At 69.3% G+C, this 172,313-nt stretch carries 136 protein-coding genes, 1 tRNA gene and 2 pseudogenes; 72 read left to right on the forward strand and 67 right to left on the reverse strand.

Annotation, left to right across the window (positions count from 1 at the left end; genetic code table 11):
* Positions 1-22: 22 nt before the first annotated feature.
* From CEK66_RS04790 to rph, 6 genes are all read right to left on the reverse strand, one after another.
* Entirely contained in the window at positions 23-364 is a 342-nt protein-coding gene (locus tag CEK66_RS04790; RefSeq protein WP_026143711.1) for a PilZ domain-containing protein, read from the reverse strand.
* Complete coding sequence (locus CEK66_RS04795) at positions 361-2,724, reverse strand: DUF1631 domain-containing protein (protein ID WP_226978494.1); 2,364 nt, start codon at positions 2,722-2,724, stop codon at positions 361-363. The genes CEK66_RS04790 and CEK66_RS04795 overlap by 4 nt, the downstream gene beginning before the upstream one ends.
* 93 nt (positions 2,725-2,817) lie before the next feature.
* Positions 2,818-4,047: a radical SAM family heme chaperone HemW gene (gene hemW / locus CEK66_RS04800; RefSeq protein ID WP_152236116.1), complete on the reverse strand. Its 1,230-nt coding sequence runs from the start codon at positions 4,045-4,047 to the stop codon at positions 2,818-2,820.
* 132 nt (positions 4,048-4,179) lie between these two features.
* Complete coding sequence (rdgB, locus tag CEK66_RS04805) at positions 4,180-4,791, reverse strand: RdgB/HAM1 family non-canonical purine NTP pyrophosphatase (protein WP_152236117.1); 612 nt, start codon at positions 4,789-4,791, stop codon at positions 4,180-4,182.
* Positions 4,788-5,177 (reverse strand): VOC family protein, encoded by a 390-nt coding sequence (locus CEK66_RS04810; protein WP_152236118.1) that lies wholly within the window; start codon positions 5,175-5,177, stop codon positions 4,788-4,790. The genes rdgB and CEK66_RS04810 overlap by 4 nt, the downstream gene beginning before the upstream one ends.
* The gene (gene rph / locus CEK66_RS04815) at positions 5,174-5,899 is read right to left on the reverse strand and encodes a ribonuclease PH (RefSeq protein WP_152236119.1); all 726 of its coding nucleotides are present in this window, start codon (positions 5,897-5,899) and stop codon (positions 5,174-5,176) included. Before rph ends, CEK66_RS04810 begins: the two co-directional genes overlap by 4 nt.
* A 107-nt stretch (positions 5,900-6,006) precedes the next feature.
* Here rph and CEK66_RS04820 point away from each other — a divergent pair, with 107 nt between their 5' ends.
* The 9 genes from CEK66_RS04820 to CEK66_RS04860 all read left to right on the forward strand — a co-directional run bounded on the left by CEK66_RS04820 (position 6,007) and on the right by CEK66_RS04860 (position 16,290).
* The gene (locus tag CEK66_RS04820) at positions 6,007-6,867 is read left to right on the forward strand and encodes a YicC/YloC family endoribonuclease (RefSeq protein WP_152236120.1); all 861 of its coding nucleotides are present in this window, start codon (positions 6,007-6,009) and stop codon (positions 6,865-6,867) included.
* A gap of 153 nt (positions 6,868-7,020) precedes the next feature.
* Positions 7,021-7,647 (forward strand): guanylate kinase, encoded by a 627-nt coding sequence (gene gmk, locus CEK66_RS04825; protein ID WP_017909850.1) that lies wholly within the window; start codon positions 7,021-7,023, stop codon positions 7,645-7,647.
* Positions 7,648-7,759: 112 nt separating this feature from the next.
* Positions 7,760-8,059, forward strand: coding sequence for a DNA-directed RNA polymerase subunit omega (gene rpoZ, locus CEK66_RS04830; protein WP_010343101.1), 300 nt, complete (start codon positions 7,760-7,762; stop codon positions 8,057-8,059).
* Positions 8,060-8,159: 100 nt separating this feature from the next.
* Entirely contained in the window at positions 8,160-10,331 is a 2,172-nt protein-coding gene (locus tag CEK66_RS04835) for a bifunctional (p)ppGpp synthetase/guanosine-3',5'-bis(diphosphate) 3'-pyrophosphohydrolase (protein ID WP_017909851.1), read from the forward strand.
* A 308-nt stretch (positions 10,332-10,639) separates the two neighbouring features.
* Entirely contained in the window at positions 10,640-11,023 is a 384-nt protein-coding gene (locus CEK66_RS04840) for a RidA family protein (protein ID WP_010341827.1), read from the forward strand.
* 9 nt (positions 11,024-11,032) lie between these two features.
* On the forward strand, positions 11,033-13,183 hold the full coding sequence (gene recG, locus CEK66_RS04845) for an ATP-dependent DNA helicase RecG (RefSeq protein ID WP_152236121.1): 2,151 nt from the start codon (positions 11,033-11,035) through the stop codon (positions 13,181-13,183).
* 200 nt (positions 13,184-13,383) lie between these two features.
* Complete coding sequence (locus CEK66_RS04850) at positions 13,384-14,322, forward strand: nucleoside hydrolase (RefSeq protein WP_152236122.1); 939 nt, start codon at positions 13,384-13,386, stop codon at positions 14,320-14,322.
* Positions 14,323-14,467: 145 nt separating this feature from the next.
* The gene (locus CEK66_RS04855; RefSeq protein ID WP_010341537.1) at positions 14,468-14,710 is read left to right on the forward strand and encodes a type B 50S ribosomal protein L31; all 243 of its coding nucleotides are present in this window, start codon (positions 14,468-14,470) and stop codon (positions 14,708-14,710) included.
* 290 nt (positions 14,711-15,000) lie between these two features.
* Positions 15,001-16,290 (forward strand): citrate synthase, encoded by a 1,290-nt coding sequence (locus CEK66_RS04860; RefSeq protein ID WP_152236123.1) that lies wholly within the window; start codon positions 15,001-15,003, stop codon positions 16,288-16,290.
* 156 nt (positions 16,291-16,446) lie between these two features.
* Here CEK66_RS04860 and CEK66_RS04865 read toward each other — a convergent pair whose 3' ends face one another.
* Complete coding sequence (locus CEK66_RS04865) at positions 16,447-17,091, reverse strand: hypothetical protein (RefSeq protein WP_152236124.1); 645 nt, start codon at positions 17,089-17,091, stop codon at positions 16,447-16,449.
* 153 nt (positions 17,092-17,244) lie between these two features.
* Positions 17,245-19,671 (reverse strand): penicillin-binding protein 1A, encoded by a 2,427-nt coding sequence (locus CEK66_RS04870; RefSeq protein ID WP_152236125.1) that lies wholly within the window; start codon positions 19,669-19,671, stop codon positions 17,245-17,247.
* Between the two features lie 218 nt (positions 19,672-19,889).
* On the opposite strand from CEK66_RS04870, the gene CEK66_RS04875 reads away from it, so the two are divergent.
* The 13 genes from CEK66_RS04875 (at position 19,890) to tkt (ending at position 35,879) form a co-directional block, all read left to right on the forward strand.
* A complete protein-coding gene (locus CEK66_RS04875; RefSeq protein ID WP_017908825.1) occupies positions 19,890-20,948 on the forward strand; it encodes a pilus assembly protein PilM in 1,059 nt (352 codons plus the stop codon).
* Positions 20,948-21,739 (forward strand): PilN domain-containing protein, encoded by a 792-nt coding sequence (locus CEK66_RS04880; RefSeq protein WP_148830005.1) that lies wholly within the window; start codon positions 20,948-20,950, stop codon positions 21,737-21,739. Before CEK66_RS04875 ends, CEK66_RS04880 begins: the two co-directional genes overlap by 1 nt.
* Positions 21,736-22,410: a type 4a pilus biogenesis protein PilO gene (locus tag CEK66_RS04885; protein ID WP_017914107.1), complete on the forward strand. Its 675-nt coding sequence runs from the start codon at positions 21,736-21,738 to the stop codon at positions 22,408-22,410. The genes CEK66_RS04880 and CEK66_RS04885 overlap by 4 nt, the downstream gene beginning before the upstream one ends.
* Complete coding sequence (locus CEK66_RS04890) at positions 22,407-22,946, forward strand: pilus assembly protein PilP (protein ID WP_152181019.1); 540 nt, start codon at positions 22,407-22,409, stop codon at positions 22,944-22,946. The genes CEK66_RS04885 and CEK66_RS04890 overlap by 4 nt, the downstream gene beginning before the upstream one ends.
* A 20-nt stretch (positions 22,947-22,966) precedes the next feature.
* A complete protein-coding gene (locus CEK66_RS04895; RefSeq protein ID WP_152236126.1) occupies positions 22,967-24,880 on the forward strand; it encodes a type IV pilus secretin PilQ family protein in 1,914 nt (637 codons plus the stop codon).
* Between the two features lie 153 nt (positions 24,881-25,033).
* Positions 25,034-26,053, forward strand: a complete 1,020-nt coding sequence (locus CEK66_RS04900) for a MoxR family ATPase (RefSeq protein ID WP_017914104.1) — start codon at positions 25,034-25,036, stop codon at positions 26,051-26,053.
* Positions 26,054-26,111: 58 nt separating this feature from the next.
* The gene (locus tag CEK66_RS04905) at positions 26,112-27,050 is read left to right on the forward strand and encodes a DUF58 domain-containing protein (RefSeq protein ID WP_152236127.1); all 939 of its coding nucleotides are present in this window, start codon (positions 26,112-26,114) and stop codon (positions 27,048-27,050) included.
* Positions 27,047-27,514, forward strand: a complete 468-nt coding sequence (locus tag CEK66_RS04910; protein WP_152236128.1) for a DUF4381 family protein — start codon at positions 27,047-27,049, stop codon at positions 27,512-27,514. Before CEK66_RS04905 ends, CEK66_RS04910 begins: the two co-directional genes overlap by 4 nt.
* On the forward strand, positions 27,511-28,533 hold the full coding sequence (locus CEK66_RS04915) for a VWA domain-containing protein (protein WP_148829531.1): 1,023 nt from the start codon (positions 27,511-27,513) through the stop codon (positions 28,531-28,533). Before CEK66_RS04910 ends, CEK66_RS04915 begins: the two co-directional genes overlap by 4 nt.
* Positions 28,530-30,407 (forward strand): tetratricopeptide repeat protein, encoded by a 1,878-nt coding sequence (locus CEK66_RS04920; RefSeq protein ID WP_152236129.1) that lies wholly within the window; start codon positions 28,530-28,532, stop codon positions 30,405-30,407. Before CEK66_RS04915 ends, CEK66_RS04920 begins: the two co-directional genes overlap by 4 nt.
* 47 nt (positions 30,408-30,454) lie before the next feature.
* Entirely contained in the window at positions 30,455-32,164 is a 1,710-nt protein-coding gene (locus CEK66_RS04925; protein ID WP_193312579.1) for a BatD family protein, read from the forward strand.
* Between the two features lie 192 nt (positions 32,165-32,356).
* Complete coding sequence (locus CEK66_RS04930) at positions 32,357-33,667, forward strand: dicarboxylate/amino acid:cation symporter (RefSeq protein ID WP_152236131.1); 1,311 nt, start codon at positions 32,357-32,359, stop codon at positions 33,665-33,667.
* Between the two features lie 211 nt (positions 33,668-33,878).
* Positions 33,879-35,879 (forward strand): transketolase, encoded by a 2,001-nt coding sequence (gene tkt, locus CEK66_RS04935; protein WP_152236132.1) that lies wholly within the window; start codon positions 33,879-33,881, stop codon positions 35,877-35,879.
* A 131-nt stretch (positions 35,880-36,010) separates the two neighbouring features.
* On the opposite strand, the gene CEK66_RS04940 is transcribed toward tkt, so the two are convergent.
* From CEK66_RS04940 to CEK66_RS04975, 8 genes are all read right to left on the reverse strand, one after another.
* Positions 36,011-36,757, reverse strand: coding sequence for a DUF2894 domain-containing protein (locus CEK66_RS04940; protein WP_152236133.1), 747 nt, complete (start codon positions 36,755-36,757; stop codon positions 36,011-36,013).
* Positions 36,747-37,397, reverse strand: a complete 651-nt coding sequence (locus CEK66_RS04945; RefSeq protein WP_152236134.1) for an OmpA family protein — start codon at positions 37,395-37,397, stop codon at positions 36,747-36,749. Before CEK66_RS04945 ends, CEK66_RS04940 begins: the two co-directional genes overlap by 11 nt.
* Positions 37,394-39,850, reverse strand: a complete 2,457-nt coding sequence (locus CEK66_RS04950) for a DUF802 domain-containing protein (RefSeq protein WP_152236135.1) — start codon at positions 39,848-39,850, stop codon at positions 37,394-37,396. The genes CEK66_RS04945 and CEK66_RS04950 overlap by 4 nt, the downstream gene beginning before the upstream one ends.
* A gap of 10 nt (positions 39,851-39,860) precedes the next feature.
* Positions 39,861-40,592, reverse strand: a complete 732-nt coding sequence (locus CEK66_RS04955; RefSeq protein ID WP_152236136.1) for a DUF3348 domain-containing protein — start codon at positions 40,590-40,592, stop codon at positions 39,861-39,863.
* 126 nt (positions 40,593-40,718) lie between these two features.
* Positions 40,719-41,087, reverse strand: a complete 369-nt coding sequence (locus CEK66_RS04960) for a hypothetical protein (RefSeq protein ID WP_226978495.1) — start codon at positions 41,085-41,087, stop codon at positions 40,719-40,721.
* Between the two features lie 362 nt (positions 41,088-41,449).
* Entirely contained in the window at positions 41,450-44,179 is a 2,730-nt protein-coding gene (locus CEK66_RS04965; protein WP_152236137.1) for a TonB-dependent receptor, read from the reverse strand.
* Between the two features lie 133 nt (positions 44,180-44,312).
* Positions 44,313-45,434: a phosphatidylinositol-specific phospholipase C1-like protein gene (locus CEK66_RS04970; RefSeq protein WP_152236138.1), complete on the reverse strand. Its 1,122-nt coding sequence runs from the start codon at positions 45,432-45,434 to the stop codon at positions 44,313-44,315.
* Between the two features lie 364 nt (positions 45,435-45,798).
* Complete coding sequence (locus CEK66_RS04975; RefSeq protein ID WP_152236139.1) at positions 45,799-47,754, reverse strand: acetyl-CoA hydrolase/transferase C-terminal domain-containing protein; 1,956 nt, start codon at positions 47,752-47,754, stop codon at positions 45,799-45,801.
* 198 nt (positions 47,755-47,952) lie between these two features.
* On the opposite strand from CEK66_RS04975, the gene CEK66_RS04980 reads away from it, so the two are divergent.
* The 3 genes from CEK66_RS04980 to CEK66_RS04990 are packed head-to-tail and all read left to right on the forward strand — an operon-like array spanning position 47,953 to position 50,343.
* On the forward strand, positions 47,953-48,321 hold the full coding sequence (locus CEK66_RS04980) for a BlaI/MecI/CopY family transcriptional regulator (protein ID WP_010340889.1): 369 nt from the start codon (positions 47,953-47,955) through the stop codon (positions 48,319-48,321).
* The gene (locus tag CEK66_RS04985) at positions 48,311-49,750 is read left to right on the forward strand and encodes a TonB family protein (RefSeq protein WP_152236140.1); all 1,440 of its coding nucleotides are present in this window, start codon (positions 48,311-48,313) and stop codon (positions 49,748-49,750) included. The genes CEK66_RS04980 and CEK66_RS04985 overlap by 11 nt, the downstream gene beginning before the upstream one ends.
* Complete coding sequence (locus CEK66_RS04990; RefSeq protein ID WP_152236141.1) at positions 49,747-50,343, forward strand: hypothetical protein; 597 nt, start codon at positions 49,747-49,749, stop codon at positions 50,341-50,343. The genes CEK66_RS04985 and CEK66_RS04990 overlap by 4 nt, the downstream gene beginning before the upstream one ends.
* Positions 50,344-50,388: 45 nt before the next feature.
* Here the strand turns inward: CEK66_RS04990 and CEK66_RS04995 are convergent, their stop codons facing one another.
* The 7 genes from CEK66_RS04995 to CEK66_RS05025 all read right to left on the reverse strand — a co-directional run bounded on the left by CEK66_RS04995 (position 50,389) and on the right by CEK66_RS05025 (position 54,804).
* Positions 50,389-50,946, reverse strand: a complete 558-nt coding sequence (locus CEK66_RS04995; RefSeq protein WP_152236142.1) for a flavin reductase family protein — start codon at positions 50,944-50,946, stop codon at positions 50,389-50,391.
* 60 nt (positions 50,947-51,006) lie between these two features.
* Complete coding sequence (locus CEK66_RS05000) at positions 51,007-51,624, reverse strand: ATP-binding cassette domain-containing protein (RefSeq protein ID WP_152236143.1); 618 nt, start codon at positions 51,622-51,624, stop codon at positions 51,007-51,009.
* A 28-nt stretch (positions 51,625-51,652) separates the two neighbouring features.
* Entirely contained in the window at positions 51,653-52,348 is a 696-nt protein-coding gene (modB, locus tag CEK66_RS05005) for a molybdate ABC transporter permease subunit (RefSeq protein WP_152236144.1), read from the reverse strand.
* A 9-nt stretch (positions 52,349-52,357) separates the two neighbouring features.
* Entirely contained in the window at positions 52,358-53,137 is a 780-nt protein-coding gene (modA, locus tag CEK66_RS05010; protein ID WP_152236145.1) for a molybdate ABC transporter substrate-binding protein, read from the reverse strand.
* Between the two features lie 116 nt (positions 53,138-53,253).
* Positions 53,254-54,084: an MBL fold metallo-hydrolase gene (locus CEK66_RS05015; RefSeq protein WP_152236146.1), complete on the reverse strand. Its 831-nt coding sequence runs from the start codon at positions 54,082-54,084 to the stop codon at positions 53,254-53,256.
* Positions 54,081-54,431, reverse strand: coding sequence for a metalloregulator ArsR/SmtB family transcription factor (locus tag CEK66_RS05020; protein WP_017917369.1), 351 nt, complete (start codon positions 54,429-54,431; stop codon positions 54,081-54,083). The genes CEK66_RS05015 and CEK66_RS05020 overlap by 4 nt, the downstream gene beginning before the upstream one ends.
* Positions 54,432-54,435: 4 nt before the next feature.
* The gene (locus CEK66_RS05025) at positions 54,436-54,804 is read right to left on the reverse strand and encodes a rhodanese-like domain-containing protein (RefSeq protein ID WP_152236147.1); all 369 of its coding nucleotides are present in this window, start codon (positions 54,802-54,804) and stop codon (positions 54,436-54,438) included.
* A gap of 268 nt (positions 54,805-55,072) precedes the next feature.
* On the opposite strand from CEK66_RS05025, the gene CEK66_RS05030 reads away from it, so the two are divergent.
* The 4 genes from CEK66_RS05030 (at position 55,073) to trxC (ending at position 60,358) form a co-directional block, all read left to right on the forward strand.
* Complete coding sequence (locus CEK66_RS05030) at positions 55,073-56,143, forward strand: efflux RND transporter periplasmic adaptor subunit (protein ID WP_193312575.1); 1,071 nt, start codon at positions 55,073-55,075, stop codon at positions 56,141-56,143.
* A 1-nt stretch (position 56,144) separates the two neighbouring features.
* Positions 56,145-59,360 carry an efflux RND transporter permease subunit gene (locus CEK66_RS05035; RefSeq protein ID WP_152236149.1) on the forward strand — a complete coding sequence of 1,072 codons (3,216 nt, stop codon included), beginning with the start codon at positions 56,145-56,147 and terminating at the stop codon, positions 59,358-59,360.
* 78 nt (positions 59,361-59,438) lie between these two features.
* Positions 59,439-59,918, forward strand: a complete 480-nt coding sequence (locus tag CEK66_RS05040) for an OsmC family protein (RefSeq protein ID WP_152236150.1) — start codon at positions 59,439-59,441, stop codon at positions 59,916-59,918.
* Positions 59,915-60,358: a thioredoxin TrxC gene (gene trxC, locus CEK66_RS05045; RefSeq protein WP_152236151.1), complete on the forward strand. Its 444-nt coding sequence runs from the start codon at positions 59,915-59,917 to the stop codon at positions 60,356-60,358. The genes CEK66_RS05040 and trxC overlap by 4 nt, the downstream gene beginning before the upstream one ends.
* An 87-nt stretch (positions 60,359-60,445) precedes the next feature.
* Here the strand turns inward: trxC and CEK66_RS05050 are convergent, their stop codons facing one another.
* From CEK66_RS05050 to CEK66_RS05060, 3 genes are all read right to left on the reverse strand, one after another.
* The gene (locus CEK66_RS05050) at positions 60,446-61,258 is read right to left on the reverse strand and encodes a S1/P1 nuclease (protein ID WP_152236152.1); all 813 of its coding nucleotides are present in this window, start codon (positions 61,256-61,258) and stop codon (positions 60,446-60,448) included.
* A gap of 143 nt (positions 61,259-61,401) precedes the next feature.
* Entirely contained in the window at positions 61,402-62,022 is a 621-nt protein-coding gene (locus tag CEK66_RS05055) for an OmpW family outer membrane protein (RefSeq protein ID WP_150409931.1), read from the reverse strand.
* Positions 62,023-62,270: 248 nt separating this feature from the next.
* Positions 62,271-62,900, reverse strand: a complete 630-nt coding sequence (locus CEK66_RS05060) for an OmpW family outer membrane protein (RefSeq protein ID WP_152236153.1) — start codon at positions 62,898-62,900, stop codon at positions 62,271-62,273.
* A 160-nt stretch (positions 62,901-63,060) separates the two neighbouring features.
* Here CEK66_RS05060 and gap point away from each other — a divergent pair, with 160 nt between their 5' ends.
* Positions 63,061-64,062: a type I glyceraldehyde-3-phosphate dehydrogenase gene (gene gap, locus CEK66_RS05065; protein WP_152236154.1), complete on the forward strand. Its 1,002-nt coding sequence runs from the start codon at positions 63,061-63,063 to the stop codon at positions 64,060-64,062.
* 266 nt (positions 64,063-64,328) lie between these two features.
* Here gap and CEK66_RS05070 read toward each other — a convergent pair whose 3' ends face one another.
* The 3 genes from CEK66_RS05070 to CEK66_RS05080 form a co-directional block, all read right to left on the reverse strand.
* Positions 64,329-65,519 carry a hypothetical protein gene (locus CEK66_RS05070; RefSeq protein WP_193312576.1) on the reverse strand — a complete coding sequence of 397 codons (1,191 nt, stop codon included), beginning with the start codon at positions 65,517-65,519 and terminating at the stop codon, positions 64,329-64,331.
* Between the two features lie 514 nt (positions 65,520-66,033).
* Complete coding sequence (locus CEK66_RS05075) at positions 66,034-66,495, reverse strand: hypothetical protein (protein WP_017909467.1); 462 nt, start codon at positions 66,493-66,495, stop codon at positions 66,034-66,036.
* Positions 66,496-66,778: 283 nt separating this feature from the next.
* Positions 66,779-67,855 (reverse strand): cache domain-containing protein, encoded by a 1,077-nt coding sequence (locus tag CEK66_RS05080; protein WP_152236156.1) that lies wholly within the window; start codon positions 67,853-67,855, stop codon positions 66,779-66,781.
* Between the two features lie 257 nt (positions 67,856-68,112).
* On the opposite strand from CEK66_RS05080, the gene CEK66_RS05085 reads away from it, so the two are divergent.
* The 7 genes from CEK66_RS05085 to CEK66_RS05115 all read left to right on the forward strand — a co-directional run bounded on the left by CEK66_RS05085 (position 68,113) and on the right by CEK66_RS05115 (position 78,610).
* Positions 68,113-70,860, forward strand: a complete 2,748-nt coding sequence (locus tag CEK66_RS05085; protein WP_152236157.1) for a DUF2339 domain-containing protein — start codon at positions 68,113-68,115, stop codon at positions 70,858-70,860.
* Positions 70,857-72,221, forward strand: a complete 1,365-nt coding sequence (locus tag CEK66_RS05090) for a DUF3999 domain-containing protein (protein ID WP_152236158.1) — start codon at positions 70,857-70,859, stop codon at positions 72,219-72,221. Before CEK66_RS05085 ends, CEK66_RS05090 begins: the two co-directional genes overlap by 4 nt.
* 216 nt (positions 72,222-72,437) lie before the next feature.
* Positions 72,438-73,613 carry a phosphoglycerate kinase gene (locus CEK66_RS05095; RefSeq protein ID WP_026144302.1) on the forward strand — a complete coding sequence of 392 codons (1,176 nt, stop codon included), beginning with the start codon at positions 72,438-72,440 and terminating at the stop codon, positions 73,611-73,613.
* A complete protein-coding gene (locus CEK66_RS05100) occupies positions 73,610-74,260 on the forward strand; it encodes an HAD-IA family hydrolase (protein ID WP_152236159.1) in 651 nt (216 codons plus the stop codon). The genes CEK66_RS05095 and CEK66_RS05100 overlap by 4 nt, the downstream gene beginning before the upstream one ends.
* 245 nt (positions 74,261-74,505) lie before the next feature.
* Positions 74,506-75,972: a pyruvate kinase gene (gene pyk, locus CEK66_RS05105; protein ID WP_010341498.1), complete on the forward strand. Its 1,467-nt coding sequence runs from the start codon at positions 74,506-74,508 to the stop codon at positions 75,970-75,972.
* Positions 75,973-76,077: 105 nt separating this feature from the next.
* Positions 76,078-77,487, forward strand: coding sequence for an HD domain-containing phosphohydrolase (locus CEK66_RS05110; RefSeq protein ID WP_152236160.1), 1,410 nt, complete (start codon positions 76,078-76,080; stop codon positions 77,485-77,487).
* 118 nt (positions 77,488-77,605) lie between these two features.
* The gene (locus CEK66_RS05115) at positions 77,606-78,610 is read left to right on the forward strand and encodes a class I fructose-bisphosphate aldolase (protein ID WP_010341500.1); all 1,005 of its coding nucleotides are present in this window, start codon (positions 77,606-77,608) and stop codon (positions 78,608-78,610) included.
* A gap of 147 nt (positions 78,611-78,757) precedes the next feature.
* Here CEK66_RS05115 and CEK66_RS05120 read toward each other — a convergent pair whose 3' ends face one another.
* The gene (locus CEK66_RS05120) at positions 78,758-79,441 is read right to left on the reverse strand and encodes a response regulator transcription factor (protein ID WP_152236161.1); all 684 of its coding nucleotides are present in this window, start codon (positions 79,439-79,441) and stop codon (positions 78,758-78,760) included.
* Positions 79,442-79,535: 94 nt separating this feature from the next.
* On the opposite strand from CEK66_RS05120, the gene CEK66_RS05125 reads away from it, so the two are divergent.
* Positions 79,536-81,575: a sensor histidine kinase gene (locus CEK66_RS05125; RefSeq protein WP_226978496.1), complete on the forward strand. Its 2,040-nt coding sequence runs from the start codon at positions 79,536-79,538 to the stop codon at positions 81,573-81,575.
* Positions 81,576-81,765: 190 nt separating this feature from the next.
* Here the strand turns inward: CEK66_RS05125 and CEK66_RS05130 are convergent, their stop codons facing one another.
* The 3 genes from CEK66_RS05130 to CEK66_RS05140 form a co-directional block, all read right to left on the reverse strand.
* Positions 81,766-87,687: an MBG domain-containing protein gene (locus CEK66_RS05130; protein WP_152236163.1), complete on the reverse strand. Its 5,922-nt coding sequence runs from the start codon at positions 87,685-87,687 to the stop codon at positions 81,766-81,768.
* 13 nt (positions 87,688-87,700) lie between these two features.
* A complete protein-coding gene (locus CEK66_RS05135; protein WP_152236164.1) occupies positions 87,701-89,401 on the reverse strand; it encodes a ShlB/FhaC/HecB family hemolysin secretion/activation protein in 1,701 nt (566 codons plus the stop codon).
* Positions 89,402-89,671: 270 nt separating this feature from the next.
* Positions 89,672-90,214 carry an O-acetyl-ADP-ribose deacetylase gene (locus CEK66_RS05140; RefSeq protein ID WP_152236165.1) on the reverse strand — a complete coding sequence of 181 codons (543 nt, stop codon included), beginning with the start codon at positions 90,212-90,214 and terminating at the stop codon, positions 89,672-89,674.
* A 126-nt stretch (positions 90,215-90,340) separates the two neighbouring features.
* Between CEK66_RS05140 and CEK66_RS05145 the strand changes: the two genes are divergently transcribed.
* Positions 90,341-90,838: a hypothetical protein gene (locus CEK66_RS05145; RefSeq protein ID WP_043094959.1), complete on the forward strand. Its 498-nt coding sequence runs from the start codon at positions 90,341-90,343 to the stop codon at positions 90,836-90,838.
* Between the two features lie 22 nt (positions 90,839-90,860).
* On the opposite strand, the gene CEK66_RS05150 is transcribed toward CEK66_RS05145, so the two are convergent.
* Complete coding sequence (locus CEK66_RS05150; protein WP_152236166.1) at positions 90,861-91,376, reverse strand: isoprenylcysteine carboxylmethyltransferase family protein; 516 nt, start codon at positions 91,374-91,376, stop codon at positions 90,861-90,863.
* A 254-nt stretch (positions 91,377-91,630) separates the two neighbouring features.
* Here CEK66_RS05150 and CEK66_RS05155 point away from each other — a divergent pair, with 254 nt between their 5' ends.
* A complete protein-coding gene (locus CEK66_RS05155; protein WP_152236167.1) occupies positions 91,631-92,731 on the forward strand; it encodes a nucleoside hydrolase in 1,101 nt (366 codons plus the stop codon).
* Between the two features lie 95 nt (positions 92,732-92,826).
* Positions 92,827-93,213, forward strand: coding sequence for a tetratricopeptide repeat protein (locus CEK66_RS05160; RefSeq protein ID WP_017908607.1), 387 nt, complete (start codon positions 92,827-92,829; stop codon positions 93,211-93,213).
* A gap of 51 nt (positions 93,214-93,264) precedes the next feature.
* Here CEK66_RS05160 and cysK read toward each other — a convergent pair whose 3' ends face one another.
* Both cysK and cobA read right to left on the reverse strand, forming a co-directional pair.
* Positions 93,265-94,224 carry a cysteine synthase A gene (gene cysK / locus CEK66_RS05165; protein WP_017908608.1) on the reverse strand — a complete coding sequence of 320 codons (960 nt, stop codon included), beginning with the start codon at positions 94,222-94,224 and terminating at the stop codon, positions 93,265-93,267.
* Positions 94,225-94,254: 30 nt separating this feature from the next.
* The gene (gene cobA, locus CEK66_RS05170) at positions 94,255-95,445 is read right to left on the reverse strand and encodes a uroporphyrinogen-III C-methyltransferase (RefSeq protein ID WP_152236168.1); all 1,191 of its coding nucleotides are present in this window, start codon (positions 95,443-95,445) and stop codon (positions 94,255-94,257) included.
* A gap of 167 nt (positions 95,446-95,612) precedes the next feature.
* On the opposite strand from cobA, the gene CEK66_RS05175 reads away from it, so the two are divergent.
* Together CEK66_RS05175 and CEK66_RS05180 are read left to right on the forward strand one after the other, a co-directional pair.
* A complete protein-coding gene (locus CEK66_RS05175; protein WP_017916788.1) occupies positions 95,613-96,596 on the forward strand; it encodes a LysR family transcriptional regulator in 984 nt (327 codons plus the stop codon).
* Positions 96,597-96,912: 316 nt separating this feature from the next.
* A complete protein-coding gene (locus CEK66_RS05180; RefSeq protein WP_017908488.1) occupies positions 96,913-97,500 on the forward strand; it encodes a phospholipid scramblase-related protein in 588 nt (195 codons plus the stop codon).
* A 524-nt stretch (positions 97,501-98,024) separates the two neighbouring features.
* On the opposite strand, the gene CEK66_RS05185 is transcribed toward CEK66_RS05180, so the two are convergent.
* Positions 98,025-99,227, reverse strand: coding sequence for a GAF domain-containing sensor histidine kinase (locus tag CEK66_RS05185; protein ID WP_152236169.1), 1,203 nt, complete (start codon positions 99,225-99,227; stop codon positions 98,025-98,027).
* Between the two features lie 133 nt (positions 99,228-99,360).
* Entirely contained in the window at positions 99,361-99,786 is a 426-nt protein-coding gene (arsC, locus tag CEK66_RS05190) for an arsenate reductase (glutaredoxin) (protein ID WP_152236170.1), read from the reverse strand.
* Between the two features lie 398 nt (positions 99,787-100,184).
* Here arsC and CEK66_RS05195 point away from each other — a divergent pair, with 398 nt between their 5' ends.
* The 3 genes from CEK66_RS05195 to CEK66_RS05205 all read left to right on the forward strand — a co-directional run bounded on the left by CEK66_RS05195 (position 100,185) and on the right by CEK66_RS05205 (position 104,154).
* Positions 100,185-100,589, forward strand: a complete 405-nt coding sequence (locus CEK66_RS05195) for a DUF2946 family protein (protein ID WP_152236171.1) — start codon at positions 100,185-100,187, stop codon at positions 100,587-100,589.
* 68 nt (positions 100,590-100,657) lie between these two features.
* Complete coding sequence (locus CEK66_RS05200) at positions 100,658-102,712, forward strand: TonB-dependent receptor (protein ID WP_152236172.1); 2,055 nt, start codon at positions 100,658-100,660, stop codon at positions 102,710-102,712.
* Positions 102,712-104,154, forward strand: coding sequence for a PepSY domain-containing protein (locus CEK66_RS05205; protein WP_152236173.1), 1,443 nt, complete (start codon positions 102,712-102,714; stop codon positions 104,152-104,154). The genes CEK66_RS05200 and CEK66_RS05205 overlap by 1 nt, the downstream gene beginning before the upstream one ends.
* Positions 104,155-104,446: 292 nt before the next feature.
* On the opposite strand, the gene CEK66_RS05210 is transcribed toward CEK66_RS05205, so the two are convergent.
* From CEK66_RS05210 to CEK66_RS05220, 3 genes are all read right to left on the reverse strand, one after another.
* Positions 104,447-105,187: a phosphoadenylyl-sulfate reductase gene (locus tag CEK66_RS05210; RefSeq protein ID WP_152236174.1), complete on the reverse strand. Its 741-nt coding sequence runs from the start codon at positions 105,185-105,187 to the stop codon at positions 104,447-104,449.
* A complete protein-coding gene (cysI, locus tag CEK66_RS05215; RefSeq protein WP_152236175.1) occupies positions 105,184-106,908 on the reverse strand; it encodes an assimilatory sulfite reductase (NADPH) hemoprotein subunit in 1,725 nt (574 codons plus the stop codon). Before cysI ends, CEK66_RS05210 begins: the two co-directional genes overlap by 4 nt.
* Before the next feature lie 118 nt (positions 106,909-107,026).
* Entirely contained in the window at positions 107,027-108,904 is a 1,878-nt protein-coding gene (locus CEK66_RS05220) for an assimilatory sulfite reductase (NADPH) flavoprotein subunit (protein ID WP_152236176.1), read from the reverse strand.
* A gap of 195 nt (positions 108,905-109,099) precedes the next feature.
* On the opposite strand from CEK66_RS05220, the gene cysD reads away from it, so the two are divergent.
* The 6 genes from cysD to CEK66_RS05250 all read left to right on the forward strand — a co-directional run bounded on the left by cysD (position 109,100) and on the right by CEK66_RS05250 (position 120,317).
* Entirely contained in the window at positions 109,100-110,008 is a 909-nt protein-coding gene (gene cysD, locus CEK66_RS05225) for a sulfate adenylyltransferase subunit CysD (protein WP_152236177.1), read from the forward strand.
* On the forward strand, positions 110,008-112,002 hold the full coding sequence (cysN, locus tag CEK66_RS05230) for a sulfate adenylyltransferase subunit CysN (RefSeq protein WP_152236178.1): 1,995 nt from the start codon (positions 110,008-110,010) through the stop codon (positions 112,000-112,002). Before cysD ends, cysN begins: the two co-directional genes overlap by 1 nt.
* A gap of 722 nt (positions 112,003-112,724) precedes the next feature.
* The gene (locus CEK66_RS05235) at positions 112,725-115,403 is read left to right on the forward strand and encodes a M1 family metallopeptidase (protein ID WP_152236179.1); all 2,679 of its coding nucleotides are present in this window, start codon (positions 112,725-112,727) and stop codon (positions 115,401-115,403) included.
* Positions 115,404-115,523: 120 nt separating this feature from the next.
* Positions 115,524-115,949 (forward strand): hypothetical protein, encoded by a 426-nt coding sequence (locus CEK66_RS05240; RefSeq protein ID WP_152236180.1) that lies wholly within the window; start codon positions 115,524-115,526, stop codon positions 115,947-115,949.
* A 148-nt stretch (positions 115,950-116,097) separates the two neighbouring features.
* Entirely contained in the window at positions 116,098-117,195 is a 1,098-nt protein-coding gene (locus CEK66_RS05245) for an efflux RND transporter periplasmic adaptor subunit (protein WP_152236181.1), read from the forward strand.
* A complete protein-coding gene (locus CEK66_RS05250) occupies positions 117,192-120,317 on the forward strand; it encodes an efflux RND transporter permease subunit (protein ID WP_152236182.1) in 3,126 nt (1,041 codons plus the stop codon). Before CEK66_RS05245 ends, CEK66_RS05250 begins: the two co-directional genes overlap by 4 nt.
* Positions 120,318-120,341: 24 nt before the next feature.
* On the opposite strand, the gene CEK66_RS05255 is transcribed toward CEK66_RS05250, so the two are convergent.
* Positions 120,342-121,463, reverse strand: coding sequence for a glycosyltransferase family 4 protein (locus CEK66_RS05255; RefSeq protein WP_148828493.1), 1,122 nt, complete (start codon positions 121,461-121,463; stop codon positions 120,342-120,344).
* Positions 121,460-122,203, reverse strand: a complete 744-nt coding sequence (locus tag CEK66_RS05260; RefSeq protein WP_010341794.1) for a polysaccharide deacetylase family protein — start codon at positions 122,201-122,203, stop codon at positions 121,460-121,462. Before CEK66_RS05260 ends, CEK66_RS05255 begins: the two co-directional genes overlap by 4 nt.
* A 164-nt stretch (positions 122,204-122,367) precedes the next feature.
* On the opposite strand from CEK66_RS05260, the gene CEK66_RS05265 reads away from it, so the two are divergent.
* On the forward strand, positions 122,368-122,925 hold the full coding sequence (locus tag CEK66_RS05265; RefSeq protein ID WP_193312577.1) for a GNAT family protein: 558 nt from the start codon (positions 122,368-122,370) through the stop codon (positions 122,923-122,925).
* A gap of 42 nt (positions 122,926-122,967) precedes the next feature.
* Here CEK66_RS05265 and CEK66_RS05270 read toward each other — a convergent pair whose 3' ends face one another.
* Positions 122,968-124,029 (reverse strand): hypothetical protein, encoded by a 1,062-nt coding sequence (locus CEK66_RS05270; RefSeq protein ID WP_043094990.1) that lies wholly within the window; start codon positions 124,027-124,029, stop codon positions 122,968-122,970.
* 486 nt (positions 124,030-124,515) lie between these two features.
* On the opposite strand from CEK66_RS05270, the gene CEK66_RS05275 reads away from it, so the two are divergent.
* The 3 genes from CEK66_RS05275 to CEK66_RS20770 all read left to right on the forward strand — a co-directional run bounded on the left by CEK66_RS05275 (position 124,516) and on the right by CEK66_RS20770 (position 126,807).
* Positions 124,516-125,358: a TrmH family RNA methyltransferase gene (locus CEK66_RS05275; RefSeq protein ID WP_152236184.1), complete on the forward strand. Its 843-nt coding sequence runs from the start codon at positions 124,516-124,518 to the stop codon at positions 125,356-125,358.
* Between the two features lie 197 nt (positions 125,359-125,555).
* Entirely contained in the window at positions 125,556-125,645 is a 90-nt protein-coding gene (locus CEK66_RS20560; protein ID WP_017911958.1) for a tryptorubin family RiPP precursor, read from the forward strand.
* Between the two features lie 88 nt (positions 125,646-125,733).
* The gene (locus tag CEK66_RS20770; protein WP_152236185.1) at positions 125,734-126,807 is read left to right on the forward strand and encodes a cytochrome P450; all 1,074 of its coding nucleotides are present in this window, start codon (positions 125,734-125,736) and stop codon (positions 126,805-126,807) included.
* A gap of 6 nt (positions 126,808-126,813) precedes the next feature.
* On the opposite strand, the gene CEK66_RS05285 is transcribed toward CEK66_RS20770, so the two are convergent.
* From CEK66_RS05285 to CEK66_RS05310, 6 genes are all read right to left on the reverse strand, one after another.
* Positions 126,814-127,866: a LacI family DNA-binding transcriptional regulator gene (locus tag CEK66_RS05285; protein ID WP_152236186.1), complete on the reverse strand. Its 1,053-nt coding sequence runs from the start codon at positions 127,864-127,866 to the stop codon at positions 126,814-126,816.
* A gap of 62 nt (positions 127,867-127,928) precedes the next feature.
* Positions 127,929-129,338, reverse strand: coding sequence for a M28 family peptidase (locus CEK66_RS05290; RefSeq protein ID WP_152236187.1), 1,410 nt, complete (start codon positions 129,336-129,338; stop codon positions 127,929-127,931).
* 85 nt (positions 129,339-129,423) lie between these two features.
* A complete protein-coding gene (locus CEK66_RS05295) occupies positions 129,424-129,642 on the reverse strand; it encodes a hypothetical protein (protein WP_152236188.1) in 219 nt (72 codons plus the stop codon).
* 12 nt (positions 129,643-129,654) lie between these two features.
* Positions 129,655-130,074 (reverse strand): large-conductance mechanosensitive channel protein MscL, encoded by a 420-nt coding sequence (mscL, locus tag CEK66_RS05300; RefSeq protein ID WP_152236189.1) that lies wholly within the window; start codon positions 130,072-130,074, stop codon positions 129,655-129,657.
* A gap of 108 nt (positions 130,075-130,182) precedes the next feature.
* On the reverse strand, positions 130,183-130,890 hold the full coding sequence (locus CEK66_RS05305) for a fumarylacetoacetate hydrolase family protein (protein WP_152236190.1): 708 nt from the start codon (positions 130,888-130,890) through the stop codon (positions 130,183-130,185).
* Between the two features lie 118 nt (positions 130,891-131,008).
* Positions 131,009-131,281 (reverse strand): hypothetical protein, encoded by a 273-nt coding sequence (locus CEK66_RS05310; RefSeq protein WP_017910413.1) that lies wholly within the window; start codon positions 131,279-131,281, stop codon positions 131,009-131,011.
* Between the two features lie 202 nt (positions 131,282-131,483).
* On the opposite strand from CEK66_RS05310, the gene CEK66_RS05315 reads away from it, so the two are divergent.
* Positions 131,484-131,822, forward strand: coding sequence for a Rieske (2Fe-2S) protein (locus tag CEK66_RS05315; RefSeq protein WP_152236191.1), 339 nt, complete (start codon positions 131,484-131,486; stop codon positions 131,820-131,822).
* Between the two features lie 31 nt (positions 131,823-131,853).
* Here CEK66_RS05315 and CEK66_RS05320 read toward each other — a convergent pair whose 3' ends face one another.
* The 4 genes from CEK66_RS05320 to thiS form a co-directional block, all read right to left on the reverse strand.
* On the reverse strand, positions 131,854-133,722 hold the full coding sequence (locus CEK66_RS05320; protein ID WP_010341810.1) for an SLC13 family permease: 1,869 nt from the start codon (positions 133,720-133,722) through the stop codon (positions 131,854-131,856).
* Positions 133,723-133,788: 66 nt separating this feature from the next.
* Positions 133,789-134,574: a tRNA (guanosine(46)-N7)-methyltransferase TrmB gene (gene trmB / locus CEK66_RS05325; RefSeq protein ID WP_152236192.1), complete on the reverse strand. Its 786-nt coding sequence runs from the start codon at positions 134,572-134,574 to the stop codon at positions 133,789-133,791.
* Between the two features lie 10 nt (positions 134,575-134,584).
* On the reverse strand, positions 134,585-135,379 hold the full coding sequence (locus CEK66_RS05330; protein WP_152236193.1) for a thiazole synthase: 795 nt from the start codon (positions 135,377-135,379) through the stop codon (positions 134,585-134,587).
* Between the two features lie 56 nt (positions 135,380-135,435).
* Positions 135,436-135,636, reverse strand: coding sequence for a sulfur carrier protein ThiS (gene thiS / locus CEK66_RS05335; RefSeq protein ID WP_017914741.1), 201 nt, complete (start codon positions 135,634-135,636; stop codon positions 135,436-135,438).
* A gap of 173 nt (positions 135,637-135,809) precedes the next feature.
* Between thiS and CEK66_RS05340 the strand changes: the two genes are divergently transcribed.
* The 3 genes from CEK66_RS05340 (at position 135,810) to CEK66_RS05350 (ending at position 139,203) form a co-directional block, all read left to right on the forward strand.
* Positions 135,810-137,630 (forward strand): autotransporter domain-containing protein, encoded by a 1,821-nt coding sequence (locus CEK66_RS05340; protein ID WP_152236194.1) that lies wholly within the window; start codon positions 135,810-135,812, stop codon positions 137,628-137,630.
* 262 nt (positions 137,631-137,892) lie between these two features.
* A tRNA-Gly gene (locus tag CEK66_RS05345) sits at positions 137,893-137,966 on the forward strand.
* Positions 137,967-138,342: 376 nt separating this feature from the next.
* Positions 138,343-139,203, forward strand: coding sequence for a hypothetical protein (locus CEK66_RS05350; protein WP_152236195.1), 861 nt, complete (start codon positions 138,343-138,345; stop codon positions 139,201-139,203).
* Positions 139,204-139,320: 117 nt separating this feature from the next.
* Here the strand turns inward: CEK66_RS05350 and CEK66_RS05355 are convergent, their stop codons facing one another.
* Positions 139,321-139,941, reverse strand: coding sequence for a histidine phosphatase family protein (locus tag CEK66_RS05355; RefSeq protein ID WP_152236196.1), 621 nt, complete (start codon positions 139,939-139,941; stop codon positions 139,321-139,323).
* 205 nt (positions 139,942-140,146) lie between these two features.
* Here CEK66_RS05355 and CEK66_RS05360 point away from each other — a divergent pair, with 205 nt between their 5' ends.
* Positions 140,147-142,195, forward strand: a complete 2,049-nt coding sequence (locus CEK66_RS05360) for a phospholipase C, phosphocholine-specific (protein ID WP_193312578.1) — start codon at positions 140,147-140,149, stop codon at positions 142,193-142,195.
* Between the two features lie 406 nt (positions 142,196-142,601).
* Here CEK66_RS05360 and CEK66_RS05365 read toward each other — a convergent pair whose 3' ends face one another.
* The gene (locus CEK66_RS05365) at positions 142,602-144,911 is read right to left on the reverse strand and encodes a TonB-dependent receptor (RefSeq protein WP_026143299.1); all 2,310 of its coding nucleotides are present in this window, start codon (positions 144,909-144,911) and stop codon (positions 142,602-142,604) included.
* A 275-nt stretch (positions 144,912-145,186) separates the two neighbouring features.
* On the opposite strand from CEK66_RS05365, the gene rimK reads away from it, so the two are divergent.
* The 4 genes from rimK (at position 145,187) to CEK66_RS05385 (ending at position 148,750) form a co-directional block, all read left to right on the forward strand.
* Positions 145,187-146,080: a 30S ribosomal protein S6--L-glutamate ligase gene (gene rimK, locus CEK66_RS05370; RefSeq protein WP_026143298.1), complete on the forward strand. Its 894-nt coding sequence runs from the start codon at positions 145,187-145,189 to the stop codon at positions 146,078-146,080.
* 299 nt (positions 146,081-146,379) lie between these two features.
* The gene (locus CEK66_RS05375) at positions 146,380-146,562 is read left to right on the forward strand and encodes a hypothetical protein (protein WP_152236198.1); all 183 of its coding nucleotides are present in this window, start codon (positions 146,380-146,382) and stop codon (positions 146,560-146,562) included.
* A gap of 183 nt (positions 146,563-146,745) precedes the next feature.
* Positions 146,746-147,423: a response regulator transcription factor gene (locus tag CEK66_RS05380; protein ID WP_010340533.1), complete on the forward strand. Its 678-nt coding sequence runs from the start codon at positions 146,746-146,748 to the stop codon at positions 147,421-147,423.
* Complete coding sequence (locus CEK66_RS05385; protein WP_152236199.1) at positions 147,416-148,750, forward strand: HAMP domain-containing sensor histidine kinase; 1,335 nt, start codon at positions 147,416-147,418, stop codon at positions 148,748-148,750. Before CEK66_RS05380 ends, CEK66_RS05385 begins: the two co-directional genes overlap by 8 nt.
* 109 nt (positions 148,751-148,859) lie before the next feature.
* Here CEK66_RS05385 and coaE read toward each other — a convergent pair whose 3' ends face one another.
* Genes coaE through CEK66_RS05400 form a run of 3 tightly spaced genes read right to left on the reverse strand, consistent with a single transcriptional unit; the run spans position 148,860 to position 151,632 of the window.
* Complete coding sequence (gene coaE, locus CEK66_RS05390) at positions 148,860-149,489, reverse strand: dephospho-CoA kinase (protein WP_152236200.1); 630 nt, start codon at positions 149,487-149,489, stop codon at positions 148,860-148,862.
* A gap of 13 nt (positions 149,490-149,502) precedes the next feature.
* Positions 149,503-150,366: an A24 family peptidase gene (locus CEK66_RS05395; RefSeq protein WP_017910397.1), complete on the reverse strand. Its 864-nt coding sequence runs from the start codon at positions 150,364-150,366 to the stop codon at positions 149,503-149,505.
* A gap of 6 nt (positions 150,367-150,372) precedes the next feature.
* Positions 150,373-151,632 (reverse strand): type II secretion system F family protein, encoded by a 1,260-nt coding sequence (locus tag CEK66_RS05400; protein WP_152236201.1) that lies wholly within the window; start codon positions 151,630-151,632, stop codon positions 150,373-150,375.
* A 366-nt stretch (positions 151,633-151,998) separates the two neighbouring features.
* Between CEK66_RS05400 and CEK66_RS05405 the strand changes: the two genes are divergently transcribed.
* Positions 151,999-152,406 carry a pilin gene (locus CEK66_RS05405; RefSeq protein WP_152236202.1) on the forward strand — a complete coding sequence of 136 codons (408 nt, stop codon included), beginning with the start codon at positions 151,999-152,001 and terminating at the stop codon, positions 152,404-152,406.
* 147 nt (positions 152,407-152,553) lie between these two features.
* Positions 152,554-154,287, forward strand: coding sequence for a type IV-A pilus assembly ATPase PilB (gene pilB, locus CEK66_RS05410; RefSeq protein ID WP_152236203.1), 1,734 nt, complete (start codon positions 152,554-152,556; stop codon positions 154,285-154,287).
* A 230-nt stretch (positions 154,288-154,517) separates the two neighbouring features.
* Here the strand turns inward: pilB and CEK66_RS05415 are convergent, their stop codons facing one another.
* Entirely contained in the window at positions 154,518-155,906 is a 1,389-nt protein-coding gene (locus CEK66_RS05415; protein WP_043095008.1) for a sigma-54 dependent transcriptional regulator, read from the reverse strand.
* 82 nt (positions 155,907-155,988) lie between these two features.
* On the reverse strand, positions 155,989-157,602 hold the full coding sequence (locus tag CEK66_RS05420) for an ATP-binding protein (RefSeq protein ID WP_152236204.1): 1,614 nt from the start codon (positions 157,600-157,602) through the stop codon (positions 155,989-155,991).
* A gap of 391 nt (positions 157,603-157,993) precedes the next feature.
* Between CEK66_RS05420 and sucC the strand changes: the two genes are divergently transcribed.
* The 4 genes from sucC (at position 157,994) to CEK66_RS05440 (ending at position 164,597) form a co-directional block, all read left to right on the forward strand.
* Entirely contained in the window at positions 157,994-159,163 is a 1,170-nt protein-coding gene (gene sucC / locus CEK66_RS05425) for an ADP-forming succinate--CoA ligase subunit beta (RefSeq protein ID WP_010342227.1), read from the forward strand.
* Positions 159,164-159,185: 22 nt separating this feature from the next.
* The gene (sucD, locus tag CEK66_RS05430) at positions 159,186-160,061 is read left to right on the forward strand and encodes a succinate--CoA ligase subunit alpha (protein ID WP_010342226.1); all 876 of its coding nucleotides are present in this window, start codon (positions 159,186-159,188) and stop codon (positions 160,059-160,061) included.
* Positions 160,062-160,440: 379 nt separating this feature from the next.
* Positions 160,441-162,498 (forward strand): pyrroloquinoline quinone-dependent dehydrogenase, encoded by a 2,058-nt coding sequence (locus CEK66_RS05435; RefSeq protein WP_152236205.1) that lies wholly within the window; start codon positions 160,441-160,443, stop codon positions 162,496-162,498.
* A gap of 461 nt (positions 162,499-162,959) precedes the next feature.
* Entirely contained in the window at positions 162,960-164,597 is a 1,638-nt protein-coding gene (locus CEK66_RS05440; protein WP_026143268.1) for an NAD+ synthase, read from the forward strand.
* Between the two features lie 200 nt (positions 164,598-164,797).
* Here CEK66_RS05440 and egtD read toward each other — a convergent pair whose 3' ends face one another.
* Positions 164,798-165,817, reverse strand: a complete 1,020-nt coding sequence (gene egtD / locus CEK66_RS05445; protein ID WP_152236206.1) for an L-histidine N(alpha)-methyltransferase — start codon at positions 165,815-165,817, stop codon at positions 164,798-164,800.
* The gene (egtB, locus tag CEK66_RS05450; protein WP_152236207.1) at positions 165,814-167,103 is read right to left on the reverse strand and encodes an ergothioneine biosynthesis protein EgtB; all 1,290 of its coding nucleotides are present in this window, start codon (positions 167,101-167,103) and stop codon (positions 165,814-165,816) included. Before egtB ends, egtD begins: the two co-directional genes overlap by 4 nt.
* A 70-nt stretch (positions 167,104-167,173) precedes the next feature.
* On the opposite strand from egtB, the gene CEK66_RS05455 reads away from it, so the two are divergent.
* The gene (locus tag CEK66_RS05455; RefSeq protein ID WP_226978497.1) at positions 167,174-168,382 is read left to right on the forward strand and encodes an aminotransferase class V-fold PLP-dependent enzyme; all 1,209 of its coding nucleotides are present in this window, start codon (positions 167,174-167,176) and stop codon (positions 168,380-168,382) included.
* Between the two features lie 186 nt (positions 168,383-168,568).
* Here CEK66_RS05455 and CEK66_RS05460 read toward each other — a convergent pair whose 3' ends face one another.
* From CEK66_RS05460 to CEK66_RS05475, 4 genes and pseudogenes are all read right to left on the reverse strand, one after another.
* Positions 168,569-170,035, reverse strand: coding sequence for a glycine betaine ABC transporter substrate-binding protein (locus CEK66_RS05460; RefSeq protein WP_152236209.1), 1,467 nt, complete (start codon positions 170,033-170,035; stop codon positions 168,569-168,571).
* Positions 170,036-170,067: 32 nt separating this feature from the next.
* Positions 170,068-170,805, reverse strand: coding sequence for an ATP-binding cassette domain-containing protein (locus tag CEK66_RS05465; RefSeq protein WP_026144649.1), 738 nt, complete (start codon positions 170,803-170,805; stop codon positions 170,068-170,070).
* Between the two features lie 36 nt (positions 170,806-170,841).
* Positions 170,842-171,809: pseudogene (locus CEK66_RS05470) on the reverse strand (hypothetical protein); the annotation flags it as partial.
* A gap of 335 nt (positions 171,810-172,144) precedes the next feature.
* A pseudogene (locus CEK66_RS05475) lies at positions 172,145-172,313 on the reverse strand (outer membrane protein assembly factor BamD); the annotation flags it as partial.

The raw sequence follows: 172,313 nt of genomic DNA on the forward strand, positions 1-172,313 counted from the left end.
ACAACCTACTGAGAGATCACAGCTAGCCGCCGGTCGCAGCGTTGATCCACTGCCGCAGCAGGTCGCGGTGCGCAGGGGAAATGGTCAGGAAGCGGAAGCCGGCCCAGGCCTGGCCCGGTGCGTGCGAGGGTTCGCTCCACAACAGGTGCGCGCCGATATCGATCTGCACGTCGCGGTCGGCGTGCGGTATCGCGAAGCGCAACTGGTACAGCGCGTCCTCGTGCAGCGGTGCCGAGGCGAGCAGCAGCATGCCGTGTTCGGAGACATTGCCGAGGCGGCCGACCACGGCGTCTTCCATCAGGTCCAGCACCGGCACCATGTCCGGAACCTGGAGGCGCGGCGATCGGCGAGCGTCTGCGCTCATGCGCCCTCCATGGCGTCGTCGTCGGCGGGAACGCCGGCCAGGGTGCGCAGCGCGCGCACCGCGGCCTGCCAGGCGCGGTCGATCAGGCGGGCGCGGTCCTCGCTGACGATGCGCGCCTGTCCCTGCGCCAGCAGCCGCGCCAATCCGTCGAGCGTGTGTTCGGCGGCCTTCTGCCCGCGCTGGTTGACGAACAACGCACGCTCGGTGATCGGGCTGTACCAGGACAGGCGTTGCCGCTTCAGGTCGCCTTGCTGGTTGACGACGAATTCGAACCAGGTGCCGAACGGCAGCGTGCGCAACCGCGCATACGCGGCCTGTTCGGCCTCGTTGCGCGGCGGCAGCGAGGGGCGCTCGCCGTCCTCGCCCTGCTCGCCGAGGCGGGTGCGCGCCTTCAGCCGCACGCTGAGTTCGGTGCGCGAGGTGGTGGCGTCGGTGCCGCCGGGCGTGGACAGGCGACGAGCGATGGCCTCGGCTTCCTGCTGGTGGTAGCCCACCTGCAGCAGCGCCTGGCCCACGCGCTCGGCCAGGGCGGCATCGGAGGCGCCCTCGCTGCGGCAGGTGACCTCGGCGATGCGCTCGGCCAGGCCGATGCGCTCGCGCCAGGTCTCCGAGTCCTCGCCCTGACGCAGCAGGGTCAGCACCAGCACGTCGGACCAGGCCTGCTGCAGCAGGGTCTGCACGAAACCCGGCGGTTGCCGGGCGCTGCACAGCGCCTCCAGGGTGGCGGTCGCGGTCTGCTTGGCCAGCTCCAGCCGTTCCTTGCCGCGCGCGGCCTCGACGTGCCGGCGCTCGGCGATCTCGGCCTTGTGCGCCAGGCTGCGCTGCTGCGCCTGGATCTCCTGGTGGGCCTGCTCGAAGACGGTCTCGTCGCCTTCGTACTCCTCGATCACGCGGTCCACGGCCTGGTTGAGCTTGAGCAGCAGCGTCGGATCGCTGTCCTCTTCGCCCAGCCAGGTGGCGCCGGATTCGGCGACGGCATTGAGCAGTTCCCGCGCCGGGTGCCGGCTGCGCGCGAAGAACGCCGGATCCTGCAGCGCGGCGCGCACCAGCGGCACCTGCAGGCGTTCCAGCAGCGCCGCGGCCGGCGCGTCGGGGCGTACCTCGCGCTCGATCTCGCCGTACAGCAGGCCGAGCAGGTCGAAGGTGTCGGCCTGCTGTGCTGCCAGGGTCGCCTGCGCGCCGTGGGTGGCGCGCAGCGCCTGCAACAAGGCGGTCTGCACGTCGCGCAGGTGGCGGCGTCCGCGCAGCCCGCCCAGGGTGCTGTGGGCCGGCGGCTGCGCCTGCAGTTCGCCCAAGGCCTCCAGCAGGCTGGCGGTCGGCACCGGGGCCGCACCGGCGGCGCTCGCCGGCCGCGCCGGGAGCGCGGCGGCACCGGCAGTCTCAGTCGTGGGCACCGCCGTGGCGGGCACGGCCTTGGCGCGCGCCGCGGTCAGCAACTGGCGCAGGGTGGCCAGGTCCGGGCCGCTGGCGGCCGGTTCCGCGGCGCCGGCTGCCGCGCCCGCTGGCGGCAGCGGTGCCGTCGCGGCAGGCCCCGGCGGCACGCCCATGGCGGGAGCGGCTTGACCAGGAGCGCTGGCGTTCCCGCGGGGGGCGCTGCCCGCAGCGTGCGGCACCGCGACGCCGGGCATGCGCGCCGCGCGCCGCGTGCCCGGGTCGACATTGGTGCTGCGCGCCACGTAGGGCAGATAGATCAGGCCGGGCAGCACCCCGGCGTGGGTCAGCAGGACATTGGCCCGTTCCACCATCTCGCCGTAGCGCGCCAGCACCTGCCGTTCGAAGGCGCGATACAGCGCCAATTGCGTGTCCAGGCCAAGGCCCAACGCTTCGCCGGCGGTGCGCAGCAGCCGGCACAGCGCGTGCGGTCCCAGCGGCAGTTGCTCGATCTCGAAGGCGGGCCGCGCCGCCAGCACGCCGAAGCGCTGGCCGAGCAACTGCAGCGGGATATTGCAGCGGATCGCCTCGCGGCGGGCGATCTCGTGCAGCACGATGTCGCGGTCGATATCCACGTCGGCGACCAGGGTCAGCATCTGCGTGGCACCTGCCTTGGCTACTCGCGGCGCAGCGGCCGTCGCCAAGGGGCTGCGGATCCTGGCAAGCCCGGCTTCCAGCTGCGCCTGGTAGAACGGCGCCAGGCGCCCGCGCTGCGTGCGCACGCGTTGCGCCTCCTGGAACAGGTCCTGTTGCACCTGGCCATTGCGGGCGCGCCCGGCCTGCTCGAGCAAGTCCTGCTCCAGCTCGTCCAGGGTCGCCTGCAGCGGCAGCTCCAGGGCCTGCCACAGCAGGCTGTTCAAGGCCTGCAGGATGTCGCGCACGCGCGCCGGCAGGGCGGCGCTGGCAAGCGTCGCTGGCGGGGCCGACATGGTCGCAGACAGGGGCATCCTGTGATCGCCGTTATACTTTTCTGCGCGGTATGTAGCACGATCCGCCGCCGCAACCAAGGCGGGCGGCGCGGCTCAGGGCAGGAACAGGGCGATCACGTCGTTGGTGAACCGCCGTCCCAGCTCGGTCGGGACCGCGTGGCCGGCGTCCACCCGCAGCCAGTCGCGGGCCTGCGCGGTGGCCAGGGCCGGGGCGATCGCCTGCAGCGGCAGGCCGGTGCGCGCGCTGAAGTCGCGCAGCGCGAAGCCGCCGTTGAGGCGCAGGGCGTTGAGCATGTACTCGAACGGGCGCCGCTCCGGCGCGATCCACTCGTCGCCGCCGATCGCCGCCGGCATCCCCGCCGCGTCCAGGAACGCCTGTGGATGCTTGTGCTTCCAGCGGCGCAGGATGTTCTGTTCGGCGCCGGAGCTGATCTTGCCGTGCGCGCCGGCACCGATGCCGAGATAGTCGCCGAAGGTCCAGTAGTTGAGGTTGTGCGCGCAGCGATAACCGGCGCGGGCGTAGGCGCTGACTTCGTACTGTGCGAAGCCGGCCTCGGCCAGCAGCGCCTGGCAGCGCTCCTGCATGTCCCAGGCGTCGTCGTCCTCGGGCATGCCCTGCGGCGGTCGCGCGGCGAACACGGTGTTCGGTTCCAGGGTGAGCTGGTAGTGGCTCAGGTGGGTCGGCTGCAGCGCCAGCGCCTGCGCGATGTCGCGCTCGGCCTCGGCCAGGGTCTGCTGCGGCAGCGCGTACATCAGGTCCAGGTTGACATTGGCATAGCCGGCGTCCTGCGCCAGCTTCACCGCACGCTCGGCCTCGGCGCCGTCGTGGATGCGGCCCAGCCGCTGCAGGGCCGCGTCGTCGAAGCTCTGGATGCCGAAGCTCAGGCGATTCACCCCGGCCGCCAGGTAGCGGTCGAAGCGGCCATGCTCGGCGGTGCCGGGGTTGGTCTCCAGGGTGATCTCCAGGCCCGGCGCGAAGCGCAGCCGGGCGCTGGCCGCCTGCAGGAAGCGATCGATCGCCTCGGGCGGAAACAGGCTGGGCGTACCGCCGCCGAAGAACACGCTGTTGACTACGCGGCCCCAGACCAGCGGCAGGTCCTGGTCCAGGTCGCGGATCAGCGCATCCACATAGGCGTCGAACGGCAGCGCGCCCTTGGCCGCATGCGAATTGAAATCGCAGTACGGGCATTTGCGCACGCACCAGGGCAGGTGCACGTAGAGCGACAGCGGTGGCGGCACCAGCGTCGGGGTGTCGGCGTGCGCGGACGGATCCGGGCAGGCGGTGCCGGGCGGATGCTGGCAATGGTCGTGGGCGTGCGGCATGGCGGGCGGGAATCTGGAAACGGAGATGCGGGCGGTGCGGGCGCCGGAGGGTTCAGGGCTTGGCGCAGCGGCGCAGGGCAGTCTGCGCGCGCCGCGGTGTCCTGACTGGCCCGGTGCCTGCGCGCGGTGCGGTCACTCGGCGGGATGCGCCGCAAGATGGTCCGCCAGGCGCTGCTTGAGCTGTTGCAGGGCGAGGGCGCGGTGGCTGATGCGGTTCTTCAGCGCCAGCGGCATCTCGGCGGCGGTCTGGCCGTGGTCCGGATCCAGGAACACCGGGTCGTAGCCATGCCCGCCGGTGCCGGCACGCGCATGCGCGATGCGGCCGCGCCAGCGCCCTTCCACCAGCAGCGGTTGCGGATCCTCGGCATGCCGCAGCAGCACCAGCACGCAGTAGAAATGCGCGCCGCGCTGCGCGTCGGGGACATCGCGCAGCGCGTCCAGCAGCTTGTCGATGTTGGCCTGCGCATTGCCGTGCTCGCCGGCGTAGCGCGCCGAATACAGGCCCGGCGCGCCGTGCAGCGCGTCCACGCAGATGCCGGAGTCGTCGGCCAGCGCCGGCAACCCAGTGATGTGGGCGGCGTGGCGCGCCTTGAGCAGCGCGTTCTCGACGAAGGTCAGGCCGGTCTCATCGGCATCGCTGACGCCGAGCGTGGATTGCGCGATCAACTCGACCCCCACGTCGTCGAGCAGGGCATGCAGTTCTTCGAGCTTGCCGGCGTTGCTGCTGGCCAGGACCAGTTTCATGCGGTGGGCTCCAGCAGATCCCAGGTGTTGCCGTACAGATCGCGGAACACCGCGACCGTGGCGTAGGGTTCGTGGCGAGGGGCTTCCAGGAATTCCACACCGGCGGCCAGCATCGCCGCATGGTCGCGCTGGAAGTCGTCGGTGTGCAGGAAGAAGCCGACGCGGCCCCCGGTCTGGTCGCCGATGCGGCTGCGCTGCGCGTCGTCGCTGGCGCGCGCCAGCAGCAGCGCCGCGCCGCGCGCATCGCCGGGCCCGACCACGACCCAGCGCTTGTGGCCCTGGTCCACGTCCTCCAGCACCTGGAAGCCCAGCTTGCCGGTGTACCAGGCGATGGCCTCGTCGTAGTCGGCCACCACCAGGGTGACCAGGGCCAGGCGCCGGTTCATTGCGCCAGGGCGGCGCGCTGTGCCGCCAGCAGTTCGCCGATGCCGCGCTCGGCCAGGCCGAGCAGCGCGTCCAGTTCGTCGCGGCGGAAGGCGTGGCCCTCGGCGGTGCCCTGCAGCTCGATGAAGCCGCCGCCATCGTTCATCACCACGTTCATGTCGGTGTCGCAGTCGCTGTCCTCGGCGTAGTCCAGGTCCAGCAACGGCACGCCGCGGTACACGCCGACCGAGACCGCGGCGACCGCGCCCAGCACTACCGGCTTCTTCAGGTCGCCGCGCTTCTGCAGCCAGTTCACCGCATCCACCAGCGCCACGTAGGCGCCGGTGATGGCGGCGGTGCGGGTACCGCCGTCGGCCTGCAGCACGTCGCAGTCCAGGGTGATGGTGCGCTCGCCCAGCGCCGTGCGGTCGACGCAGGCGCGCAGCGCGCGGCCGATCAGACGCTGGATCTCCAGCGTGCGTCCGCCCTGCTTGCCGCGCGCGGCTTCGCGATCGGAACGCGAGTGGGTGGCGCGCGGCAGCATGCCGTATTCGGCGGTGACCCAGCCTTCGCCCTTGCCGCGCAAGAAGCCCGGCACGCGGTTCTCGACGCTGGCGTTGCACAGCACGCGGGTGTCGCCGAAGCTGACCAGGACCGAGCCTTCGGCGTGGCGGGTGAAGGCGCGTTCGATGCGGACCGGGCGCAACTGATCGGCCGTGCGGCCGCTGGGACGGGAGAAGGACATGCAGGGGTTCCGGGAAGGGCGGGGCCGTGCGCGGCCTGTGACCGCGTCGGTGAGGCAGGAAAGGGCGCTAGGTTAACATTCGCCCCCTGTCCGCACCGGAACACCGCATGATCCGCAGCATGACCGCCTATGCCGGCGCCGAGCGCATCACTCCCTGGGGCACGCTGGGATGCGAGCTGCGCTCGGTCAACCACCGTTTCCTGGAAGTCGGCGTCCGCCTGCCGGAAGAACTGCGCGCGTTGGAGCCGCAACTGCGCGAACGCGTCGCCGCGCGGATCAGCCGCGGCAAGCTCGACCTGATGCTGCGCCTGCGCGCGCCGGAGGCAGCGCAGACCCTGGCGGTGAACGAGGCCCTGGTCGAGCAGCTGGGTGTGCTTGCGCAACGGCTGGGAATGCGTTTCCCGCAGATGCAGGTGCAGTTCGTCGACCTGCTGCAGCTGCCCGGCGTGCTGCAGGGGCAGACGGCCGATCCGGCGGCGCTGCAGGCGCAGGCGCTGGAACTGCTGGACGAGGTGTTGGCCGAGTTCGTCGCCGCGCGCGAGCGCGAGGGCGGCAAGCTGGCCGCGGCCATCGTCGAGCGCGTCGATGCGGTGGAACGCATCGCCGGCGAGGTGCGCACGCTGATCCCCGCCATCCGCGACGGCCAGCGCGCCAAGCTGGCGGCGCGCCTGGCCGATCTGCCGCATCCGGTCGATCCCGGCCGCGCCGAGCAGGAGCTGGTGCTGTGGCTGCAGAAGCTCGATGTGGACGAGGAACTGGACCGGCTCGGCAGCCACATCAAGGAACTGCGCCGCGTCCTGCGCCAGCCGGAACCGGCCGGCCGGCGCCTGGACTTCCTGCTGCAGGAGTTCAACCGCGAGGCCAACACCCTGGGCTCGAAGTCGGTGGACAGCCGCACCTCCAACGCCGCGGTGGAACTGAAGGTGCTGATCGACCAGATCCGCGAGCAGGTGCAGAACCTGGAATAGCCGGGATGGCGGGAGTCGAGATTGGGGATTGGGAAGGCGGATTCCGAGTGCCGGGCGGGTCACGTCCATACCGGGTAGCATATCGACCCCGTGGGTATCGGCCCGCGGCCCCGTTCGCGAATCCCGACTCCCCAATCCCGAATCCCTGACCCTATGCGCGGCACTCTCTACATCGTGGCGGCCCCCTCCGGCGCCGGCAAGAGCAGCATCGTCAACGCCACTCTGGCGCGCGACCCGCAGATCGCGCTGTCGATCTCGTTCACCTCGCGCGCGCCGCGGCCGGGCGAACGCCACGCGGAGCACTACCATTTCGTCTCCGCCGACGAGTTCCAGCGGATGATCGATGCCGGCGACTTCTTCGAGTACGCCCGCGTGCACGGCGACTGGAAGGGCACGGCGCGGCAGTCGGTGGAGCCGCAGCTGGCCGCCGGCCACGACGTGCTGCTGGAGATCGACTGGCAGGGCGCGCGCCAGGTGCGGGCCAAGGTGCCGGACGCGGTCAGCGTGTTCATCCTGCCGCCGTCGCGCGAGGCCCTGGAGCAGCGCATGCGCAAGCGCGGCCAGGACAGCGAGGCGGTGATCGCGCAGCGGCTGGCCGCCGCGCGCGAGGAGATGTCGCACTACGCCGACTTCGACTACGTGATCGTCAACGAGCATTTCGACACCGCGGTGGACGAGATGTGCGCGATCTTCGTCGCCAGCCGCCTGCGCCGGCCGCAGCAGCAGCAGCGCCATGCCGCGCTGATCGATACCCTCCTGCAGGAACAGCCAACTGGCTGATTCCAAAGGGAACTGAATGGGGTGGGGTTGATCTCGGGCGGTTGTCGCCCTACAATCCCCGCCCTTTCCCTCATTCGAACGCGTGGCCGCCGCCGGCCCGCCGGGAGCCCGCATGGCCCGCATCACCGTAGAAGATTGCCTGGAAGTCGTTAACAACCGTTTCGAACTGGTCATGATGGCGTCCAAGCGCGCCCGCCAGCTCGCCAACGGCGTGCAGGCCACCCTCGACAACACCGAGTCGGCCGACAAGCCGACCGTGCTGGCGCTGCGCGAGATCGCCGCGCGCAAGATCGACAACGCGCTGATCGACGAGGTCGAGAAGGCCGAGCGCGAGCGCGCCGAGCGTGAAGCCCTGGAATGGGCCGCGGCCGAAGTGGTGGCCGACGAGGACATGTCCAAGAACGACGACTGATCGCGTCCCGCGTCGCGATCGTCCTGCGAACAGCCCGCATCCGCGGGCTGTTTCGTTTTGCGGGTTTGCCGTCCACGCGCCGCTGGCATAGTCTTTCCGCATGAACCCAGGCCCTTCTGCCCAGGTCGCCCACGCCGCGCCATCGTCGGCCGACGAGGCGGTCCCCGACTACGTCCTGCAGCTCGAACGCAGCGCCAGCTATCTGCCGCCCGAGCAGATCCCGCTGCTGCGCCGCGCCTGGGAGGTCGGTGCGGCCGCGCACGCGGGGCAGACCCGCAAGTCCGGCGAGCCCTACATCACCCACCCGGTGGCGGTAGCCGGTGTACTGGCCGAGCTGGGCCTGGACGTGGAAGCGCTGATCGCCGCGATCCTGCACGACACCATCGAAGACACGCCGCTGACCCGCGCCGAGCTGGCCGCCGAGTTCGGCGAGGCGGTGGCGGAACTGGTCGACGGTGTCACCAAGCTGGACAAGCTCAAGTTCCGCGACCGCCAGGAAGCGGCCGCCGAGAGCTTCCGCAAGATGCTGCTGGCGATGTCGCGCGACCTGCGCGTGATCATGATCAAGCTCGCCGATCGCCTGCACAACATGCGCACGCTGGGCGCGCAGAGCGCCGAGGCGCGCAGCCGCATCGCCCGCGAGACCCTGGAGATCTACGCGCCGATCGCTCAGCGCCTGGGCATGAGCCTGATGAAGTCCGAGCTGCAGAACCTCGGCTTCCGCGCGCTGCATCCGTGGCGCCACGCGATCATCGAAAAACACATCCGCAGCCAGCCGGTGGTGCGCCGCGAATCGATGGCGCAGGTGGAAGTGCAGTTGTCGCAGCGCCTGGCCAAGGAAGGGCTGGAGCACCGGCTGGTGAGCCGGATCAAGACGCCGTGGAGCATCTACAACAAGATGCGCGACGAGAACAAATCCTTCGACCAGGTGATGGACGTGTTCGGCTTCCGGTTGGTGGTGCGCGGCGTGCCCGACTGCTACCACGCCCTCGGCGCGGTGCACGCCACCTTCAAGCCGCTGGATGCGCGCTTCCGCGACTTCATCGCCATACCCAAGGCCAACGGCTACCAGTCGCTGCATACGGTGCTGTTCGGGCCCTACGGCTCGCCGATCGAGGTGCAGATCCGCACCGAGGAAATGGACCTGATCGCCGAACGCGGCGTCGCCGCGCACTGGACCTACAAGTTCGGTGGCGACTCGCCCAACAGCGCGCAGAGCCGCGCGCATGCGTGGATCGTTGAGCTGATCGAATCGCAGCGCGCCGCCGGCTCGTCGCTGGAGTTCCTGGACAACGTCAAGGTCGACCTGTTCCCGGACGAGGTCTACCTGTTCACGCCCAAGGGCAAGATCCTGGCGCTGCCGCGCAATTCCACCGCGCTGGACTTCGCCTATGCGGTGCACACCGACGTCGGCAACCGCGCGGTCGCCTCGCGCGTGGACAAGAAGCTGGTGCCGCTGCGCACCAAGCTGGTCAGCGGACAGACGGTGGAAGTGATCACCGCGCGCTCGGCCACGCCCAAGCCGCAGTGGCTGGAGTTCGTGGTCAGCAGCAAGGCGCGCACCGCGATCCGCCACCAGCTCAAGCAGCTCGAACACGAGGACGCGGTGCAGCTCGGCCATCGCATGCTCGATCGCGCGCTGGAGGCGATGGACAGCTCGCTGGAGCGACTGCCCAAGGGGCGCCTGGATTCGTTCCTCAGCGAGCATCGCTATCCGCGCCTGGAAGCGCTGCTGGCCGACGTGGCGTTGGGCAACTGGATGCCCAACCAGGCCGCGCAGGCGCTGATGGCGTATGCCGAACTGCGCGGCGGCGGGCATTCCAAGCACTCGCAGGAAAAGATCCTGATCAACGGCACCGAGCGCGGCGTGGTCAGCTTCGCCAATTGCTGCCAGCCGATTCCTGGCGACGAGATCATGGGCTACCACACCGCCGGCAAGGGCATCGTGGTGCATCGCCTGGACTGTCCGAACCTGGCCGAACTGCGCAAGTCGCCCGAGCGCTGGGTGCCGATCGGCTGGGATACCAGCGTCATCGGCGACTACGACACCGCGCTGGTGGTGGACGTGGAGAACCGCACCGGCGTGCTGGCGCAGCTGGCCGCGGCGATCGCGCAGAGCCAGTCCAACATCGAGCGCGTCGACTACCTGGACCGCGACTTCAACGCCGCGGTGCTGCGCTTCAACATCCAGGTGCGCGACCGTAACCACCTGGCCGAAGTGATGCGCCGGCTGCGGCGCTTGAATGCGGTGCAGAGCGTGCGCCGCCAGTAGGCGGTGCCGGGCGGAATGGGTCGGGAGTTCTTGTGGGAGGGACTTCAGTCCCGACGCGTGATGGTGTCGGGCGGCTTTCTGCTTCACTCGTCGCGGCTGAAGCCGCTCCCACAAGGAATGGACTGGGGCTTCGTGCCAGTGCACGTGATCGGGCATCGTCCGCGCCGCCTGCCAACGCGGCTGCATGACGGTCGACGCCTGCGAAAGAACGCTTGGTCGCGATCCTGTCTCGGTCATGCTCCCCAATCCCCAATCCCCAGCCGCGCACGCCAGCTAAACTAGGCGGACATTCTTCCAACGGAGTCGCCATGTCCCGCCAGATCATCCATACCGACCGTGCACCGGCCGCGATCGGCCCGTATTCGCAGGCCGTGCGCGCCGGCAACACCGTGTACTTCTCCGGGCAGATCCCGCTGGATCCGGCCACCGGCGAGATCGTCGCCGGCGACATCGCCGCTCAGGCGCGCCGCGCGTTCGACAACCTGCAGGCGGTGGCCGAGGCGGCCGGCGGCTCGCTGGATCGCATCGTGCGCCTGGGGCTGTACCTCACCGACCTGGCGCAGTTCGCGCAGGTCAATGCGGTGATGCAGGACTACTTCCAGGCGCCGTTCCCCGCGCGTTCCACCATCGAAGTCTCGGCGCTGCCCAAGGGCGCGGGCTTCGAAGTGGACGCGGTGATGGTGCTGGACTGATCTCCCGCCGTGCCGCGCGTGCAGGTTCCGGCGCCGGCGCTGTCGGCGGCAGGCGAGGTGCCGCTGACCACGCTGCCCGGCGTCGGTCCCAAGCTGGCGGAGAAATTCGCCGCGCGCGGTCTGTCCACCCTGCAGGACCTGTGGCTGCACCTGCCGCTGCGCTATGAGGACCGCACCCGCCTGACCACGGTGGCGGCGCTGCAGCCGGGCGTGCCGGCGCAGGTCGAGGGGCGGGTGCAGGCGGTGGACCGCGGCTTCCGCTACCGGCCGATGCTGCGCGTGGCAGTGGCCGATGAGTCGCGCGGCACCCTGGTGCTGCGCTTCTTCCAGTTCCGTGCCGCGCAGGCGGCGCAGTTCGCGGTCGGCGCGCGCTTGCGCGCCTTCGGCACGCCCAAGCCGGGCCAGCACGGGCTGGAGTTCGTGCATCCCAGCTACCAGATCCTCGGTGAGGGCGACGATGCGGCGCTGGGCGATCGCCTGGATCCGGTGTACCCGGCGGTGGAGGGCGTCGGTCCGGCGACCGTGCGCCGGCTGATCGGCCAGGCGCTGGACCGGCTGCCGGAGGAGGCGGCACTGGAACTGCTGCCGGCGTCGCTGCTGAGCGAACTTGGCCTGCCGTCGCTGCGCAGTGCGTTGCTGGTCGCGCACCGGCCGCCGCCGCAGGCCGACCTGGCCGCGCTCGCCGCCGGCCTGCATCCGGCGCAGCAGCGCCTGGCGCTGGAGGAACTGCTCGCGCATCACCTGAGCCTGCGCCGCCAGCGCATCGCCATGCAGTGCCAGTCGGCGCCGTCGCTGCGCGGCCGCGGGCTGCTGGCCAAGCGCCTGCAGCAGTCGCTGCCGTTCCAACTGACCGGCGCACAGCAACGCGTGTTCGCGCAGATCCGCACCGACCTGGAGCGGCCGGCGCCGATGCTGCGGCTGGTGCAGGGCGACGTCGGCAGCGGCAAGACCGTGGTCGCCGCGCTGGCGGCGATGCTGGCGGTGGACAAGCGCAAGCAGGCGGCGCTGGCCGCGCCCACGGAACTGCTCGCCGAACAGCATCTGGCCAACCTGCGCGGTTGGCTGGAGCCGCTGGGCGTGCGCGTGGCCTGGCTGGCCGGCAAGGTCACCGGCAAGGCGCGCAGCGCGACCCTGGCGCAGATCGCCTCGGGCGAGGCGCAGGTGGTGGTCGGCACGCACGCGCTGATGCAGGAGGCGGTGCGCTTTTACGACCTGGCCCTGGCCATCGTCGACGAGCAGCACCGCTTCGGCGTGCACCAGCGCCTGGCGTTGCGCGACAAGGGCGCTTCCGGCGCGGGCGTGCCGCATCAACTGGTGATGACCGCCACGCCGATCCCGCGCACCCTGGCGATGGCCGCCTATGCCGATCTGGACGTCTCCTCGATCGACGAACTGCCGCCGGGGCGCACCCCGGTGCAGACCATCGTGCTCAACGCCGAGCGCCGTCCCGAGCTGGTGCAGCGCATCCGCGTGGCCTGCGCCGAAGGCCGCCAGGCCTACTGGGTCTGCACCCTGATCGAAGAGGCCGAGGACAACGAGAAGTCCGCGCAGGGCGGCGGTGCCGGCAACCGGCTCGAGGCCAGCGCCGCGCAGGCCACCTTCGAAGCGTTGTCGGCGCAGTTGCCGGAACTGCGCGTGGGCCTGGTCCACGGACGCATGAAGCCGGCGGAGAAGCAGGCGGCGATGCGCGCGTTCAAGCAGGGCGAGATCGACCTGCTGGTGGCCACCACCGTCATCGAGGTCGGCGTGGACGTGCCCAATGCCTCGCTGATGATCATCGAGAACGCCGAACGCCTGGGCCTGGCGCAGCTGCACCAGTTGCGCGGGCGGGTCGGGCGCGGCGCGGCGGCGTCGAGCTGCGTGCTCATGTACCAGGCGCCGCTGTCGGCGATGGCGCGGCAGCGTCTGGAAACCATGCGCCAGACCAACGACGGCTTCGTCATCGCCGAGAAGGATCTGGAACTGCGCGGTCCCGGCGAACTGCTCGGCACCCGCCAGACCGGCCTGGCCGCGTTCCGCGTAGCCGACCTGGCCCGCGACGCCGGCCTGCTGCCGCGCGTGCACGCGCTGGCCGACCGGTTGCTGGAGGAAGCGCCGGTCCTGGCCGACCGCATCGTCGCGCGCTGGGTCGGTGGGGCGGTGCGGTTCGCTGGGGCGTGATGGGGCCGGGATTCGGCATTGGGGATGACCAGCCATTCGGCTGTTGAAAGCGGGGATTCGTAAAAAGCGGCCGCCCCTACGACAAACAGCGGTGGCGTTGCTTTTGCGAATCCCTAATCCCCAATCCCCAATCCCGGCTTCTTCCCATGCCTGCCCCGCGGTGCCAGACTCGGCGGCCGTATGCACGAGCGAACCGACGCATGAGCGACAAGATTCCCCTGTTGATCGATACCGACCCCGGCGTGGACGACGCGCTGGCGCTGCTGATGGCCTTCGCCGATCCGCGCCACGAGGTGGTCGGGCTGACCATCGCCGCCGGTAACGTCGGCCTGCGCCACACCGTGCGCAACGCGCTGAAACTGTGCGAAGTGGCCGGGCGCGAGGATGTGCCGGTGTTCGCCGGCTGCGCCGATCCGCTGCTGCACCCGTCGGTGGACGCCGGGCACGTGCACGGTCAGGACGGTTTCGGCGACGTCGACCTGCCGCCGGCCGCGCGCGGCGCCGAGGCCGAGCATGCCGCGCTGGCGATCCTGCGCCTGTCGCACCAGTACGCCGGGCGCCTGCTGCTGGTCGCGCTGGGGCCGCTGACCAACATCGCGCTGGCGCTGAAGCTGGACCCGACCCTTCCGCAGCGCGTCGGCCGCTTCCTGGTGATGGGCGGGGCGATCACCTGCCACGGCAACATCACCCCGGCCGCCGAGTTCAACATCGCCTTCGATCCGGAGGCGGCGCACATCGTGTTCAAGGCGTTCCCGCACATCGAAGTGGCGGATTGGGAAGCGACCGTGGCGCACGGCCTGCCGCACCGCGAGGTCGAGCAGTGGCTGGCGGTGGATGCGCCCAAGGCGCGCTTCTACGAGCTGATCTCGCGCAAGACCCGGCTGTGGTCGGAAGACGCACGCGGCGAGCACTGGTACGCCGCCGATGCGCTGGCGATGGCTTGGGCGCTGCAGCCCGACGGCGCCCAGGAGGTGCAGTCGCGGCCGATGCAGATCGAGCTGTCCGGGGTGCACACCCGCGGCGCCACCCTGGTCGACTGGAACCGCCAGCTGGGCCTGCCGGACAACGCGACCATGCTCATCCGCTACGACCATGCCCGCTTTCTGGGCCTGGCCCGCGCGGCGGTCGGCGCCGGCTGAGCCTGGCGGTCCCTGCCTGCACATGCTTCAGAGCCCAGGGCGGCGGCTGGCGACTACACGTAACGTGTGAATTACACGTTGCGTGTAGGGCAGGAGGGCTGTTATAGTTTCCCTCTTGTCCAGCAGCCACCTACGGTGCGAGCCCATGAAGGCCGACATCCATCCCCAGTACCGCGACGTCGTGTTCCACGATGTCACCTCCGATTTCAAGATCCTGACCCGTTCGACCATGTCCTCGAAAGAGACGGTCAAGTGGGAGGACGGCGAAGAGTATCCGCTGATCAAGGTCGAAATCTCCTCGGCTTCGCACCCGTTCTACACGGGCAAGCACAAGGTCATCGACACCAGCGGCCGCATCGACAAGTTCCAGAAGCGCTACGCGCGCTGATCGGAACCGTCGAACGGATGTAAAGCGACGGCCGCTTGCGCGGCCGTTTTGCTATTCGCCACATCCTGTCTTCCCGGCGTTGACGCGCCGGTGTCATCCTTCCGTGAAAGTGCGGCGAGGATGCAACGCTGTGTCGCTTTCCTGCCGCCATCGTGCAACGCGGGTGGTGAGCGACGACGCAAATGCTGCTGTGCGATAATGGCGCGATCCGTGGCGATTGCCGTGGACTTCCTTCACGCGTCTGTTCGCAACGTAATCGGACAGGCGCCTTCCATCGAGGAGCGCACACTGTGTCCGATCTTGATCAGGTCACGTTGAACGCCGGCGACAAGTCGGTCGTTCTTCCGGTACTCAAGCCCACCCTGGGCAACGATTGCGTCGACATCTCCAAGTTGACCAAGGAGACCGGTCTCTTCACCTACGACTCGGGCTTCACCGCGACCGCCAGCTGCAAGTCGGCGATCACCTACATCGACGGCGACAACGGCGTGCTGCTGTATCGCGGCTACCCGATCGAGCAGTTGGCCGAGAAGTCCAACTTCCTCGAAGTGGCCTACCTGCTGATGAACGGCGAGCTGCCCACCGCCGACGAATTCAAGAAGTTCGACCACGAAGTGACGCATCACACGATGATGCACGAGTCGCTGAAGAACTTCCTCGGCGGCTTCCGCCACGACGCGCACCCGATGGCGATGCTCGCCGGTAGCGTGGCCTCGCTGTCGGCGTTCTACCACGACACCCTCGACCTCAACGATCCGGAGCAGCGCCGCCTGGCCGCGATCCGTCTGATCGCCAAGGTGCCGACCATCGCCGCCGCCGCCTACCGCTACTCCATCGGTTGGCCGATCCGTTACCCGCGCAACAACCTCGGCTACGTCGAGCGCTTCCTGCACATGATGTTCGAGGTGCCGAGCGAGCAACTGCAGATGAATCCGGTCGTGGCCAAGGCCCTGGACCTGCTGTTCATCCTGCACGCCGACCACGAGCAGAACGCCTCGACCTCGACCGTGCGTCTGGTCGGTTCCACCGGCGCCAACCCGTACGCCTCGGTCGCCGCCGGCATCACCGCGCTGTGGGGCCCGGCGCATGGCGGCGCCAACGAAGCCGTGCTGAAGATGCTGGAAGAGATCGGCACCGCCGACAATGTCGAGAGCGCCGTGGCCAAGGCCAAGGACAAGAACTCGAGCTTCCGCCTGATGGGCTTCGGCCACCGCGTGTACAAGAACTTCGACCCGCGCGCGAAGATCATCCGCGAGATGACCCACAAGGTGCTGGGCGAGCTGGGCGTCAACGACCCGCTGCTGGAAGTGGCGCTGAAGCTGGAAGAGGCCGCGCTGAAGGACGACTACTTCGTGCAGCGCAAGCTGTACCCGAACGTCGACTTCTACTCGGGCATCATCTACAAGGCGCTGAACATTCCGGTGGAGATGTTCACCGTGATGTTCGCCATTGCCCGTACCGCCGGCTGGGTCTCGCATTGGCTGGAGCAGCAGGTCGACCCGGAAATGAAGATCGGCCGTCCGCGCCAGATCTACACCGGCTACGACAAGCGCGACTACACCAGCGCCGACAAGCGCTGATCGATCGCCTCATGGCATCAGGAACGCCCCGCTTCGCGGGGCGTTTTTGTTTGCGCGGTCGAAGCGGGGAATGGCTGACATCCGCCTCCTCGCGCGCGCCACGCGCATGCGAGGTGCCACGGCGCCCGCCGCAGCCGACGCGCTGTGCGTTGCCGCTCAGCCGTACCGGTAGTCGGCGATGTCCTGCTCGGTCAGCAGTTGCCGCAGTTGCGGCATCGAGGCGCGGCGCATCGGCTTCTCGTCCACCTGCGACAGCGGTGCCTGGCGCAGCGCGTCGTAGGGCAGCACGGTCAGGTCGAAGGTCAGCTCCTCGGCGGTGAACAGCCACACCGGGAAGTCCTCGCTACGCTCGCGGTCCAGGCGCAGGCGGCGGCTGCGCAGTTCGGCCGGGATCCGGTGTTCTTCGAGAAAACGTGCCACCGCCTCGGTGTCGTCGCTGTGCAGGTGCAGTTGCACCGGACTGTTGGCGTCGGCGGTACCGTCGTGCACCGGTCCGGCCAGGCGTGGCGCGAAGGCGTGCAGGAAGTCCATCGCGCGCAGCGCCGCCTCGCGGCGCCGGCGCAGTTCGCCGGCATGGTCGGGGCCGGCGAACAGCCGCTGGTATTCGCGCAGGGCGTCCTCGATCTCGCTGTTGCGCGGCAGCGAGGCGTCGTCGTGGATGCCGAGCCGGTCGGCGGCCTTGAGTTTGGCCTGGTGGAAATCGCGGATGCCGCCTTCGGCCATCAGCCGGGCGGCTTCATGCGCCAGCCGGCGGCGGCGTTCGTGCGTGCGGGTCCGGGCGTGTTGCCGAGCGTGGTGCATGGTGCGCCTCCCCTCAAAGCCTGCCCCGACTGTACCGCAGCCTTGCGAAATTCGGGTGTAGCCGGCGCCGCTGCCTGAGGCGGCGTCCGCCGGGCGAGGCGCGCCCGGCGGGAACTGCCCCGGCGAGCGCCGGGGCGGGGGAACGCGACGCGATCAGAAGATGTCGAATGCCGCGTCGTCGGTCTTCTGGTCCTGCAGGCTTTCGTCGAACTGCTGGATGCGGTCCATGTCCTCGGTCTTGACCCATTCCGTGGCGCCGTTGAGGCTGACCTGGACCATGCCGCCCGGCGGATCGTTGCGGGCGATCGGCTGATCCTTCAGCGCGACCCGCATGTAGTCGATCCAGATCGGCAGCGCCGCCTTGCCGCCGTATTCGCGGTAGCCGAGCGAGCGGTAGTCGTCGCGACCGACCCACACGGTGGTCACGTACGGGCCGCCGAAGCCGGAGAACCAGGCGTCGCGATGGTCGTTGGTCGAGCCGGTCTTGCCGCCCACGTCCTCGCGGCCTAGCACCTTGGCGGCGGTGCCGGTGCCGCGCTGGACCACGTCGCGCATCATCGACACCAATTGATAGGCGGTGCGCTCGTCGATCGCGCGCGGCGCCACCTTGGCCTCGGGGTCGGCGGGCTTCTCGGCGGCAGCCGCCGTGGCCGCGGGCTCTGCCGGCTTGGCCGCCGGCGGCGGCGTGGCCGCGCCGAAGTTGAAGCCGTCCACGACCTGGCTGACCGGTGCGGCGTTGCCGCCGACGCTGCCGCAACTGCGGCAGGCGGTCAGCGGATGTTCCTGGAACAGGACATTGCCGTCGCGGTCGGTGACCTTGTCGATGATCCAGGTGTTGACCAGCGAGCCGCCGTTGGCGAACACGGTGTACCCGCGCGCCACCGACAGCGGAGTCAGCGAGGCGGTGCCCAGCGACATCGACAGGTTCGGCGGCAACTCGGCTTCCTGGAAGCCGAACTGGCTGATGTACTTGCGCGCGAAGTCCACGCCGATGGCGTCCAGCAGGCGCACCGAGACCAGGTTGCGCGACTGCACCAGCGCCTCGCGCAGGCGCATCGGGCCGCGGAAGCCGCCGCCGTCGTTCTGCGGCGACCAGGTCTTGCCGCGGCGGTCGCGGAACACCACCGGTGCGTCAAGCACGATCGAGGCCGGGTTGAAGCCCTTCTCGAACGAGGCCGCGTACAGGAACGGCTTGAAGCTGGAGCCTGGCTGGCGGCGCGCCTGGGTGGCGCGGTTGAACTTGTTGCCGGCGTAGCTGAAGCCGCCGACCATGGCGCGCAGCGCGCCGTTGTTGGCGTCCAGCGACACCAGCGCGGCCTGGCCGCGCGGGATCTGGGTGATCTCCCATTCGCCCGGCTTGTCGCCTTCCTGGATGCGCACCAGGTCGCCGCGCTTGAGCAGGGTGGCGGGGCTGCGCCCGGTCCAGCGGCTGGCGGCCACCGGCAGCACCAGCTCGGTCTTGTTGGCGAGCACCACGGTGGCGCTGCCGTCGCTGCCGGTGCCGGCGACGATGCTGGGCAGCATCCCGCCTTGCGCGTAGATGCCGCTCAGATGGCTGGCCAGCGCCGCCGCATCGGCAGTGGCGGGGACGTCGAAGTGCTTCTCGACGCCATGCCAGCCATGGCGACGATCGTAGACGACCAGGCCCTGGCGCACCGCATGGTTGGCGGCAGCCTGCAGGGTCGCATCGATACTGGTGTAGACGTGGTAGCCCTTGTCCAGCACGTCGCCGCCGAAGCGCGCGATCATTTCCTGGCGCACCAGCTCGGCCACGTACGGGGCCTCGACCTCGACCGGGCGCTCGTGCGGCGCGGCGTGCATCGGCACCGCCTTGGCCGCCTCGGCCTCGGCCGGGGTGATGAAGCCCAGCGCGGCCATGCGGCTGAGCACATAGTTGTCGCGGCGCTGCTTGGCGCGCTCGGGGTTGCTGATCGGGTTGCCGCTGGAGGGGAACTTGGGGATGCCGGCCAGCGAGGCCATCTCGTCCAGGCTCAGCTCGTTGAGCTTCTTGCCGTAGTAGTACTCGGCGGCGGCGGCGACGCCGTAGGCGCGGTTGCCGAAGAAGCTCTTGTTGAGATACAGCTCGAAGATCTCGTCCTTGGTCAGCTCGGCCTCGATCTTGCGCGCCAGCAGGATCTCCGCCAGCTTGCGGGTATAGCTGTATTCCGAGCTCAGGAAGAACTGGCGGGCCACCTGCTGGGTGATGGTGGAGCCGCCCGGCACGCGCTTGTCGTTGGTGGTGGCCAGTAGCCACACCGCGCGCGCGATGCCCTTGTAGTCGACCCCGCCATGCTCATAGAACCGGGCATCCTCGGTGGCAAGGAAGGCCTGCTTCAGCCGCTCCGGCACGTCCTTCATGGTGATGGGGTAGCGCCGGGTCTCGCCGAACAGCGCCATCAGCTTGCCGTCGCTGGAGTAGACGTACATCGGCTCCTGCAGTTCGACCTTGCGCAGGGTCTGCACGTCCGGGAGCTTGGAGGAGACGACGTAGTACAGCCCGCCTGCCACGGCGGCGCCGACCAGGCCAAGGAGGACGAACAAGACCAGCGCCCAGCGCAGCCAACGACGAAAACGGGGCATCGCGAGAGATTCCGATTGCAGATTTCTTGGGCGCAGAGTATAGAGTACGCCGGGGAACGGCTGGGGCCGGTTCCGGGGATGCGACGGGTTTGCTGCCGCAGGTCATGCCGTGACACGGATCGCGACATGCAACCGGGCGGTTGCCAATTGCAAAAAATTTGTTATTAATGCGCTGGCGCAACATTGGCGTCCAAGTGCCCGCCGGCAGGGGAAAATCCGTGGGGCTTATCCCAAAGAGTCAGCAGCCGCTGATCGGCATCGACATCAGCTCGACCGCGGTCAAGCTGCTGCAGCTTTCGCGTAACGGCAACCGGTTCCGGGTCGAGCATTACGCCGTCGAACCCTTGCCGCCCAATGCCGTGGTCGAGAAGAACATCGTCGAGGTCGAGGCGGTGGGCGAGGCGATCCGCCGCGCCGTGACCCGGTCCGGTACCCGCGCCAAGCATGCCGCGGCCGCCGTGGCCGGTTCGGCGGTGATCACCAAGGTGATCCCGATGCCGGCCGAGCTGGACGAGAGCGAGCTGGAAGCCCAGGTGGAGTTGGAGGCGGTGAACTACATCCCGTACCCGATCGACGAAGTGAACCTGGATTTCGAGGTCCTGGGCGTCATCCCCAACAACCCCGAGATGGTGCAGGTGCTGCTGGCCGCCTCGCGCTCGGAGAACGTGGAGCTGCGCCAGTCGGCCCTGGAGCTGGGCGGGCTGGTGGCCAAGGTGATGGACGTGGAGGCCTTCGCGGTCGAGAACGCCTTCGCGCTGGTGGCCAGCGAGCTGCCGGTGGCCGCCGACGGCATCGTCGCCCTGGTCGACATCGGCGCCACCATGACCACCCTCAATGTCCTGCGTGGCGGGCGCAGCCTGTACAGCCGCGAGCAGGTGTTCGGCGGCAAGCAGCTGACCGACGAAGTGATGCGCCGCTACGGCCTGACCTACGAGGAAGCCGGCATGGCCAAGCGCCAAGGCGGGCTGCCGGAAAGCTACGAGGTCGAGGTGCTGGAGCCGTTCAAGGAAGCCACGGTGCAGCAGATCAGCCGCCTGCTGCAGTTCTTCTATGCCGGCAGCGAATTCAACCGCGTCGACCATATCGTCCTGGCCGGCGGCTGCGCCGCCCTGGCCGGATTGCCGGAGATGGTGGAGGAGCAACTGGGCGTGGCCACGGTGGTCGCCAACCCGTTGGCGCAGATGACCCTGGGGCCGAAGGTGCAGGCGCATGCGCTGGCCCAGGACGCGCCGGCGCTGATGATCGCCACCGGCCTGGCGCTGAGGAGCTTCGACTGATGGCGAAGATCAATCTGCTGCCCTGGCGGGCGGAACGGCGCAAGCAGCGCGAACGCGAGTTCTATTCGATGCTTGGCCTGGCCGCGTTCGCCGGGGTGCTGCTGGCGGGGCTGATCTGGTTCTACTACGACCTGCAGATCAGCGGCCAGAACGAGCGCAACGCGTATCTGCAGGCCGAGATCGAGAAGGTCCAGGCGCAGAACAAGGAAATCGACACCCTCGACGAGAAGAAGCGCCGCCTGCTGGCGCGCAAGCAGGTGATCGAGGAACTGCAGGCCAAGCGTTCGCAGATGGTGCACCTGTTCGACTCGCTGGTGCGGACCATTCCCGACGGCGTGGTGCTGACCTCGGTGAAGCAGGAAGGCGACATGCTGACCCTGGAGGGCCGCTCGCAGTCCAACGCGCGGGTCAGTACCTACATGCGCAACCTCGAGGGCTCGGGCTGGATGACCAATCCGGAGCTGACGGTGATCGAGGCCAAGGCCCAGGAGAAGGAAGCCAAGGGTCCGATCGTCGATACCAAGGCGCTGCCGTACGTGTTCACGCTGCGGGTCAAGCTGCCGGTGCCGGGCGAGAGCACCGATCCGGCCGCCGCCGGGACGGCACCTGCGGGTTCCGCTGCGCCCGGAACACCTGGCGCAGCGCCCGCGGGCGGCGCGCCTGGCACGCCGCCTGCGCAGGCTCCGGGCGCTCCTGCGCCTGCACCTGCCGCGGGCAGCCCTGCCGCACCGGCGCCGGCCACCGCGCCGGCACCCGCCGCCACGCCAGCGAAACAGGGACCGGCGTCATGAGCAAGAAATTCAACATCAAAGAGCTGGATTTCAACAACATCGGCAATTGGCCGCAGCAGGCCAAGATCGTGTTCTGCGTGCTGGTGACCCTGTTCATCCTGACCCTGTCCTGGTTCCTGCTGATCAGCAGCAAGAGCGACGAGTTGCAGGCGCTGGAGCAGAAGGAAACCGAACTGCGCGCCTCCTTCGAGAAGGAGCAGAGCCGTGCGGTGAACCTGCAGCCGCTGAAGCAGCAACTGGTGCAGATGGAGCAGGTGCTGCAGCAGATGCTGCGGCAGCTGCCGAGCAAGACCGAGATGCCCGACCTGATCATCGACATCTCGCAGACCGCGCTGTCCAGCGGCCTGACCAACGAGTTGTTCCAGCCGGGCCCGGAGTCGCCGAAGGAGTTCTACGCGGAGAAGCCGATCGCCCTGCGCATGGTCGGCAGCTACCACCAGTTCGGCGCCTTCGTCAGTGGCGTGGCCTCGCTGCCGCGGGTGGTGATCCTGACCATGCACGACATCAACTTGAAGCCGCGCGACAAGAGCAACGGCATCACCGCGCGCGGCGAGCTGGAGCTGTCCGGTACGGTCAAGACCTATCGCTACCTGGACGACAAGGAAATGGCCGACCAGGAACAGGCCGCGGCGGCCGCGAAGAAGGCAGGCAAGCAAGGCGGTGGCGCATGAGCCGACGGCATCGGGTGGTCAGGATTCTCGTTGCGGGCGCGCTGGCGCTGGTGCTTGGCGCTTGCGGCCGCACCATCACCAGCACGCCGGGCGATGCGCCGAATCTGGAGAACTGGGTGAAGGAAGTGCGCGCGCGACCGGCGCAGCCGCTGGAGCCGTTGCCGGTGATGCAGCAGTTCGAAACCTTCGAGTATGCGGCGCAGGGCCTGCGCGATCCGTTCAGCGATGCCTGGGCCAGTCCCGACGGCAGCAGCGGCCTGCGCCCGGACCCGAACCGCCGCAAGGAACCGCTGGAACAGTTCCCGCTGGACAGCCTCAACATGGTCGGCACGCTGGGCAGCGGCGCGGGCCAGGTGGCGCTGGTGATGGCGCCGGACAAGGTGACCTACCGCGTGCGTCCGGGCGTGTACATGGGGCAGAGCGATGGCCGCGTGACCGGGGTGCACGAGGATCGCATCGATTTGATTGAACTGGTGCCGGATGGCGCCGGCGGCTGGCTGGAACGTCCCGCCTCCGTCGCGCTGGACGATCAATGATTGATTATGGGGATAGCACGATGACTTTTTCCAAAGCCCTGAGCCTGCGCCCCATCCGGCGCCACGCGACGATGCGGCTATGCGCGTTGGGGTTGGCGGCGATGCTCGGGAATGCGGTCGTCGCCAGCGCGGCGCCGCCCGCCGCGCCTGTTGCCGCGTCTCCCGCACCTGCGGCGGCGCCGGCCAAGCTCACGGTTTCGAAGATCGACTTCAAGCGCGGCGACGGCGGTGCGGGGCGGCTGATCCTGTCCTTCAACGGCACCGGCGCCAGCCCGGACCTGCGCACCCAGGGCAACAGCGTGGTGGTCGATGTCGGCAACGCCACGCTGCCGCCGGAGTTGCAGCGCCCGCTCAACGTCACCGACTTCGCCACGCCGGTGCAGCGCATCGATGCCAAGCCCTATGCGGGCGGCGCCGAGCTGGTGCTGAACACCAATGGCGCGTTCGAATCGCTGGCCTACCAGTCCGGCAACGAGTACGTGGTCGAGATCACCCCGCGCGCAGCCGCGCCGGCGGTGGGCGCGGTCACCGCGACCACGGTCAGCCAGGCCGCCGCGCAGGTGGCGGCCCGCGGCTACAGCGGCAAGCCGGTGACCTTCAACTTCCAGGACGTGCCGGTGCGCACGGTGCTGCAGTTGATCGCCGAGGAGTCCAATCTCAATATCGTCGCCTCCGACACTGTGCAGGGCAGCGTCACCCTGCGCCTGGTCAATGTGCCCTGGGACCAGGCGCTGGACATTGTGCTGCGCGCCAAGGGCCTGGACAAGCGCCGCGACGGCAAGGTGATCTGGGTCGCGCCGCAGCAGGAGCTGGCCAAGTTCGAGCAGGACAAGGAAGACGCGCGCATCGCGATCGAGAACCGCGAGGACCTGATCACCGACTACGTGCAGATCAACTATCACAGCGCCACGGCGATCTTCAAGGCGCTGACCGAGGCCAAGGGGATCGGCGGCGGTAGCGGTGGTGGCAGTGGCGGCGCGGGTGGCAGCGGCAACAGCCAGAACGACAATGGCTTCCTGTCGCCGCGCGGGCGCCTCGTCGCCGACGAGCGCACCAACACGCTGATGATCAGCGACATCCCGAAGAAGGTCGCGCAGATGCGCGAGCTGATCAACGTGATCGACCGCCCGGTCGACCAGGTGCTGATCGAGGGCCGCATCGTCATCGCCACCGATACCTTCGCACGCGATCTGGGCGCGCGCTTCGGCATTGCCGGCCGCAGGCAGTACGGCGGCAATACCGGCGTGGTGAGTGGCAACCTGGCCAACAACACGTCGATCATCAACAACAGCGTGCACAACATCCCGAGCGGGCTGAACTTCAACATGCCCGCCGGCACCTTCACCAATGGCACGCCCGGCGCCATCGCGTACACCTTGCTGGGCGCCAATTTCTCGCTGGACATGGAGTTGTCGGCGCTGCAGGAAGAAGGCCGTGGCGAGGTGATCTCCAACCCGCGCATCGTGACCTCCAACCAGCGCGAGGCCGTGATCAAGCAGGGTAAGGAAATCGGCTACGTCACCATCACCGGCGGTACCGGCGGCACCGCCGCCACCCCGAACGTGCAGTTCAAGGACGTGCTGCTGGAGCTGAAGGTGACGCCGACGATCACCGACGACAATCGCATCTTCTTGAACATGAACGTCAAGAAGGATGAAGTGGAGCGCTTCGTCACCCTGCAGAACTACGGCACCGTGCCGGAAATCAATCGCCGCGAGATCAATACCGCGGTGCTGGTCGACGACGGACAGACCGTGGTGATCGGCGGCGTCTACGAATTCACGGATCGCAGCAGTATCTCCAAGGTGCCGTTCCTGGGCGACGTCCCGTTCTTGGGCAATCTGTTCAAGCAGCGCGGCCGCAGCAAGAGCAAGGCAGAGCTGCTGATCTTCGTGACCCCGAAGGTGATGCGCGTGGCCAAGCGCGCGGGCTGATCGGCGCGGGCAAGGCGGGAAATCTTCGACGGGAGAGGCGCAAGCCTCTCCCGTCGGCGTTTGCGCCCATCGATGAGGAAATCCTGAATTCGCAGCACGCGGCGTCCGCCGTGCGCGGAACCATTTTCACCGGCGATCGGTCAGACTGCACAAATGAACACTCCATCCCCGACCCTCGATTCCCCGCCGGCCGCGCCCGAGCAGCAGCGCCTGCACGCCGCGTTCGTCGCCCTGCGCGACGGCCTGTCCCAGACCATCGTCGGCCAGTCGGCGCTGGTGGAGCGCCTGCTGATCGCGCTGCTCGCCGATGGCCATCTGCTGGTCGAAGGCGCGCCCGGCCTGGCCAAGACCACCGCGATCCGCGCCCTGGCCTCGCGCCTGGAAGCGGATTTCGCCCGCGTCCAGTTCACCCCCGACCTGCTCCCGGCCGACCTTACCGGCACCGAGGTGTGGCGCCCGCAGGAGAGCCGCTTCGAGTTCCTGCCCGGGCCGATCTTCCACCCGATCCTGCTCGCCGACGAAATCAATCGTGCGCCGGCCAAGGTGCAATCGGCCCTGCTCGAGGCGATGGGCGAGCGCCAGGTCACCGTCGGCCGGCACACCTATGCGCTGCCGAAGCTGTTCCTGGTGATGGCGACACAGAACCCGATCGAGCAGGAGGGCACCTTCCCGCTGCCGGAGGCGCAGCTGGACCGCTTCCTCATGCATGTGCGGATCGGCTACCCGGAAGCGGCCGCGGAGGCGGAGATCCTGCGGCTGGCGCGCGAGCGCGCCCGCGAGACGCTGGAGGCCGGCGAGGCGCCGCCGCCGCGCATGCCGCTGGAAGACGTATTCGCGGCACGCCGTGCGGTGCTGGCGCTGCACATGGCACCGCCGCTGGAGCGCTATCTGATCGAACTGGTGCTGGCCTCGCGCGATGCCAGCGGCTACGACGCCGCGTTGGCGCGGCGCATCGCCTGGGGCGCGAGTCCGCGCGGTTCGATCGCATTGGAGCGGTGCGCCCGCGCCCGCGCCTGGCTGGCCGGACGCGACTTCGTCACGCCCGACGACGTGCGCGCGGTCGCCGCCGATGTGCTGCGCCACCGCGTGCTGCCCAGCTACGAAGCCACGGCCGAAGGCTGGGACGGCGATCGTCTGGTCGCCGCCCTGCTGGACAAGGTGCCGCCGCCGTGACCGGACGCCGCCAGGTACGGCTGTTGCCCGCCGCCCGCCTCCGCGCGGAGTAATGACGATGGCACCGCAGCCGACTGCGCCGGGCATGCCGCACGCTGCCGCGCCGGCCGAGGCGGGGATCCGTCCCAGCCTGGCCGAGCTGGTGGCCCTGCGCGCCGCGGTCGCACGCATGCCGCCGCCGCGCCGAGGCCGCCATGGCCTCAGTGGCGCCGCCCCGTCGCCGATGCGCGGGCGCGGCATGGAGTACGCCGAGTCGCGCGAGTACGTGGCCGGCGACGACGTGCGGCACATCGACTGGCGGCTCACTGCGCGCAGCGGTCGCACCCACACCAAGTTGTTCCAGGCCGAGCGCGAACGGCTCAGTCTGATCGTCGCCGACACCGCGCCGTCGCTGTACTTCGGCACGCGCGTGCGCTTCAAGTCGGTGCAGGCGGCGCGTGCCGGGGCGGTGGCGGCGTGGGCGGCGCAGCGCCAGGGCGATCGCCTGGCCGCCTTGCGCGGTAGCCGCAGCGAAGCGCCGGTGCCGCCCGCCGCCGGGCCGCGCGGCGTGCTGCGCGTGCTCTATGCGCTGGCGCGCTGGTATGCGCAGCCGCCGCAGGACGATGCCGGCCTGAGCATGGCGCTGGATCACGCGGCCAAGCTGCTGCGCCCGGGATCGCGCCTGACCGTGCTGGCCGATCCGGCCAGTGCGCAGGCCGTGCCCGCCGCGCGCTGGGCCGGGCTGGCGCTGCACAACGAAGTGGAGTTGCTGCTGCTCGCCGATCCGCTGGAAGTGCATCCGCCACGCGCCGCCCTGCCGTTCTGGGCAAGCGGCCGCCGCGTGGAGGTGGATCTGCTGGCGAGCACCGCGCAACAGCGCTGGCGCGCGCAATTCGTGCAGCCGTTGGAAACCCTGGCGGCGGAACTGCCGGGCCGCGGCGTGCAGGTGCGGGTGTTGCTGAGCGACGCATCCAGCGAGTCGTGGTTGCTGCCGGTGCAACGGGGGGCGTCGGCATGAGCCCGCAGCAATTGCCCCTGCGCGATGTGCATCTGCCGCCGGCACCGGCCTGGTGGCCGCCCGCACCGGGCTGGTGGATGCTGGCGGCGGTGCTGCTGCTGACGCTCGGCGTGGCGCTGTTGGTATGGATGCGCCGGCGCCGGCGCGAGCAGCGCTGGCAGCGTCAGTTCGATGCGGCGACGCGTACGGGCGAACCGCCGGCGCAGGTGGCCGCGGTCTCGGAGCTGCTGCGGCGCGCGGCGCAACGCAGCGATCCGGCCGCCGCGGCGCTGCAGGGTGAAGACTGGTTGCGGTTCCTTGATGGCGGCGACAAACACCAGGCGTTCTCCGCCGGCCCCGGCCGCGTGTTGCTCGACGGTGGCTACCGCCCCAGCCTCGACCCGGCGCAGGTGCAGACATTGCTGCCGCTGGCGCGGCGCCGCTTCCTGGCGTTGATGGCGGCGCGGCGTGGAGGACGGCGATGAGCCTGGTGTCTTCGTCGTGGCAGAGCCTCAGCGACCTGCTGGCCGGCTTCGCCTGGCCGTGGATGTGGCTGGCGATGCCGCTGCCCCTGCTGGCCAATCTGTTGCTGCCGGCACGGCGCGGCAATGCGCCGGCCTTGCGCGTGCCCTATGGCGAGCGCCTGCAGGCCGTGGCCGCCGCGCCGGCACGCGGCGGGCTGTGGCGCGCCAGCGTGTGGCTGGCGTGGCTGGCCTGGTTCTGCCTGTGCGCAGCGGCGGCGCGGCCGCTGCAACTGGGCGAACCCATCGCGCCACCGCAGCAGGCGCGGCAGCTGATGCTGGCGGTGGATCTGTCCGGCAGCATGAGCGAGCCCGACATGACCCTGGGCGGGCGCGTGGTCGATCGTCTGACCGCGGCCAAGGCGGTGCTGGCCGACTTTCTCGATCGCCGCGATGGCGACCGCATCGGCCTGCTGGTGTTCGGCCAGCAGGCGTATGCGCTGACTCCGTTGACTGCGGATCTGGCCACGGTGCGCGACCAGTTGCGCGACAGCGTGGTCGGCCTGGCCGGGCGCGAGACCGCGCTGGGCGACGCGATCGCGCTGGCGGTCAAGCGCCTGCGCGAGCAGAAGCAGGGCGAGCGGGTGCTGATCGTGCTCACCGATGGCGTCAACACCGCCGGCGTGCTCGACCCGCTGAAGGCCGCCGAACTGGCCAAGGCCGAACACGTGCGTGTGTACACCATCGCCTTCGGTGGCGATGGCGGCATGTCCCTGTTCGGCCTGCCGATCCCCGGCAGCGGCGGCGACGACCAGGTCGACGAGGACACGCTGCGCAAGATCGCGCAGGACACCGGTGGGCGCTTCTTCCGCGCCCGTGATACCGCCGAGCTGGCGTCGATCTACGCCGAACTGGACCGGCTCGAGCCGGTGCGTTCGGCCGGTCCTGCGGTGCGGCCGCGGATCGAGCGCTACGCCTGGCCGCTGGCGGCGGCGCTGGCGCTGGCGTTGCTGTCCTTCATCTGGCCCTGGAGGCGGCAATGACCCGCGCGATGGAGTTCCTCCAGGCATTGCACCTGTTGCGCCCCGAATGGCTGTGGGCACTGCTGTTGCTGCCGTTGCTCGGCTGGAGCTGGTGGCGCCGGCGGCGGCGCCGCGACATCTGGCGGCGCACGGTGGACCCGCACCTGTTGCCGCATCTGCTCGCGCGTGGCGATGCCAAGGGCAGCGCTGGCCTGTTGCTGGGCGCGCTGGGCTATGCGCTGGCGGTGCTGGCGCTGGCCGGACCGAGCTGGAGTCAGGAACAGCAGCCGCTGTGGCAGGCGCGCACGCCGTTGGTGATCGCGCTGGACCTGTCCGCACAGATCGACGCGCGCGATCTGCCGCCGTCGCGGCTGCTGCAGGCGCGGGCCAAGCTGGCGCGGCTGCTGCACGAGCGCGCCGGCGGCGAAGTGGCCTTGCTCGCGTATGCCGGCGAGCCTTACACGGTGGCGCCGCTGACCGACGATGCGGCGAACGTGGGCCTGTTCCTCGACGCGCTGTCACCGCAGGTGATGCCGGTGGCGGGGCAGCGCACCGACCTGGCGATCGATTGGGCGGCGCAGTTGCTGCGCCAGGCCGGCTTCTCCCGCGGCGACATCCTGGTGCTCAGCGACCAGGCCGACGCGCAGGCGCAGCAGGCCGCGGCGCGCGCGGCCAGGCAGGGCTATCACGTGTCCGCGCTGGGGCTGGGCACGGCGCAGGGCGCCGCCTACCGCGATGACCAGGGCCGGCTGTCGCACACGCAATTGGATGCGGGTGCGCTGCGCGCGCTGGCGGAAGCGGGCGCGGGCCGCTATGCGGCGTTGACGCCAGACGATACGGATCTGCGCGCGCTGGGCGTGCTGCGGCCGCAGGAAGCGGACGCCACGGCGGCCGACGAAAGCCATGGCCGCGTGTGGCTCGATCAAGGCTATTGGTTGCTGCCGCCGCTGATGCTGCTGGCCTTGCTCGCGTTCCGCCGTCGCGGTGGCGCCGCGGTGCTGCTGCTGGTGTTGGCGCCGCTGGCGATGCCGCTACCGGTGCATGCGCAGGCTCAGGCGCCAGCGCCAGCACAGACGCCGACACTCGGTCCTGTCGCAGGCGGGTGGTGGGAACGTGCCGACCAGGTCCGCCAGCAACGGCTCGATGCAGGCGTGCAGGCCTACCGCAAGGGCGATTTCGCCGCCGCGCAACAGCAGTTCGAAGGCATCGACAGCGACGCCGGCTGGTACAACCTCGGCAATGCGCTGGCACGGCAGGGCCGTTACGACGAGGCGATCGACGCCTACGACAAGGCGCTGAAACTGCATCCGCAGATGGACGATGCGATCGCCAACCGCGCCGCGGTGGAGGCCGCGCGCAAGCGCCAGTCGTCGCAGGACTCCAAGTCCGGCCAGCAGGGCAAGGACGGCAAGCAGCAGAAGAGCGGGCAGTCGCAGAACGGCCAGCAACAGAACGGTCAACAGCAAAACGGTCAACAGCAGGCGGGTCAACAGCAGGCGGGTCAGCAGCAGGCGGGTCAGCAGCAGAACGGCGCCCAGCAGAACCCGCAGCAGAAGAACCAGCAGCAAAACGGCCAGCAGCGCGACGGCCAGCAGGGACGCGATGGCGCCAAGGACGCGCGGCAGGCGCCGCCGAAGCCGGGCGATGCACAGGCGCAACAGCAGGCCGATGCGGCGCAGCGCCAGCAGATGCAGCAGGCGATGGCACAGCAGGGTGGCGCCGACAAACAGGCCGCCGAGCGCGCCGCTGCCGCCGCGAACGAGACGCCGCAGCAACGCGAGCAGCGTCAGGCGGTCGAGGCGTGGCTGCGGCGGGTGCCGGACGATCCGGGCAATCTGCTGCGCGCCAAATTCAGGCTGGAACACGAACGCAGGCAGCGGGAACAAGAACCATGATCCACTTCAAGCGACTCGGCCAGGGGGCACGCGTCTGCGCGGTGCTGATGGTGTTGGCCGCGCTGCTGCTGGCGCTGCCGGCGGCTGCCGCCACGCGCGCGTGGCTGGATCGCGACAACGTCGGCGCTGGCGAGGGCGTGACCCTTAACATCGAGACCGACCAGGCGGCGGCCACGCCGGACTACGCGCCGCTGCGCGCGGATTTCGCGCTCAGCAACGAGGTCAAGAGCCGGCAGATGCAGATCGTCAACGGCGCGGTCTCGTCGAAGTCCTTGTTCGGGGTGATGCTGACGCCGCGCAGTACCGGCACGCTGGAGATTCCGTCGCTGCAGGTCGGCAACGAACGCACCGCGCCCTTGCGGCTGGAGGTGGCCGCGGCCAGCGCCGCGGTGCCGGCCACCGCCAATGCCGACGTGCCCGCGCAGGTGGGCAACGCCGACGTCTTCGTGCAGACCGTCGTCGACGACGCGCGGCCCTACGTGCAGCAGAGCGTGGGCGTGGTGGTGCGGCTTTATCTCGGTGTGCCGCTGAGCTCGGGCGAACTGGACCTGGACGCGCCGGCCGGCGCGTCGCTGCAGCGCGTCGGCGACGACATCCAGAACCGCCGTCAGATCGACGGGCGCATGTACACGGTGGTCGAGCGGCACTACCTGCTGGTGCCAGAGCGCAGCGGCTCGCTGCTGTTGCCGGGCGCGCGTTTCAGCGGCCGCGGCCCCACCGGCTTCTTCGACGACTACTTCGGCCGCGGCGGCGAACTCAATGCGCGCGGTACCGCGCAGACCCTGCAGGTGCGCGCGCAGCCGGCCAATGCGCCGCAGCCGTGGCTGCCGCTGCACGAACTGCGCCTGCGCTACACCGCCACGCCGCAGCGTGCCAAGGCCGGCGAGGCTGCCGACATCGTGGTCGAGGCCACGGCACGCGGCGCGACCCAGGCGCAGTTCCCCGAACTGCCCACGCCCAGTGTCGATGGCGCGCAGGTGTTCGCCGAGCCGCCGCAGGTGCAGGAACGCTTCGTCGACGGCGGGCCGCAGGTGACCGTCACCCGTCGCTACTCGATCGTGCCGCAGGCGGCGGGCCCATTGCTGGTGCGCGGCCTGCGCATGCCGTGGTGGGACGTGGGCGCTGGCGCTGCGCGCGAGGCCAGCCTGCCGGATCTGACCCTGCAGGTGCAGCCCGGACAAGGCGTGCCTGCGCCGGCCCCCGCCCCGGTCACCCCCGCGGCGCCGACGCTGAGCGCGGTTCCCGCCGACAATGCGGTGGCGCCGACGCATACCCTGCGGGGATGGCTCGCCTCGTCGCCGCTGTGGATGGCGCTGGCCGCGGGCTTTGCGGTGCTGTGGCTGGCGACCCTGGTCTGGGCCTGGCGCCGCTTGCGCCGTGCACGCGGCGTTGCAGTGCTGCCGGGCTCGGCAGCCAACGCTGCGCCGGGTGCGACATCGGCGCCCGCGACGGCGCGCGCCGCATTGCCGGAATTGCGCAAGGCCCTGGACAGCGGTGGTCTGGACGAGGTCGCGGCGATCCTGTGCGCGCAGGCCGGCGTCGCCGACCTGGATACGGTGGTGCAGCGTCTGGACGATCCGGCGCAGCGCGATGCGGTGCTGCGCATGCAGCATGCACGCTGGGGCGGTGGCGGCGATGTGACCGGGGCGCGCGCCGTGTTGCGCGCGGCGTTCGCGTCGGGACCGCGCTGGCGCGTCGCCACGCGTGGCGCGGCGGAAGACGATCTGCCGCCGTTGTACCCGACGCGCAAGGCTTGAGCGGGGGGCGTGCAGCCAGGCTCGATCTTGGATCGCGGGATCGTGACTCGCCAGTCTTGAGTAGCGCCATCCGACGTTGCAGGTGAGACGCGGCAAGCCGATGCGCGCATCGCGCAACCTGTGCCATCGGGTGATGGTCGATGTCTGCTCATGGTTTGTTAAGCTGAGCGCTCCTTTTCGCAAGGCGTACTCATGACCGACACCCCCGTGAAGGCCGAAACCGGCATGCCGTTGCACTGGAAAATGGCGATCGGCTTCGTCCTGGGGCTGGTGCTGGGGCTGGTGGTGCACATGAGCGTGGGCGGCGATGCGGCCTGGGTGCAGGCGCTGACCAAGTACCTGACCACGCCGTTCTCCAAGCTGTTCCTCAACCTGATCTTCATGCTGATCGTGCCGCTGCTGTTCTCGGCGCTGGTGATGGGCATTTCGGAGATGGGTGACATCCGCGCGCTCGGGCGCATCGGCTGGAAGACGCTGGGCTACACCGTGGTGCTGTCGGGTGTGGCGGTGCTGCTGGGTCTGGTGCTGGTGAACGTGCTCAAGCCGGGCATCGGCGTGGATCGCGAGCTGGCGCAGCAACTGCTGCAGCAGAACGTGGAGCGCACCGCGCAGATCGTCGACCAGAGCAAGCACCAGCCGCACGGCATGGACATGCTGCTGTCGATCGTGCCCGACAACGTGGTCGCTGCCGCGTCCAGCAATGGCGCGATCCTGTCGCTGATGTTCTTCGCGGTGATGTTCGGCGTGGGCATGGTGCTCAGCGAAGACGCCAAGGTGGCGACGCTGCGCCGCGGCATCGAGGGTGTATTCGAGATCTCGATGACCCTGATCGGGTTGGTGATCCGCCTGGCGCCGTATGCGGTGGCCTGCTTCATGTTCAACCTGGCGGCGCTGTTCGGCTTCGAGCTGTTGGTGCGGCTGGGCGCCTATGTGGGCGTGGTGGTGCTGGCGCTGGGCCTGCACATGGTGGTGAGCTACGGCGTGGCGGTGCGCCTGGCCGGGCGCTCGCCGTTGTGGTTCTTCCGCGCCACCCGCGAGGCGACGGTGATGGCGTTTTCCACTGCGTCCAGCAACGCCACCCTGCCGACCGCGCTGCGCGTGGCAGACCAGATGGGGCTGCCGCACAAGGTCTCGCGTTTCGTGCTGACCGTCGGCGCCACCGCCAACCAGAACGGCACCGCGCTGTTCGAGGGCGTGACGGTGATCTTCCTGGCGCAGTTCTTCGGCGTGGAGCTGAGCATCGCGCAGCAGTGCATGGTGATGCTGGTCTGTATTCTCGGCGGCATCGGCACCGCCGGCGTCCCGTCCGGCTCGCTGCCGGTGGTGGCGCTGATCTGCGCGATGGTCGGGGTGGACCCGGTCGGCATCGGCATGATCCTGGGCGTCAACCATTTCCTGGACATGTGCCGCACCGCACTGAACGTGACCGGCGACCTGGCCCTGACCACGATGGTAGCCAAGGGGGAGGATGGCGGGGATTCGGGAGTCGGGATTCGGGATTGATGAAGGCGGCAGCGTCGCGGCCTGACGGGCCAGGCGTTGGACCGGCTTCAGCCGCGATGGGTGTTTGCTGGCAATGGCCCGTCGCGGCTGAAGCCGCTCCTAAGTCATCTCGGGTGTCCAGCCGGTGACGCTACCAAGCCCCAATCCCCAATCCCCGCCTGTGGGACAATAGTGGGCCCGACGCCACGCGCCCGCTTCCGACAGATCCCTCATGACGACGCCTACCCGCCGCGAACTCGCCAACGCGATCCGTTTCCTTGCCGCCGATGCGGTCGAGGCCGCCAATTCCGGCCATCCCGGCATGCCGATGGGCATGGCGGACATCGCCGAAGTGCTGTGGAACGACTTCCTCAGCCACAACCCGAACAATCCGCACTGGTTCAACCGCGACCGCTTCGTGCTGTCCAATGGCCACGGTTCGATGCTGCAGTACGCGTTGCTGCACCTGTCCGGCTACGACCTGCCGATCGAGGAGCTCAAGCGCTTCCGCCAACTGCACAGCAAGACCGCCGGCCACCCGGAGCGCAGCGAGACCCCCGGGGTGGAGACCACCACCGGTCCGCTCGGCCAGGGCTTCGCCAACGCGGTCGGTTTCGCGCTGGCCGAAAAGCTGCTGGCGCAGCGCTACAACCGCCCCGAGCACCAGATCGTCGACCACCGTACCTGGGTGTTCATGGGCGACGGCTGCATGATGGAAGGCGTGTCCCACGAAGCCGCCTCGCTGGCCGGCACCTGGGGCCTGGGCAAGCTGGTGGCGTTCTGGGACAACAACCATATCTCCATCGACGGCAACACCGCCGGCTGGTTCAGCGACAACACCCCCGCCCGGTTCGAGGCCTACGGCTGGCATGTGATCCGCGATGTCGACGGCCAGGATGCCGATGCGGTCAAGGCCGCGATCGAGGCGGCGATCGCCGAGAGCGAGAAGCCGACCCTGATCTGCTGCCGCACCACCATCGGCTTCGGTGCGCCGACCAAGGCCGGCAAGGAATCCTCGCACGGCGCCGCGCTGGGCAAGGAAGAGTTGGAGGGCGCGCGCAAGGCGCTGAACTGGCCGTATGCGCCGTTCGAGATCCCGCAGGCGATCTACGACGGCTGGCGCGCCGGCGGTGCCGGTACGTTGCGCCAGGCCGAGTGGGAGCAGGCCTTCGACAAGTACGCCAAGCAGTACCCGGCCGAAGCCGCGGAACTGACCCGCCGCTCGCATGGCGAGCTGCCGGAAGACTTCCTCTCCCAGGCCGACGCCTACATCGCCAAGCAGGCCGCCGAAGGCCAGACCATCGCCTCGCGCAAGGCCTCGCAGATGGCGATCGAGGCGTTCGCGCCGCTGCTGCCGGAGCTGGTCGGCGGGTCGGCCGACCTGGCGCATTCCAACCTGACCCTGTGGAAGGCCAGCAAGTCGGTCGCCACGGATGATCCGAACGCCAACTACGTGTACTACGGCGTGCGCGAGTTCGGCATGACCGCCATCGCCAACGGCCTGGCGCTGCACGGCGGCTTCATTCCGTTCGACGCCACCTTCCTGGTGTTCAGCGACTACGCGCGCAACGGCGTGCGCATGAGCGCGCTGATCCCGGCGCATGCGATCCACGTCTACACCCACGACTCGATCGGCCTGGGTGAGGACGGCCCGACCCACCAGCCGGTGGAGCATCTGGCGTCGCTGCGCTACATTCCCAACAACGACGTGTGGCGCCCCTGCGACACGGTGGAGTCGGCGGTGAGCTGGAAGGCCGCGATCACCCGCAAGGACGGCCCGAGCTGCCTGGTGTTCAGCCGCCAGAATCTGCCGTTCCAGGCTCGCACTGAGGCGCAGATCAAGCTGATCGAGCGCGGCGGTTACGTGCTGGCCGATGCCGAGGGCGGCACGCCCGACGTGATCCTGATCGGCACCGGTTCGGAGGTGGGCCTGGCGGTGGAAGCCAAGCAGGCGCTGGATGCCGCGGGCCTGAAGACCCGCGTGGTGTCGATGCCGTGCACCGACGTGTTCGATCGCCAGGACGCCGCCTACCGCGAGTCGGTGCTGCCGTCGGCGGTGCGCAAGCGCGTGGCGGTGGAAGCCGGGGTCACCGCGTTCTGGCGCGCCTACGTGGGCCTGGACGGCGCCGTGGTCGGCATCGACAGCTTCGGCGCCTCGGCGCCGGCGAACGTGCTGTACAAACACTTCCAGATCACCGCCGAACACGTGGTGGCGGCGGCGAAGGCGCTGTAAGCCGAGAGCCGCGATGGTGACGAAAAAGGCCGGCGCATGCCGGCCTTTTTCTTGCCTGTGCGGGTGTGTCGGATGAGGAAAGGGACGCTTCTACGACCACGCAATCGGCGCGATGCGTGTCGGCGATGCGGTCAACCGCGCTTGCGCGGCTTGCTGCGCGGCGTCGCAGGCTTGCCGGCGGCGCTGCCGGATTTCTGCGGCGTCGCCAGTGCGCCCGCCTCCTGCAGTTGCTGCAACCAGGACAGCGCGTCGACGTAGGACAGGAAGTGCTGCAGGTAGCCGGGCGAGAGCGTGCGCATCAGCGCCAATGCGCGATGCACCAGCACGCCGGAGTTGAGCGGGCCGGCGTCGGCGGGGGCCGGTTGCAGCGACTGCCGCAATTGGCTGCGGCTGCGCAGTTCTGTCCACAGCCGGCGCGCGTCTTCGACCGCGGGCAGTTGCGGTGCGGTAAGTCGCGCCGCTGCGGTCGCTGCGGTGGGCAAGGGCGATGGTGCGGGGAGTTCTGTGTCGATGGCATCGGTCGCCGTGGGGGCTTCGTCGTTGGCCTCCAGGTTGGCGCCGTGGTCGTTGCCGGCGCGGATCGCAACCGCCGCGGCGCGGAACTGCGCCAGCAAGGCGCCGAGCGGGCCGGGTTGCATCGCTCGCACTGCGGCCTCGGCATCGCCAGCGCTTTGCGGCGCCGCGTCCAGTGCCGCGGCGTACGCGTCGAGCAACGCGGACAGTTTCTGCTCCAGCAGTTCCCGCGCCTTGCCCTGCTGCGCCTCGGTGCGGCGCGCCAGCGCTTCGAGGAAGCGGAAGCGCAGCGGGTCCAGCCGCTCGGCATGCTCAGCACGCCAGGCGGCGAGGCGATCGGCGGCGGCGATCCGATCAGGGCGCATGCGGTGTCGCTGTGCTCTTGCGCATGCGCGGCAGCGGCGCCATCTCCACGCGGCGGTTGCTGGCGCGTCCGGCCTCGTCCACGTTCGGCGCCACCGGCTGCTGCGCGCCGAAGGCGGCGGCGAAGACTGCATCGGCCGGTACGCCGGCCTCGATCAGCGCGCGGGTCACGGTCAACGCGCGCTCGGCCGACAGTTCCCAGTTGTCGGCGAACTGGCGATTGCTCTCGCGCACCTGGCGATCGTCGGTGAAGCCGCTGACCATCAGGATCTCGTCGCGCGCCTTGAGGTAGCCGGCCAGCGGCGCGGCCAGGCTCTTCAGCAGGTCGCGGCCCTCCGGCTGCAACTGGTCGGAGTTCAGTGCGAACAGCACGTTGCCGCGGATGCCGATGCGGCCGTCGACCAGGGTCACCCGGCCGGCCGCCAGCGGCGCGGCCAGCGCCTGTTCCAGGGTCTTGCGCTGCTGCGCTTCACGCTGGCGCTGGCGCATTTCCGCATCCAGCTTGTTCGACAGCTGCAACTGCACGCCGATCACCCCGATCAGGATCAGCACGAAGGCGCCGAGCAGCACCGACATCAGGTCGCCGAACACCGCCCAGACCGGTGCGCCGTTGTCGGCCTCGAGTTCCAGCTCGTCGCTCATGCCGCGTCGGCCTGGTCGGGCGCCTGGCGCGCGGCGAGCTGACGCAATTCCTCGGTGATCTGCTGCTGCGAGAGCATGCTCAGGTCGATCACCTCACGCGCCTGCGCCACGTAGTAGGCCAGTTGCTCGTCGCTGCGCGCCAGCGACTTGTCCAGCGCCTGCTCGATGCCCTGCAGGCGTTCCAGCAGGGCCATGTTGGATTCGCCGAAGGCCTGCACCGCGCCGGAGAACGCGTCGCCCAGGCTGACCACCTCGGTGACGCCGGCGACGACCTGCGCGGCAGCGTCGTCGAGCTTGCCGGTCTGGGCGTCGATCTGCTCGGTGAAGCGGCTGCCGACGCGCTCCAGCAGGTCGGCCGACGTCGCGACCAGGGCGTCCACCGCGCTGCGCTGTTCGGTGGACGCGTGGTTGACCGCTTCCAGCAAGGTCTGCAGCGTGGCCAGCAGGCGGTTGCGCTCGTCGAGCATGGCGGTGTCGCGGACCATGCTGTCGGAGAGTTTCTGGCGCAGTTCCGCGACCACGTCGGCCGCGGCCTTCGGCGCTTCCGAGGCGACCTGCACCAGCCGCTCGATCTCGGCGATGGTGTCGCGCGCCTGTGCCTGGCCCTGCTCGGACATCGCCGCCGCGGTTTCCTGCAGGGTGCTGCAGATCTCCTGCTGGCGCTGTGCGATGCGCTCGCCATGGTGCTCCCACTGTCCGCCGAGGGTCGCGGCCATGCTGGCGAAGCTGTCGGTCCAGGCACGCAGGCGCGCCTGGTCGCGCGCTTCCAGTGCCTCCTGCAGGTCGGCATGGGCCTGCTGCAGCGTCTCGGCGAGGGCGGCGGCGCGCTGTTCCAGGCTGGCCGCGGCGGTGTCCAACGCCTGCGCGTTGCGCGTGGCCAGGGCCTCGTTGACCTCGCGTTGCTGCGCCAGCGCCGCGCTCCACGCCTGTTGCACGGCCTCGACGGTGGCGTCCAGGCGGGTCGCCACGGTCTCCAGCGCCTGCGTCGTGTGCGTGGCGAGGGTGTCGTTGATCGCGCGCTGCTGTGCCAGCGCAGCGTCCCAGCCCTGCTGTGCGGCTTCGGCGGTGGCGTCCAGCCGCGTCGCCACGGTGTCCAGTGCCTGCGCGTTGCGTGCGACCAGGGCCGCGTTGGCCTCGCGCTGCTGTTCCAGTGCCGTGCTCCAGGCTTGCTGGGCAGCTTCGGCGGTGGCATCCAGGCGGCTGGCCACTGCGTCCAGTGCCTGTGCCTGGCGCGCGGCGAGGCCGTCGTTCGCTTCGCGTTGCTGCGCCATCGCCTCGGTCCAAGCCTGCCTGGCGTCGTCGCTGGCGGCTTGCAGGCGTGCCGCTGTCGCTTCGACCAGCGTGGTGGCACGTTGCTCCAGACCGTCGCCGGCGCGTTGCAGCGCGCCGCCCAGTTCCTGCAGCAGCGCGCCATTGACGCGTTGCTGCTCGGCCAGCGCGCTGTCCCAGCGCTGCGTGGCCTGTTCGGCGGCCTGGGCGAAGCCATTGGCCAGGCCGTCCAGCTGCTGCTGCACCGCCTGGCCGACGCTGTCCTGCAGCGCGGCGGTCTCGCGTGCCACGCCGTCGAGCGTGCGTTGCACCACCGGTTCCAGCGCGTCGCCGAACGCCCGCGCGTGCGCGGCCACGCCGGCCTGCAGGGCGTGTTCGACCGCGCCGGCCAGGCGCGTGTAGGCGGCCTCGGTGCGGCTGTGGAAGGCGTCCTGGCTGCTGGCCAGGCGTTCGCCGCTGACCGCGCTGTGCTGTTCCAGCGCCGCCATCATCGTCTGCATGCGCTCGATCAGGCCGGGCATCAGCGTGGCCTGGGTCTGCAGCAGCTTGAAGGCCTCGTTGCGCTGGTAGGCCAGCGAATGCGTGCGCAGCGCGGTCGCGGCGTGCAGGTCCAGGTGCTGCACCGCCTGCAGGCGCTCGCGCCGGCACAGCGCGGCGAGCAGGCCGAGCATCGCCGAGGCGGCGACGCCGGCGATGGAGGTGCCGAAGGCGAAGCCCAGGCCCTTCAGCGGCGCCGCCAGCGAGGCGCGGATGGCATTCAGATCGGTGGCGCTGTCCAGTGCCAGGCCGGTGCCGCGCAGGGTGGCCATCATGCCCAGGAAGGTGCCGAGCATGCCCAGCAGCACCAGCAGGCCGACCAGGTACGGGGTCAGCGCCGGCACCGGCAGGGCCGCGCGCTCGCCTTCGATGCGCAGGCGCACCGCGTTGCGCAGGCTCAGGTGCAGCCGTTGTAGCCAGCCGCCCAGGTCGTCGCGCGCGGACTCGGCCTCGCTCAACGCGGTCTGCAACGTCGCCGTGGCCTGACGGTAGCGGTACAACTCGGCGATGCCGGCCAGATAGCAGAGGCCGATCAGCGCGGCGAAGCTGGCGCCCAGCGGGTTGGAGCCGAGATAGCCGACGCCGATCCAGCAGACCACGGCGAGGCCGGCAAGGAACAGGACGGAATGGAGCAGGGTCTTGGGCATGAGGGTCGAATCAACGGCTGCGAAGCGCGGCGAGCAGCGCTTCGATGGGATGGAAACGGACGTCCAGCTCGGCGCGCAACACGCTGTGCAGGTCCTGGCGGAACAGGTCCAGCCAGGCCGTGTCGGCAGGCGCCGGCGGAACGTCGGTGAGGGATGGATCGGGGGCGGGCGCGGCGGCCGCGCGCAGGCGCTGGAAATGCGCTTCCAGCAGGTTGGGCACCGTCGCCAGCAGGGTCTGCTCGCGCGGGCTCAGGGTCAGTTCCATCACCGCATCGACCTCGGCCAGCCGCGCCATCTCCGGCGAGAGCGGGACCAGGGCATCGCGCAGCAGGCCGCGCAGGCGCCCGGTCGCGGTCAGCATCGCGCGCTGCAGCGCCTGGTAGCGCTGGCGGAACGGCGCGTAGTCGATCGGTGCGTCGGGGTCGTGCTGGCGCTTGCCCACGGGCTTGCCGGTTTCCTTGGCGATGTCCAGGGCGATGCTCTCTTCCAGTGCAGCGCGCACGCGGCCGCATTCGGCCTCCAGGGCCGACGGTTCCGGCGCCCCGGGGGCATCTTCGGCAGGCTCGGGCAGTTTGCCGTCCAGCGCCCGTGACACTGCCACCGCGCGGTTCCAGTCGATCCATTGGCCGAGCCGGTCGGCCAGCGCGGGGCTGGACGCGGGCATCGGCGCATCGCTCAGGCGCGCCAGCAGGCGAATGAAGGCCGGGCCCGGGACGGGCGCCCGTGGAGGGGCTTTCGCCATGTGAGTGGTCAAAAACCCGCAATTTTACACGCGAATGACATCGGCTGCCCGGAGGCGGCCGATGCCGCACCGCAAGGGGACGCCAGCGACCTCAGCGCGCCTGGCGTTCGGTGCGAATGCGTTGCCTCATTTGCACTGCGGCTTGTTCATCTTGATGTCTTTCAGATCGGCAGCGGTATACAGCGCCGCGGGGCGGCTCGGGTCGTTCTGCATGTTCTGGTAGAGATTGGCCAGTGCCTGCAGATGGCCGTTTTCGCCGCTGCCGAAGCTCTGCTGCGCCGATGCCCCGGCGCCATACAGCCCATTGCACAACAGGGCTTTCCTGAAGATCTTCAGCACTTCCACGCGCGCATAGTAGGTCTGCAGGCGCTGTGCGGCGTCTTGCGGCTGGTGATTGATCTTCGCGTAGTTGCTGTTGCAACGCGGGCCGAGGTCCGTCGGATAGGCAGCGGCGATGCCTGCGCAACTGGCAACGGTGGCGGGCGGAGCGGCCACGCTGCAAAGGGCAGGAGGGTCGACAGCACGAGCAGAAGAACGCGGGGCGATGGGCGCATGTTCATCGAAGGATCCTTGGGCGCAATGGGATGGGTGATCGGCTTGCGCCCCATGCAGGCATGATCGGCGCGCAGTCACTGTCGCTGCGCGCCGGCGTGTGCGGGATCGGGAAATGTCCGTAGATGCCCAGGCCTTCAGCCCGAGGAAGCGCGATGCAGCTGCGGAGGATTGCCGCATCTCTCGATGCTTCGGCGCCAGGAGTGGTCTCTGAGGGCGGGGCGCGGCGCTGGTGCGTCCTGCCCAATGCCTTGCGTGCGGTCTGCACGCAAGGCACCCGCCGCAGCGGCGGAGGCAGGGCAGCGTCAGTAGGTGTAGCTCAGCGTGAGCATGTACACGCGCCCGGTTTCCACGTAGGCACCATCGGCACCGGGGTCGTAGGCCATGTAGCGGGTGGACTTGCCCTGGGTCTCGTAGAACGTGGCCGAATTCAGCAGGTTCTTGGCGGCGACGCCGACGTCGATGCCGTGCGGCAGGTGGTAGGTGGCGGTGAAGTCCAGCGACTTGACCGGCTGCAGGTAGTAGTTGAGCCGGTCGCTGGTCAGGCCGAGCAGTTGCAGGCCGGTGTAGTTGTAGCTCAGGTCGGCGCGCAGGCGGCTGTCGTCGTAGAACAGGTCCAGGTTGTAGATGCGCTCGGGCGCACGCGGCAGCCAGGTCTTTTCGGGCTGGTCGGTGCGCTTGCTGTCGGCGGAACTGTGCTGCAGGGTCAGGTTGGCGGCAACGCCGAAGTTGCTCCAGAACCCCGGCAGGCCCTGCAGGCGCTTGCTGCCGGCCAGTTCCACGCCGTACAGCGTCGCGGTGCCGCCGTTCTGCGGCATGGTCACCGGCACGCCGTCCTCGAAGGTGGTACCGGTCGGGACCAGGCCGCCCAGCGTGTTGTCGTTGCTGGTCGCCGACTGCGAGGTGTAGATGAAGCCGGTGATGCGCTTGTAGTAGGTCGAGGCGCTGAGCACGCCGCCATTGCGGTCGTAGAACTCCGCGGACAGGTCGGCATTGTCGGCCTTGCTGGGCTGCAGGTCGGGGTTGGGTTTGGAGATGCCGATGACCTTCTGGGTGGGGTCGACCGTGTACACGGTCTCGCCGGAGATCAGCCCGAACGCCGGGCGGCTGAAGCTGCGCCGCAGCGAGGCGCGGTAGACGGTCAGCTCGTCCGGGCGGTAGTTGAGGCTGATGCCCGGCAACACTTCGCCATAGCTGCGGCCGCTGCCGACGAAACGGCCGTTGATGCCGTCGCCGTTCGATTGCCACGCGTCGGCGGAATAACGGGTCAGTTCGTAGCGCACGCCGGGCAGGAGGGTCACCGCGCCGACATGCAGCGTGGCCATCGCGTAGCCGGCGTAGATCGCCTCGGTGCTGGAGGTGGTGTTGGCGTTGTAGTCGTTGGCGGTGTAGATGCCTGCGCCATTGGGATCGTTGACGTACTTGTACGGCACCGCATGCGTGCGCACCCAGTCGCGGTCGAGGATCTTGAACGGGCCGGCGTAGTGGCCGTCGAAGGCGGCGTAGGTGAGGCGGCCGGGCAGGGCGCTCAGCGGCGGGCCGCCGGCGTTGGGGAACACGTAGTTGGTGCCGCCGAAGTAGGGGCCGTTGTAGACGAAATTGCCGTCCTTGTGGAAGAACGGATGATCGTAGGAGCCGCGGTCGGCGTGGTCGAGCGACAGGCCGGTCTTGACCTCGTCGAGCACGTCGCCGTCCACGCGGTAGCTGATGTCGGCATGCGCGCTGGCGCGGTTGTCGTGGCTGCCGGCATCGTGGCCCTGGGTCTTCCAGAACAGCGCCGAATCCAGGCTGTAGAAGAAATTCTTCAGGGCCGGCGAGCTCGGGCCGATGCTCGGATAGGTCGGGTCGCTCAGGTCGAACGCGAAGCTGCCCGGGGTGAAACCGTACAGGCTTGCGGCGACGTAGTCCGGGCGGCTGCGCGTGCCGCGTCCGAAGGAACTGCCGTAATCGAAGCGCAGGCGGTCCAGCGTGGTCTGCCCGCCCAACTGCAGCGTGGCCAGGGTTTCCTTGATGTCGTGGGTGTTGAAGTAGCCGCCGCGCACCGCGGTCGGCTGGTTGTTGACGGTTTCCAGGCGTGCGCTGGATTGGTCCTGCTGGCCGATGACGTTGTAGCTGCCGTAGATGGCGCGCGCGAAGAGGGTGGTGTGCTCGCCCTGCCAGTCGAAGGCGAGGTTGCCGCCGTAGCGCTCGATCTGGCTGGTGTAGACGCTGTACTTGTAGCGGGCGCTGAGCAGCGGGCCGACATCGCGCAGATCCACTGCCTTGGCCTGCGCCGGATCCGCCGGGAAGTACGCGCTGTTGGGCGCCGGCGCCTGCGCCATGTTGTTGTTCTTGCCGTAGTAGGCCGAGGCATAGACGCCGAATGCGTGGTCGTCGCCGAACTTCCAGGCCAGCTCCTGTTGCAGCGTGCCGCCGGTGTGCTTGCCGCCAAGGTCGGAAGCGAGCGCGTTGAACTGGCCTTGCGTGGTGGTCTTGCCGTAGAAGTCGCCGTCGAAGTCGAACGCGCTGGGCGTGCGCATGTCGATCGCGCCGCCGATCGCGTCGCCCGGCAGGTCCGGGGTCGGCGACTTGGAGACCTTGACCGACTGGATACCGAACGGCGCGAGCATGTTCAGCGAGATCGCACGCGTGGACGAATCGGTCTCGGGCATGCCGAAGCCGTTGAGGCGGTAGCTGTTGTAGCTGGCATCCAGGCCGCGGATGCTGACGTAGGCGTTCTCGCCGGTGGTGGCCTGGCCCAGATGCATGTCGCTGTAGGCGGACAGCCCGGGCAGGTGCGCGACCACGTCGGCGATGCCGGCCGAGGGAATCGCGTCGATCTGCTGCTTGCTCATCACGCTGTTGACGCCGTTGGACAGGCGCTGTTCGTCCAATGAGCCCGGCACGGTGGCCTGCGTGGCCTGCACGTTGACCGAGTCCAGGGTGGTGGTGCGTGCGCTGGCGTCATCGGCGTCGCTGGCGCGGGCGGTTGGCGAGAGCGCAAGCGCGAGGGCGATGGCACAGCACAGGGGGCAGGGGCGATGGAACGGGAGCATGGGGGTGGCTCGTTGGGGGGAAACAGCGGTTGCGATCCGAAGTCCGGACACGCCGATGCCGGCGCGCGGATCGCCCAGGCCTTCCATTGCGTACGTGTGGGGCGTGGCCGCGACGTCGCGCGGCCAATGGCGTTCAGTGGCGCAGGTCGACGCCGTGGCAGTCGGCCTGCGGACGCTGCGGATTGCAGCGGGCGACGGCGTCGCCGGGGAAGCGCACCACGTAGCCGGAGGCGGCAGGCTCGTGATCGGGAAAGTCGGTGCTGAGCAGTTGCGCGCCGCTGGCGAGCATGGCGTCGCGTCGCGCAGTGTCGTTGCGCAGGGCTTCCTTGAGGTCCGCGTCGGTGCGGGTGCGCACCAGGTAGCCGGCCTTCACCAGCGTCGCGATCTCGTCGGCGCTGCCGTCGTTGCGTTCGACGAAGGCGGCGTCGTCTGTGCCGGGATCGGCATTGGTGAAGCACACGCGGCCGCGCAAGGACGGATGGCCGGCCAGGTAGGCCGGGCCGATCGAACGCTGGTCGAGCAGGAACACCACCTTGCCGCGCGCCGCGGAGAGCGCAGGCCAGCCCTGCGCGAGCACGGCGGCGTTGAGCGTGGCCGCGCTGCCGCGTACCTGGTCGGGGCTGATGTAGTCGTTCGCGGCGAACACCGAGCGCAGTTCGGCGTCCAGCGCGTCCAGCGCCTTGCCGTCGAACGGCTCCGGCTGCACCGTGGGAAAGGCCGCCGGCACGGTGGATTGCTTGGTTTCCAGCAGGATGAAGATCGGCAGATGCCCGGGGTGCCGTTGCGACCACGCCCGGACCTCTCGCAGGCAGGCCAGCAGCGGCTGGCAGGTGCTGCGCTGGTCGAGGTCCTGGATGTGCATGACCTTGAAGCCCGGCCGCTGCATCACGCCCGGCGCGGCGGTCGGCGGAGCCGACGGCAGCCCGGCCTTGGCGAGCTGGTCGATCATCGCTGGGTGCGCGTAGCGTCCGCCCTTGGCGTCGGCGTAGATGTCCAGTTCGATCTGGCGCACGCCGTCGTCCAGTTGCTGCGTCAATGGCGGATGCCGGTAGTCCAGCACCGCGAACGTCGCTGGATCCAGGCGTTTCCACAGCGCCGCTTCGCTGGGCGCGAAGCCGGCGTGGTAGCTGTTGTGGCTGCCGATGTACTGCAGGTCGCTAAGCCTGGGTGCGGCGCACAGCGCAGATGGCAACAGCGCCAACACCGCCAGCAGGGCGCGCAGCGCAGCTGGCGCGTTGCGGAGTTTCGACGACATCGGGACAGAACGTTGGGGGAGCATCGTGGCCACGCTTGGTAACGATATCTCGACAGCATCCCGAGTGGAGTTGACGCGGGTGTTGCCAAATCGTGTCATGGTCCGCGCTGTGCCACGATCGTGTGCGGTGTCCTATGCACGCATGACCGTCGTCACGTTGTCGCGGCTGGTTTGGACAAGCACCGCCGGCGATGCGCTTTTGCCGCAACTCAGTGCGAAGTGTTGTCGTTATTGCGAGAGCGGCTCAGCCGCGACGGGTGTTTCCGATCGCGCGCGTTGCGGCTGTTGGCCCAGGGCACGTCGAGCCGCTTCTACACGTAAACCCTGCGTCGCCGGGTGGCTCCCTGCCATTGCTGTGCGTGCGTCATTGCGGCGTGCGCGTGCGCTGCAGGGCGAATGCCAGCAACGTCGCGTCCAGCCGTTCGCCGAGGCTGCGCGGCGCGTCCAGCCCCATGCGCTGCATGCAGGCGGCATCCGCCGCGGGACGCGCCAGCACCGCGCTGGCCACCGTCTTCAGCTTGGCGCCGGTGCTGGCAGTGTGCTGCTGCAGCCAGGACAGGGCGCGCAGCAGGCGCTGCTCGACCTCGGTGAAATCGCTGCCCAGCGGATAGTCCGGCAGGGTGCCGTCGCGGCGGAACGGCGCCAGCGCGTCGCGCACGCGCGCAGCCTGATTGCGTTGCCAGTGCGTGGATGCTGCGAAGTCGGCGGCCAGCTTGCCGTTGGCCTTCGCCGTCTCCAGCAAGGCGGGTTGAGCCTGCACGTCGGTGATCCCGACCATCGCCGCGATGCAGTCCTCGTCGGTCAGACCGCGCAGGTCGGCGATGCCGTACTCGTTGACGTAGAGGTCGCGCAGGTGCCGCGGGATGGTGGTGTGGCCGTAGTTCCAGCGCACGTTCGACTGCGTTGCGCCGGCATCGCTGCGGACGGCGCGGAACATCAGCACGCTGCGCGCGTCGTCCAGCGCGTGCGCCATGGACACGAAGTTGTACTGGCCGCCGACGCCGGACACCACGCGGCCATCGTCCAATGCATCGGACACCGCCGCGCCGAGCGCGGTGGCCATCATGCACGAGTTGAAGAAGCGCGCCTCGCGCCGCTGTACCCGGCGCAATACCTCGTCGCCGTAGAGCTGGTTGATCTCGCTGATGCGGCGCATGCCGATCGCCGCGCGCGCCTGCGGGTCCATGTCGCGCAGCCAGGCGTAGAACTCCGGCGAACCCAGGTAGAACGCGCCTTGCAGGTATTCGCCCTCGCGCTCCAGGCGCTGCAGGTCCTGCGCATCGGCAGTGCCGTCGGCCACGCGCTGCAGCAGCGGCGCGTCGTCGAGCACCTTGCGCCGGATCACCCCACACTGGACCAGTTGCCGGAAACCTTCGTTGAGCATCTCGCTGCAGCCGAACAGGCCGACCGCGAATGGCTCCAGGCCGCCGCATTCGCGTACCGCCGGATGCCGCTCCAGTTCCGGATCCAGCGCCGCCAGCACCTGCCGGTAGCGCGCGTTGTCGGTATGCCGCAGCACCAGCGCGTGACACAGCGCATCGGCCAGGGTACCGATGCCGATCTGCAGGGTGCCGCCGTCGCGCACCAGCGTGCTGGCGTACAGGCCGATGGCGTAATCGGCGTCGGCGACCGGCTGCCGCGGCAGCCCGAACAGGCGCGGATACGGCCCCGGCGGCGTCACCACCACGTCGAAGAAGCTCGGCTCCACCGCCGCGCAGCCGCCGATCCACGGCAACTGCGGATCGACTTCGGCCACCAGCAGCGGCCGCGGCAGGCCGCGCCGCTGCACCGCGGCCAGGGTGTCCTGGGTGATGTCGTTGTTGCACGAGAACGACAGCCGGGTACCGTCGGGTTCGCGCGCCACCTTCTGCACGATCAGGTTCGGCGCACGCTGCGCCACCGCATCGGCGGCATGCGTGTAGTTGAGGCTGGTGTAGCTGCGCTGGGCCTGGGTCGAGCGCAGCAGTGCGCCGGACTGCATGTAGAACTCTTCGACCTGGATGTGCGGCGGCAGCGCATCGCGCTGCATCGCCTGCACGTAGCGCAGGCGCGGGAAATCCTCGCCGAAATGGCGCTGCACGAACGGCCGCGCGAAACGGCCCTGCAGCCCGCCGCCGGGCGCCGGCGGATTGAGCGAGAGTGCGGTGTAGATCTGCAACGGCCGCGTCGGATCGTGTTCGATGCGCTCGTACAGCGCGTTGAGCAGGCGATGCGGCTTGCCCAGGCCCAGCGGCGCGCCCACGCGCAGCGGGCTGGCGATGCGCTGCAGGATCAGGTCGGCAGCGGCGTCGAGGTCGTCGAGGTGATCGGTCATCGGCATAGCTTAGAGGGTGTGCCGGCGATTGCGTGGATCGTGGTGCGAGCGATACGCGCGGTGCCGCGGCGTACGCGATTGGCGGCGACGACCTCCGGGCGTGGTGGCATGCCGATCGCCAGGACATCCGACGCTGCGCAAAAAACGCTTGACATGCGTTTTGTTTACGCGCGTAATCATTGAAAATTTACGGGCGTAAACGCAATGTCGATCAGCGATGCGGAAGCCGTGGTCATGGAGGTGCTGTGGGAGCGGCACCCGCTCAGCGCCGAGGAGGTGTTCGCCGCCTTGTCCGGGCATGGCGGCTGGGCCGAACCCACGGTCAAGACCCTGCTCAACCGCTTGCTCAACAAGGGCGCGATCCGCGCCGACAAACAAGGCCGCCGCTATCTGTACACGCCCCTGCTGCAGCGCGCGCAGTGGGTGCAGCAACAGAGCGAAGGCCTGCTCGACCGCCTGTTCGGCGGCCGTATCGCGCCGTTGGTGGCGCACTTCAGCGAACGCGGCAAGCTCAGCGATGCCGATATCGCCGAACTCAAACGACTGATCCAGGAGCTGGACGATGAGCATTGACGGGATCGTGAGGGACCTTGGGAGTACCGCGCTGGTCGTCAGCGTGGCCATCGCGGCGGTGCTGGCATTGCGCGTGCCGATGCGGCGCGCGTTCGGCGCCGGCATCGCCTACGCGCTATGGATCGCGGTGCCATTGGCGCTGCTGGCGGCACTGTTGCCCAGCGGCTGGCGTCCAGCGTTGCCGGCGGGCTTGGCGCTGGACATGCCGGCGGTGCTGGTCGGCGTGACACGGGCGCAGATGTCGGTAGGCGACGGCGTGTCGGCGAGCGGGCAGGCGAAGGTCTGGTTGCTGTCGTTGTGGCTGGCGGGTGCGGTGGCCTCGGCGGCCGTATTGTGGCGGCAGCAGCGCCGCTACCGGCGCAGCCTGGGTCGCTTGCAGCCTGGCGAGGATGGCGTGCTGGTCGCCGAGCATGCGCTGCATGGGCCGCTGGTGCTGGGTGCGTGGCGGCCGCAAGTGGTGGTGCCGATGGACTTCGCCGCGCGCTATCCGCCGCCGCAGGCGCAACTGGTGCTGGCGCACGAACGCATGCATATCGCCCGCGGCGACACCCGCAGCAACCTGCTGCTCGCCGTGCTGCGCTGCGTGTACTGGTTCAATCCGCTGCTGCAATGGGCCGCCACGCGTTTCCGCCTGGATCAGGAACTGGCCTGCGATGCCGCGGTGCTGGTTCGCCATCCCGGCACGCGCCGGCACTACGCCGAAGCGATGCTGCAGACCCAGTTGGACGCGCTGGCCTTGCCGGTGGGCTGCCATTGGCAGGCGGGCAGCATCCTGTGCCAGCGCATTGCCTTGCTGCAGCGCCCGGCGGTGCGTGGCTGGCGGCGTCGTCTGGGCCTCGCGGCGGTGACGCTGGCCGCGTTGAGCGGGAGTGCGATGGTCTTGGCGCTGCCAACCGCTGCGCCGGTCGGCGGGATGGCGCGCGACTTGGTGGCGAGCGAGATGGAGAGTGCGCCGGCGCCCGCGCCGCAGCGCGGATCTGCCAACGCGCGGGCGACGCGGCCGGCCAAGATGATCGACCTGACCCCGCCGAAGTATCCAGAGGAGGCAGTGCGTGCTGGCATCTCAGGGAAGGTGATGCTGCTGGTCGAACTTGACGCACACGGGAGGCCGAGCGATGTGCGCGTGCTCGACCATGGCAGCGGTAGTGCGGTATTGGATGCGGCGGCGGTGTCCGCCGCCTGGAAGTGGCGATTCTCTCCGGCGACCGAACACGGTCGGCCGGTGCCCAGCCGCATGAAGATCCCGGTGGCGTTCGACGTGGAAATGGACCCCGTGGCGGCACCGGCGGGCGTCGCCGAGGCTGCGGACTACCGTTGGTACCGCCTGGACGAGGGTGCCGGCGATGCAGTGGCGAACCTGTGCGACAAAACGTTCGCGGGTACCAGCGGCGCCGCGCCGCTGTGCGGCATGGCGCGGACCGTGCGATGAGTGCGCACTTGCGGACCGGCATGCTGCTGGCGCTGGTCCTTTCCGGCTGCGCCAGCCACGTGCCGAAAGAGGCGCCGCAACCGACCCAGCGCATCGACTCGGTGGATCAGCGCATGTTGGAAACAGGATTCGGCGCGGCGCCCGGTGCGGCGGCGGTGCAGTCGTATCGGATGCAGCCGCAGGAAGTGTTCCGCATGCCGCAACCGCTGCAGGCGCCGACGCCGCAGTTGCCGGCCGAGTCGCCGCGCCACACGCTGGCCCCGACCACGGTCTGCGTGCGGGTGATCCTGTCCGCGCAAGGCATGGTGGAGCGCAGCGCCCTGTTGAACGATCGCCCGGACTGCAGCGCGGGCGCGCAGCCGGAGATGGCCGATCTGCTGCAGGCGGTGCAGGACGCGGTCGCGCAGTGGCGCTTCGTGCCGGCGGCGATCTGCACCTATGCCGATCCGGCGCAGCGGCCGGTGCAGGACGGGCGCTGCGACGATGCGCAGTCGGTGCAGGAAGTGCCGGTGACGCTGGCCTATGCGTTCACCTTCGAGGTCCGACAGGGCAAGGCCAGCGTGCAGTCGGGGCGCGTCGGCGGCGCGCGCTGAGCGCCGCGATCGCCGCGTGCGGTCTGCCTTGCCCGTTGCCGGGAACTACAGCATCTCCGGCTTGAACAGGCGCCGCCGCGAGATCTCCGCGCCTGACAGCATGAAGCGGCCGTCGCCCCGGTAGTGCAGGGTGCGCGGCCGCTTCGGCGAGGCGGCGACGTGCGCCTTGACCACCTCCCATACGAACAGGCCATGTTTGCCGATCTGGCTGCCGTCGTGCAGGCGGCATTCGAAGCTGGCGTAGCACTCGGCGATCAGCGGCGCCGCCACGTGCGTGGCGGGCACCGCGGTGAGGCCGAAGTGCGCGAACTTGTCCAGGTCCGCGCCGCTGGTATTGCCGATGCCGACCACGGTGTCGACCAGGTCGGCGGTGGGCAGGTTGATCACGCATTGCTTGCTGCGCCGGATCAGGTCGAAGCTGTGGTTGGCGCTGGAGATGCAGCAGGCGAGCAGCGACGGCGAGAACTCCAGCACCATGTGCCAGCCCAGGGTCATCACGTCGCGCTGCCGCTTCCAGGCCGAACTGACCAGCACCACCGGGCCCGGCTCGAGGAAGCGGCGCACGTCCTGGGTGGGAAAGTCGAGCTTGCGGTAGCGGAGCATGCGCAGTCTGCCGTGGCGGGGCCTTCAGTCTCGCCGGCCCGGGTGAACGCGATGTCGGCGTCAGTCCAGCCGATGCACCGCATCGGCGATGCGTGCCACTTCCTCGGCCTGGTGGCTGACGTAGAGCATCGGCAGGCGCACTTCGTCGCGCACGCGCTGCAGGTAGGGGATCAGTTCGCTGCGGCGGTCGGCGTCCAGCGCCGACAGCGGTTCGTCGAACAGCAGCAGCGACGGCTGCGACAGCAGCGCGCGGCCGATCGCCACGCGCTGCGCTTCGCCGCCGGAGAGCGTGTCGGGGCGCCGCTCCAGCAGCGCGCCGATGCCGAGCAGCTCGACCACCGCGTCCAGTGCGAAGCGTGCCGGCTGGCCGCGGCCGTGGCGGCCGTAGCCGAGGTTGCGGCGCACGTCCATGTGCGGGAACAGGCGCGCGTCCTGGAACACGTAGCCGATGCCACGGCGATGCGCCGGCAGGTCGATGCCGGCAGCGCTGTCGTACAGCACCCGGCCATCGATGGCGATGCGCCCGCTGCGCGGCGGCAGCACGCCGGCGATGGCGTTGAGCAGGCTGGTCTTGCCGGCGCCGGACGGGCCGACCAGCGCGACCACGCGCGCCTGTTCCTCGATGCGCACGTGGCGCGCGAAACGGCCGCGCTGCAGGTGCAGGTCGATGCTCAGCATCGGTGCAGGCTCCGAGTGCTTGCGCGGCTCATGCATCCGCCTCCGCGCCGCGCTGGCCCCGGACCAGCCACTCGGAGGCCAGCAAGGCGCCCAGCGAGATCGCCAGCGCCACCGCCGCCAGCCGCCAGATGCCGGCTTCGGCGCCGGGCACCTGCAGCAGGCTGTAGATCGCCGAGGCCAGGGTCTGGGTCTGTCCGGGGATGTTGGAGACGAAGGTGATGGTGGCGCCGAACTCGCCCAGCGCCTTGGCGAAGCCGAGCACGCCGCCGGCGACCACGCCCGGCCATGCCAGCGGCAGGGTGATGGTGAAGAACACGCGCCAAGGGCCGGCGCCGAGTGTGGCGGCGGCCGCTTCGAGGCGGCGGTCGGTGGATTCCAGGGCCAGGCGGATCGCCCGCACCATCAGCGGGAAGCCCATCACCGCGCTGGCCAGCGCCGCGCCGGTCCAGCGGAACGCGAGCTGCACGCCCAGGTGCTCGAACAGCCAGCCGCCGATCGGCCCCTGCAGGCCGAACAGTTGCAGCAGCGCGTAGCCGGTGACGATCGGCGGCATCACCAGCGGCAGGTGCAGCAGCGCGTCCAGCAACGATTTGCCGAAGAAGCGGCGCCGCGCCAGCAGCCAGCCGCAGGCCACGGCGAACGGCAGGCTGGCCAGCGCCGCGACCAGCGCGACCTTGACGCTCAGCGCGATCGCGGTCAGTTCCTGCGCGGTGAAGTCGAACAACGCCAGGCCTCAGCGGGCGAGCGAGAAACCGTGGCGACGGAAGATCGCCTGTGCCGGCGGCGTGCCCAGCCAACGCACGAAATCGGCAGCGCTCTTCGCCTGCGCGCTCGCCCGCAGCGGCGCCACCGGATACACGATCGGCGCGTGGCTGTCGGCCGGAAAGGTCGCCACCACCCGCACCTTGGGCTCGGCCTGGGCGTCGGACCCGTAGACGATGCCCAGCGGCGCTTCGCCGCGCGCCACCAGCATCAGCGCGCTGCGCACGCTCTCGCTTTCGGCCAGGCGCGGCTGCACCGCGTCCCACTGACCCAGCGCCTGCAGTGCGGCACGCGCGTACTTGCCGGCCGGCACGCTGGCGGTCTGGCCGACCGCCAGGCGCCCCTGCGCGCCGAGCGCGGCGAGCAGCGCGCCGGGTTTGCGCAGGTCGACCTGCGCCTTGCTGGCGGCCGGCGCCACCAGCACCAGGGTGTTGCCGAGCAGGTCGCGGCGCAGTGCCGGATCGATCAACTTGCGCTGCTGCAGGTAGTCCATCCACTCCTGGTCGGCGGACACGAACACGTCCGCCGGCGCGCCCTGTTCCACCTGCCGGGCCAGCGTGGAGCTGGCGGCGTAGGACACCTGCACGGGGGTGCCGCTGGCGCGCTGGTAGGCGCTGGCGGCCTCGTCCAGCGATTCCTTGAGGCTGGCGGCGGCGAACACGGTCAGCGGCGTCTGCGCCGAGACCGGCGCGATCGCGGTGGCGACGATCAAGGTGCACAGGCACAGCAGGCGGCGCAGCGGTCGGGTCATGGGTCACTCCAGCGGGGGGCAGGTAGGCGATGCGGCAGGGCGCGGCGGCGCGCGCGTACGGTCGCGCAGCGCTGTCGCAACTCCGCATCCTAGCGCGCCGGCGGCGCGCTGCCTGCTCACGCCGCCGGCGGCGCCAGGTCGTCGGTGCGGCCGGCCTGGATGTTGGCGCGCACCGACGGCTGCATCAGCCGCGGCTCGGCCAGCGTCGCATCGCGCGCCTGGCGCAAGGCCACGAAGGCCGCTTCGTCGATGCCATCGCGCACATGGATGTTGCTGCGGCGCTGTTCGCCGATGCTGGTCTGGCAGGCCACCGCGCGGCCGCCGGCGCCATAGTCGTGGCACACGAACACGCGCGTCGCCTCCGGCAGCGCGTACAGCCGCTGGATCGAACGGTACAGCGTGGCCGCGTCGCCGCCGGGGAAATCGCAGCGCGCGGTGCCGCTGTCGGGCATGAACAGCGAATCGCCCGGGAACAGCGCATCGCCGATCAGGTAGGCGACGCTGTCGCCGGTGTGGCCTGGCACGGCGATCACCTGCGCCTGCACATCACCGATCGCGAAGCGCTCGCCATCGGCGAACAGGTGATCGAAGCCGCAGCGCGCCTGCGCGTCCGCGTCCAGGTCGAACTGCGGCGCGAAACGGGCGCGCACCTCGCGGATGCCGTCGCCGATCGCCAGCGTCGCCTGCAGCCATCGCTGCTTGAACCACTGCGCGGCGGAGACATGATCGGCGTGGGCGTGGGTCTCGAGGATCCAGCGCAGGTGCAGTCCGCGCGCGTCCAGGCACGCGGCCAACGCCTGCGCCGGTGCGTCGTCCAGTGCGCCGGTCTGCGGGTCGTAGCCCACCACCGGGTCGATCACCGCGGCGTCGTGGCCATCCTCGACCACGTAGCTCCAGGTGCCGGAACCGGCGTGGTGGAAGGCGTGGACGTGCGGATGCTGGCTCATCGATCGCTCCGGGTGGCGGCAGGTGGCGCGGCGCTGCAGTAGATGCCGTGCAACACCTCGAGGATGCGCTGCACCGGGCCGGGCACCAGCGAATAATAGATGGTCTGACCCTCGCGGCGGGTCTGCACCAGTCCATCCTCGCGCAGCAGCGCCAGGTGTTGCGACAGCGCCGACTGGCTCAGCTCCACGCGCGCGTTGAGCTCGCCGACCGATTGCTCGTGGTCCACCAGCAGGCACAGCAGCAGCAGCCGCTTCTCGTTGCCGAGCGCCTTCAGCAGGCGCGCCGCCTCGCTGGCGTGCGCGCGCATCGCGGCAGGGTCCAGGGCGGTTGCGGCGCGGCGCGGCATAGGCTCAGAAATCGACCGGGCCACCGGCCGCGGTCCAGCCCAGGAAGCCGCCGGTCAGCGAGCGCACCGCGGTGTAGCCCAGGTGCTGCAGGCTCAGCGCCGCCAGGGTGGAGCGGCCGCCGCTGGCGCAGTACAGCAGGATCGGCTGGTCGCGTCGGGCCAGCGCCGGATCGGCATCGAGGCGGAATTCGAGGATGCCGCGCGGGATGTTGATCGCGTTGGGCAGATGGCCCATGGCGAACTCGCCGGGTTCGCGCACGTCGATGATCCATTCGCCGGGCAGGGGCGTAGCGGCGGCATCGGTGTGGACAGGGGTTTCGTGGATCTGCGCGCGTGCGCTGTCGACCAGGGCTTGGGCGGAGGAGGCGGGCATTGGGGGTGCTCGGCGGGAAAGTGCGCCCATCATATCAGTTGACTCTAATATAAGAAAATTCTAATTTATCTCGCGGCCAGCCTCGGGCGGCCGCGCCCGATCTGCCGCGGTGGGGTGCCCACCGACGGCGCGGATGCGCCCTTTCTTCTGGAGTTCGAGCATGCGTGTGCTTCGTTGGCCGATCCGGGGTGTCTGGCGTGCCGGACGGCTGCGCGGGACGCTTACCGCACCCGCCGCTGCACCGACCCGCGGCAGAGGTCGTGCGCCCGTGGCGGGCGCGCTCGCGGCGCTGGCGATGCTGGCGTTCGCAGGCTGTCGGCATGACGCCGCCACGGTCGCGCCGCCGCCGTTGCCGGCGCTGGCGACCGTGCCGGTGGAGCCCGCGGCGATGGCGTCGCGCTCCTGGGACGGCGTCGTGACCGCGGTGGAGTACGCCGATCTGAGTGCGCAGACCGGCGGGCGCGTGCGCAGCGTCGCGGTGGACGTGGGCGACCGGGTCGCCGCCGGCCAGGTGCTGCTGCAACTCAGCGCAGTGGAACAGCGCGCCGGTGTGGCCAGTGCGCAGGCGCAAGTGCGTGCCGCGACGGCCAGCGCCGACGAGGCCGAGGCCAGCTATCGCCGCTATGCGTCCCTGGCCGGGGCGCAATACGTGTCGCGCGCGCAACTTGACCAGGCCCGCGCCACCCGCGATGCGGCGAATGCCGCACGCGCTGCCGCCGTCGCGCAACTGGCGCAGGCGCAGCAGCCGGCCGACTACACCGTGGTGCGCGCGCCGTTCGCGGGCGTCATCAGCGCGCGCCAGGTGCAGCCGGGCGAGGCGGTGGCGGCCGGGCAGGCCTTGCTGTCGCTGTACGTGCCCGGCGCGCAGCGCATCGAGGTGCAGGTGCCGCAGTCGGATGCGGACGCGGTCCGCGCCGCGCGTCGCGCGCAGGTGCGGCTGGACGATGGACGCCTCCTGCAGATTCCGCAGGTGACGGTGTTCCCTACCGCCGATCCGCGCAGCCACAGCGTCACGGTGCGGGTGCCATTGCCGGCGCTGCAACCGGCCCCGGCACCCGGTACCACGGCCAAGGTCGAGGTGCCGCTGGCTGCCGGCGATGCCGCGGAGGCGGCGCCGTTGCGCATTCCGCTGTCGGCGCTGCTGCAGCGGGGCGAACTCAGCGCGGCCTATGTGCTGGCCGACGGTCGGCTCAGCCTGCGGCAGCTGCGGATCGGGCAGCGCGATGCGCAGCGGGTGGAAGTGCTGGCCGGGCTGCGCGCGGGCGAGCGGGTGGTGCGCGATCCGGTCGCTGCCGGGCAGGCGCTGGCGGCGCAGCGGCGCGCGCTGGCGGAGCGTTGAGATGGCTGCCGGTTTCGGGATGTCCGGCCGCCTGGCGGCGTTCTTCCAGGCCAATCCGCTGACGCCGCTGCTGGCCCTGCTCGGCCTGCTGCTCGGCCTGGCGGCGGTGGCGATCACCCCGCGCGAGGAAGAACCGCAGATCGACGTGACCATGGCCAACGTGTTCGTGTCGCTGCCGGGTGCCGATGCGCGCGAGGTCGAACAGCTGCTGAGCACGCCGCTGGAACAGAAGCTCGACGAGATCGAGGGCATCAAGCACGTGTACTCGCTGAGCCGCCCCGGGCAGGCGGTGTTGACCGTCGAATTCCAGGTCGGGGTGCCGCGGCAGACCGCGCTGGTGCGCCTGTACAACCAGGTGTATTCCAATCTGGACGTGCTGCCGACGCAGATGGGCGCCAGCGCGCCGCTGGTCAAGCCCAAGGGCATCGACGACGTGCCGGTGATGAGCGTGACTCTGTGGAGCGACGATCCGCAGCGCAGCGCCGCCGACCTGGGTGCGATCGCGCGCACCCTGGAGACCGAACTCAAGCGCATCCCCGGCACGCGCGATATCTACAGCATCGGCGCGCCGCCGCGGGTGGTCACGGTGACGCTGGATCCGGCGCGGCTGGCCGCCTACGACCTCACCGTGGCCGACCTCGGCCAGGCGCTGCAGGGGGCGAACGTGGTGCGTCCGCTCGGCGACCGCATCGGCGGCGGCCGTGCGGTGCCGCTCAGCGCCGGGCGGTTCCTGGCCGATGCCGACGCCGTGCGCGAGCTGGTGATCGGCGTGCACGACGGCCGGCCGCTGCAGTTGCGTGATGTGGCACAGATCCAGGCCGGTGCCGACCTGCCCACGGCCTACGTGTGGTACGGCACGCCGCCCACGCGCGGCGGCTCGGCGCAGGGGCGCGCGCCGGCGGTGACCCTGGCCATCGCCAAGAAGCCGGGCAGCGACGCCTCGGCGCTCACCCGCGCGGTGAGCGAGCGCCTGCAGGCCTTGCGCGGCGAACTGCTGCCGCAGGGCGTGCATGCCGAGGTCACCCGCGACTACGGCGCCAGCGCGGCGGCCAAGGCCGCCAAGCTGATCCACAAGCTGGTGTTCGCCACCGCCTCGGTGGTGCTGCTGGTGCTGTTCGCGCTGGGCTGGCGCGAGGCCATCGTGGTCGGCAGCGCGGTGGTGCTGACCCTGGCGCTCACGCTGTTCGCCTCGTGGGCGATGGGCTTCACCCTCAATCGCGTGTCGCTGTTCGCGCTGATCTTCTCCATCGGCATCCTGGTCGACGACGCCATCGTGGTGGTGGAGAACATCCACCGCCATCTGCGCGCCGGCGGCAAGACCTTGCGCGAGGCGATCCCGCCGGCGGTGGACGAGGTCGGCGGCCCGACCATCCTCGCCACCTTCACCGTGATCGCGGCGCTGATGCCGATGGCCTTCGTCAGCGGCCTGATGGGGCCGTACATGCGGCCGATCCCGATCAACGCCTCGGTCGGCATGCTGCTGTCGCTGGCGATCGCGCTGGTGGTGACGCCCTGGCTGGCGCTGAAGCTGCTGAAGCGGCATGTGCCGGCGCACGCCGCGCAGGCACACGCGCGGGGCGACGCGCCACCGCGCCTGCAGCGCCTGTTCGGGCGCTTGCTGTACCCGTTCCTGGATCCTGTCCGCGGCGCGCGCCGGCGCGGCTGGCTGTTCGCCGGCATCGCCGCCCTGCTGCTGGCCGCGGTGGGCCTGGTCGGACTGCAGTGGGTGGTGCTGAAGATGCTGCCGTTCGACGACAAATCGGAACTGCAGATCGTGGTCGACCTGCCCGAAGGCAGCACCATGCAGGACACCGATGCGTTGCTGGTGGACCTGGCCGGGGTGCTCGACCGCACGCCCGAGGTGCACGACTACCAGGGCTATGCCGGGACCTCGGCGCCGGTCAACTTCAATGGCCTGGTGCGGCAGTACTTCCTGCGCAGCGGCAACAACGTCGGCGACCTGCAGGTGAACCTGGTCGACAAACACCAGCGCACGCGCCACAGCCATGCCATCGCCCGCGCGCTGCGTCCGCCGCTGGCGGCGATCGCACGCCGGCATGGCGCGTCGCTGAAGGTGGTGGAGGTGCCGCCGGGGCCGCCGGTGCTGTCACCGTTGGTGGCCGAGGTGTACGGGCCGGACTATCCGCGCGGCCGCCAGCTCGCCCTGGCGCTGGAGCGGCGCTTCCTGCGCACGCCGAACGTGGTCGATGTCGACACCAGCGTGGAGAGTGCGGCCACCCGCGAAACGCTGGTGGTCGACCGCGTACGTGCCGCGCGCCTGGGCGTGAGCCAGGCATCCATCGCAGATGCCCTGGCCACGGCGGTGCAGGGTCTGGACGTCATCTGGCTGCACGATGGCACATCCAAGGTGGCACAGCCGGTGCGGCTGCGACTGCCGGGCGCCGCACAGGCCGCCAGCGCACGCCTGCTGGCGCTGCGCGTGCGCGGCGGCGATGGGCAACTGGTGCCGCTGTCGGAACTGGTCGCGGTGCAGCGCCTGCCCTGGGACGACAGCATCGCGCACAAGGACCTGCGGCCGGTGGTGTATGTCACCGGCGACGAAGCCGGGCGCCTGGACAGCCCGCTGTACGGCATGTTCGACCTGGTCGGGCAACTCCGCAGCCACCGGCTCGATGGGCAGACGCTGCAGCAGCATTTCATCGCGCCGCCGGTCGACACCGCCGACTTCGCGGTGAAATGGGACGGCGAATGGCAGATCACCTACGAGACCTTCCGCGACATGGGCATCGCCTACGCGGTGGGCCTGTTGCTGATCTATCTGCTGGTGGTGGCGCAGTTCCGCAGCTATCTGCTGCCGCTGGTGATCATGGCGCCGATTCCGCTGACGGTGATCGGGGTGATGCCGGGTCATGCCCTGCTCGGCGCGCAGTTCACCGCGACCAGCATGATCGGCATGATCGCCCTGGCCGGCATCATCGTGCGCAATTCGATCCTGCTGGTGGACTTCATCCGTCATGCCCTGGCGCACGGGCGCAGCGCCGAACAGGCGGTGATCGAGGCCTGTGCGGTGCGCGCGCCGCCGATCGTGCTGACCGGCCTGGCGGCGATGCTGGGTGCGCTGTTCATCCTCGACGATCCGATCTTCAACGGCCTGGCGGTGGCGTTGCTGTTCGGCATCCTGGTCAGCACCGCACTGACCCTGCTGGTCATCCCGTTGCTGTACTACCCGCTGGCACGGCGCGAAGCGGCGGCGTGAGCGCAAGGCTGCGTCCACACGCCGTTACCGGTGCCGGCGTAGAGTCGAAATCCCTTTCTGCGAAGTGGAGTTTCCACGATGCTCATCGGCGATCCGATCCGCGTCACCCTGGAGCAGGACACGGACTTCGCGTTCCGCATTCGCTTCGACGAAACCACGCTCGAGCCCTGGCTGAGCGACGAAACCGCGCCGCTGGGCCAGGAGCGCGGCCCCAATCCCACGCGCATCCTGCTGGCCGGCATCGCCAATTGCCTGGCCGCCAGCCTGCTGTTCGCGATGCGTAAGTACAAGAACGATCCGGCCGGCGTGGTCGCGCACATCGCCGCCACGCCGATGCGCAATCCGGAAGGGTTCTGGCGCATTCCGCAGGCGTCGGTGGAACTGCAGCTGCCCGGCGCCAACCAGGACTATGCGCAGCTGGAACGGATCCTGGCGCAGTTCGAGCAGTTCTGTGTGGTCACCCAGAGTGTGCGCCAGGGCATCGACGTGCAGGTCACGGTCAAGGATGCGCAAGGCACCGTGCTGCTCGGCGACAAGAGCATCGAGGCCGGCGCATGACCACGCTGCTGCATGTCGCCTGCCCGCACTGCGCCGCGCTCAACCGGGTGCCGGAGGCGAAACTGGCGGACGCGCCGCAATGCGGACGCTGCCATCGTGGCTTGTTCGACGCCACACCGGTCACGCTGACCGCCGAGACGTTTGCCGCGCATGCCGAGCGCAGCGAGCTGCCGTTGCTCGTGGACGTGTGGGCGCCGTGGTGCGGTCCGTGCCGGACCATGGCCCCGCACTTCGCCGCCGCGGCCGCGCAGCTCGAGCCGCGGCTGCGCCTGGGCAAGCTGGACAGCGATGCGCAGCCGGCGCTGGCCGGGCGCTTCGGCATCCGCAGCATCCCGACGCTGCTCCTGCTGCGCCAGGGCCGCGAACTCGGCCGACACAGCGGCGCCATCGGCACCGCCGAGATCGTGCGCTTGACGCTCGCACAGTTGAATTCTGCGTAACGCTCTCGTCGGAGCGGCTTCAGCCGCGATGGGCTTACCTGGGAAAGTCCATCGCGGCCGAAGCCGCTCCTATACGGTGCGCCGGGCTTACTTGCCCAGCGCTGCGTTCAAGGTTGCCGCCAGGTCGGCACCGGCCTGGCGCAATTGCGCTTCGGCCACCGGGCGCCAGGTCGTCACGTAATCGGCCGGCAGCGTGGCGCCGGGCGGATAGAAGCCCGGACGCAGCATGATCTTGCAGGAGGCCTCGGCCCACGCCGCGGCCGGCGGCGGCAGCGCGCTGCCCGCCGGCGAGGGCGCCGGCAACGGCTGCTTTTCCAGCTCGGCCAGGTAGGCCTGCTCGTCCAGCCCGCGGCTGCGCAGCAGGCCGCTGTCCCACAGCGAGTGCAGATTGCTGCCCTTGCCCTCGAACTGGATCTGCACGGTGTTGGCGCCCTTGTCGCGGGCGTAGCCGGCATGCAGCGGCTGCTGCACGTCGCCGGCGAAATGCACGACGAACTTCAGCGCCTGCGCACGCGCGGCCTGCGGCTGGCTGCGGTCGGCGAGGATCGCGGCCTGGCGGCGCAGCGCTTCGACCGCGCAGTTGCCGTCCGGGCAGTCGCGGGTCTGTTCGTAGTGGCAGTCGTTCTCGGCCAGGTTGACGTAGTGCCAGCGCGCGCTGCGCTTGCCCAAGTCGGGATCGTGTTCGCGGAGCTGGTCGGCCCAGTTGGCCACACCGGCCAGGGTCGGGTCGGGTTCGCCCTGCAGCAGGGTGCGGACCTGCGCGCGGGCTTGCGGGGTGAGCTGGGTGTCGGCGAGATCGGCGACCAGGCGGTGGCCCAGCGGACCCCAGGCGAAGGCGGCGGACGGTGCGGCGGCGAGGGCCGCGGCGAGCGCGGTGCGAACGAAGGGAGAGATTTTCATGCGCCGATTCTAGCCGGCGCCGACGACGCGGCCATGACGCGCGTCAGGTCTGTTGCGTTGCCGCTCAGCACGGCGGACGCCGCTGCCAGACGGCGTCGCCGACCGCGCCGAGCCGCGTCCGAGGACACGACCCGGCTGCAGGCTCAGAAATACATCAGATAGGCGACGCCGTAGGTGACCGGATCGAGCTTGGCCTTGCCGAGCGTGCTGCCGTCCACCTCTACGTCGCTGCGCATGCCGGTCCAGCGCGCATCCACGCGGATCGCGCTGCGCTCGCCGACGGCGAAATCCACGCCGGCATGCAGCGCCGGGCCAATGCTGTCCTTGAACTTCACGTCGTTGGACGAAAACGCGCCCTTGCCGTCGCTGCCGAGGAAGGCGGTGTAGTTGAGGCCGGCGCCGACGAACGGGGAGATGTCGCCGTTGCCGTTGAAGTGGTACTGCAGGGAGATGGTCGGCGACAGCATCCAGGCGCTGCCGATATCGCCGCCGCGGTCCAGGCCGATCTTCTGCTGGCCGACCAGGCCCTGGATCTCCACGCCGAGGTTGCCGCGGAAGAAGTATTCGTAACTGAACGACACGGCCGGCGCGACGTCGGCGTCGAAGCGCTGATCGCTGCCGCGCAGCGTGCCGTTGGACGACCCCGGCACCATGCCGTGCAGGCCGTAGCTGGTGGTGAAGTGGCCGGCCGACTGCGCCGCGGCGGGCAGGGCGATGCTGGCGAGGGCGGCGACGGCAAGGCGACGGAACAGGCGTGGCGGCATGGCAAACCCCGGTGGACGACGAGTGGGCGGATGCGAATCCCGTGTCGGCCCGGCGGGCGCCGATCCACATCCGTGTGGCGCGTAGTCTGCCAGAGAAGCGGGGCGGACGCGCTGCGCTCCGGCGAGGCCGCGTGTGCGGCCCGCGCGTCGATCCGGTACGGCCATGCTCCGGAATGGCGCCGCTGCCGCGAGCGGCGCCGATCCTGTTGCCGCCGGCGCCGCAGGTCGCAGCGGCGCCGGCGCCCGTCTCAGAACTTCATCACGTAGGCCAGACCGTACACCAGCGGGTCGATGTGCGCGGTGCCCAGGTCGCTGCCGTTGACCTTGACCTTGCTGTCGATGTCGATCCAGCGCATGTCCACGCGCAGCGCCGACTTGTCGGTGAGCGCGATGTCCACGCCGGCATGCGCGGCCAGGCCCCAGGAGTCGTCCAGCTTGAGCTTGCTGCCGGCCAGCGCGCCGGTGGTCTTCTCGCTGAAGAAGGTGGTGTAGTTGAGGCCGGCGCCGACGAACGGCGAGACCTTGCCGGTGCTGTTGAAGTGGTACTGCAGCGACACCACCGGCGGCAGGTGCTTGGTGCTGCCGACCTTGCCCACGCCCTTGACGCTGATGTCGTGCTCGAACGGCAGCGCGGCCAGCACTTCCACGCCCAGGTTCTGGTGCACGAAGTACTCGAAGGTCACCGTCGGGCGGATGTTGCTGTCGATGCGCAGCGGCAGGGTGCCGCCGGCCAGCGTGCCGTTGTCGGACCTCGGGTTGACCTGGTGGGCGCCGATGCCGATGGTCCAGTCGCCTTGGGACTGCGCCAGCGCCGGCAGGGCGCACAGGGTCAGGGCGGCGGCCAGGCCGGTGAGCAGGAGGGGGGAGGTGATGCGCATGGTGGAGTCTCGGTTGGGTGTGGGCGCAGTGTCCGGCGCGCCGCGCCGCGGCGCCTTGATCCTGATCAAACCGGCGTGTCCGGCGTGGCGCGGCCGGCCTGCTAGAATGGGATTTCCCCTTCCATCCGCCGCGCCAGGCGCGGCCGCAGGAGCTACTGAAATGGCAATCAAGGTCGGCATCAACGGTTTCGGTCGCATCGGGCGCAACGTGCTGCGCTCGGCGGTGCAGAATTTCGGCAGCGACATCGAGATCGTCGCCATCAACGACCTGCTCGAGCCGGATTATCTGGCCTACATGCTGCAGTACGACTCCGTGCACGGCCGCTTCGAAGGCGAAGTGTCGGTCGACGGCGGCCACCTGCTGGTCAACGGCAAGAAGATCCGCCTGACCCAGGAACGCGATCCGGCCGCGCTGAAGTGGGGCGAGGTCGGCGTGGACGTGGTGATCGAGTCCACCGGCCTGTTCCTGACCAAGGAAACGGCGCAGAAGCATCTGGACGCCGGCGCCAAGAAGGTGATCCTGTCGGCGCCGTCGAAGGACGACACGCCGATGTTCGTGTATGGCGTCAACGACAGCACCTACGCCGGCCAGGCCATCGTCTCCAACGCCAGCTGCACCACCAACTGCCTGGCGCCGCTGGCCAAGGTGATCAACGACAAGTGGGGCATCAAGCGCGGCCTGATGACCACCGTGCACGCGGCCACCGCCACCCAGAAGACCGTGGACGGCCCGAGCAACAAGGATTGGCGCGGCGGCCGCGGCATCCTGGAGAACATCATTCCTTCCAGCACCGGCGCGGCCAAGGCGGTCGGTGTGGTGATCCCGGAGTTGAACAAGAAGCTCACCGGCATGAGCTTCCGTGTGCCGACCTCGGACGTGTCGGTGGTCGACCTGACCGTGGAACTGGAAAAGCCGGCCACCTACGCCGAGATCTGCGCCGAAGTGAAGGCGCAGAGCGAAGGCGCGCTGAAGGGCATCCTCGGCTACACCGAAGACAAGGTGGTGGCCACCGATTTCCGTGGCGACGCGCGCACCTCGATCTTCGATGCCGATGCCGGCATCGCCCTGGACAGCACCTTCGTCAAGCTGGTGTCCTGGTACGACAACGAGTGGGGCTACTCCAACAAGTGCCTGGAAATGGTCAAGGTGGTGGCGAAGTAAGCCGCCTGGCGTCGTCCACAAAGAAAGCGCCTTGCGGCGCTTTTTTTGTGGGCGATGACGTGCCCGGATGGAATGGCGCAGGTCCCGTGCCTGCATGTCCCAAAGGGTATGACACGCTCCAGGTGTCGCACGCCGGCTTGCCGGACAGATTGTGCAGGTGCTTCCTGCCCCGGGGTCGATGTTCGTGCGGTCGCGGCGGCACTGTTCAGACTGGGGATCCGGATGGACTCAAGACCTGCCTGGCTTGAAGCCAATTCGGTGCACTGCTATTGCCGGCATTGCTTCGCGAAAAGCTTCGGATAGTTCATTCTGGGGTCGATGCTTTTCAGGGGAATGGGCGTGGTGTTTTCGATTTCCTTTCCATCGAGGCCGATAAGCCTTGCGTGACATTCCTTGTCGATCACCACAAGGCAGGTCTTGCCGAAGATGGATTTGTCTTTGACGAGCGTTGCGGATAGGTTGAAAAAAAGCCACGGACACTCGAATTCCGTCACGATCCTGCTGCCGTCCTCGTTGAGGATCGTCAGGCACGGCGGCTGATGATCGCGTTCGGGCAGCGCAAGGCACAGAATTTTCTTGTCGATGTACTTCGGATGTCTGGTCGAGGTCTTGCCGAAATACGAGGGTACCTGTCCCGCAATGTAATAAAATTCCCCGTAGTTATTGCCTTTCCTGTCGATCAGTACATCGCATGCCTCATAGCGGTTGAAATACCAGCTCGAAGATAGAAGGATGGGTTTGTCCAGAATTCTGTGAGTGATTCCCATGCCTCGTTGGGAGAGATCGAAACAGGTGTCTCCGCCGCCCTGTCCCCGGGTCGTTTCAAAATCTACCAGCGGTTCTCCTTCGGCGGTATATAGCTGGAAAATTTTGTGTGTGTAGTGATCGATGGGATTTTCGTCGTCGCGAATCCAGATCGAAAAGAAATACTCCGCGCCGCGCACGCGATGAACAGAAAATGGTTCTTCCCGGTAAGGGCCTTCCCATAGTTCCCGGCGTTCGTTTCTAAGCGTGTCGTAGAGGTGGATGCTGACCTGGGACAAGGGATTGTCCTTGTCCTTGGCCACTTGCAGCAACAGTCGTTGCGGCGTTATGGGGACTGCATGCAGGATGAGCTCGTCTTCAAGTAAGCGGACAAGGTTGCCGTTCCGAAGGGAGAAAATCGAGTTGGTAATGAATTTCCCTGAATAATGGATTTCTATCCAGTAATCGATCTGACGGTTGAAATCCGTTTCCCACTTGTCCCAGTTGTAGGGGAAGTGGCTTCCATTTAAATCGGCGAACGTCTTTTCGGGCGATTGGTAGACGATGTCTCCATTGCTTTCGATCAGGTATGTCTTGTTCTCTTCGCCGGCTGCGTAATACAGGCCAAGCTTTTCCAGCCAGAAGAAATAGAGGTCCGGGTACTTGTCCTGTAGCGTAAGGCAATCCATATCTGCTCGTTTTTTGAGTTGCAAATGAAGGGATGTTGGATGGTCATTGGCTGCGCATCGGCCTTGCGCGGCCAGTTTTCCGCCGTTTTCGTTGCGTCTTTATTGCTTTCCTCGACTTTCGCATGCAAGCAGGGGCGGTCGCTTGCCGCATCCACGATGATTGCATCGGTCCCAACGCGAGATCCACTCTTCATGGCCGGAGTGGTTCTGCGAGAGCCGATGGAGTCCTTGCGACGTGTTTCAGGCCCACCAGAGCATGTCGTCACAGTGCTCGTGGAGGTGCGATCAGGTCGATACTGCCCAGGGCCGGTTCGCTGAGGTGCGTGCGGCGACCTTGTCCAGGTGCTGGAGTGGTCTCGGCCATGCGACTGGCGGGATGCGTCTGTTCCCGTGCAGCGCTCGGCCCGTTCTGGCGCTGTCGCGTACACAGGTCGAGGCCACAACGCAAAAGGAGCGCTCACGCGCTCCTTTTGCGTTGTGGCGAGCCGCTGGCCCTGCCGCGGCGCGTCGGGTGCCGCAGGCTGGCTCGGCCTCGCGATTACAGCGCGTCGCGCGATTGGTTGCTTTCGGTCTGCTGGTAATCGGTGACCACGCCCTTGGCGTCGAATTCCACTTCCAGGTCGTACGACTTGACGTTGCGCGCGCCGACGCCATGCTCCTGCGCTTCGTTGATCGCCGGGCCGGTGTAGTAACCGGGCAGCATCCGCTTCAGCAGGCCGGTCGCGGTCTTGCGCGCCTTCTCGCCATGAGATTCGCCGGGGCGATAGCTCCAGGACTTCTCGTAGCCGCCTTCCTTTCCAGACGTCCTGGAGACGTAGTTGGGCTCGCCATAGATCGCGCGCACCTGCTCCTTGGTGGTCTTGCCGATGACGATGTTCTTCTTGACCGCATCGGCGGTGTAGAGATCCGGATTGTCGACCTTTTCGGCCAGGGCGGGAGCGGCGAAAGACCCGGCCAGCAGGGCCGAGATCAGCAGGGTGCGAAAGGGTTTCATGGTCATGTCCGTTTACCTGGGAAGTGGCGTCTGCAATCCAGAGTGCACCGGTCGCGTCGAGGCGATGCGTCGGCGCGGCATCAACGCGGCGCGACGAGCTTAGGCATGGCGAAATGACGCCGTCAATACAGCACGCACGGGCGTTCAGGCAGAGACGACGCCCTGCCGATGAGGTCGTCGCAGTCGTCGGCACACGGTCTGCGGGTGCCGCACAGGCGGCTGTGCCGACACCGCACGCGGCAGCCTGTGATCCGCTGCCGCTTTTGCGGTGGGCGCCAGTGTGTGCGGCCTACAGCGCCTGCAGGATCAGCGAGTGCCAGCCGGTGCGGTAGGTTTCGTAGCCGGGAGAGGCCGCGTGCGCGATGCAGTGCGGCCGGCCGTCGAGATCGATCAGCACGGCGCCGCGCGGCTGCTTGAACAAGGCGTCGCGGCCGTCGAAGTCGATCCGGTCCTGCAGCATGCGCCCGGCCGAGTCGGCCAGCACCCGGCCCTGCGCATCGACGATGCAGACGCGGCTGCGGCCCCATTCGGATTCGGACAGCGGCGTGCGCTGCACGATCGTCTGCGCCAGCGCGTCCCAGCGGAACACGATGCCCAGTACGCCCAGCACGCGCCCATCGACGCGACCGCCGTCGCGCACCGTGCATGCGTACACCAGCACGCGCTCGCCGTCGGCCAGCGCACTGGCATGCACGTCCTGAAAGCCGAATTCCTCGCCGCTGCGCGTGCGCATCGCGTGTTCGAACCATGGCTGCGCGGAGACGTCGCTGCCGACCGAGCCGAACTGCCGCGGCCGGCCGTTGGCGCGGATGCGGCCATCGCTTCCGGCCAGGATCAGGTCGAAGTAGACCGTGTACGAATCCAGGATCTGGCCCATGCGCCGCGAGGCGTAGGCCAGCGCCTCGGCATCGCTGTCGGCACGCGCCGCGGCGACCACCGCCGCGTCGGTGGCCCACCAGCGCACGTCGCAACTGCGCTCGTAGAGGTTGCGGTCGATCAGGTCGATGTTGCTCAGGGCCAGCTCGCTGAGCCGCGTGCGACGCACGTCGTCCTGCAGGCGGCCCAGTGTCTGCCGCATCTCCGTGCTGGTGCGCGCGGCGACCTTGTCCAGGTCCTGGGTGGCCTCGGCCACGCGTCGCGACAGCCCGTCCATTTCCTGCGCGATCACGCTGAAGCCGCGTCCGGCGGCGCCGATCCGCGCCGACTCGATGCGCGCGTTCATGGAGATCATGTGGGTGGTGCGGTTGATCGCGTCGATCCCCTGCAGCGAGCGGCGCAACTGGCCGAGCAACTGGTCGGACAAGCCGACGACGGCGCGAATATGGTCATCGATCCCCGCGTCGGCGGGGTGGGCGGGTAGGTTCATTCATGCTGCCGGTGGGGTGGGAGAAAACAGCAGACGGACGACGCGATAAGGGGTGTAGCGGCCGCCGGTGCACGGGACTTGAGGGCGGTGTGAAGACCGTTGTCGGAACGCCGGGCCTTGCGCTGACTGGGCTGCGGCCCCGTCCGTGTGCCGATGTCGGCGCCGAACTCGTCTACCATCTGCGCCAGGTCCGGCGCCGCCGGGCTCCCGGTGCGCGCCACGGGCGCCGCGCCACCGCCTGTGGAGATGTGAGACGAATGGACAAGTTGGTCGTGCTGGTGGTGTTTGCGGCGCTGGTGGTGCTGGCGCTGCCACTGCTGTCGATCGTGGCGCTGGTCGGGCAGTCGCGCCTGCGCCAGCGGCTCGCCGCACTGGAGGCGCAGGTGGCGCGGATGGCCGCCGCCACGCCTGCCGCCGCAACGGATCGCGCCGATTCCGCGGCCGCTGCCGCAGAGGTTCAGGCCGCCGTCGCCCAACCTGAGCCCGAGGCGGAGGGCATGCCGTTCGTCGTCGGCCTCGACCTTCCGCGTCCAGACCCGTTCGCCGAGCGCGCTGCGGCGCCACCGCCGCTGCCGCCGCCCTTGCCGGTGCCTCCCAGGGACGAGGATTTCGCGACGCTGGCCGCCGCGGTCGAACGCGCCGAGCAGCAGCAAGCCCAGGCGCGCACCGCCGCGACGGCCCAGCCCGCCGCGCCGCGTGGGCCGGATCCGATCGAACGGCTGTTGGGCGGGATCAAACGCTGGTTCACCGAGGGCAATGTCCCGGTCAAGATCGGCATGCTGGTGCTGCTGGCCGGCGTCGCCGCGCTGCTGAAGTACGCCGGCGACCAAGGCTGGCTGCGCATGCCGATCGAGCTGCGCTACGCCGGCATCGCCGCCGCGTCGCTGGCCGGCCTGGCCTTCGGCTGGCGCCAGCGCACGCGCAAGCGCAGCTTTGCGCTGGCGCTGCAGGGCGGGGCGATCGGTGTGCTGCTGCTGACCGTGTTCGCCGCCTTCAAGCTGTCCGGGCTGATCCCCGCCGGCGCGGCGCTGGCGCTGAGCATCGCCCTGGTCGCGGGCATGTGCGTGCTGGCGGTGGCGCAGGAATCGCGCACGCTGGCGGTGCTGGGCACGCTGGCCGGCTTCCTCGCGCCATTGTGGCTGTCCACCGGCAGCGGCAACCACGTCGCGTTGTTCTCCTACTACGCGCTGCTCAATGCGGCGGTGTTCGCGATCGCTTGGTACCGGCCGTGGCGGGTGCTGAACCTGCTCGGGTTCGGCTTCACCTTCGGCATTGGCACGCTGTGGGGCGTGTTGCAGTACCGGCCTGACAAGTTCGCCAGCACCGAGCCGTTCCTGCTGCTGTTCTTCGCCTTCTATCTGGTGATCCCGATTCTGTACGCGCGGCGCCAGGCAGCGCGCAGCACGCTGATCGACGGCAGCCTGGTGTTCGGCACGCCGCTGATCGCGTTTTCGCTGCAGGCGGGGCTGCTGCGCGGCGACGGCCTGCCGTTGGCGCTGTGTGCGCTGGGACTGGCGGCGATCTATGCCCTGCTGGCGGCGGCGCTGATCCGGCGCGCGAGCTTCGCGGTGCTGGGGCAGGCGTATGCGGTGCTGGCGGTGGGGTTCGCCACGTTGGCGGTGCCGCTGGCGCTGTCCGCGCGCGCGACCGCCAGCGTGTTCGCGCTGGAGGGGGCGGCGTTGGCGTGGCTGGGCCTGCGCCAACGGCGCTGGCTGCCGCAGTTCAGCGGCGCCGGCCTGCAACTGGCGGCGTCGTTCGGTTTCCTGGTGGGCGTGGAGGACATCGCCCAGGACACCCAGGCGGTGGCCAACGCCACCTTCATGAGCGGGCTGCTGCTGGCGCTGGCCGGCTTCGCCAGCGCCTGGTGCTACCGCCGTGGGCGGGCCGCCGTGCCGGCGCTGGGCTACTACGTGTGGGGGCTGTTCTGGTGGTGCGGGATCGGCGTCACCGAGATCGTGCGATTCGTCGACGCCGACGCGCGTGCCGACGTGCTGCTCGCCTGGGTCGCGGTCAGCGGCTGGCTCGCCGCCGAGGCGCAGCGGCGCTGGCCGGCACTGGCGCTGGCCGCGACCACGCTGGGTGGCCTGGCCCTGGCCTTGCCGCTGGCGGTCTGGCAGGCCGATGTGCACGGGCAGCCGTTCGCCGGGCATGGCGCCTGGGCCTGGGCGCTGTTCGCGGTGCTCGGCGTGCGCAGCCTGCTGTGCCTGCGCGACAGCGGTGGCGGCGTCGCGCGTGCGGCGCAGTTCGTGTGGTGGCTGGTGTGGCCCAGCGTGGTCGGGCTGCTGTGCACCTGGATCGCGCTGCACAGCGAGCTCGCCGCCGGCTGGCGCTGGATGCTGTTGCTGGCGCCCTGGTTGCTGGCGACGGCGCTGTCGCTGTGGCGCTGGAACTGGCTGGCGGCTCCGCTGGGTGCGGCATTCGCGCCGTGCCGCAGCGCGCTGCAGAGCACCTACTTCGGCCTGCTGTCGGTGGCCTGGCTGTACAGCCTGGGCCTGCCCGGCAGCAGCGCGCCGCTGCCCTGGGTGCCGGTGTTCAATCCGCTGGAACTGACCCAACTGGCGCTGCTGGTCCTGGGCGTGCGCTGGACCCGCACCGCGGAGCTGCCGGCGCTGCTGCGGCCCTGGCGCACCCAGCTGTTGGCCGGTGCCGGCTTCCTGTGGATCACCAGCGTCACCCTGCATGCGGTGCATTACTGGGCGGCGGTGCCGTGGCCCGGCGTGCTCGGCAATGGCGTGGCGCAGACCAGCCTGACCGTGGTCTGGAGCGTGCTGGGCGTGCTTGGCTGGGTGCTGGGCTCGCGGCGCGGCCAGCGCGGCCTGTGGCTGGCCGGCGCGGTATTGATGGCGGTGGTGCTGGGCAAGCTGCTGCTGGTGGACCGCGGCAACCTCGGCAACGTCGCCGGCATCGCCTCGTTCATCGCGTACGGGTTGTTGTGTACGGTGGTCGGCTATCTGGCGCCGGCGCCGCCGCGCGCTGCCGAACCGGCCGAGGAGGCCATCCCATGATCCGACGTGCGCTGTTTCCATTGTTGCTGGCCGGGTTGCCGCTGTGCGCGTTCGCGACCAGCCAGCGCGACGACTACGCCCAGCAGTGGCCGCTGACCCTGCAGGACGCCGATGCCGGCGCCTATCGCGTGCAGCTCGACGATGCGGTCTACCGCAGCGCGCAGCGCGCCTCGCTGGGCGACGTGGAGGTGTTCAACGCGGCCGGCGACCCGCTGCCGGCGGCCCTGTTCGCCGCCGAGCAGGCTGAGACGGCGCCGCGCCGGCAGCCGTTGCCGTGGTTTCCGCTGCCGGCGGCGCCCGACGGGCGGACCCCGGATCTGGAGCTGATCGCCGAGCGCGACAGCGACGGCAGTGTGCGCCGCATCCAGACCCGCGTGGCCGGCGCTGGCTCCGACGCGGGCGCTGCCGGCTGGCTGGTCGATGCCAGCGCGTTGCATGCGCCGCTGCGCGCGCTGTCGCTGCAATGGGCCGCCGCTGCGCAGCCACAGCAGGCGCGCTACCGCGTCGAGGGCAGCGACGATCTGCGCGACTGGGAGGTGCTGGTGGCCGATGCGACCCTGGTCGACCTCAGCAACCAGGGGCACCGGCTGCAGCAACTGCGCATCCCCATCGGCCGCGAAGTGCGCTATCTGCGCCTGCTGCCGCTGGCCGGCGCCGGCGCGCCGCCGCTGACCGGGGTGGAGGCCGAACTGGCACCGACGCCGGTCGTCGCCGACTGGCATTGGCAACAACTGGACGCGGCGAGCACCGATCCCGCGCAGCACGGCTATGCCTTCGTGTCGCCCGGGCGCTACCCGGTGACGCGCGTCGACATCGCCTTGCCCGGCAACAACGCCATCGAATGGCGCGTGCAGAGCCGCGACAGCGCCGAGGCGCCGTGGCAGGACCGCGCCGGTCCATGGCTGGCCTACCAGGTGGGCGGCGGCAGCCGCTCGCCGCCGCAGGCGCTGACTGCGCCGGTGCGCGACCGCTACTGGCGGCTGCTGGCGGCGCAGGACCCGGGCCGGCAGCGGCCGGCGCTGCGCCTGGGCTACCAGCCGGAGACGCTGGTGTTCCTGGCGCAGGGCGCGCCGCCTTATGCGCTGGCCGCCGGCAGTGCGCGCACCCAGCGTGCACAGGCGCCGCTGGCCGCGGCGTTGCAGGCCTTGCACACCCAGCGTGGGCCGCAATGGGCGCCGGCCACTGCCAGCCTCGGCGCGGCGCAGCCGCTGGCCGGTGCCGCGGCGCTGCAGGCGCCACCGCCGCCGCGCGACTGGAAGACCTGGCTGCTGTGGGCGCTGCTGGTCGGCGGCGCGCTGCTGGTGGTCGGTTTCGCGCTCAGCCTGCTGCGCAAACCCGGCGCCGGCGAGGGCACGGGCTGATCGATCCCGCGGCGACGGCGCGCACGCCGCGCCGCGCGCGGGGCAGCGCACCGTCCCCCACCGATTTGCCGCTGTGCGGCCGACGCCGGACAATGGCGGTTTCGCCGCTGCGCGGCGATCGGCCGAACGGCGTGCACCCGACGTTCCGATGCCGACGCCGATACTGCGCCGATGGCGCGGTTTTCCCTTTGCAACCCCACGAAAGCGAGCAATCACATGTCCATCCTGCGAATGACCGATCTCGACCTGTCCGGCAAGCGCGTGCTGATCCGGCAAGATCTGAATGTGCCGATCGACAATGGCCTGATCACCTCCGAACAGCGCATCCTGGCCTCGGTGCCGACGCTCAAGCACGCGCTGGAGCAGGGCGCGGCGGTGATGGTGACCTCGCATCTGGGGCGGCCCAAGGAAGGCGTGTGGACCCAGGAGGATTCGCTGGAGCCGGTGGCCATCCGCCTGGCTGCGCTGCTCGGCGTCGACGTGCCGCTGATCCGCGACTGGGTCGATGGCGTGGACGTGCAGCCCGGGCAGATCGTGCTGCTGGAGAACTGCCGCATGAACGTCGGCGAGGGCAAGGACGACGAGGCCCTGGCGAAGAAGTATGCGGCGCTGTGCGACGTGTTCGTGATGGACGCGTTCGGTACCGCGCACCGTGCGCAGGCGTCCACCCATGGCGTGATCAGGTTCGCCCCGGTCGCCGCCGGCGGCCCGCTGCTGATGGCGGAGCTGGATGCGCTGGCCAAGGCGCTGGAGCAACCGGCCAAGCCGCTGCTGGCGATCGTCGCCGGCAGCAAGGTCTCGACCAAGCTGGAACTGCTGTCCAACCTGGTGGACAAGGTCGATCAGCTGATCGTCGGCGGCGGCATCGCCAACACCTTCATCGCCGCGGCCGGGCATGCGGTCGGCAAGTCGTTGTGCGAGCCGGACCTGCTCGACACCGCGCGCAAGATCGTGGCCGACGCCAATGCGCGCGGCGCGGCGATCCCGCTGCCCAGCGACGTGGTGGTGGCCAAGCAGTTCATGCCCGACGCCGAGGCCACGGTGAAGGCGGTCACCGATGTCGCCGACGACGACCTGATCCTGGACATCGGGCCGCAGACCGCCGCGCACTACGCCGAGCTGATCGCCAAGGCCGGCACCGTGGTCTGGAACGGCCCGGTCGGCGTGTTCGAGTTCGACGCCTTCGGCAAGGGCACCGAGACCCTGGCGCGGGCGATCGCCGCCTCGTCGGCGTTCTCCATCGCCGGCGGCGGCGACACCCTGGCCGCGGTCGACAAGTACGGCATTGCCGAGCAGGTCAGCTACATCTCCACCGGCGGCGGCGCGTTCCTGGAGTTCCTGGAAGGCAAGACCCTGCCGGCGGTGGCCGCGCTGCAGGCGCGCGGCGCGTGAGCGCCGCCGACGTTCTGTTCTTCGACCTGGACGGCACCCTGGTCGATTCGGAGGCCGGCATCGTCGGCAGCCTGCGCCATGCCTTCGCCGAACTGGGCCAGCCGCTGCCGACCCCGGCGCAGTTGCGCGCCTGGATCGGCCCGCCGCTGCGCGACAGCTTCCAGCAGCACTTCGGCGGCGATGCGGCGTTGGTGGAGCAGGCCTTGACGCTGTACCGCAGCCGCTACGACAGCCACGGCTGGCGCGAGCACACGGTGTTCCCGGACATCGGCGCGGCGGTGGAGGCGGTGGCTGCGGCCGGTCACCGCTTGGCGGTGGTGACCTCGAAGAACGAACGCTTCGCGCGGCGCATCGTCGAGCAGTTGCCGTTCGGCGCCCGCTTCGAGGAGATCGTCGGTGCCAGCGACGACGGCGCGCGGCGGGCCAAGCCGGACCTGATCGCCGAGGCGCTGCGCCGGCTCTCTGTCGTGCCGGCGCAGTGCCGCATGATCGGCGACCGGCGCATGGACATCGACGGCGCGCGCCATCACGGCATGCGCAGCATCGGCGTGCTGTGGGGCTTCGGCGATGCCGAGGAGCTGCGCCAGGCCGGTGCCGATGTGCTGGCGCAGTCGCCGGCGCAGTTGCCGGCGCTGGTTGCGGCCTGAGTCGCCTGAATGGGCATGTGCGCCGGTGCGTTCGGCGCACATGGCTTGGCCGCGCATCGCGCGTGGCCTGATGTCATCTCATCCAGATGGCGCACGCGGGCCGGCGCCGGTTGGCGTGGCATGACCACATACTGTCCCGCATTGTCCGCTCGCTATGCCGGACCGCGCGTGCGTCTATGCCGAAATGCCATGCTGTGTGATGGGCGCGTGTGCTAGCTTTGAGCGCTTTTTCCAAGGATGCCATCATGATCGAACGCCAGCGCCGCACCAAGATTCTCGCCACCCTCGGTCCGGCCACCGACCCGCCCGGCGTGCTCGAGGATCTGTTCCGCGCCGGCGTCAACGTGGTGCGGTTGAACTTCAGCCACGGCGATCCGTCCGGCCAGGCCAAGCGCGCCGCCGAAGTGCGCGCCGCCGCGGCCCGCGTCGGCGCCGAGATCGGCATCCTCGCCGACCTGCCCGGTCCGAAGATCCGCATCGAGCGCTTCGCCCAGGGCAAGGTCTCGCTCAAGCTCGGCGACCGCTTCGACCTCATCGCCGACCCCAATGCCGCGCCGGGCGACGCCAGCCAGGTCGGCGTCAGCTACCTGGGTCTGCCGCAGGACGTGGCGCCGGGCGACGTGCTGCTGCTGGACGATGGCCTGATGCAGCTGAAGGTGGTCGAGGTGCAGGGCGAGCGCATCGTCACCAGCGTGCTCAACGATGGCGTGCTGTCCGATCGCAAGGGGCTCAACAAGCAGGGTGGCGGCCTGTCGCTGGGCGCACTGACCGAGCGCGACAAGGAACTGATCGGCATCGTCGCCAAGATCGGCGTGGACTTCATCGCGGTGTCGTTCTGCCGCAACGCCGAGGACATGAACGAGGCGCGGCGCATCGCCCGCGCGCACGGCTGCGACGCGGCGCTGGTGTCCAAGATCGAGCGCACCGAGGCGATCGAGAACCTGAGCGAGATCGTCGAGGCCTCGGACGTGGTGATGGTCGCGCGTGGCGACCTGGGCGTGGAAATCGGCGACGCCGAGCTGCCGGGCCTGCAGAAGAAGATCATCAAGGAATCGCTGGCGCAGAACAAAGTGGTGATCACCGCCACGCAGATGCTGCAGTCGATGGTGGAAAGCCCGATCCCGACCCGCGCCGAAGTGCTGGACGTGGCCAACTCGGTGATCGACGGCACCGACGCGGTGATGCTGTCGGCCGAGAGCGCCGCCGGCGCCTATCCGATCCGCGCGGTCGAGGCGATGGCGCGCATCTGCCTGGGCGCCGAGCGCCAGTTCGAGACCGAGACCGACTTCGGCATGGCCCCGCGCAACCTCGAGCGCGCCGACCAGGCCATCGCCATGGCCACGATGTTCCTGTCCCAGCATGTGGGCGTGCGCGCGATCGTGGCGATGACCGAATCCGGCGGCACGCCGCGCTACCTGTCGCGCTTCCGCGCCAAGGCGCCGATCTTCGCGGTGACCCGCCACGACGGCGCGCGCCGGCACATGGCGATGATGCGCGACGTGTTTCCGATCAACTTCGACAGCCGCGGCCTGACTCCGCGCGAGGCCGCGCGCGGCGCGATCCGCGTGCTGGTCGAAGCCGGCCTGCTGGCGCCGGGTGACCGCGTGGTGTTCACCAGCGGCGAGCACATGGAAACCCACGGCGCGACCAACACCCTGCGCCTGCTCGAGGTCGGCCCGGACGGCCGTGCCAGCGGCCTGGGCGAACTCTGAAGGACGCGGCGCGGCGGCTCCGGCCGCCGCGCCGTCGGCAATACCTGTTCGATCGCGCATGGAACGGCGCGGCGCCCTCCCGTTCCCTGATCGTGCGACACCCCCATGACGTCCCCAAGCGCGCACGCCGAACTCGGGCTGGACCTGCCCGAGCGCCCCGGCACGCATTGCCTTGAACACCTGATCCAGGCCTCGGCCACGCGCGAACTGGTGGTCACCGAGGATATCCGCGACCGCCGCGGCATCCTGCTCGTCGCCAAGGGCCAGCGCATCAACGCCGGCCTGCGCGAGCGCCTGATCGCGCGGCGCCTGCTGCGTCCGCTGGAATCCTCGCTGGCGTTCTGCGAGGAACTGCGCCCGAGCGAAGTGCAGCTGGCCGCGCAGCGCGAACTGGACGAACACCCGCACCTGCGGCAGTTGCTGGGCGAGCAGGCGCAGCCGGTGATGGCCATGCTGGCCCGCGCCCGCACGCTGGGCGCGCCGGGCACCTTGCTGACCACCCTCGGCCAGACCCGGCCGGCCGCGTTCTCGCACGCGGTGCGGGTGGCGATGCTGGTGGCCTGGCTGGCGGCGCTGCTGTCGCGCTCGGATGCGGCGATGCGCGAGGCCGCGGAAGTCGGCCTGCTGCACGATCTCGGCGAAATGTACGTGGATCCGGTGGTGCTGGAGATTCCCGAGGCGCAGCAGGACTTCGCGCAGTGGCGCATGCGCTGCGTGCACCCGGTGATCAGCGCCGCGCTGCTGGGCGAATCCGGCGTGTACTCGGCGCAGCAGGCCGCGGCCGCACGCGAGCACCACGAACGCATCGACGGCTCCGGCTATCCGGTCGGCGCGTCGGCGCTGTCGCCGTTGGGCCGGTTGATTTCCTGTGCCGAAGCGCTGGATGGGTTGTTCGAACGCGAGCAGGGCCATGCGCAGGCGCTGGCGCGCATGCGCATCGCGCTGCGCGTGGTGCCCGGACAGTTCCCGCGCGACGTGGTCGACCTGCTGACCGAGCGCCTGCGCGATTGCGCCCTGGAACAGGCGCCGGCGCACGATCCGCAGCACCTGCGCGAGGTGGTGGCGGCCCTGCTCGACGGCCTGGAGCGGGCGCGCGACGAGGCGTTGCGGCTGCAGCGCGGCGGCGACCTGCGCGAGGACGAGCGCGCGGCCTTGCAGCATTTGCTGCTGTTGATCGTGGGCTACATCATGGCCATCCACGATTCCGGCGCCGGCAAGATGGTCGAGCAACTGCCGTGGCTGATCGCCGCGCCGGAAGCGGCCGAGGAAGTCGATCGCGTCTGCTGCGAACTGCGCTGGCAACTGCCGGGGCTGCGCCACCACGCCGCGTTGCTGGCGCACCGCCGCGCGCGCAGTGCCGACGACTGGCAGCCCTTGCTCGATGCGCTCGACATCGCCTTGCCGACAGCGCAGGGCGCGCCTGCGCCGGTGCCGGCCGTGGACGCCGCGCCGCTGCAGACCGCGCAGGCCGAACAAGAGGCGCAGTGTGACGCAATGACGGATGCACTTGGCTGACGTGCCGGGAACATGCACGGTCTACGCCTGTAACCGCTTGCAATCCCCGCGGTAACGGAATGCATGCAGGCCGGCCCGGTATAATGGGCGTTCCCCCGCTGCAGCCATCAGGAACCGTATGAGCATCGAACAGCTTGCCGAAACCGCACAGGCAATGGTCGCCCCGGGCAAGGGCATCATCGCGATCGACGAATCCACCAGCACCATCGCCAAGCGCTTCGCCGGCGTGGGCATCGAGAATGTCGAAGAGAATCGCCGTGCCTACCGCGAGCTGCTGCTGACCACGCCCAAGCTGAGCGACCACATCTCCGGCGCGATCCTGTACGACGAGACGATCCGCCAGAAGACCAAGGACGGCGTGCCGTTCGCCAAGTACATGGCCGAGCACGGCATCATCCCCGGCATCAAGGTCGACAAGGGCACGCATCCGCTGGCCGGCATGCCGGGCGAACTGATCACCGAAGGCCTCGACGGCCTGCGTGCGCGCTTGGAGGAGTACTACAAGCTCGGCGCGCGCTTCGCCAAGTGGCGTGCGGTCATCACCATCGGCGAGGACATCCCGTCGGGCGTGTGCATCGAGACCAATGCGCATGCGCTGGCCCGTTATGCCGCGCTGTGCCAGGAGCAGGGCCTGGTGCCGATGGTGGAGCCGGAAGTGCTGATGGACGGCGACCACGACATCGAGACCTGCTACGAGGTCACCGAAGCCACGTTGCGTTCGCTGTTCGGCGCGCTGTACGAGCAGAACGTGGTCCTGGAAGGCACCATCCTAAAGGCCTCGATGGTCATTGCCGGCAAGGACTGCGACGAGCAGGCCAGTGTCGAGGAAGTGGCCGAGTCCACCGTGATGTGCCTCAAGAGCACTGTGCCGGCGATCCTGCCGGGCATCGTGTTCCTGTCCGGCGGTCAGACCGACGAGCAGTCCACCGCGCACCTCAACGCGATGAACCAGCTCGGCAACCTGCCGTGGCCGCTGAGCTTCTCCTACGGCCGCGCCATGCAGCAGGCCGCGCTGAAGCTGTGGGCGCAGGACATGAAGGGCAATTTCGCCAAGGCGCAGCAGGTGGTGTACGAGCGCGCCAAAGAAAACGGCCTGGCCGCGCTGGGCAAGTGGCAGGGCTGATCGGCCCCGCAACGCCTGCGAGGAACAAAAAACGCCGGCATCGCCGGCGTTTTTTGTTTCGGGGCCATCGTGTTGCGGGAGCCGGCAGCGGAGCTTGCGCACTGGTGGCCAGGCCGCAGGGCGCGTCGGCGAGGCACGCCGCGGCGCTCAGGGGGCGATCGCCGCTGGCGCGTGGAAGCGATAGCCGCTGTTGCGCAAGGTCTTCACCGGCAGCGGGCGTCCGCTGATCTCCTCCACGCGGCGCCGCAGGCGGTACATCTGCGTGTCCAGCCGCCGCCGGTCGTACTCGAGGAAGTTCACCCCCAGCGCGTCGGCGATCTCGCGGTGGCCCACGCTCTCGCCGGCATGGCGCATCAGGCAGGCCAGCACCAGCAGATCCTGGCGCGACAGCGGCACCGGCGGCGCGTTGGGAACGTTCAGGCGTGCGGCAGCCAGTTCCAGGACCCAGCGCGCCGCCGGTGGCGGCAGGGCCAGGCGCCGGCCCAGCGACGCCAGGGTGGCGGCGAGTTCGTCCAGATCGACGCCCTTGCCCAGGTAGTGGTCCACGCCGAGTTCCAGTCCCGCGATGCGGTCGCTGGCGGTGTTGCGTGCACTGAACACCACGATGCCCAGCCGATGGCCGGCACGCCGCAGTTCACTGACCAGTTCCAGGCCGCTGCCGTCGGGAAGACCGACGTCGATCACGGCCATGGTGTGGCGCGCCGGATCGAATCGTTGCCGGAAGCCGGCGATGCTGTCCACGCAGACGGCGATATAGCCCAGATCCTGCAGGAACTCGCCGAGTTCCTCGCACAGCACCGGCTCGTCCTCGAGCAGGATCACTTCGGACATGGAGTCGCGTCCTCGCGCAGTGCGGTTTGCTGTAACGTCATCGGCTGGCAACGGTGCGGTATGGCGAATGATGGCGCAATGGTGGCGCTGGCTGGTGGGCGCATGGCTCGTGGTGGGCGTGGCCGTGGCCGCCGACGCGGCGCCATCCCCGGTCGCGGCGCTGCCGTTGACCAGCGCGCACCAGGATGCGAGCGGGTATCTGCAGCGCCTGGACGATCCGCACGGCCGACTGGACGTGGTGCAGGCCGCCGCCGCGACCGGCTGGACCCGGCTGCCCGACGGCCTCAACGCGGGATTCGCCGACGGTGCGGTGTGGCTGCGCCTGCCTGTTCATGTCCAGAGTGTACCGCCCGGCGGCTGGATGGTGCGATTGAGCAATGCCTTGCTCGACGACGTGCAGGCCTACGTGCGGCCCGAGGGCGGCGCCTGGCGCGCGCTGGGGGACAGCGGCGAACGCGTGCCGCGGCGCGATTGGCCGGTGGATTACCGCAGCCCGGTCTTCCAGTTCGCGCCAACGCATGCGGGCGATTACGAGGTGCTGCTGCGGTTGCGCAGCAAGAACGCGTTGGTCACCCGTCTGGACGTCTGGCAACGCCTGCCCTTCGATAACCACTCGCGGCGCGAGGGGCTGCAGTTCGGCCTGTATTTCGGCTTCTACCTGTTGCTGCTGTGCCTGCACGTGTTGTTCTGGCTCGCCACGCGCGCGCGCATGAGTGGCCTGTTCGTGGCCTATCTCGGCGGCTGCGTGTTCAACGAAGCGATGTCCATCGGCCTGGTGCAGCAGGTTACCGGCATGCCGATGGCGTGGAGCGACACGCTGTTGGGCATCAGCATCGCCTGCAGTCTGCCGGTGGGATTCCAGGTCGCCAGCCGGCAACTGAACCTGCGCGCCTTTCATCCGCGGCTGGTGCGCTGGGGCACACGTCTGCTGTGGGCGGTCGCATTGGGTTGCGCCGTGTTCGTGCTCGCCGGCCACTACGCCTGGGGCATGCAGCCGGTGCAGTCGCTGGGCCTGCTGGAGATCCTGCTGCTGGCGGGGCTGGGGCTGCACCTGCTGTGGCGCCGCTATCGGCCGGCGCTGTTCTTCGTGCTCGCGTTCTTTCCGTTCTATCTGGGGGTGATGCTGGGCTTCCTGCGCAACCTCGGATTCGTCCCGGTCAATGCGTGGACCCAGTACGCCACCACGTTCGGCACCATGCTGCACATGACGCTGCTGAGCGTGTTCCTCATCGGCCGTTACGAGCGGCAGCGCCGATTGCGCGAACGGCGGCATGCCGAGGCCGCGGTGGCACTCGCGCGCAGGCACGGTCTGGCGCTGGAGCGTGACGTGGCCTTGCGCACCGCAGAGCTGCGCAACGAAATCGGCAGGCGGCAGGCGCTGGAGAACGACCTGCGCGGCTTGCTGCAGACCGAGCGCAAGGTCATGCAGGAGCAACGCGATTTCGTGGCGATGGTGTCGCACGAGTTCCGCACGCCGCTGGCCGTCATCATGACCTCGGCGCAACAGCTGGCGCGCAAGCTGGATGCGCCGCCGGAACGCAATCGCGTGCGCTGCGGCAACATCCGCGACGCGGCGCAACGGCTGCTGGCGCTGGTGGACGAGTATCTCGCCGACGACCGCATGGGCGAGGCGGCTTCGGAACTGCGGCTGCAGCCGTGCGCCCTGCGCGTCCTGCTCGACGACCTGTGCGGCGACTTCCAGCCGCAGCGCGTGGTCTGCGAGGTTCTCACCGACGACGATGGTCTGCTCACCGATACCGGACTGCTGCGGGTGGCCGTGCGCAACCTGCTCGCCAATGCCGACCGCCATTGTCCGGCGGGCATGGCCATCCGCGTGCGCGTCCGCGGCAGTGCCGGAGGGCTGCGGCTGGAGGTCGCCAATCCGGGCGAACGCATCGCGCCTGCCGAACGCGAGCGGCTGTTCCAGAAGTACTACCGCGGCGAAAGCGCGCGGCATGCGCCGGGCGCGGGGCTCGGTCTGTACCTGGTCCGGCGCATCGCCGAGCGTCTCGGGGGATGGGTCGGCCTGGCCAGGCAGGCACCCGACGAGTCGGTCTGCTTCGTATTGCTGCTGCCGCGCCGCCCGGATGCACAGCTCGCAGTGTCGCGCGTGCCGCCGGCGACGGATGCCTGATCGCAGGCGGCCGTGCGTATCCCGACGCACGCTCTGCGCCAACAGCAAAAACAATCGGGCGCGGTGGCGACCGATCGCCGCGCGTTCGTGCAGAGAGCCCGGTGCCGATTCGTGTGCCGGCGAGGGCCGTGACGAAAGCGGTGCCATGACCCGACGACACCGCCGCGCGGTGTCGTCAGGTCATTCCCGGCTACTGCCGGATGATGCAGCTGTCCGCGGAGGCGTTGGACGCGCCCGGGCTGCAGGCGACCGCCGGGGCGCGGATGCCGCCGTCGACGATCAGGATCGAGTCGGTGGCGGCCGTCACGGTGCCGCTGCTGCCGCCATGTGCCGCGGCCGCCAGTTGCCTGGCCGTCTCGTCGGCCTTTTGCGGACTGGTCTCTGTCGTGCTGCCGGCATCGCTGGTCACCGTGGCGGCGGCGACCGAGGTGTTGATCGCCTGCACGGTGGTGGTCGGCAACTGGACAGCGCCGCCGCCATCGCCGTTGCCGGCGACCACGTTCAACAGGCCATCGACGTAGCTGATGGTGTAGTTGGACAGCCCCGCGCCGGTGGCGCCGTAGGCGGTGATGGCGTAGTTGCCGACCGCAGCGCCGCTGCCGGCACCGGCACTGTTCAGGGCGACGCCGGAGACGGTGTCGCGGTTGAGCAGGCCGGAGACACGGTAGCCGGTGAGGGTGGCGGTGCTGCCGACGGTCTTGCTGGCATCGCTGGCGACGATGCGCAAGGTGGCCGGATCGACGCGCAGGCTGCCGTCGACGTAGTTGACGACGTAGTTGGACAGCCCTGCGCCGGTCGCGCCGGAGGCGGTGATGGCGTAGTTGCCGACCGCGGCGCCGGCACCGGCGCCGGCGCTGCCCAGGGCGACGCCGGAGACGGTGTCGCTGTTGAGCAGGCCCGAAACGCTGTAGCCGCTGAGGTTGACGGTGCCGCCATAGGTCTTGTTGGCGTCGTTGGCGACGATGCGCAGGGTGGCCGGATCGACGCGCAGGCTGCCGTCGACGTAGCTGACAACGTAGTTGGACAGCCCGGCGCCGGTCGCGCCGGAGGCGGTGATGGCGTAGTTGCCGACCGCGGCGCCGGCACCGGCGCCGGCGCTGCCCAGGGCAACGCCGGAGACGGTGTCGCCGTTGAGCAGGCCCGAAACGCTGTAGCCGCTGAGGTTGACGGTGCCGCCGTAGGTCTTGTTGGCGTCGTTGGCGACGATGCGCAGTGTCGCCGGATCGACGCGCAGGCTGCCGTCGACGTAGTTGACGACGTAGTTGGACAGCCCTGCGCCGGTCGCGCCGGAGGCGGTGACGGCATAGTTGCCCACTGCGGCGCCGCTACCGGCGCCCGCGCTGCCCAGCGCGACCCCGGAGACGCTGTCGCTGCCGATCAGACCGGAAACGCGGTAGCCGCTGAGGTTGAGGGTGCTGCCGTAGGTCTTGGAGCCCGAGGTCGCCGTCACTGTCAGCGTCGCCGGGGTGATGGCGATGCCGCCGGAGACCACGTAGCCGATGTCGTAGCCCTGCTGCGAGGACGCCAGGCCACCGATCTGCAGCATGCCGTTGCCGGTGGTATAGCTGCCGACGCCATTGCCTGCGGTCGCGTAGCGCAGCGACGATCCGAACAGCAAGCTGGGGTTGAAGGCGCCGCCGGCCGTGTAGGACGAGATCGTGCCGCTGACACCGTTGCCGTCGTAGGTCTTGTCGAGCCCGGAGAGGCTGGTGCCGATCGTCAACGGGGTCAGGAAGCTGCGCAGCAGCGGCGTGCCCATGTGTTCGTACAGGCGCCAGGTCTGGCCGGTGCCGCCGCGGTTGTCGATCGCCCAGCCGGCATCGGTAAACGTGGACAGCGTGTTCAACGCGCTCCAGGACCTGCCGCCGCTGATCGCATCGATGCTGCCGGTGTTGCTGCCCGCCAAGCGCAGGCCGGCGTTGATCGGATTACCGCCGATGTCGGTGGCGAAGAAGCTGGCGTTGATCGTGCCACTGTTGGTGCCGACCAGGCCGCCGACGGCGTTGCTGCCGCCTATGTCGCCGATGGCGTAGCTGGCGTTGATGATGCCGCCATCGTTATAGCCGACCAGACCGCCGAGATACTGGGTGCCGATCACGCCACGGCCGCCGGCATAGGCCGCGTTTATGGTGCCGGTCAGGTTGTAACCGACCAGGCCGCCCGCATACTCGGTGGCGGCGATGAAACCAGTGGCATAGACACGGGCCAGACTGCCTCGAGAGTTGTACCCGACCAGCCCGCCGATGTACGACGTGCCGGAAACATCGCCGACGGCGTAAGCGTCGCTGAGGCTTGTGCTGAAGAGGTTACCGACCAGTCCGCCGACATAATTGACTCCCGATGCGCCACCGGTCGCGTGCGCGTTCGTGATGGTTCCCCTGTTCGCCACTCCGATCAGCCCGCCGACGTAGTTCGAGCCGGAGACGCTCCCGCTGGCCTGCACATTGGTGAGGGTAACGGTGGACGCCTGGCCTAGCAGACCGCCCGCATGCGTGGTGGTCGCGGTGACGTTGCCGCTGGCCGAGGCGTTCTGGATCTGGCTCTGATTGGCGTTGCCGATCAGCCCGCCGACATGGTCGCCGCTGGCGGTGCTGGTGCTGGTCGCGCTGCCGCTGGCCTGCACGTTGCTGTAGTTGCCCTGGTAGTCGTTGCCGACCAGGCCGCCGACACTGCTGCCGCCGGAGACCGTGCTCGACGAGGACGACGCGTTGATCGTGCCGCCGGCGTTGCTGCCGATCAGTCCGCCGACGTAGTTGCCGCTGTAGGGGCCGCCGCTGCCGACCACGCTGCCGCTGGTCTGCGCGCCGGTGATCGTCCCGGCGTTGTTGTAGCCGCTGAGGCCGCCGATGAAGTTGCCGGTGCCGCTCATGGTGCCGGTGACGCGGATGCCGCTGAGCGTGCCGGCATTGAAGCCGGCGACGCCGCCCACGTAGGCAGTGCCGGTGACGGTGGCGCCGGTCAGGGCGAGGTTGACGATCCGGCTGGCAGCGCCGGTGTTGCCGAACAGGCCGACGTAGGACGTGCCGCCGCGGGCGATGGTCAGCCCGGAAATGGTGTGGTTTGTGCCATCGAGGCTGCCGGTGAAGGCGTTGTTGCTGTCGCCGACCGGACTGAAGCCGGCGCTGCTCCACATGCCGCTGGCGTTGCTGCCGGCGGTCTGGCTGGCATCGATGTCGGCCGACAGGCTGTAGTTGGCCGCCAGGTTGTACGCCATCAACTGCAACTGGTGTGCGTTGCCGATGGTGGTGCTGTACTCGCTGGCCAGGAACGGGCGCGTCTGCCCCTCGATCATGATCCAGGCCGGACTGCCGACGCCATCGCTGGCGACGTAGACGTTGCTGGTGCCGGCGAGCAACGCCCAGGTGCCGAGATTGCCGTAGGTGCTGTGGCTGTAACGGTTGTTGCTGCCGAAGCTGGTCAGATTGGTGGCGCTGCCGCCGCCCCCGCTGCTGATGGCATTGGCCTGGCCGGTGCTGTCGACGTCCCACGACGCATTGCTGACGCTGCCCGAATTGGCGCCGATCAGTCCGCCCACGTTGTTGTTGTTGGTGCTGATGACGGCACCCGTGGCGTAGCTGTTGCTGACGCTGCTGGAGCTGACGCTGGCACCACCCGCGTTATTGACGCCCACGAGCCCGCCCACCGAGGCCGTTGCGGTGACGCTGCCGGTGGCGTAGGTGTTGGCGATGGTGCTCTGGTAGTTCATGCCGACCAGCCCGCCGACCATGGAACTGCTGCCGGTCACGCTGCCGGTGGCGTAGCTGTTCTTGATCGAGCCGGCGTTCTGGTTGGTTCCGACCAGGCCGCCGACGGAACTGGTGCCGCTCACGGTGCTGGTGGAATACGTGTTGGTCAGGCTGCCGCCGTCGTTGTAGCCGACCAGGCCGCCGGTGTTGGAAGAACTGCCGGTCACGCTGCCGGTGCTGTGGGTGTTGCGGATCGTGGCGCCGACGTTGTTGCCCGCCACGCCGCCGACGGCGCTCTGCCCGTTGACGCTGCCGACGAACGCGCTGTTGTCGATCAAGCCCAGGTTGTAGCCGGCCAATCCGCCGACGCCGCCGGAGCTCCCGGTCACACTGCCGTCGACGGTGACGTTCTTGATCGCGCCCTGGCCGTAGCCGACCAGGCCACCGACGTAATAGCCGCCGGAGATGGAGACGTTGCCCAGGTGCACATCGCGGATGAGGCTGTTGCTGCTGGTGGTGCCGAACAGGCCGACGTAGCCGCTGGCGCCGGAGATGGTCAGGTTGTTGATGCTGTGGCCCAGGCCGGCCAGCTTGCTCTGGAAGGAGGACACCAGGGCGCTGCTGCGGGTGACGCCGGCCAGGTCGATGTCCTGGGCCAACGCATAGGCGCCGGGGCTGTTGAAATAGGTAGCCGCGTCGGCCAGCGAGTGGATCAGCGTGTACGCCTGCCCGTTGATCGCCAGGCTGGCGTGCGCGCCGCCGAGCGAGACGGGGGTGTTGACGTAGTAGTCACCCGTGCCGCCGACGGTGCCGTTGTCGGTGTAGCCGCCGTAGTTCAGCACCAGGCCGGCCGTGTTGCCGGTGGCGGTGACGGCGGCATTGAGATAGATGCTGTGGTAGGCGTCCAGGGTCAGCGTGGAGTTGCCGCTCCAGCCGATCGCCGCATTGACGTTGATGTCGCCGCTGCCGTTGCTCACGGTGCCCGGGCCGCTGGCGTTGGTGCTGGAGGTGAGCAGGGTGACGTTGGTGCCGCCGTTCAACGCGCCGCTGATGGTGCTGGCGGCCGCGCTGTCCACGGTCAGGTCTTCCGGGTCGACCAGCCAGGTGCCGGCGCTGCCGGGGCCGGCGCCCTTGGCGCCGACGGCGATGCCGGAGAAGTCGACGGTGTGGCCGCTGGTTTCGAGCAGGCCGCCGCTGCCGCTGCCGGCCGCGTTGGCGCGCAGCGCGCCATGCACCGCGGTGTGGCCATCGGACCAGACCACGATGGAGCCGCCGTTGCCCTGGCCGGTCGCGCTGGCATCGAGCAGCGCGCCGTCGGCGACCGTGGCCGCATTGGCGTGTTGCAACTGTTCGCCGCCCTGGTAGCCGCCGCCGATGCGCACGCTGCCGCCGGCCGCGGTGCCGCTGGCGTCGATGCGGCCAGCGACGTTCACCGCGCCATCGGACAGCAGCTGCACGCTGCCGCCGTGGGTGCCGGAGACATCGATGCGGCCGCTGCTGGCCACGTCGCCGCCGCTGCCGACCAGGCGCACGCTGCCGCCGGAGGTGTCGATGCCGGTGGCTTCGAGCGCGCCGGTGTTGTTGACCAGCAACTGCGACAACCCGGTGCTGCCTGCCTGCAGCAGGATCTGCCCGCCATTGGCGCGCAGCGTGCCGCTGTTCTCCACCGCCGCCGCCGCGCCATCCACCGACTGGCTGGCCGCCGCGACCATCTGCATGCCGATCGCGCCGGCCGCGTCCATGGTCACCTTGACCTGATCGGCGGAGAGCAGGCGGATGGCGCCGCCGTCGGCGCTGATGCTGCCGCGGTTGGCGACATGGTTGCCGACCAGGTTCACCGAACCGCCGTTGCCGGCGCGGATGCTGCCCTGGTTGACCACGCTGGCGGCGCCATGGTCGCCGCGCGCGAGCAGGTAGCCGTTGTCGTCGTCGCCGGCCAGGCCCAGCGAACTGGCGACCAGGCCGCCGACGTTCACCTGCGCGTGGTTGCCGAACAGGATGCCGGCGGAGTTGATCAGGAACACATTGCCGTTGGCGCGCAGGCTGCCGTCGATGACGCTGGCGCCGCGGCTGGCGTCGATCAGGTTGAGCGCCACCGCCGAGCTGGACGGCTGTACGAACACCACGCTGGCGTCCTTGCCGACGTTGAAGCTGTTCCAGTTCAGCACCGCCTTGGCCGCGTTCTGGTCGATCTGCAGCGTGCCGCCGTTCTGCGACACGGTGGCGCCGGTGGCGCTGGACAGCGACGGCACGCCGCTGGCGTGAGCCGGCGCGGCCAGCGCACAGGCCAGGGCGAAGGGCAGCAGCGGCGCGGACAGGCGCGCCGCGCCGGTGCCGGTGGCGCCGGCGTGGCCGGTGGCGACTTCGGAGGCGACCTGGAGCACGCCGAGGTGGCGGTTGAAGACGAGGCGGTAGATGCGGTTCATGGAGATCCCCAGGTCAGAAGGTCAGGCCGAAGCGGGCCCAGTAGCGCACATCCTTGCCGTCGCCCGGCTTGGTGGTGCCGGTGGGCTTGGCCGCGGCCAGATCGAACGAGAGTCCGTGCCAGTCGGGCAGCCGGAAGCTGAGGCCGACGCCGGCACCCTCGAAGGTGGTGACGCTGTCGTAGACCGCGCGGTTGGCGCCGTTCGGGTAGACCCGGCCGTAGTCGTAGAACACGCTGGCGGTCAGCAGCTGACCCCAGGCGCGGCCGCCGAACGGCGAGGCGGCGCTGGCGAAGCCTGGTGCGTCCACCTGGTACTCCAGGCCGGAGTCGAAGCCGCGGTCGCCGAGCGCGGCGCCGAGCGGGAAGGCGCGCACGCTGGTCGGTCCGCCCAGCGAGAACTGTTCCAGCGGGGTCAGGGTGTCGTCGCTGTACTGGCCGTTGACCCGCAACTGCAGCCGCTGCGTGGCGGTCAGCCCCTGCAGCCGGGTGTAGCTCAGGCGCGCGACGGTGAAGTGGCGGTCGTGGCGGGCGTACAGGTAATCGGTCTGCGGCGAATCGTCGTCGAGCGCGCCGCGCACGCTGAGCTGCAGCAGGTCGATGCCGTGGAGCCGGCGGTCGTCGTGGCGCACGCTGGTGCCGAGTTCGGCTACGTCGAATTTCTGCTTGGACAGCAGCACGCCCAGGCCCTGCAGGCGCGAGCTTTCCTTGACCAGGTGCAGCCAGCTCTGCACGCGCCAGGCATCGGAATTGACGAACTTCCAGTCCAGGCCCAGCGCGCTCTGCTGGGTCGGGCCCTGGATGTCGAGCGCGGCGAACGCGCCGTTGTCGAGGTTGACCACGCTGCGCGTGTAGGACGCGCTGGCGCTGAGGCCGTCGACGCCGGCGATCGGCACCTGGTAGGCGAGGCTGCCCTGCCAGGTATTGGCCGGATCCAGCGCATAGGCATAGCTGGCCGACAGGTGGTCGCCCAGACCGAGCGGGTTGTTCCAGTCCACGCCGAGCTGCGCGCGGTAGCGGCCGATGCTCGGGGTGCCGTAGTTGCTGGCGCCGACGCTGACCTGCAGCGGGCGCTCCTCGCTGGCCTGGATCACCACGTCGGTCTCGCCGGGGTTGGCGCCGGGCTTGAGCACGGAGGTGGCGGACACGCCCGGCAGGTCGCGGGTGTACAGCAGCGCCGACTGCAGATCCTGCTGGCGCAGGATCTGGCCCTGCAGGGCCAGGGCAGGGCTGGCGATCAGGCGGTCGTCGTAGCGGCGCGTGCCCTCGACGGTGATCTTGCCGACCCGGCCTTCGACCACGCGGATCTCGACCACCTGGTCCGGCCCCAGGGTCTGCACCGGCAGATATGCCCGGGCGACCAGGAAGCCGGCCTGGCGGTAGGCCTGGGTCAGCGTGTCGGCGATCTGCTGCAGTTGCGCGAAGCTGAGCTGGGCCGGCACCGTGCCGCCGCCGAGTGCGCGCAGGCGCGCGTCGGCCAGCGCCTGCAGGCGCGCCGGATCGATCTGCTCGCGCGGATGGTCGCCGACCCCGGTGACGCGGATCGCCTGTACCGCGATCGGCGCCGCGGCGTCGGTGGTGCTGGTGCCGGTGGCCGGGGCGGCCTCCTGGGCCAGTGCCGTCGCGAAGGTCAGCGTCAAGGCCAGGCCGGCGGCCCACGGAAGCACGAACAGGGCATTCGCCAGCGTACTCGGACGCGGACGGCAAGAAATCGTCATGATGTTAAGGTGGCGTTAGGGTTGAGGCTCGCGCAATGTAGCCTTCCCACCGCCGATCAATCTGAGCGAATCTGAGCGCGCGATCACTCTTTGCGCGGTCCCCTGACACGGTGTCGGGATAATCCCCACAGCACGCTGTGCCAGCGCCGGGCGCTGGGCGGCCGCCATCTCAGTCAGTGAATCAGGGCGTGCCTGCGCCCGGGTGGAACGCAGGCCCTGTGGTGATTCGCGGGTACTCGCCGGGTCTCTGAGAGCGTCCGGGTCGACCGCTCAGGCTGCAGTGGCGCACTGCGCGTCGCGCAACGCCTGCCGGTACGCCTTGGCGGTGACGTCGTTGTAGGCCACCAGGATGATCCGCTTGGGCACCGCATGCGCGCGCTGCCAGGCGTCGGTCTCGGCCACCGCGATACGCGCGGCCTGGTGCAGCGGGTAGCCATAGACGCCGCAGCTGATCGCCGGGAACGCCACCGAGTGCAGGCCCATCTGTTCGGCCATGCGCAGGGCGCGCCAGTAGCAGTTGGCCAACAGGGCCGGTTCGTTGTGGGCGCCGTCGCGCCACACCGGACCGACGGTATGCAGCACATGCCGCGCCTTGAGCTGGTAGCCCGCGGTGGCGCGCACCTCGCCGACCGGGCAGCGTACGCCCGGCTTGAGTTCCGGCAGGCGCCGGCATTCTTCCAGCAGTTCCGGGCCGGCGGCACGGTGGATGGCGCCGTCCACGCCGCCACCACCGAGCAGGGACTCGTTGGCGGCGTTGACGATCGCGTCCACGTCGAGCTGGGTGATGTCGCCTTGCCAGATTTCGATCTTCATGCGCCGATCTTTAGGGGAGCCGAATGATGGATGCGTGAGGGTGTCGCCACCCGCCGCCGCGCGCTGCCACGGCCGCTTAACCGGCCAGCGGCAAGACTGACGCGCCTCCATCTCAGCACTTGCGACATGAACCCGAACCCGCCGCCGCCACAGGTCGCCGATGCCCTTGCGCAGGGTCAGATCATCAAGGCGATCAAGCTGCTGCGCGCGCACAGCGGCATGGACCTGCGCAGTGCGAAGGAGCAGGTCGATGCCTGGCTGCTGGCCGGCGCGGCGCGCACGGTGACGGAGATGCTCGACCGCCACGCCTCCGCTGCCGCAGCAGGCGCGACACCGGCAACGTCGGCCCCGGCGCAAACGCCGACCGAGGAACGGCGCCTGCCGCCGGCGGCGGAACTGGCGCTGCGTCGCGGCGAGCGGCGCACGGCCGCCAAGCTGGTGTTCGAGCACTATCCGGACATGTCGCTGCGCGAGGCACTGGAGATGGTGCAGCGGCATCTGCGCTCGGCGCCGACGCTGGGGGCTGCCTCGACCGTGGCCGCCGGCGACCGCGGTGGGGCCTGGCGTTGGGTGCTGCTGGCGCTGTTGCTGGCTGCGGCGGCGGCCTGGTGGCTGGCGCGCTGAGGCATGCCGACGCGGCCAGTGGCTACAGCCAGCGCGCGACCTGCGCGCAGTAGCGCGCATAGGCGCTGCCGAAGCGTTCGCGCAGGCGTGCTTCCTCGTAGGGGATGACCACCCGCTGCAAGGCCAGCAGCGGCAAGGGCAGCAACAGCGCCGACCACGGCCAGCCGATCTGCACGCTCAGGCCGAGGTAACTCAGGGTCAGGCTGACGTACATCGGGTTGCGGGTCAGCCGGTAGGGCCCGTGGCAGACCAGGTGCGAGGGCGCGCGCTCGGGCAGCAGGGTGGTGCGGTCGCGCGCGAACAGCACGAAGCACCAGCACGCCAGCAGCAGGCCGGCGAGCGCGACGGCGCCGCCGCCCAGTTGCAGCCAGGCCAGCGCGGTGCCCTGCGGCAACGGCAACGGCAGCGCGTGCTGCAGGCTGGCGCCGAGCAGCAGCGCCAGCAGGAAATGCGCCGGCGAGGTCGTGCGCACCAGCAACGGCACGCGCACCTGCGCACGTGCGGGCGGTGGATCGGTGCGGTCGGTTCGGTCGTGCATGCAGTCCTTCCCTGGTTCGGTTGCGGCCGCGCAAGTTTACGCGGCTGCCCACGGCGTCCGCGCGCGCACGCGTCACGAATGGGCACGGGCGCGACCCGGCAGTGCCTCGTCGTGCGTGGCAGTGCGCGCAAACCCGATTACCCTAGCGCCCGTGCGGCACGTCGCAGACGCTTGCGTTCGACGTGTCGCGTCGTTCCGCGTCGATCGCACCCGACGCGCCGGTCGTTCCCCTTCTGCCACCACTGTCCCGCCTCATGCCAATCGCTTCCGCCAGCAGCACCGCCGCCCCGCGCCGCCGGGTCATCCTCGAAGACGACATCGACGGCTTCACTCCTGCGCAGCTGTTGCTGCTGCAATCGCCCGAGGTGGAGGTGCTGGGCATCTCGGTGGTCAGCGGCAACATCTGGCGCGACGAAGCGCTGGCGCATACCCGGCGCCTGCTCGAGATCGCCGGGCGTGGCGAAGTGCCGGTGCTGCCCGGCCCGGTGTTCCCGCTGCTCAACAGCGAGGTCGCCACCGAACGCTGGGAAGCGCTGTACGGCAAGTTGCTGTGGAAGGGCGCCTGGACCCGGCAGTGGGTCGAGCACGACACCGTGCAGAGCGCACCGCGCTACCACGCGCACGACGTGGTCCCGGACCTGCCGCTGGGCAATCCCACCGTGGTGCAGGCAGCCAGCGAGCCGGCCGCCTTGTTCATGATCCGCAAGGTGCGCGAGTTCCCCGGCGAGATCAGCATCGTCGCCACCGGGCCGCTGACCAACCTCGCCCTGGCGCAGCGGCTGGACCCCGAATTCGCAAGCCTGGCCAAGGAACTGGTGTACATGGGCGGCAGCCTCAATCCGCGGCAGCGCCGCGACAGCGTCTCGGCGGCGCAGTTCGCGCGCGAGTTCGTCAATTCGCCGCGGCGCGAATTCAACATCCGCTGGGACCCGGAAGCGGCCAGCATCGTGATGCGCGCGCCGTGGCGGCGCATGGTGATGGTGCCGGTGGATCCGTCCACCGCCACCGAACTGACCCCGCAGCTGCTGGCGCGGATGGGCGCCGCCGACACGCCGATCGGCCATGCGCTGCGTCGGCGCGAACCTGGCTTCCCGATGTGGGACGAACTGGCCACCGCGGTGTGGCTGCGCCCGGAACTGGCCACCGTCAGCGAGACCCTTTACGTGGACACCAACACCGAGTTCGGCGCCGGCTACGGCGACATCCTGTCGTGGGCGCCGGGCTACCAGCCGGGCCTGGGCGAGCAGGCGCAACAGGTGGTGCGCGAGGTCGACGTGGAAGCGATCGAACAGTTGCTGATCGAGCGCCTGACCGCGCCGCAGCCGCCGGCGCTGGGCGCGCCGCTGCCGGTCTGAGGCATGGCGCACGCGGATTTGCAGTCCGGTGCACGCCACGTCGTCCTGCCGCTCGCGTGCGGGGCAGGCGGGACGCCGGCCTGCGGTGTGCCGGCATGAGCGTATCCGTGCCCGACGACCGCCTCGCGCAGGCGAAGGCCTTGGTCATGGCAGCGTTCCGGGAGCCGCAGCGTGCCGATGCGCTGCTGGCCGAGGCCGAGGCACTTGTGCGCGCCGCGGCCAGAACGGCACCCGCCGATCCACGCCCGCTCACCTGTCTGGGCGCGGTGCTGTGCGATCGCGGGCACTACCGGCGGGCAGCGGCGGCACTGCGCCGCGCCGTGCGCCTGCAGTCCGACGATCGCAGTACCTACTTCAATCTGGGCGTGGCCTTGCTCAACGTGGGCCAGCAGGCCGAAGCCATGGCCGCGTTCCGGCACGCGGCCAGCCTGCGCGCCGCGCCGATATCGTGGACGGCGTACTTCGATCCGCACGCACAGTAGCGATGCCGCGCCGATGCGGCAGCGCCAGGGCGCATGCCTGCCGCTGCGCGTTTACGGCAGACCGGCCAGCCAGTCGTCGTCGCTGCCTTCGTTGATGTCGGCGAACAGCGGCGTGGAGAAGTAGCGCTCGCCGGTATCCGGCAGCATCGCCAGGATCACCGCGCCGGGCGCCGCGGTTTCGGCCACGCGCAGCGCGGTGGCCACCGTGCCGCCGCCGGAGATGCCGGTGAAGATGCCTTCCTCGGCGGCGAGGCGGCGCGACACCGTGATGGCGTCGGTGTCTTCGACGCTCAGCACCTCGTCGTAGACCTCGCGGTTGAGGACCTCGGGCACGAAATCCGGCGTCCAGCCCTGGATCTTGTGCGGCTTCCACTCCTGGCCCTGCAGCAGGGCCGCGCCGGCCGGTTCGGTGGCGGTGATGTGCACTTCCGGACGCGCGAGCCGCAGCACTTCGCCGACGCCGGTGAGGGTGCCGCCAGTGCCCCAGCCGCTGACGAAATGGTCGAGCCGGCGGCCGGCGAAGTCGCGCAGGATTTCCGCGGCGGTGGTGCTGCGGTGGTAGGCCGGATTGGCCGGGTTGGCGAACTGCCGGGCCAGGAACCAGCCGTGCTGCCTGGCCAGTTCCTCGGCCTTGCGCACCATGCCGCTGCCGCGCTCGGCGGCCGGGGTCAGGATCACCTTGGCGCCGTAGGCGCGCATCAGCTTGCGGCGCTCGATCGAGAAGGTCTCCACCATCGTCGCCACGAACTTGTAGCCGCGTGCGGCGGCCACCATCGCCAGCGCCACGCCGGTATTGCCGGAGGTCGCCTCGACGATGGTGTCGCCGGGCTTGAGCAGGCCGCGCGCCTCGGCGTCGAGCACGATCGCCAGGGCCAGGCGGTCCTTGACCGAACCGCCGGGATTGAACGCCTCGACCTTGACGTACAGGTCCACGTGCGCCGGCGCCAGCCGCTGCAGCTTGACGATCGGGGTGTGGCCGATGGTGTCGAGGATGTTGTCGTAGATGGCCATGGGCAAGGTCTCCGGGAATGGGGGGGCGGGTCAGGCGGCGTGGGCCAGGGTAGGCGCCGCCTGCTTCGGGGAAGGTGAGGGCAGCGCGTGCAGCGGGGCGGCGCCGAACCAGTGCAGGGTGTCGGCCAGTGCGGCCACCTCGCCGAGGATCAGCAGCGCCGGCGCACGCACAGCATGCGCGCGGGCGGTATCGGGCAGGTCGGCGAGGGTGCCGCGCACCACCCGCTGCTCGGCACGCGAGCCGTTTTCCACCAGCGCAAACGGCGTGCCGGCGGCGCGGCCGGCGGCGAGCAGGCGCGTGCGCACCGTGTCCAGGCCGGCCACGCCCATGTACACCGCCAGGGTCTGCCGTTCCTGTGCCAGTGCGGTCCAGTCCAGGGTGTCCAGCGAGGCCTTGCAGTGCGCGGTGACCAAGCGCAGCGATTGCGCGTGGTCGCGATGGGTCAGCGGGATGCCGGCGTAGGCGGCGCAGGCCAGCGCGGCGGTGATGCCGGGCACCACCGCGTAGTCCACGCCGTGCGCGCGCAAGTATTCCAGTTCCTCGCCGCCGCGGCCGAACACGAACGGGTCGCCGCCCTTCAGCCGCACCACCCGGCGTCCGCGCCGCGCGTGTTCCAGCAGTAGGGCGTGGATCTGCTCCTGTGCGACGCTGTGGCCATCGGCCGATTTGCCGACGGCGATGCGTTCGGTACCTGTCGGTATGAGCTGCAGGATCGCGGCGCTGACCAGGCGGTCGTGCAGGACCACGTCGGCCTGGCGCAGGGCGTGCAGCGCGTTGCCGGTGAGCAGGCCGGGATCGCCGGGCCCGGCGCCGACCAGGGTCACGCTGCCTGGGCGCAGCGGCAGCGCATGCTGTGCGGCGGTCTCGGCGGCAGCGGCATTGGCTGCGGACGCCGGCTCGGCCGGCACGGCTTGCGCCAGCACCCGCCGCGCGGCCGCGGCCTGCAGCGCCTGGCGGTTGGCCATGGCGTCCTCGCTCGCGGCGATCAGGTACCAGACGCTGTCCAGCCAGTCGCTGTCGAAGGCGCCGTGCAGCCAGGCCAGCCGTCCCTGCGCGGCCAGCGCATGCAAGCCCGGGGTCAGGGTCGGCGCGGCGACCCGTGGCAGGGCGCCGGCGGCGAGCAGTGCCTGCAGCTGGCGCTCGGCGGCCGCGCCGCCGCCGATCACCAGCACGGCCCGGTCGCGCAGGTCCGGATACAGGGCAATCGGGGCTGGACTCACAATGACGGCTCGCGACGCAGGGCAGGAGGGAGCGACGACCGTAGCGCCGGCTCATAGCCCCAGGAAATGACTTCATGCCCAAGGCAGATAGCTTTCGGTTATAAGGTGAAAGGCCGAATTCCACTACAGTCGAGCGTCCCGCCTGGCGGCGCCTCGCCCTCGTCCCGATGACGCTGACCCAACTCCGCTACCTTGTCGCCATTGCCGATGCCGATCTGAACATCACCCTGGCGGCGGCGCGCGTGCACGCCACCCAGCCGGGGCTGTCCAAGCAGCTCAAGCAACTGGAGGACGAACTGGGCTTCCTGTTGTTCGTGCGCAAGGGCCGCAGCCTGGAAACGGTGACCCCGGCCGGGCGCGAGGTGATCGAGCGCGCGCGCGCGGTGCTGGCCGAGGCCAACAACATCCGCACCTACGCTGCCAACCAGCGCCGCGAGAGCCAGGGCCAGCTGACCCTCACCACCACCCACACCCAGGCGCGCTTCGTGCTGCCGCCGGCGGTGGCGCAGATCAAGCAGGCCTATCCGCAGGTCAGCGTGCACCTGCAGCAGGCCGCCGAGAGCGCGGCGCTGGACCTGCTCAGCCAGGGCGACGCCGACATCGCCATCGTCAGCACCGCCGGTAGCGCGCCGGCGGCGGGCATCGCCGTGCCGCTGTACCGCTGGCGGCGGCTGGTGCTGGTGCCGCGCGGGCATGCGTTGGACGTGCCCAGGCGGGTGCCGGACATGGCGGCGCTGGCGGCGCAGCCGCTGATCAGCTACGAATCCTCGACCCGCGCCGGCTCTTCGCTGCAGCGCGCCTTCGGCCGGCTCGGACTGGAGCCGCGGATCGCGTTGACCGCGCTCGACGCGGACCTGATCAAGACCTACGTGCGCACCGGTCTCGGTGTGGGGTTGCTGGCGGAGATGGCGGTGAGCGCCAACGACACCGATCTGCGCGCGTGGCCGGCGCCGCCGGAGATTCCCGACTGCATCGCCTGGGCGGTGCTGCCGCGCGACCGCGTGCTGCGCGACTACGCGCTGGAGCTGGTGCACGTGCTGGCGCCGCAGATCGACACCCGCGACCTGCGCCGGGTGATGGAAGGCAACCAGCAGCCGGATTGGCCGGCGCCGCCGAGCTGGGAAGATCTGACTCAGACCATTACCAGCTAGAAGCCGGGAATGGGGAATCGGGACTGGGGAATCGCGACAGCGGCGTCCTTTGATCGATACGGCGATTGGCTTCGGACAGACGTCTGGCAAAAGAAGTAAGGGCAACGGCGTCGCGGCCTGCACTGGAATGAAGACCCCGCACCGGCGTGGCTGCCTGCCGTGCGCGTTGCCGCAGCGCGAGCCGCCGCCTATCATGCGGCCCCTTCTGCCACCCGGCAGACCGCGACCCTGGGCGTGCCGGCGGCTGTCGGTACCACGCCGCCGCTGTGCGGCCGCCGCCCAGGGCGCGTCGACTTTCCCAACGCAAGGACGCCCGATGCATCCTGTTCTTCAGCACAACCTGTTCTTCGTCAAGGAACAGGTCGGCATGTTCAAGGCCGCCAACAACTACGACGTGTTCGATCCGCACAGCAACCGCAAGCTGCTGGAATGCCGCGAGCCGAACCTGGGCGTGTTCACCAAGATCTTCCGGTTCACCGACTACAAGCGCATGACCCCGTTCCAGGTGGAAGTGCGTACTCCGGATGGGCAGAAGGTGCTGACGGTCAAGCGCGGCTTCTCGCTGTTCCTGTCCAAGGTCGAGGTGCTGGACGAGCGCGATCGGCTGGTCGGTTCCTTCAGCCAGAAGTTCTTCTCCATCGGCGGCAAGTTCGATGTGCTCGATGCCCAGGGCGCGCCGGTGTGCACGCTGCGCGGCAAGTGGACCAGTTGGGATTTCCGCTTCGTGCAGGGCGAGCGCGAACTGGCGCAGGTCTCGAAGAAGTGGGCCGGGCTGGGCAAGGAACTGTTCACCAGCGCCGACAACTACATGCTGTCGATCGCCGAGAGCCTGCCGGCCGAGGATCCGCGGCGGATCCTGATCATGGCGGCGGTGTTGTGCATCGATATGGTGTTGAAGGAGTGACTGTGAAGCCGGGAATGGGGAATCGGGAGTGGGGAATCGCAAAAGCGGGATTCCCGCGGCGGCGGCTCCCCGGCCCCTCACACTGCACGGCCGTGGCCATTGTGGGAGGGACTTCAGTCCCGACTGCAGGCTGCCGGAAGACCTTGGTACCTCACTGGTCCCTGCCGAGCCCTGGCCACTCAACGCTGCGCGGCTGCGCTTGACATCTTCCTTCTCCCCCCGGGAGAAGGTGCCCCGAAGGGGCGGATGAGGGTACGGTCGCCAGTGCCAGTACCCGCGCTCAGCGCAGCGCAGTTCAGGCGTCTCACACTGGGCGGCCGTGGCCATTGTGGGAGGGACTTCAGTCCCGACTGCAGGCTGCCGGAAGACCTTGGTACCTCACTGGTCCCTTCCGAACCTTAGCTGCTCAACGCTGCGCGGCTGCGCTTGACATCTTCCTTCTCCCCCGGGAGAAGGTGCCCCGAAGGGGCGGATGAGGGTACTGGCGCCAGCGCAAGTACACCTGCGCCAGCGTGGCTCGGGCGTCAGGCGTCCGTGCTCGCCGCCGGCAGCAGCACAGTGAAGCGGCTACCGTGGCCCGGCTGGCTGCGCACTTCCACCGTGCAGCCCAGGGTCTCGGCGGCGCGGCGCACGATCCACAGGCCCAGGCCGAGGCCGTCGCTGCGCGGGTCGGCCTGGCGGAAGGCCTGGAACAAGGTGCGCAGGCCCTCTTCGTCCATGCCGATGCCGCGGTCGATGATCTCCACCGCCACCTGATCGCCGCGGCGCCGGCAGCCGATCAGCACCTTGCCCTGCGCGGTGTACTTGACTGCGTTACCGAGCAGGTTGCCGAGCAACGTGGACAGCAAGGCTGCGCTGCTGCGCACGCGCAAGGACGTCGGCACGCTGCGCAGCTGCACGCCCTTGGCCGCAGCCTGCGGCTGCCAGGTGGCCAGGATCGGTGCCAGCACCTCGGCCAGGGCCAGGGTCTGCAGCGCCGGCAGGCGCAGCTCGCCGGCGGCGGCGTTGGTGGCGAGCTGGTCGAGCCCGCTGGCGACCTGGTTCAAGGCGGTACGTGCGGTCTCCAGCGCACCATCCTGCGCCGCGTCCTGCTGGCGCTGCAGCTTGCTCAGCGCGTACGACGCGGTGCGCAGCGGGGTCTTCAGGTCGTGGCCGGCGATGGCCATCAGGCGACTGCGGTAATGGTTGGATTCCTGCGCCAGATGCAGCGCCTTGCGCAGTTCCAGTTGGCCCATCGCCTGCCGCGCCAGCGCGCGCAGCGCTTCGATCTGCTCGTAGCTGAGCTGGCGCGGGCGCCGGTCCAGCACGCAGACGGTGCCCAGGGCCAGGCCGTCGGAGGTCTTCAGCAGCGCGCCGGCATAGAAGTGCAGGCGCATCTCGCCGGTGACCAGCGGATTGCAGGCGAAGCGCGGATCCTCGCGGGTATCCGGCACCAGCAGCAGGTCGTCCTCGAGCAGGGCGTGCGCGCACAGCGAGGTCGCCAGCGGCGTTTCGCGCGTGCCCAGCCCGATCTCGCTCTTGAACCACTGGCGCTCGCTGTCGATCAGGTTGACCACCGCGATCGGCGCCTGGCAGATCAGCCCGGCCAGCCGGGTGATGTCGTCGAACGCCGGCTCGCGCGGGGTGTCCAGGATCGCGTAGCTGTGCAAGGCGTCCAGCCGCAGCGCTTCGTTGCGGGGCTTGGCCGCGCAATAGACCGGGTCGGCGGCGGGTTCGACGGGAGACATGCGGCGCGACTCGGGCGGAAAGGCACGCAGTCTATGGTACCTGTCACGGTTTTTGCCGACGCGGCGTTCACACGGTGCTCGCGTGCGCTGCACCTGCGCTTAGCGAATCGGCTGCGCCGGCGGTGTCGCCTGGTCAGCCCACCCAGCGGCCCTCCGCGTCGACCAGCGGCGTCCCGTCCTCCTTGGCGAAGGCGCCGCGCTGCGGCGACGGCAGGATCTCCAGCACGGTCTCCGACGGCCGGCACAGGCGCGTGCCCAGCGGGCTGACCACGATCGGCCGGTTGAGCAGGATCGGGTGCTGCAGCATGGCCTCCAGCAGCGCGCCATCGTCCAGCGTCGGGTCGTCCAGCCCCAGCTCGGCGTAGGGCGTGCCCTTCTGCCGCATCAGGTCGCGCAGCGGCAGCCCGCTGGCCGCCGCCAGCGTCTGCAGGGTGGCGCGGTCGGGCGGGGTCTTCAGGTATTCGATCACGGTCGGCTCGACGCCGCTGTTGCGGATCAGCCCGAGCACGTTGCGCGAGGTGCCGCAGGCGGGGTTGTGGTAGATCGTGATCGTGGGCATGGGTCGGCTCGCTGAGTGGGACGGAACAAGGCTGGCCGTGCCGGAATCCTGCACGCGGCCGCGGCCGATGGTGCCGCAATCGGGGCGCCATGCAAGCGCCGCGCTCGCCGGACACGGCGGTGCGCGGCGCCCGCGATGGTCGCCGCCGCGTCGGAAACGCCGGCCCGTCGTCGATCTGCAGAGAGCGCATGGTCCGGCCAGGCACCTTGCCGGGCGCCTGGGCGGCGGCAGGACGATGGCGATGCGGCCGTGCTCCGGGGGCGGTAGCGGCCGCTGGGGCTTCGGTCTACCGACCGAGAACGCTGCCCGCCCGGCACCGCCACGACGTGCATGCGTCACTTCGCCGCACAGGGCATCGCACGCGTTTCAATGGCCGTCGCACCCTCTAGAATGCGCCGATGGTCCGTCTCCGCCAGTTGCCGTCGTGTTGGGCCGCGCTCGCCGCATTGGCGCTCGGCCTGCTGCTGCTGGCGCCGCCGATCAGCCAGTGGCGGCAGGCGCAGGCCGAGGCGGCGGCGTTGCAGGACCAGGCGCTGTGCACCAGTAGCGGCCTGCGCCTGGCGGCGCTGGCGGGAGCCGTTTCGGCGGCGCATGGCGGCCACCACGACGATGCCGGCCTGGCGCACGCGCCGGCCTGCGATTACTGCCTGCTTGCCGCGCGTCTGCTGCCGTGGGTAGTCCTGTTGCTGGCGTTGCTGCCCTGGCGCTGTCCGCCAGTGCCGGTGGCGGCGCGGCACAGCCTTGTCGTCACGGTCACCGCACGCCGTGCACACCCGGTACGTGGGCCGCCGCTGTTCTCCTGATCCACGGGTTGCCGTTTCCGTGCCGCGGCATCGCTGCGGCACGCCCTCGTGCCGATGGAGTTTTCGCCATGTTCCGTTTTCCTGCCATGCCACCGGTGGTGGCGTGCTGTTGTGTGTGTCTCGCCGCGGCCGCGCCCGCCCATGCCGCCGACGCGCCGCCCGGCGCCGCCGGCGATTCCGTGCTGACCCTGGGCAAGGTCCAGGCCGTCTCGCCGCTCGCCGCCGGTTCCAGCGCGCGCAGCGTGTTCAGTTCCGTCGACATCCTCGGCGGCGATCTGCTGCAGGACCAGCATGTGGACTACAGCTGGGAGTTGCTGATGCGCGCGCCCGGCGTACAGGTGACCCAGTTCAAGATGGGCACCGACGCCGGGCGCTTCTCCTTCCGCGGCTTCAACGGCGAAGGCCGGATCAATGCGGTCAAGTTGCTGATCGACGGCGTGCCCAGCAACGACAATGCCGGCGCCATGCCGTACCTGGATGCGGTGTTCCCGCTGGACATCGCCGCGATCGAGATCGTGCGCGGCACCAACGACCCGCGCTACGGCCTGAACGCGATCGCCGGCAGCGTCGACGTGCTGACCCGCAGCGGCGGCAACGACGGCCGCGCCAGCGTCACCGTCGGCAGCTTCGGCACCCGCGAGGTGCAGGCGACGCAGGGCATCGAGCGCGGCGCCTGGAGCCAGAACTACTTCGCCGCCTGGCGCGACAGCGACGGCTACCGCGACCACGCCGACGCGCGCAAGCATGCGTTCGCCGGCAAGTGGTTCTACACCGATCCGGACGGGCGCTGGCGTGCCGGACTCAGCGCGCGCGACTACCGCAACACGGCGCTGGAGGCGGGGTATCTGGACTACGCCACCGCGCAGCGCGCGCCACGCAGTTCGCCCGACTACGCGCGCGACGACCGCAGCCAGCGCCACACCACGCAGGTGTCGCTGCACCTGGACGCGCGCCTAGCCGAGACCGTGCAGGGCAGCGCCAAGGCGTACTGGAACCGCTACGACAATCAGCGCTGGGTGCGCTTCACCGCGGCCGGCGCGCAGCAGGAGCGCGACACCGACGAGCGCCAGCGCGGCATGCTGGCCAGGTTCAGCTGGCGCCCGGCGCTGGCGCGTGCCGACGCCTTTGCGCTGGAGGGCGGGGTCGACGCGCAGTGGCAGGACAATATCTCGCAGCGCTACCGCACTGTGGCGCGCGTGCGCACCGCGCCGTTGCGCGACTGGGACTTCGATCTGCATACCGAAGGCGCCTACGTGCAGGCGGTGCTGCGCCCGACCGAACGCCTGCAACTGGTGCCGGGCTATCGGGTGGATCGCGTCGGCGGGCAGTTCCGCGACCTCGCCAGCGGCGCGCGCTATCCGACCTACGCCTACGGCACGATCCGCCAACCCAAGTTGAGCGCGGTGTACGCGCTGACCGCGCAGGCAAGCCTGTACGCCAACATCGGCCGCACCTTCCAGATCGGTAGCGGCAACGGCGCCTACCGCACCCAGGCGCGCAACCTGGCGCCGTCCTACAACGATGGCTGGGAGACCGGCCTGAAGTTCGCCGGTGCGCAGCAGCGCTGGGACGCACGCGTGGCTTACTGGGAGCAGCGCGCCTCCGACGAAGTGGCCACGATCCTGGGCGTGAACGGCAGTGTCGGCACCGGCGAGGTCGGCAACGTCGGCAAGACCCTGCGCCGCGGCTGGGATGCGCAACTGAACCTGCGTCCGGACGAGCACTGGACGCTGTGGCTGGCGTATTCGCGGCAGCGCGCGGTCATCGTCACCCCCGACCCGAGCGCGCCGGCCACACGCGGCAAGGAAATCGAGAACGTGCCGCACTACCTGGCCAACGCCGGCATCGACTGGCAGGCCACGCCGCGGCTGACACTGTCGGCCTGGGGCAACGCACAGGGCGATTACTACGTGGAGCGCAGCAACACCCTGGGCCGCTACGGCGGCTACGCGCTGGCCAATCTCGGTGCGACCTGGCGCTGGCGTGCGCAGCGCGAAGTGTCGCTGCAACTGAAGAACCTGACCGACCGGCACTACGTCTACGCCTGGTACGACAGCGGCTCCTCCGGCTACTCGCCCGGCGACGGCCGCTCGCTGTACGCCACGCTGAGCTGGGGCTGGTGATGGCGACGCACTCTCCCGCGTCCGCTGTGGTGCCGGCACGCTTCTACCGCGCCGTGTGGCGCTGGCATTTCTATGCCGGCCTGCTGGTGCTGCCGCTGCTGGTCTGGCTGGCGCTGACCGGCGCGGCCTTCGTCTATCAGCAGCCGATCGACGGCTACTTCCACCGCGCGCTGAAGACCGTGTCGGTACCCGCCCACGCGCAGACACTGGCGCCGCAGCGGCTGCTGGACGCGGCGCTGGCCGCGCAACCCGGCCAGGCACTGCGCTACACCACGCCGCCGCGGCGCGATGCCTCGGCGGAATTGACCATCGCCACCGCCGATGGCCGCCGCCAGGTCGTGTACGTGGATCCGTACCGGGCGCGGGTGCTGGGGCAGTTGCCCGAGCACGGCACCGTGGCCTGGACGATCCGCCGCCTGCACAGCCTCGACTATGTCGGCTGGTTCGCCAACGCGCTGATCGAGGTGGCGGCCGGCTGGGCGATCCTGCTGGTGTTCACCGGCGTGTACCTGTGGTGGCCGCGCGGGCGCCGCGGCGGCGTGACTACGGTGCGCGGGCGGCCGGCGCAGCGGCTGTTCTGGCGCGATCTGCATGCGCTTACCGGCAGCGTGGTCGGGGTGCTGCTGCTGTTCCTGGCGCTGACCGGGATGCCGTGGTCGTGGTTCTGGGGCGCGCAGGTCAACCGCCTGGCCAATGGTCATCACTACGGCTATCCGTCCGGGCTGCGGGTGGACCTGCCGATGTCGACGCAGCGGCTGAGCGACAGCGAGGTGCCGGCGTGGTCGCTACGCCAGGCGCGCCTGCCGCAGTCGTCGCCGCCGGCCGCGGACCCGCACGCGGCGCACGGCGCGCATGGCGGACACGAGGAGCATGGCGAACATGGCGACATGGCCGACATGCCGGACGCCATGCCGGCGGCGGGCGCGATCGGTCTGGATGCGGCGGTGGCGCGATTCCAGGCGCGTGGCATCGCGCCCGGCTACAGCGTCGCGCTGCCGCGCGGCGCACGTGGGGTCTATACCGCTTCGGTGTATCCGCCGGACCTGGCGCAGCAGCGGGTGATCCACTTGGACCAGTACAGCGGCCAGTTGCTGCTGGACATGCGCTACGCCGACTACGGCCCGCTGGCCAAGACGCTGGAGTGGGGCATCAACGTGCACCTCGGTCAGGAGTACGGTGCGCTCAACCAGATCGTGCTGATCGTGGCCTGCCTGGGCATCGTGCTGCTGTGCGTGAGCGCGGCGGTGATGTGGTGGAAGCGGCGCCCGCAGGGCGGGCTCGGGGTGCCGCCGCTGCCGGCGGACCGGCGCACGCTGCGCGGCGTGGTTGCGCTGCTGGTGCTGGGCGGGATGCTGTTTCCGCTGGTGGGTGTGTCCTTGCTGCTGATGCTGGCGCTGGACTGGGTGCTGGTGCTGCGGCGGGAGCCGGTGGTGGCGGCTTAGCAGGTCGATGTCGGAATGTGCTGTGATGCTGCCGCGATAAGCCGATCCATCGGCGCATCCGACTTGTTGCAGTCGGGACTGAAGTCCCTCCCACAAGGCGCAGCCAGTGCTGTCGGCACCCGCAGGAGATAGGGATTCTGAGCCGTAGAAGCGGCTTCAGCCGCGACCGGGCGTTCCCATGAAACCCGGTCGCGGCTGAAGCCGCTCCTAAGGAAAAGACGCGGTGTGGCCGGTAACGCCTGTCGCAGTTGACGCCGCGCCTACAAAGAGCCCGAACATGTGCTGGCGCGTCTCACAGATCCTCGTGGATCCCGCATTCGCGCTTGAGGCCGAAGAAGCGGGTGTCTTCCTCGCGCATGCCCGGTTCCCAGCGGCGGGTGGTGTGGAAATCGCCGATGGAGACGTAGCCCTGTTCCCACAGCGGGTGATAGGGCAGGTCGTGCTGCTGCATGTATTGCCACAGGTCGCGATCGCTCCAGTCGGCGATCGGATTGATCTTGTAGCGATCGCCGCGCTTCTGCACGAACGGGGTCTGCGCGCGGCTGTCGGACTGGCTGCGGCGCAGGCCGGTGAACCAGGTGCCGACCCTCAGTTCGTCCAAGGCGCGACGCATCGGCTCGACCTTGCGCAGATTGTTGTACTGCTCGATGCCGACCATGCCCTGTTCCCACAGGCGGCCGTGGCGCGCTTCCATCCAGGCGCGGCTGACCAGCGGGCGGTAGATCTTGAGATTGAGCTTGAGCCGCTCGGTCAGCGCGTCGGCGAAGCGGTAGGTCTCGGCGAACAGGTAGCCGGTGTCGATCAGGATCACCGGGATGTCCGGGCGCTGCCGGGTCAGCAGGTGCAGGGTGGCGGCCGATTGCGCGCCGAAGCTGGATGACAGCGCCGCTTCGGCCGGGCCGTGCTGCAGCGCCCAGGCCACGCGCTCGGGCGCGGACAGCGTCGCCAGCAGCGCATTGGCGGCATCGAGATCCAGGGCCGGCACCGGTGCGTTGGCGGAGGCGTCTTGGGAGGCGGCGGGCAGAGCGCTCATGCGTGCAGTTCCGACGGAATCAGGTGACGGTGGGTGGGATAGGCGGGCAACTCGACCACGCCGGTGCGGTGCAGGAAATCGCCGAAGCGCTCGTCCTCATGCCGCTCGTTGGCATAGCGCGCGAACAGCGGTTCCAGCGCGGCGAGGATCTCCGGCTCGGCGATGTTCTCGCGGTACAGGGTGTTGAGGCGCTGCCCGCGGTGGTCGCCGCCGAGCATCAGGTTGTAGCGGCCCGGCGCCTTGCCGACCAGGGCGATCTCGGCCAGGTAGGGCCGCGAGCAGCCGTTCGGGCAGCCGGAGAGGCGCAGCAGGATCGGCGCGTCCTGCAGGCCGTGGCGCGCCAGCAATGGCTGCAGCTGCGCGGCGAACGCCGGCAGGTAGCGCTCGGCCTCGGCCATCGCCAGGCCGCAGGTGGGCAGGGCCACGCAGGCCATGGCCGCGCGCGCCAGCGCGGTGGGTGCGCGGTTGCCGGCGTCCAGCGCATGCGCGCGCACCAGCGCGTCGATCGCCTCGCGTTGCGCGGCGGGAACGCCGGCGATCACCAGGTTCTGGTTCGAGGTCATGCGGAAGTGCGCGCCGTCGCCGGCGTCGCGCAGCTGCGTGGCGATCGCGCGCAGGCCGCTGAGGTGCTGTGCGCCGTCGGCGTGGTCGGCGATGCGCCCGGCCGGCAGCGACAGGGTCAGGTGCCAGCGGCCGTCCTCGCCAGCCTGCCAGCCGGCGCGGTCGCCGTTGTGCTCGAAGGCGAAGTCGCGCGTGGGCTGCAGGCGCACGCCGGCACGGCGCTCGATCTCCGCCAGCACCGTCTCCAGGCCGTGGTCGTCGATGGTGTACTTGAAGCGCGCGCGCTTGCGCACGGTGCGGTTGCCCAGGTCGCGCTGGGTGGTGACCACCGCGGTAGCGACATCCAGCAGGTGCGCGCGGTCGATGAAGCCGACCACGTTGGCCACGCGCGGGTAGGTCTCCGCATCGCCATGGCTGGCGCCCATGCCGCCGCCGAGGCTGACGTTGTAGCCGACCAACGTGCCGTCGGCGTCCAGCACCCCGATGAAGCCGAGGTCGTTGGCGAACACGTCGACGTCGTTGATCGGCGGCAGCGCGAAGCCGATCTTGAACTTGCGCGGCAGGTAGGCGTTGCCGTAGATCGGCTCGTCCTCCTGGCCGCTGCCGGCGACCTGCTCCTCGTCCAGCCAGATCTCGTAGTAGGCGCGGGTATTGGGCAGCAGGTGTTCGGACACGCGCGCGGCGTCGGTGTAGAGCGTGGCGTGCGCCTGCGAGGCGAGCGGATTGGCGGCGACCTGCACGTTGCGGTTGACGTCGCCGCAGGCGGCCAGGGTATCGATCAGCGCGGCGTTGATCGCCTGCATGGTCGCCTTCAGCTCGCGCTTGATCACCCCGTGGAACTGGAACGCCTGGCGCGTGGTGACGCGCAGCGAGTGGTTGCCGTAGGTGGTGGCGATGGCATCGAGCTTGAGCCACTGCGCCGGATCGACCACCCCGCCCGGGGTGCGCGTGCGGATCATGAACTGGTAGGCCGGCTCCAGCTTCTGCCGGCGCCGCTCCTCGCGCAGATCGCGGTCGTCCTGCTGGTAGCTGCCGTGGTACTTGATCAGCGTCTGATCGTCCTCGCGCAGCGCCCCGGTGACCGGATCGGCCAGGCTCTGCAGCAGTGACCCGCGCAAGCGCTGGCTGTGGTGCTTGATGTCTTCGACGGAGTGGGACATTGGGCAGGGAATCGAGAATGGGGAATGGGGAATGGCAAATGCGGGTGCGTCGGATTACGGAAAGCCCGTCGAGGCCGGCTGTTGCCCATTCCCCATTCCCGTTTCCCGATTCCCCGCCTCAATAGACATCACGCGCATACCGCCCCTCCCGCTGCAGTTGGCTGAGGTAGGCGGCGGCGTCCTCGGGGCTGTGGGCGCCGTGTTCGGCGACGAGCTCCAGCAGGGTGGCGTGCACGTCCCTGCCCATGGCGATGGCGCCGCATACGTACAGGTGCGCGCCGTTCTGCAGCCAGTCGTAGACGGCACGGCCGTGTTCGCGCAGGCGCTGCTGCACGTACACCTTGGCCGGAGCGGCAGTGCCGCGCAGCGGTTGCACGTCGCGCGAGAACGCCAGGTCCAGCCGGTGCAGTTCGCCGCTGCGCAGCGCCTGCTGCCATTCGGCCTGGTAGAGGAAGTCGCGGTTGAAGTGGCGGGCGCCGAAGAACAGCCAGTTGCGGCCGCTGGCGCCGCTCTCGGCGCGCTCCTGCACGAAGCCGCGGAACGGCGCCACGCCGGTGCCGGGGCCGATCATCAGGATGTCGCGGCTGGCGTCGGCCGGCACCCGGAAGCGTTCGTTGGGCTCGATGTAGATCGGGGCGCTGTCGCCTTCGGCCAGGGCGGCCAAATAGCCGCTGGCGGCGCCGCCGTGGGCATGGCCGTGCGCGTCGTAGGCCAGCACGTCGACGGTGAGGTGGGCTTCGTCGCCGACCCGCTTGCGGCTGGAGGCGATCGAGTACAGGCGCGGGACCATCGGCCGCAGCGCCTGCAGCAGCGCGGCGTGGTCCCAATCCGCCGGCCAGCGACGCAGCACGTCGATCACTTGGTGATCGGCGAGCAGCGCCGCCAGGCCGGCGGTCTGGGTGGGGTCGAGCAGCTCGGTCAGCGCGGTCGCGCCGGCGCGTTCGGCGACCGCGCTGAGCAACGGGCGCGAGGCCCGGGTCAGTTCGCGGTGGCCGCTGAGCCACTCGTGCAGGGACAGTGTCTGCCCATCGGCGGTGAGTTCGGCGTGACCGTCCAGTCGCGTCGCGGTCAACACCGCCTCGACCAGCGCAGGCGGGTTGCGATGGCGCACGCCCAGGGCATCGCCGGGTTCGTAGTGCAGGCCGCTGCCGGCCAGCGACAGCTCCAGGTGGCGTACGTCCTTGTCGGCCGGGCCGTGCGCGGCGTAGCGCGGGCCCTTGAAGTCGCGGCCGCTGATCGGCTGGTTGGCCAGCACTTCGGCGGCGAACGGCTGGGTGCGGCTCCAAGCCGTCGCCGCGGTGCCGCGCAGCGGGGTCACCGTGGCCGACGGCGCCGCGGGCGTGTGGCGGCCCAGTACGTCGCGTGCCTGCGCCAGCGCCTGCACGCGCCATGGCGCCGCGACCGTCTCGATCTCCAGGTCGGCCTCGCCCAGCGGCAGCAGCCGCTGCGCGCCGAGTTCGGCCAGGCGCGCATCCAGGCGCCGGGCGATGCCGCAGAAATCGGCGTAGCTGGAATCGCCCAGGCCGAGCACGGCGTACTGCAGCTGCGGCAGCTTTGGCGCGCGCCGGCTCTGCAGGAACTCGACGAAGCCGATCGCATCGTCCGGCGGGTCGCCCTCGCCCTGGGTGCTGATGACCACGTACAGCAGGCGTTCGTTGCCCAGCTCGCGGGTGGGATAGACGTCGGCGCGCAGCAGGCGCACCGCCAGCCCGGCGGCTTCGGCCTCGGCGGCGACCTGTTCGGCGGCGCGGCGCGCGTTGCCGGTCTGGCTGCCGTAGACGATGCTCAACTGCGGCGCGGGCGAGGGTGACGCGGCGACACCGGCGACCACGGCCAGCGCCGGCGTTGTCGGCCCCTGCGCCTGGGCCAGGCCGGCGGCGTAGCCGGACAGCCACCACAGGCCGGCCGCGTCCAGGCCCTCCACGGTCCGCGCCAGCAGTGCCTTACGCTCCTCGGGCAAGGGGCTGGGCGGCAACGCGGGCGAGGCGGCGGTCATGGCCGGTCCGGGTGTTGGGAAGGGATGACCGATGTTAGGGAAGCGTTGCGCGGTGCAGAAAGGAACAGGGGTTATCGGCTCATGCCCGGGGCTTATTTCTGCCGGGCGGCCGGCGCGACGCACACTGCCGCCCCGACTGCCACGACCGCTGCTACGCTTCGGTCCGGTCTCCCACTGCCTGCTGCCGCCGTCTCGATGAGTGCGTTTTCCCTGTCCCACCTCGACCGCCTCGAGGCCGAGAGCATCCACATCCTGCGCGAGGTCGCTGCCGAGTTCCGCAATCCGGTGTTGCTGTATTCGGTCGGCAAGGACAGTTCGGTGCTGCTGCATCTGCTGCTCAAGGCGTTCGCGCCGGCGCCGCCGCCGATCCCGCTGCTGCACGTGGACACGCGCTGGAAGTTCCGCGAGATGATCGCCTTCCGCGACCGCCGCGCCGCCGAGACCGGCGTGGAGCTGCGCGTGCACATCAATCCCGACGGCGTCGCCCAGGACGTCGGCCCGTTCAGCCACGGCGCCAGCGTGCACACCGACGTGATGAAGACCCAGGCGCTCAAGCAGGCGCTGGACCTGTGGAAGTTCGATGCCGCCATCGGCGGCGCGCGCCGCGACGAGGAGAAGGCGCGCGCCAAGGAGCGCGTATTCTCGTTCCGCAATGCGCACCATCGCTGGGATCCCAAGCAGCAGCGTCCGGAGTTGTGGAATCTGTACAACCCGCGCATCCATCCCGGCGAGAGCGTGCGCGTGTTCCCGCTGTCCAACTGGACCGAGCTGGACATCTGGCTGTACATCTACCGCGAAGCGATTCCGGTGGTGCCGCTGTACTTCGCCGCCGAGCGCCCGGTGGTGGAACGCGACGGCGCGCTGATCATGGTCGACGACGCACGCCTGCCGCTGCGTCCCGACGAAACCCCGCAACTGCGCCGCGTGCGCTTCCGCACCCTCGGCTGCTACCCGTTGACCGGCGCGATCGAGTCGCAGGCCGACACCCTGGAGAAGATCATCGCCGAGATGCTGCAGGCCACCACCTCCGAACGCCAGGGCCGGATCATCGACCAGGATCCGGGTGCCTCGATGGAGCAGAAGAAGGTGGAGGGGTATTTCTGATGGGCTGGGAATCGGGAACAGGGAATCGGGAATCGCAAGTGCAAAAGCAAGCATCGCCGCCATCTGGCGCGTCGCAGGAGACCGCTGTTTCCATTCCCCATTCCCCATTCCCTATTCCCGTAGGCGGCGACGCAGTCGCCGCCTACCTGCAGCAACACGAACACAAGCCGCTGCTGCGCTTCATCACCTGCGGCAGCGTCGACGACGGCAAGAGCACGCTGATCGGTCGCTTGCTGTACGACAGCAAGCGGCTGTTCGACGACCAACTGGCCGCGCTCGGTGCCGACAGCAAGCGCCACGGCACCCGCGGCGGAGCCATCGACTATGCGCTGCTGCTGGACGGCCTGGCCGCCGAGCGCGAGCAGGGCATCACCATCGATGTGGCCTACCGCTATTTCGATACCGACCGGCGCAAGTTCATCGTCGCCGACTGCCCCGGGCATGCGCAGTACACCCGCAACATGGCCACCGGCGCCTCCACCGCCGATGTGGCGGTGGTGCTGGTCGATGCGTCCAAGGGCGTGCTGACCCAGACCCGCCGGCACAGCTACATCGTCGCGCTGCTGGGCATCCGTCACGTGGTGCTGGCGGTCAACAAGATGGACCTGGTCGAGTTCGCGCAGGAGACGTTCGACGCGATCGCCGCCGAGTACCGCGCGCTCGCCACGCAGTTGGGCATCGCCGACGTGCAGTGCATTCCGCTGTCGGCGCTGGAGGGCGACAACCTGTCGCAGCGTTCGGCGCGCATGCCCTGGTATGCCGGCCCGGCGCTGCTCGAACACCTGGAAGGGGTGCAGTTGGACGCGCGCAGCGGCGACGGCGGCCTGCGCCTGCCGGTGCAGTGGGTCAACCGGCCGCACGCGCAGTTCCGCGGCTTCGCGGGCACCGTGGCGGCCGGCGCGGTGCAGCCTGGCGATGCGGTGGTGGTGTTGCCGTCGGCGCGGCGCGCGCAGGTCGCGCAGGTGCTGATCGGCGCCGAGCCGGTTCCGCGCGCGGTCGCCGGGCAGGCAGTGACCCTGACCCTGACCGAGGAGATCGACGTCAGCCGTGGCGATGTGATCGCCGCTGCCGGCGATCCGCCGGAGGTGGCCGACCAGTTCGCCGCGCACGTGCTGTGGATGGACGATGCCGCGCTGCTGCCGGGTCGCCCGTACTGGCTGAAGATCGGTGCGCGCACTGTGGCCGCCAGCGTCACCGAGATCAAGCACCGCATCGACGTCAACACGCAGGAGCGGCTGGCGGCCAAGCGCCTGGAACCCAACGAGGTCGGCTACTGCAACCTGGCGCTGGATCAGCCGATCGCCTTCGCCCCGTACGCGCAGGACCGTGCGCTCGGCGGCTTCATCCTGATCGACCGTCACAGCAACGCCACCGTCGCCGCCGGGACCCTGGATTTCGCGCTGCGCCGCGCCGGCAACGTGCATTGGCAGCACCTGGACGTGGACAAGGCCGCGCGCGCGCGGATCAAGGGACAGACACCGAAGGTGCTGTGGTTCACCGGCCTGTCCGGCGCCGGCAAGTCGACCATCGCCAACCTGGTCGACAAGCGCCTGCACGCACTGGGCTACCACACCTTCATTCTCGATGGCGACAACGTGCGCCATGGCCTGAACCGCGATCTGGGCTTCACCGACGAGGATCGCGTGGAAAACATCCGCCGCGTCGCCGAGGTGGCCAGGCTGATGACCGATGCCGGCCTGATCGTGCTGGTCAGCTTCATCTCGCCGTTCCGCGCCGAGCGGCAACTGGCGCGAGAGCGCTTCGGCGAGGGCGAGTTCCTCGAAGTGTTCGTCGACGTGCCGTTGCCGGTGGCCGAGGCGCGCGACGTCAAGGGCCTGTACGCCAAGGCGCGCTCTGGCCTGATTCCCAACTTCACCGGCATCGACTCCCCGTACGAGGCGCCGGAGCGGCCGGAACTGCACCTGCACGCCGATGGCGACAACGTCGAAGCGCTGGCCGCGCAGGTACTGGCGGCGCTGGGGTTGCAGGACTGAGGCGGGGGCGGGGCGTTGCGAGGGTCGATCGCCTTCCCGATGCCGCCGCACTGTAGGAGCCAACTGTCATGCAGTCGCGCCGAAGAGCGCCCGCCAGGCACCCGACCTCGAGGCGTCGGGACTGAAGTCCCTCCCACAGTGCACCCAGCCAACGTGTCGCAAGTCTCGGCGTGAGCTGTTCCGTCACACGCGAATAGTGCTCGCTGTTGCGGAAATCAGCGTTGTTGTGTGTCCATCAGGATCAGCAGGCAATAAGCGCCACCACGCGCAGTGCATTTGTTGGCGGACACGGCAATGATCCAGGCGTGTGCAGCAGTCGCAGTTGCTTCGGCCTTTGCTGTTGATGTTGCTCTGGCTTTTGATTGAACGGGTTCCCTTCCGCAGTGGCGGCCATCGCGGGGGAAAACCCCGCAGGGACGGCGCACATGGACGTGCCCCGTTCGCGGCAGGGGCGGGATGCCTCTTTCGCGAATCCCCGGGATGGACGCGGACCCGGAGCGCGTCAGCGCGGAGGGCGCAAGGCAGGGTGTGCTTTACCACAGCCGAAGGCTGATCAAAGTGACTCGCCGCAAGGCGAAAGCCCTGGCTGTTGCTTGAGATGTAGGGGCCGGACGTGAAGAACCTCCGCGGTGCCCGCGGGCTAAATCACGGGCGGTCATCACGTGACAGCCGCGGCCGCGCATGCTTAAGTCGTCGCCCTCCTCATCGGCGAAGGCCCGTCCATGCCAGCTCTGTCCCGTCGCATGCTGTTCTCCGTCCTCGCGCTGTGCTGCGGCGCGGCCTGCGCGCAGGCCCCCGATGCGGTGCCGACCGGACGCCTGCCGAATTGGGTGGTGCCGGAGCACTATGCGCTGGACTTGAAGATCGATCCGGAGCGCACCAGCTTCGACGGCACCGCCACCGTCCGCGTGCGCCTGGAGCGCGCCTCCGATCATCTGTGGCTGCACGGCAAGGAGCTACGGGTGAGCAAGGCCACGCTGCGCACCGCCGATGGTGCGTCGTTCCCGGTGCGCTACACCCAGGCCGACGCGCAGGCCGGCGTGGCCCGCATCGCCTTCGGGCGCACGCTGCAGCCGCAGGAACTGATCCTGACCATCGTCTACAGCGCGCCGTTCAACCAGCAGTTGCAGGGCCTCTACCAGGTCAAGGCGCAGGGGCATGCCTATGCCTTGACGCAGATGGAGCCGATCAGCGCGCGCTACGCTTTCCCCGGCTTCGACGAGCCGGCGCTGAAGACGCCGTTCGCGCTGCGCCTGACCGTGCCCGAGGGCGAGCAGGCGCTGGCCAATACCCGCGCCGAGTCCACCGAGCCGGCGGGCAAGGGCTGGAAGACCGTGCGCTTCGCCGAGACCGTGCCGCTGCCGACCTACCTGGTGGCCTACGCGGTCGGGCCGTGGGACGTGGTCGACGGGCCGGCGCTGCCGGCCACGCCGCAGCGCGCGCAGGCCACCCCCTTGCGCGGCGTCGCTGCACAAGGACAGGGCCCGCGCATCCGGCGCGCGCTGCAGCAGACGCCGGAGATCATCGCCGCGCTGGAGGACTACTACGACTTCGGCTATCCGTTCGACAAGCTGGACCTGGTGGCCGCGCCGGACTTCTCCGCCGGGGCGATGGAGAACCCCGGCTTCGTCACCTTCCGCGACTGGCTGTTGCTGCTGGACGACGATTCGCCGCGGCACAACGTCGAGGGCTCGTTCAACGTCACCGCGCACGAGCTGGCGCACCAGTGGACCGGCGATACGGTGACCATGGCCTGGTGGGACGACCTGTGGCTCAACGAGGCCTTCGCCACCTGGATGCAGCAGAAGATCACCATGCGCCTGCGGCCGCAGTACCGCGCCGACCTGGACCGCATCAGTGCCGCGCATGACGCGATGAACAACGACAGCCTGGTCAGCGCGCGCAAGATCCGCCAGCCGATCACCGGCAACGGCGACATCGAGACCGCCTTCGACAGCATCACCTACCGCAAGGGCGCCGCGGTGCTGGGCATGTTCGAGCAGTTCGTCGGCGAGGATACCTTCCGCAGCGGCATGCGCAGCTACATTCGCGCGCACCGCTTCGGCAACGCCACTGCCGACGACCTGGTCGATGCCATCGCCGCCGCGGCCGGCAAGGATGAGGAGTTCAAGGCCGCGTTCCGCAGCTTCCTCGACCAGCCCGGCGTGCCCTATCTGCAAGCGCAGCTGCAGCCCGAGGCGGGCGGCGCGGTGCTGCAACTGCACCAGCAGCGCTTCCTGCCGCTGGGCTCGCGCGGCAACGCCGCACAGACCTGGGGCGTGCCGGTGTGCGTCAAGTACGGCACGCGCCAGGGCGTGCGCCGCGCCTGCCAGATGCTGTCTTCCGGCGACGGCCGCCTCGCGCTCGCTGGTGCCGATGCCGACAGCTGGGTGATGCCGAATGCCGGCGGCACCGGCTACTACCGCTTCGCCCTGCCCAAGCCGCAGCTGGCCGCGCTCGGTCGCCATCTCGATGCGCTCGACGATGCCGAGAAGCTGGCCTATGCCGATGCCATCGACAGCGCGTTCCGCACCGGCGAGGCCGATACCGCGGACGTGATCGCGGCGATGCAGCAACTGGCGCCGGCCAAGGCTACGGCGGTGGCCACCGCGATGAACGACCGCATCGCCTGGATCTGGCGGGTGCTGGCGCGTGACGAGGCGCAGCGCGCCATGCTGCGCCAGGCCACCGACGCCGCGTTCGGCGCACGCCTGCGGGCGCTGGGCGATCGGCGCCGCGCCGGCGACAGCGATGACGACGTGGCGCTGCGCTCCACCCTGGCCGAACTGCTCGGGGTGACCATGGGCGTGCCGGCGGTGCGGCAGGCGCTGCTGGCCCAGGGCGATGCGGTGCTGGCCGGCAAGGGCGGTGCGCTGGATTTCGCCGCCGCCAACCCGGATCTGCTTGGCGCAGCGCTGACGGTGGCGGTGCAGGCGCGTGGCGCGCCCGCGGTGGACGCATTGATCGCCGCCCTGCGCGGTCACGGCGAACCGGCCCAGCGCAATGCGATGATCGAAGCGCTCGGCGCCGTGCAGGATCCGAAGCAGTTGCAGAAGGTGCGCGATTTCGCCCTGACCGATGCGATCAAGGTCGGCGAGATGAACAGCCTGCTGATGGGCGCGCATGCCGAGCCGGCCACGCACGCCTCGATGTGGCCCTGGTACACCGCCCACTTCGATCGCATCGTGGCGCGCTCCGGTTCCTTCGACGGCGGTCGCTTGCCGGCGCTGGCGGCCAGCGGTGGCTGCGACGCCGCCGAAGCGGACCGGCTGGAGGCGTTCTTCACGCCGCGCCTGAAGGCACTCAGCGGCGCCGACCGCGGCCTTGCGCAGACCGCCGAAACGATTCGCCTGTGCAGTGCGCTGCAGGCGCGGCAGCGCGCCGCGTTTCCGCCGCACTGATCGCAGTTGCCAGGTCCCTGCGCCGCCCGCATGCTATGCGGCGCGCACTCGCGCGGCAGGCGCAGGGATGGCGGATCCGGTGGCGGACGACGCTGCCGGGCAACGTTCAGGGGGGAACGCATGGATCCGAAGCTGCATGACGTGTTGGCCAGAACCAATGTGGCCGAACTGGTCCAACCGGCGTGCACCGAACAGGTGACGCATCAGCCGGTGCAGCCGGAGCCAGCGCCGCCGCCGCCGCCCAGATACGCCACCTCCGATCCGTTCCAGTACCACCTGGCCAGCACAGAGGTCGTCGGCAAATTAGCCGAGGGGCGTACGTCGCCGGCGCTGCGCTTTTTCGGCTGGCTGGTGTTCGGACTGCCGATGGCCTCGTTCGGATTGATGATGCTGCACGCGATCTGGTATGACGCGTCGGCGCATGCCCTGTATGTGCCGCACAGCCTGGGGCAGGCGGTGCGCATGCTGCTTGGGACTGCATCGGCGCTTGCCTTCGTGGTGGCCTATCCGTACTTCACCCGGCGTCGTACCGGCAAGACTGATTGAGCGGCCCAAGCCGTGCCACGCGTGCGCTGCGTCTCATCGCGCAGCGCATGCGTTGGCCGGCAAGGGTCGTCGGTCATGGTCGCGACGTGTCAACGCCCGTCACGCCAGGCCGTTAGACTGGGTCGAACTCCACGCGTCCGGGATCTCCATGCCGCACCGACCACGCGCCGGCGTCCGCCTGGTGTGCCTTCTGTTGTCCTCGCTCGCGCTCGCCGGTTGCGGCAAGGCCCCGGCGCCGGCCGCAGCGAGTGCCGCGATTCCGGTGACGCTGCAGACGGTGCAGCCCCGTGAGTGGAACGACAGCCTGGCCGCGCTGGGCACGGTCAAGGCCCGCGAGTCGGTGACGCTGACCGCCAAGGTCAGCGAGATCGTGGAGCGCGTGCATTTCGAGAGTGGCCAGGAAGTGGCGGCCGGCGCGCCGCTGGTGACGCTGCGCGGGCAGGGCCAGCAGGCGGCGTTGCGCGAGGCGGAGGCCACCTACACCGAGGCCGAGCAACTGTATCGGCGGCAGAGCGAACTGGTCGGGCGGCAACTGGTGTCGCGCGCGCAACTGGACACGCAACGCGCACTGCGCGATGCCGCGCAGGCGCGGGTGCTGCAGATGCGCGCGGAGATCGGCGACCGCAGCGTGCGCGCGCCGTTCGCCGGCGTGCTCGGCCTGCGCCAGGTCAGCCCCGGCGCGCTGCTGACGCCCGACGCGACCATCGCCACGCTCGACGACGTGGCCCAGGTCTACGTGGATTTCCAGGTGCCGGAGGCGGCGCTGTCGACGGTGAAGGCGGGCGATGCCGTCGGCGGCCGCAGCGTGGCGTATCCGGGCCGCGCCTTCGACGGCAAGGTCACCACCGTGGATGCGCGCGTGGACAGCGCCACCCGCGCGGTCACCGTGCGCGCGGCTTTCGACAATGCCGACCGCGCGCTGCGCCCGGGCATGCTGATGGACGTGCGCCTGTATCGGCCCGCCCGGCAGGCGCTGGTGATCCCGGAGATCGCGGTGGTGCAGGTGGGGCGCGACGCTTTCGTCTATCGCGTCGGCGCCGACGCCACCGTGGCCCGCGCCGACGTGCGCACCGGCGCGCGTCGCGACGGCCTGGTCGAGATCGTGGAGGGCCTGCAGCCCGGCCAGCGCATCGTGGTCGAGGGCACCGGCAAGCTGCGTCCGGGCGTGACCGTGGTCGATGCCGCCGCCGGCATGAACGGCGGCGGCGCGCGCAGCGGCAGCGCCGCGGCGGACCTGGCGCGATGAAGCTGTCCGACGTCTCCATCACCCGGCCGGTGTTCGCCGCGGTGATGAGCCTGTTGCTGGTGGTGCTGGGGGTGATGGCGTACAGCCGGCTGACCCTGCGCGAGCTGCCGGCGATCGATCCGCCGATCGTGTCGGTGGAGGTGCGCTACCCCGGCGCCTCGGCGGCGGTGGTGGAGAGCCGCATCACCCAGGTGCTGGAGGACGCGCTGGCCGGCATCGAAGGCATTGAGACGATCCAGGCGCGCAGTTCCAACGGCGTGGCCGACATCAGCATCGAGCTCCGCGCCACCCGCGACATTGAGGCCGCCGCCAACGACGTGCGCGATGCGGTCAGCCGCGTGCTCGACCGCCTGCCCGACGAGGCCGACGCGCCGGAGATCGCCAAGGTCGAGGCCGATGCCGACGCCATCCTGTGGCTCAACATGAGCTCCAGCACGATGGATGCGCTGCAGCTGTCCGACTACGCCGAACGCTACGTGGTGGATCGCCTGTCCAGCATCGACGGCGTGGCCCAGGTGCGCCTGGGCGGGCGCCAGCGCTATGCGATGCGGATCTGGCTGGACCGCGACCAGTTGGCCGCGCGGGATCTCACCGTGGCCGACGTGGAGAACGCGTTGGCTCGCGAGAACGTCGAACTGCCGGCCGGCCGCCTGGAGTCGGCCGACCGCGACTTCACCCTGCGCGTGGAGCGCAGCTACCGCGCGCCGGCGGATTTCGCCACGATCCCGCTCGGCAAGGGCCGCGACGGCTACGTGGTGCGGCTGGGCGACGTGGCCAAGGTGGAACTGGCCTCGGCCGAGCGCCGCGCCTACTTCCGCAGCAACGGCGTGCCCAACGTCGGCCTGGGCATCGTCAAGACCTCCACCGCCAACAGCCTGGATGTGGCCCGCGCCGCGCGCGCGGCCGCGCAGCAGATCCAGCAGACCCTGCCCAAGGGCACGCAGATCTTCGTCGCCTTCGATTCCACCGTGTTCATCGATGCCTCGGTGGAACGCGTCTACCACACCCTGATCGAGGCGGTGTTGCTGGTGCTGGTGGTGATCTGGCTGTTCCTGGGCAGCGTGCGCGCGGCGCTGATCCCGGCGGTGACGGTGCCGGTGTGCCTGGTGGCCGCGTTCATCGCGCTGTATGCGTTCGGCTTCTCGATCAACCTGCTGACCCTGCTCGCCCTGGTGCTGTGCATCGGCCTGGTGGTGGACGATGCGATCGTGGTGGTGGAGAACATCCAGCGTCGCGTCGACCTGGGCGAACCGGCGCTGGTGGCGGCGCGGCGCGGCACCGCGCAGGTCGCCTTCGCGGTGATCGCCACCACCGCGGTGCTGGTGGCGGTGTTCCTGCCGGTCGGTTTCCTCGAAGGCAACACCGGGCGCCTGTTCCGCGAATTGGCGGTGGCGCTGGCCGCGGCGGTGGCGATTTCCGCCTTCGTCGCGCTGACCCTGACCCCGATGATGTCGTCCAAGCTGCTCAAGGCGCACGCGCGCGAGCAGCCCAACCGCGTGCATGGCTGGGTCGAGGCGCGGCTGCAGGGGCTGAGCGCGCGCTACCGGCGCGTGCTCGAGCGCCACGTCGGCCGCGCCTGGGTGTTCGGCGCGCTGCTGCTGGCGGCGCTGGCGGCCAGCGCGCTGCTGGCGCGGGTGATTCCCTCGGAGCTGGCGCCGGCCGAGGACCGCGGCTCGTTCCAGGTGATGATCGATGCGCCGGAAGGCGCCGGCTTCGACTACACGGTGGGGCAGATGCACCAGGTCGAGACCATCCTCGACCGCCACCGCGGCGACGGCCAGCCGATCGCACGCGCCAATCCGCGCGTGCCCGGCAGTTTCGGCGCCAGCGAGGAGATGCACACCGGTCGGGTCAGCGTGTTCCTGCGCGACTGGAGCGAGCGCGACGTGGCCACCGCCGACGTCGCCGCGACGCTGCAGGAGGAACTGCGCGCCTTGCCCGGCGTGCGTGCGCGCACCCAGGTCGGCGGCGGCCTGGTCAACAGCCGCGGGCAACCGTTCCAGATCGTGCTCGGCGGCCCCGACTACGCCGAGATCGCGCAGTGGCGCGACCGCCTGCTCGCGCGCATCGCCGACAACCCCGGGCTGGTCGGGGCGGACTCGGACTACAAGGAAACCCGGCCGCAGATGCGCGTGGAGATCGACCGTCAGCGGGCAGCCGACCTCGGCGTGCCGGTGACCGAGATCGGCCGCGCGCTGGAGACGCTGATGGGCGCGCGCCAGGTCACCACCTTCGTCGACAACGGCGAGGAGTACGACGTGATGCTGCAGGCCAGTCGCGACGGCCGCGCCGATCCGGCCGACCTGGCGGCGATCCGGGTACGCGCCGACAGCGGCCAGCTGATCCCGCTGTCCAACCTGGTGACCCTGCGCGAAGTCGCCGAGCCGGGCAACCTGCACCGCTTCAATCGCCTGCGTGCCATCACCATCAACGCCGGCCTGGCCCCGGGCTATCCGCTCGGCGAGGCGATCGCCTGGGCGCAGCAGGTGGCGCGCGAGGAACTGCCCGATTACGCGCAGCTCGACTGGAAGGGCGAATCGCGCGAGTACCAGAAGGCCGGCGGCGCGGTGCTGCTGACCTTCGCCCTGGCCTTGCTGATCGTGTACCTGGTGCTGGCGGCGCAGTTCGAGAGCTTCATCCACCCGCTGGTGATCATGCTGACCGTACCGCTGGGCGTGCTCGGCGCGCTGATCGGCCTGGCGATCAGCGGCGGTACGCTCAACCTGTTCAGTCAGATCGGCATCGTGATGCTGGTCGGGCTGGCGGCCAAGAACGGCATCCTGATCGTGGAGTTCGCCAACCAGTTGCGCGATGCCGGGCGCAGCGTGCGCGACGCGATTGTAGAGGCCTCGGCGGTGCGCCTGCGGCCGATCCTGATGACCTCGCTGGCCACCGTGGTCGGCGCGATCCCGCTGGTGGTCGCCGGCGGCCCCGGATCGGCCAGCCGCGCCACCATCGGTATCGTGGTGATCTTCGGCGTATCGGTGTCCACGCTGCTGTCGCTGTTCGTGGTGCCGGCGTTCTATGCCCTGCTGGCGCCGTACACGCGCTCGCCGGACGCGGTGCAGCAGCGCCTGCAGCAACTGGAAGCGCAGACGCCGTCGGTCGGCGGCCACGCCTGAGCCGGGCCGCTCAGGCAGCCGCGCTCAGGCCGGATCGACGCGCGACGGCGCCAGCGGCTGCGGCGCGCAGCGCGGCTGCTGCAGCAGGTGTACGAACTGCGCGGCGATCACCGCGCCACCGAAATGGCGCTGCACGAAGTCGCGCCCGGCCTGGCCCATGCGCTGGCGCCGTTCGCCGTCGCACAGGCGCAGGATCGCATCGCGCCAGCCGTCCACGTCGCCGGGCGTGAGCAGTTCGCCGCTGACCCCGGGGTCCAGCGTCTCCGCGGTGCCGCCGACGTGGCTGGCCAGCACCGGCACGCCGCTGGCCTGCGCCTCCACCGAGACCCGGCCGAAGGTTTCCGGCGCCAGCGACGGGAACGCCAGCATCGACATCGCGTTGTAGTAGGGCGTGGTGTCGTTGACCCAGCCGACGAAACGGTGGCGCTGGCCGTGCGGCTGGGCCGCGGCCTGCGCCTGCAACTGCGCCGCGTCCGGGCCGTCGCCCAGCCACAGGCAGTGCAGCCGCGGCTCCTCCGCCATCGCCGCCCCAGCGGCTTCCAGCAGCGGGAAGATGCCCTTGCCGGCATGCATGCGCCCGCTGTAGCCGAGCACGATCGCATCCTCGGGCAGGCCCTGCGCGGCGCGGATGGCGCGGCCGCGCTCCGGATCCGGGCGCAGCCGTTCCATGGTCACCGGGTTGTACAGCACCTGCACCAGCGCCTCCGGCACGCCGCGCTCCAGGTAGGCCTGGCGCGCGTAGTGCGACACCGCGAAGAAGCGCGCCGCCAGGCGCGGGATCGCATAGCCGGACAGCGCACTCATCGCCGGCGTGCGGTGGCGGAACAGCGTGACCGGGATGCCCAGCACGCGTCCGGCCAGCAGCAGCGGCCAGTATTCCTTGCCGAAGTTGCCGACCAGCCAATCCGGCCGGCTGCGCCGCGCCACGCGCAGCAGCGGCCGGTAGCCGTCCGGGTCCAGCACGTTGCGGAAGTGTCCGACGTGCACGGTGATGCCGCTGCGGCGCAATTCGTCGGCGATCAGGCCGCCCTCGCAGGCGATGACCTCGACCTGATGACCGACGCCGGCCAGCGCCTGCGCCAGCGCCACGAAATGGGTGGCCGCGCCGGTGTTTTCGGGATTGGTGCCGACGAACAGGAATTTCATCCGCGCCGGTCCTCGTAGGCGGTGAAGGCGCGCAGCGCGAACTGCGGCAGCAGGTGATGACGCGCGACCTGGATGCGCGGATAGCGCATCGGGTCCGAGCCGGCCGGGGCGCGGCCGCGGCGGGTGCTGGTGGCGGCGGTGTAGCCGGCCTCGCGCACCACGTCGGCGACGCGGTCGTCGACGTCGCCGTAGGGATAGCAGAACTGCGGCACCGCCTCGCCGAGCAGGTCCTCCAGTTCGCGCTTGCAGCCGCCGATCTCCTCGCGCAGCGCCGCATCGCTGCAGCCGGTCAGGTGCGGGTGCGAGCGGGTATGCGCGCCGATCTCCATGCCGCCGGCGCGCCACTGGCGCAGCTCGGCGAGGTTCATCAGCGGCTTCTCGATGCCCAGCTTCTGCGCATCCCACACGTTGTGGCGGCCGATGCAGCCGCTGACCATGTACACCGTGGCGGTGAAACCCAGCCGCTGCAGCACCGGCAGCGCCGCGTGCAGGTTGTCCAGATAGCCGTCGTCCAGGGTGACCACCGCGACCTTGCCCTGGCGCTCGCCACGCAGATAGGGCATGGCGTCGGACATGGACACGCCGCGGTAGCCCAGCCGCTGCAGCAGGCGCATCTGCCGGGCGAAGCGGCCCGGGCTGACGTACAGGCTGCGGTACACCTGCAGGTGCCGCGGCGCCTCGGCCACGTTGTGGTACATGAAGATCGGAATGCGGGCCGTGGCGGCGGTGTCGGAAGGCATCGGGGAACGGCTCTTTGGACGGAAGGGCGAGGTGCGGCGCGGGAGTCTACCGGGCCTGGCTTTCGCTGGTCTGTCGGGTAAAACCCTCAGCCGTAGACGATCGCGCCGCCGTGCAGGCTGCGGCCGGCGGCTATGCTGCGCTTCCCTTGCCGCAGGAGCCGCCGATGTCCGAGACCGCCGCTGCCGCCCCCTGGCGCGATCTGCAACTGCATCTGGACGGCATAATGCTGCGGCGTTGGCGTACCAGCGACCTGGATGCGCTGGTCCGTCACGCAGACGATGCGCAGGTGGCGCGCTGGGTGAGCCGACGCTTTCCGCATCCGTACACGCGTGCCGACGGCGAGGCCTTCCTGGGCGGGCAGGTGATCGACCTGAAAGCGCCGGTGCTGGCGATCGAGATCGGCGGCGAGGCCTGTGGCGGGATCGGCCTGCATGCAGCGGCGCAGCCGGCGCCGGAGCGGGCCGAGCTCGGCTACTGGCTCGGCCGCGCGCACTGGGGCCAGGGCCGGATGACCCGCATCGTCGCCGCCTACCTGGACTGGGCGGTGCCGGCGTTGCGCCTGCAGCGGATCGAGGCGTTGACGCTACCAGACAACCATGGCTCGGCGCGCGTGCTGCAGAAGAACGGCTTCGTTGAGATCGGCACGCGCCGCGAACTGTCGTTGCGCGATGGACAGCCGCGCGATTTGCGCCTGTTCGCGCGGACCGGGGCGGCGGCCTGAGTCGCGCGTCGCCCGTGCGAGCGACGCGCGCGGGCCACGGCTTCAGTAGGAAATGGTGGCCGAGGTCGCGGTGGTGTCCACCGCGTAGTTGCATTGCACGTCCAGGCCCGAGCTGTCGCTGTACGACACCCACGCCGGCGACGCCACCTTCTGCATGCGGTAGTCGTAGACGCCGATCGCATCGAAGGTGATGCTCCCGTCCGGCGGATACTGGTCGCAGCTGTCCACCGCATAGACTTCCAGCGCGCCGCCCACCACCAGGTGCGTCCGGGAGTTGATGTCGTAGGTGGTGCTGAGCCGCACGCTCTGACCGGTGGTGACGTTGCGCGTGTCCACGTTCCAGTTCGTGCAGGGCAGGCCGTTGTTGCAGGTGGCGTAGGTATCGCCGACGATCCGGTCGCCGGCCCTGGCCGCGATGAAGTCGCTGTGCCACACCATGCCGTCCTGGCAGCAGTTCCAACTGCTCAGGTCCCAGCTGTCGTTGTAGCCGCGGTAGCCGAGCACCGGTTGCAGGATCGTGGGATCGTCGCTCTGCATCCCCGGGAAGAAGTACACCGTCTGCTGCGCGACGTTGGTCGGGTTCTGCGGCACCGTCCAGCTGGCCACGATGCGCCCCATCTTGTTGCCGGTCACGTCGATGGCCGACTGCACCCAGTCGTGGGTGATCGGCGGCGGCACCGCGCCGTGTGCGCGTGCTGCCCGCAGCGCCGCGCCAGCGCGGATCGGCTGGCCGTCCAGGCCACGTCCGTCGGGGTGGACGCGGGTGCCGTTGGGGGTGAAGTTGTCCTGGGTGCAGGCCTGCGCCTGTTCGCGCGCGCCATCGGCATGCTGCAGGGCGCCGTCGGCGAGCACGCGGTCGCTGCGATGGACCTGACGCACGCAGGCCGGCGCGAAGTAGCCGAACGGCGTCTGGATGTAGTCGTCGGGGACGTTGGTGGGCTTGTGCGCGGCAGGCAGGGCGCCGACCCGCGCCAGGCGGGCGTCGGGCGCGGCGGTCTGGGCCAGTGCGCTGGCGCTCAGGCCGAGCAGGGGCAGCATCAGCAGCAGGGCGGCGTGCACGCAGCGGCGTGCGGACGAGGAAAACGGACGGATGTCGGAGTGCATGGGAATCGCCTTGTCGTGAGAATGCGGAGTGCGTTCTCGGGAGCCCGCGGAGCAGGGCGCTGCGCGATGCGGCGGCGCAGGCCATCGCAGGTATCCCGTCTGCGAAGCGAATGGCACGGTGATGGTGGGTCGATGGCGCCTGCATGGTGGCGGAAGGAGCGGCGACAATGGACCCGATGCGCACGCCAGGCTTGTCGGATTTGCGCATGCGCTGCCGCGAATTCCGCACGGTGGAAGGCGGGAGCGAACCACTTCACGGTGCGGCCGGAATGCGGGTTGCGCTTTGCGGTGCATGACGTAGACAAGTCTCGGGGCCGCGCTGCGTCATGCCGGGGCAGCCAGTGGGGCGCGGATGAGCGAAAATCCCCGCAGCGCGCCGTCCCGGGCGCGCGCCCCGTGCGTTTTTCAGGAGAGTCCCATGCGTCATGCCCTTCGTTCCCGCTGTGCCGCGTCGGCGCGGTGCGCCTGCGCCGCGGGCGTGCGCCGATGACCTCGCCCTGGGGCAACCGCCCGCGCGGTGGGAATCCCCCCTCTCCCCCCGGGAGAGGGGCCGGGGGCGAGGGTGCGGCGGCGCCGACCAACCGCAACGAACTGCGCCTCTACGGCCTCAACGCGGTGCGCGCGGTGTACGCGCGGCGGCCGGAGGCGATCCGCAAGCTGTACCTGAGCGAGGCGCGGATCCCGGCATTGCAGCCGCTGCTGAAGTGGTGCGTGGCCAACCGGGTCGGCTACCGCGTGGTGGACGAGGCCGATCTGCACAAGCTCGCCGCCAGCAGCCACCACGAGGGCGTGGTCGCCGACGTGCTGCGCGTCGCGCCGCTGGCCCTGGCCGACTGGCTGCAGGCGCTGGCGCCGGGTCCGGCGCTGGCGCTGTGGCTGGATGGCGTGGGCAATCCGCACAATTTCGGCGCGATCCTGCGCTCGGCGGCGCACTTCGGCGTGGGCGCGATCCTGTTGCCGGAGCAGGCCGCACTGGCGCTGTCCGGTGCCGCCGCGCGCGTGGCCGAGGGCGGCGCAGAGGCGGTGCCGCTGGTGCGGCTGCCGCCCACGATGCAGGCGCAGGCGCAATTGCGCGGCGCGGGCTTCGCCCTCGCGGCGACGCTGGTGGACGGCGGCGACGATCTGTTCGCCAGTGCCTTGCCGCAGCGCCTGGTCTACGTGATGGGCGCCGAGAGCGACGGGATGGACCGCGACTTCGCGCAGGCCTGCGATCTGCGCCTGTCCATCCCCGGCAGCGGCGCGGTGGAAAGCCTCAACGTCGCCGCCGCCACCGCGGTGTTGCTGGGCACCTGGCGCAGCCGGCATCCGCACGGGCGTGCGGCGCGCTGAGCACGGCGTCACGCGCTGAGATGCGGCTGCATTTGGCTACGCAATAGTGTGCGCGCCTGCCGGTTTCGGGTTTGCGAGGGGCCTGCCGGCGGCGTAGCGTGCAGGCGTGCCTCGCCGATGCGATCGCGCCACGCGCGCTGGCGTCGGCGAAACCGCGCAGTCCCCCGCCCGAAAGGGCCATCGTCACTCCTGCGGAGATGTCGCTCATGAAGCTGCTGTTCTCCATCAAGCACCTGCTGTCATCGAAGAAGCCGCTGAAGTCGTACGCCTGGTACATCTGGTACTGAGCGCCGTGTGCGATGCCGCGCGGCATGCCGTGCGGCCGGTGCCCGGCGGATGCACTGCGCCGGGCGTCGTTCCTCCAGGAGACTGGCGATGTCCGCCACCATGGTCGACCGCGATGCGCGCGCCACGGTCTTCGCGCCGCGTCTGCAGGACTTGTTGCGCACGCATGTGGGGCAGGACGCGTTCCGCCTGGATGCCGACACGGTCGGTGTCGCCGGCGCCGCGTTGAGCGACCGCCTGCTCGCGGCCCGGCCCGCCACCGAACACGAACGGCCGACCTTCAAGCCGTTGCACGGCCGCTCGATCGCGCGCAGCGAAGCGGCGAAACTGATGCAGGCGATCGGCCGCGACGTGCGCGAGGCGCTGAAGCGTCCGCCGCCGCCCACGCTCGACCTGTCCGGTCCATGGCCGCACATCGGCCATGTCTATCTGCGCGACCTGCTGCTCGGCGGCGACCCGTGGCGGCTGCGCCTGCTGATGGACCGCACCCTGGAACTGACGCCGCGCCTGACCTGGGCGGTGATCGCCGCCGGCGCGCTCGCACCGCTGGCGCCGGACTCGGAGGCCTCGGCGTTGGCCACGCTGCTGTCCGCGGCCGATGGCTACCGCGCGCGCCGCGATGCGATGGGCCTGTACCGGCGCACCGCCGCGCCGGTGTGCTTCACCATTTCCACGCTGGTCGCCAACGCGCTGTGGCTGGGGTCGCCGTTCGACGCGCGCGTCTGCAACCGCAACATCCTCTACGAAACCCTGCGCCTGCTGCCGCCGTCCTGGAACATCCTGCGCAATGCCTCGCCCGAGTACGGTGCGCTGGATCCGCGTATCGGCGCCGCCGACGACGTGCTGGTGCTGCCCTTGCTCAGCCATCGCGATCCGGCGCTGTGGGAGGAGCCGGAGGCGTTCCGGCCCGAGCGCTGGGACGGCGTGGATCCCGATGCGTTGCCCGGCTACCTGCCGTTCGGCCATGCCTCCGAGCGCTGCTGGGGCCGGCACATGGTCATGCCGCTGGCGGAGCGGCTACTGGACCTGCTGCGCGGTCAGGACCTGGTCGCGGACCCGCAGCAGCGTCGCGCCACTGTGCCGTTGACCGGGCTGCTCGGTGTGGCCCAGGTCGACGTGATCCGGCACACGCGCGCTCGAGGCGTTGCCTGCCGCACGCGGTGACGGCGCTCAGCGCGGTGCGGGTGGCGCGGTGGACCCGCGCGTGACCAGGGTGTAGTCCAGCACCTGATGGGTACCGCGGCTGGGCAGTCCGTCGCGGCGTTGGCGAATTTCGCCGAGCAGCAGCGTCACCGCGGCCCTGCCCATCGCCGCGACCGGCTGGTGGATGGTGGTCAGCTCCGGCCAGATCGTGGTGGCCACCGGCGTGTCGTCGAAACCGGCGATCGACAGATCCTCGGGCACGCGCAGGCGCAGTCCGTGCGCGATCGCCAGCGCTGCCGCGGCCATGTCGTCGTTGCTGCACAGGATCGCGCTGGGACGCGGGGTGACCTGCAGCAACGCGGTGGCCGCGAGCAAGCCGGAGCGGTAGGTGAACAGGCCTTCGGCCACGCGCTCCGGTGCCACCGTCAGCCCGGCCCCCGCCATGGTGTCGAAGAACGCGCGGCTGCGCAGCGCGCTGGGCGTGTGCCCGGGATCGCCGCTGACGAAGCCGATGTCGCGGTGACCCAGGTCGAGCAGATGCCGGGTGAGCGCGCACGCCGCCTGGTAGTCGTCGATGCGCACCGAGCTGACCCCGGGCATCGGTGCGCCGGTGGCGACCGCCACCAGCGGGATGCCGCGCGCATCCAGTTCGGCGATGGTCTGCCGCGCATCGCAAAGCGGCGGCGGCAGGATCAGGCCATCGGCGCCGGCCTCGAGCAGGCGTTCGGTGGCGGCGCGCTGGCTGGCGCTGTCGTCGCTCTTTTCCACCAGCACCTGGCAGCCTTCCAGGCTGCTCTGCTCGAGCATGCCGAGCATGAACTGGTTGAGGTAGGCCGCGCTGGGATTGCTGTACAGCACGCCGATGCGCGCCAGTCCTGCGGTGCGCAGCGAGCGGCCGGCGAGGTTGGGGCGGTAGCCGAGCGCCTTGATCGACGCTTCGACGCGCTCGCGCATGGTAGCGCTCACGCGCGGGTGGCGATTGATCACGCGCGAAGCAGTCATCGGCGACACGCCCGCATGGCGGGCTACATCCAGCAACGTCACCGCTGAGCCCGCGCGACGTTGCCGTATGCCCATCAAAGGTCCTGGCGCTGCTGCGGAGGGGAAGCCCCTGCGCGCGTCCTGCGCAGGTCCGGTTTACTTTACTCCCTGGGCGGTTCCACTGTCTTGGCCTGGCTGCCGAAACCGCCGTCGGCCTGCGCCGCCAGATATGCGAACACCGCATACGCGGCGACGTTCTGCGCCAGCGCCTTCGGGTCGATCTTGTCCAGGGTGTCGTCGGCGGTGTGATGCAGATCGAAGTAATCGCTGCCGTCCTGCGCCAGCCAGGCCCAGGCGCCGCCCTTGGCGGCGAGCGGCCCGACGTCCGGGCCGGGGCCGCCGGCGTCCGGCGCATAGGCGATGCCGAGCGGTGCCAGCGCCTCGGCGATCTGCCGGGTCGCCGCGCGCGAGCCGGCGGCATCGCCGGAGCCGGTGTTGAAGGCATAGATGCGGCCGGCGCCGAAGTCGCTCTCGGCGGCGATCTGGTGCCGCGCCACGTCCTTGGCATGCGCCTGCGCATAGGCCTTGCCGCCGTACAGACCCTGCTCCTCGTTGGCGAAGGCGACCACGCGGATGCTGCGCTTGGGCGCCTGCTTGAGCTGGCCGATCAGATGCCCGGCAGCCATGCTGATCGCCACGCCGGCGCCGTCGTCGATCGCGCCGGTGCCCAGGTCCCAGGAATCCAGGTGCCCGCCGATCAGCACCACCTCGTTGGGCAGCGTGCGCCCGGTGATCTGCCCGATCACGTTGTAGGAAGTCGCGGTGCCGTCCCAGCCGCAGTCCAGCGCCAGGCGCAGGCGCACCGGGCCGCGCGCGAGCAGGCGCGCCAGCTGGTCGGCATCGGGCACCGACAGCGCCGCCGCCGGCACCGGCGTCAGTCCTTCGTCGAAGCGGGTGATGCCGGTATGCGGCACGCGGTGCGAATCGGTGCCGGCCGAGCGCATCACGAAACCGATCGCGCCCTTGCGGATCGCTTCTGACGGCCCCTTGCTGCGCACCGCGCCGCCGTTGCCGTAGTCCTTGCCATCGCGGGTGCGCAGCATCTGGTAATCGACGAAGGCGATCTTGCCGCGCAGCGCATCGGCCGGCGCCGCCTGCAACGCAGCCAGGTCGGCGAAGCGCACCACCTCGGCCTCGACCGTGCCGCCGGGGCTGCCGCCCAGCGCGGTGACGGTGAGCGGTTGCGCATGCGAGCCGAGCACCTGCGCGTGTTCGCTGCGCCGCTCCCATTTCGGGAACGTCACCGGCTCGGTCCACACCTTGTCGAAGCCGAGTGCCTTGAATTTCGCCGTGGCCCAGGCCACCGCGCGTGCGTCGGCCTCGCTGCCCGCCATCCGCGGGCCGATCTCGGTGGTCAGCGACTCGACCACCTTCCAGCCGGTGTCGTCGGCCAGTGCCCGCTCGCGCAGCGTGGTGGCAGTGGACAGTGCCGCTTCCGGAATGCGGGTGGTTTCCGCCGCGGCGGTGGACGCGGTGGCGAGGAGGGCGGCGATGACGACGGCAAGACGCATGGGCAATTCCGCGAGCAGGGCAGGCCACGAGCTTAGCAGCGCATTGCCTGCCTGCGGTCGCGCAACGGGGTGCGCTTGAACTCAATCACGCAGTGGAAGGAGGATAAATCGTTTGCGGATCCACCTTGTCGTCAAGACGCACCAAGTCGTTTTCCTGAATCATCCATGTTTTGCCATCGACGTAGATCGCGCACCAGATGGATGCGCTGGTTTCCGAGAAACCGATGACTACCCCTTCGCGGGAATCCAGTTCCGACAGATTCGGATCCTTGGAAAGAATTTTTACGCGTTCGAAGTATTCCATACAGTCGACCGACTACTTGGGCGCGCCATCCTGCTTCAACGCATCGCGGATCTCGCGCAGCAGCAGCACTTCCTCGGTCGGGGCCTTCGGCGCCGGCGGTTCCTTGCGGGCGATGCGGTTGATCGCCTTGACCAGCATGAAGATGGCGAAGGCCACGATCACGAACTGGATGATGGTGTTGAGGAAATCGCCGATGCCGATCACCACGGCCGGTACCGGCTTGCCGGCGGCGTCCACCGTCGCCGCCTTCAGCGTCCATGCCCAGCGCGAAAAATCCACGCCGCCGACGAGCAGCCCGATCGGCGGCATGATGATCTTCTCGACCAGCGCGGTGACGATCTTGCCGAACGCGGCGCCGAGCACCACGCCGACCGCCAGGTCCAGCACGTTGCCGCGCATGGCGAATTCCTTGAATTCGCGGATCATGCTCATCGGGACTCCTCTCTTGTCAGTGCGGGCCTGTCGCCGCGGCGCTAGCCTAGCGCAGTCGCCGTGGTGGTCGAATCACAGGCGCGCGTATGTCGCGCGACAGGCGCGTCCTCAGCCGACGATGCGGCCGTGCCGCTCGGCCACGTTCTCCAGGCGCGCGCTGAAGCGATCGCCCGGGCGCAGCGCGGCCACGCCGGCCGGCGTGCCCATGAACACCAGATCGCCGGCGCGCAACGCGAACAGCTTGGACAGCTCGTGCAGGATCTCCGGCACGTTCCAGATCATCTGCTCCAGCAGCGACTGCTGGCGCACCTCGCCGTTGACTTCCAGCGAGAGGTTCAAGGCCTCCAGCGCCCCGACCTCGCCGGCCGGGATCAGCTCGCTGATCGGCGCGGAGGCGTCGAAGCCCTTGGCGATGTCCCACGGCAGGCCCTTGGCCTTGGCCGCGGCCTGCAGGTCGCGACGGGTCAGGTCCAGGCCCACGCCGTAGGCCAGGATCAGGGCCTCGGCGCCGTCCACCGGCAGCACGCCGGCGGGCGCGTCCTGGCCCAATGCCACCACCAGTTCCACCTCGTGGTGCAGGTCCTGGGTCGCGGACGGGTAGGGGACGGCCTCGTCGCCGATCACCAGCGCATCGGCCGGTTTCATGAAGAAGGTCGGCTGGCCGCGCTCGGCCTTCGAGGTCGGCGCACTGGCGCCCATCTCACGCGCGTGGTCGGCGAAGTTGCGGCCCACGCAGTAGATGCGATGCACCGGAAACAGGCCCTGCCCACGCACGGGAACGCGCGGAGCCTCGGCAGCGGCGAACAGATCTTTCATGAGCATGCATCCAACGAGAGGGGATGCAGCAGTTTAGCGGGTCGGGTTCAACCCGATTCCAACAGGGAAGCGGATGTCGCTCTCGCGATTCCCCAATCCCGATTCCCCATTCCCAGCTCTAAAGCGGCAAGGCCGGCTTGCGCACCACCCGATACTCGCCATCGACCACATGGCGGCGCGCGGTGGCCGGGCGCTTGCCGCGCTGGCTCAGCAGCTTCATCGCGATGCCACCCAGGATCATCGCCGCGCCCACGAACACGCTGACGAACACCAGCCCGGCCAGGATCGCCAGGCCGAGCAGGCCCACGGCCAGCTTGACCAGCGGATGGCGCGGCTTGCGCGGCGCGAAGACGTGCCGGAATTGGTCGAAATTGAAGAGGCGAGCACGCATGGCAGAACTCTGTTTCAGTTTGAACCGAAGGGGCGCAGTATCGGCGCTGTTTTATGTGACGGAGTGAAAACTTCGTTAAGCGAAAAATTAACACTTTGCGGTCAGGGGCTTGCATGTGCTCGCCGGGTGAAGGGTGTGCGGCGTCACGTCTGCCGATCGCCCATGCCAGAATGACCACCCCTTGCTGCCCGCGCTGCGTTCCATGACCGAATCATCTGCCGTGCTGGCGCCGCTGCACGCCCTCGTTTCCGGCGAGCTGGCCGAGGCCGAGACGCTGATCGGCGGCGAGCCCGAATCGCTGCTGCTGTACCGGGAGGGCGACACCGTGCGCGCGTGGTTGAACGTGTGTCCGCATGCTGGGCGCCGCCTGGACTGGGCGCCGGGCCAGTTCCTGAAGAGCCGCGAGGGCCACGTGGTATGCGCCGCGCATGGCGCCGCGTTCGAACTGCAGGGCGGCGAGTGCGTGTCCGGCCCCTGCCGCGGCCAGAGCCTGCATGCGGTGCCGGTGGACGTGCGCGACGGGCAGGTGGTGCTGGTTTAGCGCGCAGCGCAGGTGCTTGCGACGAGCCGCGCTACAGCGCGTGCCACCAGCCCATCGACATCAGGTTGACCATCAGCACCACCACCAGGGTGTAGACCAGCGACAGTGGGCCACCGACGCGCCACAGTTCGCGCGGCTGGTAATTGGCCGGGCCGGTGATCATCGAGATCACCGGATTGGACGCGGTCATCAGGTTGTTGGACGCCGACAGCGCCACGATCAGCGCGAACGCGGTGGGATTGCCGCCGGCCGCCAGCGCCAGGTTGACCGCGATCGGCACCATCACGATGGTCGCGCCGACATGGCTGATCACCAGCGAGAACGCGGTGGTCAGCAGGCCCAGGGCGATCTCCAGCGCCCACACCGGCATGCCCTCGGGTAGTCGCGCAATGGTATGCCCGGCGACCCAGGCCGCCGCGCCGCTGCTGTCCATCGCCCAGCCCAGCGGGATCAGCCCGGCCATCAGGAACACGGTCTTCCAGTTGATCGCCGCGTAGGCCTCGTCCATGCGCAGCACGCCGGTCAGCAGCATGCCGGCCACACCGGTCATCAGGGTCAGCGCCACCGGCAGCCTGGAGGTCAGCGCGATCAGGATGGTGAGGGCGAAGATCGTCATCGCGATCTTGAACTTGTGCGGGCGGTGCTCGCCCTTGGGGTAGTCGGTGACCACCACGAAGTCGCGGCTTTCCGAGGCCTGCGCCAGGTCCTGCCAGATGCTGTGGAACACCAGCATGTCGCCGGCGCGCAGCGGCACCTTGCGCACGTCCTCGCGGATCACCTGCTTGTCGCGGTTGATCGCCAGCAGGCTGATCCCGGCCTGCTTGCGCAGCCGCAGTTCTGCCGCGCTCTTGCCGATGAAGCGCGAGGTCGGCGGGATCACCGCCTCGGAGATGCCGGCGCGGCTGGGGTTGAACAGATCGCCGAGATTGCGCAGGCGCGAGGACAGGCGCAGGAACTGGTTCTGCGCGAAATCGGCGACCTGCTGGCGCGCGCCCATCACCCCGAGCACGCTGCCGACCCAGATGCGCATGTCCGCCGGCGGCGCCAGGCGGGTGTCGTTGCCGGTCTTCAGGGCGAGCAGCAGCGGCGCGTTGTGCACGGTCTCGGCCTCGCCCAGGGTCATGCCGACCAGCGGGCTGTCGGCACTGACGATCAGCTCGAACACGTCGCCTTCGATGCCGTAGGTGCGGGCGAAATAGCTCTCGGTGCGCGCCGGGGTGACGCCGTCGTTGATCAGCCGCTCTTCTTCGGCCAGCGCCTTGTCGCCGCGCACGCGGAAGTAGATCAGCGAGGCCGCCAGCAGCGCCACGCCGATCGGCAGCGGCGCGAACATGCGCAGCGGCTCGATGGTGGCCATGCCCGAGGGCAGGTTGTTGTTGGCCGACTGCAGCAGGTCGTTGAGCAGGATCAGCGGCGAGTTGCCGACCATGGTCAGCGCGCCGCCCATCACGATGGCCGCGGCGATCGGCAGCAGCAGCCGCTGCAGGGTCAGCCCGGTGCGTCCGGCCAGGCGCGAGGCCACCGGCAGGTACAGCGCCATCACCGACGGGTTCTGCATGAACGAGGAATTGAGCCCGGCGATGGCGGTGGTCAGCAGCATCAGCCGCTCCTCCACCCCGCGTGCGCGGCGCAGCAGCCACGAGGCCAGCCGGTTCAGCGCGCCGGTGCGCTCCAGCCCGGCGCCGAGGATGGTGGTGGCGATGATGCTCATCACCGCGTTACCGGAGAAGCCGCTGAACAGCTCCTCCGGCGCGATCAGGCCGGTCACCCCGAGCACCACCAGCACCACCAGCGCCACCACGTCGGCACGGATCCGCTCGAACACGAACATCGCCATGGTGAAGCCGACCAGCCCGAGCACGAGCTTCATATCGGTGGTCAGCGTCAGCGCGGTATCCATGCGAGGCCGGGAATGGGGAATCGGGAATGGAGAATGGCAGAAGCGGCCGGTCGTCGCAGGTCGTCGCTAGCGGGGGGCGGCAGACGAGGGCTCTTCCGATTCCCCATTCCCCGTTCCCGATTCCCGGTCGTACAGCAAATCCCACACCCCATGCCCCAGATTCTGGCCGCGGGTCTCGAAGTGGGTCTGCGGGCGCCAGTCCGGGCGCGGCACGTGGCCGCGCGGGCCGGCGCGGTTGACCAGGCCGGGGGTGGCGTCGAGTACGTCCCACATCTGTTCGGCGTAGTCGGCCCAGTCGGTGGCGCAGTGCAGGCGGCCGCCGGTGCGCAGCTTGCGCACCAGCAGCGCGGCGAAGGCCGGCTGCAGCAGGCGCCGCTTGTTGTGGCGCTTCTTGTGCCAGGGGTCGGGGAAGTAGATGCGCACTTCGTCCAGGCTGCCGTCGGCGATCTCGTGCTGCAGCACCTCCACCGCATCGTGGTGGTACAGGCGCACGTGATCGGCGCCGTCCTCGGCCAGGGCGTTGAGCAGGCGGCCCACGCCGGGGGCATGCACCTCGATGCCGATGTAGTCGCGGCTGGGGTCGTGCTGCGCGGCATGGCGCAGCGCGGCGCCGTTGCCGAAGCCGATCTCCAGCACCTTGGGCGCGGTGCGGCCGAAAGTGGCGTCCAGATCGCGCGGCTGGCCGCCGTAGTCCAGGCCGAAGCGCGGCCACAGCGCGTCGAACGCGCGCTGCTGCGCCGGCGTGAAGCGGCCCTGGCGCAGCACGAAGCTGCGCACCTGGCGATGGCCTTCCTCGACGGTGAAGGGTTTCGGCGGGGTCTTGGCGCCGGCACTGGAGAACGGATCGGTCATACCTGCGGCCTCACCCGATCAGTCCGTCGACCGGCGAGGAGGCGCTGGCGTAGCGCTTGCGCGGGATGCGCCCGGCCAGGAACGCCTCGCGGCCGGCCTCCACCGCCTTGCGCATGGCGCTGGCCATCAGCACGGGGTTGCGCGCGCCGGCGATGGCGGTATTCATCAGCACGCCGTCGCAGCCCAGCTCCATCGCGATCGCCGCGTCCGAGGCGGTGCCGACGCCGGCGTCGACGATGATCGGCACCTTGGCGTTGTCGATGATCTCCAGCAGGTTGTAGCGGTTCTGGATGCCCAGGCCGGAGCCGATCGGCGCGGCCAGCGGCATCACCGCCACGCAGCCGATCTCTTCCAGGCGCTTGGCCAGGATCGGGTCGTCGCTGGTATAGACCATCACCTTGAAGCCGTCGGCGACCAGGATTTCCGCGGCCTTGAGGGTCTGCACCACGTCCGGGAACAGGGTGCGCTGGTCGCCCAGCACTTCCAGCTTGGTCAGGTTGTGGCCGTCGAGCAGTTCGCGCGCCAGCCGGCAGGTGCGCACCGCGTCCTCGGCGGTGTAGCAGCCGGCGGTGTTGGGCAGGATGGTGTACTGCTCCGGCGGCAGCACGTCGAGCAGGTTGGGCTCGCCCGGGTTCTGGCCGATGTTGCTGCGGCGGATCGCCACGGTGACGATCTGCGCGGCGGCGGCCTCGGTGGCCAGGCGGGTCTGTTCGAGATCGGCGAACTTGCCGGTGCCGGTGAGCAGGCGCGAACGGTAGGGTTTGCCGGCGATCACCAGCGCATCGTGGGGGGCGGGAGCGTTCATCGGCGGATTATCGCCCATCGCACCGGCCCTGCCGAGCCCGCGCACGGCGGTGAGATTCAGCCGCCGCCCAGCGCGTGCACGATCTCGACCCGGTCGCCGGCGTGCAGTTCGTGCTCGGCATGCGCGCCGCGCGGCACGATCTCGCCGTTGACCTCGACCGCCACGCGCCGCTGGCCCAGCCCTTCGGCCTGCAGCAGCGCGGCCACGGTGGTGGCCGGCGCCAGCGTGCATTGTCTGCCGTTCAATTCGATGTTCATGCCATCATTGTGCAATGCGCGCCGTGGGCGTGCGAGTCGCAATCTTGCGGCAGTGCAACGTGAGCGTGTCCGGCAGAGGTGGAATGATGTCGGCCATGCGGCTACGTATGGTGCGGCCGCTCCCCCCGTTTCGCTGCATTTCTCGTGTTCCATTTCTGCCCGGGAGGGCTTCCATGACTTCGTCCATCCGTCCGCTCCGTTCGCTGCTCGCCGCCGCGATCGTGCTCGCCGCCGCGCCTGCGTTCGCGCAGTCCACCTACAGCCGCACCGTGTTCTTCGGCGACAGCCTGACCGACGCGGGCTACTACCGTCCGCTGCTGCCGGCCTCGGTGCGTGCGGTGACCGGCCAGTTCACCACCAACCCCGACTTCGTCTGGGCGCAGTACGTGGCCGAGTACTACGGCACCAACGCCGCCGCCAACGGCAACGGCCAGATCGGCGACGACTACGCCGCCGGCAATGCCCGTGTCGGCGTGGCCAACCCGAGCGCGCTGGGCGTGGCGCCGTCGCTGGCCACCCAGGCCAGCAACTACCTGGCCGCCAACGGCGGCAAGGCCGACCCGAACGCGCTGTATTCGGTGTGGGGCGGTGCCAACGACCTGTTCGCCATCGCCGGCGGTGCGCCGGCGCAGGCCACCATCGGCAATGCCGTGACCGCCGAAGTGGGCATCGTCGCCAGCCTGCAGAACGCCGGTGCGCGCTATGTCATGGTCAACAACCTGCCGGACGTCGGCATCACCCCGCGCTTCCGCGCCGGCGGCGCCGCGGCGATGGCGCAGGGCACCGCGCTCGCCACCGCCTACAACACCGCGCTGTTCTCCGGCCTCAAGAGCGCTGGCCTGCGGGTGATCCCGGTCGATACCTTCCACCTGCTGCAGGAAGTGGTGGCCAACCCGGGCGCCTACGGCTTCACCAACGTCACCGGCACCGCCTGCCAGCCGCAGATCACCGCGCAGTCGCTGACCTGCAACCCGACCAGCTACGTCAGCGCCGATGCCGCCGACACCTACGTGTTCGCCGACGGCGTGCACCCGACCGGCCGCACCCACGAACTGCTGGCGCAGTACGCGCTGTCGATCCTGGAAGGCCCGCGCACCCAGCAGATCCTGACGCACTCGGCGCAGATGGTCGGCCGCTCGCGCGCCGACCAGGTCGCCTGGCACGTCGACGGCCGCCCGGAAGCGGATGGCGTGCGCTGGTGGGGCAACCTGCGCGGCGACATGCAGCGCTACCAGCATGGCGACCTGTACGACGGCATGGCCCCGGCCGGTCTGTTCGGCGTGGACTGGTCGCGTGGCGAGTGGGTGTTCGGCGGCTTCGGCGGCTTCGGTCGCACCGATGCCGACTTCGGCAACCGCGGCGGCGACTACACCCAGGACGACAGCACCCTCGGCGGCTTCGCCGGCTGGTACGGCGAGCATGCCTGGGTCAACGCCCAGGTCAGCTACACCTGGCTGAGCTACGACGTCACCCGCAAGGTCAACCTCGGCCCGGCCACCATCGAGCACAAGGGCTCGCCGGACGGCAGCAACCTGACCGCGGCGCTGCAGGGCGGCTACGAGTTCGGCGAAGGCAGCTTCAAGCACGGCCCGGTGGCCGCGGCGATCTGGCAGAAGGTCAAGCTCGACGGCTACACCGAGAGCAACCCGAACTCCAGCGCGCTGGGCTACAGCGACCGCGACGTCGAGTCGATGGTCGGCCGCATCGGCTGGAAGGCCAGCATCGATGCCGGCACGGTGAAGCCGTACCTGCAGGCCACCTACGACCACGAGTTCAAGAAGAACCAGGAAGCCACCGCGTACCTGCAGACCATGTCCGACCTGGGCGAGTACGCGGTGCCGGGCATCAACTTCGACCGCAACTACGCGTCGGTGGTGCTGGGCGCGCGGACCAAGCTGTGGGGCTTCGAGAGCAACGTCGGCCTCGCCACCACCACCGGCCAGTCGCGCGCGCACGACACCTCGCTGTTCGTGAACTTCGGCGGCAGCTTCTAAGCACTGCCCGACGTTGCCTGCCTTGCCCGGCTGTGTGCCGGGCAGGGTGGGGCAGATGGGGTGACGTAAACCAACGGCATTGGATGCCAGTTGTGGGAGGGGCTTCAGCCCCGACGCCTCTGATCTCGAGCCGTCGGGACTGAAGCCCTTCTGCATTTCCAGGGCACGCTGCTGGGAGCGCCGGGATCGCCCGCGCGCTGCAGCCGCATTGCGCCGATTTCTTGCGCAACCCCCGGCCCAGCGCATAGACTGCACCGGCAACGCGGGCGTAGCTCAATGGTAGAGCTGTAGCTTCCCAAGCTACTGACGTGGGTTCGATTCCCATCGCCCGCTCCACGTTCCAACTTAGTCTGCAAGTTATTGACTGGGTTGAAGATTCAGGCCGATTGATGATTCCGAGCGATGCCCTCCGAGGTATCAATCGAGGTATCAATCTTGCCCAAGCCTCTGATCATTTCGCGCTCGGCTGGCCTGTATGCGCGCTTCTTTGTTCCCGCTGATCTGAAGCCCATGGTCGGCGCGCGCTACGTCTTTTCGACCAAGGCGAGTATCTTGGAACTATCCAAGTTACTGGATTGATTTTCTATAGGTCGGGCTTGGCGGACTATCGTGTGGGTTGAGAAGTGGAGCGCGCTTTGAGGGGCATGAAAGACGTATCGCTTTGGTGCGTCTTGACCACATTCGGAAATCGGTTGTCTCCGGCAAGACAAGAGTGAACTTCATTTTGCAAATTTCAAGCGAGAATATGAATCTGGCCTCGATAGACGAGATTTTCGTCGGTCGGGGGTTTTCAAGTATCCAGGGCGAGATGTCTCTGGCGAACGCAGTTTTTGGGTCTGATAGCTATCAAAGGTTCATCAAAAATCAGTCCTTTCCAGAATTCTTTGTTGCCGCTAAGGAGCGTGAGAGTGAGCTTGGCGTCAGACTCGCGGAGTGGAATGCCACCTCTCGAGAAGAGGTTAGTAAGGCCATTGAGCTTATCTTGGATGATCCTATTCTCGATTTCTTGCGAAAGCGTGATTTGTTCGTGCGGTTCTTTCCTGAGCAACTCGGGCAGATGCTCTCTGCGCATCTGTCGGCATATCAAGAAAGCGTCGAGCAGGAGGTTGAAAATCTCTGCATCGTCACGCGTGGAGCGGCCATCGATTTGAAGGGAGGCGAAGCGATTGTTGCGCGGAAGCAAATATTCAATGAGGTGGCGAGAGACGCCTTTGCGAAAATTGGGCTATCTGTTGCCGGCGAGAAGGATGGGCTGCTTCACTTTTCTGGGGTAGGAAACGACGGTGCCAAGTTTTCGGCGCAGATGGAGCCTTCATCCCTCACTAGAATATACTTGACGTATATGTGGCCGACCATTCGATACTGGCCTTTGATGTATTTTAGCTTGGTCGTTAAGAAGAGAGTGAAGGGCGAGAAGAAAGCGGCGATCATGATGCCGCCCGGCGTCCAGTCATTGACAGCGCTGCGCTTGGGCAAATACGAAGACAGTCACTCGCTAGAAATTGCTGTGCGCGCCTTGGCGCTCTGGATCGAACTGGGATTTTTCGGTGGCCCAGCCAAAAAGAACTGTTGAAATGATCAGAACTTTGAGCTTTTCCGGGTGTCTGGTTGCGCTATGCTCAGAGCAGGCCTTCGCAGTCACATGCACGACAGTGCCTCCCAAGGCCGGAAACAAGCGCATTGGACTGCACTAGGCGCGAAGGCCGAGCGTGTGATGGGTTTCGTTGAGGCGATAGAGGGTGAAGTCATTTTCTTCGGTCACGATTTCATTCACGCAGCACGGCTCCTGCTTGATGCGCCAATAGCGCCTCAGCGGAAGTCCTAGGCATTGCAGCAGAAGCACCCGATTGATGCTGTCGTGGCCGACGAGGACCACGGTCTGGCCGCTGTGATGGTGCAGGATGTGCTGTAACACCCGCATGGCGCGAACCAGGACATCCGCCAGCGTTTCGCCCCCCGGAATCACCGCTAGGTCCGGCATCGCAAACCAGGTCCGTGCGATGTTGGGCCAGCGCGCAGCCACCTCTTCGTGCGTCAGTCCCTGCCACTGGCCGTAATGGATGTCGGACAGGTCGTCCAGGATCGTGGTCGGCACGCCGGTCGCTTGCGCGATCGCTGCACCGGTCCGTACGCACCGCGACAGCGGACTGGTGTAGATCGCGTCCGGTGTCCAGCTTTGCGCGACGCGCGTCGCAAGCGCCGTGGCCTGCAGTTCGCCGAGCTTCGATAGCGGCAGTTCCGCACGCCCGCGGAACCGCTCGGGTGCGATCCAGTCGACATGCCCATGGCGGGCGAGGATCAGGGTGGTCATGGCGCCTTTCTCGCATTGTCTTGTCGAACCAACGCTGAGCGGTCTCGAGCCAGCGCGATCACCAGCAGCTCGGCAGCCGTTGGCGACCTGTCAAACCCGCTTCATCGACCAGCGCTAGCCTGGCCGACGCCTGAGCGTTCGCTCGTTGCCGGTGTTGCTTCTCGTGGTCGATCACAGTCGTCGTCGTTTTCTCACCCGCACGTCCATGGCCCTCGGGGCTGGCGCGACCATGCCGCTGTTGCCGGGCGTCATCCGCAGTGCGCTGGCGGTGCCGCCGGCGCGGGTCACCGGCACGCTGCAGGACGTGCAGCATGTGGTGATCCTGATGCAGGAGAACCGCTCCTTCGATCATTACTTCGGCTGCTTGCGCGGGGTGCGCGGCTATGGCGATCCGCGGCCGCTGCGGCTGCCCAGCGGCAAGCCGGTCTGGTACCAGCCCGAGCGCAAGGGCAGCGATCGTTACGTGCTGCCGTTCCGGCTCAACAGCCAGACCAGCAGCGCGCAGTGGATGAAGGATCTCAACCACGACTGGAAAGGCTCGCACGAGACCTGGAAGCACCACGATGCCTGGATCGCGCAGAAGAGCGCGATGAGCATGGGCCACTTCCAGCGCGAGGACCTGCCGTTCTACTACGCGCTGGCCGACGCCTTCACCCTTTGCGACGGCTACCACGCCTCGCTGTTCGGTCCGACCAATCCCAATCGCATGTACATGTTCACCGGCACCAGCGGCCTGAGCGTCGGCAACGACGGCGAGCAGGCGGTGAACAACCGCGACGACGGCAACTGGACCGCGGACATGGCGCGCGACAATCCGCGCTTTCCCGGCTACACCTGGAGCACCTACTCCGAGCGCCTGCAGCAGGCCGGCATCAGTTGGCAGGTCTATCAGGAGTTCGACAACTACGGCGACAACAGCCATCCGTACTTCGCCAACTTTCGCAAGCTGGACCGCGCGTCGCCGTTGTACCGCCGCGGCCGCGCCATCGTGCCTGGCTCCACCGCCGACAACGCCAAGGCCTCGCGCGGCGAACACCTGGTGGCCGCGTTCGAGCGCGACGTGCGTGCCGGTACGCTGCCGCAGGTGTCGTGGATCGTCGCGCCGTACCTGCTCAGCGAGCATCCTGAGGCCACCCCGGCCTATGGCGAATCCTTGAGCGCGCGGCTGCTGGAGGTGCTGGCCGCTTCGCCGGAGGTCTGGTCGAAGACCGTGTTCCTGATCAACTACGACGAGAACGACGGTTTCTTCGACCACGTGCCGCCGGCGCTGCCGGCGATCCGGCCGGAGCTGGGCGCCAGCAACGTGGACCTGCATGGCGAGGACTATCACGGCGTGCCGGTCGGGCTGGGGCCGCGGGTGCCGATGCTGGTGGTGTCGCCGTGGAGCCGCGGCGGCTGGGTGAACTCGCAGGTGTTCGACCACACCTCGGTGCTGCGCTTCCTGGAGCAGCGTTTCGGCGTGATGGAGCCGAACATCAATCCCTGGCGCCGCGCGGTTGCCGGCGATCTGACCTCCACGCTGGACTTCGTCGGCCACGATTCGGCGCCGGTGGCCTTGCCGGACACCCGCGATTACATCGCCCGCATCGATGCCACCGCGACGCTGCCGCCGCCACAGCGCCCTGCCCAGCAGGCGCTGCCGGTGCAGGAGCCCGGGCAGCGCCCGGCACGCGCGCTGCCCTACGATTTCGATGTGCGGCTGCAGGTGCAGGCGGACGCGCGCGTGTTGCGCATGCGCAACCGCGGCACGGCCGGCGTTGCGCTCAATGCCTATGCCGACGAGGGTGTGGCCGGGCCCTGGTTCTACACGCTGGCCGCCGGCAGCGAGCTGCAGGATGCGCGCCCCTGGCGCGGCGCTGCCGCCGATGCCGGCTACGCGCTGCGCGTGCATGGCCCCAATGGGTTCCTGCGCGAGTTCCATGGCGACGGGATCGGCGATGCCGGTCTGCAGGCCGAGGCCGACTACGATGCCGCCGCGCAATGCTTGCTGCTGACGCTGGTCAATGCGGGTGAGCAGCCCTGCGCGCTGCGCGTGCGCGACGGGTATCGCGGCGATGGTGGCGAGCAGGCGATCACGCTCGCTGCCGGTGATCGCACCGTCCTGCGTCTGCCGTTGCAGGCGCAGCACCACTGGTATGACCTCACCATCGACAGCGCGACTCTGCCGCAGTGGCGGCGGCGCCTGGCCGGACACATCGAGACCGGTCGGCCGAGCATGAGCGATCCGGCGATCGGCCGCGCGGTCGACGCGTAGTGGCTGCACTGGCGCTCCGATGCGTGGCCAGTTTCTGGCTGAGCACGGATGTTGCTGGAGCAGGACCTATAGGTAATGTCGCCGCTGCAGGAGCCGCTGTGATCCGGGTTCGCCAAGCGAGGCCATCGATGCTTTGACCTTGCTGCAGTCGGGACTGAAGTCCCTCTCACAAGGAGGATGGGTTTCGACGTCGCCGCCAGCAGGTGCGCATGAGACCTCGCGATGCGCCGGCGCTGGCGGCAGATTCAGTCGCGATCCTTTCGAGCGCATGCGATTCTGAAACGACGGCCAATGCTGCATGGCCATCCCCGTGCCCTGCAAGTTCGCCTCGCTCCCAAAACGCAAACGCCGCCGCTGCAAGAGCAGCGGCGGCGCGTGATGCCTTCCCTGGCAGTGTCGCGTCGGCTCAGAACTTGCCGCTGAAGGTGACGAAGAACTGGCGCGGCGCACCGGCCATCAGCGTCTGGTTGTAGCCGTTGGGGTCGGAGACGACGTAGCCGTTGGTGCCGACGGTGGCGAAGTAGCGCTTGTCGAACAGGTTGGTGACGTTCGCGCTCAGGCCCAGGTTCTGGAACATGCCGACCTGGCCGAAGTCGTAGCCGGCGCTGAGGTCGAAGCGCCAGTAGCTGGGCACCGACGAGTCGTTGAGGTAGCTGATGTAGCGGCGGCCGGTGTACTTGCCGTCCAGCGATGCGTGCCAGCCGGCGTTTTCGTAGGCCAGGCTGCTGGAGAACATCCACTCGGGGATGCCGACCACGCGCTTGCCGGAGGTCGCCACCACGCCGCCATTGAGGTAGTCGTCCTGGTAGGTCGAGTCGTCATAGGACAGCGAGTTCAGCCAGCGCAGCTGTTCGATCGGACGCCAGATCACCGCCAGGTCGGCACCCTGGCTACGCACCGAACCGACGTTGTTGAGCGTGGCCGAGCAGGTCTGGATCGCGCTGCACGGCGAGGTCACCAGCAGGCGGTCGTCGAAGGTGGTGTGGTACAGGGCCAGCGACGCTTCCACGCCGGCGCCGCGCACGCGGTAACCCAGTTCGTAGGTCTGCGCGGTCTCCGGCTCCAGCGAGCCCTTGATCGCATTGAACGCGGCCTGCGATTCCTGGAACGGGGTGAAGCCGAAGCCGGCCATGTTCTTGTTGTAGGAGGCGTAGACCTCCTGGTGGTCGTCGATCTTGTAGTTGATGCCGACCTGCGGCAGCAGGTCCGAATCGGCCTTGATCTCGCCGGCGGCATTGGACGCGGACGGCACCTGCGACTGCGCGGTGGTGTCGACGATCAGCTTCTTGGCGCCGAAGTTCAGGGTCAGGCGCTCGTCCATCAGGCGCAGCGTGTCCTGCGCGTAGACCATGGTCGTGTCGGTATCGTAGTGCTGGGCGAAGCCGCGCGCGAACAGGGTGCCGTTCTTGTTGAAGTAGTACAGATCGGTGAACGGGCCGTCGAGCAGGAAGTAGTTGCGCTCCTGCACGGTCTTGGCGTTCTGGTACCAGCCGCCGATCTCGATCTCGTTGCCTGCCACGGTGAAGTTCAGCGAGCCGGTGACGCCATGGCGGTTGAGGCGGTAGTCGGTGGTGCGCATCGACAGCGGCACGCTGGGCGAGGACGCGACGTACGGCGTGGTCCACTGGCCTTCGCCGTTGTTGTCGTGGTAGTAGCCGGTCAGGTTCAGCGTGGCGCTGCCGCCGAGGTTGAACGTGCCGCTGAGCGCGGCCAAGTTGTCGCGGCGCAGGCCGGCGCCGGAGTAGTAGGACGCGTCGGCCTTGTCGTAGTCGGCCGGCAGGCCGTTGAGGCTGGCCGGGTAGCTGCCCTTGCCGTTGAGCGCGTTGGCGATCTGCACCGCGCTGTTCCAGTCCGGCATCAGGTAGTCCCAATCCCAGCCGAGGACCCGCTGCGAGGTCAGCGACAGGTCCATGATGTCGTATTCCTTGCGGTGCGAGCTGTCCAGGTACAGGCTGACCCGGTTGCCATCGCCCCACTGGTACAGCGCCTTGGCGTTGGCCTGGTTGTACTCGTTGTTGCCGTAGCCCTTCCACTTGTCCATTTCGCCGTGCACCAGCGAGGTGTACAGCGAGAAGCCGTGGATGTCGCCGGTATCGCCGCGCAGGTAGGTGCGGCGGGTGCTGTCGGAGCCGAGGGTCTGGCTGAAGCGGAAGCCGGCGTCGGCATCCGGATCGGCCGAGTAGTAGCGCACGGTGCCGCCGAGGTTGCTGCTCGACGGCGTGCCCAGGCCGCCGGCGCCCTGCGCCAGCTCCACCGAGGCCACGTTCTCGGAAATGATCGCGCGGGTCACCTGCAGGCCATCGGTGACGCCGTAGCTCATGTTGCCCAGCGGCACGCCGTCCAGGGTGAAGCCGAGGCGGCTCTGGTCGAACCCGTGCAGGCTGATCGCGGTGGACCATTCGTAGGCGCCGAACGGGTCGGCCGACTGGAACTGCACGCCGGGCAGCTTGTCCAGGACCTTCAGCGCGCTGGTGCCGGGGGCGGCGATTCCGATGTCCTCACGGGTGATGCGCTGCACCTGGCGGGTGGTGCCGCTGGACACGACGGTGATCGCGTCGAGCATGGTGGCATCGTTGCCGCTCGCACTGGCCGCCGCATCGGCGGTTGCGGTGGCGGCGGCCGGCGCGGTCTCGGCCAGCGCGGCGAAGGCCGGCAGGGCGGACACGATGGCGAGCACCAGCGCGTGCGGGCGCAAGGATCTGGAAGTGGGGGTCATCGAAAGTCACCAATCAAGAGGGGGAGACGTTCCGGTCCTGCCGCGCGGGGCGCGGGCAGCCGGCACCGGGCCGGTACGCGGCCCGCCCGCCACGATGCAACGGTTTTGTGAACGTTTCGGGGCGGTCCGATGTCGGCTGTGGGACAGCACGCGGAACGTTGGTGATGGCGATCACCGCCGATCCCGGCCTTGCCGCGCGGGCGGCGGCGACGCGCGGCATCGCGGCGCCGGTGGCGCGACGTATGATGCCGGGCCAGCCACCGCCGCCGCCTTCGATGAAGCTCGCCATCCTGTCCCGCAATACCAAGCTGTACTCGACCCGGCGCCTGGTCGAGGCCGGCCGCGAACGCGGGCACACGGTGCGCGTGCTCGACCCGCTGCGCTGCTACATGCGCATCGCCGCCGGCGCTTTCACCATGCATTACAAGGGCAAGCCGATCACCGGCTACGACGCAGTGATCCCGCGCATCGGCAATTCGGTGACCCGCTACGGCACCGCGGTGCTGCGGCAACTGGAGATGATGGGCGTCTGCACGCCCAACCCGTCCGACGCGATCCTGCGCGCCCGCGACAAGCTGCGCGCGCACCAACTGCTGGCGGCCAAGGGCATCGACATGCCGATGACCGTGTTCGGCGACAACCCGGACGACACCGGCGATCTGCTGTCCATGCTCGGCCCGCCGCCGCATGTGGTGAAGTTGAACGAGGGCACCCAGGGCACCGGGGTGATCCTGACCGAGAAGGCCAGCGCCTCGCGCGGCGTGGTCGAGGCGCTGCGCGGGCTGTATGCCAATTTCCTGGTGCAGGAGTTCATCGGCGAGGCCGAGGGCGCCGACCTGCGCTGCTTCGTGGTCGGCAACCAGGTGGTGGCGGCGATGCGCCGCACCGCGCCGGAGGGCGACTTCCGCTCCAACCTGCATCTGGGCGGCACCGCCGAGAAGACCGCGGCCAGCCGTGGCGAGCAGGAGGTCGCAGTACGCTCGGCCAAGGCGCTGGGCCTGGGTGTGGCCGGCGTCGATCTGATTCGCTCCAAGCGCGGGCCGCTGGTGCTGGAGGTCAACTCCACGCCGGGCCTGGAAGGTATCGAGACGGTCTGCGGGCTGGATATCGCCGGCAAGGTCATCGAGCACCTCGAAGCTTGCCTGAAACGAAAGAAATCAGGGGCTTAGTCGCATTACTGGCCATTCGTTCTGGCTTAACACCGGTTTAATTCCGCCCTGCGTAAGCTTCTCCGGACCGCAGCTCTGCCCTCCTCAGCAGGAACGGTAATCGGGATAGAAAAACTTTCGGCCCAGGCAGCCCCGCTGCCTGGGTCTTTTTCTTGGGCGATTTGTTGGCGATCGCAGACCCGGCCGACGCCGGGGTCGCGCTTGCGGGCATGTTTGCGCGGCAGCTACATTGCGACGCAATGGGGGAACTGCGGAATGCAGGAAGCCCTGATCGGTCGTGGCGCCAAGGTGAGGCGCCCATGAACGTGAAGAAAGTGTTCGCGCGGCAACTCAGTACAATTCGGCAGCGATCTGAGTCGGGTGAACGTGTTCAAGAAGGAGGCGAGCCTGGCTTGGCGCAGGCGTTGCCGAAGAACGAATGGCAGGCCGCGCCGTTTGCGAGCGCCGTAGCTCGCGAGCGGATCGGCTGGAGTGAGAACTGATAGCGGCGACGCGCTGTCCAAGGCAGCGAATCGTCAGGTGGATCGCGAGGGCGAAAGTTCGCCTGGGCATCCATCGGAACGCATTGCAAATACCATGGCGGCGTGCCGCCGTGGACGACGAGGAGGCGCGGCATCCGCGGCGCACTCTACTGATACGTAGTACGACTGACGGGGTACATGTTGGTGCGAATTCTAGTGATCGAAGACAACAGCGACATCGCTGCCAATCTCGGCGACTACCTCGAGGATCGCGGTCATACCGTCGATTTCGCCGCCGATGGCGTCACCGGTCTGCACCTGGCGGTGGTGCACGAGTTCGATGCGATCGTGCTCGATCTCAATCTGCCCGGCATGGACGGCATCGAGGTCTGCCGCAAGCTGCGCAACGAAGCGCGCAAGCAGACGCCGGTGCTGATGCTCACGGCGCGCGATTCGCTGGACAACAAGCTCGCCGGCTTCGATTCCGGCGCCGACGACTACCTGATCAAGCCGTTCGCGCTGCAGGAAGTGGAAGTGCGGCTCAACGCACTGTCGCGCCGCGGCAAGGGCGTGCACACCCGGGTGCTGGAGACCGGCGATCTGGAATACAACCTGGACACGCTGGAAGTGCGTCGCCAGGGCAAGCTGCTGCAGCTCAATCCCACCGCGCTGAAGATCCTGCAGGCGCTGATGGAAGCCGCGCCGGCGGTGGTGACCCGGCAGGAACTGGAAACCCGCGTCTGGGGCGAGGAACTGCCCGATTCCGATTCCCTGCGCGTGCATATCCATGGCCTGCGCGCGGTGGTGGACAAGCCGTTCGACGTGCCGATGATCCAGACCCGCCACGGCATCGGCTACCGCATCGCCGCACCCGATGCCTGAAGCGCCTGCGTTGCCGCGTGTGGTGCGGCGGCGCGGACGCTACCGCCGCCGCCTCCGCAGCCGCATCATCCTCTCGTTCGTGCTGTTGGGCTTCGGCCTGACCGCACTGTTCGCGTTCGCCACCAACTGGGCGCGGGCACGCGTGGAGAACCAGCTGGTCGAGGATGTGATGAACAGGAACCTGGAAGCGTCCTGGCGCAGCTACGTGGCCAGCGGTGGGCGCAACCTGGCGATTCCGGTCCAGCAGATGAAGGGCTTCGTCTATCGCCCCGACAAGCTTGATGGCCTGCGTCGCGATTTCCCGGAGTGGGAGCGTCTGAGCGACGGCATCCACATGATGTCGGGCACCGACGCGGACGGCAAACCGTTCGCCTACAAGGTCGGCGTGCGCAAGACCCCGGACGCCTGGTTCTTCATGGCCTACGACCTGACCCAGACCATGCAGGGCGAGGTGCAGCTCAAGCGCACCCTGATCCTGTCGGTGCTGGTGTTCAGCGCGTTGTCGCTGGTGATCGGTTGGTGGTCGGCGTCGCGGGTGATGCGGCCGGTGTCGGACCTGGCCGCACGCCTGCGCGCCTATCGCGGCAGCAGCGATCCCAAGCCGCTGGCGCCGCACTTTCCCGACGACGAGGTCGGCCAGCTGGCCGAGGCGCTGGACGACTATTCGGCGCGCCTGACCGAGGTGGTGCAGCGCGACCGCGAGTTCAATGCCGACGTCAGCCATGAACTGCGCACGCCGCTGGCAGTGATCCGCGGCGCCACCGAGCTGCTGCTGACCCGGCCCAATCTCGACGAGAAAGTGCTGCAGCGCCTGCAGCGCATCCAGCGCGCCGAACAGCAGTGCAGCGACTTGATCGGGTCGCTGCTGCTGCTGTCGCGCAACGAGCGCGGGCAGGGACACAGCAACGTCGCCAAGGTGGCCGAGCAGTTGATCGAGTCGCATCGCGCGCAACTGGGCGGCAAGCCGCTGCAGTTGCTGCTGGAAGGAGAGCGCAACCTCACCATCGATGCACCGGAAGCGGCGCTGTCGGTGGCGCTGGGCAATCTGATCGGCAATGCCGTCAAGTACACCCAGGAAGGGCAGGTGGTGGTGCGGGTGCTGAGCGACGCGGTGCAGGTGATCGATTCCGGCCCGGGTCTGAGCGAGGAGGACGCGGCCAAGCTGTTCCAGCGCGGCTACCGCGGCACCCACGCGGGCCATTCGCAGGGCGGCGGCATCGGTCTGTCCATCGTCAGTCGCCTCTGCGATCTCTATGGCTGGCAGGTCAACGTGCGTCCGGGCGCCACCAAGGGCGTGGTGGCAACACTGTGGTTCAAGCCTGCCTGAGGCTGGCGACGGCGCTTCGTCCATCGCGTAGGAGTGGCTTCAGCCGCGACCGGGCGTTCCCCCGGTGAAGATGATCGCGGCTGATCCCAGCGGGAACAAGGGCGCCTAACTACAAAGACGTTGACGCCTTGGCCGCAGCCAGCGCACGGTACTGCTCGTCCAGCTTCTCCACCGCTTCCTGCAGTGCCGCCGCGGCGCCGTCGTTGACCACCACATCGTCGGCGATGGCCAGGCGCTCTGCGCGGGTGGCCTGGGCCGCCAGCATGCGCTGCGCCAGATCGGCGGTGATGCCGTCGCGTTGCATCAGGCGGGCGTGTTGCAGCGCCTCGGGGGCGTCGATCACCAGGATCCGGTCGAGCCAGGGATAGCGCGCGCGCGCACCGACCTCGGTCAACAACGGGATGGCGGCGATCGCGTAGGGTCCGGCGGCCGCGCGGCACTGTTCCTGCAGCAACCGGCGAATAGCCGGGTGGGTGATCGCTTCCAGGTCGCGGCGTGCCGTTGCGTCCTCGAAGATCCGCTGGCGCAGGGCTGCGCGGTCGAGTTGCCCATCGTCCTGCAGGATCTGCGGCCCGAACCGCGCCACGATCTGTGCCAGGGCGGGGTGGCCGGGCGCGACCACCGCACGCGCGGCGAGGTCGGCATCGGCGACGACGATGCCCTTGGCCTCGAAGCGGCGGCTCAGTTCGCTCTTGCCGGAGGCCACGCCTCCGGTCAGGCCGACGACGAAATCAGTCAAGCCTTGGGCTCCGTCAGCGCAGTCCCGACCAGCGCATGTAGGTCTCCACGATCTCCGTGCCCCAGAAGAAGGTGATCCAGCCGGCGATCGCCAGATAGGGGCCGAACGGGATCGGCGTGGCGCGGTCGCGGCCCTTGGCCGCCAGCCACAGCGAACCCAGGATCGCACCGACCAGGGAGGAGATCAGGATGGTCGGCAGGATGCCCTTCAGGCCGCACCAGGCGCCGATCGCGGCCAGCAGCTTGAAATCGCCATGGCCCATGCCTTCCTTGCCGGTGATCTGCTTGAACAGCCACCACACCGACCACAGCGAGAAGTAGCCGACCGCAGCGCCAAGCAGGGCGGGCTTGGCCGGCATGTACAGGTTGTCCATGCTGCCGATCAGGCCGAGCCACATCAGCGGCAGGGTCAACTGGTCCGGCAGCAGGCGCGTGCGCAGGTCGATGCCGGACAATGCCACCAGGAAACAACTGAACACGATCGCGCCGAAGCCCTGCCAGCCGAAACCGAAGCGCCACACACTGGCGACCACCAGCAGGCTGGTGAGCAGTTCCACCAGCGGGTACTGCGGCGAGATCGGCGCATGGCAGTAGCGGCACTTGCCGCGCAGCGCCAGCCAGCTGAACAGCGGGATGTTTTCGAACCAGGCCAGCTTGTGCTTGCAGTGCGGGCAGTGCGACGGCTCCACCACGATGCCGGGCGGCGGCGGATCGTAGATGTCCGGCAGCTCCAGGATCTCGCGCGAATCGCGCTTCCACTGCCATTCCATGCGCCTGGGCATGCGCAGGATGACCACGTTGAGGAAGCTGCCCACCAGCAGGCCGAGCCCGGCCGCGGCCGGGAAGCCGAGGCCGGGGTGTTGATCGAGAAATGCCATTAATGCTTATCCAACGACGGAGGCCAGCTTGAAGATCGGCAGGTACATGCCGATGACCATGCCGCCGACGATGGTGCCGATGAACACCATGATCAGCGGTTCCAGCAAGCTGCTTAATGCATCGACCGCGTTGTTGACTTCCTGCTCGAAGTACTCGGCCACCTTGAACAGCATTGCATCCAGCGCGCCGGCCTCTTCGCCGATCGCGGTCATCTGGATGACCATGTGCGGAAACAGATTGGTCTGCTTCATCGCCACATTGACCGGGTAACCGACCGCAACGTCGTCGCGCATGCGCAACACCGATTTTTCATAGACGCTGTTGCCGGTGGCACCGGCGACGATGTCCAGCGCCTCCACCAGCGGCACGCCGGCGCGGAAGGTCACGGCCAGCGTTCGGGAAAAACGGGCCACCGAGCTGTTGTGCATGATCTGACCGATGATCGGCACCTTGAGCACCAGTCGGTCCATCCCATGCTGCATCGCAGGCGAACGTTTGTAGGCGAAGATGAAGCCGCCGATGGTGCCGATCAACAAGAGCAACAGCATCCACCAGTAAGCCACCATGAAGCGAGATGCAGCAACGATCATCTGGGTGAAGGCCGGTAGCTCCGCACCGAAGCCCTTGAACACATCCTCAAACTGTGGAACGACCCAGACCAGTAGGATCGAAGTGACGATCAGGGCAACCGCCATCACCATGGCGGGGTAAAACAAGGCCTTCTTGATCTTGCCCTTCAGTGCTTCGATATTCTCTTTATAGGTGGCAACCGTCTCCAGCACCGTCTCGAGTACGCCGGCGCCTTCGCCGGCCTTGACCAGATTGCGGTACAACTCGTCGAACTGCACCGGATGCTTGCTGATCGCCTCGTACAGGGATGAGCCGCCCTCGATATCGGTGCGTATCTGGTCCACCATCTTCTTCATGCGCGGGTTCTTGTGCCCGCTGGCGATGATCTCAAGCGAACCAACAATCGGCACGCCCGACTTCATCATCGTTGCCATCTGTCGGCTGAAGAAGGCGATGTCCTTGGGGCTAATCTTCTTGCCAGCGGCACCAAACAACGGTTTGGGCTTGGGCTTGACCACCGAAGGGGTAATGCCCTGACGGCGCAGCTCTGCACGCAATAGGTTGGCATTCTTGGCGACTTGCTCGCCCTTCATCTTGACGCCGCGCTTGTCCGTGCCTTCCCAGACGAAGGGCACCTGTTGGCTGGTATTGCGCGCGACTGGCTCTTTCTTGACTGCGCTGCGAGTTGCGGACATCAGGTCGTCTCCCCCGTCCGGCCATCCCCGGGCGGACATGGGGGCATGGTATCGGTTTCCGTGGCGCCTGGCATCTGGGAGCGCTACCGCGGCACACGTCTGCTGAGATCGGTGTGACGCAGTGCGTCACTTTATGTCGCTCATGGGCAGTTGGTCCATTCGGTCGCAGATTCCTGATTTGCTTGCGCCGCGCCATTGGCGCTAGTGCATCATACGCCGTAGGGGCAGCGTCCAGGCATGTTTGAGAAGTTGGCACGCAGTCTGCTTCGCTTACCCCGCTCGTGGCGCTTCGCCGCGGCGCTCGGGGAGTAGGATCCGCGGGCGAGTGCCTACCACCACCTAACATTCCATCTCTAGGGGTTCACAATGAAGAAGCAGCAGGGCTTTACCCTGATCGAACTGATGATCGTGGTTGCGATCATCGCCATCCTGGCTGCCATCGCGCTGCCGATGTATCAGGACTATGTTGCCAAGTCGCAAGTCACCGCTGCGCTGGCAGAAATCACTCCCGGAAAGACGCAGGCCGAAGTTCTCCTGAACGAAGGAACGGACTTCAATGCCGCCACTGCTATTGGCCTCAATACTTCTACTCGCTGCCCGACTTTGGCTGTTACGGGCACTGCTGCCAGTAGGGCCTCCACCATCACCTGCACCATCGCCGGTAACTCGCAGGTCAAGGGTAAGACCATTACCTTGACGCGTACCGCCGCTACCGGTGTTTGGGCTTGTTCCACCACCGCCGTGGCTAAGTACAAGCCGAATGGTTGCACCTAAGTTTAAGCCGTTTATGCTAACGGAGTGAGTTCACACAACAATGCCCCGTAAGGGGCATTGTTGTGTCTGGTGTTATGGGATTAGTGTCATGAGTCTTAATTCTCGAATCTGCGATCTCAATAAGATCATGGAATTTAGGCGAGCATTATGAGTGCAATAGTTTCAGCCAATCTTGTCGGCATCACCGGCATCGCCCGCCGCCTCGTGCAGGACGGGGTGCTGGACGAAGCCGCGGCGCGGACCGCGATGGCCCAGGCGGGCGAGGCCAAGGTGCCACTGCCGCAGTGGTTCTCCGAGAAGAAGCTGGTCACCGCCGCGCAGCTGGCCGCCGCCAATGCGGTGGAGTTCGGCATGCCGTTGATGGATGTCTCGGTCTTCGATGCCAGCCAGAACGCGATGAAGCTGGTCAGCGAGGAGTTGCTGCAGAAGTACCAGGTGCTGCCGCTGTTCAAGCGCGGCGGCCGCCTGTTCGTCGGCATCAGCAACCCGACCCAGACCCGGGCGCTGGACGACATCAAGTTCCACACCAATCTGACGGTGGAGCCGATCCTGGTCGACGAGGACCAGATCCGCCGGACCCTGGAGCAGTGGCAGGCCAGCAACGATTCCCTCGGCAGCGCGCTGGGCGACGACGAGGGCATGGACAACCTCGATGTCGGCGGCGGCGACGAGGACATGGGCGGCGGTGGCGACACCGGCATCGATGCCAAGGGGGAGGACACCCCGGTCGTCAAGTTCGTGAACAAGGTGCTGGTCGATGCGATCCGTCGCGGCGCGTCCGACATCCACTTCGAGCCCTACGAGGACGACTACCGGGTGCGCCTGCGCATCGACGGCCTGCTCAAGAGCGTGGCCAAGGCGCCGGTCAAGCTCAACCAGCGCATCGCCGCGCGCCTGAAGGTGATGGCGCAGCTGGACATCGCCGAGAAGCGGGTCCCGCAGGACGGCCGCATCAAGCTCAATCTGTCCAAGAACAAGCAGATCGATTTCCGCGTCAGCACCCTGCCGACGCTGTTCGGCGAGAAGATCGTGTTGCGTATCCTCGACGGCAGCGCGGCCAAGCTGGGTATCGACAAGCTCGGCTACGAGCCCGAGCAGCAGAAGCTGTTCCTGGACGCGATCCACAAGCCGTACGGCATGGTCCTGGTCACTGGCCCCACCGGCTCGGGCAAGACGGTGTCGCTGTACACCGCGCTGGGCATCCTCAACGACGATACCCGCAATATCTCCACCGCCGAGGATCCGGTCGAAATCCGCCTGCCCGGGGTCAACCAGGTGCAGCAGAACAACAAGCGCGGCATGACCTTCGCCGCCGCGCTGCGTTCGTTCCTGCGCCAGGATCCGGACATCATCATGGTCGGCGAAATCCGCGACCTGGAGACCGCCGAGATCGCGATCAAGGCCGCGCAGACCGGCCACATGGTGCTGTCCACCCTGCACACCAACGACGCGCCGCAGACCATTGCACGCCTGATGAACATGGGCATCGCACCCTACAACATCACCAGCTCGGTGACCCTGGTCATCGCCCAGCGCCTGGCGCGGCGCCTGTGCAACAACTGCAAGCGCCCGGTCCAGTTGCCGGAAAAGGCCTTGCTGGCCGAAGGCTTCACCGAGGCGGAGATCGCCGCCGGCGTCCAGCTGTACGAGGCGGTCGGCTGCGACGAGTGCACCGAGGGCTACAAGGGCCGCACCGGCATCTATCAGGTGATGCCGATGAACGACGAGATCGCGGCGATCGTGCTGCAGGGCGGCAACGCCATGGACATCGCCAGCGCCGCGCAGAAGATCGGCGTCAAGGACCTGCGCCAGTCGGCCTTGCTCAAGGCCCGCAACGGCATCACCAGCCTGGCCGAGATCAATCGGGTGACGAAGGATTGAAGAGCCGGGAATGGGGAATCGGGAGTGGGGAATCGGAAAAGCGGCTTTTCCGTCCCTGTTGATCTACCGGTAGTCCAAGCATTGTTCCCGGGCTTCTCGACGCTTGGCGCGGGCGGACAATGCCGGCTGCGCCCAACCGCATTACCCCGCTCAATTGGGCGAAGGGCTAAGAGCAGCCGGGAGATCGGCTTTTCCCATTCCCCAATCCCGATTCCCCATTCCCGGCTTCACTACTCCATCCCCAGCTTCTTCAGCTTGTAGCGCAACGCGCGAAAGGTGATGCCCAACTGCGCGGCGGTGCGGGTCTTGTTCCAGCGGTTCTCTTCCAGCGCTTTCTGGATCGCGGCGCGTTCGAGTTGCTCGATGTAGGACGGCAGGGCGGAGGAGCTGGGGTCGATGTCGACCACGCCGCGCGGCAGGGCCGGGGCGGCTTCGGCGGCGCTGCGGGCGTGGTTGCCGGGTTGCGGCAGGCGCAGGTCGGTGGCGCTGATCTGGTCGTCCTCGGCCATTGCCAGAGCGCGCTCGAGGATGTTTTCCAGTTCGCGCACGTTGCCGGGGAAGGCGTAGCTGCTCAGTGCGTCCAGGGCGGAGGGCGACAGCAGCGGGGTGGGGCGGCCGTGGCTCTTGGCCAGCCGTGCCAGGATCGCTGCGGCCAGTTGCGGCAGGTCGCCGCCGCGCTCGCGCAGCGGCGGCACGCGCAGTTCGATCACGTTGATGCGGTAGTACAGGTCGTGGCGGAAGCGGCCCTCGGCGACCAGGTCGGCCAGGTCCTTGTGCGTAGCCGAGAGGATGCGCACGTCCACCGGCACCTCGGTGGCGGCGCCGACCGGGCGGACCGATTTTTCCTGGATCGCGCGCAGCAGCTTGACCTGCATCGGCAGCGGCAGTTCGGCGACCTCGTCGAGGAACAGGGTGCCGCCGTGCGCGGCCTGGAACAGGCCGGCCTGGTCGGCGTGGGCGCCGGTGAAGCTGCCCTTCTTGTGGCCGAAGAACTCGCTTTCCATCAGTTCGGCCGGGATCGCGCCGCAGTTCACCGGGACGAAGGGGCCGGCGGAGCGGGCGCCCTGTTCGTGGATGGTGCGCGCGACCAGTTCCTTGCCCACGCCGGATTCGCCGAGGATGTAGACCGGCGCCTGGTTGCGCGCGACCTTGGCGATGGTGCTGCGCAGGGCGTCCATCGCCGCCGAGGCGCCGAGCAGGCGGCTGGCCTGTTCCGGGGCAGGCTGCGGCGGCGCGGCGCGGCTTTCGTTGTTGAGTTCCAGCGCATGCTTGACCAGGCCGCGCAGCACCTGGATGTCCACCGGCTTGCTGACGAAGTCGAAGGCGCCGGCCTTCAGCGCTTCCACCGCCAGGTCCATGCTGCCGAAGGCGGTGATCATCGCCACCGGCGTGCGCGGGTAGTGCTTGGCGATCTCGCTGACCAGCTCGATGCCGTTGCCGTCGGGCAGGCGCATGTCGGTGATGCACAGATCGTAGGGATTGCTCGCCAGCAGTTCGCGCGCTTCGGCGAGGTTGGCGGCGGTGCTGATGCGCAGCCCCATCCGGCCCAGGGTCAGGACCAGCAACTCGCGGATGTCGCGCTCGTCGTCGACGACCAGGGCGCTTCGGGTTTCGTTCATGTGCAGGGAAGATAGCGTAGGAACCGGGGCATGCGCCAATTTACCGGCGCCGGCCGCGCGCTGGCGGAGCGATTCTCACCTGTCAGCCGCTGAGCATGGCGTGCGGGCCGGGCAGGGCGACGCGGAAGCAGGCGCCGCCGGCCGGCACCGGCACGTACTCCAGGCGCGCCTGGTTGGCCCGGCACAGCTCGCGGGCGATGTACAGGCCCAGCCCGGTGCCGTGCTCGGAGGTGGTGAAGAACGGCCGGAACAGCTGTGCCGCCACCGCCTCGGGAATGCCGGGGCCGCGGTCCATCACGTCGACGATGGCGCTGCGCTCCTGCAGCGCCACGCGCAGGCGCACCCGCGCCGGCTCCTCCATCACCCGCCCGTACTTGAGCGCGTTGTGCACCAGCGCGCTGAGGATCTGGTGCAGGTGTTTGGGATCGACCAGCGCGTGCACCGGCTGCGGGGCGAGGATCGCTTCGAGGCTGTCGGTCTCGATCGACAGGGTCTGCCGGTACTCCAGGACAAAGCGGCGCACGAACGCGCCCAGGTCCAGGTTCTCCGGATTGGAGCGCTCGCGCCGGGCCAGGCCGAGCACGCTCTCGACGATGCCGTTGGTGCGCTGGCACTGCTGGTGGATGATCTGCAGCAGGCGGCGGTCGGCATCGCCGATCGCCGGCGATTCCTCCAGCAGCTGCGAGGCGTAGTTGATCGCGGCCAGCGGGTTGCGGATCTCGTGGGCCAGGCTGGCCGAGAAGCGGCCCAGCGCCGACAGCGTCAGCGATTCGGCGCGCCGCGAGACCACCGTGGCGTCGTCGAGGAACACCAGGGTCAGGTCGCCCTCGGCCAGCAGCCGGGCGAAGCGCGGCTGCACCTCCGGCTGGTCCGGCGACAGCTGCAGCGGGCTTTCGTCCTGGTTCCAGCCGTTGCGCCAGCGCTGCAGGCGTCGGGCCAGTTCCGGCGCGGCGCTGGCCAGGTCCAGCCGGCCGCTGCCACTGTTGCCGTCGGTATCGCCGAGCAGGGCCGACGCGGCCTCGTTGGCCAGCGTCACCCGGTTCTGCGCGTCCACCACGAGCACTCCGGTGCGCATGCGGCGGATGATCAGTTCGTTGATTTCGTAGAGATTGGCCACCTCGGCGCCACGGCGCTCGGCCAGGTGCTGGCTGGTGCGCGCACGCTGGCCGATGCGGTTGCAGATGTAGGCCACCGCCAGGTAGCTGGTGGCGAACATCGCCAGTTCGGCCAGGCTGCGGGTATTGTCGGCGCCGTCCAGCACGCTCCAGACGTATTCGGCCAGCGTCGCCGCCGAGGCGGTCAGGGCGATGGCGATGCCGCCGCGCAGGCGCAGCAGCATTGCCGCGGCGGCGACGTTGAACAGCAGCATCATCGCGATGCCGGCGCTGGCCGCGGGCAGGGCATGCGCGGCCAGGGTCGCGGCGACGATGTCGGCCAAGGCGCTGAAACCGACGATCGGCGCCAGGTGCGCCTCGTTGCGCCCCCACATCAGCAACGCCAGCGCCACCGCCAGGTAGGCGGTGGACAAGGTGGCGGCCAGTTGCGGGTAGCGCGGTTCGCCCACCAGCACGCCGAGCGGGCTGAACACCAGGGCGGCGATCAGCCCGGCCACCAGCACCCGGTACAGCGCGAAGAAGTACAGCTCGCGGCGCGGAATGGACTCGATGCGATCGATGAGCGAGGCGCTGGTGGGCAAGCCGGACTCCGGGCGGACAGCGGACGGCGCGAGTATAGGGGCGGCGCCGTCTACGCGGAGGGCGACCGGGGCGGTGGCGACCTGCCTGGGCCGTCACCGCCCTCGACGGGGAAACCGCGATTGCCGTCGCCGGCGGCCCGGCGCCGGATCGGGGCAAGGGCCAAGGACGACGTCGCGGGGTGAGGGCAGCAAGGCGTGGGCGGCCGAGTGCCCGCTCCACCCGGCGGTGCCACCGCGGACCCCGCCGGAGGCCTCGGTCGGGCCAGGCCGCCGGCGCTTTTGCGCCGCCGCCCTCGGTCGGCGACAATAGGCGTCCCGTCCGTACCGCTCCCGGCCGCCACTCAGGGCCCGGATCGCTGCGGGACGGCCGTTCCTTTTCCCACGGTGACGCATGAATTTCCACGAATATCAGGCAAAACAACTGCTTGCCGAGTACGGCATCCCGGTCCCGGCCGGCAAGGTCGCGGCGACTCCGGAAGAAGCGGTTGAAGCCGCCAAGTCGCTTGGCGCTGGCCCTTGGATGGTCAAGGCGCAGATCCACGCAGGTGGCCGCGGCAAGGCCGGCGGCGTCAAGTTCTGCAAGACCACCGACGATGTGAAGGCCGTTGCCGAGAAGCTGCTCGGCACCAAGATGGCCACCTACCAGACCGCCGGCGTCGAGCTGCCGATCAACCTGGTGCTGGTGACCACCGCTGGTGAGATCGTCAAGGAGCTGTACCTGTCGGTGCTGGTCGACCGCGGCACCCGCACCATCAGCTACATCGCATCGAGCGAAGGCGGCATGGAGATCGAACAGGTCGCCGCCGAGACCCCGGACAAGATCCACACCCTCAACGTCGACTTCGTCGAGGGCGTGCAGGGTTACCACGGCCGCGACATCGGCTTCAAGATGGGCCTGACCGCCAAGCAGGCCGGCCAGTTCGCCAGCATCATGGTCAACCTGTACCGCATCTTCAACGAGAAGGATCTGGCGCTGGTGGAGATCAATCCGCTGGCCATCCTCGACGACGGCAACCTCTACGCGCTGGACGGCAAGTTCAACAGCGACGACAACGCCAACTTCCGCCACAAGGAACTGGTCGCCATGCGCGACAAGTCCCAGGAAGACGAGACCGAAGTGACCGCTTCGGAGCTGGACATCAACTACGTCACCATGGACGGCAACATCGGCTGCATGGTCAACGGTGCCGGTCTGGCCATGGCGACTATGGACGTGATCAAGCTCAACGGCGGCGAGCCGGCGAACTTCCTGGACGTGGGCGGCGGCGCCAACAAGCAGCGCGTGATCGAGGCGTTCAAGCTGATCCTGTCCTCGGACAAGGTCGAAGGCATCTTCGTCAACATCTTCGGCGGCATCGTCCGCTGCGACATGATCGCCGAGGGCATCATCGCGGCGGTCAAGGAAGTGGGCGTCAAGGTTCCGGTCGTGGTGCGCCTGGAAGGCACCAACGTGGAAGAGGGCAAGCAGCTGCTGCGCGACAGCGGCATGGCCATCATCCCGGCCGACAACATCAACGACGGCGCCAAGAAGGTCGTTGAAGCTGTCAAGAACGCTGCCTGATCCACGACACCAAGGAACTCCAATGTCTGTTTTGATCAACAAGAACACCAAGGTGATCGTGCAGGGCTTCACCGGCCAGCAGGGCACCTTCCACGCCACTCAGATGATCGAGTACGGCACCCAGGTCGTCGGCGGCGTCACGCCGGGCAAGGGCGGCACCACCCACATCGACCTGCCGGTGTTCAACACTGTGGCCGATGCCGTGCAGAGCACGGGCGCCGACGCTTCGGTGATCTACGTGCCGCCGCCGTTCGCGGCCGACGCGATCCTGGAAGCGGCTGCGGCCGGCATCAAGGTCATCGTCTGCATCACCGAAGGCATCCCGGTGCTGGACATGCTGCGCGTCAAGAACGTGCTGACCCGCTCGCATCCGGACACCGTGCTGATCGGGCCGAACTGCCCCGGCGTGATCACCCCGGGCGAGTGCAAGATCGGCATCATGCCGGGCCACATCCACAAGCCGGGCAAGATCGGCATCGTCTCGCGTTCGGGCACGCTGACCTATGAAGCGGTCAAGCAGACCACCGAGGTCGGTCTGGGCCAGTCCACCTGCATCGGCATCGGCGGCGACCCGATCAACGGCCTGAACTTCGTCGACTGCCTCAAGCTGTTCAACGAGGATCCGCAGACCGAAGGCATCATCATGGTCGGCGAAATCGGCGGCGACGCCGAGGAAGCCGGTGCCGAGTACATCGCCAAGCACGTCAAGAAGCCGGTGGTCGGCTTCATTGCCGGTGCTTCGGCCCCGGCCGGCAAGCGCATGGGCCACGCCGGTGCGATCGCCTCGGGCGGCAAGGGTACGGCCGAGGGCAAGTTCGCGGCGATGGAAGCCGCAGGCGTCAAGACCGTCCGCTCGCCGGGCGACCTGGGTGCGGCGATCGCCTCGCTGGTGAAGTAAGCCGTCAGCGCTGCGGCAGCGACCCGCCTTCGGGTGCGTCGTTGTCGCCGCCGCTGTCCGGAAAGGCCTCGCGCAAGCGGGGCCTTTTTCGTTCCGGTTGGCCGGTGTGCGGCATCGTTGCGGCGTGCCCGGCGCGACGGGCCGGGTGCGGACGGCCACGCGATGCAGCCGACCAGCCCCTGCGCAATCAAGCGTTTGCGCCATCCCCAGGGGCGCCACTCGTCCCTGTCGACCCGCCATTGGTCCCCAGGCCTGGGGTTGCCGTCCCTGCTGCGCTGACAGGGCCCGGCACGACTTCGACACTGCCGCCACTTTCTTCGGCAGCGACAGGAGCGGATGCGTGATCAGGCGATGGCGGACAGCGGTATGCGGGGCGGGCATGGCGATGGGTATCGGCGGCATCTGCGCGGCGGCGCCAGGCGACTGGGCCAGTTATGCCGGCGCGCCCGGCGGCGGGCAGTACTCGCCGCTGACCCAGATCACGCCGGACAACATCGGCCGGCTGCGTATCGCCTGGTCGTTCCGCACCGGCGAACTCGGCGCGGGCCTGCCCGATCCGGAACGGCGCCGCTTCGAGGCCAATCCGCTGGTGCTGGGTGGGCGCATGTATCTCACCACCGGGACCGGCATCGCCTTCGCCCTGGATGCGACCAGCGGCCGCGAACTGTGGTCGTTCGATGCCAAGGTGCCGCGCAACAAGCACTACAGCGACCCGGCCTCGCGCGGGGTGAGCTTCTGGCGCGACACCCAGGCGACGGCCGGCGCGTGCCGCGAGCGCATCGTGTACGGCACCCTGGATGCGCGGCTGATCGCGCTGGATGCCGCCGACGGCAAGCCCTGCGCCGGATTCGGCAAGGACGGCACGATCGACCTGCATGCCGGCATCGACGTGCACGACAACGCCAGCGATCCCTGGGCCAACTATGCGGTGACCTCGCCGCCGGTGGTGGCCGGCGACGTGCTGGTGGTCGGCAGCTCGATCGGCGACAACCGCGGGCATGCGCTGGAGCAGGGCGTGGTGCGTGGCTACGACGCGCGCAGCGGCCGCGAACTGTGGCGGTGGGATCCGGTGCCGCGCGATCCGGTCAAGGCCACCGCCGCCGGCTGGCAGCCGGAGCAGGCGGCCACGGTCGGCGGCGGCAATGCCTGGGCGCCGCTGTCGGTGGATGCGGCGCTGGGCCTGGTCTACGTACCGACCGGCTCGGCCAGCCCCGACTATTACGGCGGCGAGCGCCTGGGCGACAACCGCGACGCCGACTCGCTGGTGGCGCTGGACCTGCGCAGCGGGCGCCGGGTGTGGGCGCAGCAGTTGGTGCATCACGATCTGTGGGACTACGACCTGGCCTCGCAGCCGGTGCTGACCACGGTGCAGACTGCGCAGGGACCGCGCGCGGCCGTATTGCAGGCGACCAAGACCGGCTTCCTGTTCGCCTTCGACCGTCGCGACGGCACGCCGCTGTTCCCGATCAGCGAGGTGCCGGTACCGGCCTCCGACGTGCCGGGCGAACGCGCCTCGCCGACCCAGCCGATGCCCGAACCGGGGCTGCGCCTGGCGCGGCACACGCCGCTGACTGCCGCCGACGCCTGGGGGGCGACGCCCGGCGCGCGCCGCGAATGCGCAGCGCTGATCGCCGGGCTGCGCTCGGAAGGCCTGTTCACCCCGCCCAGCGTGCGCGGCACGATCGCGCTGCCGGGCTGGGCCGGCGGCGTGAACTGGGGCGGCATCGCGGTGGATCCGCAGCGCCAGCTGGCGATCATGCCGGTGTCGGACCTGCCGATGCAGGTGGCGCTGATCCCGCGCGACCAGTTCAGCAAGGCCGAGCATGCGCGCCATCCGGACCAGCAGTTCAACGACATGGAAGGCACGCCGTACTACATGCGCCGCGGCATGTTGAGCTCGTCCGGTGGCATTCCCTGCGTCAAGCCGCCGTGGGGGCGACTGGTGGCGGTGGATCTGCGCACGCGCAAGATCGCCTGGGAGCGCCCGCTCGGTACCCTGGAAGAGAAGCTGCCGTGGCTGCCGCTGGAGGTGGGCACGCCGCTGCTCGGCGGCGCGGTGACCACGGCCAGTGGTCTGACCTTCATTGCCGCGGCGGCCGATGCGCGCCTGCGCGCGCTCGACAGCGCCACCGGCAGGACCCTGTGGGAGGCCAAGCTGCCGGCCGGCGGCCAGGCCACGCCCTCGGTCTATGCGGTGGGGGGCAAGCAGTACGTGGTGATCGCAGCGGGGGGACGTGAGGGCATGGGCACGATGGGCGACCACGTGGTCGCCTACACGCTCGACGGCACGGGCAAGGACGTGGTGTTCCAGCATGGCGTTGGCGTGCGCATGGCGGTGCTGGGCCTCGCCGCGCTCGGGTTATGTGCGGGAGTGGTGATGCTGTTGCGGCGTTGGCGCCGGCGGCGCCTTGAGCGGACTGGCGCTGGCATCCGCTGAAGCGCATGGCGGTGGCTGGCCGGCGCTTCGGGGTTGATTGCAGTCGGGACTGAAGTCCCTCCCACAGTGACGCCTCTGCACGTGCTTTCCCTGGAGTGAGCGCGGCTTCGGCGGCGACGCGCGGCGCATGCACCAGCGATTTCTATTGGTCGTGCATGTTGCTCGATTGTGGGAGCGACTTCAGTCGCGACGCGGGGCGCCTGGCCAAGCGCCTTTCTCGGGCGCGCGCAGCGGAGAGAACATCCCACGGCATCGCCGCGGATGTCGCCATGTGCGCATCCAAGATGCGGCCTGCGTGGGCTACATGCCCACACTCCAACGTGGCGGCACGCGCATCATCGGCCGCAACCCGGCACAGCGCTACACTGCGCATGGGGCCGTGCGATGCAACGGCGCCGCGGCAGGTGCGATTCGCTCGTGTGGCGCCTGACGGTCTTCCATTCGTTCCTGCAAGGTTGCCTATGTCCGCTTCCCTCCGCCTCGCCATGGCCCAGTTCGATTTCCCGGTCGGCGCCGTGACCCAGAACACCGACCGGATCATTGCGTTGATCGAGGAGGCGCGCGACGAGTACGGCGCCGACGTGGTGCTGTTCCCGGAACTGGCGGTCAGCGGATATCCGCCGGAAGACCTGCTGCTGCGGCCGGGTTTCCTGGCCGACTGCGAGCGCGCGGTGCAGCGCATTGCCGCACAGGTGCGCGGCATCGTCGCGGTGGTCGGCTGGCCGCAGAGCGCCGGCAGCGTGGTCTACAACGCCGCCAGCGTGCTGCGCGGCGGCCGCATCGAGCGCACCTACCGCAAGCGCGAACTGCCCAACTACGCGGTGTTCGACGAGCGCCGCTATTTCGATGTCGACCCGGACGGCGAGAACTGCGTGTTCGAGGTCAAGGGCACGCCGGTCGGCCTGGTGATCTGCGAGGACCTGTGGTTCCCGGAGCCGCTGGCGGCGACCGTGCGGGCGGGCGCGGAACTGGTGCTGGTGCCCAATGCCTCGCCCTACGAGCGCGGCAAGCATGCGCAGCGCGATGCCTTGCTGGCCGAGCGCAGCCGCGAGAGCGGCGCGGCGCTGGCCTATCTCAACGTGGTCGGCGGCCAGGACGCGCTGGTGTTCGACGGCGCCTCGGTGGTGGCCGACGGCGACGGCACCGTGCATCCGGCGGCGGCCGCCTTCACCGACCAATGGCTGGTGGTGGAGTACGACACCGCCGCGCGCCGCTTCGCGCCGCTGCGCTGGACCGACGACGGCGACGAGAGCATGGATGCGCTGGCCTGGCGCGCGGTGGTGCGCGGGCTGCAGGACTACTGCGCCAAGAATCGCTTTTCCAAGGTGTGGCTGGGCCTGTCCGGCGGCATCGATTCGGCGCTGGTGCTGGCGATGGCGGTGGACGCGCTGGGCGCGGACAACGTCACCGCGGTGCGGCTGCCGTCGCGCTATACCGCCGACCTGTCCAACGACCTGGCCGCGGATCAATGCCGCACCTTGGGCGTGAAGCTGGAGACGGTGGCGATCGAGCCGGCGTTCGAGGGCCTGCTGAGCGCGCTCGGCCCGCTGTTCGCCGGCACCGAGCCCGACGTCACCGAGGAGAACCTGCAGTCGCGCAGCCGCGGCGTGATCCTGATGGCGCTGGCCAACAAGTTCGGCGGCCTGCTGCTGACCACCGGCAACAAGAGCGAGTACGCGGTCGGCTACGCCACCATCTACGGCGACATGTGCGGCGGCTACGCGCCGCTGAAGGACCTGTACAAGACCGAGGTGTTCGGCCTGGCGAAGTGGCGCAACACGGTGGGCGGTGCGCCGGTGATCCCGCCGGCGGTGATCGCGCGGCCGCCCTCGGCGGAACTGCGCGCCAACCAGACCGACCAGGATTCGCTGCCGCCGTACGACGTGCTCGACGGCATCCTGTATCGCTACGTCGACCAGGAGGAATCGCGCGACGAGATCGTCGCCGCCGGCTATGCCGCCGAGGTGGTCGACCGGGTGGTGCGGCTGGTGCGCATCAGCGAATGGAAGCGCCACCAGGCCGCACCGGGACCGAAGGTGTCGCGCCGCGCGTTCGGGCGCGAGCGGCGCTATCCGATCAGCAATGGGTATCAGGCCTGAGGGTTACTCGGAAAAGCCGGGACCCGGGACCCGCGATTTTTCCGCGAGTGCAAGGCGGTTGCGATTGCACTGTGGGAGGGACTTCAGTCCCGACGGGCGTTACCGGGAAAGAAGCCTGTCGGGACTGAAACCCTCCCACAAAAGTTGCTTGATAGCGATTTTGCTGCGGACACCATCATGATGTCCCGAGTCTCGCAGGACTACGGCTTTTCCGGGTCCCGGGCCCCGGGCCCCGGATCCCGGCTCTGCAGCAACCGCAACCCAAACGCATCCCCCGGCGCATTCCAGCCGTGGCTGACGCGCAGGCCGGCCTCGGCGGCCATCGCCGCAAAGCTCTGGTCGGTGTACTTGTGGCTGTACTCGACCTGCATCGCTTCGCCTTCGGCGAAATCGAAGCGGCGCCCGGCCACCGTCACCTGCTGCGCGCACTGGCTGACCAGGAAGGTCTCGATGCGCTCGCGCGCTTCCGAATAAACGGCATGATGGCGGAACTGCGCCAGGTCGAAGTTGCTGCCGATCTCGCGGTTGAGCCGGCGCAGCAGGTTCAGGGTGAATTCGGCCGTGACCCCGGCGGCGTCGTTGTAGGCGGCCTCCAGCAGCGCCGTGTCCTTCACCAGGTCGATGCCGACCAGGGCGCAGCCGTCCGCGCCCATGGTCTGGCGCATCGAGCGCAGCAGGGCGATGCCGTCCTCGCGGGTGAAGTTGCCCAGGGTCGAGCCGGGGAAGAACACCAGGGTGCGGCGTGCGCCGCGCTGTGGTGCCGGCAGCGCCACCGGCGCGGTGAAGTCGGCGCACACCGGCAGCATCTGGATGTGCGGGAAGCGCTCGGCCAGCCGCGTGGTGCTGGACATCAGCATGTCGCGGGAAATCTCGATCGGCGTGTACGCCACCGGCATGCGCAGGCCGTCCAGCAGCAACTGGGTCTTGCGGCCGCTGCCGCTGCCCAGTTCCACCACGTGCGCGCCGGTGCCCACCGCCTGCGCGATCGAGGGCATGCGCGCTTCCAGCAAATCCAGCTCGGTGCGGGTCAGGTAGTACTCGGGCTGGCGGGTGATCGCCTCGAACAGGCGCGAGCCCTCGGCATCGTAGAAGTATTTGGACGGTAGCTGCTTGGGGCTGCACGACAGGCCGGCGATCGCATCGGCGGTGATGTCGTCCGGCTGCGGATGCAGGTCGGTCAGGGCGGCTTCGGTGAGGGCACGGGCGGTTGCGGCATTCATGCGGAATCCTTGGCCAGGCGCACGCCGGCGAACTGCCACCGCGCATCGGAGGGGAAGAAGTTGCGGTAGCTGGCGCGGATGTGGTCGCGCGGCGTGGCGCAGCTGCCGCCGCGCAACACCCACTGCGCGTTCATGAACTTGCCGTTGTATTCGCCCAGCGTGCCCGACCACGGGCGGAACCCGGGGTAGGGCAGGTAGGCGCTGCCGGTCCATTCCCAGACATCGCCGAACAACTGCTGCAGGCCGGTATCGGCCGGCGCCGTCGACTGAGGATGCAGTGCATCGGTGTCGACGAAGTTGCCGGCAATGGCGACACCGGTGGCCGCCTGTTCCCACTCCGCCTCGGTCGGCAGGCGCGCGCCGGCCCAGCGCGCGAAGGCATCGGCCTCGAACAGGCTGAGATGGCACACCGGCGCATGCGGATCGCGTTCGCGCCAGCCGCCGAGGGTGAATTCGCGCGTGCCGTCGGCATGCCAGTACAGCGGGCGCTGCCAATCCTCGGCGCACCGCTGCGCCCAGCCGTCGCTGAGCCATAGCCCGACCGTGGCATAGCCGCCATCGTCAATGAACTCGTCGTATTCCGCATTGCTCACCGGGCGGCTGGCCAGCGCATGCGCCGGCACCAGCACGCGATGCCGCGGCGATTCGTTGTCGTAGGCGAAGCCGGCATGCGCAGGCCACGGTGCGGCACCGATCTCGCCGATCTGTTCGTCGCGCTGCAGCCAGCGCAGCGGGGACGCCGGCGCGTGCTGCGTCGCCAGGTCGGCGCGATAGGCCGGGCCCAGCGGGTTGCGCCAGAACGCGTGCTTGATGTCGGTGAGCAGCAACTCCTGGTGCTGCTGCTCGTGCTGCAGGCCCAGTTCCAGGATCTGCAGCGTCTGCGGCTCCAGCGTGCCGGCCTGCAACTGCGCCAGTACGCGGGTTTCGATCTCGCTGCGGTAGTCCAGCACCTGCGCCAGCGATGGCCGCGACAGCAGGCCGCGATGCGGCCGCGCATGCGCCGGACCGATGCTCTGGTAGTAGCTGTTGAACAGGTAGTCCCACTGCGGATCGTGGGGGCGGTACGCCGGATCGGCGCCGAGCACGAACCGCTCGAAGAACCAGGTGGTGTGCGCCAGATGCCATTTGGCCGGGCTGGCGTCGTCCATGCTCTGCACCATCGCGTCTTCTTCGCTCAATGGTGCGGCGAGATGACGGCTGCGTGCGCGCACGCGGCGCAGGCGGTCCGCCAGCGTCGCGACGGATGCGATGGGCGAGGGCGGTGACGCAGGAGAGATCGCTTGCATCGATGCAGTCTTAGCGCAGCGGCGTGAACGGACCGTCACGCGTCGCGGACCGCGGCGTTACCCTAGACACATGTCTACGAGCGCCTTGCACCACCCTGCCGGTTCGGCGTCCGCCGGCGCCCTGGTCGATCTCGATACCGCGGCGGAGGCGTTCGCGCTGCCGCCCGGCGTGCGCTACCTGGACACCGCCAGCAAGGGGCCGCGCCTGCACCGGGCACTGGCCGCGGGGCACGCGGTGCTGGCCGAGTCGATCGCGCCGTGGACGTTGTCCTTCGATGCCTGGCGCGCGCAGATTGAAGACCTGCGCGCGCTGGCCGCGGCCACCGTGTTCTCGGGCGACGGCGAGGGCGTGGCGATGGTGCCGTCGGCCGCCTATGGCCTGGCCATCGCGGCGCGGCAGGTGCCGTTGGTGCCCGGCGATGCGGTGCTGCTGCTCGATGGCCAGTTTCCGTCCAACCTGCTGGCGTGGCAGCAACGCTGCGCCGAGAGCGGTGCGCACCTGGCGGTGGTGCGGCGGGTGCCAGGGCAGGACTGGACCGACGCGGTGCTGGCCACGCTCGACGCGGAGCCGCGCGTGCGCGTGGCGACCCTGCCCAACGCCTACTGGCGCGACGGCAGTCTGTTGGATCTGGACCGCATCGCGCCGCGCGTACATGCGGTTGGCGCGATGCTGGTGCTGGACGTGAGCCAGAGCCTCGGCGTGTTGCCGGTGCAGTTGGACGCCTGGCGGCCGGATTTCGTGGTCTCGGTCGGACACAAATGGCTGCTCGGACCGATGGGGCTGGCATGGCTGTGGGCCTCGCCGCACTGGCGCGCGCACGGCGTGCCGTTCGAGCAGCACTGGCAGGCGCGCGACCCGGGGGCGGATTGGCAGTTCCCGGCCGAGGCGCCGCCCCCGTACCGCAACGGCGCGCGTCGCTTCGATGCCGGTGGCGTGGCCGATCCACTGCGGCTGGCGATGGCCAGCGCGGCGCTGCAGCAGGTGCAGCAGTGGCAGCCGGCGCGCATCGCGCAGCGACTTGGCGCACTTGGTGCGGCATTCGACGCGGAGTTGCACGCGCTGGGCGCGGGCGACTGGACCGTGCCTGGGCATGCGCCGCACCTGTACGCGCTGCGCCCACCAGCGTCGTCGATGCCGGCCTTGCTGCCATGGCTGCAGCACGCGCAAGTCATCTGCACCCATCGCCATGGCGCCCTGCGCATCGCGCCCTATCTGCAGTTGACGCCGGAGGCGATGCGCGGCCTGGCGCAAGAGATGGTGGCTGCGGTGCGTGCTTGAGCGCGCGTGCGTGCGGTTGTTGTCTGTCTTCGGTTTCGATGGGAAGGCAATCGACTACTGGTCCGCATCGTCGATCCTGTTTGATGCATGGCTTCAGCCGCGACCCGATGCCGCTGTGATGCGTTAGCGCGGGTGCGGGTTGCCGAAGGCCGGCCACATCGCTGATGCCCGCGGTGCTGGCTTGACCTACCGCCGCGCCGCCAGGCGCAATCCACGCGGGGTCAGCACCCGTTCCAGCAGCTCGAACAGGCCCTGGACCAGCAGCGCCAGCAGCGCGGCCGGCACCGCGCCTTCCAGGATCAGGCCGAGGTCGTCCAGGCGGATGCCGGTGAGGATCGGCTGGCCGTAGCCGCCGGCGCCGATCAACGCGCCCAGGGTCGCGGTGCCGACGTTGATCACCGCCGCGGTCTTGATGCCGGCGAGGAGAGTGCGCAGCGCCAGTGGCAGTTCGATCCGCCACAGCCGCGTGCCCGGCGGCAGGCCCAGCGCGGCGGCAGTCTCGCGCAGCTCGCGCGGGATGCCGGTGATGCCGGCATGCATGTTGCGCACGATCGGCAGCAGGCTGTACAGGAACAGCGCGGCGATCGCCGGTTTGGCGCCGATGCCGAACAGCGGGATCATGAACACGAACACCGCCAGCGACGGCAGCGTCTGCAGCACGCCGGTCAGGGCCAGCACCGCCTGGCCGAGCCGTGGCCGATGCGCGGCCAGGATGCCCAGCGGCAGCGCCACCAGCAGGGCCAGGCCCAGCGACAGTCCGACCAGCGCCAGGTGCTCGCGGGTGCGTTGCAGCAGCCGTTGCATCCGTCCGTCCTCGGCAGGCGTGGCGATGCCCAGCCAATGCGCGGCGATCGCGCTCTCGGCGCGCTTGTCGAGCTTGGCCTCGGCGTTGAGCCGCTGCATGGTCGCCGCGTCGATGCGCCCGCCCAGCCCCTGCAGCGCCTGCACGAAGCGCGGCGCGCGCTGCGCCAGGTCGGCGCGGTACAGGAACACCGCGGCGTAGCGCGGGAAGTAATGCCTGTCGTCCTGCAGCACCAGCAGGTCGTGCGCGGGGATCTCGGCGTCGGTGCTGTACAGGTCGGTGAGGTCGATCGCGCCGCTGTCCAGCGCGCGGTAGGCGAGGTCGTGGTCCAGACCGGTGGGCACCTGCGGCAGGCCGTAGGCGTCGCGCACGCCGGGCCAGCCGTCGGCGCGCGAGACGAATTCGTTGCTCAGCCCGAATGTCAGCGTCGGATGCGCGGCCAGGTCGGACAAGCGCGCGATGCCCAGCGCCTGCGCGCGTTGCCGGCGCATGCCGAACGCATAGGTGTTGTCGAAGCCCAGCGGCGCGCTCATCGCCAGGCCGCGCTGCGCCAGCGCCTTGCGCAGCGCGGCGTCGTCGGCGCCCGGCAGTTGCAGCAGTTCGGCGGCCAGCGTGCCGGTGTACTCGGCATAGGCGTCGATCGAACCCCGCTCCAACGCACGCCACAGGATGCGGGTGCCGCCGAGCTGGCGTCGATGTTCGACCTTGACCCCGGCCTGGCGCCCGGCGCCGGCGGCGATCTCGCCCAGCACCACCGCTTCGGTGAAGTTCTTCGAGCCGACCACGACCTTGGCATCGGCAGCGGCCGTCGGCAGGCTCAGCAAACTGGCTGCTGCACCGAAGGCGAGCAGCGCGACCGCGCGCCAGTGCGCGCCTCGCGAGGTCATCGCGCCTCCTCCAGGGTGCGCTGCGCCTGCAGGAACTGGCTCACGAACGGATCGGCCGGCGCCTCCAGCAAAGTGCGTGCACTGCCTTCCTGCAGCACGCGGCCGCCGCGCATCAGGACCAGGGTATCGCCCAGGTAGGCGGCCTCGGCGACGTCGTGGGTCACCAGCACCACGGTCTTGCCGAGCAGCGCGAACAGTTCGCGCATCTGCGTCTGCAGTTCGTGGCGCACGATCGGGTCGAGCGCGCCCAGCGGTTCGTCCAGCAGCAATACCGGCGGGTCCAGCAACAGGGCGCGGATCAGTCCGACGCGCTGGCGCTGGCCACCGGACAACTCGGCTGGATAACGCGCCAGCAGCGCTTCCGGCAGGCGGCACAACGCAGCGAGCTCGTGCAGGCGCGCCTCGATGCGCGGCCGCGTCCAGCCCAGCGTGCGCGCCAGCAGGGCGGCGTTGTCGCGGGCGCTCAGGTGCGGGAACAGGCCGCCTTCCTGGATCACGTAGCCGATGCGCCGGCGCTGCGCCAACAGGGTGGCGCGACGCAGTGGCTCGCCCTGGAAGCGCACCTCGCCGCTATCCGGCCACTCCAGCCCCAGCAGCAGGCGCAGCACACTGGACTTGCCGGCGCCGCTGGGACCGATCAACGCGGTGGTGCGGCCCGGGGCGATGCGAAGATCGACCTGGTCCAGCGCCAGCATGTCGCCGTAGCGGCGGGTGACCCGATGCAGTTCGAACATCGCCGCAGCATAGCCGCAGGCGGCGACCACGCCGTGCGAAGACGCCGCGGCCTCAGCGGGCGGTGTCGGTCAGCAGGTCCAGCGTCGGTTTCGGCCGGCCCCGGGTCGTACATCAGGCCGAAATGCGCCTCCGCGCCCTGCTGGTCCGGCTGGTCGAGCAGTTCGTAGAGATTGATCTCGGCGACCACGTCGGCATAGTCGCTGCGCAACGTCTGCAGTAACTCCGCCACGCTGTCGTAGCAGGCGCCGTCGCCGGGATGGCCGCCATCGGTGTTGCCCGTGTAGATCTCGGCGCAGTTGAGCTCGTTGACGTACACCTTGGTGCCGTATTTCTGCGCGGCGGCGCGCAATTGTCCGAGATACAGGTCCATCCAGTAGCCGCGTTCGCCGTGGAAGGCGTAGTAGTGGAAGCTGATCCGGTCGAAGTCGAAACCGGCGGCCTTGGCCTGATCGAGGAACCACAGCGAGCCGTTGCGGTCGCCGGGGCAGCGCGCGCTGGCCGAATGGTCGTCGCTGTTGCAGGCGGTGATGTTGATGGTGAATTGCAGGCCGGCGCCCAGTTCGTCGGAGGCCTGCTTCATGCCGCGGTACATCGTGGTCATCGCAGCGATCCGCGCCGGGGCGGCGGCACGGTCCAGGTCCTGCTCGTTGCCGATCTCCCAGACCTTGATGTCGTTGGCATAGCGGCGCGCCAGCGCGTAGCCGATCTCGCGCGACATCGGGTACACCATCGGTCGCAGCGCGATGTTGTACTGGCGCGAGAGCTGCACCAGCCGGTCGAGCACGGCGAAGTTGCGCGGGTCCACGTCGAACCGGTAGCTGCGCAGGTTGCGCTGATCGAGCAGGCGGAACACCGCCTCGCTCCGGCTGAGCGGGTAGGCCGGGCGGCCGTCGTGGCCGTTGACCCCGTACACGATGGCCGGTGCCGCGGTGGCAGGTGCGGCAGCGACGGCGAGGAGGGCAGCGAACAGGCGCAGCAGCGGGCGCAGCAGGGACAGAGACATGGCGTTCCCGGCGGAAGCGGCCCGGGGCGGGCACGGGACCAGCCTAGCAAGCCCGGCCACGGGCATCGGCGCCAATTCCCGGGACTGCGGTGCGGGTCGCACTCCGCCGGGATCGGCCTGGAGGCGCGCCATGCCGGGCGTCCAGTGACCGGGACTGGCGCTGCCTGGCGACGCGCGCAGCTGCCTCGCCTTGGGTGCCCGCTGGTGTCGTCATGGCCGCCTGCAGCCGCCGCGCGCAGGTGCCCGGGTGGACCGCGGGGGCCGATCGGCGCTGCCCGGAAACGCGACAGGGGCCTTGCGGCCCCTGTCGGTGTGCATCGTGTCGGCGCGGTGGATCAGCGCTGCATCTGCGAATTCGACTGTCCGGTGGCGGCGGACTTCTCGCCGGCGAACGGGTTGAGCTTGCGGATCATCCACGGGTACTTCGGCCAGTTGCCGGTCAGCCACGGGTGCTGCGGGTCGTTGAGTTCGAGCACGCGGCGCGCGTCGGCGGCCAGGGTCTTG

The organism is Xanthomonas sp. LMG 12460, assembly GCF_009192895.1.
GTDB classification, from domain to species: domain Bacteria; phylum Pseudomonadota; class Gammaproteobacteria; order Xanthomonadales; family Xanthomonadaceae; genus Xanthomonas_A; species Xanthomonas_A sontii.

What these genes read in the sequence shown, in the direction of transcription:
- CEK66_RS05465 (WP_026144649.1), bottom strand. Translation starts at nt 170,805, where the DNA reads ATGTTCGAACTGCATCGGGTCACCCGCCGCTACGGCGACATGCTGGCG.
- tkt (WP_152236132.1), top strand. Translation starts at nt 33,879, where the DNA reads ATGACGACGCCTACCCGCCGCGAACTCGCCAACGCGATCCGTTTCCTT.
- CEK66_RS05275 (WP_152236184.1), top strand. Translation starts at nt 124,516, where the DNA reads ATGACCTCGCCCTGGGGCAACCGCCCGCGCGGTGGGAATCCCCCCTCT.
- CEK66_RS05440 (WP_026143268.1), top strand. Translation starts at nt 162,960, where the DNA reads ATGTCCGCTTCCCTCCGCCTCGCCATGGCCCAGTTCGATTTCCCGGTC.
- CEK66_RS04865 (WP_152236124.1), bottom strand. Translation starts at nt 17,091, where the DNA reads ATGCACCACGCTCGGCAACACGCCCGGACCCGCACGCACGAACGCCGC.
- CEK66_RS04905 (WP_152236127.1), top strand. Translation starts at nt 26,112, where the DNA reads ATGGCACCGCAGCCGACTGCGCCGGGCATGCCGCACGCTGCCGCGCCG.
- CEK66_RS20560 (WP_017911958.1), top strand. Translation starts at nt 125,556, where the DNA reads ATGTCGCTCATGAAGCTGCTGTTCTCCATCAAGCACCTGCTGTCATCG.
- CEK66_RS05220 (WP_152236176.1), bottom strand. Translation starts at nt 108,904, where the DNA reads ATGACCGCCGCCTCGCCCGCGTTGCCGCCCAGCCCCTTGCCCGAGGAG.
- CEK66_RS04895 (WP_152236126.1), top strand. Translation starts at nt 22,967, where the DNA reads ATGACTTTTTCCAAAGCCCTGAGCCTGCGCCCCATCCGGCGCCACGCG.
- CEK66_RS04940 (WP_152236133.1), bottom strand. Translation starts at nt 36,757, where the DNA reads ATGCGCCCTGATCGGATCGCCGCCGCCGATCGCCTCGCCGCCTGGCGT.
- CEK66_RS05015 (WP_152236146.1), bottom strand. Translation starts at nt 54,084, where the DNA reads ATGAGCCAGCATCCGCACGTCCACGCCTTCCACCACGCCGGTTCCGGC.
- mscL (WP_152236189.1), bottom strand. Translation starts at nt 130,074, where the DNA reads ATGAGCATGATCCGCGAATTCAAGGAATTCGCCATGCGCGGCAACGTG.
- CEK66_RS05250 (WP_152236182.1), top strand. Translation starts at nt 117,192, where the DNA reads ATGAAGCTGTCCGACGTCTCCATCACCCGGCCGGTGTTCGCCGCGGTG.
- CEK66_RS04965 (WP_152236137.1), bottom strand. Translation starts at nt 44,179, where the DNA reads ATGCTCCCGTTCCATCGCCCCTGCCCCCTGTGCTGTGCCATCGCCCTC.
- CEK66_RS05095 (WP_026144302.1), top strand. Translation starts at nt 72,438, where the DNA reads ATGTCCATCCTGCGAATGACCGATCTCGACCTGTCCGGCAAGCGCGTG.
- CEK66_RS04885 (WP_017914107.1), top strand. Translation starts at nt 21,736, where the DNA reads ATGAGCAAGAAATTCAACATCAAAGAGCTGGATTTCAACAACATCGGC.
- CEK66_RS05175 (WP_017916788.1), top strand. Translation starts at nt 95,613, where the DNA reads ATGACGCTGACCCAACTCCGCTACCTTGTCGCCATTGCCGATGCCGAT.
- rdgB (WP_152236117.1), bottom strand. Translation starts at nt 4,791, where the DNA reads ATGAAACTGGTCCTGGCCAGCAGCAACGCCGGCAAGCTCGAAGAACTG.
- CEK66_RS05385 (WP_152236199.1), top strand. Translation starts at nt 147,416, where the DNA reads ATGCCTGAAGCGCCTGCGTTGCCGCGTGTGGTGCGGCGGCGCGGACGC.
- CEK66_RS04990 (WP_152236141.1), top strand. Translation starts at nt 49,747, where the DNA reads ATGAGTGCGCACTTGCGGACCGGCATGCTGCTGGCGCTGGTCCTTTCC.
- CEK66_RS05205 (WP_152236173.1), top strand. Translation starts at nt 102,712, where the DNA reads ATGGCGACGCACTCTCCCGCGTCCGCTGTGGTGCCGGCACGCTTCTAC.
- CEK66_RS05455 (WP_226978497.1), top strand. Translation starts at nt 167,174, where the DNA reads ATGTCTACGAGCGCCTTGCACCACCCTGCCGGTTCGGCGTCCGCCGGC.
- trxC (WP_152236151.1), top strand. Translation starts at nt 59,915, where the DNA reads ATGACCACGCTGCTGCATGTCGCCTGCCCGCACTGCGCCGCGCTCAAC.
- cysK (WP_017908608.1), bottom strand. Translation starts at nt 94,224, where the DNA reads ATGGCCATCTACGACAACATCCTCGACACCATCGGCCACACCCCGATC.
- CEK66_RS05120 (WP_152236161.1), bottom strand. Translation starts at nt 79,441, where the DNA reads ATGTCCGAAGTGATCCTGCTCGAGGACGAGCCGGTGCTGTGCGAGGAA.
- CEK66_RS05405 (WP_152236202.1), top strand. Translation starts at nt 151,999, where the DNA reads ATGAAGAAGCAGCAGGGCTTTACCCTGATCGAACTGATGATCGTGGTT.
- arsC (WP_152236170.1), bottom strand. Translation starts at nt 99,786, where the DNA reads ATGCCCACGATCACGATCTACCACAACCCCGCCTGCGGCACCTCGCGC.
- CEK66_RS04910 (WP_152236128.1), top strand. Translation starts at nt 27,047, where the DNA reads ATGAGCCCGCAGCAATTGCCCCTGCGCGATGTGCATCTGCCGCCGGCA.
- CEK66_RS04880 (WP_148830005.1), top strand. Translation starts at nt 20,948, where the DNA reads ATGGCGAAGATCAATCTGCTGCCCTGGCGGGCGGAACGGCGCAAGCAG.
- CEK66_RS04995 (WP_152236142.1), bottom strand. Translation starts at nt 50,946, where the DNA reads ATGCTCCGCTACCGCAAGCTCGACTTTCCCACCCAGGACGTGCGCCGC.
- CEK66_RS04835 (WP_017909851.1), top strand. Translation starts at nt 8,160, where the DNA reads ATGAACCCAGGCCCTTCTGCCCAGGTCGCCCACGCCGCGCCATCGTCG.
- CEK66_RS05130 (WP_152236163.1), bottom strand. Translation starts at nt 87,687, where the DNA reads ATGAACCGCATCTACCGCCTCGTCTTCAACCGCCACCTCGGCGTGCTC.
- CEK66_RS05255 (WP_148828493.1), bottom strand. Translation starts at nt 121,463, where the DNA reads ATGAAATTCCTGTTCGTCGGCACCAATCCCGAAAACACCGGCGCGGCC.
- sucC (WP_010342227.1), top strand. Translation starts at nt 157,994, where the DNA reads ATGAATTTCCACGAATATCAGGCAAAACAACTGCTTGCCGAGTACGGC.
- CEK66_RS04790 (WP_026143711.1), bottom strand. Translation starts at nt 364, where the DNA reads ATGAGCGCAGACGCTCGCCGATCGCCGCGCCTCCAGGTTCCGGACATG.
- CEK66_RS05245 (WP_152236181.1), top strand. Translation starts at nt 116,098, where the DNA reads ATGCCGCACCGACCACGCGCCGGCGTCCGCCTGGTGTGCCTTCTGTTG.
- CEK66_RS05330 (WP_152236193.1), bottom strand. Translation starts at nt 135,379, where the DNA reads ATGAACGCTCCCGCCCCCCACGATGCGCTGGTGATCGCCGGCAAACCC.
- hemW (WP_152236116.1), bottom strand. Translation starts at nt 4,047, where the DNA reads ATGCCGCACGCCCACGACCATTGCCAGCATCCGCCCGGCACCGCCTGC.
- CEK66_RS05200 (WP_152236172.1), top strand. Translation starts at nt 100,658, where the DNA reads ATGTTCCGTTTTCCTGCCATGCCACCGGTGGTGGCGTGCTGTTGTGTG.
- CEK66_RS04795 (WP_226978494.1), bottom strand. Translation starts at nt 2,724, where the DNA reads ATGTCGGCCCCGCCAGCGACGCTTGCCAGCGCCGCCCTGCCGGCGCGC.
- CEK66_RS05025 (WP_152236147.1), bottom strand. Translation starts at nt 54,804, where the DNA reads ATGCCCGCCTCCTCCGCCCAAGCCCTGGTCGACAGCGCACGCGCGCAG.
- rimK (WP_026143298.1), top strand. Translation starts at nt 145,187, where the DNA reads ATGAAGCTCGCCATCCTGTCCCGCAATACCAAGCTGTACTCGACCCGG.
- CEK66_RS05295 (WP_152236188.1), bottom strand. Translation starts at nt 129,642, where the DNA reads ATGGAATACTTCGAACGCGTAAAAATTCTTTCCAAGGATCCGAATCTG.
- CEK66_RS05140 (WP_152236165.1), bottom strand. Translation starts at nt 90,214, where the DNA reads ATGAAGATCGAAATCTGGCAAGGCGACATCACCCAGCTCGACGTGGAC.
- CEK66_RS05115 (WP_010341500.1), top strand. Translation starts at nt 77,606, where the DNA reads ATGAGCATCGAACAGCTTGCCGAAACCGCACAGGCAATGGTCGCCCCG.
- CEK66_RS05155 (WP_152236167.1), top strand. Translation starts at nt 91,631, where the DNA reads ATGCCAATCGCTTCCGCCAGCAGCACCGCCGCCCCGCGCCGCCGGGTC.
- cysD (WP_152236177.1), top strand. Translation starts at nt 109,100, where the DNA reads ATGAGTGCGTTTTCCCTGTCCCACCTCGACCGCCTCGAGGCCGAGAGC.
- CEK66_RS04820 (WP_152236120.1), top strand. Translation starts at nt 6,007, where the DNA reads ATGATCCGCAGCATGACCGCCTATGCCGGCGCCGAGCGCATCACTCCC.
- CEK66_RS05150 (WP_152236166.1), bottom strand. Translation starts at nt 91,376, where the DNA reads ATGCACGACCGAACCGACCGCACCGATCCACCGCCCGCACGTGCGCAG.
- CEK66_RS05195 (WP_152236171.1), top strand. Translation starts at nt 100,185, where the DNA reads ATGGTCCGTCTCCGCCAGTTGCCGTCGTGTTGGGCCGCGCTCGCCGCA.
- CEK66_RS04945 (WP_152236134.1), bottom strand. Translation starts at nt 37,397, where the DNA reads ATGAGCGACGAGCTGGAACTCGAGGCCGACAACGGCGCACCGGTCTGG.
- trmB (WP_152236192.1), bottom strand. Translation starts at nt 134,574, where the DNA reads ATGACCGATCCGTTCTCCAGTGCCGGCGCCAAGACCCCGCCGAAACCC.
- CEK66_RS04985 (WP_152236140.1), top strand. Translation starts at nt 48,311, where the DNA reads ATGAGCATTGACGGGATCGTGAGGGACCTTGGGAGTACCGCGCTGGTC.
- CEK66_RS05055 (WP_150409931.1), bottom strand. Translation starts at nt 62,022, where the DNA reads ATGCCGCCACGCCTGTTCCGTCGCCTTGCCGTCGCCGCCCTCGCCAGC.
- CEK66_RS05365 (WP_026143299.1), bottom strand. Translation starts at nt 144,911, where the DNA reads ATGACCCCCACTTCCAGATCCTTGCGCCCGCACGCGCTGGTGCTCGCC.
- CEK66_RS05135 (WP_152236164.1), bottom strand. Translation starts at nt 89,401, where the DNA reads ATGACGATTTCTTGCCGTCCGCGTCCGAGTACGCTGGCGAATGCCCTG.
- pyk (WP_010341498.1), top strand. Translation starts at nt 74,506, where the DNA reads ATGATCGAACGCCAGCGCCGCACCAAGATTCTCGCCACCCTCGGTCCG.
- rpoZ (WP_010343101.1), top strand. Translation starts at nt 7,760, where the DNA reads ATGGCCCGCATCACCGTAGAAGATTGCCTGGAAGTCGTTAACAACCGT.
- CEK66_RS05145 (WP_043094959.1), top strand. Translation starts at nt 90,341, where the DNA reads ATGAACCCGAACCCGCCGCCGCCACAGGTCGCCGATGCCCTTGCGCAG.
- CEK66_RS04890 (WP_152181019.1), top strand. Translation starts at nt 22,407, where the DNA reads ATGAGCCGACGGCATCGGGTGGTCAGGATTCTCGTTGCGGGCGCGCTG.
- CEK66_RS04950 (WP_152236135.1), bottom strand. Translation starts at nt 39,850, where the DNA reads ATGCCCAAGACCCTGCTCCATTCCGTCCTGTTCCTTGCCGGCCTCGCC.
- CEK66_RS04850 (WP_152236122.1), top strand. Translation starts at nt 13,384, where the DNA reads ATGAGCGACAAGATTCCCCTGTTGATCGATACCGACCCCGGCGTGGAC.
- CEK66_RS04955 (WP_152236136.1), bottom strand. Translation starts at nt 40,592, where the DNA reads ATGGCGAAAGCCCCTCCACGGGCGCCCGTCCCGGGCCCGGCCTTCATT.
- CEK66_RS05395 (WP_017910397.1), bottom strand. Translation starts at nt 150,366, where the DNA reads ATGGCATTTCTCGATCAACACCCCGGCCTCGGCTTCCCGGCCGCGGCC.
- modA (WP_152236145.1), bottom strand. Translation starts at nt 53,137, where the DNA reads ATGACCCGACCGCTGCGCCGCCTGCTGTGCCTGTGCACCTTGATCGTC.
- CEK66_RS04810 (WP_152236118.1), bottom strand. Translation starts at nt 5,177, where the DNA reads ATGAACCGGCGCCTGGCCCTGGTCACCCTGGTGGTGGCCGACTACGAC.
- thiS (WP_017914741.1), bottom strand. Translation starts at nt 135,636, where the DNA reads ATGAACATCGAATTGAACGGCAGACAATGCACGCTGGCGCCGGCCACC.
- CEK66_RS05085 (WP_152236157.1), top strand. Translation starts at nt 68,113, where the DNA reads ATGGACAAGTTGGTCGTGCTGGTGGTGTTTGCGGCGCTGGTGGTGCTG.
- cysI (WP_152236175.1), bottom strand. Translation starts at nt 106,908, where the DNA reads ATGTCCCACTCCGTCGAAGACATCAAGCACCACAGCCAGCGCTTGCGC.
- CEK66_RS04980 (WP_010340889.1), top strand. Translation starts at nt 47,953, where the DNA reads ATGTCGATCAGCGATGCGGAAGCCGTGGTCATGGAGGTGCTGTGGGAG.
- CEK66_RS05160 (WP_017908607.1), top strand. Translation starts at nt 92,827, where the DNA reads ATGAGCGTATCCGTGCCCGACGACCGCCTCGCGCAGGCGAAGGCCTTG.
- sucD (WP_010342226.1), top strand. Translation starts at nt 159,186, where the DNA reads ATGTCTGTTTTGATCAACAAGAACACCAAGGTGATCGTGCAGGGCTTC.
- cysN (WP_152236178.1), top strand. Translation starts at nt 110,008, where the DNA reads ATGGGCTGGGAATCGGGAACAGGGAATCGGGAATCGCAAGTGCAAAAG.
- CEK66_RS05180 (WP_017908488.1), top strand. Translation starts at nt 96,913, where the DNA reads ATGCATCCTGTTCTTCAGCACAACCTGTTCTTCGTCAAGGAACAGGTC.
- CEK66_RS05360 (WP_193312578.1), top strand. Translation starts at nt 140,147, where the DNA reads ATGGCCCTCGGGGCTGGCGCGACCATGCCGCTGTTGCCGGGCGTCATC.
- rph (WP_152236119.1), bottom strand. Translation starts at nt 5,899, where the DNA reads ATGTCCTTCTCCCGTCCCAGCGGCCGCACGGCCGATCAGTTGCGCCCG.
- CEK66_RS05355 (WP_152236196.1), bottom strand. Translation starts at nt 139,941, where the DNA reads ATGACCACCCTGATCCTCGCCCGCCATGGGCATGTCGACTGGATCGCA.
- egtD (WP_152236206.1), bottom strand. Translation starts at nt 165,817, where the DNA reads ATGAATGCCGCAACCGCCCGTGCCCTCACCGAAGCCGCCCTGACCGAC.
- CEK66_RS20770 (WP_152236185.1), top strand. Translation starts at nt 125,734, where the DNA reads ATGTCCGCCACCATGGTCGACCGCGATGCGCGCGCCACGGTCTTCGCG.
- CEK66_RS05080 (WP_152236156.1), bottom strand. Translation starts at nt 67,855, where the DNA reads ATGAACCTACCCGCCCACCCCGCCGACGCGGGGATCGATGACCATATT.
- CEK66_RS04925 (WP_193312579.1), top strand. Translation starts at nt 30,455, where the DNA reads ATGGTGTTGGCCGCGCTGCTGCTGGCGCTGCCGGCGGCTGCCGCCACG.
- CEK66_RS04920 (WP_152236129.1), top strand. Translation starts at nt 28,530, where the DNA reads ATGACCCGCGCGATGGAGTTCCTCCAGGCATTGCACCTGTTGCGCCCC.
- CEK66_RS04970 (WP_152236138.1), bottom strand. Translation starts at nt 45,434, where the DNA reads ATGTCGTCGAAACTCCGCAACGCGCCAGCTGCGCTGCGCGCCCTGCTG.
- CEK66_RS04870 (WP_152236125.1), bottom strand. Translation starts at nt 19,671, where the DNA reads ATGCCCCGTTTTCGTCGTTGGCTGCGCTGGGCGCTGGTCTTGTTCGTC.
- CEK66_RS05265 (WP_193312577.1), top strand. Translation starts at nt 122,368, where the DNA reads ATGTCCGAGACCGCCGCTGCCGCCCCCTGGCGCGATCTGCAACTGCAT.
- pilB (WP_152236203.1), top strand. Translation starts at nt 152,554, where the DNA reads ATGAGTGCAATAGTTTCAGCCAATCTTGTCGGCATCACCGGCATCGCC.
- CEK66_RS05320 (WP_010341810.1), bottom strand. Translation starts at nt 133,722, where the DNA reads ATGGATACCGCGCTGACGCTGACCACCGATATGAAGCTCGTGCTCGGG.
- CEK66_RS05110 (WP_152236160.1), top strand. Translation starts at nt 76,078, where the DNA reads ATGACGTCCCCAAGCGCGCACGCCGAACTCGGGCTGGACCTGCCCGAG.
- CEK66_RS05260 (WP_010341794.1), bottom strand. Translation starts at nt 122,203, where the DNA reads ATGCCTTCCGACACCGCCGCCACGGCCCGCATTCCGATCTTCATGTAC.
- CEK66_RS05375 (WP_152236198.1), top strand. Translation starts at nt 146,380, where the DNA reads ATGAACGTGAAGAAAGTGTTCGCGCGGCAACTCAGTACAATTCGGCAG.
- CEK66_RS05000 (WP_152236143.1), bottom strand. Translation starts at nt 51,624, where the DNA reads ATGCTGAGCATCGACCTGCACCTGCAGCGCGGCCGTTTCGCGCGCCAC.
- CEK66_RS05235 (WP_152236179.1), top strand. Translation starts at nt 112,725, where the DNA reads ATGCCAGCTCTGTCCCGTCGCATGCTGTTCTCCGTCCTCGCGCTGTGC.
- CEK66_RS05035 (WP_152236149.1), top strand. Translation starts at nt 56,145, where the DNA reads ATGGCTGCCGGTTTCGGGATGTCCGGCCGCCTGGCGGCGTTCTTCCAG.
- CEK66_RS05340 (WP_152236194.1), top strand. Translation starts at nt 135,810, where the DNA reads ATGACTTCGTCCATCCGTCCGCTCCGTTCGCTGCTCGCCGCCGCGATC.
- CEK66_RS04855 (WP_010341537.1), top strand. Translation starts at nt 14,468, where the DNA reads ATGAAGGCCGACATCCATCCCCAGTACCGCGACGTCGTGTTCCACGAT.
- CEK66_RS05075 (WP_017909467.1), bottom strand. Translation starts at nt 66,495, where the DNA reads ATGACCATGAAACCCTTTCGCACCCTGCTGATCTCGGCCCTGCTGGCC.
- CEK66_RS05305 (WP_152236190.1), bottom strand. Translation starts at nt 130,890, where the DNA reads ATGAAAGATCTGTTCGCCGCTGCCGAGGCTCCGCGCGTTCCCGTGCGT.
- CEK66_RS05400 (WP_152236201.1), bottom strand. Translation starts at nt 151,632, where the DNA reads ATGTCCGCAACTCGCAGCGCAGTCAAGAAAGAGCCAGTCGCGCGCAAT.
- CEK66_RS05090 (WP_152236158.1), top strand. Translation starts at nt 70,857, where the DNA reads ATGATCCGACGTGCGCTGTTTCCATTGTTGCTGGCCGGGTTGCCGCTG.
- CEK66_RS05050 (WP_152236152.1), bottom strand. Translation starts at nt 61,258, where the DNA reads ATGAAAATCTCTCCCTTCGTTCGCACCGCGCTCGCCGCGGCCCTCGCC.
- CEK66_RS05060 (WP_152236153.1), bottom strand. Translation starts at nt 62,900, where the DNA reads ATGCGCATCACCTCCCCCCTCCTGCTCACCGGCCTGGCCGCCGCCCTG.
- CEK66_RS05315 (WP_152236191.1), top strand. Translation starts at nt 131,484, where the DNA reads ATGACCGAATCATCTGCCGTGCTGGCGCCGCTGCACGCCCTCGTTTCC.
- CEK66_RS05270 (WP_043094990.1), bottom strand. Translation starts at nt 124,029, where the DNA reads ATGCACTCCGACATCCGTCCGTTTTCCTCGTCCGCACGCCGCTGCGTG.
- egtB (WP_152236207.1), bottom strand. Translation starts at nt 167,103, where the DNA reads ATGCAAGCGATCTCTCCTGCGTCACCGCCCTCGCCCATCGCATCCGTC.
- CEK66_RS05185 (WP_152236169.1), bottom strand. Translation starts at nt 99,227, where the DNA reads ATGTCTCCCGTCGAACCCGCCGCCGACCCGGTCTATTGCGCGGCCAAG.
- CEK66_RS05290 (WP_152236187.1), bottom strand. Translation starts at nt 129,338, where the DNA reads ATGCGTCTTGCCGTCGTCATCGCCGCCCTCCTCGCCACCGCGTCCACC.
- CEK66_RS04930 (WP_152236131.1), top strand. Translation starts at nt 32,357, where the DNA reads ATGACCGACACCCCCGTGAAGGCCGAAACCGGCATGCCGTTGCACTGG.
- CEK66_RS05040 (WP_152236150.1), top strand. Translation starts at nt 59,439, where the DNA reads ATGCTCATCGGCGATCCGATCCGCGTCACCCTGGAGCAGGACACGGAC.
- CEK66_RS04900 (WP_017914104.1), top strand. Translation starts at nt 25,034, where the DNA reads ATGAACACTCCATCCCCGACCCTCGATTCCCCGCCGGCCGCGCCCGAG.
- CEK66_RS05435 (WP_152236205.1), top strand. Translation starts at nt 160,441, where the DNA reads ATGGCGATGGGTATCGGCGGCATCTGCGCGGCGGCGCCAGGCGACTGG.
- CEK66_RS05415 (WP_043095008.1), bottom strand. Translation starts at nt 155,906, where the DNA reads ATGAACGAAACCCGAAGCGCCCTGGTCGTCGACGACGAGCGCGACATC.
- CEK66_RS05210 (WP_152236174.1), bottom strand. Translation starts at nt 105,187, where the DNA reads ATGAGCGCTCTGCCCGCCGCCTCCCAAGACGCCTCCGCCAACGCACCG.
- CEK66_RS05310 (WP_017910413.1), bottom strand. Translation starts at nt 131,281, where the DNA reads ATGCGTGCTCGCCTCTTCAATTTCGACCAATTCCGGCACGTCTTCGCG.
- CEK66_RS05020 (WP_017917369.1), bottom strand. Translation starts at nt 54,431, where the DNA reads ATGCCGCGCCGCGCCGCAACCGCCCTGGACCCTGCCGCGATGCGCGCG.
- gmk (WP_017909850.1), top strand. Translation starts at nt 7,021, where the DNA reads ATGCGCGGCACTCTCTACATCGTGGCGGCCCCCTCCGGCGCCGGCAAG.
- gap (WP_152236154.1), top strand. Translation starts at nt 63,061, where the DNA reads ATGGCAATCAAGGTCGGCATCAACGGTTTCGGTCGCATCGGGCGCAAC.
- CEK66_RS04840 (WP_010341827.1), top strand. Translation starts at nt 10,640, where the DNA reads ATGTCCCGCCAGATCATCCATACCGACCGTGCACCGGCCGCGATCGGC.
- CEK66_RS04915 (WP_148829531.1), top strand. Translation starts at nt 27,511, where the DNA reads ATGAGCCTGGTGTCTTCGTCGTGGCAGAGCCTCAGCGACCTGCTGGCC.
- CEK66_RS04975 (WP_152236139.1), bottom strand. Translation starts at nt 47,754, where the DNA reads ATGCCGATGACCGATCACCTCGACGACCTCGACGCCGCTGCCGACCTG.
- CEK66_RS05240 (WP_152236180.1), top strand. Translation starts at nt 115,524, where the DNA reads ATGGATCCGAAGCTGCATGACGTGTTGGCCAGAACCAATGTGGCCGAA.